Origin of the sequence: Thauera sp. SWB20 (assembly GCF_000831325.1) — a bacterium.
Lineage (GTDB): Bacteria > Pseudomonadota > Gammaproteobacteria > Burkholderiales > Rhodocyclaceae > Thauera > Thauera aminoaromatica.
Genome location: NZ_JTDM01000012.1, coordinates 55,796 through 244,192, shown reverse-complemented (window position 1 = coordinate 244,192; position 188,397 = coordinate 55,796). Strand labels below are relative to the sequence as shown.

The window sequence follows — 188,397 nt, the reverse complement described above, 5'->3', positions numbered from 1 at the left end:
GGATTCGCGTCGACGCAGCTTTGCCGGTGCAATCGCGACTTGCGTCGCTCCCACTGGAAAGCTGCGCGGTGTGCGAGCCGACGATGACGCATTGACGCGGCAAGGCCGAGGGCAGCCCGGAGCGCAGCGAAGGGCCGCGAGTGCAGGCGGCCCTCCGCCCGCTTCCCGCGACCGTATCGAAGCCGCGCCCCTCGTCCGCCGGATGGGGTACGCTTCACGCCATCCGCCGACCTTCCCGCACCTCGATGACGCCTCCCCGCACGATCACCGTCGCCTTCACCGGCGCCTCCGGCCTGCCCTACGGCGTGCGCCTGGTCGAATGCCTGCTGCAGGCGGGCTGCCGGGTGTGGTTGCTGTACTCGCAGGTCGCGCAGATCGTCGCCCGCCAGGAGATGGACTGGAACCTGCCCGCGCGCCAGGCCGAAGTCGAGGCCGAGCTTTCCGCGCGCTTCGCCGCCGCGCCCGGGCAGTTGCGCGTGTTCGGCCGCGAGGAGTGGTTCGCCCCGCCGGCCTCCGGCTCCAACCCGCCCGACGCCATGGTCGTGTGCCCATGCACCGTCGCCACCCTCGCCTCGATCGCCGGCGGGCTCAGCCAGAACCTCATCGAACGCGCCGTCGACGTCGTCATCAAGGAAGGCCGCAAGCTCGTGCTCGTGCCACGCGAGACCCCGTACTCGGCGATCCATCTCGAGAACATGCTCAAGCTCGCCCGCCTCGGCGTGTGCATCCTGCCGCCCAACCCCGGCTTCTATCACCATCCGCAGACCGTGCAGGACCTGGTCGACTTCGTCGTCGCCCGCATCCTCGACCAGCTCGGCGTGCCGCACAGCCTGATGGCGCGCTGGGGCGAGGATCGCGAGCAGGCCGGCTGAAGCCTGCCGGCACCGCTGCCCCCTGCGCACCGGAGCGTCCCATGACCCCGCCGCCCGACACCCTCCCGCTGTTTCCGCTCAAGACCGTGCTCTTTCCCGGCGGCGTACTGCCGCTGCGCGTGTTCGAGCCGCGCTACATGGACATGGTCACGCGCTGCATGCGCGAGGGCGGCTCCTTCGGCGTCTGCCTGATCGCGGCCGGCGACGAGGTCGGCGAAGCCGCCGTGCCGCACCCGGTGGGCACCGAGGCGCTGATCGAGCGCTGGGACATGGAGCAGCCCGGCGTGCTCGAGTTGCTGGTGCGCGGTGGACGGCGCTTCCGCATCGTCGACCACGAGCTCGAGCGCGACGGCCTCCTGGTGGGCAGCGTGCGCTGGCTGGAGGAGCCGCCCGCGGAGCCGGTGCCCGCCGCGCAGGCCGAGCTTCTGCCGCTGCTGCGCTCGATCGTCGAGGAGCTCGGCGACCGCCTGCCGCCGCCGCACGACTTCGACGACGCTGCCTGGGTGGGCGCGCGCTACATCGAGCTGCTGCCCATTCCGCTGCTCGCCAAGCAGAAACTGCTCGAGCTCGACGATATCGTCAGCCGGCTGGAGATCCTCCAGCAGTTCCTGCGCGAGCACGGCCTGATGCCGAAGAAGGCCTGAGCGCGCACGACTTGCCACGGCGCGCCGGTGCGTTCCCCGCAGGCTCAGGCGCCGCGCGCGGGCGCGCCCTCGTCGAAGAGGCCCGGTGCCGCGAGGCCGTCGAGGATGCGCCGCACCGGCGCGGGCAGGGCGGCCTCGGCGTGGGCGCCCAGCGGCAGCCAGCACAGCGCGCCGTCGTCGGCCAAGCCTTGGATGGCACTGGCGTGCAGCAGCAGCGGCTGCAGCTCGAGCACGAAGTGGGTGAAGGCGTGGGTGAGTGGTGCGAGCGGCCGGGGCGCGGCGGTGGCCAGGCCGAAACGCTGGGCGCTCCAGGCCTGGGCGTCGTCCACCTCGGCGGGCAATTCCGGCAGCGCCAGCAGGCCGCCCCAGATCCCCGCCGGCGGGCGACGCTCCAGCAGCACCGCGCCCTGGTGCAGGATCACCGCACAGCGCGCACCACGCCGCGGCACCACCTTCTTCGGGCGCGCGGTCGGCAACGCGGCCACGCGCCCGTCGCGACGGGCGACGCAGTCGTCGTGGAAGGGGCAGCGCGCGCAGGCGGGGCGGGCGCGGGTGCACAGCGTGGCGCCGAGATCCATCTGCGCCTGGATGTAGCGGCCGATCCCGCGCTCCGGCAGCAGCGACTCGGCGAGCGCCCACAGCCGCGTCTCCACCGCCTTGTCGCCGGGAAAGCCCTCGATGCCGAAGACGCGGCACAGCACGCGCTTGACGTTGCCGTCGAGGATCGCCGCACGCTCGCCCCAGGCGAAGGCGGCGATCGCCGCCGCGGTGGAGCGACCGATGCCGGGCAGCCCGGCGATCGCCGCGGCGCTGCGCGGAAAGGCGCCGCCGTGCGCGTCCATGACCACCCGCGCCGCGCGGTGCAGGTTGCGCGCGCGGGCGTAGTAGCCCAGGCCGCTCCACAACGCCATGACGTCCTCGACCGGCGCCGCGGCGAGCGCGGCGACGTCGGGGAAGCGCGCGAGGAAGCGCTCGTAGTAGGGGATCACGGTCTCGACCCGGGTCTGCTGCAGCATGATCTCCGACAGCCAGATGCGGTAGGGGTCGTGGCCGCCCTGCCAGGGCAGGTCGTGGCGGCCGTGCTTGCGCTGCCATTCGATCAGGCGGATGGAAAAATCGCTCATGTCCCCTTTTGTTCCTTGCGTTGCCTGCGCGCTCGACGCTGCCCGCGCGCGCGGCGATAATCCCGGCTTTACTCCCACCCGAGCAGCGCGGCCCACCGCGCCCGTCCGTCCATGACCCAACAGCAAGCTTCCGGCGAGGACTTCCAGCGCCACTTCCGCAACGCGCTCGGCATGTTCGCCACCGGCATCACCGTGGTGACCACGCGCACGCCCGCCGGCGAGCCAATCGGCCTTACGGTCAACTCCTTCAACTCGGTGTCGCTCGACCCGCCGCTGATCGTGTGGAGCCTGGCCAACGAGCTGCCCAGCCGCACGCTCTTCGAGGGCTGCGAATACTACGCGATCAATGTGCTCGCCGAGGACCAGGCCGATCTGTCGCAGCGCTTCGCGAGCCGGCTCGGCGAAAAGTTCGCCGGGCTGGAGTTCGACTCGGGGGTCGGCGGCGTGCCGCTGCTCGCGGGCTGCTGCGCGCGCTTCCAGTGCCGCAACACGGTGCGCCACGCGGGCGGCGACCACGTGGTCTTCATCAGCGAGGTGGTCGATTTCGACCGCGCCGAAGAGCGCGCGCCGCTGCTGTACTTCGGCGGCGCCTACCGCCAGCTGCGTGCCTGAAGGCCGCGCCGCGGGCGCGGCGGCGGTCCGGGCTCAGGCGGATGCCGGCGCCACGCCCGCGCCTTCCCCTGCGGCGACCAGCTCGACCACGAAAGGCAGCGAGGGGTCGATCGCGAGCATCAGCCACTCCAGCCGTTTCTTCAACGCCTCGGGGTCGCCGTCCGTGACCTGCAGGCACATCGCCTCGCGGCAATAGACGCCGTCGGGCTCGAGGTTCCACGCACCCGCCGGCACGATCGCGCAGTCGGCGATGCGACCCTCGGCGAGGCGGACCCAGCATAACAGCACGCCGCGCGCGCTGATCACGCGCGCCAGACCGACATCCGGGGCGACGCGGCAGGCGTCGATCAGCGGCGCCACCTCTGCGCTGCCCGGATGGCGCATCGTGCTCGCGCAGTCGGCCACGTCGATCGCCTTGGCGAACAGGCGCGCCGAGATGCGGTTGCCGCGCTCGAGCAGGATGCGCACCAGCGGCGAGGCGGCGTGGCGCGCGAGCGGTCCAGTCTCGGCAGGCTCACTGGCGTAGCGCGGGTGACGGATGAATTGCGCGCTCGGCCAGGTGCCCACCTCGGCGGCCCAGGCGTCGGCGCTGAGCGTGCCGAGCAGCGCGGTGCGTTTTTCCGGCAGCACGGTGGACGGGCCGTGGGCGATCAGCTCGCCCAGGATCGAGCTCAGGCTGCCGCCGCCCGCGAGGCGGTCGAGGAACTCGCCGATTCCGTGCGGCATGCGGATCTGGTTGAAGAAGCCGGCGAGCAGCTCGCGCGCGACCAGGTCGAGCACCTCGCCGCCGAGCACGAAGTCGTTGTCGTGCTCCCCGGCATGCAGCAGGCGGCGGTGGAATTCGGCATAGCGGTTGATGCGTGGCTCGAAGCCGAGCGAGGGCGGCCAGTCGAGGAGGAGGCGGCGCAGATGCATGTCGATCATTTCGGCGGCCAGCCGGCGCTCGGTACGCAGCTGCTCTGCGCGCTCCGGCGGCGGCTCGCCCGCGGCCGCCGCGCAGGCGTGCGCGAGGGCGTGAGCGTGGGCCTGCGGGCTGTGGCTGGCGTGGCGGCGCAGATGCTCCACGCCCTCCGCGGGCGCCATGCCGATCACCGCGCCGCCCATCCAGGCGCGGTCGGGGATGTGCAGCGACACCGCAAGGACCTGACCCGCGGCATGGGTGGCGAGAACCCGGATCGGATCCTCGCCGGTGCTGTCCTGTGTGCTCATGTCGTCGCTCGTATGCATTCTTGAATCAGGCTGGAGAATACCCGCATCGGGGAAGTTTGTTGTTCGCGTGGACGGATGTGCATCGAGGCCGCCCGCCACGGGGAGGAAGAAGGGCGAGCGTGCAATGCTGCGCACGCCCCAGGATCCGCGACAGTGCTAGAATCCGCCGCGTAGACCGGACTTTCCGGAACTCCCACTCACACACCAATCGAGGAAAAGCATGAATAAAGGTGAATTCGTCGAAGCCCTGGCCGACCGTCTGGATGTGCACCGCGCCCAGGCCGACCGCGCGCTGTCCGCCGTGCTCGACATCATCGCCGAGCAGCTCGCCAAGGGCGAAAAGGTGGCCTTCACCGGTTTCGGCTCCTTCGAGGTTTCGCAGCGCGCCGCCCGCACCGGCCGCAACCCGCAGACCGGCGCCACCATCGAGATCGCCGCGTCGAGCGTGCCCAAGTTCACCGCCGGCGCCACGCTGAAGGCCTCGGTCAACAAGTAAGCGCACACCGACGGCGCCCTCGGCGCCGTGGCCTGCGGGCCCGTTCCGGCTGCTGCCGGAGCGGGCCCGCTTGCATTCCGGCGCCGTGTCCAAGGCGGGCCGTGCAAAATAAACCGCGACAGCCTGCCGTCCAACCGGTATACTGCCTGTCGTTGTGCAATGCAGCAACAGGGCCGAGAGCAATACCGACGCGTCGAGGGACGCGAGCCGGAGCGGCCCGAGGGACTGTAACCACAGCCCCATCGCCTCCGACCTCCCGTCGCCGACACTCCGTCGGGTTTTCCATTCGTTCTTCCGATCGTCTGGCATCGTGACAACCGGTTGGTGCCGATGCGCGGTCTTTCCAGGCGTCCATGCGCCACCGGATCGACCGGCCACGCCCATCGCGCGTCCCGTCGCCCTTGCGACGTCTCGTGCCGTTCCTGTCCGCAGGCACGGCACGGCGTGATGTCATTGCGGCCCGCCTGCGGCGGGTCCGGATCGCTCCGCCCGCCCATTCCCGCGCGGCGGGCAGCAAGACAGGAAGAAGCATGAACTTCGAAAACCTCGGCCTCGCCGAAGAACTCCTCAAGGCCGTCGCCAGCACCGGCTACACCACCCCGACCCCGGTGCAGCAGCGCGCCATCCCGGCGGCGATCGCCGGCCGCGACCTGCTCGTCTCCAGCCACACTGGCAGCGGCAAGACCGCCGCCTTCACCCTGCCCGCCCTGAACAGGATCATCGACCGCCGTCCGGCGCCCGGCAGCGGTCCGCGCGTGCTGGTGCTGACCCCCACCCGCGAGCTCGCCCAGCAGGTCGAGAAGGCGGTGCAGACCTACGGCAAGGCCCTGCGCTGGCTCAACACCGCCTGCCTGGTCGGTGGCGCGCCGATGTTCGCGCAGATCAAGCAGCTGCAGCGCCAGTGCGACGTCGTCGTCGCCACCCCGGGCCGCCTGCTCGACCACCTGACCCGCCGCAAGATCAAGCTGTCGGACGTCGAGGTGCTGATCCTCGACGAGGCCGACCGCATGCTCGACATGGGCTTCGCCGAGGACATCGACGCCATCGTCGCCGCCACCCCGGCCAAGCGCCAGACCCTGCTGTTCTCGGCCACGCTCGACGGCGTGGTGGGCAGCATGGCGACGCGCATGACGCGCGACGCCGAGCGCATCGAGATCGAGGTCGCCCAGGAAGACCGCGGCCAGATCGAGCAGCGCCTGATGTTCGCCGACGACCTCGGCCACAAGAGCCGCCTGCTCCACGCCCTGCTCGGCGAGGACGGGATGAACCAGGCGGTGGTGTTCACCGCCACCAAGCGCAGCGCCGACGAGCTCTCGCTCGCGCTGCAGGAAAAGGGCATCTCCGCCGCCGCGCTGCATGGCGACATGCACCAGACCCAGCGCAACCGCACCCTCGACCGCCTGCGCCAGGGCCGCATCGGCGTGCTGGTGGCGACCGACGTCGCCGCGCGTGGCATCGACGTCGCCGGCATCAGTCATGTGATCAACTTCGACCCGCCGCGCCAGGCCGAGGACTACGTGCACCGCATCGGCCGTACCGGCCGCGCCGGCCGCGACGGCATCGCGATCACGCTCTCCGGCCCGCGCGAGACCGGCCTCATCCGCGCGATCGAGCGCTTCACCGGCGACCGCCTCGCGGTGCACACCATCCCCGGCATGGAGCCCTCGCCGCGCAAGCCGGCCGGCCCGCGCCCGGGCGGCAACAGCGGTCGCCGCTTCGGCAGCGGCGCCAAGCCCTCTGGCAGCAGCTACGGCCGCCCCGGCGGCGACGCGCGCCGCAGCGGCGGCGGCTTCAGCCGCGACGGCCATCCTTCGCGCAGCGAGCGCAGCCACGACGACCGCCGCTCGCGCGGCTGACCCGGCGGGCCCGCCCAGGGCCCGAGCCTCGTGAAGATCCCGACGGGCGGCGTCAGCGCGGCGCGGCGAACACGGTGAGCACCCCGGTGTAGCCGTAGAGGCGGCTGTGGGCGATCTCGCCGCCGGCGAAGAAGCCCGCCAGCGCCACGTCGCCGAGCACGTCGCGGATCAGCTCGAGCTCGGCCGCCGGACGGCCGAAGTGCGGGCCACCGCGGCCCGAGCAGCTCACATACACCGCGCCGAGCGCGACACGGTCGCTGTCCACCAGCTCGTCGCGAATCTCGCGCGCCACGCGGCGCAGGTCGGCGAGCGCCGCCGCAGGGTCGCGCCGGCAGAAGATCAGCCAGGCGCCCTGCTCCACCTCGTCGCCGATCGCCACCACGCCGGCACGTGGATCGAGGCCGATGATGTTGCGCACCAGCATGTCGGCACCGAAGGCGGCGGGGGCGACGAGCTCCACGTCCGCCCCCGGATGCAGCCCGACCAGGGTGTTCGACAAGGCTTCGGCGACCGGCTCCAGCGCCATGTCGGGCGGCAGGCCGAGATCCTCCATCACGCAGTCGAGCGCACCGCGACCGTCCAGTGTGATGACGAAGTTGTCCCGCGCGCGGCTCACCAGCCGCCGCGGCCCGATCGGCTGGCAGCCCTGGGTGACGCGCGAGACGACGCCGACCTCGGCGGAGAAGGCCACCCCCGACAGGCCGCCGCCGTCGAACACACCGTCGGCGATCTGCACGCTGCGCCCACGCGAGGCGGTCAACCCGCCGAACAGGTAACCGCTCGCGGTGCGCTCGGCGAGTTCGGGCAGCAGCTCCTGCAGGTCCGGGGTGCGGCCGTCGGCGTGCACCAGCGCGGTGTGCGGGTGGAAGTCCTCGGCATCCGCACGCAGTGGCTGCACCCCCGAGAACACGCGGAAGGCGCGCCGCGGCAGGGGTGCGAGCATCAGCGCGAGCGCCGGCTCGTCGAAGTGCTCGGCACCGGTCGCGGCCACCCCGATGCCCACAGTGCCGACCCAATGCACGCCGGGCAGGCGGCGCTGCAACTCGGCGACGATCTCGTCGGCGTCGGCGGCGAAGCGGTCGCTCAGGTAGCAGAAGCCGAGGGTATATTCGGGCAGCCCGTCCCGCCCCGCATGGTCATGGCCTCCCGCGGCGCGCAGGTCGAGCAGCAGGGCGTCGAGCGCGCGTGCGAGCGCCACCCGCCAGTCGGCGTGGGCGGCATGTCCGGCAGCGAAGCGGGTCGGGTTCATGGGATCTCCCGGTCGAGGAACGCCTCCAGCTCGGCCGCCACCACCTCGGGCTGGTCGTGCTGCAGATTGTGGCCGCAATCGGCCACGGTGACGACGCGGGCATCGGCGAAGCAGTCGATGCGGCGCTGGAGTTCCTCCGGCTCGTCGCCGAAGCGGTCATGCACATAGCCCTCGGCGGAGACCAGCATCAGCACCGGGGCACGCACACGCCGCCAGCACGCCATCGCGTCCTCGATGCGGTAGACCGCGGGCGAGGGGATTTTGTGCCAGGGATCGCCGGCGATCTCGACCTGTCCGTCGGCACGCACGCGACCGAGGTGGCGGCAGAGGAACTCCGCACGCGCCGGGGTGAGGCGCGGATTGACCGCGCGCAGGCGTTCCGCGAGCGCGGCCCGGTCGGCGTAGATGCGGGCAGGCGGCGGTGCGAGCTGGGCGTCGAGCCAGCGCCCGAGCTGCTGCGGCGCATCGACGTCGGCCGGCGCCTTGAGCCCGATGAAGTCGAGCATCGCCAGCCGCGCCACGCGCTGCGGGCGCAGACCGGCGTAGATGCCGGCGATGTTGGCGCCCATGCTGTGGCCGACCAGGCGCACCGGGCCAGCGGGCGCGTAGTGGGCGAGCAGGGCCTCGAGGTCGGCGTAGTAGTCGGGAAACCAGTAGGGGCGGTGCAGCCAGGTGGTCTCGCCGTAGCCGCGCCAGTCGGGGGCGATCAGCTGCCAGTCGTGACGCAACGCATCGACGACGAACTGGAAGGTGGCGGACGTATCCATCCAGCCATGCAGCAGGAAGACCTTCGGCGCGTCGGCCGGGCCCCAGCGGCGCACGTTGTATTCGAGGCCGCGGATGGCGACGCGTTCGGTGGAGGAGGGCTCGAGGACGGTGTAGTGCATGCGGGCGGGCATCTTTTCCGGGACAATCACGCTTCCATTCTAGCCGTCGATTCCATCCCGCCACCGTCCGTCGGGCATCCCCCGCCCCGCCACCCCGCGCTCCCGCATGACCGATCCCGCCACGCTGCGCCGGCGCTTTCTCGCCGAGGCGCAGACCCTTCGCAACGAACGCCGCGACTTCCACGAGTGGCATCGCGGCCGGCCGCACTACCTGCTGTGGGCGATCGACGTCGACCTGCCGGCGGTGCGCGCGCGCGTGGTCGCCGCGCAGCGCGCGCTCGACGGGCTGCTGCTCGACGGCTACCGCCGCCAGCCGCACATCACCCTGGCCCTTTGCGGCTTTCCGGCACAGGGCGCGGAGCCGGCGGCGGACGAGTTCGACCACGCCTGGCTGCAGGCCCGCGTCGAGGCGCTGGCGGCGGCGCGGATCAAGCCCTTCACGCTCACCATCGGCGGCCTGGAGAGCTTCTCGTCGGCGCCCTTCCTGCATGTCGACGGCGCCCTCGGTGCGCTGGCCGCATTGCGCGCCTGCCTGCACACGGACACGCCGCACCCGCAGGGCGAGTACGTGCCGCACGTGACCGTCGGCCTGTACGCCGACACGCTGCCCACCGCCGCGGTCGCAGCGCGCTTCGACCGCTTCACGCCCGCCGCTCCGCTGCAATGCAGGATCGACCGCCTCAGCCTGATGGGCTACGTCGCCGCCGAGATTGGTGGCGCCTTGTTCACCGTGGCGGAGTGGGATCTCGCCACACGGCGCCTGCACTGGCGGGACGCCGTGCCCGCCGTCGCGCCGCTCTTCGCCCCCGGCGCACAGGATGACGGCGGCCGGGACGATGGCGCCCAGGTAGAGGCGAGCCATGACGCCGCGGACCAGGCCCCCACGCCGGCGGCGGGCCGCCATCCGGAGATTCCATGAGCACACCTTCCCCCGACGTCGCGCCGCCCCAGGCCGCAGGCAATCGTCCCGCCTCGCCCTTCGCGCTCTTCATCGCCTTCAGCGTGCTCGCGCTGCAAGGCTTCGGCGGCGTGCTCGCGGTCGCGCAGCGCGAGCTGGTCGACCGCCGCGGCTGGCTCGATCGCGCAGAGTTCGTCGAGCTGTATTCGATCGCGCAGATGCTGCCCGGGCCCAACGTGGTCAACCTGTCGCTGATGATCGGTGACCGCTACTTCGGCTGGCGTGGCGCGCTCGCGGCCATCACCGGCATGCTGCTCGCCCCCTTCCTGATCGTGATCGCGCTCGCCGCGAGCTACGAGCGCCTGGCGGAGTTCCCTGCGGTCGCCGGCGCGCTGCGCGGCATGGGCGCGGTGGCGGCGGGGCTGATCCTGGCGATGGCCTTCAAGATGCTCGGCACCTTGCGCGGCAACCTGCTCGGCCCCTGGCTTTGCGCGCTGCTCGGCCTCGCCAGCCTGGTGGCGATCGCGGTGTTCCGCCTGCCGCTGGCGTGGATCGTGATCGGCCTCGGCCTGCTCGCCTGGGGCCTGGCGCGCTGGCGGGTGGCGGTGCTGGACGCGCGCACCGCAAGCGGGGAGGACACGCGATGAACACGCTGCCGGCGGGCGAGCTGCTCGCCCTCTTCCTGCACTTCCTGACCCTGTCGCTGCTGTCGATCGGTGGCGCGATGTCGACCGCACCCGAGATGCAGCGCTACTTCGTCGTCGAGCGCGGCTGGATCGGCGAGGCCGACTTCACCACCGCGATCGCGCTCGCCCAGGCGGCGCCGGGGCCCAACGTGCTGTTCGTGCCGGTGCTCGGCTTCCAGGCCGCCGGCCTGGCCGGCGCGGCGGCGGCCCTGGTGGGGATCCTGCTGCCCTCGACGCTGCTCTCGCTCGGGGTCAGCCGCTGGGGCGCGAGCCGCCGCGACACGCCGCTGGTGCGCGCCTTCACCGCCGGGCTCGCGCCGGTCACCGTGGGCCTGGTGTTCGCCACCGGCTGGCTGCTCGCCCTGCCCTTCCTCGGCGACCCGACGCACCGCAACGGCGCGCTCGTGCTGATCGCGCTGACCGCACTGGTGACGCTGAAGACGAAACTGGCGCCGATCTGGATGATCGTGGTCGGCGCGGTGCTGGGGGCCGCGGGCATCGCCTGAGCAGCGCGGCACGAGCGGCTCAGGGCGCAGCCGAGCCGCCCGGACAGGCGCGCAGCTCGGTGACGTCGCCATCGGAGGCGATCAGCGCCGCCAAGGGCACACAGGGACCACCCTCCTCGCACCACTCGTAATCGGCGGTGTAGGGCGAGCGCGTAAGGCGCAGCACGGCGTGGCGGCTGCGCGGCTGCCAGACCCAGGCGCCGTCGCGCAGCACCGCGCCCTCCGCCGGCTCCATGCCTGCACCGTGGCCGCGCACGCGCACGCGCTCGAGCACCAGCCCCCCGTGTTCCACCCGCCACGCCTCCTCCCAGCGCACGCGCTCGATCGAGTGCGTCCACGCCAGGGTGAAGGCGTCTGCGGCGACCACCGCGGCAGCGACGCTGGTGGCGAGGCAGACCGCCATCAGACGGTGAGCGCCTGTGTGTCGCGCGAGCGCCAGATATGCCAGCCCAGCACCAGCGCAGCCAGGCCGAAGCCGAGCTCGTCGGTGATCGGCAGCGCAACCACCAGCATGGACGCGGCGACGAAGGCGAGCACGCGCTCGAGCGGGTTCATCGGCGAGCGGAAGTAGCCGACCACCGCCGTACCCCACAGCGTGACGGCGAGCAGGGCCTTGAAGACCACGTACAGCGTCGCCTCGAAGCCCTTGTCGCCCTGCAGCATGAGCTCGGGCGCATACACCGCCATGTAGGGCACGATGAAACCGGCGATGGCGATCTGCACCGCGCGCACGCCGATCTTCAGCCCGCTCTCCTTGGCGATCGGCGCCGCGGCGAAGGCGGCGAGCGCGACCGGCGGGGTGAGGTCGGCCATGATCCCGAAATAGAACACGAACATGTGCGAGACGATCAGCGGCACGCCGAGCTCGAGCAGCGCGGGCGCGGCGATCGAGCTGGTGATGATGTAGTTCGGGATGGTCGGGATGCCCATCCCGAGCACCAGGCAGGTGAGCATGGTGAGCAGCAGCGAGACGAACAGGCTGTCGTCGCCGATCTGGATGATGTAGCCGGCGAAGGCGGTGGCGCCGCCGGTCAGGGTCAGCGAGCCGATGATCACGCCCACCAGCGCGCAGGCCACGCCCACCGGCAGCGCGTGCAGCGCGCCGTCCACCAGCGCCCTCACCGCCAGGCGCAGGGTGTGGCGGCCATCGGCGCGCGGCGCGAGCAGCACCGCGAGCACCGCCACCACCGCGACCACCGAGATGATCCCGACCTTGGCGAAGGCCGAGCAGGCCAGGCCGAGCACGATCCAGAACAGCAGGCGCAGCGAGGTGCCGTTGAGATGGCGCGCCAGGCTGCTGCCGAACAGCAGCACCACGGTCAGCGCCAGGCCCACCATGCCGGCGAACATCGGCGTGAAGCCGGCGAAGAGCAGGTAGACCAGGCCGACGAGCGGCAGCAGCAGGTACCAGCGCGCGCGGATCGCCACCCACGGGTCGGGGCACTCCTCCTTCGGCAGCCCCTTCAGCCCGGCGCGGCCGGCCTCGAGGTGGACCATCCAGAACACGGTGAAGAAGTACAGCATGGCGGGGATCGCCGCCGCCTTGGCGATCTCGACGTAGGGCACGTTGATCGTCTCGGCCATGATGAAGGCCACCGCACCCATCACCGGCGGCATGATCTGCCCGCCCATCGAGCTGGTGGCCTCGACCGCGCCGGCGAAGGCCGGCGTGTAGCCGAACTTCTTCATCAGCGGGATGGTGAACTGGCCGGTGGTGACCACATTGGCCACCCCCGAGCCGTTGATCGTGCCCATCAGGCCGGACGACACCACTGCGACCTTGGCCGGGCCGCCCTTGGTGTGGCCTACGGTGCCGAGGGCGAAGTTGGTGAACAGGTCGATCATGCCCGCCTGCTCGAGGAAGGCGCCGAACAGGATGAACAGGAAGATGTAGGACGAGGACACGTAGGTCGGCGTGCCGTAGATCCCCTCGGTGCCGAAGGCGAGCTGGCCCACCACCTGGTCCAGCCCATAGCCGCGGTGGGCGAGCTCGCCCGGGAGGTACTCGCCGAACAGGGCGTAGGCGAGGAAGCCGAGACAGATCAGCGGCAGCGCCAGCCCCATGATGCGGCGCGCAGCCTCGAACACCAGCACCAGCGTGACGACGCCCACCACCATGTCGGCCTGGGTGAGCTCACCGGCACGCTGCACGAGGTCGGCCTCGTAGATCCAGTGATAGCCCGACAGCAGCAGCGCGCCGAAGCCGATGACCTTGGTCGCCAGGCTGGTGCGCCCCTGCCCGCCCTGCACAGGATGGAGCAGGAAGGTCAGCAGCAGCAGGAAACCGACGTGCAGCGCGCGCACGACGGTGCTCGACAGCGGGCTGAAGGCCGAGGTGACGAGCTGGAAGACCGAGAACAGGCTCGCGCTGTAGAAGACGACGCGCAGCATGCCCTTGCCGGCGACGGCGACAGGCGAATCGACGGAGGAGCTCATGGCAGTTCCGGAGAGGGAAGCGGGGCACGGCCCGCCCAGGCGCGGCGATGCGCACCCGGGCGGCGGGCGAGAGGGCTTACTGGATCAGGCCCTTCTCGCGATAGAACTTCTCCGCACCCGGATGGAGCGGGATCGGCAGGCCTTCGACCGCCTTCTCGAGCTTGATCTGGCGGCCGGCGGAGTGCGAGTTGCCCAGCCGCTCGAGGTTGTCGAAGAGGCCCTTGGTCATCTGGTAGGCGACCTCGTTCGAGACCTTGTCGTTGGTCACGAGCAGGTTGTTGATCGCCACCGTCGGCACCTCGGCGGCCTGGCCCTCGTAGGTGTTGGCCGGGACCGCGGCCGCACGGTAGGCGGGGTCGCCCACCTTGGCCACCACCTCGGCCGGCACCGGCACGAAGTTGACCTTCACCGCCGCCGACAGGTCGCGCAGCGCCGCCACGCCGAGGCCGGCCGACTGCAGGGTGACGTCGATCTGACGGTTCTTCATCAGCTCGACCGATTCGCCGAAGGGCAGGTATTCGACCTTGGCGAAGTCCGCGTAGGAGAGGCCCGCGGCCTTCAGGATGGCACGCGCGTTGATCTCCGTTCCCGAGCGCGGCGCGCCGACCGAGATGCGCTTGCCCTTGAGGTCGGCGAGCGTCTTCACGTCGGCGTCGGCCAGTGCGACGATCTGGATGTAGTTGGGGTAGACCGAGGCGATCGCGCGCAGCTTTTCGAGCGGCTTGGTGAAGCCCGCGTCGGCGTTGCCCTTCCAGGCGTCGGACACCGAGTCGGCGAGCGAGAAGCCGATCTCGCCGCGGCCGGCCTGCAGCAGGTTGAGGTTCTCCGCGGAGGCCTTGGTGGCCTGCACCTGGACCTTGCTGTCGGGGATGATCTCGCCGTAGATCTGCGACAGGGTGACGCCGAGCGGGTAGTACACCCCGCTGGTGCCGCCGGTCAGCACGTTCACGAAGGTGGCGGCCGTGGCCGCGGTGGTCATGGCGACGAACACGGTGCCGAGGGCACACTTGCGGATCAGGGACTTCATCGATGACTCCTCCTTGGAATAAATATCGATTATCTGCCCATCGATGGACAGCCACACTTTAACAACACCCCCACCCCCAGCGCACCACCATGGTGCTCGGCGTTTTCCCTGATAGGCGAACCTCGCCGGCTGCCGCTTGCGCTCGTCGAATCCCCTGCAATTGCGGCCCCTCAGGGCCTCCCCCTCTTCCGCGCGACGCCGGCGATCTGCTACAACAGCCGCTCCGCAACCCTTCCGGCCAGCGCGCGCACACGCGTCCAGCCATCCCAGCCCCATGGAAACCGTCGATACCGTCGTGATCGGCGCCGGCGTGGTCGGCCTCGCCTGCGCATACAGCCTCGCCCGCGACGGACGCGAGGTGGTGGTGATCGAGCGCGAGACCGCCTTCGGCACCGGCATCAGCGCCCGCAACAGCGAGGTGATCCACGCCGGGCTGTACTACCCGCCCGGCTCGCTCAAGGCCCGCCTGTGCGTGGAGGGCCGCCACCGCCTTTACGCCTGGTGCGCGCAGCACGGCGTCAGCCACGCCCGCTGCGGCAAGCTGGTGGTCGCCAGCGCCGCGGCGCAGGCGCCGGCCCTGCAGGCGATCGCCGAGCGCGCGCGCGCCAACGGCGTGGACGACCTGCGCCGGATCGACGCCGCCGAGCTCACCGCGCTCGAGCCTGCGCTCGCCGGCCTCGGCGCGCTGCTGTCGCCCTCGACCGGCATCGTCGACAGCCACGGCCTGATGCGGTCGCTGCTCGGCGAGGCCGAGCGCCATGGCGCGATGCTGGCGCTCGGCAGCCCGGTGCTGGAGGGCCGCGCGGAGGCCGACGGCATCGTGCTGCGCATCGGAGGCGAGGCCGCCACCGCGCTGAAGGCAAAGCGGGTGGTGAACGCCGCGGGGCTGGATGCGCCGGCGCTCGGGCGCGCGATCCTGGCTCCGGCCTCTGCGCAGGCGCCTCAGGCGCATTACGCGCGCGGGGTGTATTTCAGCTACGCGGGCAAGGCGCCGTTCTCGCGCCTGATCTACCCGATCCCGGAGCCGGGCGGGCTGGGCGTGCACCTGACCCTGGATCTGGGCGGACAGGCGAAGTTCGGTCCCGACGTGGAGTGGATCGCCGCGCCGGACTACACCGTGGATCCAACGCGCGTGGAGCGTTTCGCCGGCGCGATCCGGCGCTGGTGGCCGGACCTGGACGCGCAGCGGCTGCAGCCGGGCTATGCCGGCGTGCGCCCGAAGATCGTCGGCCCCGGCGAGCCCGACGCCGACTTCCGCATCGACGGCCCGTCGGCGCATGGCACGCCGGGGCTGGTGCATCTCTACGGCATCGAATCGCCCGGCCTCACCGCGGCGCTCGCGATCGGCGAGCACGTCGCGGCGCTGCTCGCGGCCGAGGGGCGCTGACTCCGCAGCGCTCCCCGGCGCACAGGTCCGACCCCGATCAGGCCGCGGCGTCCATCGCCGCGGCGAGGAGGTCGAGGCCTTCGTCGAGCACCGCCTGCTCGATGGTGAGCGGCACCATCAGGCGCAGCACGTTGCCGTAGCTGCCGCAGGACAGCAGCAACAGGCCGCGCTGCAGCGCCGCGGCGATCACCGCCTTGGCGATCTCCGGCGCCGGACGCGCATGGTCGCCATCGTGGAAGAACTCCACCGCCACCATCGCGCCCAGGCCGCGCACGTCGCCGATGCACTTGTGGCGCGCCGCCATGTCGCGCAGGCGGCGCTGCATGTGCTCGCCGATCGCGAGCGCGCGCTCGCACAGCTTCTCCTCTTCCATCACGTCGAGCACGGCGAGCGCGGCGGCGCAGGCCATCGGCGCGCCGGCATAGGTGCTGCCGAGGCCGCCCGGGGCGAGCGCGTCCATGACCTCGGCACGGCCCACCACCGCCGCGACCGGGAAGCCGCCGCCGAGGCCCTTGGCCAGGGTGATGATGTCGGGCACCACGCCGCTGTGTTCGACCGCGAACATCTTGCCGCAGCGGCCGATGCCGGACTGGATCTCGTCGGCGATCAGCAGAATGCCGTGCTTGTCGGCGAGCGCGCGCAGGCGCTGCAGGAACTCGGCGGGCGCGGGGTAGTAGCCACCCTCGCCCTGCACCGGCTCGACGATGAAGGCGGCGACGCGACGCGCCTCGATGTCGTTCTTGAACAGCAGCTCGATGCCGTGGATGGCGTCCTCCACGCTGATGCCGTGCAACGCGCAGGGATAGGGGGCATGGTAGATCTCGCCAGGGAAGGGGCCGACGCCGAGCTTGTAGGGGTCGACCTTGCCGGTGAGGCCGAGCGCGAGCAGCGTGCGGCCGTGGAACGCGCCGTTGAAGGCGATCACGCCCGGGCGGCCGGTGAAGGCGCGCGCGATCTTGACCGCGTTCTCGACCGCCTCGGCGCCGGTGCTCACCAGCATGGTCTTCTTCGCCGCATCGCCCGGGGCGAGCGCGTTGAGGCGCTCGGCCAGGCGCAGGTAGCCGTCGTAGGCCACGACCTGGAAGCAGGTGTGGCTGAAGTGGGTGAGCTGCGCCTGCGCCGCGGCGACCACGCGCGGGTGGCAGTGACCGGTGTTGACCACGGCGATGCCGGCGACGAAATCGATGAAGCGGCGGCCTTCGACGTCCCACACCTCGGCATTGAGGGCCTTGGTGGCGAACAGCGGGTGGGCCTGGCCCACGCCGCGCGGCAGCGCGGCGGCGCGACGGGCCATGAAGTCGGCGTTGTGCAGGCCGGGGGGGATGGTGTTGGCGTTCATGGGTGTCTCCTGTCGATTCGCTTGGGGGGGACGGCGGCTCACTGCACGCCGCCCATGCACAGATACTTGACCTCGAGGTAGTCCTCGATGCCGTACTTGGAACCTTCGCGGCCGAGGCCGGAGGACTTCATGCCGCCGAAGGGCGCGACCTCGGTCGAGATGATTCCGGTGTTGATGCCGACGATGCCGTACTCGAGCGCCTCGGCGACGCGCCACACGCGGTTCATCGAGTTGGCGAAGAAATAGGCGGCGAGGCCGAACTCGGTGTCGTTGGCCATGCGGATCGCCTCGGCCTCGTCCTTGAAGCGGAACAGCGGCGCCACCGGGCCGAAGGTCTCCTCGCGCGCCACCTTCATCGCCGGGGTCACGTCGGCCAGGATGGTGGGCTCGAAGAAGCTGCCGCCGAGCGCGTGGCGCTTGCCGCCGGCGAGCACGCGCGCGCCCTTCTCCACCGCGTCGGCGATGTGCTCCTCGACCTTGGCCACCGCGTTCATGTCGATCAGCGGGCCCTGGGTGCTGCCCTCGGCGAGGCCGTTGCCCACCTTCAGGCGCGCCACCGCGGCGGCGAGCCTGGCGGCGAAGGCGTCGTACACACCGTCCTGCACCAGCAGGCGGTTGGCGCACACGCAGGTCTGGCCGGTGTTGCGGTATTTGGAAGCGATCGCGCCCTCGACCGCGGCGTCGAGGTCGGCATCGTCGAAGACGATGAAGGGCGCATTGCCGCCGAGCTCGAGCGAGAGCTTCTTGACGCTCGGCGCGCACTGCGACATCAGCTTGACGCCGATCTCGGTGGAGCCGGTGAAGGTGAGCTTGCGCACGATCGGGTTGGCGGTGAGCTCGCCGCCGATCTCGGCCGCGCCGCCGGTGAGCACGCTGAACACGCCCTTGGGAATCCCCGCGCGCTCGGCGAGCACCGCCAGCGCGAGCGCCGAGTACGGCGTCTGCGTGGCGGGCTTGAGCACCATCGTGCATCCGGCCGCGAGCGCCGGGCCGGCCTTGCGCGTGATCATCGCCGCGGGGAAGTTCCACGGCGTGATCGCCGCGCACACCCCGATCGGCTCCTTGGTGACGACGATGCGCTTGTCGGGCTGGTGGCCGGGGATCACGTCGCCGTAGATGCGCTTGCCTTCCTCGGCGAACCACTCGATGAAGGAGGCGGCGTAGAGCACCTCGCCGCGCGCCTCGGCGAGCGGCTTGCCCTGCTCGCTGGTCATCAGCACGGCGAGGTCTTCCTGGTTGGCGAGGATGAGCTCGAACCAGCGCCGCAGGATCTTCGCGCGCGCGCCGGCGGTCAGCGCACGCCACGCCGGCCATGCGGCGTTGGCGGCCGCGATGGCGCGCCGGGTCTCGGCCGCGCCCATGCGCGGGATGGTGCCGAGCACCTCGCCCGTGGCCGGGTTGCGGATGCTCGTGGTGGCGCCGTCGTCGGCGTCGATCCACTGCCCATCGACATGGCAGCGGGTGCGGAAGAGGTCGGGATCTTTCAGGTTCAGGCTCATGGTCGGGGTCCGTCGGGTGGTCGGGGGAAAGCTTGGGTTCTTGGAGTCGGTGCCGGGGGTGGCGCGAGCGCGGCGCTCAGCGGCGCGCGCCACGCATGCGCTCGGCGCGCCGGCGCAACCATTCGAGCGTCATCAGCATCAGCGTCGACAGCACGATCAGGATGGTCGCGACTGCCGCGATGGTCGGGCTGATGTTCTCGCGGATGCCGGCGAACATCTGCCGCGGCAGCGTCGCCTGCTCGGGGCTGGCGAGGAAGAGCGTGACCACGACCTCGTCGAAGGAGGTGGCGAAGGCGAACAGGCCGCCCGAGATGATCCCGGGCGCGACCATCGGCAGGGTGACGCGGAAGAAGGTGGTGAGCGGGTTGGCGCCAAGGCTGGAGGCCGCGCGCACCAGGTTGAAGTCGAAGCCCTGCAGCGTCGCGGTCACCGTGGTGACGACGAAGGGCACGCCGAGGATGGCATGCGCCAGCACCAGGCCGGTGTAGCTGCCGGTGAGGCCGAGCGGGGCGAAGAAGATGTACATCGCCACGCCGATCACCACCACCGGCACCACCATCGGCGAGATCAGCACCGCGGTGAGCAGCGCCTTGCCGGGAAAATCGGCGCGCACCAGGCCGATCGAGGCCAGCGTGCCGAGCACCATCGCCAGCAGGGTGGCGAGCGGCGACACGATCAGGCTGTTCATCAGCGCCTGGCGCCAGGCCGGCGAGGTGGCGAACTCCTCGTACCAGCGCAGCGAGAAGCCCGACATCGGGTACATCAGGAAGCTGTCGGCGTTGAAGGACAGCGGCACGATGACCAGGATGGGCAGGAACAGGAAGGCCAGGATCAGCCCGACCAGCCCGCGCATGCCGTAATACCATGCCCGTTCCACGGGCGAAGCGTAGGGTTGCAGCATCGTCGTCGTCCTCAGCGCGCCTTCATGTACTTGACCCGGGTCGGCCCGAGATAGCGGGCATAGACCATGTACAGCAGCAGGGTCGCCGCCAGCAGCACCGCGGAAAGCGCGGCGGCCATGCCCCAGTTGATCGTCTGGTTGGTGTAGAAGGCGATGAAGTAGCTCAGCATCTGCTCCTTCGGACCGCCGAGCAGCGCGGGCGTGATGTAGTAGCCCATGCACATGATGAACACGAGCAGGCCGCCGGCGCCGATGCCGGGCAGGGTCTGCGGGAAGTAGATCTTCCAGAAGCTGCGGAAGGGCGGGCAGCCGAGCGAGAGCGCGGCGCGCACATACACCGGCGAGATGCCCTTCATCACCGAGTACAGCGGCAGCACCATGAAGGGCAGCAGGATGTGGACCATCGCCACATACACGCCGAAGCGGTTGAAGAGGAGCTGGAGCGGGCTGTCGGTGAGGCCGAGCCACATCAGCAGGCGGTTCACCAGGCCCTCGTTCTGCAGCAGCACGATCCACGCCGCCACCCGCACCAGCACCGAGGTCCAGAACGGCAGCAGCACGAAGACCATCAGCATGTTGCTGTGGCGGGTGGACAGATTCGCCATCAGGTAGGCCACCGGGAAGCCGAGCACCAGGCAGCACACGGTCACGACCAGGCTCATCCAGAAGGTGCGCAGCAGCACGTCCACATAGATGCGCTCGTCCGCGGGGGCGGCGACGATGTTGCCGTCGGCGTCGATCGTGCGGTCGATCGCGGCGAGCAGGTAGAACGGCGTCAGCGCGCCGCCGGCGCGGTGGATCGCCTGCCAGGTGGCGAGCTCGCCCCACTGCGCGTCGATCGCCAGCAGCGCCTCGCGCGCCGGCACGGCAGGATCGAGCGGCAGCTTGCGCGCGGTCTTCATGACCAGGCTGCGGTAGCCGGCGTCCTCGCGGTTCAGGCGCTTGGCGATCGCGGCGATCGCCGGCGAGCCCTTGGCCGCGGCGAGCTCGTCGGCGAGCGCGCGGAAGGCGGCCTCGGCCGGTGGCGCGCGACCGTCCCAGTCCTCGAGCGCGGCCAGCGTGCGCGGCAGGTTGTCGTGGATCTCGGGGTTATCGACACCGATCGTCAGCAGCGAGCCGATCGGCCAGATGAAGGCCACCAGCACCACCAGCGCGAGCGGCAGGATCAGGGCGCCGAAGAGCAGGTTGCGGCGGCGCTCGGCGCGGCGCAGGCGCTTCTTCAGCGGCGTGCCATTGCCCTCGGCGGGCAAGGGAACGGCAGCGGAGGTGTCGACGGCAGTGCTCATGGACGAGTCCGTTCGGGCAGATGGAGACGGTGGCCGCGCGTTGCGGCCGCCAGCGCGGGCCGGACGCCCGCGGCGGCACGGGCATGCCCGCGCACGGGCATGCGACGAAGGCAGCGCTCAGCGCGCGGCCCAGGCGTTGAAGCGCTGCTCGAGGTTCTCGCCGTGCTCGACCCAGAACTCGGTATCGGTCGCCATCGCGCCCTTCATGTTCGCGGGCGCAGTCGGCAGGCCCGCGGCGACCTTGGCGTCGATCGCCGGCACCGCCTTCAGGTTGACCGGGCCGTAGGCGATCTCGCCCGAGAACACCGCCTGGTTCTCCGGCTGGCTGGCGAAGCGGATGAACTTGAGCGCCTCCGCCTTGTTCGGCGAGCCCTTGGGGATGGTCCACGAATCGACGTCGTAGATGCTGCCGTTCCACACCACCTTCAGGTTCTTGCCTTCGACCTGCGCGGCGGAGATGCGGCCGTTGTAGGCGGCGCTCATGACCAGGTCGCCCGAGGCGAGCAGCTGCGGCGGCTGCGCGCCGGCCTCCCACCACTGGATGTTGGCCTTGAGCTTGTCGAGCTTGGCGAAGGCGCGGTCGACACCGGCCGGGGTGGCGAGCACCTTGTAGACCTCGCTCGTCGGCACGCCATCGGCGAGCAGGGCGAACTCGAGGGTGTACTTCGCGCCCTTGCGCAGCCCGCGCTTGCCGGGGAATTTGTCTACGTTCCAGAAGTCCGCCCAGGACGTCGGCGCCTCCTTGAGGCGGTCGGCGTTGTAGGCGAGCGCGGTCGACCACACGAAGATGCCGACACCGCATTCGCTCACGGCGGCAGGGACGAAATCGGCCTTGTCGCCCACCTGCGCGAAGTCGATCTTCTCGAACAGGCCTTCCTCGCAGCCGCGCACCAGCTCGGGCGACTCGACCTCGAGCACGTCCCAGGTCACGTTGCCGGCCTCGACCATGGCCTTCACCTTGGCCTGCTCGCCGTTGTACTCGCCGGCGACGACCTTGACCCCGGTGGCCTTGGTGAAGGGCGCGTAGTAGGCCTTGTCCTGCGCCTTCTGCGAGGCGCCGCCGAAGGAGATGACGGTGATGTCGGCCGATGCGGTGCCGACGGCGCCCCCGAGGGCGACGAGGACGGCGGCGCGAAGGAAGGATGCGGCGTGCTTCATGATGTGTCTCCGGTTCTGGTTATGTGGGTGCTGCGGGTGAAGACCGGCGGCCGGCCGGGACTGCGGATGCGGCGGTGGGCGGATGCCTCAGTGCGCCGCGGGCACGTCGAGCGCCCGCGTGTGCGCCGGATCGAGCCCGACGCGGATCGCGTCGCCGGGGCGCAGCGAGCGGTCGAGCTGCGAGACCGGCGCCTTGATGGTGAATTCGTGCTTGCCGGCGAGTTCGATGCGCAGGCGGATCTGGTCGCCGAGATAGATCAGCTCGCGCACGGTGGCGTCGAGCCGGTTGGTGCCGCCCTCCTCCCCGGCGAGCCGCACGCGCTCCGGGCGCACCGCGATGCGGGTGCGGCCGCCGGCGCCGACGTTGCCGGTGCGCGCGCGCAGCAGCGTGCCGCAGTCCAGGCGCACGTCGCACTCCTCGCCCGCCACCGCGACCACGGTGCCGTCGAGCGCGTTGTTCTCGCCGATGAAGTCGGCGACGAAGGAGTTCGCGGGGTATTCGTACAGGGTCTCGGGGGCGTCGATCTGCTGGATGACCCCCTGGTTGAACACCGCGATGCGGTCCGACATGGTCAGCGCCTCGCTCTGGTCGTGGGTGACGAACACCACCGTGATGCCGAGGTTCTGCTGGATGTGCTTGATCTCGAGCTGCATGCGCTCGCGCAGGTTCTTGTCGAGCGCGCCGAGCGGCTCGTCCATCAGCACCAGCTGGGGATCGAACACGAGCGCGCGGGCGAGCGCGATGCGCTGCTGCTGGCCGCCGGAGAGCTGCTGCGGGTAGCGGTTGCCGAAGGCCTCGAGCTGCACCATGCCGAGCGCGCGCTTCACCCGCGCCTCGACCTCGTTCGCCGCCAGCTTGCGCACGCGCAGCGGGAAGCGCAGGTTGTCGGCCACCGTCATGTGCGGAAACAGCGCATAGTTCTGGAACACCATGCCGATGTTGCGGCGGTAGGGCGGCACCCGGTTGATGACCTCGCCGTCGAGGCGGATCTCGCCGCCGGTGGGCGTCTCGAAGCCGGCGAGCATCATCAGGCAGGTGGTCTTGCCCGAACCGGACGGCCCGAGCAGGGTGAGGAACTCGCCGCGGCGAATGTCGAGATTCAGGTCCCGCACGATGAGGGTTTCGCCGTCGTAGGTCTTCTGGACGTTGCGAAAGCTGACGTGGGCTGCCTGGCTGTTGTGGACCGCTTCCATCTGTCTCCGTCTCCTGCAAGGGGCGCTGTGCGCTCTGGCGATCGAATCCTAGGCCACGAATTGGCCCAGGCTTGATCCAATTACTTATAATTTAATAGAACCAATTTTTGCTGCACTGCAATGGATTGCCGACTCAGCTGCGAGCTCATCGCCCACGCTTATGCGGAACAGGCGCCCTCGTCCAGCGCCCGCGCGCGCCTCTACCTCGCCATCCGCGAGGCCATCATCGCGCGCCGCCTCGCCCCCGGCACCGCGCTGCCGCCCACCCGCACCCTGGCGGCGGATCTGGCCTTGGGGCGCAACACCGTGGTGCGGGTGTACGACCAGCTCATCGTCGAGGGCTACCTGGACAGCCGGGTGGGCTCGGGCACCTTCGTCTCCGACGCCGTGGCCGCTACCGCGCCGCAGCAAAAACCGCGGCGGATGGTCGGCGCGCGCAGCGAGGGATTGTCGAAAAGGGGGTGCCGGATCGCCGCCGATGCGCTGTCGAGCCGCGTGCAGGCGGGCGCATTCATGCCCGGCTTCCCGGACGTCACCCATTTTCCCTTCGCCACCTGGCGCAAGCTGGTCGCCAAGCAGATGCGGCTCGAGCAGCGCCACCTCGCACAGTACGGCTACGGCGGCTACGGGCCGCTGAAGCTGGTGCTCGCCGAATACCTGCGCGTGACCCGCATGATGTCGTGCAGCCCGCAGCAGATCCTGATCCTGAACGGCTCGCACCAGGCGCTCGACCTGTGCGCGCGCATGCTCGCCGACGTCGGCGACGTGGCGTGGATGGAGGATCCGGGCTACTGGGGGGCACGCAACGTGCTGTCCGCCTGCGATCTCGCCATCCACCCGGTGCCGGTGGACGCGCAGGGCATCCATCCGCAGGCCGAGGACTGGGACCATCCGCCGCGCCTGATCTTCGTGTCGCCCTCGAGCCAGTACCCGACCGGGGCGGTGATGTCGCTCGAACGCCGGCTCCGCCTGCTCGAATACGCCGAGAAGAACCGCATCTGGATCATCGAGGACGACTACGACAACGAGATCCGCTACCACGACCACCCGGTGGCCTCGCTGTTCGGCCTGTCGGCGGCGCAACGGGTGATCTACGTCGGCACCTTCAGCAAGGTGATGTATCCCGGCCTGCGCCTGGCCTACCTGGTGGTGCCGGAGGATCTCGTCGAGGCCTTCACCACCGGCAACGCCGAGCTCTACCGCGAGGGCCGCATGCTCGAGCAGGCGGCGCTGGCCGAGTTCATCGACGGCGGCCATTTCACCACCCATATCCGCCGCATGCGCGGCATCTACGAGGAGCGCCGCGACCGCCTCATCGAGGTGCTGCGGCGCCACCTCGCCGGCATCGCCACGCCGGCCGGCGGCCTCGCCGGCCTGCACATCCCGGTCCACTTCGAGCGCCCGCTCGACGACGTGCTGCTCTCATCGCAGGCGCTGCGCGAGGGCGTGGTGATGCGGCCGCTGTCGCTCTACGCGATCGACGCCGCCAACCGGCGCCCCGGCATGAACCTCGGCTTCGCGGCGGTCCCGGTGGAGCAGATCGAGGCCCCGGCACTCAAGCTGGTGCGGCTGATCCACGGTCTCCTGCCGACAGGAAGCCGCTGAACGCGGACGAAAAAAATGCGGCCGCCGGTCGAAACGGACCGGACGAGCCGCAGAGGGGGAGAGGCGGGTAGGACTCAGGCCGCCGCAACGAGCGCGGGGACTGCGTCGAAAAGGTCGGCCACGAGGCCGTAGTCGGCGACCTGGAAGATCGGCGCTTCGGGATCCTTGTTGATCGCCACGATCACCTTGGAGTCCTTCATGCCGGCCAGGTGCTGGATCGCGCCCGAGATGCCGACCGCGATGTAGAGCTGCGGCGCGACGATCTTGCCGGTCTGGCCGACCTGGTAGTCGTTGGGCACGTAGCCCGCGTCCACCGCCGCGCGCGAGGCGCCGAGCGCGGCGCCGAGCTTGTCGGCGAGCGGCTCGAGCAGCTTGTGGTAGTTGTCGCCGCTGCCCAGGCCGCGACCGCCGGAGACGATGACCTTGGCCGCGCCCAGTTCGGGGCGCGCGCTCTTGACGATCTCGCGACCGACCAGCGCGGTCACGCCCAGGTCGGCCGCCGCCGCGACCGCCTCCACCGGCGCGGCGTTGCCGCCGGCTTCGGCCGCGTCGAACGCGGTGGTGCGCACGGTGATCAGCTTGATCGCGTCGGCGCTCTTGACGGTGGCGAGCGCGTTGCCGGCGTAGATCGGGCGCACGAAGGTGTCGGCGGACTCGACCGCGACGATGTCGCTGATCTGCGCCACATCCAGCAGCGCGGCCACGCGCGGCAGCATGTTCTTGCCCGCCGGCGTCGCCGGCGCGAGCACGTGGCTGTAGCCGCCCGCCAGACCCTTGACCAGCTCGGCGACGTTCTCCGCGGTCTGCGCCTCGTACTGCGGCGCGTCGCACACCCGCACCTTGGCGACGCCGGCGACCTTCGCCGCCGCATCGGCCGCGGCTGCGCAACCGGCGCCGGCCACCAGCACATGGACGTCGCCGCCCAGCTTCGCGGCCGCGCTCACGGTGTTGAGCGTGGCCGCCTTGATCGATTGATTGTCGTGTTCGGCAATGACGAGAATGGCCATGTTCAGATCACCTTCGCAACGTTCTTGAGTTTGTCGATCAGCTGGGCCACGTCGGCCACGCGCTCGCCGGCGCTGCGCTTGGGCGGCTCGGCGACCTTGAGCGTGGCCAGACGCGGCGCGACATCCACGCCCAGGTCGGCCGGCTTCACGGTGTCGAGCGGCTTCTTCTTGGCCTTCATGATGTTGGGCAGCGTCGCGTAGCGCGGCTCGTTCAGGCGCAGGTCGGTGGTCACCACCGCCGGCAGCTTCACCGACAGGGTCTCGAGGCCGCCGTCGATCTCGCGCGTCACCGCGGCTTTCCCGTCGGCCAGCGTCACCTTGGACGCGAAGGTCGCCTGCGGCCAGCCCGCCAGCGCCGCCAGCATCTGGCCGGTCTGGTTGGCGTCGTCGTCGATCGCCTGCTTGCCGCAGATCACCAGCTGCGGCTGCTCCTTGTCGCACACCGCCTTCAGGAGCTTGGCCACCGCCAGCGGCTGCAGCTCGACGTCGGTCTCGACCAGGATGCCGCGGTCGGCACCGATCGCCATCGCCGCGCGCAGGGTCTCCTGGCAGGCGCCCACGCCGCACGACACCGCCACCACCTCGGTGGCCACGCCCGCTTCCTTCAGGCGCACCGCCTCCTCGACGGAGATCTCGTCGAAGGGGTTCATGCTCATCTTGACGTTGGCCAGGTCCACGCCGCTGCCGTCGGCCTTGACGCGAACCTTGACGTTGTAATCCACCACGCGCTTTACGGGTACGAGGATCTTCATGCTGTTCCCTTGTGTTCGTCTTCTGTGTTCTTGTTCCGGCTCAGACCACGCCGTCCGCACGCAGGCGGGCGATCGCCCCGGCATCGAGACCGAGCGTTGCGGCGAGGATCTCGTCGGTGTGCTCGCCGAGCATCGGCGGCGGCAGGCGGTAGTCCACCGGCGTGGCCGAGAGCTTCATCGGGCTGGCGACGAGCGGCAACTGGCCGGCGACCGGATGCGGCATCGTCACCTTCATCTCGCGCGCCTGCACCTGCGGGTCGGCGAAGACGTCGGCCAGGGTGTTGATCGGACCGCAGGGCACGGCGAGCGCCTCGAGCTTCGTGATCCACTCCGCGGTGCCGCGCTCGACGGTGAGCTTCTTCAGCAGCGGGATCAGCGTGGCGCGATTGACCACGCGCGCGCGGTTGGTGGCGAAGCGTTCGTCGGTCGCGAGCTGCGGCGCACCGGCGGCCGCGCAGAAGCGCGCGAACTGCCCGTCGTTGCCGATGGCGAGGATCATGTAGCCGTCGGCGGTCGGAAAATCCTGGTAGGGCACGATGTTGGGGTGCGCATTGCCCAGCCGCTTCGGGCTCTGCCCGGTGGCGAGGTAGTTGCCCGCCTGGTTGGCGAGGCAGGCCACCTGCACGTCGAGCAGTGCCATGTCGATGTACTGGCCTTCGCCGCTGCGCTCGCGCCAGGCCAGCGCGGCGAGCACGGCGTTGGTGGCGTACAGGCCGGTGAGGATGTCGGTGAGCGCCACGCCCACCTTCATCGGGCCACCGCCCTCCTCGCCGTCGGGCCGGCCGGTGATGCTCATCAGCCCGCCCAGGCCCTGGATCAGGAAGTCGTAGCCGGCGCGCGGCGCATACGGCCCGTCCTGGCCGAAGCCGGTGATCGAACAGTACACCAGGCGCGGATTGACCGCCTTCAGGCTGTCATAGTCGAGGCCGTACTGCGCCAGGCCGCCGACCTTGAAGTTCTCCAGCACCACGTCGGACTCGGCGGCGAGCCGGCGCACCAGCGCCTGGCCCTCGGCCTGGGTGATGTCGATGGTGATCGAGCGCTTGTTGCGGTTGGCGCACAGGTAATACGCCGCCACGTCGGTGTCGGCGCCCTGCTCGTCCTTGAGCCAGGGCGGCCCCCAGCCGCGGGTGTCGTCGCCGGCACCCGGACGCTCGACCTTGATCACGTCCGCGCCGAGATCGGCGAGCATCTGCCCGGCCCAGGGGCCGGCCAGAATGCGAGACAGGTCGAGGACGCGGATGTGCGACAGGGCGCCGGGCATCGGGGGTCTCCGGGGACTCAGTTGCTGAACGCGGCGAGGCCGGTGATGGCGCGGCCGAGGATCAGCGCATGCACGTCGTGGGTGCCCTCGTAGGTGTTGACCACCTCGAGGTTCACCAGGTGGCGGGCCACCGGGTACTCGTCCGAGATGCCGTTGCCGCCGAGCATGTCGCGCGCCATGCGGGCGATGTCGAGCGCCTTGCCGCAGGAGTTGCGCTTGATGATCGAGGTGATCTCGACCGGGGCGATGCCCTCGTCCTTCATGCGGCCCACGCGCAGCACCGCCTGCAGGCCGAGGGTGATCTCGGTCAGCATGTCGGCGAGCTTCTTCTGGATGAGCTGGTTGGCGGCGAGCGGACGGCCGAACTGGTTACGGTCCATCGTGTACTGGCGGGCGGTCTCGTAGCAGGCCTCGGCGGCGCCGAGCGCACCCCAGGCGATGCCGAAGCGCGCCGAGTTGAGGCAGGTGAAGGGGCCCTTGAGCCCGCGCACGGTCGGGAAGGCGTTCTCTTCCGGCACGAAGACCTCGTCCATGACGATCTCGCCGGTGATCGAGGCACGCAGGCCGACCTTGCCGTGGATGGCGGGCGCGGAGAGGCCCTTCCAGCCCTTCTCGAGGATGAAGCCGCGGATCTGGCCTTCGTCGTCCTTGGCCCACACCACGAACACGTCGGCGATCGGGCTGTTGGTGATCCACATCTTGCTGCCGGAGAGGCTGAAGCCGCCATCGACCTTGCGCGCACGGGTGATCATGGAGCCCGGGTCGGAGCCGTGGTTCGGCTCGGTGAGGCCGAAGCAGCCGATCCATTCGCCGGTGGCGAGCTTGGGCAGGTACTTCTGCTTCTGCGCCTCGGTACCGAATTCGTTGATCGGCACCATCACCAGCGAGCTCTGCACGCTCATCATCGAACGGTAGCCGGAGTCGACACGCTCGACCTCGCGGGCGATCAGGCCGTAGCACACGTAGTTGAGGCCGGAGCCGCCGTACTGCTCGGGGATGGTGGCGCCGAGCAGACCGAGTTCGCCCATCTCGCGGAAGATCGCGGCATCGGTCTTCTCGTGGCGGAAGGCCTCCTGCACGCGCGGCAGCAGCTTGTCCTGGCTGTAGGCGCGCGCCGTGTCGCGCACCATGCGCTCAGTCTCGGTCAGCTGCAGGTCGAGCAGCAGCGGGTCTTCCCAGTTGAAGCTAGCCTTGTTCGAAGCCATGTCGTGTCTCCTCGTGCGATCGGTCGTGCAGGCGGCTGCCTGTGTGTGATTCGCATCCTATGAACTCCGGAAGCGCAGCTCAAGCGATATTTCTGCAGTAATCTGTGCCTTTCCGGAACTCCGAAAGAAAATCTCGACCGCCATGCGCAAGAAGATCCCCAGCACCGCCGCGCTGCTCGCCTTCGAGGCCGCCGCGCGCCACGAGAGCTTCACCCGCGCCGCCGAGGAGCTCGCGCTCACGCAGAGCGCGATCTGCCGGCAGATCGGCGCGCTCGAGGACTTCCTCGGCGTGCCGCTGTTCCGCCGCACCCGGCGCGGCGTGCAGCTCACCGAGGCAGGACTGAGCTACAGCCGCCAGATCGCCCCGCGGCTGGATGCGATCGAGCACGACACGCTCGCGGTCATGGCACACCACGGCGCCGGCAGCGTGCTCGAACTTGCGGTGGTGCCGACCTTCGCCACGCGCTGGCTGCTGCCCCGCCTGGCCGGCTTCCAGGCGCGGAACCCGGACGTGGTGGTGAACATGCACACCCAGACGCGGCCGTTCCTCTTCGACCAGACCGAGTTCGACGCCGCGATCTACTTCGGCGACACCGGCTGGCCGGGCACCGAGGCGCACTTCCTGATGCGGGAATATCCGGTGCCGGTATGCAGCCCGGCCCTGCCCGGCGTGCGCGAGCAGATGAGCCCGGACGAGGTCGCCGAGCTGCCGCTGCTGCAGCAGACCACCCGCCCCTATGCCTGGCGGCAGTGGTTCGCCTCGGCCGGCGTGCGCCCCGCGAACGACATGGGCGGCATGCGCCTGGAGCTGTTCTCGATGCTCGCGCAGGCGGCGATCGAGCGCATGGGCGTGGCGCTGATCCCGCCCTTCCTGATCCAGCAGGAGCTCGCCGCCGGCAGCCTGATCAGCCCCTGCCTGCGCAGCTTCCCGAGCACGCGGGCGTACTACCTGATCGTGCCCGAGGGCAAGGCGGAACGGCCGGCGCTGACGAACTTCCGCGAATGGCTGGTCGAGGAAGCGCGCGCCACGCCGCTGTAGGGGCGCCCTCAGGCGTTCACATAGGCACGGATGCCCGCTGCGATGAACTCCACCGCGAGCGCCGCCAGCACCAGGCCCATCAGCCGGGTCATGATGTTGAGTCCGGTGCGCCCGGCCAGGCGGCTGATCGGACCGGCCAGGTTGAAGGCGAACCACACCACGACGCCCATCACGAGGCCGGCGCCGAGCAGCATCAGCACCGTTCGCGTACCCTGGTCGGCGTAGATGATCACCGTGCTGACCGTGCCCGGCCCGGTCAGCAGCGGGATCGTCAGCGGCACCACGGCGATGTTGGCGCGCTCGGCGGCCTCGTCGGTTTCCTCGGGGGTGGTGCGGCTCGGCGCGGGCTGGGCGTTGAACATCGAGATCGCGACGATGAACAGCAGCACGCCGCCACCGACCTGCAGCGAGGGCACGGTGATGCCGAAACCCGCCAGGATGTACTGGCCGGCGAGCGCGGTCACGGTGATGACGAGGACGGTCGCCAGTGCGGCGGTACGCGCGGTGCGGCGGCGTTCGAGGGACGATTGCCCCTGGGTCAGGCCGATGAAGGCCGGGATGGCGCCGAAGGGGTTGATCAGGGCCGCCAGCGTGATGAAGATCTTCGCGAATTCCATTCGATTTGCTCCTGCGGGCGGGCGGGCATCCCCGCCGTCGTCCCGCGACGCGCAGACTACGATGCCGGCCGGACCCACCGCAAATCGACGTGGGCGCGGACGCAATGCGCGGCTTGACCGGCCAAAAGATTCATTTGATACTCCACTTTAAATATCCTACCAGAGCCCCCGATGTTCTTCTCCGGACCGAGAGACAGGCTGCGCGCCAGCGAAGCCGAGAACCTGCTGCTCGAGCAGGCCAACGCCGCCCTGCAGGAACGTATCCGCGACCTCGAGGCGGAGCAGTCCGAGCTGCGCGCGCAGACCGACGCCTTGCGCCGCGAGCGCACCGTGCTGGGCGGCGTGTTCGCCAGCCTGGGCAGCTTTGGCGACTCGCTCGGCGGCGTGCGCGAATCCTTCCTGGGCCTCGCCGGCACCCTCAACCAGGAAAAGGCATCGGCGCTCGAAGCGGCGGCGCAGTCCGACACCAGCCGCGCCGCGTTCGAGCGGATCGCCGGCAATCTCCACGCCACCTTCGAGCGCATGGGCGAGGCGTCGGGGAACGTCGGCATCCTGAGCCGTCGGGCCGAGGAGATCGGCGGCATCGTCCGCCTGATCAAGGAGATCGCCGACCAGACCAACCTGCTCGCCCTCAACGCGGCGATCGAGGCTGCGCGCGCCGGCGACGCGGGACGGGGTTTCGCGGTGGTGGCGGACGAGGTGCGCAAGCTTGCCGAGCGCACCGCGAAGGCCACCACCGAGATCGCCACCCTGGTCGAGAACATCCAGGACGAGACGCGCGCCGCGCGGGAGGTCATGGAGTTCGGCGCCGCCGACGCCGGACGCCACGCCGCGGACAGCACGCAGGCCGTCTCCAGCATGAAGCACCTGCTCGAGCTGTCGCGCCGCATGGAACGGGCGGTGACCTCTTCCGCCCTGCTCGCCAACGTCGAGCTCGCCAACATCGACGAACTCGCGCTCAAGCTCGAGGTGTACAAGGTCTTCCTCGGCGTATCGACGCTGCGCCCCGCAGACCTGCCCGACGAGCGGCACTGCCGCCTCGGCCAGTGGTACTACGACGGCGAGGGACGCGAGCACTTCGCCGGGCTGCCGGGCTACGGGGAACTCGAAGACCCGCATCGCGCGGTGCACGTGCATGCGCGGCGCGCCGTGGAACTGCACGCACAGGGCCGACTGGAGGAGGCGCTCGCCGAACTGCAGGCGATGGAGCGGGCAAACCTGACGGTGATGCGCGGCCTCGGCAGGATGCTGGACAAGGCCGTCGGTCGCTGAGTACGCGCCGCGCCGGCATCCGGCGTGCGCGACGGGCGCCGCTCAGACGCCGGGCGCAGCGGCGACCGGATCCGCGCAGTGCGGGCAAGAGCGGCCGGTCGCCCTCGCAGGCAGGCCGTGCGCAGCACATGTTGGCCGAGCGGAACGATCAGGCCGGTCTCCTCCGCGATCGGGATGAACTCGTCGGGCCCGATCGTCCCCTCGCGCGGATGGCGCCAGCGCACCAGCGCCTCCACCCCGCACAGGCGTCCGTCCCCGGGCGACGCCTGGGACTGGCAATGCACCTCCAGCCGCCCCTCGGCGAGGGCGCGACGCAGGCCGTTCTCGAGGTCGAGGCGCCGATGCGCCTGCGCGTTCATCTCCCCGGCGTAGAAGCAGAACCCGCCCCGGCCCGACTCCTTGGCACGGTACAGCGCCGTGTCGGCATTCTCGAGCAGGGTCTGCGGGTCGCGGCCGTCGCGCGGATGGAGGGCGATGCCCACGCTGGCGGACACCGGACGCGTGCGCACGCCGATGAGCACCGGCTCGGCCAGGCGGGCGGCGATCTTGCCGGCGATCTTCGCCGCGAACGCCGTCCCGGGCAGGTCCTCGATGAGGACGACGAGCTCGTCTCCACCGAGGCGGGCCACGGTGTCCTCGGCCCGCAGGCAGGACGACAGGCGTGCCGCGACTTCGCGCAGCAAGGCGTCGCCGACGTCGAGGCCGTAGCCGTCGTTGACCTGCTTGAAGCGGTCGAGGTCGAGGAGGAGCACCGCCAGCGCACCGTGGTTGCGGCGGGCGATCGCATGGCGGAGACGGTCATGGAACAGCATCCAGTTGGGCAGCCCGGTCAGCGGATCGTGGCTGGCGAGGTGGTTGAGGCGCTCCTCGGCGTCCTTGCGCCGGGTGACGTCGTTGAGGCCCCCCACGTAATGCGTGACGGCGTCGGCCTCGTTGCGCACCGGCGCGAGGAAGAGCTCCACCCAGCGCCGCTCGCCGTCCTCGCGGCGCAGGTCGAGGACGGTCGTGCCCTCGCTGCCGCTCGCGATCGCGTGCCGTATCTCGGCATAGCCATCGTCCACATGATTGCGGCGGATGCACGATCTCCTCCGCATCGATGCGCATCTCGCGTGCGCTGTCCTCGCCTTCTCGCTGTATCCGCTGCCACCCTCTTCCCGGTTCATGAGGATTGCGTGCAGGCGCCCGCCCGGGCGCCGTTTCATGCCTTCGCGTCGGGGTCGCCCGCCCGCGCCGTGTCGAGCCACGCGCGCTTGTCGGCCACCTTCACCCATGCATCGGCATCGGGCAGCGGCGCATGCGCCTCGACGATACGCGGCCAGTCCTTCGCCAGCGCCGCGTTGAGGGCGAGGTATTCGCGCTGCTCGTCGCTCAACTCATCTTCCGGCACGATCGCATCGACCGGACACTCGGCGACGCACAGGGTGCAGTCGATGCACTCCTCGGGGTCGATCACGAGGAAGTTCGGCCCCTCGCGAAAGGCGTCGACCGGGCACATGCTCACGCAATCCGTGTATTTGCAGCGGATGCAGGCTTCGGTGACGACATGGGTCATGGCAGCACTTCCTCGAACAGGGTTTCGATCGCCGGAAACAGTTCGCGCTCCTCGAAGCGCACATGGTCGATCAGCGCCTGCCCGGCCGCGGCCTCGCGCACGCCGTCCGCTGCGGTGGCGAACAGGGACCTCAGGTGGGCATGCTCGGCGCGCAGGCGCGCGGCGAGTGCGCCGTGACCGCCCGTTTCGAGCAAGGGGGCCAGCTCGCGCTCTTCCTCGGCAAAGTGGGTGACGAGCGCGACGTGTTCCGCGCGCAGCTCGGCCGCCGCGCCGCCGGCGAGCAGATGCCTGCCGAGCCGCAGCGCGGCATGGTGTTCGCGCGACAGCCGGACGAGATGGGGGTGGCGTTTCATGGCAGCTCCTTCGGTCGAGGCCTTTAAGATACATATTAAATGCATCTTTAAAAGAGTCAACAGAAATGAATCTATTGCTGCTACCATGCAGCCCGCCATACGCCCGGCGCACCTTCGCGATGAACATCACCCAGCACACCGATTACGCGCTTCGCCTGCTCATGTACCTCGGCACCTGCACCGAGCGACGCGTGACCATCAAGGAAGTGGCGGAACGCTTCGACATCTCGCGCAGCCACCTGATGAAGGTGGTCACCGGGCTGGTGGCGAAGGGTTTTGTCGACGGCGCGCGCGGCAAGGGCGGCGGACTCCGGCTGGCGCGTGCGGCGACGCAGATCGGTCTCGGCGACGTGGTCCGCGGGATGGAGCCCAGCTTCGAGCTGGTCGAGTGCTTCGGATCGGGATCGCACTGCCTGCTGGATCCGGCCTGCCGGCTCAAGGGCGCACTGGCCGGCGCCCTGCAGGCCTTCTTTGCCGCCCTCGACCGCCTCACGCTCGCCGACCTGATCGGCGACGACGGGCAGCTGCACGCCGTGCTCGGCATCCCGCAAGCGGACGCGCAAGCCCCCCGGCCGACGATCGAGATCAGGCCGGGCACCCGGGCAGACTGAGGCGAGTCGGCACGGGTACCGCCACCCGGGGCGCTCAGGTTTCCGCGTAGCGCACGCGCAGCTCGCGCTTGAGCAGCTTGCCGGAGGCGTTGCGCGGCATGTCCTCTACGAAGAACACCCGCTTGGGCACCTTGAAGGCCGCCAGCCGGGCATGCACGTGGGCGATCAGCTCTGCGGCCGTGGCCTGCGCGCCCTGCTTGAGCGCCACCACCGCCGTCACCGCCTCGATCCAGCGCTCGTCGGGCAGGCCGATCACCGCGACCTCGGCCACCGCGGGGTGGGTGTACAGGCACTCCTCCACCTCGCGGCTCGCCACCACCACGCCGCCGGTCTTGATGATGTCCTTGATGCGGTCGGTGATGTAGAGGTAGCCGGCCTCGTCGAGGTAGCCGACGTCCCCCGAACGGAACCAGCCGTCGCGGAAGCTGGCCACGGTGTCCTCCGGCTTGTCCCAGTAGCCGCTCATGAGCTGCGGCGAGCGGTGCACGATCTCGCCCATCTCGCCCGCAGGCACGTCGTTGAGGTCGCTGTCGACGATGCGGGTTTCGACGTTGAAGATCGGCCGCCCTGCGGACGCGGGGCGCTCGGCGTGTTCCTCCGGACGCAGCACGGTGGCGAGCGGGGCGATCTCGCTCTGGCCATAGCAGTTGTAGAGCTGCAGCGCCGGCAGGCGTGCGGCCAGCTCCTGCACCACCGGCACCGGCATGATCGAGGCGCCGTAGTAGCCCTTCTGCAGCGAGGCCAGCCGCGCCGGCACGAAGGCCGGATGACGCAGGAAGGCGATCCACACCGTGGGCGGGGCGAAGAAGGACGTCACGCGCTCGCGCTCGATCAGCTCGAAGCAGCGCTCGGGCTGCGGCGCCTGGATCAGCAGGGTGGTCGCGCCCACCAGCAGCTGCGGCATCAGGAAGACGTGCATCTGCGCCGAGTGGTACAGCGGCAGCGCGGCGAGCGCGCAGTCCTCGGCGCGGATGTCGGTGGCGAGCAGCGTGCTGGTGTATTCGGCGAGCAGCGCACGATGGCTCATCATCGCGCCCTTGGGCGCGGCGGTGGTGCCCGAGGTGTACAGCAGCTGCGCGATGGCCTCCTCGTCGAGCGCGATCGCCGGGGCCGTGTCCGTGCCGCCGGCCTGCGCCCACTCGAGGACGTCGCGCTCGTGTCCGCCGTGCAGCGTGCCGCGCCATTCGCAGGGCAGGTCGCTGCCGAGGGCCTCGACGTGGGTCGCCATGTCGGCGTCGCAGAACAACGCACGCGCGCCCGACTGCTCGACGATGTAGCGCAGCTCGGCGTCGAGCAGCGCGTAGTTGATCGGGACGTGGATCAGCCCCGCCTTCACGCAGCCCAGCCACAGCAGCACGTAGGCGTCGGAATTGCGCCCATAGGCGGCGACGCGATCGCCGACCGCCAGGCCGAGGCCGAGCAGGCGGTTGGCGACGCGGTTGGCGGCACGGTCGAGCTGGGCGTAGCGCCAGCTGCGCCCCTCGAAGCGCAGCGCCTCGCGCTCGGGGTTGCGGCGCACCGAGCGCGCGAAGGCGTCGCCGATCAGGTTGCGCCCGGCACGACGGACGTCGGCGGGAATCATGGTCGTGTGTACGGGGTTCATGCCGGGCTCCTCACTTGGCTGCCATGCGGATCGCGCCATCGAGACGGATGACCTCGCCGTTCAACATCGGGTTCTCGCAGATCGAGCGCACCAGCTGCGCATATTCGCTGGAGCGGCCGAGGCGCGAGGGGAAAGGCACCATCTCGCCGAGCGAATCCTGCACCGCCTGCGGCAGCCCGCGCAGCATCGGGGTCTCGAAGATGCCGGGGGCGATGCTCATCACGCGGATGCCGTAGCGTGCCAGCTCGCGCGCGATCGGCAGCGTCATGCCGACCACGCCGGCCTTGGACGCCGCATACGTCGCCTGGCCGATCTGGCCGTCGAAGGCGGCGACCGAGGCGGTGGTGACGATCACGCCACGCTCGCCCTCCTCGTTGGGCGCGGCCTTGCTCATCGCGGCGGCGGCGAGGCGGATCGGGTTGAAGGTGCCGACAAGGTTGATCATCACGCCGCGAACGAAGCGGTCGAGACCATGCGGGCCGTCCTTGCCCACCACCTTCTCGCCCGGCGCCACGCCCGCGCAGCACACCAGGCCGTGCAGGCCCCCGCAGCCCTGCACCGCGGCCTCGACCGCCGCCTGCGTCGAGGCCTCGTCGGTGACGTCGGTGCGCACGAAACGGGCCGCCGCGCCGAGTTCGGCCGCCAACGCCTTGCCGGCCTCTTCGTTGAGGTCGGCGAGCACCACCCTGCCGCCGCCTTCGACCACCATGCGCGCGGTGGCCGCGCCCAGCCCGGAGGCGCCGCCGGTCACCAGGAATACCGAGTTTGCGATCTTCATTGCGTGTGCTCCTTGTGTCTCAGAGTCGTTCGATGACGGTGGCGGTGGCCATGCCGTGGCCGATGCACATGACCTGCAGGCCGAAGCGGCCGTCGCGGCATTCGAGGCCGGCGAGCATCTTGGCCAGCAGGCCGGCGCCGCTGCCGCCCAGCGGGTGGCCGTGGGCGATCGCCCCACCCCAGGGGTTGAGGCGATCCAGGTCGGGCGCGAACTCGCGCACGAAGCACAGCGCCACGCTGGCGAAGGCCTCGTTGACCTCGATCCAGTCCATGTCGCGGATCGACAGCCCGGCCATCTCGAGCGCGCGCCGCGCCGCCGGGATCACCCCGGTGAGCTGCAGCACCGGGTCGGAGCCGACCGCGACGCGGGCGCGGAAGCGGGCGCGCGGCCGGATGCCGAGCGCCTCGGCGGCGGCGCGGCGGCCCACCAGCACCGCAGCGGCGCCGTCCGACATCTGGCTGGCGTTGGCCGCGGTCACGCCGCCCTCGCCGGGCTGGCGGAACACCGGCTGCATGGCGCGCATGCGCTCGACGTCGATGACCGCGCGGATGCCCTCGTCGTGCGCGAGCGTGATCGCCCCGCCCTCCTTGTCCACCCCCGCCACCGGCAGGATCTCGCTGTGCACGCCGGCCGCACGCGCGGCCTCGGCGCGGCGGTGGCTCTCGATCGCGTAGTCGTCCATTTCGGTGCGCGAGATCTTCCACTGCCCGGCGATGCGCTCGGCGCTCTCGACCTGGTGCGGGATGGCGAAGCGTTCGAGGATCTTCGGGTGCAAGTTGTCGAAGCCGCGGAAGTCGCCCCGGCCCAGGGTCAGGTCGAGGAACATCGGCACCCGGCTCATGCTCTCGACGCCGCAGCCGATGGCGAAGTCGAGGTCGCCCGCGGCCACCGCCTGCGCCGCGGCGTGGGTGGCGTACTGGCTGGAGCCGCACATGCGGTTCATCGACACGCCCGGCACCTCGGCGGGCAGGCCGGCGATCAGCAGCGCCTGGCGGGCGATGTTGGCGCCCTGCTCTCCGGCTTGGCTGACGCAGCCGGCGAGCACGTCGCCGACCTTGTCGCCAGGCAGGCCGGTGCGCGCCAGCACGCCGCCGATGACGGTGGCGAGGAGCTCGTCCGGGCGGGTCTCGCGCAGGGCGCCGCCGCGGCGGCCGAAGGGGGTGCGCACGGCGCCCAGGATCAGCGCCTCGTTCGGGTTCGATGGATTGCTTGGGTTCATTTCCGGGTCCTCGGGTTCAGGCCCGCTGCAGTTCGCGGGCGATGATGTTGCGCTGGATCTCGCTGGTGCCTTCGTAGATCTGCAGCACCTTGGCGTCGCGGAAGAGCTTCTCCACCGGGTACTCGGTCGAGTAGCCCATGCCGCCGAAGATCTGCACCGCCTCGGTCGCCGCCCACATCGCCGCGTCCGCGGCAAAGGCCTTGGCGATCGAGGCTTCGATGGTGTTCGGCCAGCCCTGGTCGAGCAGCCAGGCCGACTGGTAGGTGAGCAGGCGCGCGGCTTCGAGCTTCATGCGCATCTCGGCGAGCTTGTGGGCCACGGCCTGGTGGTCGATCAGGCGCTTGCCCATGCTGCTGCGCTGGGTGGCGTAGGCGAGCGACTCGTCGAGGCAGCGCTCGATGAGACCGACGCCGAAGGCGGCCACCATCGGGCGCGAGTGGTCGAACACCGCCATCGCCAGCGCGAAGCCGCCGCCCTCCTCGCCGAGGCGGTGGTCCTCGGGCACGAAGACCTGGTCGAGGAAGACCTCGCAGGTGGGCGAACAGCGCTGGCCGAGCTTGCCCAAGGGCTCGCCCACCGTCAGGCCGGCGCTGGCGCGCGGCACGATGAAGGCGCTCATGCCGCGGTGGCCGCCGTCCGGCGCGGTCTTGGCGAAGACGACGAAGAACTCGGCGAGGTTGGCGTTGGAGATCCAGATCTTGCTGCCGGTGAGGCGATAGCCGCCCTCGACGCGCTCGGCGCGGGTGCGGATGCCGGCCACGTCGGAGCCGGCGCCGGGCTCGGTCATCGCGAAGCTGGCGAGCGCACCGCGGGCCGCGGCGCCGAGGTAGCGGCTGCGCTGCGCATCGGTTCCGGCGATGACGATCGGCTCGGTGGCGAGCGCGTTCACGCACAGCGCGGTGCCGATGCCCAGGCAGCCGCGGCAGAAAGCCTCGGTGACCAGCACCAGCTCCAGGCAGCCGAGGCCGCCGCCGCCGACCGTCTCGGGCAGGTTGATGCCGAGCAGGCCGAGCTCCTGCGCGCGCTGGTGCACCTCGGTCGGGAAAGCCTTGTCGAGATCGGCCTGCGCGGCGCGGGGGGCGATCTCGCGCTCGGCGAAGCGGCGCGCCAGGTCGCGGATCTCGCGCTGCTCCGGGTTCAACTGGAAGTCCATGGTGTCTCCATGCGAAGCCGCCGTGCGCAGACGACGGGCAATAAAGGGGCGGGCATGCCTGGGCACGCCGACGGGGATTGCGGGTGGAAGGCGCTCGGGCAGCGCGTCGCGGGCGAGCCTAGCCGGAGGGTCGCGCGAAGCGCGCCGGCCGCCGCTCGCAGAAGGCGCGCACGCCCTCGGCGAAGTCCGGCGTCGCGGAGAGGGCGAGGAAGCTCGCCTTCTCGGCGTCGAGCGCCGTCGCCAGGTCGGTGTCGAGGCCCGCGCGCAGCAGGCGCTTGATGCCGGCCTGGGCGGCGGCCGGTCCCGCGGCCAGGCGTCGGGCCAGCGCCAGCCCGGCCTCGGCCAGCTGCGCTGCCGGCACCACCTCGGCCACCAGGCCGATCTCCCTCGCCTGCGCCGCATCGAGCTGCGGGTCGAGCAGCGCGATCGCGAGCGCCCGCTGCAGGCCGACGCGGCGCGGCAGCTGCCAGCTCGCGCCGCCGTCGGGCGTGGCGCCGATGGCACCGTAGGCGAGCACGAGGCGCGCGTCGTCGGCCGCGACCAGGAGGTCGCAAGCCATGGCCAGCGCCAGGCCGAAGCCCGCCACCGAGCCGCCCGCCAGACCCAGCACCGGGCAAGGCAGCCGGGTGAGGCCGGTGACGGCCTCGTGCACCGCATCGATGAGGCGGCCGATCTCGTCGGTACAGGCGGCCTGCGACTCGCCGAGCAGGGCGTCGAAGCGGCGCACGTCGCCGCCGACCATGAAGTGCGCGCCGCTGCTGCGCAGCACGAGCACGCGCGGCGGCGCGGCGGCAAGTTCGCGCACGGCGTCGCGCAGCCCCAGCCCCATCGCCAGGTCGAGGGCGTTGCGCGCCTGCGGGCGGTCGAGGGTGATGAAGGCGAGCCCGCCTTCACGCTCGAGTCGCACGCAGTCGCCGTGGATCGGGTCAGGCATGGGCGGCCCCTCCCCGGTACATGGCTTCGATCACGTCGGCGTAGGTCTTGTAGACGCTCGCGCGACGCACCTTCATGGTCGCCGTGACCTCGCCGTCGTCGTGGTCGAGCTCCTTGTTCAGCAGGTGGAAGCGGCGGATGTGCGAGACCTGGGCGAGCTGGGCGTTGCCGCGCGCGATCTCGGCCTCGATCAGCGCGCGCACCTCGGGGTGCTCGACCAGCGAGCGGAAGTGGGTGAAGGGGATCTGGCGGCCCTCGGCCCATCTCGACACCGTCTCGTAGTCGATCTGGATCAGCGCCGAGACGAACTTGCGCCCGTCGGCGACGACGATGCACTCCTTGATGTAGGGGCTGGACTTCATCGTCTTCTCGATCTCGGACGGCGTCAGGTTCTTGCCGCCAGCGGTGATCATGATGTCCTTGAGGCGATCGACGATGTAGAGCTGGCCGTCGCGCTCCTCGACCACGTCGCCGGTGTGCAGCCAGCCGTCGCGGATGGCGTCGGCGGTCGCCTCCGGGTTCTTGTAGTAGCCGGCGAAGACCATCTCGCCGTGGACCAGCAGCTCGCCACGCGCGCCGATGCGGTGCTCGACGCCGAGGATGGGCGTGCCGACCGAACCGAAGGCCACCGCGTCGAGCGGCTGGCCGGTGATCATGCCGGTCGATTCGGTGAGGCCGTAGACCTCGACCAGCGGCACCCCGAGGGTACGGAAGAAGTGCACCACCGCGGGCGGGATCGGCGCCGCGCCGGTCAGCGCCACGCGCGCCTTGCGCAGGCCGATGAAGTTCTGCAGCGCGCGCAGGATGAGGCCGTAGCAGATGGCGTGGGTCAGGCGCTCGCCCGCCGTGCGCTGCGCCGCCGACTTGTGGGCGAAGGGCGCGCAGGCCGCCAGCGCGCGTGCGAACAGCCAGCGCTGCACGGGCCCGCTCTCCTGCATCCGGATCGTGATCGCCGAGTGCAGCTTCTCCCAGATGCGCGGCACGCCGAGGAACATCGTGGGCGCGATCTCGCGCAGATCCTCCTGCACGGTGCGGATCGACTCGCCGAAGGCGACGGTGGAGCCGAGGTAGATCGGGCAGAAGGTGGTCAGCATCTGCTCGGCGACGTGGCAAAGGGGCAGGTAGGACAGGTGCACGGTGTCGGCCGCGAGCCCGAGGCGGTCGATGATGCCGGGTGCGACGCCGCGGATGTTGGCGTAGCGGATCATCGCGCCCTTGGGCTTGCCGGTGGAGCCCGAGGTGTAGATCATCAGCGCGAGGTCGTCGAGCCGCTGCGCGGCCAGGGTCTCCTCGACCAGGTGGCGGTGGGTGGCCTCGTATTCGACGCCGAGCCGCTCCAGGTCGGCGAAGGACAGGATGCGATCGCGCACGCGCTCGTCGGCGTTGCGCAGGCCCTTGGTCTCCATCACCACGATGGCGCGCAGGTGCGGCAGCTGGTCGAGCGCCTCGATCACCTTGTCGGTCTGCTCCTGGTCCTCGCACACCACGACCTCGACGTCGGCGTGATTGAGCACGTAGGCCACCTCGGGTGCCGGGCTGGTCGGATAGACGCCGACCGCGATGGCGCCGACGAGGCCGCAGCCCATCTGCGCCAGCACCCATTCGATGCGGTTCTCGGCGAGCACGCCGACATGGCCGCCGGCGGGCAGGCCGAGCGCGCGCAGGCCGAGGCCGACATGGCTCGCGCGGCGGTAATAGTCGTCCCAGCCGATGGCCTGCCAGATGCCGAAGTCCTTCTGGCGGATGGCGGGCCGCCCGGGTTGCAGCCTCGCCTGCTCGCGCAGCATCTGCGGCAGGGTCAGCGTGGGTAGGTTGTTGCTCATGGCCACCCTCTCGATCACGACAGCCAGCGCTTGCGGCGCTTGTAGTGCTTGATGTCGCGGAAGCTCTTCATCTCGCCGTGCCCACCCATGCCGAGGTAGAACTCGCGCACGTCCTGGTCGCCGGCGAGACGCTCGGCGGGGCCGTCGGTGACGACCTTGCCGTTCTCCATGATGTAGCCGTAGTGCGCCACCGCCAGCGCCACCGAGGCGTTCTGCTCCACCAGCAGCATCGACACCTTCTGCTCGGCGTTGATGCGGGCGATGATGCGGAAGATGTTCTCCACCAGCAGCGGCGCGAGGCCCAGCGAGGGCTCGTCGAGCAGGATCAGCCTGGGGCGGGCGATCAGCGCGCGGCCGATCGCCAGCATCTGCTGCTCGCCGCCCGACAGATAGCCGGCGAGGCCGTTGCGGCGCTCGTACAGGCGCGGGAAGTATTCATAGACGAGCTCCTTGTCGGCCTTCTCGCCCTTGCGCCCGGTGAGTGCGTAGGTGGCGGCGACGAGGTTCTCCTCGACGCTGAGGTCCTCGAACACGCGGCGCCCCTCCATCACGTGGAAGAGCCCCGCGCGCACCAGCTCGTGCGGCTTGGAATCCGCCAGCGGCCTGCCCTCGAAGCGGATCTCGCCGCGCGTCAGCTCGCCGTTCTCCAGCCCGAGGAGGCCGGAGACGGTCTTGAGCGTGGTGCTCTTGCCGGCGCCGTTGGAGCCGAGCAGGGCGACGATCTGCCCGCGCGGCACCGCCAGCGAGAGGCCGCGCAGCACCTGCACCGCCTTGTTGTAGATCACCTCGATGTTGTTCACCTCGAGGACGGATTCGGCCGCACTCATCGCTTACTCCAGCACGATCCAGTCGGAGGCCGGCACCATGCGCCTGGCCTTGGTGTCGGCGCGGTAGATGCGGCCGACCGGGATGGTGTTGCCGCGGAGGGTGACGGGCACGCCGATCAGGCCGCCGGTGTCGAAATTCTCGATCGAGTTGAGCGCCGCCTTGAGGTTGGCCGCGCTCATCTCCTTGCCTGCGACCAGCGTGCGGCGGGCCGACTCGGCGTACAGCATGGCCGACAGGAAGCCCTGGATGTAGGGCACGTTCTGGTACTCGGGACGCATCGCGCGGATCTTGTCGAGCATCGGCGCCGGTGCGCTCTGGTCGTAGTAGTAGTTGTAGGGCATCACGCCCATGAAGCCTTCGGCGAGCTCGCCCATCTGCATCACGGTCGAGTTGTCCATGGTCCAGAAGGTGCCCATGAACTGGGTGTCCAGGCCCATCTGGCGCGCCTGGCCGATGAATTCGGGGATGGGGCCGAGGATGTAGCCGTGGAAGATGGTGAAGTCGGGCCGCGCGCGGCGCAGCTTGGCGATCTCGGTGGACACATCGACCGCGCCCGGCGGGGTCATGATCTCGATGGCGACGTCGAGCCCGAGTGCCTTGGCCACGCCGCGGCTGGTCTCGATCGGGTCGCGGCCGAACTCGGTGTCGGAATGGACGAAGGCCACCTTGGCGCCGGGCTTCTGCTGGGCGATGTAGCGCAGCAGGATGCCGAACTGCTGGGTGTAGTCCGGGCCGGCGACGAACTGGTAAGGGTACTTCTTCGGGTCGTTGAGCTCGGTGGCGAAGGAGGCGCCCGACATGATCATCGAGCCGGCGCGGTCGAGCTCGGGGTTGATGGTCTTGCTGAAGGCGGTGGAGTCGCCGTAGTAGAAGTTCACCTTGTTCTGGCTGGTGATCTTCTTGAACGCCGCCACCGACTGGTCGACCTTGTAGGCGCTGTCCTCGGGCACGTAGCGCAGCGTGTGGCCTGCGATGCCGCCAGCGGCGTTGACCATCTTCACGTAATCCTGGATGCCGGCGTGGATGCCGATGCCGGCGAAGGCGAACACGCCGCTCATCGGGATGGAGCCGCCGATGACGATCTCCTTGTCGGCCGCCCGGGCTACGGGCAGGCCGGCGGTGGCGGAGAGGATCGCGGTGGCCAGCAGGCTCTTGAGTACGGTTCTTCTCATGCTTGTCTCCTTCTCTTGATATGGGGTGAAGCGGTGCGGCGAGGAAAGCTCAGGCGCGGAACGGCCAGAGGTGGAAGAAGCGGCGGATGCGGCGCCAGATCTCCTGCAGGCCGAGCGGCTCGAACACCAGGAAGCCGACGATCAGCACGCCGAACACGATGGTGCGCACCGGCGACAGGATCAGCGTGGCGTCGGCCGACAGCGGCAGCCAGCCGACGACGAGCTTCAGCGCCTCGGGCACCATGGTCATGAAGACCGCGCCGAGGATGGCGCCGAGGATGGTGCCCATGCCGCCGACGATGACCGCGGCGAGGAAGAAGATCGACAGGATCAGCGGGAAGCTCTCCGGCGTGACCACGCGGAAGAAGTAGGCCCACATCCCGCCCGCCACCCCGGCGTAGAAGGACGACAGGCCGAAGGACAGCAGCTTGTAGCGCAGCAGCGGAATGCCCAGCACCTCGGCGGAGATGTCGCGGTCGCGGATGGCGATGAAGGCGCGGCCGATGCGGGTGCGGAAGAGGTTGGCCGCGCCGGCCACCATCAGGATGGTGATCGGCACGAACAGCCAGTACAGGCGGAAGGAGGTGTCGAAGCTGAGGCCGAGGATCTCCGCCGGCACCAGGGTGATGCCCGCATGGCCGCCGGTGACCGCATGCCAGTTGGCGAACACGAAGTGCAGCACCACCGAGGCGGCGATGGTCGCGATCGCCAGGTACAGGCCCTTGACCCGCAGCGAGGGCAGGCCCACCACCAGCCCGCCGAGCATGGCGACGAAGCCGCCGGCGAGCAGGTTGAGGAGCACCGGCGCGCCCAGCTTCTGCTCCAGCGCGGCGACGGTGTAGGCGCCGATGCCCATGAAGGCGGCCTGGCCCAGGCTCACCAGCCCGGTGTAGCCGGTGAGGATGTTGAGCCCGGTGGTGCTGGCGATGTTGATCGCCACCAGGCAGGCGAGGTAGAGCCAGTACTCGTCGGCGAGGAAGGGGAAGCCGATCAGCGCGACGGCGAGGATCGCCAGCCAGGCGTGCTGGGTGCGGCTGTCGAACAGCGCCTCGTCGTGGCGGTAGCTGGAGCGTGCGGTTCCGATGCGCATTACAGCCTCTCGATTTCGTGGGTGCCGAACAGTCCGTAGGGACGGACCAGCAGCACGACGATCAGGATCAGGAAGGTGGCCAGCAGCTTGTATTCACCGCCGAGGAAGCCGCCCGCGAGCGACTCGACGACACCGATGAGGAGGCCGGCGACCAGCGCGCCGAGCACGCTGTCGAGGCCGCCGACGATCACCACCACCAGCACCGACAGGCCGAACACCCCCATCGTCGAGGAGATGCCGCCCACCGCGCCGACGATGACGCCGGCGATCGCCGCGATCATCGCCGCCACCGTCCAGGACAGCGAGAACACCTTGGGCACGTCGATGCCCATCGAGTAGGCCGCCTGCTGGTCCGAGGCCGTCGCCCGCAGCGCCACGCCGCCGCGCCAGAAGCGGAACACCGCCAGCGCCACGCCGATCAGCACGGCCGCGACGAGGAAGCCGTAGAACACCTTGGGCGGCACGAAGGCCTCGCCGATCATCACCGGCGTCGCGGGCATGAACTCCGGCAGGCGGCGCGGCTCCGAGGTCCAGATCAGCTCGACGACGCCGACCAGGATGGAGGCCAGTCCCACGGTGACCATGAAGACCGCGATCGGCGACTCGCCCAGCATGGGGCGGATCGCCACGCGCTCGAGCAGTGCGCCGGCCCCGCCGCTGCCGATCACTGCGACCAGGATCGCCAGCCACATCGGCAGGTTCATGGCGGTGGCCAGGCCGAAGCACAGGTAGGCGCCGATCATCAGCATCTCGCCGATGGCCAGGTTCACCACCCGCGTGGCCTTGTAGATCATCACGAAGGCGAGGCCGGTCAGCGCGTACAGGCCGCCGGCACCGAGGCCGGCGAGCACGATCTCGGCGAGGAACAGCCAGTCGAATTCCAGGCTCATCTCAGGCCTCCACGGCAAGCGCTTGGTGGAGGCGCTGACGCAGCTCGGAGACCTCGCCCGAGCCCAGGTAGGCCTTGATCACCTCGGGGTCGGCCTGCACCTCGGCCGGCGTGCCGTCGGCGATGACCTGGCCGAAGTTGAGCACCACGACGTGGTCGGAGAGGTCCATGACCATGCCCATGTCGTGCTCGACCATCAGTACCGTCACGCCCCACTCCTCGCGCACGTCGAGGATGAAGCGCGCCATGTCCTCGGTCTCCTCGCGGTTCATGCCCGCCACGGGCTCGTCGAGCATCAGCACCTTGGGTCGCATCGCCAGCGCGCGCGCCATCTCCACCCGCTTCTGCAGCCCGTAGGAGAGGACCGACACCGGCATGTGGCGGATGTGGTCGATCTCGAGGAAGTCGATGATGCGTTCCTCGATCTCCTCGCGCAGCTTCATCTCTTCGTGCCGGGCGTGGCCGAAATAGACCAGCGCATCGAAGACGTTGGTGCGCAAGTGGGCGTGACGACCGAGCTTGATGTTGTCGAGCACGGTCATGCCGCGGAACAGCGCGATGTTCTGGAAGCTGCGCGCCAGGCCCAGCCGGGCGCGCTCGGGCGGGCGGGTGGCGGTGATGTCCGCGCCCTGGAAGCGGATGCGCCCCACCGAGGGCTTGTAGAAACCGGAGATCGTGTTGAACAGCGAGGTCTTACCCGCGCCGTTCGGACCGATGACGGTGGTGATGGACCCCGGAGCGACTTCGAAGCCCACGTCGGTCAGCGCCTTGATGCCGCCAAACGACAATGTGAGCCCCTCGACCTCGAGGATCGGACTGGCCTTGCCTGGATGCACCTTGTCTCCTCCTGCCGGCCACCTCTTTGCGGGTGACCTGTGCGTGCTGTGCTTTAATTGCCAGCGAGCGCGACCACACGAGAGGCCTCGAACCGCCGACGCAGACATAAAACTTTTCGCTGCAGCTATTTGCACGCCATACTAGGCAGTATGGCCGACCTTGTGGATGACAGAACCGGCCGATCGATTGACATTTTCTGCCACCAATCTCTTGCACATGAACGAGCGTCAGCACGCACCGGCGGTCACCGTCTCCATCCGCATGGTCTGCCAGATCCTGGATCGGCTGGGTGAGCACAGGCCGCTGGCCCTGGAATGCGTCGAGCGCGCCGGGATCGCTTCCGCGCTGCTGGAACACGAATCGGCCCGTGTGACGGTCGAGCAGTTCGCGCTCTTCTACCGCACCCTCGCGGTCGAACTCGACGACGAGACGCCAGGGCTGTTCTCACGCCCGCTGCGCCCTGGCACGCTGAAGTTCCTGTGCCTTGGAATGCTCGACGCCGCCAACCTGCGCGTCGCGCTGCACCGCTTCTGCTGGTTTTTCCGCCTGGTGCTGGACGATCTGCACTTCGAGCTGGGTGAGGACGAGGGCCTGAGCCGCATCGCGCTCGTCGAGCGCGTTGCGCTCCAACCCCACCGCCCCCTGATCCTCGAATTGATGCTGATGCTGGTGCAGGGCATCGCTTCGTGGATGATCGAGCGCAAGCTCCTGTTCGCGCGCGTGGATCTCGCCTATCCGGCGCCGCCGCATGCGGGTGAGTACATCAACATGTTCGCCGGCCCGGCCTGCTTCGATCGCCCGCTCACCGCGCTCTACATCGAGCCGGCCTTCATGGACGCCCCGATCCGCCAGGACAAGGCCGCGCTGTCGGCCTTCCTGCGCAAGGCGCCGATGGACTGGATCCACGTCTCCGTGAGCGAGCGGCTGTTCACGCACCGCGTGCGCGATCTGCTCGAAGCCGGGCTGGGAAGCCCGCAGTCCGTGGAAGACGTTGCCCGTATGCTGCACATCTCGGCGCGCACGCTCGCCCGCCGGCTCGATGCGGAAGGAACGCACTTCCAGGCGGTCAAGGACGCGCTGCGCCGCGACGTCGCCATCGCGCGGATCTCGCGCACCGACGAGCCGATCGGCAGCATCGGCGCCGATCTCGGCTTCGACGATCCCGCGGCTTTCAATCGCGCCTTCAAGCAATGGACGGGATCCCCGCCAGGCAGCTACCGCAGGGCGGGGGCGGGCCGCTGAGCCTGTGACGTGGTCGCCGAACGTAAGCGCTCCACGAACCCCATCCTTCCGGGGCTCGCTACGCTGTGATCAACTGCTCAGCCTTGAGATTCCAGGGCAGGAGGGCCTCGACGTGTTCGACGGTGGTGGCGGTGGGCAAGGCGCGCAGCACGTGGCGCAGCCACAGGTACGGCTCGACGTTGTTGGCTTTGGCGGTCTCGATCAGCGAGTAGATGAGTGCGCTGGCACGCGCACCGGCCTGGGTGTCCGAGAAGAGCCATGCCTTCCTCCCAACGACGAAGGGGCGGATGGCGTTTTCGGCGGGGTTGTTGTCGATCGGCAGGTCGCCGCGCTCGAGGTAGCGCGTCAGTCGCGGCCACTGCCGATGCAGGTAGCCCAGGGCACCGCCGAGTATCGAGGTGGGCGGCACGGTGGGGAGCACCTGGTCGAGCCAAGCGCGAAGCTCACCGATGACGGCACGGCTTCGGCTCTGGCGTAGCGCCAGACGCTCGACGTCGCTCAGTTCGCGCGCCTCCTTCTCGATGGCGTAGAGCTTGCCGATCAGGGCCAGCGCCTCGTGGGCGCGACCACGCTTGCCTTCGGGCAGCACCTTGCCGGCATCGACGAAACGACGGCGTGCATGGACCCAGCAACCGAGCCGGGTCACCCCTTCGGTGAAGGCAATTGCGCCGTAGCTCTCGAGCCCGTCGGCGATCAGATACCCCTTCCAGCCTTCGAGCAGGCGCAAGGGCACCGCCTGCGCGCGGCTCGGATCGTACTCGAAGAGGATCACCGGCCTACCCGGCGGGCCACCGCGTTGCACCCACATCTGGCTCTTGCTGGTTGCCGCCCGACCGGGTTCCTTGAGCACCTGGACCGGGGTTTCGTCCATGTGGATGACGTCATGCCCGAGCAGCACGTCGCGCATCAGGTTGGCGATCGGCTGCAGCGCCTGCGCGGTGCCGATCACCCAGCGCGCCAGGGTCTGGCGCGGCACGAGCACGCCCGCACGGGCGAGCACGTACTCGAAACGCGCGAGCGGCAGCCCATCGACGTACTTGGTGACGAGCAGCATCGCCAGCAGGTCGTTGCTCGCGTTGCTCTTGGGTAGCACCTGCGCCGGAGCGCGGGCACTGACCGGCGCCTGATCGCCCTTGGGGCAGCCGTAGCGCTTCTTGATGTGGCGCAGCACGCGCACCTGCATCGGCACGATATCGAGCTGTTCGCTGACGTCCTGGCCGATCTCGACCATGGGGGTGCCGCAGGCGCAGGTACGCTCGGCCTCGGGGACGTCGTGGACGACGTCGATGCGCGGCAGCTCGATCGGCAAGGGCTTGCGCTTGCCGCGCGCCTTCTTCTTGCCGGCGTCGACGGGCGTCTGGCCAGACGGTTCAGTGGCCGAGAGCGGCAGGGTCGCGGTATCGCCCGCCTCGGATGCGGATGCGGCCAGCGCTTCGGCCTCGTCGAAGAGCCAGCCCTGGCCCGCGTGCGATTCGCTGCTGGGCCCGAACATGCGCCGACGCGCCAGGCGCAGCTGCTCGTAGAGCTCGAGGATGCGTGCCTCGAAGCCTTTTTGCAGTTCGGCCTCGCGGGCATCGAACGCTTTCTGAAGCTCGAGCTCACGCGCATCGAACGCTTTCTGGAGTTCGACTTCGCGGGTATGGACGACTTTCTGGAGGTCGGCCTCGTACGCCTTGAGGGTGGCTTCCTGCGCGCGTCGAAGCGTCTCGAACTGGACTGTAAGTTGGGTATTGAGTTGCGTCTCGAAGGCACGCTGCTGGGCCAGCAGCAAGGCTTTGAGCACCGCCGGATCGTCGGGCAACTGCGCGGGGAGGACGGACGCGCACACGCCGACATTGGCATTCGAACGAGGGGCGGCGGTACGCTGTGGCATGCCGGAATTATACCCGATCACGCTACGTAACTGATTGGTAATGCAGCGTTTTATGAGGCTTTGCCGCCCACAGGTCGAAGCCTTCGAGCAGCCACTCGAGCTCCTTCATCGTCAGCGTGCAGGTGGGCTGGCTCGCCTCGGCCGCCGGCCAGGCGAAGCGCTCGGCTTCGAGCCGCTTGTACCAGAGGCAGAAGCCGTTGCGGTGCCAGTACAGCGCCTTGAGCTTGTCGCGGCGGCGGTTGATGAACAGGTACAGCGCGTCGCCGAACGGGTTCAATCCCAGTTCCTGCTCGACCAGCGCCGACAGCCCGCCGATGGATTTGCGAAAGTCGATCGCCGACCGGTACAGATACACCGCGCCGATGGTGTGCCCCGGATGCATCAGCGCCCCCGCTCCGAGAGCGCCGCCGACAGCGCGGCCAGCCAGTCGACGCCGGGCAGCGTCGCGCACTCGAGCCGCAGCTGTGCGCCGATCATTACCGTGCAGCCCGTGCGGGCCGTCATCGAAGGCTCGATCTGGATCGGAACGAATCCGCCAAGCTTGGCGCGGCTGCGGCGACCGCCGGCCACCAGGCGCTTACGCCATTGGTAAAGCGCTTGCGGCGACAGGCCCTCGCGCTCGGCGTAGGCCTTCGTGGTGATGCCTTCGGCCTCGATCGCCGAAAGGTGCGACAACCAGAACGTGCTGCGCTCCGACATGCTCGTGCTCCCAGAGAAACGGAAGCCCAAGCATGCGGACTCACCCGGGGCTACGTAAGGATGGGGTTCGTGGAGCGCTTACCGCCGAACGGACGGCGGCCGCGTTCGCGCCTTGCGGCGCGCGTACCCGGGGACGGATCCGCGGGGGCTCAACCCCTGCGTTCTGCGTAGACGGCACGACGCCCCAGGCACGGATGTGTGCGTGGGGCGTTGTGTTGGTGTGGTTAGTCTGACGATGACCTACTTTCACGAGGGCGGACCTCACTATCATCGGCGCATGTGCGTTTCACGGTCCTGTTCGGGAAGGGAAGGGGTGGTTCCACACAGCTATGGTCGTCAGACTTTGACTTGTTGCCTGCGTGGTTTGCAGGCCAAAGTTAGGAAGAAGTGTTGTGTGATTGTCTGGTTGCGTTGTTTTGGCAACCAGGGGGTTGAGTTCGTTTTGTTTTGAAGGTTATAGGATCAAGCCACACGGGCAATTAGTACCGGTTAGCTGAACGTGTTGCCACGCTTACACACCCGGCCTATCAACGTTGTGGTCTTCAACGACCCTTCAGGGGGCTCGAGGCCCCGGGGAAGTCTCATCTTGAGGCGAGTTTCCCGCTTAGATGCTTTCAGCGGTTATCTCTTCCGCACATAGCTACCCGGCGATGCGACTGGCGTCACAACCGGTACACCAGGGGTGCGTCCACTCCGGTCCTCTCGTACTAGGAGCAGGCCCTCTCAAACTTCCAGCGCCCACGGCAGATAGGGACCAAACTGTCTCACGACGTTTTAAACCCAGCTCACGTACCACTTTAAATGGCGAACAGCCATACCCTTGGGACCGGCTACAGCCCCAGGATGTGATGAGCCGACATCGAGGTGCCAAACTCCGCCGTCGATGTGAACTCTTGGGCGGAATCAGCCTGTTATCCCCAGAGTACCTTTTATCCGTTGAGCGATGGCCCTTCCATACAGAACCACCGGATCACTATGACCTGCTTTCGCACCTGCTCGACTTGTGGGTCTCGCAGTCAAGCCACCTTTTGCCATTGCACTATCAGTACGATGTCCGACCGTACCTAGGTGACCTTCGTACTCCTCCGTTACCTTTTGGGAGGAGACCGCCCCAGTCAAACTGCCCACCATGCACGGTCCCCGACCTGGATTCACAGGCCTGGGTTAGAACCTCGACGACACCAGGGTGGTATTTCAAGGTTGGCTCCACCGGAACTGGCGTCCCGGTTTCAAAGCCTCCCACCTATCCTACACAAGTCCCGTCAAAGTCCAATGCAAAGCTACAGTAAAGGTTCATGGGGTCTTTCCGTCTAGCCGCGGGGAGATTGCATCTTCACAAACATTTCAACTTCGCTGAGTCTCAGGAGGAGACAGTGTGGCCATCGTTACGCCATTCGTGCAGGTCGGAACTTACCCGACAAGGAATTTCGCTACCTTAGGACCGTTATAGTTACGGCCGCCGTTTACCGGGGCTTCGATCAAGAGCTTGCACCCCATCACTTAACCTTCCGGCACCGGGCAGGCGTCACACCCTATACGTCCACTTTCGTGTTTGCAGAGTGCTGTGTTTTTAATAAACAGTCGCAGCCACCGATTCTCTGCGACCCCGTTCCGCTCCGGCCGCGAGGGCCTTCACGTACCAGGGGCATACCTTCTCCCGAAGTTACGGTATCAATTTGCCGAGTTCCTTCTCCTGAGTTCTCTCAAGCGCCTTGGTATTCTCTACCAGCCCACCTGTGTCGGTTTGCGGTACGGTCACTCTTAGACTGAAGCTTAGAGGCTTTTCCTGGAAGCTGGGTATCACTCGCTTCGGATCCGAGGATCCTCGTCATCACGCCTCATCTAAGCCACGCGGATTTGCCTACGCGGCACGACTACACGCTTAAACCACCTATTCCAACAGATGGCCGAGCTAACCTTCTCCGTCCCCCATCGCATCTAAGAGCGGTACAGGAATATTGACCTGTTTCCCATCGACTACGCATTTCTGCCTCGCCTTAGGGGCCGACTCACCCTGCGCCGATGAACGTTGCGCAGGAAACCTTGGGCTTACGGCGAGGGTGCTTTTCACACCCTTTATCGCTACTCATGTCAGCATTCGCACTTCCGATACCTCCAGCATCCCTTACGAGACACCTTCGCAGGCTTACGGAACGCTCCCCTACCACGTGTCAAAGACACATCCGCAGCTTCGGTTCATGGCTTGAGCCCCGTTACATCTTCCGCGCAGGACGACTCGACTAGTGAGCTATTACGCTTTCTTTAAAGGATGGCTGCTTCTAAGCCAACCTCCTAGCTGTCTATGCCTTCCCACCTCGTTTGCCACTTAGCCATGCATTTGGGACCTTAGCTGGCGGTCTGGGTTGTTTCCCTCTTGACACCGGACGTTAGCACCCGATGTCTGTCTGCCGTATATCACTTTGCGGTATTCGGAGTTTGCTATCGCGGGGTAGATCGCAATGACCCCCCCAACGATTACAGTGCTCTACCCCCGCAAGTGTCCGTACGACGCACTACCTAAATAGTTTTCGGGGAGAACCAGCTATTTCCGGATTTGTTTAGCCTTTCACCCCTATCCACAGCTCATCCCCTAACTTTTCAACGTTAGTGGGTTCGGACCTCCAGTACCTGTTACGGCACCTTCATCCTGGCCATGGATAGATCATCCGGTTTCGGGTCTACGCCCAGCTACTCTGACGCCCTTATCAGACTCGCTTTCGCTACGCCTCCCCTATTCGGTTAAGCTCGCAACTGAACGTAAGTCGCTGACCCATTATACAAAAGGTACGCAGTCACCCCTTTCGAGGCTCCCACTGTTTGTATGCATGCGGTTTCAGGATCTATTTCACTCCCCTCCCGGGGTTCTTTTCGCCTTTCCCTCACGGTACTGGTTCACTATCGGTCGATCACGAGTATTTAGCCTTGGAGGATGGTCCCCCCATCTTCAGACAGGATTTCTCGTGTCCCGCCCTACTTGTCGCACGCTCAGACCCGCCACCGGCTTTTCGCATACGGGACTATCACCCTGTATCGTCGGACTTTCCAGACCGTTTTGCTAAGCTGATGGTTTAGTCGTGCAGGCTCTTCCGTGTTCGCTCGCCACTACTTACGGAATCTCGGTTGATTTCTTTTCCTCGAGCTACTTAGATGTTTCAGTTCGCTCGGTTCGCCTCTACACACCTATGTATTCAGTGTGAGATGACCCTTGCGGGCCGGGTTTCCCCATTCGGACATCGTGGGATCAATGCTCTATTGCCAGCTCCCCCACGCTTTTCGCAGGCTTACACGTCCTTCATCGCCTGTGATCGCCAAGGCATCCACCACATGCACTTAGTCGCTTGATCCTATAACCTTGGACCCTCTTCGATGTTGCCATCCCGAAGGCCCGCGTACAGGAACGAACTCGTTTGTGCGATCCAGCCTGCGCTGACAAGCTCAGCCTGGATCGATGCAATCACACAACTTGCAGTACGCACCGGCTCGGTACGTACTACACTTCTTCCACTTTGTTAAAGAGCAAACCTCTACGCGCGACAGCCGAAGCTGCCGACCAAGAAGTAAGAGATGACGACGCCACGATCTTCGAGCGCCATCGACATCTCTTACTTCTCGAACCTGTTGCTTGGACAGTCCTGGCGGAGCTGGTCGGGATCGAACCGACGACCTACGGCTTGCAAAGCCGCCGCTCTCCCAGCTGAGCTACAGCCCCCCTGTCTCGAGCAACCCTTGATTGGTGGGTCTGGTTGGGTTCGAACCAACGACCCCCGCCTTATCAAGACGGTGCTCTAACCAGCTGAGCTACAGACCCTCATCCGAGGCTCTTCTCGCCTGAACAACCGATAAGTTGTGGATACTTGGCCATCATGGCCTGATCTCTTGAAAGGAGGTGATCCAGCCGCACCTTCCGATACGGCTACCTTGTTACGACTTCACCCCAGTCATGAATCTCACCGTGGTAAGCGCCCTCCCGAAGGTTAAGCTACCTACTTCTGGTGAAACCCACTCCCATGGTGTGACGGGCGGTGTGTACAAGACCCGGGAACGTATTCACCGCAGCATGCTGATCTGCGATTACTAGCGATTCCGACTTCACGTAGTCGAGTTGCAGACTACGATCCGGACTACGATCGGCTTTAAGGGATTGGCTCCACCTCGCGGCTTGGCAACCCTCTGTACCGACCATTGTATGACGTGTGAAGCCCTACCCATAAGGGCCATGAGGACTTGACGTCATCCCCACCTTCCTCCGGTTTGTCACCGGCAGTCTCACTAGAGTGCCCAACCAAATGATGGCAACTAGTGACAAGGGTTGCGCTCGTTGCGGGACTTAACCCAACATCTCACGACACGAGCTGACGACAGCCATGCAGCACCTGTGTTCTGGCTCCCGAAGGCACCCTCGCCTCTCAGCAAGGTTCCAGACATGTCAAGGGTAGGTAAGGTTTTTCGCGTTGCATCGAATTAATCCACATCATCCACCGCTTGTGCGGGTCCCCGTCAATTCCTTTGAGTTTTAACCTTGCGGCCGTACTCCCCAGGCGGTCGACTTCACGCGTTAGCTGCGTCACTCAGTGCATTGCTGCTCCGAACGACTAGTCGACATCGTTTAGGGCGTGGACTACCAGGGTATCTAATCCTGTTTGCTCCCCACGCTTTCGTGCATGAGCGTCAGTACAGGCCCAGGGGGCTGCCTTCGCCATCGGTGTTCCTCCTGATCTCTACGCATTTCACTGCTACACCAGGAATTCCACCCCCCTCTGCCGTACTCTAGCCTTGCAGTCACAAACGCAGTTCCCAGGTTAAGCCCGGGGATTTCACATCTGTCTTACAAAACCGCCTGCGCACGCTTTACGCCCAGTAATTCCGATTAACGCTCGCACCCTACGTATTACCGCGGCTGCTGGCACGTAGTTAGCCGGTGCTTCTTAGTCCGGTACCGTCATCCATGGCCTATGTTAGAGACCACGATTTCTTCCCGGCCGAAAGAGCTTTACAACCCGAAGGCCTTCTTCACTCACGCGGCATGGCTGGATCAGGCTTGCGCCCATTGTCCAAAATTCCCCACTGCTGCCTCCCGTAGGAGTCTGGGCCGTGTCTCAGTCCCAGTGTGGCGGATCATCCTCTCAGACCCGCTACGGATCGTCGCCTAGGTGAGCCTTTACCTCACCTACTAGCTAATCCGACATCGGCCGCTCCAATCGCGCGAGGTTCCGAAGAATCCCCCGCTTTCCCCCTCAGGGCGTATGCGGTATTAGCGTAGCTTTCGCTACGTTATCCCCCACGACATGGGCACGTTCCGATGCATTACTCACCCGTTCGCCACTCGCCGGCAGGCCGAAGCCCCCGCTGCCGTTCGACTTGCATGTGTAAAGCATGCCGCCAGCGTTCAATCTGAGCCAGGATCAAACTCTTAAGTTCAATCCAGCAAAGTACTCAAAATACTGACTTACATCAGCATGAGCACCAATCATTGTGATACCTATGCGACCAAAGTCGCCGACCACAACAACCAAGCACCCACACTTATCGGTTGTCCAAGTTTTTAAAGATCTGCCGTCTTGCAGCAAGGAAAGAATTCAGCTGCTTTCCTGTTTCGCCGATTCGCTGTTGCGTTCGGGAAGCCGCGCATTATAGAGACCCGAGAAAATCCGTCAACACAAAATGAATCGAAGATTCTTATGAGTCGATTCCGGCGCCCGGACCGTGGATCTGCGCGCCCGCGCTCGGGCCGGTGGCGGGCGGCCGGGTGTCGAGGTACAGGGCCTCGACCTGTGCGCGCGCCCACGGCGTGCGGTGCAGGAACTCGGGCCGGAGGCGATGCCGGGTTCGTGATCGAAGCCGCGGATGCTCACCCGCCGCCGAGCGTCGGCAAGCCGAGCCGGTCTGCGCGTCGGAAGAGGACCTCCTCCAGCGTGAGACCGTGGAAGGAGTTGTCGGGCCGTCGGCGGGTCATGGCGTGGTCGCTCAGCCTCCCAGCGCGGCGACGTCCCGGGGCACGACGCCCAGGTCCCGCCAGCTGTCCGGGTGGCAACTGAACAGCAGGATCTGATGCCGGTCGGCAGCATCGAACAGCACCCGCTTCATGTTGCCGAGGCGCTCGACGTCGCTGTGCACCAGCGCATCGTCCAGGATCACGAGCGTCGGCCGGCCGGCCTCGCGCAACAGGTCGGCGTAGGCGAGGCGACTGATCAGGCCCATCTGCTCGCGCGCGCCGAAGCTCAGCTCGGCGAATCGGCCACGCTCTTCCCCGCCGTGGCCCTGGCGCACCAGGATCTCCGGCACGAGCGCCTCGTCCACGCTCAGGCTGGCCTCCGGAAACAGCAGTTGCAGATAGCGGTTCAGGTGGCGCTGCAAGGGCGCCTGCAGCTGACGGGTGAGCTGCAGGCGGTGATCCGTCAGACGGACGAGCAGGAGGTCCAGCGCGCGGGCACGCCGCGTGAGCTCGTCGCTACGGCGCGCAGCACGCGCCAGCTCGACGTCCAGTTCCGCGCTGCGCTCCTCCAGGCCCTCCGCCCCGAGCGCCTCCAGGCTGGCCCGGAGGCGCTCGAGTTCGAGGCGGCGCTGCTCGGCGGCCTTCTCCGCCGCATCCGCACTGCGCGTGAAGCGTTCGACGTCCTGGCGCAGGACGCCGGGATTGGCCTGATCGATCTGCTTCTGCCGTTCTCGCAGGGCCTGGTCGAGCCGGTTCTCGCCGGCACGCAGCTCCAGCAGCTGGTCCTCGGCCTGCTTTTCGCGCGCCTTGCGATCCGCGCCCTGCAGCTCGCCGTCGAGCCGGCTCCACTCGGCCCGGGCACTCTCCAGCGCCTGCGTGGCGAGCAGGAGCGCACTGCGGAAGCCCGCCTCGTCGGCCTCGGCCGCCTTGAGGGACACCTCGGCAGCGTCGAGCTGCGCCTCGGCCCTGGACACCGAGAGGCTGTCTTCCTGCGGTTCGGGAAGGGCCCCGATCCGTTTGCCGAGATCCTCCCGGCGCGCCTGCGTGAGCTGCTTTCGACCCGCCAGCGCCTCGAGGCCCTCGGGCGCCAGCGACTCGAGCACCGATGCGTCGCGCTTGATGGACTCGTCGAGCTCGCGGCATTGCTCGTGGCGGGCATCCGCCGCGGCCAGCGAGTCCGCGCCGAGCGCGGACAGGAGGCTCGCCCTCTCGTCCGCCAGCCCCTGGCGCGTGCGCACCAGATCGGCGATGTCGTCGCCGCCGGGCAGGATGCGCAGGCTTCCCAGCTGCGCGACGAGGATCTCGGTCGGCTCCAGCAGGAGGCGCTCCCCCCGCCCGCTCAAGGGCTCGCCGCCCAAGGTGAGCGCGCCCGCCTCGCGCAGGTCGAATTGCAGTCGGGTGGCGACCGCCTCCTGGCGGATGGCAAGCCGGGCGAGCTCCTCCTCCACCTTGCGCAGGCGCTTGAGCGCCTTGGCGTCGACCTGCAGGGACTGGCGCAACGCGCGCTGCCGCAGCCACCGCTCGTGCAGCTCGCGGGCGCGCGCCAGCGCCTGATCCAGGCCGGCGAGCTCGCCATCGACCTGCGCCAGCTCCCGTACCAGGTCCTTGCGTTGCTGATGCTCGCGAGCCAGCCTGACCGTCGCCCGGGCCGCTTCGAAGGCCTTGCGGGCATCGCCGAGCACACGCTCCACGGCCGGCCTGCGCGCATCCTGCGCGGCGAGCGCCTGTTCGGCCGCCTGGCGGTCGGCGGCGCGCCTGTGCAGGTCCTTGCGCTGCGCCTCGAAGCGGCCGAGCAGATCGAGGCTCGTGCGCATGCCGGCTTGGCAGGCCTGCAGCGCCTGCTGGTCGCGCTCCTGCTCGCGCTGCCAGGAGACGACCTCGGCCAGCCGGAGGTCAGCCGCCCTGGCCTGCTGCCGGTAGACCTCCCAGATGCGCTCGGACTCGTCGCGGGCCTGCTCCTCGCGCAGCTGCCCGAGCCGATCCACCTGCTGGCGATACTGCCGGATCCGCCCCTGCAGATCGGCGTGCTCGCGCGCGAGCCGCTCGTGCGCCTCGAGCGCCGCAGCGAAGTCGCCGGTGGGCCGGCCGGTGGCGGTCAGCAGGCGCGCGCGCTCCCGGGTGATCCGGGCGATCAGCTCGTCCCCCGCGGTGCTGGTCACCTCGCCGAGGCTGGCGCCCAGGACGGACTTCAGGTGGCTGCCCGCATGCTCGACCGGCTTGTGGATCTCCTGCCCGGCGCCCTGCTCGATCCACAGCAGGCCGGGGATGCCCCAGTGCTCCGGTCGGCTGGCCCCGCGCCCGGGGAACTCGAAGCCGAGCAGGTCCGCGAGCTTGTCCTCCGCCTCCTCGCCGCTGAACCCCACGCCGTCTACGCTGACATCGCAGCGCTTGCGCTTCAGGAAGCTCTTGACCAGCTTCCAGCGCTTGCCCTGCGACTCGAACTCCAGCTCGACCGTGGGCGCGGCGGCCGAATCGCCCCAGGGCTGCAGATCCTCCACGCTGGAGGACTTGTAGCGCTCGAAGAATGCGGCGCGGATCGCGCGCACCAGGGTGCTCTTGCCGGACTCGTTCGGTCCGGTGAAGAGGTTGATGCCGGGATCGAGATCGCGGATCTCTACGGGCTGCCGGAAGCGGCGCAGCTGTTCGACCTTCAGGCGCAGCAGCCTCATGCCGCAGCTCCCTGGGCCTGCGCCTCGAGCAGCAGCGCGGCGAGGATCGCCAGCGCCTCGCTCGCGACCTCCGCGTTCTCGCCATCCTGCTCCTCGTGCAGCTCGGCGATCACCCGGCCCACGTAGCCGTCTGCGTGCAGGGCGGCGAGATCATCCTCGGTGGGCTGCAGCCGCAGCCCGGAGAGGTCGGCGCGCAGGCTGCGGAACCTCGCCTCCGCCACCGAGAGCGCGGCTTCGAGCCGCTGCCTGCCGAGCAGGTGGATCTCGCCGGACAGGCTCAGGTCGACCACGGCAAGCTCGGGCAAGGCCTCCAGGCGGGCGATCGTGCCCTCGAGATCCGAGGCCACCGCCAGCTTTTCCTCGAGCGCGATCCAGGGGTGCCGGCCCACCGCCCGGACCTCCACTTCCGGCTCGGCCCCGACCGCGGGGATGTCCACGAGCAGCACATTGCCCGGATCGTTGGCCTTGAATCGGTCCTGCTCGGGCGTGCCGCTATACCAGGTGCGCGCATCGATCCGCCGTGTGCCGTGCCAGTCGCCGAGCGCGAGGTAATCCAGCGCGGCGCGGGTGGCGCGGTCGGCGGCGATCGGGTTGGGCGAGTCGATGTCCTCGGCGAGCACGCCCTGGACGCTGCCATGGGCGAGGCCGACGCGGACCAAGCCGGGCGCCGTCTCCGCGTGATCGAACCACGCGGTCTCGTCGGCCGGGGTCTGGCGCTGGGTGAGCGGCGCCGGCAGCACGACGAAACCGCGCTCGGGGAACGCCATCACCTGCGCGCCCAGCGCCAGATGCACATTGGGCGCCACGGCCCCGAGGCGGCGGGCGCGCGACCACACGCTCTCGGCCAGCGCCGCGTCGTGGTTGCCGGGGATCAGCACCCACGGGCCTGCATACGCCCCCATGGCGTTGAACAGCCGGCGGATCGTGCGATCGGACACCGTCTGCGCATCGAAGACATCCCCGGCCACCAGCACCGCATCCACCGCCTCCTGCCGCGCGATGCCCGCCAGGCGCTCCACCGCAGAGAAGCGCGCCTCGGCCAGCGCGAGCGCGTCCTCGGGCGCGAAGCGCGCGTACTGGCGGCCGATCTGCCAATCGGCGGTATGAAGAAAGCGCGGCATCGGTCCGTCCCCTGATCCAGCGGAAAGTCGTGCATGCACGGCCGCCGTCCCGGGGCTCCGATCACCGGACCCGGGCGCATGACCGATGCACATCCCTGTTTGTCACCGGCCGGCATGTTACACGCCGCCCGGCCCTGCGGCAGCCTGCCTCCGCGCCCTGCGCAGCGGCTCGAGCAGCCCGGCCAGATCGTTGTGGTCGAGCTCGTGCATCAGCGCGAGCAACTGGCCCAGCTGCCCTGGCGGGAAACCCTTGCGGGCGAACCACGCGAGGTAGTATCCCGGCAGATCCGCGATCACCCGCCCCTTGTACTTGCCGAAGGGCATCTCGCGCTCGAGCAGCAGCACCAGTTGCTCAGGATTCATCCGTTCGATCCGTTTTTCCGTGCCCATCCGCATTTCCGTGCCCAATTGCGAGCGCGGCCGCGCGCGCCGACGCTCCACTCTCCCACAAGGTGACCCGCTTGAGCCTCCATTCCTCCCCAGGCCTCGTCTTCGACACCCCGCCCATCGAGCTCGAGACCGGACCCGATCCCCGCTACAGCGTCATCTGGATGCACGGCCTGGGCGCGGACGGCAGCGATTTCGAGCCGGTCGTCCCGGCGCTGGCCCTGCCCCGCAGCCCCGCCGTGCGCTTCCTCTTTCCGCACGCCCCCTATCGTGCGGTCACCTGCAACGCCGGCTACGTCATGCGCGCCTGGTACGACATCGTCTCGCTCGCCCCGCACAGCCGCCAGATCGACGAGGCCGGACTGCTCGAATCGCGCACCCTCGTCCGCCAACTGATCCAGCGCGAGGCCGACCGCGGCGTGCCCGGCGAGCGCGTCATCCTCGCCGGTTTCTCGCAGGGGGGCGCCGTGGCCTATCTGACCGGGCTCACCCACCCCACCCCGCTGGCCGGCATCATCGCGCTGTCGACCTACATCCCGAGCCCCGGGCTGCTGGTCGATGGGTTCGTGGAAGCGAATCGACAGGTTCCGGTCTTCGCCGCGCACGGCACCCACGACGATGTCGTCTCTCCCGCACTCGGAGAGCACGCGGTCGAGGTCCTCCGGCAGCTGGGCATCGAGCCGGAATGGCACCGCTACCCCTTGCCGCACTCGGTGAGCCTCGAGGAGATCGCCGACATCGGTCGGTGGCTGCGCACCCTCGTGCATTGACCGGAAGACCCGGCGAGACCCGCCGGCACGACGGCGCCAATGTCCACACCCATACGGCGGGCAATCGAGGCGCGCACCGCTTGTGCGTCGAGGACTTCGCCCTCGATCGCGCCGCAGCCACTTGCAGCCACCCATCTGCTCGGCAGGCTCGCCTGCGGGGAAGCCACGCTCGACGAGTGGCTCAGGCAACGCGCGCTGGCAAATCAGCCGAGTGGCCCCCGTCCCCCTTTCGTGCTTGCGGATCGGATCGGCCGTGTCCTTGGCTACTCCGTGATGGCGGCCGGCGCCGTCCCGCACCAGGATGCCACCAACAAGGTGCGCCGCAACATGCCGGACCCTGTGCCTGAAATGGTGCTGGCGCGGCACGCTGTTCCTGGAAGAGATCGGCGACATGCCGCTGTCGGTGCAGGCCAAGCTGCTGCGCGCCCTGCAGGAACATCGGCTGCGACGGCTTGGCGGCGAGACGACGATTGCGGTGGACTTCCGCCTCGTCTGCGCCACCCACTGCAACCTCAGGGCGATGGTCGAGGACGGCCGCTTCCGCGAAGATCTCCACTACCGCATCAACGTCATCCACCTGCGCATTCCGCCGCTGCGCGAGCGCAAGGAAGCCAGCGCCTGGTTCATGCAGCAGTTCGTCGAGGCCTTCAACCGCGCCCACCCGGAGAAAGCCCGCCGCATCGATCCGCGCACGCAGGAAGCGCTCGCGCGCTATCGCGGGCACATGACCCACAGCGCCGAGGCACTCGGCATCACCCGCAAGACCCTGTGGGAAAAGATGCGACGCCTCGGGCTGCAGGCGCGCGACGACGCCTGAAGATGGAATCCCGAGGATCTCAGCCGCCGCACCTGGCCGAAACTTCGCTCAGCCGAAACGCCCGGTGATGTAATCCTCGGTTTCCTTCTTGACCGGCTTGGTGAAGATGTCGCCCGTCACGCCGTATTCGACCAATTCCCCAACGTACATGTAAGCCGTGAAATCCGAAATCCGGGCGGCCTGCTGCATGTTGTGGGTCACGATCAGAATGGTGACCTTTTCGCGCAACTCGGTGATCAGTTCCTCGATGTTCGCGGTCGCGATCGGATCGAGCGCGGAGGTGGGCTCGTCGAACAGCAGCAGCTCCGGATCGGTGGCCAGGCAGCGCGCAATGCAGAGCCGCTGTTGCTGGCCGCCCGACAGCGCGGTGGCGGGCTGTTGGAGGCGATCCTTGACCTCATTCCACAGGGAGGCGCCACGCAGTGCGCTTTCCACACGCCCTTCGATCACGCTGCGACTGCGCTCCCCCCGTACCTTGAGGCCATAGGCCACGTTCTCGAAGATCGACTTGGGAAACGGGTTCGGCTTCTGGAACACCATGCCGATGCGCATGCGAACCTCGATCGGGTCCACCTTGGGATCGACGATATTGGTGTTGTCCGGATGGAAAACGATGGCGCCCTCGTAGCGGTTCCCGGGGTACAGATCGTGCATGCGGTTGAACGAGCGCAGCAGGGTCGACTTGCCGCAACCCGAGGGGCCGATGAGCGCGGTCACGCGCTTGTCCAGCACCGGAAGGTTAACCTTCTTGAGAGCGTGAAAGTCACCGTAATAGAAGTTGAAATCGCGGGTTTCCGCCTTCAGTTCGGTTTTCAGTTCAGTTTTGGCCATGAGGGCGTCTCTGGATCAGTTTTCGGAGTCGGGCAGCGTCGCTTACCAAGCGATGCTCTTGCGCAGGCGATAGCGGAGCCAGATCGCAAGTGCATTCATCAGCAGGGTCATCAGCACCAGGATCAGACCTGCCGCGGCCGCGTTCTGCTGGAATGCCTCTTCGGGGCGCGAGGTCCAGTTGAACATCTGGATCGGCATCACGGTGAAGCCCGACCACAGCCAGTCGAAGTTGATGAACGGCGCCGTGGAGGAGATCGGCGACGCGGGCAGGAAGGCGATGAAGGTCAGGGCACCGATCGTGATGATCGGCGCGGTTTCGCCAATCGCTCGCGACAGGCCGATGATCACGCCGGTCATGATGCCGGGAGTCGCGTAAGGCACCAGATGGTCGCTGACCACCTGCCACTGGGTCGCGCCGCAGCCATACGCACCTTCGCGCACATGAACCGGAATCGCGCGCAGCGCCTCGCGCGTGGCGACGATGATCACGGGCAGGATCAGCAGGCCGAGCGTCAAACCCGCCGTCAGCACGCTCTGGCCAAAGCCGAACATGTAGACGAACACGCCCAGGGCGAGCAGGCCATAGACGATGGACGGCACGCCGGCGAGGTTGGTCACGTTGATCTCGATGATGTCGGTGACCAGATTCTTCGGGGCGTACTCCTCGAGATAGACGCCTGCCGCCACGCCGAGGGGAACGGCCGACAAGGCGGTCACGAGCATGACCAGCAGCGAGCCGACCCACGCCGACAAGATGCCCGCATTTGCCGCCCGACGCGACGGAAAGCTGGTGAAGAAGTCCGGGTTCAGGCGCTCCCATCCGTTGATCACCATCTGGCCGAACAAGGTCACGAAGGCCAGCACCCCGACCGTCAACGCCAGGAAGCCGGCAACTGCGAAGATCAGGTCCCAGCGGCGGTTGCCTCGGATGATGCCGCGGATCGAAGCGATGTCTTGATTGTTCATTCTCAGGAATCCGGTATCAGTAGGCTTCGCGATAACGACGGCGAATCAGGTGCCCCATGATGTTGAAGAACAGGGTCAGCAGCATCAGGCTCAGACCAGCAGCGAAAATCGACTGATATCCGATCGAACCATGCGGCAGGTCGCCCATTGCGACTTGCACGATGTAGGCCGAAATCGTCTGCGCCGGCTGCGTCGGATCCATGGTGAAGTTCGGCTGCATGCCTGCAGCAACCGCCACGATCATGGTCTCGCCGACTGCACGCGAAATCCCGAGGATGTAAGCCGAAAGCACGCCGGAAATCGCGGCCGGCAGGACCACCCTCACGGCAGTCTGGAAGCGCGTGCTGCCCATCGCGTATGCACCCTCGCGCAGGCTCATCGGCACCGCCCGCATCGCATCCTCGGAGAGCGAACTGATGTACGGAACGATCGCGATGCCCATCACGAGACCCGCTGCGAGCATCGAGAAGCCGGGCAGGGACGGAAAGAAGTATTGCAGAACGGGCGAAACGACCGTCAGCGCAAAATAGCCATAAACGATGGTCGGGACACCACCGAGCAACTCGAGAAACGGTTTGACGATCTCACGCACACGAGGTGAGGCAAACTCGGAAATGTAGATGGCGATCACCGTGCCTAGCGGCACCGCGACCGCAAGCGCGACCAGGGACGTGGTTACGGTGCCGAGCAGCAAGGGCAGGATGCCGTAGCGCGGCGTCGAGAACAGCGGCGTCCACATCGTGTCGGTGAGGAAATCCCACACCGGGACGTGTTCGAAAAAGTGATACGACTCGAAGATCAGGATCCAGATGATCCCGATGGTCGTCAGGACTGAAACCGAGGCGGCAAGAAAGAGTACGAGTTCGATGGCACGCTCGCGCACATTGCGCGAAAGCTTTCTCGACAGGCGCTCGCTGACCGTAGTGGTGTGCATGGACGACATGTCCATCCTCATGACTCGGGATCCAGGCACGGCTCCCTCCAAGGGTGAAAAACTGCCTGGACGGGACAACCCCCATCCAGGCAGTTCGGAGAATCAAGGATCAGAGCTTGGCTTCGCGCGAGATCAGCTCTTCGATCGTCACGCCCACGTCGGCATGGCCACCGAACACCGTGCCGAGCTTCTTGCTCTTCATGTGCTCCATGTTGGCCTCATAGGCCTTGGCCGGCAGCGGCACGTACTTGACTTCCGAAGTGAGCGCCGGGGCGTTCTTCATGTAGAAATCGACGAACTGGCGCACTTCCGCGCGCTCGAGCGCCTTCGCCGAGACGTAGATGAAGATCGGACGGGCCAGCGGGTTGTACGAACCATCGATCACGGTCTTCTCGGACGGCAGCACGGCCTCGCCCTTGGAATTGACGATCGCCACGGCCTTCAGCTTGCCCTGGTTCTCGGCGTAGTAGGCGTAGCCGAAGTAGCCGATCGCGTTGACATCACGCGACACGCCCTGGACGAGAACGTTGTCGTCCTCGGAGGCGGTGTAGTCGCCCCGGGAAGCCTTGGACTTGCCGTTGATGGCCTCGGTGAAGTAGTCGAACGTACCGGAGTCGGAACCCGCCCCGAAGAGGTTGAGCGGCGCATCCGGGAAGGACGGGTCGACCTGGTTCCAGTTCGAGACCTTGCCCTGGGCATCCGGCTCCCACATCTTCTTGAGCTGCGCGACGCTGAGCTGGGTGATCTTGCTGTTCGGATTGACGACGACGGTCAGCGCATCGAAGGCCACCGGCAGTTCGTAGTAGGTGATCCCTTCCTTGGCGCAGTCTTCCATTTCCTTCTTCAGGATCGGGCGCGATGCGTTGGCGACGTCGATCTCACCGCGGCAGAACTTCTTGAAACCGCCACCGGTCCCGGAAATGCCCACGGTGACCTTGATCTCGCCCTTGACCGACTTCTGAAAATCTTCTGCGACAGCCTCGGTGACCGGGTACACGGTGCTGGAGCCGTCAACCTTGACCAACGATTCGGCTTGGACCGACGACGCGGCGAGCGCCAGGAATGCAGAAGCAAGAACGGTTCGTTTCATCGATTTCTCCGAAAGTTATGCACGAGGCCAGGCGCAAGAAACGGCACCTGTAGCACCACGCCGAATGCTAGCGGCGCAATGTTTCAGAAAAATGAATCGTCACAAACACTGCAATCATGGGCGTCGCGGGAGAGGCTCGATCGAGCACGAGGATGACTCGGCGAGCCGATTCGGGCGCGTGCCCGGGCGGCTTCGAAGCGCACACTGAGCGCAACGCGGTCGGAGAAGCAGCCATGCGCCGCGGGCATTCACGGCAGTTGGAAACTGGAACCTGGCCACCCCGGGGACTGCAGATCGAACTGAAGCTGGCACAGGACGCACGAGCCCCGACAGCTCGGTCACGGAAGGCAACGCTCGAACGGGAGCGAGGACGGGCTGAGCTCACACCGGCCTGGTCACAGCGTGGTCACGGTTCAGCCACAGGATGGGCACAAAACAAAACGGGCCAGGCCCGCGAAGACCTGACCCATTGAATTGTTTGGCGCGCCCGAGACGATTCGAACGTCCGACCCCTGCCTTCGGAGGACTTGCCACGTAGGCGTGGCAATGCTCCGCTAGACGGCTCTATCCGACAAATCTCTCGGAAATCAGGCCATTAGCACAGTATTTCGCTCAACTCAGAGCAAACACAATACCTTGTTTTATAACACTTAACACCGTTGCACGGGTCTACCTAGCCACATGCTCAGGTCTCCTGCAATGACCCTTTCCCGCCGTTTGTCTCAACGATACAGCATCTTTGCTCCGCGTACCCGAGGTATAGTTCTCTATGTTCCATAATGGAACGTGACGGAGCTCGAAAGCCAAGGATCAGGCAGTCCTTCGATCAATTCATCAAAGCAAAGACACGCCCATCTGACAAACGTCGGCCACGCACGACCCCCCCCTCTGACCATCGCAGCACTGCTCTCTTGAACAGCGACATTTAGCGCGACACAATAATGTCGCTCCTTGTCGCGCTTTGTCGCTCTTGTGGTCATTACAGATCCGAACGCATGATGGAGAACGGACCGATGTCGCGGATTGCCCCTACAGAAGAGCTCAAGCTCATCGAGTCCATCGTCGCGGATCACCCGAAGGGGTTGGGCATATCCGCCATTGAGGCCGAGATCGAGCGTCGTCAGGGCATGAGGCCCAACCGTCGGACGCTGCAGCGTCGCCTGCAAAAGCTCATCGACGCGCGGCGACTGACGAAGGAAGGCGAGAGCATCGCGCTCGTCTACAAATCGACAGCAGATGCCGAGCCTCGAACCGACGAAGTGAAGGCACCCGAGACGGACTTGTACGTGCCAGTCTCTCCCGAGGGGGCCGCAATCCGGGATCGGATGAGATTGCCGCTAATGCACCGCCGACCAGTAGGTTATCGGCGAGACTTCCTCGAAGCCTATCAGCCGGGCGCGACGTTCTATCTGCCCGAGTCGCTGCGAAGTCAGCTTCACGAAATGGGGCGCACCCCGGTCGGCGAGCGCCCTGCGGGCACCTACGCTCGCGAAATCCTTGGCCGCTTGCTGGTGGATCTGTCCTGGGCCTCATCCAGACTGGAAGGCAACACATATACCCGCCTGGATACTCAGAACCTGATCGAATACGGTCAGGTCGCTCAAGGCAAGGATGCCATTGAGACGCAAATGATCCTCAACCACAAGGCGGCCATCGAGATGCTGATCGAGAACGCCGACGAGATAGGCTTCGATCCCTTCACGTTCAAGAACCTCCACTCCGTGCTCTCTCAGGATCTGATGCGCAACCCGAACGCCTGCGGCAGGCTGCGACGACGGCCCGTTGATATTTCCGGCACCGTATTTCATCCCCTGGCCATGCCGCAGGTAGTCGAAGACTGCTTTGCCCTCCTGCTGGGCAAGACCGCTGCGATCCCGGACCCCTTCGAGCAGGCGTTCTTCGTCATGGTGCAGCTACCCTACCTGCAGCCATTCGAAGATGTGAACAAACGGGTGTCGCGAATCGGCGCAAACATCTCGCTGATCAAGCACAACCTGTGTCCACTGTCGTTCATCGACGTCCCCGAACGCGCCTACGTCGAAGGAACGCTGGGCGTCTACGAACTCAACCAGATCGAGCTTCTGCGGGACGTGTTCGTCTGGGCCTATGAGCGCTCGTGCCAGCGCTACCTGGCCATCAGCCAGACCATGGTCGAACCCGATCCGCTGAAGATCAAGTATCGCGAGGTCTTGATCCAAGCGGTACAAGCCGTCGTCAAAGGCCTGCAGCCGCCCAATCAAGCGGTGATTGCCCGACTGGCCGCAGAAAACGCACCAGAATCCGACCGAGCGGCCTTCGCAGAACTGCTCACTGCGGCCCTCATGCAGTTACATGAAGGCAGCGTCGCCCGCTATCGCCTGCGCCGTTCGGAATACCTCGCTTGGCAACGTCTTCGTGGAGACGCTTGACGGGCGGCTCAATGGCACGGCCAAGGTACAGTTGCCGCACACCTTTCGCTGTCGCGCGAAGCCCTAGACCATCCGGATGCCTACACCATGGATATTCCTCGGACCGTCAGGTTGCGCCTGAATCAGATCGATCTCCCACCGCCCGCTCGACCGTGGTGCGTCGGTTTGCGGCACCTGCCTCAGAGCATCCCGACCGTGCGGGAGGAGGCCTTATCCCTCCTGCCGCTGCTTCAACCCCTAGTCGTCCGCGAGGAACCCGGTGGTGCGACCTCAAACGCACGCCGCTACACATTGCTGGCCGGCCGACGAACCTTGCAACTCCTCCTGGAAAGATACTCCCGTGACCACCGCACGTGGGCGCTCTGCGTTGCCAACGATGCACCTTTGCCCAACAAAGATGAACTGGAGTTGCTGGACACACTGCTGATCAAGCTGATCTGCAGACCTGATCCCGACGATCTCGCGCTCATCGCCACGGCGCTGAAGAGCGATCAGGTCTTGCGCTCCGAGGCTGGCCGCTATGTGGATGTCACGAGTGATGCTGCGATTGGCCGGCTTGTCGGAATGTCGCGCACCGCGATGCACCGACACACCACGCGAAACCGCTCAAAAATTGATGAGACGGACAAGGCGGCAAAAAGCGTCACGCTTGATCTTCTTCAGGAAGCAGAGCCGCCACCAGTCGAACAGGGCACCAGCGATTGAGGCAACGTTCCATGAATAGCCGCGAGGAGATCCTCCACCTGCTCGCTCCGCTCACGAGCATCCTAAGGATGCCGGACGACCTGATCGGAATTCTGGCTGTAGCCAGGAGACTCGTTCCAGTCTTGCGGTCCCTCGTTCGCGTTACTGACGAAAAGCAACAACCGCTCATCAGTGCGTGCCTGGCGGGACTGGAGCAGGTCATTGACGGTGCTTCCTGCGTTGCTCAGTTTTTCCCGGAAGCCTTAGGAGGCGGTCGAAGAATCCTGAAGGGGTACTACGCCTCACATCCCCATTACTGCGTTTTCTGGCACGTTTGTGCAGACCCTGAGCTTGAGCAACAGTACGGTACGCTGCTGGTATCAATGTTCCCCGTCCAGATGAGGCTGGAGCGGGACCGCACACTCATCAACACCGTGGCCGATCCCGCGTACATGGTCGGCCTCAGTCTTCGTCAGCTCACTGATCGACCAGACGAATCGTTGCGGCCATTTCTGCTCGAACTCCCCCTCGAACCGATGCATCCGCAAGCGCTCCTCGAGCACTTCGAGAACCACATGTCACGACTGGGTCTTAGACCCTTGGTGACCGGCACACTCAGGAATCTTGGATACCTGCATCGGGCATTGCAGTGGTTCGAGACCGGCGTTTGGGAGGTCCAGCATCACCTGCAGACCGGCAGGGCGGATACGCACAAAGCGGGGCGGCACGGCGCCATTGACGGGACTCAGCCCTCTCGTTCTATTTCCCGAACGCTCGAAGGGGATGATGGTTTGCCTGACATTGGTGTGACCCAGTTCGTTGAGGATGACGGCTCGACCCATCGGCACGACCGGGATCTGGACTTTTCGCCTCCAGGCGACGGGCCCAAACGCGGAACGTTGATCGCCGTTGCGCCACGGTCCGCATCTGCGGCCAACAGAGGCGATCGTCGAGCTTTGGCACGCAATGTTGCACGATACACGGCTCAGGCGATCACGCTGGCTAACCAGCAGCTCCCCGTTACGCACGCCACCCTGTCAGGGTACGAAATGGAACTGCTAGTGGACCTGATCGATAACCTGACCACTGACGACTGGGGAGAAATCTCCGCGTCCGACAGGCCACTCGTAGCCGCTTGGGCGGCATGCCGGCTGTTCCTGTCAAGAGCGCCGGAAGCGATCAAAACGCTGCAAATCAGGAAAGTACGCACGGCGCCCCATAACCGCGCCCGCGTTCCGCCAACCATCTTGTGGACACCCACAACAGGGCGCATCTGGCTCCCTGTCGCATCCCCAAAGCATGTCACGCCACGCATTGAGGGCGAGCCGGCAATTCGCACCCTCGCCGCAGCCAAAGGGTTCGAGCTGGAGGTGCCGCCCGCGCTCACCACTGCACTGAGTCGCGTTGAGCACGCTCAGGAACCACTATTTCAACGCTCCTACGAACCTGAATTCGCGCAGCTACTCGCAGCCCTCAACCAAACCCGCGGCACGGCACTACACCCGGACCGCGTCGGGCGCCTGCTCGCCAAATTCATGGCGCAGCTTGGCGGGAACGACCGCGTGTACGAATTCTACTTCAGAGGCATACCCCCAAATCAGCACAACCCTTGTGTGTACTCGGCCGTCCCAGTGAGCCGTCTGCAGACGCTCTATGCCGGCGCTTGTGCGCGCCTATACCAGCTAGCCGGGCTGCCTTATCCTGCCGCAACCGCAACAGCACCAACAAGTGCTCCCGAATATGGCGCAACACACGTTGGCTCGCTACACGTGCCAACGCGGGCGAGCGTACGGACTACAGTCCTCACCGTCCTCAACGCAGTAGCAAAGCTAGCATCAGAAGCCGGTGTGAAATATGTCGAAAGGCACAACGCATATACGGCCTACGTCGCGTTTTTCCTGCTCGCGACAACCGGACTGCGTGGCGTATCGAGTCTGCTACCCGCGCACTTTGACATCGACCGTGCGACGGGCCTCTGCTTCGTGAGCGACAAGGATAACGAGAGCTACGAACAGTCACGAATCGTATGGCTCCATCCGATGCTCCTCGATCAGCTGAGGGCATACAGCCAGCACGTGACGCGCCTGCGACAGTATCTGGCCCTTGCCAATCCGGAAGGCATCGATCACCTCGACGCCCGCGATCGCCTGGTCTCCCTTTCCTCGCACACGGCACCGAACCGTAACCGGGATCTCGAACTCTTGCGTGCCGCCACCCCTTCCCTGTTCCTCCTGACTAAGCATGGTAGCCAGCTAACGCCGACCTTTCCGCTGGAGCTTCAACATCTGCTCGGCAGCACATGGCAACTGCGCATCGGAGCACTGCGTCATTTTTTTCGGACAGAACTGCTGCACCTTGGTGTTCCGGGGCCGGTAATCAACGCTACGCTAGGCCATGGCGAGCGCGGCGAGGGACCTTGGGACCGATTCAGTTCGCTCCCTCCCCTGCAGTGGCAACGTCTGGCCGCCACGGCAATCACCAAGATCTGTGACGCCTCAGGCTTTCAGGTCCTTCAAAGTCCACTTCTGAGAAGTCTCAGCACTTCATGACTCAATGGGTCGAAGCACCGAGCACGGGATGGCCCGATTGGGCAGTTGCCTCCACACCGAGGGACTTGAAGAAACGCAAATCCCAATTTGGTCATTTTGCCAGCTGGATGGCCAGGAATGTACCGCACCTTTGGAGCGGGCAACCGGATCCCGGTTATACCCCGGAATTTCTTGAGACCCAGCTATCCAACCTTCTCGCCACCGAATCCGAGCTGGCAGCCCACCGGATTCTTGCGAACTGGTGGGACATGCTGCTTGGAGAAGGCCACCGTCTGAAACGCTGGAATGTTCGTCCGGGGTCGCAAAGAGTCAAGCTGCCCCCAGAGCGACCGAGCTTCGTCCGGCGGGACTTTCAGCTCCTCACGCGGCTTCGCCCGATCGAAGCGGCATTTCTCGACCGGCTCGGCAGCTCTCTTGATTCAAGACAACGCTACCACGCGTTCATGCTTTCGGCCGTACTGAACGGTGGGATTCTCTCCACCGAGCGACTGAGCGCACTTCTTGGCCTAAGCGCCGATGCGGTGCAAATGATCGACGGTGTCCTGTGGGCAACGCTCAACCTACCGGTTTCCGGATCACCGAACGGCCGGCCGCTTAGGTGGTATCCCGACGCGCTCACAGCGACTTTGCTGACCAAGGTTCTTGAGAACGGGCCGCTGCTGCATCCGGAGGGCAATGTCCGCGCGGGTCGCGCAGTACTTTGGTCCCGTCTCGAGGCGACTCTCAATACACTCGAGCTCCCGCCATGGCGAGGGGAACTCAACGAGCTGTTGCGCGCAGTACGCGTCTCCACCGCCCTTTCGGCCCCCGGCTTCGTTGCGGCCTATCTTGCGGAAGACCTAGAAAGTCACTCCTTGCCTGATCCCGTCTTTCAGCGAGTATTGGGCGCAAGGCTTCCAGCCGCTGATAGTCCTTCGGCTGAGCCGAAACACGCGCCCCCTCTTGCGCCAGCCGCCATAGAACTGGATGTCGATTTCGATCCCGACTTGCCACGTAACAGCCAGATGAGTATCACCCGGCAAGTGTGCAAGACCTTGGACAACAAGCGCGGGGCAATCGATCGTCTGAAGAAGATCCTTGAGGAGCACCACGGCAGGTTGTGGCCGATTACCCACGCGCTGATCGGCTGGACGATGTGGCGATTGGACCCTGGATGTCCGTTGGGAAAGATCAAGGCATCCAGCGCGCAGACTTACTTCAGAACCTTGGCGGTACATTTGATCTACGAAGCGGAGGATCTCGACCTTCTTGATCTGGATGTCGATGACTTCGAGACCTTGTACGAGCTCGCCGCCAGACGGGTCGGCACCGAGTCCCGTCGCGCGTACTTCTGGGGTCGGTTGCGCGACTTCCACGATTACCTGTTTCTGGGAGGTGCGCCCGATATTGATCTGCGCGAGCTCGACGGGTGGGTCGCCAAGGGGAGCGTCAGGGTATCAGCGAATCTCGTCACGGAAAGGGAGTTCCAGCGCTTCAAAAAGGCCCTGGAGATGAACCGGAATCATCCTGCCGCAGAAATGGTCTTTCTTGCCGGAATGCTGGGTTACCGCGCCGGTTTGCGACGGCGTGAAGCCCAGATGCTCAGGATCCACGACGTCCATCCGGGGCCTGACCCCTTTCTACTGATTCGCCCATCGAAGCTTGCATCTCTCAAGTCGAATGCAGCCAAGCGCCGGATTCCCCTTCGCGCGCTGCTGCCGGTTGATGAGCTTACGATCTTGATGGATTTCCACGAACGAAGGAAGGCCCAGGCCGACGGCAAGGATGGCTTGCTGTTCGCGAGCCCCGACGCCCCCTGGACACCGACACCGTATTCAACGCTGATTGATCCGATAACGGCGCTCTTCGCCGCGATCACCGGGCAGGTTGGGGTGCCCTTTCGTTTCCATCATCTGCGACATTCATTTGCCAACTGGGTCCTGGTCGCAATGCTCGCTGCGGACGAACCGGAACTGCTGACACGAAAACTACCGCTTCTTGACGCGCACCTGCTCAGTAACGCAAGTCAGGTGCTGTTGCGCACGCGTTTTTATCCGACGCTTGAAGGCAGCGAGCACTATCCAGAACGTCGCCATCTCTATCAAGTCGCCGCGCTGATGGGGCACTTGAGTCCGAGCACAACATGTCAAAGCTACCTTCATCTCCTCGATTGGCTCAGTGGCAGGTATCTCGACCTTGCACTGGATCATCGCTTGCGCCACCTGGGTGGACCGGACCTTGGGCGCATCTGTGGGTTATCCAGTTCAATGCCCTACAAGCGGGAGTATCGTGATTTCGCCCATAGCGCGGTTGCCTTTCTGCGTCACCATGTGGCGATGCGTGCCAAAGCTCAGGCATCAATCATTGAGCATGCACCCGCAGCACGAACACTTCCCACTCTCAGTGATCTGATCAAGCCGACCCTGCCAACACCATCCTTACTGATAACGCTGCTTCGAAGACACTTCTCGGGCACATCGATCCAGAAGCTGGAGAGCATTTTCGCGATTCCAGCCAGTGCAATCACTGCTGCTACCGAAGCATACCTTCGCATGTATGCCAAGCAATCAGTGCAGCACCCAAAGGGAACCATCCCCGTGCCGCGTCCACCTCGCTCCATGGAACAACAGTGCGAGTATTTCAGAATTGTCGAGCGGGCATACGCCTCAGCCCGCAATGCGGAGAATCGTCTTGCCATGAGTGCACTTGCAGAAGCCTTGATTCAGCGTACGGGTCCCAAGACGGGGAAGATTTACTTCGGGACGGAGGGTCGCGACTTCAAGATGATCCTCAAAGGTCTTATCCTCCTGGGAGTCGACGCGGCCGAAATGACGCTTATCGTACGCCGCCCGGCAGCCATCAGAGAGGACCCTGATTTCGTCACCAATGCCGTCGATCACGCAAAGAGCGAGGGTATTGCAATCGAAGGGCAACCACTCGAATGGGAGAAGCGAGAGGTGAAAGGGGTTCTCTTACGGTTGGATGTGCGAGCCACCCAGCCCGTTGTTGCTCTAAAGGGGCAGCACTTGGAAGGGCGTATTCGAGGGCTGAATCATGCCGCAGCGTGGATACGCTTTATTGATCATTTGCCCTCTGTCCGTACGATTTGCGGGTAGTCTGGATGACTGCCGCCGTCCAATAGGCCCACAGGCCGCCGTCCGTTACAACAAGGATGCACCTCGTCTCCATCACCCCCTCTGAGTTCCGTTCGAGACCCATGCGCGCTCGGGCGAGAGCGGCGTATCGGCCGCTCTCAGACGCATGCGCATCACCCGTTGCAGGATCAACGCCTTTCGGAATCAAATCCAGCGCAAAGGACAACGCAACAAGCCGCTGTCCGAATGCCAGCAGCGGCGGAACACGCGCATCGCGCGGACGCGAGCGCGGGTGGAACACCCGTTGGCGGCCATCACGCAAATGGGCGGCAAGTTGATCCGAACCATCGGCCAGGCGCGGGCGAGCTTTGCGATGACGATGATGGCGGCCTGCTACGACCTGGAGCGGCTGACGTATTTCCAGAAGGCCGGAATCGTGGCCTTCTGACGCCCGAAATGGGCCGAATCGCCGCTGCCCGAGGCGATTCGGAGCAAAAACGGGGCAGCGCCGCCGGGTGAGGCAGCGTGGTGCCGAGGAAGTCGAGCGGAATTCCGTCGTGATCATCGTTGCACGGTAAGCGGTAACCGAGCGGCGTTCTTGCCTACTTCGAGCGCGGGTGGAGATCGGATCGAAGCGGATTGGCCGCGAAGTGTTGCTTCCACAGCCTTGGGGTGAGTTGCGCGACATCGGCGGCAGGGTGCTGGCCGACGCGCTGGAGCACATCGACCAGATAGGCATAGGGGTCGATGTCGTGCAGGCGACAGGTGGCGATCAGGCTCTGCGCGATCCCCACGTATTTCGCGCCGACCTCGGTCCAGCAGAAGAGCCAGTTGCGGCGGCCCATCGGCACTACGCGTAGCGCCCGCTCGAGGTGGTTGGTGTCGATCGGCACCTCGGGGTCGGCGAGGTAGACCTCGAGGGCGGCCCGGCGCTCACGCACGTAGGCCAGGGCAGTGGTCAGCGGTGAGCTCGGCAGTAGCCCCTGGGATTCGAATTGGGCGCCGACCCAGTCGAAGAACCGGTCGACCATCGGCTTGGCCTGGGCGAGCCGGTATGCGCGGCGTGCCTCGCCGATGAGTTGTGCCTCACGGATGTGCTGCTCTACCGCGTAGAGCTGGCCGATCATCTCCAATGCCTGCGTCGCCCGTTCGGGCTCGATCGACTGGGCCTCGAAGAATTTTCTTCTCGAGTGCGCCCAGCATTGCGCGCGCGTGAGCCCGCATTTTTGTGCGTAACGTTCGTAGGCCGCGTAGCCGTCGGTGAGCAGCACCGCCCCCTCGGGCGGTGGGTCGGTCCCCAGGGTCTGCGCAATGTGTTTGCCACTACGCCCCTCGTGATAGGCGAAGCAGATTTCGTCGCGCTCGCCATACACCGGCCAGAAGTAGCCGCCCTTCATCTTCCCCGGGCCGGCGCGCCCGGCCTTGATCGGGGTCTCGTCCATCGCCTTGATGCGACTTGCGCGGATCGAGTCGAACTGGGCCGTAAAGACCGGCTCGAGCAGCGCGAGCGCCGCGTGGGTGAGCTGCGTGAGCCACGGGCGCGAGACCCGGATGCCGTTGTCCCCGAGCCGCTGATGCTGGCGGTACAGCGGCTGGTGGTAGCAGAACTTGTCGGTGATGAGCCCGGCGATGAAGCTCACGTCGGCGCGGCTACCGTCGATCACCCCGGCGGGGGCCGCCGGGCAGTGGATCGTCTGCGTGTCGCGGCGCTTGATGACCGGGCGCACGTACTTGAGGATCACGTAGCTGCCCGGGCGCTGCGCCAGGCGGTGGCTGACCTTCTCGCCGATCACCTCGAACTGCTCGGCGGTGAGGCCCTCGATCTCGGGGTTGGCGAGCGTGATGGTCTCGACCGGGACGCGCGTCTCGTCGAAGAACAGCGCCGATTCGTCCTTGCTCTGGGCGAAGTCGGTGTGCGAGGCACGACGGGTGTGTCCGGCTACGCTCTTGCCTGGGGAGACGGGCTGCGTGTCGGGGATCGGCAACTCACCCAGATGCATCTGCGTCGGGTCGGGTGAAACCACGCGCTTCTCGCTCTTCTGGCCGAAGAGCTGGCGGCGGAACCACTCGAGCTGATGCTTGAGCGCCGCAAACTCGAGGCGCATCGCATCCATGTCGCGCTGCAAGGCGACGTTCGCCTGCGCCAGTCCGACGATCTGCTCGGGCGCCCACTGGGCGGCCTCGGCAAGGGTCGGAACGGGGGTGCAGTGCGGTGCGGACATGGCACAGATTTTACCGCAGAGCCCAGCATTCATGCGGGCTGCACGGCGTTTGTAGGTAATCTGAAACGGCGCTTGTAGCGGACCGGCTCGATGCCTTCGAGCAAGAGCTTGAGCCCGGTCCAGTCCATCTGACGCGTGCTGACGTGCGCCCAGTTCGACACGAAACGACCCTGCTCGAGGCGCTTGGCCCACACGCAGAATCCGGTGCGGTCCCAGTACAGCACCTTCATCTGCGTGCCGCGCCGGTTGATGAACACGAACAGCTCGCCCGACAGCGGATCGCAGCCGAGCGCCTGGCGTGTGAGCGCGTACAGGCCGTCGAAGGATTTGCGCATGTCGACCGGGCGGCCATAGACATGGACCCGGACTGCGCCTTCGGGGAAGAACATCAGCCGCGCGACAGGTGAAGGATCACGCCGTCGCCCAGATCGAGCCGCAGTTCGAGGCGACCGGTGCCTCCGAGTTTGAGCGTGCCGGCGTCGACGAAGCCGGTGGGCTCCATCACCGGCGCGGCGGGCTGCGTACTCGGTTCGCCCAGCAGGCGACGCCAGCGCCGGAAAGTCGACTCGCTGAGTCCCTCACGGGCGCAGAACGGCTCGATCCCCAGGCCGCTCGCGGCAAACCGCGCAAAGACGGTTTCCCACTCCTGGCGGCTACGCCGCCGCCACTTGTTGTTGGTCGCTGTCGCCCTGGTCACTGCCGGCTCCTCCCTGATGAATGTGGGAGGGATTGTTCCGCGTGGGCGCGGGCGGGCAAAGAACGCCGCTCAGTGACCGGTTACGTTGCACGGCAGGATTTACTGAAAACCTCGGGTTATTCGAGGTGCCCCTATGTCATAAGCTGCGCTACCGCCATGAAGCAAAAGACCGTCGCCTCGCTGGCTTTCGAACGGAAGAAGAAACACACAGACCGTCCGCCAGTCCGCCGAGAACGACCACAGTTCGTCGCGTTCCGCACGGCCATCGACGAATGCCCGCCAGGCCGTGTGCGGGTGGCCGAAGGGCCGGTTCGGCGCCGCGCCGATGGGGTCGAAGACCGTCTCGCGTACCTCGACCTCCTCCACGGCCAGCCGCTCCAGATCCGCTTCTTGACCTTCCAGTAGGCGAACCAGAGCCAGCAGCTCACGCCCCACCCGAACCCGAGCACCGGCACCACGATTTCATCGAGGGCCCGATCCCAAAGGTTCGTGTGAACGACACGGATCCCGTCGATCGGGCCCGCCTGTGTGCGCTCCCCTCGCCTCGCCTTCCACAAGAGCCCAAGATAGATCTAGGCGAACAGCGCCACGCCCACGCCGAGGTAGCCATACAGGTAGATCACGGCGCGCCTCCATCCTTCGCGCGCTCCGGTGAACACACGGTCATCCCGCCAACCCCATACCTCTCGCCGCCGCCCGCGGATCCCGCCGTCCCGTTCTGCCGCACGCGGCTCGCCACCACGACCCCGCGCTCGATCTCGAGCAGCAAGTCCCGCTCGAAGGTGCTGCCGTAGCCCATGTACACGTACTTCAACAGCCTACCCTGCGGAATGCGCAAGGTACCGGAGTACCAGTGCGCGAAGACCTACTCCGGAAAGTCAGGAAAGACGGTGGCCAACGAAGCCGCGCTCCCGTCCTCCAAGGTGGCGTTCAACTCCAGCAGGTAGAGGCGATCGTTCTGGATCTCCCACAGACCGACGTAGCCCCGCCACAGCGCCGTGCAGTCCCATCGAAATCCCGGACTCACGCCGCCAAACGCGAAGTAGTCGTCGAGCGGGTTGGCGCACATCGACCAGGTTTGGCCCTAGTACAGCAAGCGCTCGGCGATCTGGGCCGTCATCGTTCCCTTCCCGGCCGGTGTCGGCACGTGGCGCAGCACGTGCACTCGTTCGCCCGCGCCAGCCTCATCGATTCGCGCCCGCCAGCTGCGCCTCGGGCAGCCCTTCCAGCGCGACCCCGCGCTCGCAGGCCAGGTCGAGGAGCCCGACCCGGTGCCAGATGCCGTGGCGCTGCAGGTAGCGCTCGTCGGGCGCCGTGCCGAACCGCGCCTCATAGCGTTCGCGCGCCGCAGCGAGCGCACCGAGCGAAACCATCGGCGTCAGGCAGCGCATGCGCTGCGGCCGCTCACCGGGCGGCAGGCGCAGGAATGCGGGGATGTCCGGGTCCGAGTCGTGGGTGGTCATGATTTCCTCACTCAGCGCACGATCGCCTGGATCCGGTGGAGCGCGGTCGTCTTGATGCGGTCACCCTCACCGAACAGGATGTGGGCGTATCGGTCGGCGTTGGTTTTCTGAACGTGATCGACCCACCCGGTGAGCGTGTTGAGTGCGCCCCACCAGGTCTTGCCCTCGGGGGGGACGCACTGGGCGGGAATGCCCTCGCGGCGCACGCCCATCACCTGGGCGCGGGTCGCCCGCACGTTGGCCAGCCGGGTCTCCCAGGCACGCTGCACCTGCAGGTTCTGGCCGGCCGTGACAGGGCGCTTGGGGTCCGGCAGCAATTGTGCCAGGAAGTCCTCGAACGCCTTGTCATCACACTCAGCATTCGCGAGGCGGCCAAAGAGCGCCTGCGCTTCCTCGCTTCGCTTCACGCTGAACTCGAAGAACGCGCGCGCCTCCTCCTTCAGCACCCCGTAGCGCCCATCGTGCGCGCGCCGAAAGACTTTGCCGACGGAGGCGTTGTCCAACGCCAGCGACAAGGTGTTCTGGCACACCACGCGCACCGTGGTGAGCCGGATATCGATGGCGCTCGAACCGTCATGGCTGTTGCTGAAGAGCAGATAGGTCTCGACGACATCATCACCGCGCACCTGAATGTCACCGGGAAGCCTGGCCAGCAGCCAGACCACCTCTCCGTTCTTCAGGTAACCGCCCGTGTGGTAGATGGACTGCCCTTGACCGAGGAGAGCGTCGAACATTTCCGCGCCCGCCCGGTTCTGGAGTGGGCCGAAGCCCGGATGCACTACGCCGATCACCCGGCCGGCCTGACCCGGCTTGCGATCCTTGCGCACGACCGCGCAGCGCTGCGGCGCTTTCGATTCAGGCTCGTCGGCGACCGCCAGCGGCAGTAGCTCGACTTCCCAGTCGAGCCCGCCGTGCTTCAGCGCCTCCTCCAGCGTTGCAGGCTGCTCGAGCCGCTCGCCGAGCCGATGCCACGGCCGCTCGCCGTAGTAGAACATCTCGCCAATGTTGTGGGCCATGTTCGCGCTCCCTGTTCTGTTCGTTCGATTCCGACGATACCCTCGTCGTCGATCCGGTCCGAAAATTCCCCTACTTTCTGCCCTGCGCACTTCGTGACGCATCGACGGGCAGCGAGAAGGCCCATCAAAACCGGAACCTTTGTTGCAGCGTTTCCACCGAGTTGCAGTCCAGGCGGACACGCACGGCCAAGGCCCACACCATCTCGTCGACGTCCTCGTTGTCCTGACCTCGGATGTCATCGATGATCCAGACGCGGTCATCGTTGATCATCCCGATGGTGGCCACCCGCTCCCCGGTAGGAATGACCTGGACCGAGAACACCCGATAGTCTCCGCACTCGCAATCGGGGATAAACATGTCGACGCAGTGGCGCATGCAGCGCGCTTCGTCTTCGACGGCCGCCGGGGACAACAACTCGATGATGCGCAGCGACCCAGCAGACACCGGGGTCGGCAAAATCGGCTTCCAAACGTCGAACGAGAAGTGCTGCTCGCAGCGAAGCGACCAGTTCTCCGCTTGTGCGTGGAACCATCGCCACGGATTTTTCAGCTGTTGTCCCGAGAGCGGCGGCTCCTGACTGAAGAACCACCGCACGACCGCGGGCAATTCCTCGGCCAAGAGAAGATGGAACGCGTACCCCTCGTACTGGCGGCGCACAGCCTCAAGCCATGAGGCACGAAACAGCCCGACCGGTACATCGCCCAGATCCTGCTTCGCGCTCGGGAACCGCATTCGCATCCACGCCCGGGTCAGCTCGGGTGGGGGCAGCACGTCCATCTCACATTGCTGGATCAAGCACAGCAGCGCACAAATCGTCCGGAAGGACGGCATCGACGGAGATACCGATCCATGAGCACGCGGCATGAGGGGGGCGAGGAGCGCATCCCCGAAGCTGAGCAGAAGACGCCAGCCGCGTTGGTTGATGCCCACAGAAGCGAGCACCGCCTTGATCTCGTCGAGCGCCGGTGCGGCCTCGACGACACCCGCTTGGTGGGCGATGCGAGACAGCAACGGGAAAGGTGAAACCTTGGTCATCACAGTGCTCCTTCCAGACGCTGCGGATCAAACGCCGGGCCCGTCGGTACAAACCGAGCGTCAGCCCTCATCGTTGGCCGAGCCATCGTAGTGCACCACCCCTGTCCAACGCCCGACCAGCACAAAGCGACTGCTGCGCAACGTCAGCACACCCTGACCGGCGGCATGCGGGGCGACGATCCACCAGCACGGCTCGGTTGGCGCGTTGTAAATCTTGAACGGCGCAGCTTCATCGTCCTGGCAAATTGCAGATTCCATTCTTCATGATCAAGCAGTCCAACGACATGATCTCGCTGATTGATGGTCATGATCAGCGGCTTTGAGGGGTGCGCTTGGGTTCGCTGAGTTCTTGGCAAAATAGTCTGATCCCTGATGTGCGATGTGGTAACGCTGCGAAGGGCGTAGCCCGAAGCAGCGTTACCACATCGCACCCCCCTTGATGGGGTCGCCTCTCAAGAAACAAAACTAGCCGGGGCGGTTTTCATGCGGCTGCCCCGATGGGGTTGATCTGGAACCCGAGCGCGGTGGCTCGGCGTTTGAGTGCAGCGATGCTGCGCTCGCGTTGCAGTTCTTCGTATCGCTGCTGCCCCTGGTCGACGAAGGCCTCGCCGCGGGTGAGCATGAAATACACCATGCGCGCGAGCTTATGCGCCGTTGCGGTGTTCGCCTTGGGTTTGTCCATCCGGCTGCAAAGGCGCCGATAGAACGCTCCGAGGGCGGAGTTGCTGTGCGATAGCGTCATCGCGGCCATCTTCAGGGCCTGGCGCACGCGGTTGGCCGAACGCTTGGTACCGGCCGAGAGCACCTTGCCACCGCTGACCTTGGTCCCTGGGCACAGCCCCAGCCACGAGCAGAAGTGCTTCACGTTGGCAAAGCGGGAGAGGTCGGGTCCGATCTCGGTCAGGATCTTCATCACCGAGCTCACCTCGAGCCCGTTGATCCGCGTCAGATCGACCCCTGCCCAATTGGCGAGCATCTGCCGGACATCGAAGGCAGCGCGCGCCTTGCTGCCGGCTCGAGGCACCGCGCCAACGTTGATCGCGCACTGCGCCCGCTGCCCGAGCAGCACCTGCATCTGGGCGTCGCATTCGCGCAGGTGACGGGCGATGTCGTCGTACATCGACAGTGCCTGACCCAGCACGAACAGATGCTCCTGGCGCCAGTTCCCGGTCAGCGCACGGATGACCTCCTCGGTGCTGGCCTTGACCCGCCGGTGACGGTGACGCGCCAGCACTTCAGGGTTGCGCTCGCCGGCGACGATGTCACGGATGATCGCCTGACCGCTCATCCCCATCACGTCGGTGAGCACCTCGGTGAGTTGAATGTTCATCTGCACCAAGGCTTTTTGCATGCGCTGCACCCAACTGGCCTGCTCGGCGAGCAAGGTCTCGCGCAGCCGGGCAATCGCCCGTAGCTCACAGACCTCTCCGGCAGGTCGCCATGCTGCGCGCAGCAGCCCGTAGCTCATCAAACGCTGCAGCCACTGACAATCCTGCACATCACTCTTGCGGCCGGGCACGTACTTCATCTGTCGCGCATCGACCAGCCAGACCTGCAGTCCGCGCTGCTCCAGGATCTCGAACAGCGGGATCCAGTACACGCCGGTCGACTCCAAGGCGACGATCTCCACCTTGCACGCCAGCAACCCGTCGGCCAAGGCGCGCAGATCGTCCGTCATGACGCCGAACTCGCGCACCGACTCCTCTGCCGCGTCGGGCGGCACCGCCACCCAGTGGCTCGAAGCACCCACATCGATCCCCGCCGCGTTCGGGAACACCGTGTCTGTCCGCTTGCGCATCGCCATCATCTGCTCCATCCTCGTCCAAGAACGGCAGCGCCAAGGGAAGCGTCGATTTCGACTCGATCTCTCAAACGGGATGCACATCGCTGTGCTCACCACTGTCGCCGACGATTCCCGGACCATGCTCAGAGTCGGGCTCGCTCCACAGCGTCCTCTAACGCCGCGAGCTCGCACCAATGACGTGTCGGTCATCGCGGCGCTGCCGTTCTCCTTGTAAGCCATAGTCGTTTCTTCCGGAACGCCGGGCGTGCGGGACGCGCGGATGGGATGCTCAGAAAACGGAAAATAAAGCACGCTAAGCCCTTACTTACCCAGATGTTTGACTGTTCGTGGCACTTTCACCATGGCAATTGCAATTGCCCAACCCTTGCAAAATGCCGCACGCCTCTACAGATCGAGAGCCAGAACACTTCTCGCGCAAATCAACCAAGTGCCGTTTTAACTGCAACAGCGCGGACACACGCATTTCCACCTGTTGAATATGGGCCTCCAGCAGCGTGTTGACCTCCCCACAGTCCTGCATCGGGTTGTCTCGCAGACCCAGCAATGCGCGAATCTCGCTCAACGTCATGTCGAGCGAACGGCAATGACGGATGAATTGCAAGCGCTCAATGTGCGCCTCACCGTACAGCCGGAAGTTGCCACCGCTTCGCGCTGGCTTCGGCAGTAGCCCTTCCTTCTCGTAGTAGCGGATGGTCACGACCTCGCACCCAGAGCGCTTGGCGAGGTCGCCAATTCTGATTTCCATGCATCAATCTCCAATTATCACTTGACTCTATAGTGACTATAGAGATTTTAATGGAGGCTGAATAGAAGATTTTCAGGAGTTACTCATGAGCGAATGCGCTTCAAAGGGGTGTGGCTGCACGACTGAGCCGATCATCCAACCCACGGCACCGGCCCCGCTGGCAACCGGATCGGCTCAAGCGGTGTACCGCATCGAGAACATGGATTGCCCGACCGAAGAGGCGCTGATCCGAAGCAAACTGGCCGGTCTGGCGGGGGTGGCGGGTCTTGAATTCAACCTGATGCAACGTACCTTGGCCGTGCGACACGAATTGCCTTCGTTGTCTCCCGTCGAGCAGGCGCTGAAGGCCATCGGCATGCAAGCTGTGCGCATGGATCAGGCGTCGGCCGAGCAGACGACCAAGCTGTCCATTGCCAAGATGGATTGCCCGACCGAAGAGACGTTGATCCGCAACAAGCTCGGCACCGTGGCCGGTGTTGCTGATCTCGATTTCAACCTGATGCAGCGCACGCTGTCGGTACGCCATGCGAACCAGGTTCTGCCAGACGTGCTCGTGGCACTGCAAGCGCTTGGATTCGAGGCGCAGGTCGTGGACACGGCAGAGGTCGCATCTCCATCCGCCGCCCCTGTGACCACGCCGACCAACTGGTGGCCGCTGGGCATCTCCTTGGTCACTGCATCGGCGGCCGAGGCGGTCTACTGGCTCCACAACGGCAATCACTGGTCGGTTGTCGTTCTGGCGCTTGTCGCGGTCTTCACGGGTGGCCTCTCCACCTACAAGAAGGGGTGGATTGCGCTCAAGAACCGTAATCTCAACATGAACGCCCTCATGTCGATTGCGGTCACGGGTGCCATGTTGATCGGCCACTGGCCCGAAGCGGCAATGGTGATGGTACTGTTCGCGCTGGCCGAGGTAATCGAAGCCAAATCGCTGGATCGCGCTCGTAACGCTATCCGTGGCCTGCTCGACCTGACCCCGGAACAGGCCACGGTACAGCAGGCTGACGGCACATGGCGCGAGGTGGGCGCCAAGCAAATCACCATCGGCGCCCGCGTCCGGGTCAAACCAGGTGAGCGCATCGCCCTTGATGGTGAGGTGCTGGAAGGCCGCTCTGCCGTCAACCAAGCCCCGATCACGGGTGAAAGCCTCCCGGTCGAAAAATCCCCCGGTGATTCGGTGTTCGCTGGCACGATCAACGAATCCGGCTCGTTCGAGTACCGCGTCACCGCCTTGGCCAACAACTCCACTTTGGCCCGGATCATTCACGCGGTAGAGGCTGCGCAAGGTAGTCGTGCGCCGACTCAGCGTTTTGTCGATCAGTTCGCCCGCTGGTACACCCCCGTTGTATTCGGCGTTGCCATCGCCGTCGCGTTGTTGCCGCCGCTGTTCATGGGTGCGGCATGGCTCGACTGGATCTACCGTGCATTGGTTCTGCTGGTGGTCGCCTGCCCGTGCGCACTGGTGATCTCTACACCGGTCAGCATCGTCAGCGGCCTGGCCGCCGCCGCCCGCCACGGCATTCTCATCAAAGGTGGCGTCTATCTGGAAGAAGGCCGCAAGCTGCGCTGGCTGGCTCTGGACAAGACCGGCACGATCACGCACGGCAAGCCCGCACAGACCGACTTTGTCACATGGGGCAATGCACTCGCCTCGGACAGCCGCAGCATCGCTGCCAGTCTGGCGGCCCGCTCGGACCATCCTGTATCCAAGGCGGTGGCACAGGCCGCGCAGACGGACGGGGTTGCCTTGCTCGACGTGGCCGAATTCAACGCGCTGCCCGGTCGGGGTGTGCAAGGCCAAATCAACGGTGCGACCTACCATCTGGGCAACCACCGGATGCTCGAAGAGCTGGGGCAGTGCACACCAGAGCTGGAGCAGCGCATCGCTGCGCTGGAAACCGCTGGCAAGACCGTCGTGATGTTGGTAGGCGCAAAGGCGGTACATGCCTTATTCGCCGTAGCGGACACCATCAAGGACAGCAGCAGGACCGCCATCGCCGAGCTGCACGCACTGGGCATCAACACCATGATGCTGACCGGCGACAACCCCCATACGGCACAGGCCATTGCCGCACAAGCCGGAATCGACCGTGCGCAAGGCAACCTACTCCCAGATGACAAATTGCGCGAAGTGGAGCAACTGGCCCGAAGCGGCAAGGTTGGCATGGTCGGTGATGGCATCAACGATGCCCCGGCCTTGGCGCGTGCGGACATCGGCTTTGCAATGGGAGCGGCTGGCACAGATACCGCAATCGAGACCGCCGACGTGGCCCTGATGGACGACAACCTGCGCAAGATTCCGACCTTCGTGCGCCTGTCGCGTGCGACGGCGCAGGTGCTGATGCAAAACATTGTGCTGGCCCTTGGCATCAAGGCAGTATTTCTGGTGCTGACCTTCACGGGTCAAGCGACCATGTGGATGGCGGTGTTTGCTGATATGGGGGCCAGCTTGCTCGTCGTTGGCAATGGCTTGAGGCTGTTGCGCAAATGAGCTGGAAATTCTTTCTCTACGACTGGGGTGGTCTGAACATCGCGTTGTTCCAAGCCATCAACATGAGCACACCTGCAGCGCTGGAACCGCTGGCATCGTTCTTCAACCTTGTGATAGGCAACTACTGGACTGCACCACTGATGCTCTTGGCGATGTGGGGATGGTCAAAGTCGGCACCTGACCCAACGCGGGCCGATGCCATCCGGTACAGACTCAGAGTCTTTAGCGTGGCCTTTGCGTTGGCATTTCTCGTCGCCACCATCTTGAAGCTATGGATCGACTTTCCACGCCCGCCTGCCGTTTTTGGCGACATGGTGCGCGTTATCGGGGGCATCGAACGACACTACAGCCTGCCCAGCGGGCATGCCACCTATGCCGCGCTGGTGGTCGGCGCGCTCTGGCCTTTGATAGGCCGTCGTGGCCGCATCGGCTTGGTGTTGTACGCCGCATTGGTCGGTTGGTCACGCATCGCAGCCGGAATGCACTTTCCTGCCGATGTGCTGGCGGGGTGGGTACTTGGATTGAGTTGCACGGCGCTCGCCGGGTGGCTGATGCCGCTGGCCGTCCCTGTGTGGCAATCGGCTCGCCGCACATCGACTTGGGTCTGGTTCGCAGTGGCCGCCAGTGCTGTCATGACCGATCAGCTCGCAAAGTTCGCCATCACCCGCACGTTTGCCTACGGTGAACAGGTCGAAGTCACGCCCTTCTTCAACTTCGTCCATGTCCTGAATCCCGGCGCGGCATTCAGCTTTCTGGCGAACGCTGGCGGCTGGCAACGTTACTTTTTCGTAAGCGCTCCACGAACCCCATCCTTACGTAGCCCCGGGTGAGTCCGCATGCTTGGGCTTCCGTTTCTCTGGGAGCACGAGCATGTCGGAGCGCAGCACGTTCTGGTTGTCGCACCTTTCGGCGATCGAGGCCGAAGGCATCACCACGAAGGCCTACGCCGAGCGCGAGGGCCTGTCGCCGCAAGCGCTTTACCAATGGCGTAAGCGCCTGGTGGCCGGCGGTCGCCGCAGCCGCGCCAAGCTTGGCGGATTCGTTCCGATCCAGATCGAGCCTTCGATGACGGCCCGCACGGGCTGCACGGTAATGATCGGCGCACAGCTGCGGCTCGAGTGCGCGACGCTGCCCGGCGTCGACTGGCTGGCCGCGCTGTCGGCGGCGCTCTCGGAGCGGGGGCGCTGATGCATCCGGGGCACACCATCGGCGCGGTGTATCTGTACCGGTCGGCGATCGACTTTCGCAAATCCATCGGCGGGCTGTCGGCGCTGGTCGAGCAGGAACTGGGATTGAACCCGTTCGGCGACGCGCTGTACCTGTTCATCAACCGCCGCCGCGACAAGCTCAAGGCGCTGTACTGGCACCGCAACGGCTTCTGCCTCTGGTACAAGCGGCTCGAAGCCGAGCGCTTCGCCTGGCCGGCGGCCGAGGCGAGCCAGCCCACCTGCACGCTGACGATGAAGGAGCTCGAGTGGCTGCTCGAAGGCTTCGACCTGTGGGCGGCAAAGCCTCATAAAACGCTGCATTACCAATCAGTTACGTAGCGTGATCGGGTATAATTCCGGCATGCCACAGCGTACCGCCGCCCCTCGTTCGAATGCCAATGTCGGCGTGTGCGCGTCCGTCCTCCCCGCGCAGTTGCCCGACGATCCGGCGGTGCTCAAAGCCTTGCTGCTGGCCCAGCAGCGTGCCTTCGAGACGCAACTCAATACCCAACTTACAGTCCAGTTCGAGACGCTTCGACGCGCGCAGGAAGCCACCCTCAAGGCGTACGAGGCCGACCTCCAGAAAGTCGTCCATACCCGCGAAGTCGAACTCCAGAAAGCGTTCGATGCGCGTGAGCTCGAGCTTCAGAAAGCGTTCGATGCCCGCGAGGCCGAACTGCAAAAAGGCTTCGAGGCACGCATCCTCGAGCTCTACGAGCAGCTGCGCCTGGCGCGTCGGCGCATGTTCGGGCCCAGCAGCGAATCGCACGCGGGCCAGGGCTGGCTCTTCGACGAGGCCGAAGCGCTGGCCGCATCCGCATCCGAGGCGGGCGATACCGCGACCCTGCCGCTCTCGGCCACTGAACCGTCTGGCCAGACGCCCGTCGACGCCGGCAAGAAGAAGGCGCGCGGCAAGCGCAAGCCCTTGCCGATCGAGCTGCCGCGCATCGACGTCGTCCACGACGTCCCCGAGGCCGAGCGTACCTGCGCCTGCGGCACCCCCATGGTCGAGATCGGCCAGGACGTCAGCGAACAGCTCGATATCGTGCCGATGCAGGTGCGCGTGCTGCGCCACATCAAGAAGCGCTACGGCTGCCCCAAGGGCGATCAGGCGCCGGTCAGTGCCCGCGCTCCGGCGCAGGTGCTACCCAAGAGCAACGCGAGCAACGACCTGCTGGCGATGCTGCTCGTCACCAAGTACGTCGATGGGCTGCCGCTCGCGCGTTTCGAGTACGTGCTCGCCCGTGCGGGCGTGCTCGTGCCGCGCCAGACCCTGGCGCGCTGGGTGATCGGCACCGCGCAGGCGCTGCAGCCGATCGCCAACCTGATGCGCGACGTGCTGCTCGGGCATGACGTCATCCACATGGACGAAACCCCGGTCCAGGTGCTCAAGGAACCCGGTCGGGCGGCAACCAGCAAGAGCCAGATGTGGGTGCAACGCGGTGGCCCGCCGGGTAGGCCGGTGATCCTCTTCGAGTACGATCCGAGCCGCGCGCAGGCGGTGCCCTTGCGCCTGCTCGAAGGCTGGAAGGGGTATCTGATCGCCGACGGGCTCGAGAGCTACGGCGCAATTGCCTTCACCGAAGGGGTGACCCGGCTCGGTTGCTGGGTCCATGCACGCCGTCGTTTCGTCGATGCCGGCAAGGTGCTGCCCGAAGGCAAGCGTGGTCGCGCCCACGAGGCGCTGGCCCTGATCGGCAAGCTCTACGCCATCGAGAAGGAGGCGCGCGAACTGAGCGACGTCGAGCGTCTGGCGCTACGCCAGAGCCGAAGCCGTGCCGTCATCGGTGAGCTTCGCGCTTGGCTCGACCAGGTGCTCCCCACCGTGCCGCCCACCTCGATACTCGGCGGTGCCCTGGGCTACCTGCATCGGCAGTGGCCGCGACTGACGCGCTACCTCGAGCGCGGCGACCTGCCGATCGACAACAACCCCGCCGAAAACGCCATCCGCCCCTTCGTCGTTGGGAGGAAGGCATGGCTCTTCTCGGACACCCAGGCCGGTGCGCGTGCCAGCGCACTCATCTACTCGCTGATCGAGACCGCCAAAGCCAACAACGTCGAGCCGTACCTGTGGCTGCGCCACGTGCTGCGCGCCTTGCCCACCGCCACCACCGTCGAACACGTCGAGGCCCTCCTGCCCTGGAATCTCAAGGCTGAGCAGTTGATCACAGCGTAGCGAGCCCCGGAAGGATGGGGTTCGTGGAGCGCTTACGATGCAACGACGCTATGCCACTCTGGTTTCGCTGGCCATTGAAGGTATGGCCACCGTCACCGACGAAATCATCGACCTGCACGACCGCATCATTGGCAAACTATTCAACGCCGCCAAGAACAAGCATCAGCAGCAGTTTCAGGCTTCCGGCAAGGCGATCAATGACAAGGTGCGGATGTATGGCCGCATCGGCCAAGCCTTGCTGGAAGCCAAACAGAGCGGCGGCGATCCGTTCGCCGCCATCGAGGCCGTAATGCCGTGGGATACCTTCGCCGCCAGCGTCACGGAGGCGCAAAAGCTCGCGCAGCCGGAGAGCTTCGACTTTCTGCATCGCATCGGTGAAAGCTACGCCACGTTGCGCCGCTACGCGCCGCAGTTCCTGGACGTACTTAAGTTACGGGCGGCACCAGCCGCCAAGGGCGTACTCGATGCCATCGAGGTGCTTCGCGGCATGAACAGCGACAACGCCCGCAAGGTGCCCGCCGACGCGCCGACCGCATTCATCAAGCCACGCTGGGCGAAACTGGTGCTCACGGACGATGGCATTGACCGGCGCTACTACGAGCTGTGCGCCCTGTCAGAGCTAAAGAACGCGCTGCGATCAGGCGATGTCTGGGTGCAGGGTTCGCGCCAGTTCAAGGACTTTGATGAGTACCTGGTGCCGGCCGAGAAGTTCGCTACTCTGAAGCTGGCCAACGAATTGTCGCTGGCAGTGGCCACCGATTGCGATCAGTATTTGCACGACCGACTGGCATTGCTGGAACAGCAGCTTGCCACCGTCAACCGCATGGCGGCGGCCAATGATCTGCCGGATGCCATCATTACCGAGTCCGGCCTGAAGATCACGCCGCTGGACGCGGCGGTGCCGGAGACCGCACAAGCCCTAATCGACCAGTCGGCGATGCTGCTGCCACACGTCAAGATTACCGAACTGCTGATGGAAGTTGATGAGTGGACAGGCTTCACCCGGCATTTCACGCATCTGAAGACCGGCGACACGGCCAAGGACAAAACCTTGCTGCTGACGACGATCCTGGCTGATGGCATCAATCTCGGGCTAACCAAGATGGCCGAGTCCTGCCCAGGCACGACTTACGCCAAGCTGTCGTGGCTGCAAGCCTGGCACATCCGGGATGAAACGTACTCAACGGCGCTGGCCGAACTGGTCAACGCGCAGTTCCGGCAATCCTTTGCCGGAAACTGGGGCGATGGCACCACGTCATCGTCGGATGGCCAAAATTTCAGAACCGGCAGCAAAGCGGAGAGCACCGGGCATATCAACCCGAAGTATGGAAGCAGTCCAGGCCGGACGTTTTATACCCATATCTCCGACCAGTACGCGCCCTTCAGCACCAAGGTAGTCAACGTCGGCGTGCGTGATTCAACCTATGTGCTCGATGGCCTGCTGTACCACGAGTCGGACTTGCGGATCGAGGAGCACTACACCGACACAGCGGGCTTTACCGATCATGTCTTCGGCCTGATGCACCTACTGGGCTTCCGATTCGCGCCACGTATCCGAGACCTGGGCGACACCAAGCTATTCATCCCAAAGGGCGATGCCGCCTATGACGCGCTCAAGCCGATGATTAGCAGCGACCGGCTGAACATCAAGCAGATACGCGCCCATTGGGATGAAATCTTGCGGTTCGCCACTTCGATCAAGCAGGGTACGGTGACGGCCTCGCTGATGTTGCGCAAGCTCGGCAGCTATCCGCGTCAGAACGGACTGGCCGTTGCACTGCGCGAGCTGGGGCGCATTGAGCGCACGCTGTTCATACTGGATTGGCTGCAAAGCGTGGAGCTGCGCCGCCGCGTGCAGGCCGGACTCAACAAAGGCGAGGCGCGCAACGCGCTGGCCAGGGCGGTGTTCTTCAACCGACTGGGCGAAATCCGCGACCGCAGTTTTGAGCAACAACGCTACCGGGCCAGCGGCCTCAATCTGGTAACGGCGGCCATCGTGCTTTGGAACACGGCCTATCTGGAACGGGCAACCAATGCTTTGAACGGGCACGGCAAACCGGTAGACGAGACGCTGTTTCAATACCTGTCACCGCTGGGGTGGGAACACATCAATCTGACCGGCGATTACCTCTGGCGCAGCAGCACCAAGGTCGGCGCAGGCAAGTTCAGACCGTTGCGACCACTGCCACCGGCTTAACGTGCTTTATTTTCCGTTTTCTGAGACGATCCCTTGATGTGACTTGCTCGGCGACTGCTCCGGGGAATCGTGGGAACTCTTCTCGGGCATAGGCTGGAATCGACAGTCCGGTACCTCGGTATCGAGGTCGACGATGCCTTGGAGATCTCTGAGCAGATCGAAATCTGATCGTGTCCCGGCGGCTGCCCGAAGAAAGCCTTCGACGCGACGGGCGGCTGCTTTCCGGCGGGATGCTGGAAGGGTCGTATCGGCCATTTGCTGCCACACATGGTAGTAGCAGAGTCGTCATTCGAGCGACCGGTGAGATCCGAAACCAGCCCTAGAGCGAGCTGAGGCCAGCGTGGTTCGTAAGTCGGCCGGCACTGCGCTCATAAAGTCGATACTCACCAGCTCTGCCGTCAGTGTCGGGCAAAAACCCTCGCGCTTCCGTCAAGCCCGACCAGAAGCGTCTCATAGGGTTGCGGGGTCGAGGTCTCCATGCCGGGCGACCCCTGCGGCATGCCTGGCGTAGCCAGTCCGATGGCCTTTGGGGACTCGGCGAGAAGCCGTCGGATGTCGTCCGCAGGGACGTGCCCCTCGACGGAATAGGAACCTACCTTGGCCGTGTGACACGAGCCGTATTGGTCCGGCATGCCCAGTGCCTTGCGGGCTGCGGGGACATCATCGACGTCTTTCGTCACGACATCGAAGCCGTTCTTTCTCAGGTGCTCGACCCATTTCCCGCAGCACCCGCAGTAAGCGCTCTTGTAGACCTCAACGCGTACGGGCCCCTGCGCAAACGCTGCGCCGCTCACGATCATCAGGCTTGCCACGAGCCCGCCGAGCAAAGTTTTCGTCTTCATGTTCGTCTTCCGGTTGATGGCGTCGAGGCATAGTTTGGCACTTTGAGCCCAACGGGAAGCTGACCTCAAAATTACATTTCCGTCAGACAGCCGGGACCCCGGTCGACTTTGCAGGATCAGGAAGGTGATGAGGCTTCATTGCGAGGCAAGGTGATCGTGAAGCAGGTGACACCTTCAGCGGAGCGCGCAGTGATGTGACCCCCGTGGGCCTGGACGATGGAACGCGTGATCGCAAGTCCGAGCCCTGCGCCTTCACCGCGAGATTCGCGCTGGGCGCTACCGCGATGGAAGCGTTCGAAGATCCGCTCGATCTGATCGGCGGGGATGGGGTCGCCGACATTGCACACGGCGAGACCTACGCCGGCTGCGTCCGCGTCGATCCTGATCGTGATCTGTCCCTCTTTCGGTGTGTGACGAAGCGCATTCGAAATCAGGTTCGACAAGGCGCGCCGCAGCATCAGGCGATCACCCTGAACGCTCGCCTGGCCTTGGCGCACGATGCGGACTTGGCCCTCTTCGGCCAAGGCTTCGTAGAAATCGATCAGCGCATCCGCCTCGAGGGCAAGGTCGACAGGTTCGCCGGCATGCGCGAGGGTGTTCTCCTCGGCCTTGGCGAGAAACAACATGTCGCTGACCATGCGTGCGATGCGCTCGTATTCCTCGAGGTTCGACGCCAGGATGTCCTGATATTCGTCATTCGTGCGTGGCCGCGACAGCGCCACCTGGGTCTGCGTCATCAGGTTCGAGATCGGCGTACGCAGTTCGTGGGCAATGTCCGCCGAATAGTCACCGAGGCGCTGGAAAGCAGCCTCGAGCCGGGCGAGCATGCCATTGAAGGCTTCGATGTGGTCGCGTACCTCCAGCGGTGCATCATCGATGGCGAGACGCTCGGCCAGTTGCCGTGCAGACAGCTTGCGGGCGGTTTCGGTGACCTGGCGCAGCGGGGCGAGGCCACGGTGCGCAGCAAACCAGCCGAAGAGCGCCGCCGCCAATGCTGCGACGACGACGCCCGCCCACGTCGCATTTCGCACCGACGCGAGGAAATGGACGTGATGCGACAGATCGAGTGCGACCAGCGCCTCGATCGACTGGTCCCTCGATTCGAGGGGCGGTAGCGTGATGCTGACCTCAACCCCTCGATGTGGATGCCCGTCGACCGTCCAGTCAGTCAGCCCGCCCGAAAGTCGTTCTCCAGCCCGCTGGGCAGCGGTGAAGTGCTCGGGGTGGATAACGTGGATGACGCGTCCCTCGACGTCGCGAAGCAGGACACCCACACTCTCGTGTCCAACGAAAGAGCGAGCGAGTGCCTGGATGCGTTCCGATCGCCCCCCAGTCGCAGTGTCATCCTGCAGCGCGTTGCGTATGAGTGCGGCCTTGCCCTGCAATTCGTGCAGGTCTAGCTCCTGGAAATGCGCGTCCAGCATGCGGCCAAACAGTACCGCTACCAGCACCAGCAGGCTTGCGGTGAGGGCCGCAAAGAGCGTTGCCAATCGCGCCGTCAGCGAGTGAATACGGATCATCGTTAGCTCGGCTCCATCGCTTCGAGCACGTAGCCCATGCCGCGCACGGTGCGGATCAGCTTGGGCTCGAAGGGGTCGTCGACTTTCACCCGTAGCCTGCGCACTGCGACCTCGATCACGTTGGTGTCACTGTCGAAGTTCATATCCCACACCTGCGAAGCGATCAGGGAGCGCGGCAACACTTCACCTTTGCGGCGCAGCAGCAGTTCCAGCAGGGCAAACTCCTTGGCGGTCAGATCGATACGCTGCCCGCATCGGTTCACCCGGCGGCGAAGCAAATCGAGCTCCAGGTTCGCTGAGCGCAGGGTCTCCGGTTCGTGGTTTCTTCCCCTGCGCAGCAGCGTGCGAACGCGCGCGAGAAACTCGGAAAACGCGAAGGGCTTGACCAGGTAATCGTCGGCGCCGAGCTCAAGACCACGGACCCGATCCTCAACTTGGTCACGGGCAGTCAGGAACAACACGGGGGTCTCACGACTGCTGCGACGCAGTGTTTGCAGGATGCCCCAGCCGTCCAGCCTTGGCAGCATCACGTCCAGCACGACGAGGTCGTAGTCGCCGTTGAGCGCGAGGTGAAGCCCATCGAGGCCGTCCCGCGCCAGGTCGACGACAAAGCCAGCCTCCATCAGCCCCTGGCGCAGGTAATCGCCGGTCTTGATCTCGTCTTCAACGATCAGAATTTTCATGGATGTACTCCTACACGTTTCGTGCTGCGTGTGCCAATTCTGCCCCTTGGGTCCGGACAGCACGCGGGATTACAGAAATGTAATTTCCAGGTCAGGCCGACGACAGGCAGACGAGCGCAAGATGGCTTGCGTGGCACGACATTCCGTATCGCAACGGATTCACACCGCAACCACTGGGAGATCGATCATGAAACACTGGCTGTATCGTTTCGGCCGGCTCTTGCCGGTCGTCACACTGGTCGGGGCCATGTATGGCAGTCCGGTCGTCGCACAATCGACGGATCAGGCGCAGGCGTGGCCGCCGGCATCGAGCGTCCCCGCACTTCAGGCGCGGATGAAGTCGATCCGTGAAGCGACCGACCCGGAACACCGCATGGCCATGATGGAAGAGCAGATCAAGGCCTTGGAGGCTGCATCGCAGGGCGCGCTGTCTGGATGCCCGATGATGGATGGGCAGATGATGAAGGGACGCGGGCCGGGTGCTGGTCCCGCACCGGGCACGGGACCGATGGGCGGCATGATGATGGATCCCAAGCTCATGCAGGAGCATATGAAGATGATGCAACAGCACATGAGCATGATGAAAAACATGATGAAGATGCACCCGGCTGCTACACCGGCTGCGCCCAACTGAGCGCCCAGGTACGGGGCGGCCTGTTCGTCCGCGTCTTCACAAGACCAATAGAGAGACAATCCCCATGCAGAGACGAATCTTTCACTTTGGAGGAGGGTTGGTCGTCGCCTGCGCGCTCGCGTCGGGCGCGCAGGCCGAGACCTCCACGCCACTGAGTCCCGCCGGCAATGAGCCTGCCGAGACCCGGCCCGCGGCAGCGGGCGCACAGACCGAGGCACACGCCCTACCAGTCTACCGCTCGAGCCTGAGCGAATATCGCCCCTATCGTGTCGATGAGCCCCTGCGCCCGTGGAAGGAAGCCAACGACGAAGTAGAGCGCCTGGGCGGCCAGGCGGGGCATCTCAAGCGTCCTTCGCAAGGAGGCGAGCGATGAAAGCAAGTCTCCCTGTATCGATGTTTGCAGCCACCCTGCTCACGGGGTGTGCCAGCGTCGCGATCGATCAGAACTTCGCCGAGGTTGAGCGTTTTGCTCGCGAGCAGACGGGTAGCGAAGTGCGCTGGCTGCGCTCCGACTCCGCGCGTGAAGCGATGCGCGGCGAGGTCGATCGCCTGCTCACACAGCCGTTGGCGATCGATGACGCGGTGCGCATCGCACTTGGCTACAGCCCAGCTTTCCAGACCCTGCTGGCGGAGGCCGCCGTAGCCTCGGCCGATGCGACCGGCTCGGCCCGGATCGCCAATCCGGTGTTCACGTTCGAGCGTCTGGTCCGCTCTGGCGCAGAGGGGAGGGAACTCGACATTGGTCGGTCACTCGGCATTTCGTTGTTCGATCTAATTTTCCTTCCCGCGCGCCTCGAACTGGCGGAGTTCCGTCAGCAGCAGAGTCGGTTGCAGTCCTCCATTGCTCTGTTGAACACCGTCACCGAAGTACGCCAGGCCTGGGTCGACGCGGTCGCCGCCAACCAGATCGCCCGCTACCGATCGGACGTCGCAAATGCTGCCGGTACGGCCGCCGAGCTTGCGCGCCGGATGCAGTCAACGGGCAACTTCAGTCGACTGCAACGCGCACGCGAACAGGCGCTGGCCGCCGAGGAAACCGCCAACCTGATCCGTGCCCGCCAGAACGCCACGTCCGCACGCGAGGCCCTGATCCAGCGTCTGGGCCTGACCCCCAGCCAGGCGCAAGCCCTGCGCTTGCCGGACCCGTTGCCGACCTTGCCCGAGACGCCGATGGACGAGACAACCGCGGGTGCCGCGCTGCTCGATAACCGGCTCGATGTACGCATCGCACGCACCGACCTTGATCGCACGGCGAAGAGCCTGGGCCTCACGCGCGTGACCAGCGTGGTCAACGGCCTGCATGTCGCAGGCGTGCGCAACAGCGAGACGGGCGAGTCGACGCAACGCGGCTTCGAGATCGAGTTGCCGCTGCCTCTGTTCGACTTTGGCGATGCCGCGCGCGCCGGCAGCGAGGCCCGCTATCTCTCGGCCTTCAACCGTACGCTCGAGGTCGCCCGCAATGCGAGCTCTCAGGTCCGGGTGGCCTACGATGGCTATCGCAGCGCCTACGACCTCGCTCGCCATTACCGCAACGAGGTCGTGCCGCTACATCAGAACATCACCGAAGAATCGGTGCTCCAGTACAACGGGATGCTGATCGGGGTGTTCGAACTCCTTGTCGCCGCACGTTCGCAATCGGCCAGTGTGGTCCGGGCAATTGAGGCCGAGCGCGATTTCTGGCGCGCCGATGCCGCACTCAAGGCTAGTCTGCTTGGCCAGCCAATCGCACCGCTCACCCTTCAATCGGGCATATCACCGGCTGAAGCCGGCGGCCACTGATCTTTCCGGAGACGCTCATGACCTCCCGACGCCGATTCCTCGCTGGGGCGGGCCTGCTGGCCGCTGCCGGAACTGTAAACCGGGCCGCGCTCGCGGCACTGCCCGAACCCGTGATTCAAACCAGTGCGGCCACCGCTGCCCCGCTGAGTCCGCCCAATGGTCGCCCGTACGACCCGATTGTCACGCTCAACGGCTGGACCGCCCCTTGGCGCATGCGCAACGGGGTGAAGGAGTTCCATCTGGTCGCCGAGCCGGTCGAGCGTGAGATCGCCCCCGGCATGGTCGCGCGGCTGTGGGGCTACAACGGCCAGTCGCCCGGGCCGACGATCGAGGTCGTCGAGGGCGACCGCGTGCGCATCTTCGTCACCAACCGCCTGCCCGAGCACACCACCATCCACTGGCACGGCCAGCGCCTGCCCAACGGCATGGACGGGGTCGGCGGCCTCAACCAGCCGCAGATCCCGCCGGGCAAGACCTTCGTCTATGAGTTCGTCGCCCGCCGCCCCGGCACCTTCATGTACCACCCGCACGCCGACGAGATGGTGCAGATGGCGATGGGCATGATGGGCATGTGGGTCACGCATCCGCGCGCGCCGCACCCGCACATCGCGGGCGTGGACCGCGACTTCTGCTTCCTGCTCAACGCCTACGACATCGAGCCCGGCAGCTACGTGCCCAAGATCAACACGATGCTCGACTTCAACCTGTGGACCTGGAACAGCCGCGCCTTTCCGGGCATCGACTCGCTCAATGTCAGGAAGGGCGACCGGGTGCGGGTGCGCATCGGCAACCTGACCATGACCAACCACCCGATCCACATCCACGGCCACGAGTTCGAGGTTACCGGCACCGACGGCGGGCCGACGCGGCCGGAGTCGCGCTGGCCCGAGGTCACCACCGACGTCGCCGTCGGCCAGATGCGCCAGATCGAGTTCATCGCCGACGAGGAGGGCGATTGGGCGATGCACTGCCACAAGTCGCACCACACCATGAACGCGATGGGGCACGACGTGCCGACCATGATCGGCGTCGACCATCGCGGCCTGGTCGAGGGCATCCAGAAGCTGGTGCCCGATTACATGCTGATGGGCGAGCGCGGCATGGCCGACATGGGCGAGATGGAGATGCCCCTGCCCGACAACACCCTGCCGATGATGACCGGGCAGGGGCCGTTCGGCGCCGTCGAGATGGGCGGCATGTTCACCGTGCTCAAGGTGCGCCGCGAGCAGCAGCGGGGCGACTACCGCGACCCTGGCTGGTTCCAGCATCCGAAGGGGACGGTGGCCTACGAGTGGACGGGCGCGGGCCTACCGGAGCCCGCGCGCAGAGACGAGGCCGGACGGTCGAGCATGCCGCGCACCGGACCCGAACAATCGATCGAAATGACGGTCCGCAAACCCACCGGCCATCAGGGCCACTGAGGCCAATCGTCCTGGTTCGAGCGAACCCGGACACCAACGAGATTCAACCAACAGAGATGGAGACAGCCATGAAAAATCGTCGTCGTTTTCTCGCCACTGGTCTTGCGGCCGGTGTGCTCGCCTTGCACCGCACAGCGTTCGCCCATGGCGGTGCCGAACACGCGCCCAAGCGTGCCGCCGAGGTACCCAAGGAGCAGCAGGCCTGGGGGATTGCGGGGGATGAGAAGGCAGTCTCGCGAACGATCCCGGTCGTGATGACCGATGAAATGCGCTTCGTGCCCGACCGGATCGAGGCGCGGCTCGGCGAGACGATCCGCTTCACCCACGAAAACCGGGGCGCCGTAATGCATGAGATGGTGATCGGCACGCCCAAGACACTGGCCGAGCATGCGGAGATGATGCAGCGCTTTCCCGAAATGGAACATGACGAGCCGTGGATGACGCACGTTGCCCCCGGTGGGAGTGGGGAAATGATCTGGACCTTCAACCGCGCCGGCGAGTTCCAGTTCGCGTGCCTGATTCCTGGCCATTTTGAGGCGGGAATGGTAGGTACGATCAAGGTCGTTGGCTGACAAAAATGTAATCCGTGCGTCAGCGTCCTGTCGGTGACGGCTTCGCATAATGATCCCGACTTTCGACATCTGCCTAGAGCCCAAAACACTGGAGAATCGCATCATGAAGAAGACCCTTGTTACCACCGCACTCCTGGCCATGCTCGGCAGTGCTGCGCCGGTGGCCTTTGCGCAGGCCGACCACGCGGCACATCACGATGGTGCGAGCGCGCCGGCCGAGGCCGAGACCAAACTGGCCGAGGGCACGGTCAAGAAGATCGACAAGTCGGCCGGCAAGCTCACCATTGCGCACGGCCCCCTGGAGTCGCTCGGCATGCCCGCGATGACCATGGTTTTCCGGGCGGCGGAGCCGGGCATGCTCGATCAAGTTAAGGCCGGCGACAAGATCCGCTTCGCGGTGGAGAAAGTTGGTGGTGCGCTGACAGTCACCGCCATCGAACCCGCTCAGTGACGCGTCTCCCATAGGCGCATCGTGTTCCAGTGTGGACATTCGCCCGGAGGTAGCCCTCCTGGGCGGGTGACCGGAACACGTGCGCCGAGTCGCCTGCCCATGATACCGACCGCAAGCCGGAACCCGTTCTCCATGAAATCCCCATTCGCAGTCGCAGCACGCCGTGTGCCACAACCTGCAGCGCTTGCGTTGATGCTCGCACTTATACTGGGAAGTGGTGGCGCCTACAGCCAACGCTCGCCCGACACTCCAACGCTCGGCTCGAGCCCCCAGGCGCTGATTGAATATGCGCGCCACAGCAACCCCGGCTTTGCCGCTGCCCGCGCGGAAGCGTCCGCAGCGCAGGAGCGCGTGACGCCCGCCGGTGCGCTGCCCGACCCGACGTTCGAGGTCGAGCTGATGGACGCCACCAACACCATGAGCGGGCGCTCGGCGTCGTTGCTGCCCGGCCAGGTGGGCGAGACCCGCTACCGCATCACCCAGCCGCTACCCGGGTGGGGCAAGCGCGAGCTGGCGGTGAAGGCCGCCGAAGCCCAGGCGACCCAGGCTGATGCGATGCGCGATACCTCCTGGGCTGAGCTCGCGGCAAAGATCGAGACGCTGTGGTTGCGCTACTACGCCGCCGACCGCGAACTCGTCCTCAACCGCGAGGGCTTGACCTTGCTGAAAAGCCTGGAGGAACTCAGCCTGGCCCGTTACGAGTTGGGTCTGCTGCCGCAGCAGGCGGTGCTGCGCATGCAGCGCGAAATCACTGCCCAGCGCCTCGCGCTCGTGGAGGTCGAACAGCGGCGCAAGGGGCTGGCAGCGGGGCTCAACGGCCTGCTCGGCCGGGCGCATGATGCGCCGCTCGCCACACCCGCAGATCCAGCCCCCTTGCCCGAGCAGCTGGAGGCGGGCGCCCTTTTTGAGTCGGCGGCGAGCGCTAATCCGGAAGTGAATGCCGCGACCTACGGCATCGATGTGGCGCGTGCCGAGCGCGAACGAACGTATCAGGAACGCTTGCCGGACTTCGCTGTTGGCGTGCGCAACAACCGTCCTGATGAAGGTAAGTCGTCCTGGGACGTGATGTTCGAGGTGATGATCCCGCTGCAGCAGTCCAGCCGTCGCGCCAAGGAGCGCGAAGCCGAATACATGCTGATGGCGGCCGAGGCGCGGCGGGAGGATGCCAAGGCGCGCGCATCCGGCGAACTGGGTATCGCCTGGTCGATGTACGCGCAGGGCCGCGAGACCTTGCGCCTGCTCGAACATACGCTGCTGCCGCAGGCCCAGGCCACCCGGGATGCAAGTCAGGCCGCGCTCAGCAGCGGCAAGGTCGACTTCGACAGCGTGATCGAAGCCGAGCGCCAGCTCATCGACATCCGGACTCAACGCTTGAAGACCGAGCTCGACACGCGCCTGGCGCTGACAGAAATCAAGAAACTGACAGGGGATCTGAAGTGAGCTCAGCCATTCGAATGACGGCGATCGCTGCGGGCGTGGCGATTGCCATAGGTGCGGGGTACTGGATTGCGCACCTGCAAAATGCTGGAAATCCAGTTCCGCTGATCACCGAAAGCCAGGCGCAAAGCGATAGCGCAGCCCCGGCCGACGGCGAACGCAAGATCCTCTACTACCGCAACCCGATGGGCCTGCCCGACACCTCGCCCGTGCCGAAGAAGGATTCGATGGGCATGGACTACATCCCCGTCTATGCCGACGACCAGCCGGACGACAGTGGCGCAGTGGTGGTCAGCCCCGCGCGCATCCAGACCCTGGGGGTGAAGACTGCCGAGGTTGAACTGCGCGCCGTGGATTCGGCGGTGCGCGCGAGCGGCCGGATTGAGCTCGACGAGCGCAGGCAGGTGGTGGTGGCACCGCGCTTCGAGGGCTGGATCGAGCGCCTGCATGTGAATGCGGTCGGCGACCCGGTGAAGAAGGGCCAGCCACTGTTCACCGCCTACAGCCCGGAACTGCAATCCACCGGCGAGGAACTGCGCATTGCCGAGCGCCTGGCCAGCCAGAACGCGGCCCATGATCCGCTGGCGAGCGAATCCGCCCGTCGGCTGGCCGAGGCGACCCGTGCGCGCCTGCGCAACCTGCAGGTGGCCGGCCAGGCCGGCGCGCGCCAGGTGTTCCACGCCCCGGCGAGCGGCGTGGTGCTGGAGAAGGAGGCCATCGAAGGCGGACGCTTCATGCCGGGCGAGGCACTGTTCCGCATCGCAGACCTGTCGAAGGTGTGGATCATCGCCGACGTCTTCGAGCAGGATCTCGCCCGCGTGCAGGTCGGCCAGAGCGCGCAGGTGACGCTCGAGGCCTATCCCGGTCGCGGCTTCGCGGCGCGGGTCGATTACCTCTATCCAACCCTCGACGCCGCCACGCGCAGCACCCGCGTGCGTCTGGAACTGGACAATCCGGAGGGCCTGTTGCGCCCAGGCATGTTCGCCCAGATCGCGCTGGCGGCAGGTGATGCCACCCCGAGGGTCGCCGTGCCGAGCTCGGCGATCATCGACGATGGCGAACGGCGGGTCGTGCTGATTGCGCTCGGCGAAGGCCGCTTCAAGCCGCAGCCAGTGAAGCTCGGCCAGCGCGGCCGGGATGTGGTCGAGGTGCTCGACGGCGTGGCGGCGGGTGATCGCGTGGTGGTTTCGGCCAACTTCCTGATCGACTCGGAGAGCCAGCTCAAGGCGGCACTCTCCAACCTGGTTGAGCCCGATGCCCGCGATCAGGCTCAAGCGAGCCCGACCCGTTACGAAGCGCAAGGGACGTTCGATGCGCTCGACGCCGAAGGCGGCAGCGTGACGATGACTCATGGCGAGATCCCGGCCCTCCAGTGGCCGGCGATGACCATGGACTTCAAGATTGCCGATCCGGCGCTGGTGAAGAGCATCGCCCCAGGCTCGCCGGTGCGGTTCGTCTTCGAGGCGGGTGAGCCAGGCGAGTACATCATCACAGGCATCGAGCCGGTTGCAGGCACTGCGCCTGCACCGAGCGCCGGCGGTCACGGGGGGCACTGAGATGCATGCCCCTGTGACAGACTCTTCGAACGTCGTGCCAACCGACGCGGCAGCCAGACCGGCAGCACCCGGCCTGCTCGACCGCGTCATCGACTGGTCGGCACGCAACGTCTTCCTCGTCCTGCTGGCCACGCTGTTCCTGATTGGCGGTGGCCTCTACGCGGTCAAGCACACGCCGCTCGACGCGCTGCCTGACCTGTCCGACGTGCAGGTGATCGTCTACACCGATTACCCCGGCCAGGCGCCGCAGGTAGTCGAGGATCAGGTCACCTATCCGCTCACCACCTCCATGCTGGCGGTGCCGCGCGCGAAGGTGGTGCGCGGCTTCTCGATGTTCGGCGCGTCCTACGTGTATGTGATCTTCGAGGACGGCACCGACATCTACTGGGCGCGCTCGCGCGTGCTCGAGTACCTGAGTTCGGCCGCCGGCCGCCTGCCGCAGGGCGTGGCGCCGCAGATCGGGCCGGACGCGACCGGCGTGGGCTGGGTCTACCAATATGCCGTGCTCGGCAAGGACATGAGCCTGGCCGACACGCGCAGCCTGCAGGACTGGTACGTGCGCTACCAGCTCACCAAGGCGCAGGGCGTGTCGGAAGTCGCCAGCATCGGTGGCTTCGTGCGCGAGTACCAGGTCACCGTCGATCCGCTGCGCCTCGCGGGCTACGGCATCACGCTCGACCAGGTCACGCAAGCCATCCGCGCCTCCAACCGCGACGTCGGCGGCCGCGTGCTGGAACTCGCCGAGAAGGAGTACATGGTGCGCGGGCGCGGCTACCTGCGCAGCGTGGATGACATCTCCGACATCGTGTTGAAGGCCGAGCGCGGCACGCCGGTGCGGGTGGGCGACGTCGCCCGCGTCGAACTGGTGCCGGCCGAGCGGCGCGGCATCACCGAGTTGAACGGCGAGGGCGAGGTCGCCTCCGGCATCGTGATGGCGCGCTTCGGCCAGAACGCGCTCGACGTGATCGCCAACGTCAAGGCCAAGATCGCCGAGATCACGCCCGGGCTGCCTGCGGGCGCCGAGATCGTGCCGGTCTATGACCGCTCCGAGCTCATCGAGCGCGCGATCGGCAACCTCAAGTGGACGCTGCTCGAGGAGAGCCTGATCGTCGCCGCCGTGTGCATCGTCTTCCTGCTCCATGTGCGCAGCGCGCTGGTGGCGATCATCACGCTGCCGCTCGGCATCCTGTTCGCCTTCATCGCCATGCGCTCGCTCGGCCTGGGCTCCAACATCATGAGTCTGGGCGGCATCGCAATCGCGATCGGGGCGATGGTCGATGCGGCGATCGTGATGATCGAGAACGCGCACAAGCACATCGAGCGCCTGCCCGCAGGGGCGGACCAGAAGGCGCGCGGCGCCGCGATCGTGCTGGCCTGCAAGGAGGTCGGGCCGGCGCTGTTCTTCTCGCTGCTGATCATCACCGTGTCCTTCCTGCCGGTGTTCGCGCTCGAGGGGCAGGAGGGCCGGCTGTTCTCGCCGCTCGCCTTCACCAAGACCTTCGCCATGGCCGGCGCCGCGCTGCTGTCGGTGACCCTGGTGCCGGTGCTGATGCTGTTCTTCGTGCGCGGGCGAATCCTGCCCGAGGCGAAGAACCCGGTGAACCGGCTGCTGATCTGGCTGTACCGGCCGATCATCCAGGGCGTGCTGCGCTTCAAGCTGGTGACGCTGCTGCTCGCGGTGCTGGCGATGGCCGCCACCATCGTGCCCGCGCGCCAGATCGGCTCGGAGTTCATGCCGACGCTCAACGAAGGCACGCTGTTCTACATGCCGGCGGCGCTGCCGGGCATGTCGGTGACCGAGGCCGGGCGCCTGCTTGCGACGACGAACCGCATCATCAAGACCTTCCCCGAGGTCGAGTCGGTCTATGGCAAGGCTGGCCGCGCCAACACCGCGACCGACCCGGCACCGCTCGAGATGTTTGAGACGGTCATCAACCTCAAGCCGCAGGACCAGTGGCGCCCCGGCATGACCACCGACAAGCTGATCGCCGAGATGGACGCCGCGCTCAAGTTCCCCGGCCTGGCCAACTCGTGGACCATGCCGATCAAGGCGCGCATCGACATGTTGAGCACCGGCATTCGCACCCCGGTGGGGGTGAAGGTCTTCGGCAAGGACCTGGAGACGCTGGAGAAGGTGGCGCAGGCGGTGGAAGGGGCGGTGCGCAAGGTGCCGGGTGCGAGCAGCGCCTACGCCGAGCGCGTGGCCGGCGGCTACTACGTGGACATCGTGCCGCGCCGCGACCAGCTCGCGCGCTACGGGCTCACCATCGACATGGTGCAGGACGTGATCGCCACCGCACTCGGCGGCGAGATGGTGACGACCACGGTCGAGGGCCTGGAGCGCTACGGCGTGTCGGTGCGCTATGCGCGCGGCCTGCGCGACGACCCGGCGCGGCTTGCCTCGGACGTCTATGTTCCCACCATGAACGGGCCGATCCCACTTGGCCAGCTCGCCGAGGTGAAGCTGACGCGCGGCGCCCCGGGCATCCGCACCGAGAACGCGCTGCTGGCGGCCTACGTGTATGTCGATACCCGCGAGGCCGACCTCGGCGCCTTCGTCAAGCGCGCGCAGCAGGCGGTGGCCGAGGAAGTCGCATTCCCGCAGGGCTACTACGCCACCTGGAGCGGCCAGTTCGAGAACATGGAGCGCGCCAAGGAGAAGATGAAGATCGTGGTGCCGGTGACGCTGGCACTCATTTTCGTACTGCTGTACCTCAACTTCCGGCGGCTGACCGAGACGCTGATCGTGATGCTGTCGGTGCCTTTCGCGCTGGTGGGCGGGGTGTGGCTGATGTGGTGGCTGGGCTACCAGATGAGCGTGGCGGTGGCGGTGGGCTTCATCGCCCTCGCCGGGGTGGCGGCGGAGACGGGCGTGATCATGCTGATCTACCTCGACCATGCGTGGAAGGCCGTTTGCGAGCGCAGGCAGGCCGAAGGCCGCGAGGCGGGTGTCGCCGATCTCTACGAGGCGATCATGGAAGGCGCGGTGGAGCGCGTGCGGCCGAAGATGATGACCGTGGTCGCGATCATGGCCGGCCTGTTGCCGATCATGTGGAGCACCGGTACCGGCGCCGAGGTCATGAGCCGCATTGCCGCGCCGATGGTGGGCGGCATGGTGTCCTCGACGGTACTAACGCTGGCGGTGATTCCGGCGCTGTATGCGCTGGTCAAGCAGTGGGAGTTGCGCCGCAGCGCCAAGACAGCACCCGCGCAGGCGCTGGTCACGGTGTCGAATTTGTAATGCACCGGTCAGCGGCGCGACAGCATCGGGGGCGTAGCCTGTTTCCAAGGCCCCGTTCCCGAGGCCGCCGCTGAACGTGACGAGGAGCATTGCGATGCTTGCCTGGCTGAAATCCCTCTGGCAATCCTTCAGGAATTGGTGTCGCGAGAACGAGCGAGCCCACCGGGATGCCCCGCTCTCGCCGTGCTGCTCGAAGCCGCCCGCAGCCGTTCGCCATTCGCCGACCCGCAAGGTATGAAGCCATGAACACAAAGCCTGCTCATGATCCTGGACTCCCTCGATCTGTCGCCTGGTATCGCTCCCCCGGCGTCATCGCCGGCCTGATGCTGGCGGCGATCGCACTGTTCTTCCTGTTGCGCGAACACTGGGCGCATGTGTCGGGCAACTGGGTGTATCTGATCCTGTTGCTGTGTCCCCTGATGCACCTGTTTGGCCATGGAGGACATCACGGCGGGCACCGCAGCAACGACACCGATTCGGAGAAGCGCTGAGATGTCGATGACAGGGGCGTGCCTTGGCCGTGGCGTCGTCATCGCGGCGCTTTCGGGCGTCTTGATTTCGAGCGCAGCGGCGCAAGGCTGGAAGATCCCGCAGCCCTCTCCGGGGCTGATGCCCAATCCGGCGCAAGGAAAGGGACTCTACGCACAGCACTGTGCCGCTTGCCATGGGACCGACCTCAAGGGCTCGGACAAGGGGCCGCCCATGCTCCATAAGGTCTACGAACCCAGTCATCACGCCGATATCGCCTTTCAGTTGGCGGTAGCGAACGGTGTGCGCGCCCACCACTGGCAGTTCGGCGACATGGCACCTGTTCCCGGCCTGACGTCGGACGAGGTCGCTCATGTCACGGCATTCATCCGTGGTGAACAGCGCAAGGTCGGCATTCGATAACAACAAACGCCGGGGAGAAGCATCATGACCCACGAACATTCGCAGGGTGGCCATTCCGGCCACACTCATCGCCACGATCATGCATCGACAGGCAATGACACCGATCCGGTCTGCGGCATGACGGTAAAGCCCGACTCTCCGTATCGGGTCATTCACGCCGGACACGAATACCGGTTCTGCAGTGCGAAGTGCCAAGGCAAGTTCGAGACTGATCCGGCGCGGTATCTGGCACCGGAGACAAGTCAGCCGTCAACGGAACCCGCACCGGTGCCCGGCACGGAGTACACCTGCCCGATGCATCCGGAGATCCGCCAGATTGGACCGGGCACCTGCCCGAAATGCGGTATGACACTCGAGCCGGTGATGCCGGGTCTTGAGGATGAGGACAATCCCGAGCTCGTCGATTTCCGCCGCCGCTTCTGGTGGACGCTGCCGCTGACGGTGATCGTCACCGCGATCGCCATGTCCGGTGGCGTCTTCGATCCGATGCTGGGTGCGGCGCGCCCCTGGGTCGAGCTGGCCCTGGCGACACCGGTCGTGCTCTGGTCCGGTTGGCCGTTCTTCGTGCGCTGCGCGCAGTCGATCGGCAACCGCAGCCCGAACATGTGGACGCTGATTGGACTGGGAGTTGGGGCGGCCTATGTATATAGCGTCGTCGCTACGGTTGCGCCCGAAGTGTTTCCGGCCTCTTTCCGCATGGGCGAACACGTGGCGGTGTATTTCGAGGCAGCAGCGGTGATCATCTCGCTGACGCTGCTCGGCCAGGTGCTGGAGCTGAAGGCGCGCTCGGAGACCGGCGCCGCGATCAAGGCGCTGCTCGGCCTCGCGCCCAAGACCGCGCGGCGCATTCGCGCGGATGGCACCGAAGAGGATATCCCGCTGACCCACGTCCATCCTGGCGACCGGTTGCGCATTCGTCCGGGCGAAAAGGTGCCCGTCGATGGTTCCGTTGACGAAGGCGAAAGCGCGGTCGATGAATCGATGCTGACCGGCGAGCCGATCCCGGTGACCAAGCGCCCCGGGGACAAGGTGATCGGCGCCACGCTCAACACCAGTGGAGCGCTGGTCATGGTCGCCGAGAAGATCGGCGCACAGACCATGCTGTCGCAGATCGTGCAGATGGTCGCGCAGGCTCAGCGTTCGCGCGCGCCGATGCAACGCCTGGCGGATGTCGTCGCGGGCTGGTTCGTCATCGTCGTCGTGCTCATCGCCCTCACCACGTTCGTGGTGTGGGGACTCTTCGGACCCCAGCCGAGCTGGGCCTACGGCCTCATCAACGCGGTGGCGGTGCTGATCATCGCCTGCCCCTGCGCATTGGGCCTGGCCACGCCGATGTCGGTGATGGTCGCGACCGGCAAGGCAGCCACCCAGGGCGTGCTGTTTCGCGATGCGGCGGCGATCGAGTCGCTGCGCAAGGTCGACACCCTGATCGTGGACAAGACCGGCACCCTGACCGAAGGACGCCCCGCCTTCCATAGTGTGGTGGCGGCGCCGGGCGGGACGGAGGCCGACGTGCTTCGCATCGCAGCCAGCCTCGATCAGGGCAGCGAGCACCCACTCGCCCAGGCCATCGTGACCGAGGCCCGCGCGCGCGGTCTGGCGCTCAGCACACCGGACACCTTCGAATCCTCTTCCGGCATCGGCGTGCGCGGTACAGTCGATGGCCAACGTGTGGTTCTGGGGAACACCGCCCTGATGGACGATGAGCGCATCGATTGGCGCGGGCTCGCGGAACGCGCCGAGGCTCTGCGCCTTGAGGGCGCAAGCGTGATGTACCTCGCCGCAGAGGGCGTGCTCGTCGGCCTCATCGCCGTTGCCGACCCGATCAAGGCTTCGACCCCGGAAGCGCTCGATGCGCTGCGGGCGAGCGGGCTCAGGATCATCATGGCCACGGGCGACGGTCTCACCACGGCGCGCGCGGTCGGTGCACGCCTGGGCATCGACGAGGTCTATGGCGAAGTGAAGCCCGCCGACAAGAATGAGCTCGTCGGCAAACTGCAGGCCGAGGGGCACATCGTCGCCATGGCCGGCGACGGCATCAATGACGCGCCGGCGCTCGCGCGCGCGAATGTGGGTATCGCGATGGGCACGGGGACCGATGTCGCGATGAACAGTGCCCATCTGACCCTTGTCAAGGGTGATCTCCGGGGCATCGCCACCGCACGCAGCATCTCCGTCGCCACCGTGCGCAACATGCACCAGAACCTCGTGTTCGCCTTCCTGTACAACGCAGCGGGTGTGCCGATCGCGGCTGGGGTGCTCTATCCAGCGTTCGGACTGCTTCTTTCACCCCTGATTGCCGCCCTGGCGATGAGCTTCAGTTCGGCGTCCGTGGTCGGCAACGCGTTGCGCCTCGGACGGAAAAGGATCTGATCGACCTCAATCCGCCCGCACGGAAAGCTGGGCAGACGAACTGCGTGACGGGTACTTCGTTCGTTGGGAGGCATGCCGGCGTCAGCGTGTCGATGTTTGCGCACAAGGAGCTGTCTCATGAAAGCCGAGACGGAAGCCGAGCCCCGTCCATCCGGTCGGGCTGAATCGAACTTAAGGGTTCGCCGCGTATTTCCGGTCTTCGTCGTACTGGCGGCCGTTCTCCTTATCGCCGAGCACCGGCTCCATGTGCTCGGCTACCTACCGTGGCTCATCTTGCTTGCGTGCCCCCTGATGCACGTCTTCATGCATCGCGGTCACGGCCACAAGAGAAAACGAACGCCGGCTGAAGACCAAGGTAACCATGATGCGTGATGCCACGGGAGATCGAGATGAGTGAGACGTCGAGTTACGGCTTGTGGTCACTGGTTATCATCAACTCGCTGTTCTTCATCGCCTTCGCATTCAGCTTCACGCGTCCCCGCACAAGCCAGGACTGGCGATCCTTGGGCGCTTACTCGGCCTTCATCCTCGCGCTCTTCACCGAGATGTACGGCTTTCCGTTGACGATCTACCTGCTCTCGGGGTGGCTGTCTTCGAAATTTCCGGGAATCGATTTTTTTGCCCACGACTCGGGGCACCTCTTGGAGGTGATGTTCGGATGGAGCAGTAACCCGCACTTCGGCCCGTTTCACCTCTTGAGCACGGTGTTCATCGTCGGTGGCTTCTGGCTCTTGGCAAAGGCCTGGCCCGTACTCCTCGAGGCTCAGCGCACCCGCCGCGTCGCCGACAGTGGCCCGTACGCACGCATTCGACACCCGCAATACGTCGCTTTCGTTCTGGTCATGTTCGGCTTTTTGCTGCAATGGCCGACCTTGATCACGCTGATCATGTTCCCGGTTCTGTTGATCGTGTACGCCAGGCTCGCCCGCCGGGAAGAACTCGATGCGATCGAGGCATTCGGTGATGCCTATCGCTCATACCGCGACCGCACGCCGGCGTTCATTCCTCGCCTGCGGTAGTTCGACGGATCGTTTGGTCCAGAGCGCCGCTTGCGAAGTAGAGGGAGATGCCGACGCGCAGATTCCTCATTGCCTGCAAGCAAGGCGCCTTTGAGTTTGGGGCACCATGCATGCGCGCGGGGCAGAGTGAGTTTGATCAATCAAACCCGCCGATCCTGAAAAAGGTCGACAGAAAAGCCCCCGGGATCGACACCGGGGGCAAGTTCATCCTGAAACGTGCGAATCAGTTACGGGTGTCGTGGCGAAGGATGCTGTCGAGACGCATGACCTCGTCGCCGTGCATCATGATCTTCTGTCCATCCTTGGTCTCCATCACTTCGCCGTGTTTCATCCTCACCGCACGGCCCATCTTGTCCTCCATGCCCATTTTCCCATCCTTGAAGATGTAGACCGTCGAGCCATCCTTCATGGGGATGGACTTTTCGACCCGCTCGACATCGACCGCGAAGGCCGATGTGGTGGCAATCCCAAGTGCCGCGACCATCAGTGCTTTCTTCAACATGCTCGTCTCCTTGAATCAACTACAAATAATTGCTGAACATTGCATCAGGCCTCTTCCATGGAAGTTTGCCCGATGCCTTACCCGCCTTGGTTCCTGGGGAAGCTTGGTGCTATCAGGAGCCGCTGCGGTAAAGGGGGCTTTCTTCGAGATAGACAGTCACCTTGTCGCCCCCTTGGACCACCTTCGAAAGCGGAAAGCTGTTTGTGCCGAGGGTGTCGAAGGTCCAGTTGATCGTCTTGTCACCGACCTTCAGGGCAACCGTCTCGAGCCGCGTGACGTTGATGTAGCGCGTGTCCGCATTGACGATCACGGTGCGGGAGGGCGTGGCGTTGCTCGCGTAGCCATATGTGGCCAGCTCTCGCTCAGTCGGGCTCGAAGCGCGTGCCTGGACATGCTCGAGCCAGTGCAGCGCACCGCCCTCGGAATAGTCCTCGTGTGCGAACGCAGCGGAAGATCCAAGGGTGCTGATGGCCGAGACGGCGAGAACGGCGATGATCGACTTTTTCATGATGGCTCCTTGTCCGGTTGTCCAGATTGGCTGCTCGTGCTTGAGTAACCATGGACCCCATCATAGGAGCCGACTACTGACAGGTCGGTGACCCGGCAATTACAGTTCGGTCATGATGATGTAATCCGATTATCAGGGTTGGATGAGTCGGAATATCAACCCTCGACGGCGCCTCCTTCCGACCGGCCGACTTCAGTCGGCGGGCCACTGAGCGACCAGCATTCGCCCTTGAGCACCTTCACGACCCCATGCACGACCCGGCCGAGGATGCGCCCACGGCGGCTGCGTGGAGCTGCCGTGGGGCTGAACGATGCAGTCGCTGCGACGACCGCATCGTTCAGGCGAGGGAACTCAGAACATGTGGCTCACACCAAACTCGACGGTGGACACCGACTTACCGGCGGTGATGGCCAGATTCTCGCGGAAGTTGAACCGCGTCGTCGTATGTAAGCGGTAACCGAGCGGCGTTCTTGCCTACTTCGAGCGCGGGTGGAGATCGGATCGAAGCGGATTGGCCGCGAAGTGTTGCTTCCACAGCCTTGGGGTGAGTTGCGCGACATCGGCGGCAGGGTGCTGGCCGACGCGCTGGAGCACATCGACCAGATAGGCATAGGGGTCGATGTCGTGCAGGCGACAGGTGGCGATCAGGCTCTGCGCGATCCCCACGTATTTCGCGCCGACCTCGGTCCAGCAGAAGAGCCAGTTGCGGCGGCCCATCGGCACTACGCGTAGCGCCCGCTCGAGGTGGTTGGTGTCGATCGGCACCTCGGGGTCGGCGAGGTAGACCTCGAGGGCGGCCCGGCGCTCACGCACGTAGGCCAGGGCAGTGGTCAGCGGTGAGCTCGGCAGTAGCCCCTGGGATTCGAATTGGGCGCCGACCCAGTCGAAGAACCGGTCGACCATCGGCTTGGCCTGGGCGAGCCGGTATGCGCGGCGTGCCTCGCCGATGAGTTGTGCCTCACGGATGTGCTGCTCTACCGCGTAGAGCTGGCCGATCATCTCCAATGCCTGCGTCGCCCGTTCGGGCTCGATCGACTGGGCCTCGAAGAATTTTCTTCTCGAGTGCGCCCAGCATTGCGCGCGCGTGAGCCCGCATTTTTGTGCGTAACGTTCGTAGGCCGCGTAGCCGTCGGTGAGCAGCACCGCCCCCTCGGGCGGTGGGTCGGTCCCCAGGGTCTGCGCAATGTGTTTGCCACTACGCCCCTCGTGATAGGCGAAGCAGATTTCGTCGCGCTCGCCATACACCGGCCAGAAGTAGCCGCCCTTCATCTTCCCCGGGCCGGCGCGCCCGGCCTTGATCGGGGTCTCGTCCATCGCCTTGATGCGACTTGCGCGGATCGAGTCGAACTGGGCCGTAAAGACCGGCTCGAGCAGCGCGAGCGCCGCGTGGGTGAGCTGCGTGAGCCACGGGCGCGAGACCCGGATGCCGTTGTCCCCGAGCCGCTGATGCTGGCGGTACAGCGGCTGGTGGTAGCAGAACTTGTCGGTGATGAGCCCGGCGATGAAGCTCACGTCGGCGCGGCTACCGTCGATCACCCCGGCGGGGGCCGCCGGGCAGTGGATCGTCTGCGTGTCGCGGCGCTTGATGACCGGGCGCACGTACTTGAGGATCACGTAGCTGCCCGGGCGCTGCGCCAGGCGGTGGCTGACCTTCTCGCCGATCACCTCGAACTGCTCGGCGGTGAGGCCCTCGATCTCGGGGTTGGCGAGCGTGATGGTCTCGACCGGGACGCGCGTCTCGTCGAAGAACAGCGCCGATTCGTCCTTGCTCTGGGCGAAGTCGGTGTGCGAGGCACGACGGGTGTGTCCGGCTACGCTCTTGCCTGGGGAGACGGGCTGCGTGTCGGGGATCGGCAACTCACCCAGATGCATCTGCGTCGGGTCGGGTGAAACCACGCGCTTCTCGCTCTTCTGGCCGAAGAGCTGGCGGCGGAACCACTCGAGCTGATGCTTGAGCGCCGCAAACTCGAGGCGCATCGCATCCATGTCGCGCTGCAAGGCGACGTTCGCCTGCGCCAGTCCGACGATCTGCTCGGGCGCCCACTGGGCGGCCTCGGCAAGGGTCGGAACGGGGGTGCAGTGCGGTGCGGACATGGCACAGATTTTACCGCAGAGCCCAGCATTCATGCGGGCTGCACGGCGTTTGTAGGTAATCTGAAACGGCGCTTGTAGCGGACCGGCTCGATGCCTTCGAGCAAGAGCTTGAGCCCGGTCCAGTCCATCTGACGCGTGCTGACGTGCGCCCAGTTCGACACGAAACGACCCTGCTCGAGGCGCTTGGCCCACACGCAGAATCCGGTGCGGTCCCAGTACAGCACCTTCATCTGCGTGCCGCGCCGGTTGATGAACACGAACAGCTCGCCCGACAGCGGATCGCAGCCGAGCGCCTGGCGTGTGAGCGCGTACAGGCCGTCGAAGGATTTGCGCATGTCGACCGGGCGGCCATAGACATGGACCCGGACTGCGCCTTCGGGGAAGAACATCAGCCGCGCGACAGGTGAAGGATCACGCCGTCGCCCAGATCGAGCCGCAGTTCGAGGCGACCGGTGCCTCCGAGTTTGAGCGTGCCGGCGTCGACGAAGCCGGTGGGCTCCATCACCGGCGCGGCGGGCTGCGTACTCGGTTCGCCCAGCAGGCGACGCCAGCGCCGGAAAGTCGACTCGCTGAGTCCCTCACGGGCGCAGAACGGCTCGATCCCCAGGCCGCTCGCGGCAAACCGCGCAAAGACGGTTTCCCACTCCTGGCGGCTACGCCGCCGCCACTTGTTGTTGGTCGCTGTCGCCCTGGTCACTGCCGGCTCCTCCCTGATGAATGTGGGAGGGATTGTTCCGCGTGGGCGCGGGCGGGCAAAGAACGCCGCTCAGTGACCGGTTACGTCGTATCACCGTTGAAGACGTGGACGTACCCCGCGTAGAGGTGGGTGCGCTTCGACAGGGAGTGCTCATAGGCGATGATATAGCCCTTGCCGTCGCCGCCCGACGTCCGCCTTCGCATATCCGATCGAGCTGTGGCTCGAGGGGCCAACGTCGATCTGGGCGCCGATGCTCCACAGCTTGTTGGTCTGGGCACTGCCGACGACCGGATCGACCTTTGCGTTCTGCCACGAGCCAAGAACCTTGATTATGCCGAAGCTGTAGCTTGCACCGACGAAATGTTCCTGCTGGTCGATGCAACACTCGTCAGGACAAGGCGGCCGAGTGCGGACCTCCATACCCCTCGCTCCGGCTCGGCAGGCCGAGCAACGGGATGGCGATGAATCCGCGGGCAGGCATGATCGACCTGTTAGCGTTTGCCGATGGACGCATCTGCTTGCACGACTTCAGCTGATTGGTTAGCTCGACTGATCTGCCCCGTTCAAACTGATAGCTTTCGTGACTCGTAGATTACGTCAATGTAATCGCACGGATATGCTCGCGTCAGCGTGACAATACTATACTTTTCCCATCGTAGCGTTCTGAAACTAGCTGAAGGACGCGGGCGACGCGAAAGAGGGAGAGGAAGATGCTCACAGCAGACCAAATGATAATCACTGGCCAACAGCAGTTTGACGCGATCATGCAACACTCCAATCTTGTCTTGGGGTGCTGTGAGCGGCTCACCGAAGAGAGCATGCGTTCTGCCCGTGCGCTTCTCGCGCAGGTCGAGTCCGACTTTGACGCCCTCCTGCGTGGCGAAACCATTGGATTCATCAACGCAGCTGGCCGAATCGGTCTGGACAGTTGGGCGTCGATGACTGCGTGCGTCATCGGATTCCAGCGTGAGGCGGTAAGAAAATCCTTCACCTTCAAGTAGCGTGCCCGGCCTACCGATCCCGGCCCGACGGTATCTGACAGATACGAAAGACCATGGTCGTGGTCTCGTTAAGACGGACATTCATCGAGAGAATTCTGTACGAATCCCCTCGCAACGTTCCTGCCGTCACTCTTTGCGGCTCATTGGAGAAATGCCATGAAATCGAAATCCCTTCTTGCGGTCCTGGCGGCGTTTGCCATGCTCTCGTTCAATTCCATCGCGGCGACTGCGGAGGAAGAGTCCCAAGCCAAATCCGAACAAGTCGAAAAGGCTGACTCGACGGACGCCAAGCGGCATTCCCACGTAAAGGAGAAAGTCGGCGTGCGGCCGAAAGCTGCGGAGGCCAAGGGCGATGACGGCATGGCCGCGAAAGCCAAGCCCAAGCACTACCACCCGCGGGACGGGAAATGACCCCGTGCAAAGTGGCGTGGCACATTCGGGGGGGCGTTTGTTGCTGTGACTCCACGCATTTCTGATGTACACGGTGATCGTTGCACTTGCCGTCTGCTTGCTGCGGCGGTTGGATGCGACATCAAGACGATACCGTTCAGCTATTGCCGGTCTGTATTGATGAAGCGATGGGCCATGACATGCAACCACGGTTGCCGCGGTGGCTCGGTGGAGGCCCGCGCGGGCCGGCATATGGCGGGAGGTGGACCTATCGACACCGTCAAGGCGATTCTGATCAAGAATGAGTAGCCATTTTTCGCGCATGTAACGGTGTTGTGGTTCCACGGTTCTGCCGAAATTTCATCTAACCCTCCACAAAGGCGCCCTTGAAGTGCGCGTGACGGACCCGCTACCCAATTCCGCACAACAGATGCGTTGGCTCCTCGCCCGCCGGCTCGGCGCAGCAGTGCTCGTCATCTGCTTGCTGGCGGGGGCTGCTGCCTTCATGTTCGAGGCACGCCGTGCGGAACAGGCGGCGCTGGAGACGGCTGAGGCGGCGGCCGCTCATTTTGTGTCACCGGCAATGCAGGCAATGTCGCCCGGAGAGTCCGGGCACAAGCACTTGCGGGACCTCCTCGACGGCAGTCACTTCATCGGCATTCGCGTGTTCGACCAAAGCGGAAATTGGGCTTACGAGGTCTGGGACGAGTCTTCGAACCGCATCGCGACGACGACCTTACCTTCCCGACCCACATGGCCGCCGATGGGGGAAAGTCGTCGCACCTGGATAAGCGTAGCGCAGGACGGCCTGATTCAGGTGGTTCTGCCACTGGCAGGCGGCGACGGCCGATTGGTCGGCTACATTGAGGGTTTCTATCGTCTCGCCCCGGAAGTCCTGTTGCATCAGCGGGAACAGATCCGCAATGGGGTCTTGATGGCAGCGGTATCGGCGCTTGCGACCGGGGTCGCCTTGTACCCACTTTTACTCTCAATGTTCGGGCATGCGACGGCCTTGTCCGACCGTCTCATGAATGCAAACTTCTCCCTCGTACATGCGTTGGGAAAGTCAATCGCCAAGCGCGACATCGACACGGACGCCCACAATTATCGGGTCACGCTCTACGCAGCGGCGCTTGCGGAGGAGATGGGGGTATCCCCGAACGAGATCCCGCATCTCGTCATCGGTGCCTTCTTGCACGACGTTGGAAAGATTGGCATTCCGGATCATATTCTCCAGAAGCCGGGGCGGCTTTCCGCTGAGGAGTTCGAAGTGATGAAGACCCATACCTTGATGGGTCTCGAGATCATTGCCGGGATTCATTGGCTTGAGGGCGCAGCGGAGGTCATTCGTCATCATCACGAGCGGATTGACGGGAAGGGGTATCCCGACCGCCTTGCTGGCGAGGAAATATCGCTCCATGCACGCATATTCGCGGTTGTGGACGTGTTTGACGCCCTGGTCTCGGCTCGGCCCTACAAGGCGGCGATTTCGCCCTCGGAGGCACTCGCAATTCTTGAGCGAGAGGCCATGCAGCATTTTGATGCGGATGTGGTCAACGCCTTCAATCGGATTGCTCTCTCATTGCATGGCGAGGTAGCCCGGGCAACCGAGGCCGACCTGCACCGCGCAATCCGCCCCTTGTGGCTTCGCTGCTTCAAAAAAGAAACGGCTCCGCAGGAGCCGTTTCGGAAATCGATCACCCGGTAGCTTTAGTTACGGTGATCCTTGTGGAGAACGCTGTCGAGGCGCATGACCTCGTCGCCGTGCATCATGATCTTCTGACCATCCTTGGTCTCCATGACCTCGCCTTGCTTCATCCTCACCGCACGTCCCAGCTTGTCCTCCATCCCCATTTTCCCGTCCTTGAATATGTAGACAGTCGAACCATCTTTCAGGGGAATGGACTTCTCGACCGTCCCGGCATCAACTGCGAAGGCCGACGTGGTGGCAGCAACAAGTGCTGCGATCATCAATGCTTTCTTCAACATGCTCCTCTCCTTGAATGAACTGCTGGAAATACCAACTAAGAATCGCATCGGTCGCCTCCATTTGAAGATTGCCCGATGCCTTACCTGCCTCGGTCCCTATGGGACGTTGGCGCTATCAGGAACCGCTGTACAGAGGGCTTTCTTCGAGATAAACCGTCACCTGATCCGCCCCCGGGACGATCTTCGAAAGCGGAAAGCTGTTCTTTCCCAAGGTGTCGAAGGTCCATGTGACCGTCTTGTTGTCACCGACCTTCAGTGCAACGGTCTCCAGGCGAGTCACGTTGATATGGCGAGTGCTCGCATTGACGGTAATGGTGCGTGAGGGGGTGGCGTTGCTGGTGTAGCCATACGCGGCCATCTCACGTTCGGTCTGTGCGAAAGCGGCCGAAGATCCAAGGGTGCTGATCGCCGAGACGGCGAGAACGGCGATGATCGACCTTTTCATGATTGGCTCCTTGTTCAGTTGTCCAGATTGGCTGCTCTTGTTTGAGTAACCATGGACCCCATCATAGGAGCCGACTACTGACAGGTCGGTGACCCGGCAATTACGTTTAAGTCATGAGAATGAAAGGATACGGTCAGGGTTGGCGAGCCGGGTTTCGTCAGCCCAAGGCCTTGACCGAACGGCAGACGCGCATGCAGCCGGTTGATGACTTGGGCAGGCTCACGAAACGTGCGAGATAGCTCAAAACCAACCTTCCCAAGCTGATGAGTGTTGTTTGATGTTTGAACGACAACGTTCTGTTCTAGCTATTAGAAAGCTCTGCGGCGACCTCGCAAACCGCATCAGCATCGGGATAACGGCCATCCGAGCCACACTCCCGCCTGCTGCTCTCCTTGCCTCGCCCCCAACCTTGGTGCGGCAACGGAGTTGCGTCCACGCGTGGGAGGGGCAATTCTCGCCACGGCCCTGACGTATCCAATCGTTGGGAATTTCCCGCAACAAGCCGGACTCCTGTATAAAACGGCCGACGGATCGCCGAAGGCGCCCAGCCCTCGCGAAACCGACCCGACATGACCGTGTTTGCCTCCTCGTCCGTCTTCTCGCGAAAGATCGCCCGCATGCTGGTGAGGGGGGTGATCGGGCTGCTGATGCTGTCGCATGCGCTGTTCGCGTTCTCGAGCGCGATCTCGCTGTCTCACGACCCCTTGCGTGCAAGCACGCACGCGCAGGCGTTTGCCGATGCAGACACAGGTCAGGACGATCATGGACATCGCCATGATGACTTCGAGGACGAGGGCGGCCCCCACCAACACGGGCACAACCCGGCCGATCACAGTCACGACAAGCCGAATGTGCCGCCCACGCACGCGATGGGTATCCCACCGTTGTCCGATCAGTGGCTCGCCGACGAGCGTCGACCCGCCTATCCCGCGCCCTGCGCCCTGCTCGAGCGCCCGCCAAAACGTCTCCTGATCGTTTGACCTGTCGAGTTCCGCGCGCGTGAAGCGCCGGACTCACCCAGCAAACTTCATCGGAAGACTCTCATGACGCATTCCTTCCCCAGCCGGGGGCGGGCAGCCGTGCTGCCACGCTCCGGGCCGCTGCTGCATGCTTTCACAGGCGTACTGCTCTACCTGCTCCTGACCGCTTTCGCGCACGCTCATGGCGTGGCCGAGGGCGACAAGGGCTACATCCAGGAGATCTCGGGCACGCACCTGCTGCCCTTCACCTACCTTGGCGCCAAGCACATGGTCACCGGTTACGACCATCTGCTGTTCCTCGCCGGGGTGATCTTCTTCCTCTACAAGCTCAAGGACATCGCGCTCTACGTCAGCCTGTTCGCGATCGGGCACTCGGTCACCATGCTGTACGGCGTCTACGCCGGGGTGAACGTCAATGCCTACCTGATCGACGCGATCATCGGCCTGTCGGTCGTCTACAAGGCGCTCGACAACCTCGGCGCCTTCCAGCGCTGGTTCGGCGTGCAGCCGAACACCAAAGTGGCGACCCTGGTCTTCGGCCTGTTCCACGGCTTCGGCCTGGCGGCCAAGATCCAGGAGTTCGAGATCGCCCGCGATGGCCTATTGCCCAACCTGCTGGCGTTCAACGTCGGGGTGGAGATCGGCCAGTTGCTCGCGCTCGGCGCAATCCTGATCGCGATGGGCTTCTGGCGTCGTACCGCCGGCTTCTTCCAGCACGCCTATACCGCCAACGTCGCCATGATGTGCGCCGGGTTCATGCTGATCGGCTATCAGCTCACCGGCCTGTTCGTATCCTGAGATTCCTGGAGTCATCCACCATGTACAACACCGACCTTCCCAAACGCGCCGACCTGCCGACCACCGGCAAGCTGCTGCGCTCGACCGCCCTCGCTGCCCTGATCGCCGGCGGACTGCTCGTCACCACCGTGCTGCCCGCCGAGTACGGCATCGACCCCACGGGCATCGGCCGCGCACTCGGTCTGACACCGATGGGCGAAATCAAGATGTCGCTGGCGGCTGAGGCCCGCGCAGAAGAGCGCGTTGCTACGGAAACGGCGCCCGCACAGCCCGTAGCCGTCGCCCCTACGGTTCGTGCCGAAGCGGCGCCTGTCCCGGCACCGGCGCCCGTCGCGGTCGCCGCACTGCCGCCCGCAGCGGTCGCGCCCGAGCCTGTCGCCGGACGACAAGACACGGTGACCGTGACGCTCAAACCCGGTCAGGGCGCCGAGGTCAAACTGACGATGAACAAGGACAGCCGTGTCCGCTATGAGTGGGCGAGCGCCGGTGGCCCGGTGAACTTCGACACCCATGGCGACCCCTATGACGCGCCGAAAAACTTCTATCACGGCTACGGCAAGGGGCGTAACGAGCTCGGCAACCAGGGCGACCTGGTTGCCGCGTTCGATGGCAAGCACGGCTGGTTCTGGCGGAACCGCTCCGGCTTCGACGTCACGGTCACGCTCAAGACCCAAGGCGATTACACCAAAATCGAGCGCGTGCTGTAAGCGCAGCGCCCCCATCCCGCCGGGGTGGGGGCGCTTCCGATCATTCTGGCCACACCGGTCTGGCAAGGGCAATGAACAACATCTACGTGATCCATGCGTTGCTCGCGGCGGCCTTGTTCGGCGCGAGCACCCCGTTCGCCAAGCTGCTGGTCGGCGAGATGTCGCCGTGGTTGCTGGCCGGCTTGCTCTACCTTGGCAGCGGGCTCGGGCTGGCTGCGTCGCGTCTGATCCGCGATCGCAGCTGGACGCCCTCCGGCCTGGCCGAGGGGGAATGGCGGTGGCTGCTGGGGGCGATCTTCTTCGGCGGCGTGCTCGGCCCCCTCGCGCTGATGTTCGGTCTCACGCGCACAAGTGCCGCGACCGCGTCGCTGCTGCTCAACCTTGAAGCGGTACTGACCGCCGCAATTGCGTGGGTCGTGTTCAGGGAGAACACCGACCGCCGCATCGTGCTCGGCATGCTCGCGATCGTGGCCGGAGGTGTCGTGCTGTCCTGGTCGGGTGGTGAAGAGGGCGCGAACGATTGGATCGGTCCGCTAGCCATCGCCGCTGGCTGTCTGTGCTGGGCAATCGACAACAACCTGACGCGGCGCGTGTCGGCATCGGATGCGCTCTTCATCGCGGCCACGAAGGGTGCAGTGGCGGGCACGGTCAACGTCGGGCTGGCGTTTGCGCTCGGCGCGAGCCTGCCGGACGGCGCGGTCCTGCTCGGCACCATGGTCGTCGGGTTGTTCGGCTATGGCATCAGCCTGGTGCTCTTTGTGCTTGCGCTGCGCGGACTGGGCACGGCGCGTACCGGCGCCTACTTCTCGACCGCGCCCTTCATCGGTGCGGCCGTGTCGCTGGTCCTGCTCGGCGAGTCGACCTCGAGCGCATTCTGGATTGCGGCAGCCCTGATGGGCTGGGGGGTGTGGCTACACCTCACCGAGCACCACGAGCACGAGCACACGCATGAGCCGATGGAGCATGGCCATCGGCACACCCATGACGAACACCACCAGCACGAACACGACTTCGCCTGGAACAGTGACGAGCCACATGAGCATTGGCACCGCCACGAGGGGCTGGTCCACAAGCACCCGCACTTTCCAGACATCCACCATCGGCACTCACATTGATTAAACGAAGCACCAATTTCACGTCGCCCAACATGTCATGCGAGGTGACGGCTTCACTCGGTTACTTGCCGTTCGCACCACAAAGTGCCCGACGGCTGGTTTGGGTCGGTAGTTCCAGTTGGCAGAATGGAGAAGCCGCCGTTCACCGTCGCCTGACGCTCGAACGGCAGGTGACCAGCACATTGCTGCCTGACTGCGCCATCAAGCCACCGGCAGCTGAGGCCGAGTCGCTTCCGTACGCAGTCCGGCAGCTTCCGGAGTGGAGAATCCGCTCCAGTGACAGGTCTTGCCGATTACTGAGCGGCAGGTGATGTTCAGCTTTGTTCGACGCCTGCCCCTTCCCCGTGCCGATGAAGGTTCGACCCGTGCCTGTGGGCAGGCGTTGGACAAAGCCCGGGGGAGGAAACCGCGAAACGAGGCGAGGCTGTTCAGTCGGGGCTCGGCGTTATGGGCATTTGAGCGCCGCCCAATCGCGCAGGTACGCGATGTGCGTGGTGCTGCGCCAGGGTAACCGGTCACTGAGCGGCGTTCTTTGCCCGCCCGCGCCCACGCGGAACAATCCCTCCCACATTCATCAGGGAGGAGCCGGCAGTGACCAGGGCGACAGCGACCAACAACAAGTGGCGGCGGCGTAGCCGCCAGGAGTGGGAAACCGTCTTTGCGCGGTTTGCCGCGAGCGGCCTGGGGATCGAGCCGTTCTGCGCCCGTGAGGGACTCAGCGAGTCGACTTTCCGGCGCTGGCGTCGCCTGCTGGGCGAACCGAGTACGCAGCCCGCCGCGCCGGTGATGGAGCCCACCGGCTTCGTCGACGCCGGCACGCTCAAACTCGGAGGCACCGGTCGCCTCGAACTGCGGCTCGATCTGGGCGACGGCGTGATCCTTCACCTGTCGCGCGGCTGATGTTCTTCCCCGAAGGCGCAGTCCGGGTCCATGTCTATGGCCGCCCGGTCGACATGCGCAAATCCTTCGACGGCCTGTACGCGCTCACACGCCAGGCGCTCGGCTGCGATCCGCTGTCGGGCGAGCTGTTCGTGTTCATCAACCGGCGCGGCACGCAGATGAAGGTGCTGTACTGGGACCGCACCGGATTCTGCGTGTGGGCCAAGCGCCTCGAGCAGGGTCGTTTCGTGTCGAACTGGGCGCACGTCAGCACGCGTCAGATGGACTGGACCGGGCTCAAGCTCTTGCTCGAAGGCATCGAGCCGGTCCGCTACAAGCGCCGTTTCAGATTACCTACAAACGCCGTGCAGCCCGCATGAATGCTGGGCTCTGCGGTAAAATCTGTGCCATGTCCGCACCGCACTGCACCCCCGTTCCGACCCTTGCCGAGGCCGCCCAGTGGGCGCCCGAGCAGATCGTCGGACTGGCGCAGGCGAACGTCGCCTTGCAGCGCGACATGGATGCGATGCGCCTCGAGTTTGCGGCGCTCAAGCATCAGCTCGAGTGGTTCCGCCGCCAGCTCTTCGGCCAGAAGAGCGAGAAGCGCGTGGTTTCACCCGACCCGACGCAGATGCATCTGGGTGAGTTGCCGATCCCCGACACGCAGCCCGTCTCCCCAGGCAAGAGCGTAGCCGGACACACCCGTCGTGCCTCGCACACCGACTTCGCCCAGAGCAAGGACGAATCGGCGCTGTTCTTCGACGAGACGCGCGTCCCGGTCGAGACCATCACGCTCGCCAACCCCGAGATCGAGGGCCTCACCGCCGAGCAGTTCGAGGTGATCGGCGAGAAGGTCAGCCACCGCCTGGCGCAGCGCCCGGGCAGCTACGTGATCCTCAAGTACGTGCGCCCGGTCATCAAGCGCCGCGACACGCAGACGATCCACTGCCCGGCGGCCCCCGCCGGGGTGATCGACGGTAGCCGCGCCGACGTGAGCTTCATCGCCGGGCTCATCACCGACAAGTTCTGCTACCACCAGCCGCTGTACCGCCAGCATCAGCGGCTCGGGGACAACGGCATCCGGGTCTCGCGCCCGTGGCTCACGCAGCTCACCCACGCGGCGCTCGCGCTGCTCGAGCCGGTCTTTACGGCCCAGTTCGACTCGATCCGCGCAAGTCGCATCAAGGCGATGGACGAGACCCCGATCAAGGCCGGGCGCGCCGGCCCGGGGAAGATGAAGGGCGGCTACTTCTGGCCGGTGTATGGCGAGCGCGACGAAATCTGCTTCGCCTATCACGAGGGGCGTAGTGGCAAACACATTGCGCAGACCCTGGGGACCGACCCACCGCCCGAGGGGGCGGTGCTGCTCACCGACGGCTACGCGGCCTACGAACGTTACGCACAAAAATGCGGGCTCACGCGCGCGCAATGCTGGGCGCACTCGAGAAGAAAATTCTTCGAGGCCCAGTCGATCGAGCCCGAACGGGCGACGCAGGCATTGGAGATGATCGGCCAGCTCTACGCGGTAGAGCAGCACATCCGTGAGGCACAACTCATCGGCGAGGCACGCCGCGCATACCGGCTCGCCCAGGCCAAGCCGATGGTCGACCGGTTCTTCGACTGGGTCGGCGCCCAATTCGAATCCCAGGGGCTACTGCCGAGCTCACCGCTGACCACTGCCCTGGCCTACGTGCGTGAGCGCCGGGCCGCCCTCGAGGTCTACCTCGCCGACCCCGAGGTGCCGATCGACACCAACCACCTCGAGCGGGCGCTACGCGTAGTGCCGATGGGCCGCCGCAACTGGCTCTTCTGCTGGACCGAGGTCGGCGCGAAATACGTGGGGATCGCGCAGAGCCTGATCGCCACCTGTCGCCTGCACGACATCGACCCCTATGCCTATCTGGTCGATGTGCTCCAGCGCGTCGGCCAGCACCCTGCCGCCGATGTCGCGCAACTCACCCCAAGGCTGTGGAAGCAACACTTCGCGGCCAATCCGCTTCGATCCGATCTCCACCCGCGCTCGAAGTAGGCAAGAACGCCGCTCGGTTACCGCTTACGCGCCAGGCGCCGCGTGTTGCGTGAAGGCGTTGCCCGCCCTCGGTTGCGCGGGCGAGGTCCGCGCGGCGCGGCTTGTGATGTGAATGCCAGTGGCGGGCGCAGCGGGTCTTGACCAGGCCCGTCCGAACGGGTGCTGGCGGAAGGCTGCGGGCGCGGAAGCGATGCCCGGTCATGAGGTCACCCCACGGAGTGGTGGCGCGCGGATCGTCGCACCCCGAGCAAAGGTTTCGATCACGCGCATCACCGATCCACAGCAGCGACACACGAAGCCGGTGGTGGGCGTGGTCGACAGCGCGGTGGCTTCCGGCGCCGAGGCGATGGTGCATGGCTCGTCTGGAGGCGTTGCGCCAAGCAGTTCCCGCGCACGTGCCAGGTGCTGCCGCCGTCCCGCGTTGGCGAGCAGTCCGTAGTGCCGGATGCGGTGGAAGCCGCACGGCAGCACGTGCAGCAGGAAACGGCGCATGAACTCCCCGGCGGTGAGCGTCATCGTCTTGTGGCGGGTGCGCCCCTCGGCGCGATAGTCCTTCCAGCGGAAGGAGACGCTGCCCCCGTCGAGGGAGACCAGGCGACGGTTCGAGATCGCCACCCGATGGGTGTAGCGCGACAGGTAGGCGAGCACCGCCTCGGGGCCGGCGAAGGGCCGCTTGGCATAGACGACCCATTCGCTCGTGCGCAGCGGCGCGAGCCAGCGCAGGAACGCGGCCATTTGTGCCAGCGGGGCGAACTCGCCGAAGAAGCGCATCACGCCGGCCTGATGCGCCTTCGCCAGCTCTTCCAGGAAACGCCGCCGGAACAGCCGCGAGAGCACACGGACCGGCAAGAAGAAGCCACGCCGGCAGGCGATCCAGCGCTGGCCGTCGGCCGACAGGCCGCCCCCGGGGACGATGCCGTGTACGTGCGGGTGGTGCGTCATCGCCGAGCCCCACGTGTGCAGCACGAGCGTGGCGCCGATCGTCGCGCCGAGGTGCTTCGGATCGGCGGCGATGGTGAGCAGCGTCTCGGCGGCGACCTCGAACAGCAGCCGATAGACCAACGCTTTGTTGGTGTAGGCCAGTGCGCTGATCGGCGCCGGCAGCGTGAAGACCACGTGGTAATACTCAACCGGCAGCAGGTCCGCCTGCCGGGCCTCGAGCCAACGCTGGGCAGCCCGCGCCTGACACTTCGGGCAGTGCCGGTTGCGGCACGAGTTGTAGCTGATGTCGATCTGCTCGCAGGCCTCACAGCGCAGCACATGCCCGCCCAGCGCCGCAGTGCGGCACTGTTCGATGGCCGACATGACCTTCAACTGCCCGAGGCTCAGGTGACCGTGCTGGGCGAGACGCCACGCCGGCCCGAAGGCGCGGAAGATGTCCGCGACCTCCAGTGCGGAGCGGACCACGATGCGCCTACGCCGGCTGCAGCATCTCCAGCGGACTGACGACCTCGCGCAGCAGGTCGGTGGCGACCTGCGTGTAGATCACCGTGGTGTCGAGTTTCTTGTGGCCGAGCAGCGCCTGGATGATGCGGATGTCGACCTTCTGCTCGAGCAGGTGGGTCGCGAAGCAGTGGCGAAGCGTGTGCATCGACACCCGCTTGTCGATGCCGGCCGCCAGGGCGGCGGCCTGAACAGCGCGATTGAGTTGGCGCGGGCTCAGCGACTCGATCGGGTTGAGGCCCGGGAACAACCAGCCGCCATCGAGCATTTTGCCCTGCGCCCGGGCGACCCGCCACCACACGCGCAACCGCTCCAGCAGCAGGGGCGAGAGCATCGCGTAGCGATCCTTGCGGCCTTTGCCTTGCTCGACCCGCAGGGTCATGCGCCCGCTGTCGACGTCGCTGACCTTGAGCGAGACCACTTCGCTCGCTCGCAGTCCGGTCGCGTAGGCGAGCGACAGCGCCGTCTGGTGCTTGAGATTGTTGCAGGCGGCGATCAGGCGCGCGACCTCCTCGCGGCTGAGCACCACCGGCAAGCGCTGCGGCAGCCGGACCGGCTGCATTCGTGCCATCAACTCGCCGCGTTGAAGCGTGATATCGAAGAAGAACTTCAGCCCGCTGATGGCGGCGTTGAGCGACATCGGCGAGGTGCCGGTATCGACCAGGTGCAACTGGTAGTTGCGCAGGTCCTCCACCGTGGCGGTATCGGGCGCGCGCCCCAGATAGCGCGTGAACCGGCACACCGCGCGGATGTACGCACTCTGCGTCTTGGGGGTGAGCTTGCGCATCCGCATGTCGTCGAGCATGCGCTGGCGCAAGGGGCTGACGGGACGAGTTGGGGTATCCATGGCTTGCTCCTGTCGAAGACGAGGCCGATTGCCTCATCTCCCAACATGGCAAGCCTGCTGCCGATGGAAACCACGAACTTCGATGCTCGTCACGAGCGGTTCAGCACACCCCTACCGCGCGAGCGGTTTAGTCCACTGGCCGTTATGGATAGCTGATCATAACGGCCATCAGCTGCCCGTCCTCCTCTCCACAATCCTGCCATCCTGATGGCCGCTGGGCCTCGAAACCTGTCATTGCCTCAAGCACGTCGCTCCGCTGTTCTCATCCCTTCTGATGTACTTGTCGTGCGTCGCCGATGTCGCGCCGAGCGTGAGCGACGATGACAAGCCCCGACCACAGCGCGAGCCCGGACATCACCAGTGCAACGACAAGGTCCGGCAATGCGCTTCCGGTACCGAAGACGCCTGCTGCCGCCAGAATCACCGCGAGATTGCCGATCGCATCGTTGCGGCTGCACAGCCACACCGAACGCATGTTCGCGTCGCCCGAGCGAAAGCGATACAACAGCATCGCCACCCCTGCGTTGGCGAGCAGTGCGAGCATGCCGACCACGCCCATCGTGATCGGCTCAGGCGTCACGCCGTGCTGGAAGGCCCACAGGGCGCGTGCCATTACAACGGCGCCGAAAAGCACCATCGCCACGCCCTTGAGCAAGGCCGCGCGTGCCCGCCATATCAATCCCCACGACAGCACCGTCAGCGACAGCGCATAGTTGGCGGCATCTCCTGCGAAATCGAGGGCGTCGGCCCACAGGGCGACCGAACCGACTGCAAGGCCGGCGACGAATTCGACCAGGAACATCGCCGCATTCACGATCAATGCAATCCACAGTGCCAGGCGGAAGCGCGGGCTCGCTGCGCTGGCATCGCAGGTGGAGTGGGAACAACAGCCGGCCATGGTTTTCTCCTTAACGTGGGCGAGGGGTGCATCACACACCCTGTAGCCACTACAGGGTCAAGCGGTTAAGCTGTTGGGCGGCCGCAATGAGGAGATGCAGGCGATGAAGATCGGTGAATTGGCCAAGGCCGCGCACGTCGAGGTCGAAACCATCCGCTACTACGAACGGATCGGTCTGCTCCCGGCGCCTTCCCGCAGCCCCAATGGATATCGGGCCTACGCGGGTGGGCACCTTGAGCGCCTCGCGTTCATCCGCCACTGCCGGGCACTGGACATTGCCTTGGTCGACGTCGCGCAACTGCTGCGCTTCGTGGACGACCCCACAACCGACTGTGCTGAGGTCGACGCGTTGATCGACTCCCAACTCACCCGTGTCCGCGCGCGTCTCGACACCCTGCAAATGCTCGAGCGCCAACTCGTCGCCCTGCGCAGCCAGTGCGGTGCCCCCGATCGTGCGGCGCAATGCGGCATCCTGCATGAGCTCGAGGCGCCGACGCGGGGGGATGTCTGTGTGTGCCACGATGAGCATGCGCAATGATCTGCGGTTCGGTGGCGGAGTGACCACAATGTGGGGTGCCAGCGCGCCGGTACGTTCATGGTCGCGATATGCGCCGTCAGCCAACGGGCTGGGGTTAAAATCGTCGCCCATGCACCGTTGGCTTGCCATTTTCTTCCTGCTGCTCGTTCCGCTTCAGTTCGCGTCGGCGGGCCTGGAGGCGTACTGCTTGGAATCGGCCGGTTTCGCGACCAGCCACGGCGACCACCATCCACATACCTGTCAGGTGGATGAAGGCGATGAAGGGATGAAAGGGCAGCTTCACGCCGACTGCGGTTTCTGCCAGATCCTTGCGAGCGCTGCACTGCTCGATGCGGGTCGTCTGCCATTGACAGGACTGGGCCATGTCCTCGTCGACGCCGGGCGGGACTTCAACGCGTCTGCGCTGGTCACCGAGCCTGAACGCCCCAAGTGGCGCCTCGCTGCCTGAGCGGCAGCCCACCCCTGTCTTCCCCTCTTCTTCGAGTGCGCGCCGCACGGTAGCGGCGGTGTGCTCCATTGCGGACGTCCGGGCACTGCCTGTGGCGTCCGCCCCTCCCGAAGCCTGGGAACCAACCCTCGAGATCGACTCGATGCACGACAAACGAACCCAATGGTGGTGGCTGATGGCCGCCTGGGCCGTGGCTCTGGTATCCACGCTGGGCGCGCTCTTCATCGGTGAAGTGATGGGCATGACGCCCTGCGTGCTGTGCTGGTACCAGCGGATCGCCATGTTCCCGCTCGCCCTCATTCTGGGCATGGCCGTGTTCGCCGAGGACCGGCGCGGTGCGGTGTATGCGCTGCCATTCGCGCTCGCTGGTCTCGCGCTGGCCGCCTATCACAGCGCGCTGATCGCCGGCTGGGTGCCACAGTGGTGGGTGCCGTGCGGCACCGGCCCCTCGTGCAGCCAGCAGGCCCTGGTCATCCTTGGCGACACCCAGATTCCCTGGCTATCGCTGGCGGCCTTCCTCGCCATCGCCGCCGCCCTGACGATTTATCTGATAAGGACCCGTAAATGAACACACGAAAACTGCTCGCTCTCGCCGTGTTGCTGATCCTCGGCGTGGCGTTCTACTTCGGCATGGATGCCTACCGTGATCGCACGCAGGCCGAGCAGGACACGCGCGTCGCGGTGGAAAGAGGCCGCCTCGTGCGGATGCATACCCCGATCATCGGGCCGCAGAACGCGCCGGTCACCATCGTCGAGTTCTTCGACCCCGCCTGCGAGACCTGCCGCGCCTTCTATCCGATCGTCAAGCAGATCATGGCCCAGCATCCGGACAAGGTCCGGCTTGCGCTGCGCTATGCACCCTTCCATCACGGCTCGGACCAGGTGGTGAAACTGATCGAGGCTGCGCGCAAGCAGGGACTCTATACCCCGGTGCTCGAGGCGCTGCTGGCCGCACAGCCCGAGTGGGCCGACCACGCGGCGCCCAACATCGGCATCGCCTTCGAAGCAGCTGCCCGCGCCGGCCTGGACATGGGCCGCGCCCGGCAGGACATGGAAACACCCGAGATCCAGGCCGTGCTCGCGCAGGACATCGAGGATCTGACCGCGTTGCAGGTCAGCAAGACGCCAACCTTCTTCGTCAACGGACGCAGCCTGCCCAGCTTCGGTCCCGAGCAGTTGGCACGCCTGGTAGCGGAGGAAGTGGGGAAAGTGCAGCCGTGATCGGTTTGTTCAAGCTCGCCGGCCTGTTCGCCTTGACGGCCGTGGCCGAGATCGTCGGCTGCTATCTGCCCTGGCTCGTGTTGAAGCAGGGCCGGAGTGCATGGTTGCTCGTGCCCGCAGCGCTGTCGCTCGCCGCCTTCGCCTGGCTGCTGACACTGCATCCGACTGCAGCCGGGCGAACCTATGCCGCTTACGGCGGCATGTACATCGCGGTCGCGTTGGTGTGGCTTCGCGTCGTGGATGGCGTTGCGCTGACCCGCTGGGATGTCGCGGGCGCCGGCGTCGCGCTGGTCGGCATGGCCATCATTGCGCTGCAACCGGCCGCCTCTCCCTGAAAGTATCATTGTTGCTTCTCGGGGCGCTCTGGCGACCGCAAACACCGCTCACCTCATCCACATGTACTGCTGGTGTCGCATCATGTGGTCCATCATCATCTGCTGCATCGGCATGTATTGATCCATCATGTACTGGCGCTGCCTTTGTTGCTCGGGCGTAAGCTTCGAGTAGTAGCCGCCCATATGGCCCCATCCCATCATTGGGCCCATCGTCATTCCGGGTCCCATCCCCGGGCCGCCCATGCAGCAGCCCATGCCGCCGCCCGGCCCCCACATGCCGTGCATCAGCTGCATGTTGTTCTGCATCGTGGTCCAGTGCTCCTGGAGTAGTTTTTGCCGCGCCTGGGGATCCTGAGTCTGGTTGATCTTGTCCATCTGCTCTTGCATCTTTTTCATGTTCTCCTGCACCTGCGCCATCCGCTTGTCGAACTCCTGCACGTTGGGCGGCTCGAGGTTCGCTTGGGCACCAGGCGCCGGCTGGGCGAGGGCGGGCATGGACGAAAGTACAACGGCGGACAACGCGGCTGCCAAGATCGTGTTCTTCATCTCGATTCTCCTACGTCACAAGTGGAGGCCATGACCGTCTTGTTGCGACGGACCGATGACCACTGGGGATTGCGCCCGGGGACGGGCAGCGGGGGGAAACGGCGCGCATCGGCGATTGATGTTCAGCTGGCCCCCGTCGCTAAGTCAGAAGTCTGGATGCCCACCCGGCAACGGCCGTCTTCGCGCAAGCAGATGCGCGCGCGGAATCGTGCAAGATCACCCGAGAAGACATCATCTTCATCGGGTACCGAGCGAATCAGATCGGACAGGGGCCCCATCGTCGGCGAGCCGGTTACCAGCCGATGGTAGAGCCAGCGGCCATCCTTGATGGTGGTCAGAAGGCCAGCCTGACGCAGCGTTTTCAGGTGGCGAGAGAGCTTGTATTGCAGCTCTTGGAGGCTGTCCACGAATTCGCACAGACAGATCTCTTCGCCAGTGTCTACGAGCAGACGCATGATGCGAATGCGGGTGCGGTCGGCCAAGGCCTGGAAGACTTGTTCGGGTTTGACGGTGATGAGATGCATAGTTGCATCATAGTGCAAGCGTGCAGAACCGCTGAGCCTTCTGCGCCGCGAACAACATCTGCGGGGCAGGCCGCTGGTTAGCTCACAACAGTGCTTTCATCTTGCTACCGACGAGCGCCTGAGGTGACCGCCTGCGCGCAGTTGCCGCAGGCGGTCGGGCGGAGTCACTTCAGTGTGAAGCGTGCCGTGGTGGAAGGCTTGCCCGGAAGGGTGACAACCGCGACCAGCTTGGTGCCGGCGCCGACCTTGAAGCTACCCTTGGCTTCGAGTCGATCACCTGCAGGCTTGAGTTCGACATCTTGCTTGTTTGCGCCAGACAGCAGCGTGAGCTTGGCACTGCCGTTTGCCACATCAACAGGCTTGCCGTGATCGCGAAGGTGCAACTGGATCACCTCGGACTTGGCAACGAGTTCGAGATCGAGATCCTTGACCTCGACCACCACACCTCCATGCATGGATTCATGCTCGTGAGCATGGTCATGCTCGTCGGCTGCAAAGGTGGGGCCCACAGACACGAGAGCAGCGAGGGCGACGACTTTTGAGAACTTCATGGTTTTTCCTTTCTGGTTTGCATGAGGCGGGTTAAGCAGCGTCAGAATGCTTCGGCGTTTCGATCGTCGAGCAGACTCTCTGCATCGCGGCGGCCGAAGAGCCAGAACATTGCAGGGGTAAGGAAGGTATCCAGCAGGGTCGAACTGATGAGGCCCGAGAAGATCACCACGGCCACCGGATGCAGAATCTCGGTACCCGGGCGCTCGGCCTCGAACAGCAGCGGTGCAAGCGCAAACGCGGTTACCAGTGCGGTCATCAGCACCGGCGACAGGCGCTCGATCGAGCCCCGCAGGATCATCGTGTGGTCGAAGCTCTCGCCCTCGATACGCATCAGGTTGAGGTAATGACTCACCTTGAGGATGCCGTTTCGCACCGAAATACCTGCAAGCGTGATGAAGCCGACGAGTGCCGCCACCGACAACGGTTGACCGGAGATCCACAGTCCAATCACCGCCCCGACCAGTGCGAGCGGAATGTTCGCCATGATGAGCGCCGAGAGTCGAACCGACTTGTAGCGGCTGTAGAGCACGACGAACATCAGCACGAGTGAGACGATCGAAAGCAACCCGACCAAACGGGATGCCTCTTCCTGAGCTTGGAACTGCCCGCCGAGGGTGATGAAGTAGCCCTCGGGCAACTTAAGGTCGGCCACGACGGCGCGGATGTCCTCGACGACCTCCGATAGCGGACGCTGCTGCGCATTGGCCGAGAGCACGATGCGGCGCTTACCGTCGTCCCGGCTCACTTGGTTCGGACCGTCACCATCCTCGATCGACGCCAGCTTCGACAAGGGCACATGTCCGGTCGGCGTTTCGATCAGGATCTGAGCCAGCCCGTCGACCGAGCGCGCCGTTTCCGGTAGGCGAACGACCAATGCGAACCGTCGACCACCCTCGACGATCTGGGTGACCTTCTCGCCCTCGACGAGGTTTTGCAGCGCGGCCAGAATCTGCGGTGCCGGCACCCCGTAACGGGCAGCGGCCGCATAGTCGATCCGCACCTTGATCTGCGGCGCGAGCACTTGCTTCTCGATCTCCAGGTCGGCGAGCCCCGGAATGGCGGCAAGCCGCGTTCGCAATACGTCAGCCTGACCGCGCAGGGTGTCGAGATCCTCGCCGAAGATCTTGATCGCAATCTGCGAGCGCACGCCCGACAGCATGTGGTCGATGCGATGTGAGATCGGTTGCCCGATCGCGATCGCAGCTGGCAGATTGACCAGTCGCGACCGGATGTCTGCGGTGATCTCACCCATTGAGCGGCTCAGCTCACCGGCGGGTTTCAGCCCCACATCGAGCTCGCTGACGTGGACACCTTCCGCATGCTCATCAAGCTCGGCCCGCCCGCTTCGGCGCCCGACGTGCGTCACTTCGGGAACCTGTTTCACGAGCACTTCCGCTTGCTGCGCGAGCACGGTCGACTCCGCCAGGGTAACGCCCGGGTTGAGCCGCATGCCGATCAGCAAGGTGCCTTCGTTGAACGGCGGCAGAAAGGTCGTGGGGAAGAACGGTACCGCAGCGGCAGCAATTGCCACCGCAACCGCACCCGCTGTGACGGCCGCCCTGGGGTGCTCGAGCACCCCCTGCAACGCCCCGCGATAACGTGCCTTGAGCCAGGCGAGCAAGCGCGTGTCACCGTGATCGAGGGACTTCATCCGGGGAAGCAGGTAAAAGGACAGCACCGGCGTCACGGTCACCGAGACGACCAACGAGGCGAGCGTGGAGACGATGAACGCCACGCCGAGCGGCACGAACAGCCGCCCCTCCATGCCAGGCAGCGCGAACAGCGGCAAGAACACCAGCACGATGATGATCGTCGCGTAAAGGATGGCCGAGCGCACTTCCATCGTTGCGCGCGCCACGAGTTCGATCGGGTGAAGCCGATGGTCGTGATGCTTTGCGCGGTCCTCCTTCAATCGGCGCAGCACGTTCTCTACGCCCACAACCGCATCGTCGACCAAGCCGCCAATCGCAATCGCGAGACCACCAAGGGTCATCGTGTTGATCGACTGCCCGAAATACTTGAAGACCAACGCCGTCATGAAGATGGACACCGGAATCGCGGTGAGCGCGATGATCGTCGGGCGCAGGGTGCCGAGAAAAAAGAAGAGGATTGCCGCAACGAACACCGATGCACCAATCAGCTTACCCTTGAGCGTGCTGATCGATGCCTCGATGAAAGTCGCCTGCCGGAAGGTCACCTCCGGCGCATCCATCCCGGCCGGGAGCGATATCTTCATCTCTTCGAGCGCGGTTTCGATCGAGCGAGTCAGGTGAATGGTGTCCGCCGTAGGCTGCTTCTGAATGCCGAGGATGACGGCCGGCTTGCCCTCGAAGCCCGCATCCCCCCGTTTGGGCGCCGCTGCGAAGGTCACGGATGCGATCTGACGCAGCAGGATCGGCTGGCCATCACGCGCAGTGATCGCGAGGTTCTTCAGATCCTCCAGGCTCGAGGTCCGACCGAGATGGCGGATGAGATATTCGCGCCCGTTCAGTTCGAGAAAGCCCCCCGAGGTGTTCGACGAGAAGCCTCGAATCGCCCCTTCCAACTGCTCCAACGAAACACCGAGCTCAGCCATACGGCGGGTGTCGGGCTGAACCTGGAACTGCCGCACCTCCCCGCCAATCGGGATGACTTGCGCGATGCCGGGGATCGCCATCAGGCGCGGACGAAGAACCCAGTCCGCATACTCTCGGACCTGCATCGGCGAGATCTTCGCCGTGTCGATCGGGATCGCGATCTGCATGATCTCGCCCATGACCGAGCTGATCGGCCCCATGCGCGGAATCACGTCTTCAGGCAACCCTTCCTCCATGGCTGAGAGGCGTTCCGACACCATCTGCCGGGCGCGGAAAATCTCGGTACTCCAGTCGAAGGTCACGTAGATGAAGGACAGCCCCGAGCTCGAGGTAGAGCGCACTGACTCCACGCCGGGCAAACCATTCATGGTGGTCTCGAGCGGAAAGGTGATGAGTTGCTCGACCTCCTCCGCCGCCATGCCACCGGCTTCGGTCATGATCGTGACCGTCGGCTTGTTGAGATCCGGAAATACGTCCACGGGTGTTCGCGAAAGCGTGAACGCCCCATAGGCCATCAGTACCAGGCTGGCGATAATCACCAGCAGCCGGTTACCAAGGCTGTTGTCGAGTAGCCACTTGAACATCGGATAGACTCCCCGTCAGCGGATCTGGTTGATCAGCGTGGCGGCACGGGAGGCGACCCGCTCGCCGGCTTCGAGGCCGGACGTCACCGCAATATTCACACCGTCCAGCGGCGCGATCGTGACGGTCCGGGACTCGAAACGTTCGGGCGCCGTCTTTACCCAGACGATGGTTTGGTTTGCCGAATTCTTCAGCACCGATGCTGCGGGAACGCTTACACCCTGCTGCGTGCTGCGCGACTGGACGAAGACCTCGACCGGCTGCCCCACGGCAAGAAAGGCCAGCGCTTCACCTTCGGCTGCAAAGGTGAGCGGCAAGGCCTGCTCGCGCAGGCTGCGGGCGGCGCCGATGAAGGTGAGCGGGATCCGCTGGTCGCCGACCGCAAGACTTGCAGAGGCGACATCCGCCGCTATTTCTGGATCATAGGAGAGCGCCTCGACACGCAGCCGCTTCGGGTCGACGATCTCGAACACGAGCTCGCGCGCATCGACCACTTGGCCTGACACGGCGTTAGTCGATGCGATCACACCGCTGACAGGTGCGGTCAGGACATCACGGGCATTGAGGCCACCACCGATCGCTTTCGATCTAGCCCTCAGGCTGGCAAGCTCGCTTTCGGCCGCCTCGATCTCCTTGCGCGGTACCGTGTCGGCGAGTTCCTTCAGACGCGCAAGGCGCTTTTCCACAAGGGCCCTGGCCGCGTGCAGCTCGGCCAATTGCGCCATCTGGTTAGACCGCTCGATCTGGTCCGTCGAAGGACTGACGTAAGCCAGCACGTCCCCCTTCTTCACGGCCTGACCGACGCTTGGCAACCCCTGCGGGCCCGCCTCCAGGCGCCCAGCCACCATGGCCTGCACCTTTCCGCCGGCATTCGGGTCCATGACCACCTTGCCGGCCAGCGCGGTGGTACGCGGCAATTCGCCGGCTTCCGTAACCAACGTGCGAACACCGATCTGGCGTTGTGCCGGCTTGGGCAGAAAGACACTGCCATCGGCTTGCCGTTGTGGCCCATTGCCTCCTGCCACAACCGGACCTTCATCGCCATGATCATGGCCTTCGCCAGCAAAGGCATTCCACGAGGCACTGGCCGATACCAGCGCCAGCGCAGCAAACAGTACGCTCAGCTTCATGCGGCACCTCCAGTCGAGCGATTACGCGAATTCCCCTTGCGAAGCACAACCCAGCCGATGAGGCCTAGCACAAGCCCCCCCGCGCCTGCCCCAATTGCGTAGGGTTTCATGTCCAATTCGGCAACCTCTTCGTGCGCCTCGGCGGCGGTCTCATGCAAGTCGAGCTCACCAGCGAGCAAATCGGCGTCCTGACCGGCAATCACCGTTGCCGTGACAGAGACGACACCCGGCTTGAGCGTCTCCTCGAGCGTGGCCTCGAACTCACCGTCGGCATGGGGCGAGAGCGCAACGGCCTTCCCATCGAGTTCCAGATCGACCTTTGCGTCCTTGACCGGACTGTTGTCAGCGAAGTGGTCAAGATAGACGGTGACGTTCTTGCCATTCACTACGCCGACCAGCTCGAAGAGTTCCGAGACGGCGGTAAATCGCGGCAATGCCGGGCCCGCTGTGGTCGCGGGCGCTTCTCCATGGTCGTGTCCGTCACCGGCCAGCGTTTGCGGGGCAAGCCCGGCAAGCACGGCAGCGAGGCTCCATGCCGCGAGGGTATGAGTGGATTTCATTTTGGGGATCCTGTTATTCATTCGGGAAGCAGGCCCAACGCTTGGCGCTGGGCCGAGATGGCGGCTGCCAGATCAATACGCGCGCGCGCGCGCTCGCGTTCGGCCTCGGCCGCCTCGAATTCGATGCGCAGACGGGTCGGCAGATCGGCCTCACCGAGGCGGAACGCCTTCTCGAAGAAGCCGCGTGACGCCTGTGCGAGGTCGGAGCGCCGTTCAGCAGCGGCGACCTGCTGCCGTCTCAATTCGACGCGCTGGTGCGCCATCTCTGTTTCGGCCAGCAGACGTTCGAGTTCGATCTGGAGTTGCGCCTCGGCCTCGATGGCCTCTGCATTGGCGCTTGCAACGCGGGACCGGCTGCGCGAACCGGAACCAAGCGGAATGCGCAAGCCCAGCGTGACTGTCTGTTCCCAGGATTCACCCGATGCGCCGCGTTCGCGGGTGGTCGTGACACTCAACTCCGGATTCGCGCGGCCCTGAACGCTGGCAAGGGTCATCGTGCGCCGCGCAACGTCGACCCGATCACGCAGCTCGGCCACTGCAGGGTGCGCCGTCTCAAGAATCTGTGTCGGTGTCGCAGCGGACGGGACGGGCTCCGGCGCAGACACCCCGCCGGATGAGCGTTCTGGCCCGATTCCAGTGAGCGTGCGCAACTGCTGTGCAGCATCTGCAAGGGCGCTTTCTGCCTCGGCGACGGCGGCTTCAGCTGTAGCTTGCACACCGTCGGCCTGATGCTGATCTGCGCGCGCCAGATCACCCGCCTTGATGCGCTTGGCCACGTCGGCGGCCAGTTCGCGGGCGTTCTCGAGACCCGCCCTCGCCAGCGTCACATCTACGCGCGCGCGTTGCCAATCCCAATATGCTGTGCGTACCGCTGCAGCGGTACGCAACTGCGCGCCGCGAGCCCGGCTCGCCGTGGCAGCTATTTCGGCAGTGGCGAGGGCTGCAGTGCTCGAACGTTCGCCCGACAGCCAGATCGGAACCGCGATGCCGACCTCGTACTCACGGCTCCCGCGATTGCTGTCCAACTGATCGGTTTTTCCGGCTACCTCTAGGGCGGGCGGTTCGACAAACCAACTGTCGGCACTGTCGCGGCGCGCTTGCGCCGCTTCCTGTTGAGTCGTGAGCGACAGCGCTTCAGGCTGGCGTGCCCATGCTGCCTCGAAAGCGTGCTTGAGGGATAGGGCGGTACTTGGAGCCGGGGGGGCGGGCTGCTGCGCCCAGGCACCATTGACGGCAAGGCCGAGCATTAGCCCAGGCAGCCATTTGAGACGAAGTTGCTGAAACATCCAATTCTCCGTTGATGTAAAGACACGGGGAATCGGCAGAGGGCGATCGGACCGATCGCAATGGACGCGTGACGCTACCGCTCAAAGCGGTAGGAACATCAAGAGGGAATGAAGGCGACCGCCCTGCCGATCAGGCTGGGCGGGCCCATTTAGGGCGTTCGGGCTCTGCGGGATGCTCCGCAAGTGAGCACCCAGGTGTGACGCCGATGGGGAGGGATGCCTGATGCTGTGTGAATAGCGCGCTGGACTCACTCGTTACTGCTGAAGAGCCCACCACCTGGCACGATGCGCAGTCTGTGTGTGCGCCCTTCGTCAAGCCCCCTTTTTCCTTGCCTTTTGCATCTTCGGTGTGACGATGCGCGTGATGACCAAAATGATTGGCTGCGGCACCGGATTCGTGCGCGCAGTAATCGCCCACCGCCGCCCAACTCAGTTGGGCAGGCAGCAGGATCAAGAGGAAAATCGCAAGCCAACGACGCATGGCGCGGATTCTATCAATAAGGATTTGCTATCGTCGACAGCGACGGTACCAATGGGCAGACCAAACGGCGCTTTACGAGAACCTGCTGGGCGAAACGCCTGGACGGCCCGACGTCTCGCGCCGATAGGTGGCTTCAGGAGCCACTGTACAGTTCATTCATGTACGCGCGCTCTGTCGGGGTCATGTCGACCAGCTCCTTGAGGACTTCTGCACGGGTCTTGCCGGGTCCGGAAGCACGCGAGGGCACCGCGAGGCCACGCTGCAGGTAGAAATAGCTGCCATCGGCCTTTGCCTGTTCGAGCTCGCGCAACACCTCGGCGCGGGTTTTCGTGCTCGTGGAGTGATCCGGATGGAACGTGAACCCCTGCTCGCCGGGAGCGGGATGCCACAGCGAGCTGGCTTGCGCAGCCGCAGGAACGACAAGGACGGCAGCAAGAAGCGAAAAAAGGGCAGTGGTGCGGGTTTTCGACATGACGAGACTCCTTCGTTCAACGTGAGAGGTGGCGTTCGGCATAAGCCGCTTGGCATCGCCTTGCACCGAACACGTCGCGGACTTTAAGGGTCCATCCTCGTCGAATCGCGAACTGCCAGATTACGATTTCGTAATGTGATGGTTTCGGCATCTCCGCGATAATCGCTGCATGAAGATTCTGGTTGTGGAAGACGAACCCAAGCTCGCCGAATACCTACGCAGGGCGCTCACCGAAAGCAATTACATCGTGGATGTCGCGCACAGCGGCACGGATGGCCGCTATCTCGCGACCGAAGGGCATTACGACCTCGTCCTCCTCGACGTCATGCTTCCGGGGCTGGATGGCTATGCCGTCTTGCAAGAACTGCGTCGGGGCAAACACGTACCCGTCCTGATGCTGACCGCGCGGGACGAGGTCGAGGATCGGGTCAGAGGCCTGCAGGCGGGTGCCGACGATTACCTGGTGAAGCCGTTTGCTCTGTCCGAGTTGCTCGCTCGCGTGCAGGCCTTGTTGCGGCGCGGTGCCTTGCGCTCGGATAGCCAGGATTCAACGGTGCTCCGTTTGGCGGACCTCGAACTCGACCTGGTTCGGCGCAAGGCGACACGATCCGGGCAGCGCCTCGACCTGACCGCCAAGGAGTTCACGTTGCTGACGTTGCTGCTGCGCCGGCAAGGGCAGGTCCTTTCCCGTACCGCGCTTGCAGCGCAGGTGTGGGACATGAATTTCGACAGCAATACGAACGTGGTCGAAGTTGCGGTGCGCCGGTTGCGCGGCAAGATCGACGACGCTTTCGAGAAGAAGTTGTTGCATACCGTGCGCGGCATGGGATACGTCCTTGAGGACCGGAAGCCCTGAGAATGCGCAATCCGCGTTCGCTTAGCCGCTGGTTATCGTGGTGGCTCGCCGTGCTGGCCTCGCTGGGGCTCGGCTTGGTCTGCTCGATCGTTTACGTGGGCGCGAGTCTAAATCTCTCCAACAAGCAGACGGACGAACTGCGGCACAAGCGGGACATAGTGCGCCATCTCGTCGGCGAGATTGCAACGCGGGACGCGTTGCCGAGCCTGCGTCACAAGCTCGACGACTTCTTTGTGGGCCATGCCAACCTCGAGTTACGGCTGATCCAGGGATCTGACGCTCTTCTGTACGCAACTCCGGCGCGTTCAAGCCCCGGCGCAATCCTGCGGCGGGATGAGTTCGAAATCTCCGTGCCATGGTCGCCCACAACCATGCTGCGCGCCGAATTGATGCTCGACAGCAGCGCCGACGCGCTGCTTTTGGAGCAGTTGGCCTGGACGCTACTCGCGAGCGCCCTTGGTGGAGCGGCGGCCATCTCAGTGGGCGGCGCATGGCTCGTTCGTAGAGCGCTCTTGCCTGTTCGCGACCTGGCTCGACAAGCAGCGGCCCTAAGCCCGGAAAGCGTTGGACAGCCGCTTGACGGCTCCGCCCAGGCACAGGAGCTTCAGCCGTTGGTCACACAATTCAACGCGCTCCTGGTTCGATTGAACCGCGCATATCAACAACTGGAAGGGTTCAACGCCGATGTCGCTCACGAGCTGCGCACACCGCTGGCGACCTTGATTGGTGAGACCGAGCTAGCTCTGAGTCGTCAGCGCGATGTCGCCGAACTGCGCGATGTGCTCGGATCGAACCTCGAGGATCTTCAACTTTTAGCGGGGCTGGTCAATGACATGTTGTTCTTGTCCCGGGCCGATCGCGGGGAGCGCGCCCGTCGCCACCGTGTGGATAGCCTGGCCGAACTGGTGTCCGAGGTCATCGAATTCCACGAAGCGTCAATGCAGGAGGCCGGCGTGACTGCGCGCTTACGCGGTGACGGCATGGGCACAGTCGATGCTGGGTTGGTTAGGCGTGCGCTCTCGAACCTGCTCGCCAATGCGACCCGTTTTGCAGAGCGCGGATCGGTGATCGAGGTCGATATCAAGCAGGACGCAGATGGCCGCATTTGCCTGTCTGTCAGCAACACGGGCCCTGTCATCCCCCCGGAGCATTTGCCTCGTCTATTCGACCGCTTTTATCGGGTTGATGGGGCCCGCGAACATCGCGACCATAACCACGGGCTCGGCTTGGCGATCGTAGCTGCGATCGCGCGAATGCATGGCGGCGCCACCTTTGTGCGGTCAGCTGCCGGAACGACGAGCGTTGGCCTTACCATGACCGTTATGGATAGCTGTTCATAACGGCCAGAGGACTAAACCGCTCGCGCGGTAGGGGTGTGCTGAACCGCTCGTGACGAGCATCGAAGTTCGTGGTTTCCATCGGCAGCAGGCTTGCCATGTTGGGAGATGAGGCAATCGGCCTCGTCTTCGACAGGAGCAAGCCATGGATACCCCAACTCGTCCCGTCAGCCCCTTGCGCCAGCGCATGCTCGACGACATGCGGATGCGCAAGCTCACCCCCAAGACGCAGAGTGCGTACATCCGCGCGGTGTGCCGGTTCACGCACTATCTGGGGCGCGCGCCCGATACCGCCACGGTGGAGGACCTGCGCAACTACCAGTTGCACCTGGTCGATACCGGCACCTCGCCGATGTCGCTCAACGCCGCGATCAGCGGGCTGAAGTTCTTCTTCGACATCACGCTCCAGCGCGGCGAATTGATGGCACGAATGCAGCCGGTCCGGCTGCCGCAGCGCCTGCCGGTGGTGCTCAGCCGCGAGGAGGTCGCGCGACTGATTGCCGCCTGCAACAATCTCAAGCACCAGACGGCGCTCTCGCTCGCCTACGCGACCGGACTGCGAGCGAGCGAAGTGGTCTCGCTCAAGGTCAGCGACGTCGACAGCGGGCGCATGACCCTGCGGGTCGAGCAAGGCAAAGGCCGCAAGGATCGCTACGCGATGCTCTCGCCCTTGCTGCTGGAGCGGTTGCGTGTGTGGTGGCGGGTCGCTCGGGCGCAGGGCAAGATGCTCGACGGCGGCTGGCTGTTCCCGGGCCTCAACCCAATCGAGTCGCTGAGCCCGCGCCAACTCAATCGCGCTGTTCAGGCCGCCGCCCTGGCGGCCGGCATCGACAAGCGGGTGTCGATGCACACGCTTCGCCACTATTCCGTGTGCCGGACTACGCCGCGCCGAATCAACCGCGCGCATCGGACTGGCCGAGGCGCGTCGGCAAACTCGGCATAGTCCTGTGCTTCAAGTCTCAGAGTTCTGTGAGGAAGGCGAGCAGTTGGTCATCCGGTCGAAATCTCCCAGGGGTGCTGTCGGGTGGTGTAGTCCGGGCCAAGGCTTGCTCCTTGATGGCGAGGTTCGCGTCCAGATAGATCTGCGTCGTCTCCACGGACTCGTGGCCCAGCCACAGCGCGATTACCGCACGATCGACACCCGCCTGAAGCAACTCCATCGCGGTGGTGTGGCGAAGCACGTGCGGTGTGACCCGCTTTTGGGCCAGGGACGGGCAGCTCCGGGCCGCCACCGCGACGTGTTTGGCGAGCAGATACTGCACGCCATCCGCGCTCAGGCGAGTGCCACGGGCACTCGGAAATATTGTCGCGTCGGGGTTGGCGGGAATCTCCTTCAACCAGGCATTGAGGACGGCAGCGGTCTGTCGGGTCAGCGGTGTGGCGCGTTCCTTGCGGCCCTTCCCCATGACCAGGACGTGGGCACCGGATCCCAGGATCACCGTATCTCGCCGCATCGCGGTCAGCTCGGACAGGCGTAGTCCGGCTTGAACTGCGAGCAGGAGCAGCGCGTGGTCCCGGCGTCCGGACCACGTCTGCCGATCGGGCGCGGCCAGCAGCGCGTCGACTTCCGGTCGGGTCAGGAACCCGACCTGGGTACGCGTGAAACGCTGGCTGGGAATCGCGAGCACCCGCTGAATCTGCTCCGCATGGGTCGGCGCCTCGAAAGCGGCATAGCGGAAGAACGAGCGAATCGCGGTGAGGCGTAGGTTGCGGCTGCGGGCCGTGATCCCGCGTTTGTCCTGGAGCTCGTCGAGGAAAGCGGCGATCAGTGGCGCATCGATCTGCTCGAACGCCAACTGCGAGGGCTGCCTGCCGAGTCGCATCTGGGCAAAGCGCAGCAGCAGACGAAAGGTATCCCGATAGGAGCCGATCGTATGCGGGCTTGCCCGACGCTGCTGCATCAGCCGGTCGGTAAAGAAGCGCTGCAACAACGCAGGGAAACTGGGCGTCGCACTCATGGCAGTTCTCCCCAGCGTCGTTCAAGACGCCCGACCGCCAGTCCCATCAGCTCCGGACAGGCGCTCAGATACCAGTAGGTGTCGGCGACATGGGCATGGCCCAAATAGGTCGACAGCACCGGCAACCGTCGCTCGACATCCTCGCCCGAGCGGTACCAGCGCAACAGCGTCTGGACCGCGAAGCGGTGCCGAAAGTCGTGCAGGCGCGGACCGTGGCTGGCGGTCGCGCCGCGCAGTCCGACTTGGCGCGACAGGCGATAGAACGTTCGATGCACATCACCGATGTCGAGATGATGACCGCGACCGGTGATGAAGAATGCCGAGGCTGCATGGCCTGCGAGAAAGGGTTCGCGGTGGGCGCGGTACTGTTGCAGGACCTCCAGCGTTGACGAATGGATCGGGACGAGGCGCGACTTGCCGAACTTGGTGCCGCGAATCGTCAGCAGCCCTTCCTGCAGATCGACGTCCGCGTCCATGAGGCGGATCGCCTCGCCAACTCGCAGGCCGGCGACGCTGAGCAAGCCGAGCAGTGTGTGATACGTCCACGGGCGCAAGCCGCCGGCAGGCGGTAGATCGAGCGCGCTGCGAAGCAGTTGTGCGATGTCCTCATCGGAGTAGAGGTAGGGTCGCGCCCTGCGTGGGCGAAACGGCAGCAGACCCGCCGGGGGCACCTCAGTCTGCAGGTCACTCGCCGCATGATGGCGGGCGAAGCCACGGACGTAGCCCAGCCGCTGCGCCCAGGTCGCAGGCGTCACCGATGGACTTTGGCGAATCCACTCCAGTGCCAGCGCGGTCGTGATGTGTGGGGCGTCGCGGGCTTCCATGAATGCCGCGAACTTCACTAGGCAAAGCCCGGCATCCCGGAGTTTGAACCCCAGCCTGCGGCGCAAGGCGAGATAGTCTTGAATCGCTTGTCCGAGCGGGGTCATGACACACCCCCTGGCCACGGCAAGGCCAACGGGCGCAACAGGTCCAGGTCGACCTTCGCGTAGATCATCGTCGTCTGCGGGCTGCGATGACGCAACAACTCACCGATCTCAGCCAACGAGGCGCCCTGGCGCAACATCTGGGTGGCTACCGTGTGCCGCAACAGGTGGGCCCCATGGTGGGCAGGATCCAGTCCGGCGCGCGCGAGCGCACGCCGCACGACGGTGGAAACGGCCGATGAACTCTTGAAGCCACGAGTGGGCGCGCGCATGCGAACAAACACCCGGCGCGAGGTGCAGGCGGGACGCCCGTCACGCAGATAGTCGGCCAGCGCCGCACCGACCTCGTGGGGAAGCGGCAGACGGTTTGCAGATACGCCTGCGCCTTGAATGCAGAGTTCGGCCGCCGCCCAATCGATATCGTCGAGCGTCAGCGCAGTGACTTCACCGGCACGCAGTCCCAAGCGGGCGAGTAACAACAGGATCGCCCAGTTGCGGCGGCCGACTGCGGTCCCCCGCTCGCAACTGGCGAGAAGTCGTTGGAGCTCGACCGCTGACAGGGCGCGTGGCAGCGAGGCCATCGACCAATTCGCCACCGCCGGCACGCTGGGTTTCAAGTCGGCCTCGATAAGCCCCCGGTAACGCGCGTACTGCAGGAACGACCGGACCGCCGTGGTCATCAGCTTGGCCCGCTTGGCATGATGAAGCCGGGCGGCTTCCCGCTGGACAAAGTCCACCACGTCCGCTGCCTGCACGTGCGCGAGCGACGCTTCACCTTTCGGGACCATCTGGGCCAGAAAGCGCCGCGCGAACTCCAGATAGTGGAATACCGTCGCCGGGGCCAGTCGGCGTTCCCGCTCCAGGTAATACCGGAATTCCGTCTCCAGTTGCTCGACCGCCGTCGGCGCGATCGGCGGGTCCTCCACCACGATCCCTTGTTCGGCGAGCAGATTCCGCAAACGCCGCAGAATCGATGCATCTCCCGGTCTGAAGTGCCCACGTCGGGTTCGATCGCGCAGGTAGCCGCTCAGGCTCTCTGGCGTGACACGTGATACCAGGATCCTGCGCTGCATCAGCCATCGACCGAAATCGGCGACCAGTTGCAGCGAGTATCGGATCGAGGGCCTCGCGTACCCCTGGTCGATCAATTGCCGGGCAAAGGCATCAACATATGCACCCAACAAACCTGCCCGCATGCGCTCGAGCGTGCGCGCATCCTTGTATAGCGTAAGCGTCCGACGATCGGCGTCTTGCAAGTGATTCAGCGGTTTGGGTTGATCTCATCGGTGAACTCGCCCTCATCCCATGCACGGGCGATGGCGGCATCGAGGCGAGTCAGCAGCTGGTAGAGGGACTCGCCATCGCGGCGCTGTAGCATCGCCAGGCAGTCACTCTCGTCACTCGCGACGGCGGCACACTCCACCGGCCCGACGGCGCCGAGCGAGATCTCGCCACCATTCGAGATCAGCCAATCCACGTTCTTGAGCGCTGCTAGCGGGTCGGTGTTGGGATGTTTCATCAAGCGGCCTTCTGTTCTGGAGCCAGCACCTTCAGTTCGACCTTCCACGGCAACAGCTCATCGACACGATTGACCGGATGCTCGGCGATGCGGCCGATCACATGTCGCAGGTAAGCCTCGGGGTCGAGGCCGTTGAGCTTAGCCGTGCCGATCAGGCTGTAGATTGCCGCTGCGCGCTCGCCCCCGGCGTCGGAGCCCGCGAAGAGGTAATTCTTCCTCCCCAGGGCGACCGTACGCAGCGCCCGTTCGGCGGCGTTGTTGTCGATCTCGATGCGCCCGTTGGTGCTGTAGCGCACGAGCGCGTCCCAGCGGGCGAGCGCATAGCGTATCGCCTCGGCCAGGGCCGATTTCTGCGAGAGTTGCTTGAGGGTGACGTCGAGCCAGGCGCGCAACGCAACCAAGACGGGGCCGGCGCGCGCTTGCCGCTCGGCCCGGCGCAGCTCGGGCGGTTTGCCGCGAACAGACTCTTCCACCGCGTACAGCATGCCGATCTGCTTGAGCGCCTCGGCCGCCAGGGGCGAGGCCTGCGCCTTGTGCAGGTCGTAGAACTTGCGCCGCACATGCGCCCAGCAGGCAGCTTCCTGGATGGTGCCGCCCAGATAGAGCGGTGCGAATCCGGCAAAGGCGTCGGCCTGCAGCACGCCCTTGAAGTGCGCGAGGTGGCGTTGCGGGTGCTCGCCCCGGCGATTGGGCGAGTAGGCGAACCACACGGCCGGGGGCGTCTCGTCGCCTGCAGGGCCGTCGTCACGCACGTAGGTCCACAGCCGACCGGTCCGGGTCTGGCCTTCGCCCGGCGAGAGTACCGGCACCGGTGTGTCATCGGCGTGCAGCTTGGTGGCCGAGAGCACATGCTTGCGCAGCGCCTCGACCAGCGGACGCAGCAGCGCATTGCATTGCCCCACCCAGTCGGCCAGCGTGGAGCGCTCGAGTTCGACACCCTCCCGAGCGTAGATGGTGCTCTGGCGGTACAGCGGCAGGTGATCGCAATACTTGGCGACTAGCACATGGGCCAGCAGCCCGGCGCCGGCCAGCCCCCGGGCGATCGGTCGCGCGGGCGCGTTCGCCTGCACGATCGTGTCGCAGCGGCTGCAGGCGAACTTCGGGCGCACATGACGGATCACGCGGAAGCTCGCCGGCACGTACTCGAGCATCTCGCTGACGGTCTCGCCCAGCTTCTTGAGCGAGGCGCCACAGGCTGGGCAGTCGCACGCCGAAGGCAGGTGCTCCTTGATGTCGCGGGGCAGATGATCGGGGAGCGGTTTGCGGGGCGGGGGCGCCTCGCGCGTATCGGCTGGCGTCGTCGGATCGGCCGGGGTCTCGGCACGCAGGGTCTCGAGCTCCTCGAGCGAGAGCTCCAACTGGCCGAGCATCTCGTTCATCTGCTCCGAGCTGCGGCCGAACTGCATGCGGCGCAGCTTGGCGATCACCAGCTTCAGATGCTCGATCTCGGCCGCCTGTTCGCTCACCTTCGCCCGTAGGGCGATGACTTCGTCAGGAGAGGAAACAGGGGTGTTCGACATGGCGACATGATACCGGAGCATGCCGCCAAACGCCGCCAAATGACGCTAAAAAGGTCCTATAAGCCGCTATGCAGCGCGATTCGGCGCCGTTCTGGCCGGACGCCGCCAGTCGATGCCCTCGAGCAGCATCGACAGCTGGGCCGGCGTCAGCGCCACGGTCCCATGAGTCACCTGCGGCCAGACGAATTTACCGTGCTCGAGCCGCTTGGCGAACAGGCACAGCCCGTCGCCGTCCCACCACAGCACCTTGATCCGGTCTCCACGCCGGCCCCGGAACACGAAGAGCTGTCCGCTGAAGGGATCGGCTTGGAGTTGGGTCTGAACGAGCGCGGCCAGGCCGTCGAAGCCGCGTCGCATGTCGGTGATGCCGGCTGCGATCCAGATCCGCGTGCCCGCAGGCGGGACGATCATCGCAACAGCACCGCAAGAACCTGCGCAAGCATCTGGGCGTCGGGACGTCCTTCGACGGTCAGCCGTGCGCCCTTGCGCTCGATCGTCAGCCGACCGAATGCGGCCGCTGGGGTATCGAGCATCTCGGGCGCGTCCTCATCGTCGGTGTCGGCGAGGATGATCGGCACGAACGCAGCTCCCCCCAGGCGACCTTCCTGGTAGGCCTTGCGCCACGCGAAGATCTGGTTGGCGTTGACGTCGTGCTGGCGCGCGAGACGCGACACGGAGGCGCCCGGTTGCAGCGACTGTTCGACGACGGTGCGCTTGAACTCGATCGAGTGGCGGCGGTACGGCCCGCGCGGGCCGCGATGGCGGCGGTGATCCAAATTTGTGTCCATGAATGCAATCGTGGGCACAAATTTGGGTGCCCCCTCCCGAGGGGCAATCGTCAGCGACCGCTACGCGGAAGGGAAGACGGCGGTGGGCGGACGCTTACTGTATAGCTGTTCCATTGCGATCTCCTTCCTCCGGGGCGATATGCCCCTGAAAGAAGATCAAACTATGCCGAGCCATCGAGAATCCTCTGCTGCCGAAACCCTCACGGCTGCCTGCTTTCCAGGCCCCAGCTGACTCGGCGCGGCGTAGTCCGGCACACGGAATAGTGGCGAAGCGTGTGCATCGACACCCGCTTGTCGATGCCGGCCGCCAGGGCGGCGGCCTGAACAGCGCGATTGAGCTGACGCGGGCTAAGTGACTCGATCGGGTTGAGGCCCGGGAACAACCAGCCGCCATCGAGCATCTTGCCCTGCGCCCGGGCGACCCGCCACCACACGCGCAACCGCTCCAGCAGCAGGGGTGAGAGCATCGCGTAGCGATCCTTGCGGCCTTTGCCTTGCTCGACCCGCAGGGTCATGCGCCCGCTGTCGACGTCGCTGACCTTGAGCGAGACCACTTCGCTCGCTCGCAGTCCGGTCGCGTAGGCGAGCGAGAGCGCCGTCTGGTGCTTGAGATTGTTGCAGGCGGCGATCAGGCGCGCGACCTCCTCGCGGCTGAGCACCACCGGCAGGCGCTGCGGCAGCCGGACCGGCTGCATTCGTGCCATCAACTCGCCGCGTTGAAGCGTGATATCGAAGAAGAACTTCAGCCCGCTGATCGCGGCGTTGAGCGACATCGACGAGGTCCCGCTATCGACCAAGTGCAACTGGTAGTTGCGCAGGTCCTCCACCGTGGCGGTATCGGGCGCGCGCCCCAGATAGCGCGTGAACCGGCACACCGCGCGGATGTACGCACTCTGCGTCTTGGGGGTGAGCTTGCGCATCCGCATGTCGTCGAGCATGCGCTGGCGCAAGGGGCTGACGGGACGAGTCGGGGTATCCATGGCTTGCTCCTGTCGAAAATGAGGCCGATTGCCTCATCTCCCAACATGGCAAGCCTGCTGCCGATGGAAACCACGAACTTCGATGCTCGTCACGAGCGGTTCAGCACACCCCTACCGCGCGAGCGGTTTAGTCCATAGGCTGGTTGCGGTCATCAGTTCCTGCCCACTCACTGATTGACGGCGCCCCTAAGTGCGCGATCAGGTGGCGAGGCTGAGTCGAATAGCTTCAAGCCGGTATCTGCGCCACAGAAAGGCCTCGACAAGGACTGAATTACCCCGGGATTCGACCAGACCTCCGGCAGGCTTGTGGGCGACAGGGACCACGCATGCACTGCTGCCGCCTGCGCAAACGTGCCGAGTAAAGCAGTCTGCATCGGAGGGCGACCGATGTGTGGTCAAACGCGCGACGACGCGCGTTTCTGAGATTGATTTGGCGCCGGCGCTTCCTACCTAAACCACTCAATCAAGCCATTCTTCACCCAGAAGTGACAGGTGCATGCCCGATGCTGGTGGATGGAGGGCGACACGGTGGGCCGGCCCCAGAAGTCTGTTTCGACAGACCAACGGGGCCGTCGATCGGAGTTAAGTGAAAGCGAGATCTGCACTCCGCAACCTCCAGGGCAGCTCATGCACGCCCACTTCTTGACGCCGCAGTCAATGACCAGCCACAACTCGCCAGGCGGCACCGGACTCTTGCCTGGATGTTGAGGGATCCGGGAAACGAGTAGATCGTAGCGCAGCCATCCGAACCGACGCAGCACTCGCGCCATTAGTCGTTTCATGGTCAGCCGATCACGCCGAGAAAAGGATTGACATCGCCGCGCCCCCAACTCGCCTGGCTGGCACATACCGGGCAAGAAGAGATCGGCCGGCAGGTCATGGCCCGATCCTCCACCCGGTCGAAGCGGCGAATCCTGTTGTGCGTCATGCCCTGGCGGCCGCGGAAACTGGTCAGCCCCTGAATCAGTTCATCGACGGCCGCGCAGGCAATGGCCGTGGTGAACGTGACCACGGCGGGTGCAGGGTCGCCGCCGCCGTCCACATAGGCTTCTGCCTTGCGCCGCTGGAACTCGGCCGGGTCACTGCGCCGAAGCCCTTCGGCCGCAGCGCGGCGCGGATCGACCACCTCCAGACACATGAGGCATGGATTGCCGGGGCGAATCGTCGATACACGCCCCGTCATATCGTAGTCCGCGCCGCTGCGTGCCGCGCGCATGCGCAGACCAACATCGATCAAGGGAATGCCGTAGTAGTGCGCCAGCCGATTCAGCGTCAGGCGTCCCTGATGGTCATCGGTACAACCGAACACCACATCGCAGGAGCGTAGCAAGTCGCGTAGATCAGGATGGCCGACCCACTGCTTCTTGGTGACCACTTGGGTGCCAAGGCCCGCCGCGCGAATCTCGCGCGCAAGGATGTCTACCTTGGCGAGGCCAGCGGCCACGTCTGCAGCGCGCGAGCCATGCACACGGTTGAGGTTGGTCACATCGATGATGTCGTTGTCCACCAGCCCGAGAAAACCAACGCCCAACCGCGCCAGAAGCATCGCTACAGCACTTCCCGTACCGCCGCAGCCCACGACACCGATCCGCAGCCCTCGGACGATTGGATTGAACCCCCTGCCGAACAGTACAGCCTGCCGCGTCAGGAATTGATCTTCGTCAGCCGCGTCATCTGCGCGAGCGACCTTGATCTGGCCGCCTACTAGCGAGATCGATGACGCCATGACCGTCTCGCCGGGTGCAATCCAGAGCCTGCCCGCAATAGCGCCCTCGTGGCCGAGCACGATGCTGGCCAAGCCGGAAACGCCCTTGATGAACGTTGTTCGCGCAAGCTCCGCCTCGTTTCGATCATCCTGGTCGGAGAAGAACGCTGCCGCGTTCGGATGCGTGTGCACCAAGCCCGCGACCAGACTACGCTCCTTCGCGCCGCCGAGAACATGCATGAAGCCCCGGGTGGACCACGTGACGTGGACCGGGGAGGCCGAAACCATCTCATCGGCCGCGACGGGGACGACCTCGTGCGAGATCAGCCTGGTGCGGGGCAGACCGGACCACGGGTCTGAGGGGATATCTGCCCTGCCGAACAGCACATAGGCGGACGCCTCAGACCCGTCGTCCCTTCTCAGAAGCGAGCGCAAGGCCGCCTCGTGCGGCTCCAGCAGGACAATGTCCAGAGCAGCCGGCGACATCACTTCGCCTCCGCCAGGGCGTGCTCGATCCGCTTGAGTATGGTGTGCAGGCCGTCGATGCCGGGCCGCCAGGCCGTGTTGTGGCGCGACCAGCGCTGCCAGTTGCGGCCTTGGAACGCGTGGGGCTGGTCGGCGCAGGTCGGATAGCGCCCCACGCTTTGCAACGTCAGCCAGGGGTCGCAATAGAACATGTCGGGCGCGACATCGGGATAACCAGACGGCAGGAGGACGAGTACGTCGGCTGCGCCGTGGTTGAACTTTCCGGCGGGTAGCGGCAGCTGCTTGAAGACGACACCCGTGTGCGTACCGTCGCTCACCATCTCGAAGACTACCCCGTGGCTGCTCAGATAGCGCTGGTCCGCTTCGGGCAGGGCAAGGAGCCCTTCCGTGGTGTCGCGGATCAGCGTGATGAAGCGCTCGATGCCCGGCTTGCTCAGGTCGATCAGGTCGCCGTCGCGGATCAGGATGTCCTGGCCCCCGCCGCGCACTTCGAGATAGACGTCGTAGGTCTCCGGCGGGACGCCGGCGAGCGCCTTGAGCACGCGGCCGCTGATGCTGGGCTTGCCCCACTCCAGGTGCCGGTCGTCGATCGTGAACTTGAACGCGCGGTCGGTCTGAAAGATGACGAAGCGCTCCGCGCCGCGGCCGCGCAGATCGTAGGTTTCGTCAAGACGCACGTCCTCGAACTCGCCGGAGGTCAGGATCGCATAGACGCTGTAGCCATCGCCCGGGCGGAAGCCGACGGCCTGGAGGATCTGGCGCGCGGTCGGCACCGGATCGGTGAGATCGACGTGGCGCTCGCTGAGTTGGTCGTCCAGGACGACAATCCGGTAGAACGCCGCCGGGCGCAGGCTGCGACCTTCGCGGATTGCGGCCGCGACATCCTCGACATCAGAGCAGTCATCGCCGCCGTGGGTTTGGGTTTGCATATTGATCACCTTTCTGGGGGAGCCATCGCCTGCGGGATTGCAGGTTTTCTGTTGCCCCTTACTCAGTCAATCGCAAGACAAACCCAGACCGGAAAGGCTGGTCAAAGTTTTTCTTGCTCCCACGCCCCTCCCGGCAAATCGCCGCAAAGGAAGAAGCTCGGACAGCGCGGACAGCTGCGCGCCTCGGGCTTCGCAGGGAACTGTCCGGCCCGCATCGCTTGAAGGAAGGACTGCAGCTTCTCGCGCCTGGACTCCAGCTTACGCGACGAGATTTTCATCGGCTGGATGGTTTCGCTGGTCAGGTAGGTCACCTCGACTTGCGCATGCGGGCCGTAGGCTTGAACGGCAGCAAGATGAAGCACCGTGTACTCGATGTCATCGAAGGCGTTCGAGCGCTGCTTGCCCGTCTTGACGCGTCGCACCGTGACCGATCCACCGTCAACGTGAGCAACGCCATCGGGGCTGACCAGTATCTCGCCCTCCGCCCAACGCAACGAAATCGGAGGCGCCGGCGCGGATACGCCTCGGCTGCGGCTCTCGATGAGAAACTCGACGAGCCGCTTGCCGATGCGCCGGTAGTCTTCCGCGTATCCATGCTCCGTCACCCCCCTGGAGCGCCAAGCTTCTTCGAAGCGCGCCGCCAGCTCGTCGATCGTGGGACTCGTCGTCTCGTGCTCGCGCTTCAGCCACTCGAACACCTCGCTCACGACGTTGTGCATCTTCATGAACGCCGTTTCGGTTCGCCGACCACCGAGCTTCAGCACGTGCGTGTACAGAAAGCGGCGCGGGCAACGCTCGAAGAGGTTGACCTGGATGTCAGTCCATTGAGGGCGCCCTTGCCACGTGATGGACAGGGGCACGCCCGTCAAGGTCGGACCGGCCCGCAACGGCACGTGAGCAGGATGGGCAAGGAGTCGCTCGATCGGGGCTACGAACCTGGAAGGGCTGCGCGCACGCCCATCAGCCTGTCTCGCGTAGGCATACAACTGAAGCCTGTTGCGCGCCCGCGAGAGCGCCACGAAAAACAAGCACTCTTCTTCCTCATCGTGGCCGGCCTTCACGGCCTCAATGCCGGTAAGCCCCTCCGAACCATGGATCAGACCATCTGGTGGAGGACACCGTGGCGGCACATTGTTGCGAGGCAAGCCGGAAGTCACCATGCCAGGCAAGTGAACGACCTCGAACTCCAGCCCCTTGCTCCCATGGATGGTCATCAGGCGCACTGCGTCAATGTTCTCGGCGCTCCGGGGCAGCTGGCTCAATCCACGATCCTCTGAGAGCAGCGCCAAGCGCCGGATGCGATCAAGCAGCCGAAGCACTGGTATCCCCTGCCCTCTTGGCTGCCGGCGGCAGAAGTTCAGGAACTGCCAGATCGCCAGACCCTTCATGCGACTCTGCGCATCACCAGTCCGATAAAGCGTCTTAGCGATTTCTAGACCATCGATCGTCCATCCAGCAAGCAACGTCCATGGGTTCGTTGACGCGTTCACGCCCGCAAAAAGTGGGGACAGGCGAGCAAGCGCCTCTCGACTGCCATCTGCCAGGCCGTCCACCTCCGCATGTATTGCCGACCATGCCAGGGAAGCTGGATTCGCCGCTCGCAGGTGCTCGATGACTCGCATGACATCCTGCAGCGGCATTTGGTGGCGAGCCATGGTTGCCACCCGCACCATCGCGGCCGCCCGCGGGTCGGTTGCGAGCGACAGCAAGGCCAAGAGATCCTTGATTTCCGGCCTCTCGAAGAGGCTGCCTAGGTGCAGCGCGGGAATGCCCCTGGCCTCGAGCCCTACGGCAATGGCGTTCAGGCGCGCGTTGGAAGCGCAAAGCACCGCCTGGCCACCGTAGGCGATGCCTTGCTCGTGCAGAGCTGTGATCGACGCTGCGAGTGCGGAGATTTCGTCGTCAGGCGACTCCGCAACGCGAAGCTCCACCTGCTCGCCCCTGGTGCCACGGTCGGCCTTCAGGGTCAGCGGCAAAGTACTGGTGGATGCCTGCATCCCGCGCGCAAACTCGGTGAAAACATCAACGATGCGCTCGTCGGAGCGGTAGTTGATGCCCAGCTGGGCGGTCTGCGCGCCGGGAAAGTCGACCGCAAAGCGCGCGATGTTCGTCGCGGATGCGCCGCGGAAGCGGTAGATGGACTGGCGCGCATCACCGACGACCCACAGGTTGCGGCCGTCACCGACGATAGCTTTCAGAAGCCGGACCGAGGCGCGGTTGACGTCTTGGTATTCATCCACGAGCACATGCTCGTGACGAGCGCGCAAGGCGTCCCTCACCTCGGCGCTACCCTCCACAAGGCGGACCGGCAGCGCAACCAGATCGCCGAAATCCAACAGTTGGTGAGTAGTCAGCAGACGTTCGTACGCCTCGAAGAGCATGGCGACCTCCAGGCACTTCTGGGCGCGGACCCTCGCATCCTGGTCCGTGCCCGCCCGGGCGGCCATGGACTGGGCGAGCACGCGATAACCTGCAGCATCGATGACCTCATCCTTGGCACGTGAGATCGAGCTCAGCATGTCGCTCAGATCAAGGGCTGGGTCCCACAGGTTACGATAGTGCTTCAAGTCGAGCCGCGGGAACTCTTCTTCCAGCAACTCAATAGCCTCGGTCCGGTCGATCAGGCGTGGGGCCGCCGGCAGAGCCAGTTGGTCGTGGAAGCGGTGAACGATGTCCAAGCCGAACGCATGGAATGTTCCGATCCACATCGCTGCCGCCGCGAGAGGATTACTCGCAGCAATCCTCTCGCTCAGTTCATTGGCCGCCTTGTTGGAGAAGGTGAGCACCAGGATGGTGGCAGGGTCGACGCCGTCCGCAAGCAATCCTTCGATGCGGCGAACGAGCGTTCGTGTCTTGCCGGTACCCGGCCCTGCCTGCAACTGGAACGCCAGGCCACGATGCGCCGCCGCCTCCATCTGAGTCGGGTCCGGCGTGAGCGCCGCCGCAACCCCGCCGGAACCAACGGGATGCTGCTCATCGGCCGGTAGCAGCAGCGCATCCAGCAGTTGTTGCTGCACGACGGCAAGCGGCGCACCAAAGCGCGTCGCGATCATCGCGGAGGTTAGCCCCTCGTTGACATGGAACTCGCGCAGTACAGGACGCGGAAGCAGGTACTCTCGCGCGAAGAGGTCCATCTTGACTTCACGCCGCTCTCGCGCCCCGTAGTCAAGTACGCGATCAACACCGACCGGCGCATCCTCCATCGAGCGATCGGGCTCGACTTCAAACGTCACCACATCGAGCGTGCTACCTTCCAGCACGACATGGCCGAGCTCGTGTGCGATGAGAAAGGCGCGTTCGAACTCCGATCCGCGGTCCTCATAGAGGATGCTTCCCGCTTGGCTATCAAAAGTGGCTCGGCCTCCTTTGAGCTGCGAATCCCCCTCTTGCAGCGCGTACACGTCCAAACCGCGACTCGTCACTTCCCGAAGCACAAACTCCAGGGGTCGAGTCGGATCGCCACCCGCCGCGACGTTCGCCCGGTGCATGCGTTCTGCTTCCCGGCGCGTGGCCTCGGTGGCGTCCATCGCTTAGTCCGACAACGCCTTCAGCGTCGCCTGCTGTTCGGGCGTGAGCTGTGAAGTCGCGACGGCCTGATCGAAAGTGAGCTGTTCTCCCACGCTGGGCTTCATGCTGGATCGAAAGGCATGTCCGGAGACCATGCCCGGTGGGCCCTGCAGATACGCGCCCACAGCTTGCGCCGTGGAGCCTAACTCCGAAGCAAGCTTCTCGACGAATCGGGCGGGAATGGTGGTGGCGCTGATGGCTCGATCGCGCACGCGCATCAGAAAGAGATTGCTGACATCCAAGCTGCGTGCGAGCGATTTGAAGCTGCTCGTATTAAGCTTGGCGAACGGGTTCGCGACCTCCGCGTCGGGCTGCTGGACAGCCCGCTCGAACCGCTGCCAGGCTTTGTCCACCGCACTGTCCGACACCACGGTCGCGGGAGCATCGTCCGCCGGCGGCTCATGAAGAAGATCGATCGAACAGTCGATCAGCGCAGTCGCATGCTGCGGGTACTCCCTGATGTAGCGTTCAAGCGTTTCTCGTCCATGGCGGGGCTCCATGGAGAACGCCATCAGTACGGATTCCTCGTCCGCGGCGAACGGCTTTGACGTGCTCATACATACTCCTGCAGAGCAGACCTGAGGGTCTTGTATGCACGGTCGCGACGATTGCGCACGGTTCTCTCATCGCACTTGAGCATCTTGGCGATAGTCATGATATTCGGGTCCTTCGAGTCGATCTGGAAGCCTTGCCGTAACAAGCCCACGACCCGTCTCTGATCGTGTGGTAATGCATCAATCGCAGCGTCCAACTCGAACCGGAAAGCCGGGTCGTCAATTTCTTGGGGATCCCCTCCAAGGAAGTCAGCCGCTGCTGCTTCGACCTCCGGAGAAATGTCCGGACCTTCATCTCCATCCGTGGACAGCGGCTCGGTGAGTACCGAAACGGGACCGATCTGCCTCAGCACGGTCTTGCGGAACCGGGCGAACGCGAGGTCGAACCGCACTTCAAAGAAATCCAGCATGGCGAAGCGGCCGTTGCAGTCCTTGGCGATTCGCTCGGCGAATCGGCCCATGATCTCTTCTCGGATATCTTGCGCCCCGGCCATGCGAGAGTCCGAGATCGTCGCAAACAGGGACTGCCCGACGCGCTTCATGAGCAGTCCGAAGATCTGCTTGAACTCGTCCTGCGCTCCCGCAGCTTGGGCGCGACGCAGGAAATATGTCAGCGCTTCCGACGGCACATAGCCGCAGCTCTTCCTCGACGCGATGGCGAAGGCCTGCAGGCGTGCCGCGGCATCGACCGATTCCAGCCTTGCCAGGCAGACCTCGATCTCCGGCGGCCGAGTGAACGGCAACCCGTTTTTGTCTTTGCTCTTCAACGGTTCCGGCATCGATCTCCTCCTTGCCCGTCAGTCCGCGATGTCCTGCTTCTTCGTCCCGCCCGCCGTCACCGGATGCGGATCGGCAAAGTCACCTGCGGCTGGATCGGCACCAGCGTCTTGGCATAGGTGCGCAGGATGTCGTTGTAGAGATCGGCGTGCTTCGGCGCTTCGACCGAGAGGATCAGCGCGTAGCGGATCTTCTCAGGGCCGGTGGCCCGGCCGCCGCCGTCGCGGGCGTTGTAGTGGATGTCGAATACCGGATTCTTGAGGCTGGAGCCGCGGAAAGTCTTGGCCCCGTGCAGCACGGTCTCCCACTTGCCCTGATCCGAGCGGCGTTCCTGCTCTGTGGCAAACTTCTTCAAGTCGAAGAAGCCCTTCGTGTCCGCGTTGCTTTTGCCATCCTTGATCTTTTCGTCGTTGGGCCGGAAGACGACTTCAAGCCCAGCCTTGGTGTAGGCCGCGGCATCCTGCGGATCGGTAGGCGACGCATAGCAGAACGTGGCCTTCAGGCGGACATTGCCCGTCAAGCCTTCCTTGGGCAGCGGCAGGCTGGCGCGCAGATATTTGCTGGGCTTGAGCTCCCCTTGGTAGACCACCCGGGCCACGCCATCCGGGCACGTGATGATGTCGAGCGTGTCCTCGGGAATCTTGCCCCAGCCCACTTCGATCGGGTCATGCTCACCGGGATCGGCCGCATGGACCAGCAGGGCCTTGATGGCGAGAGGCGTCAGGTTGACGCCTAGGATCGCCCGGATACCGACCGCGCTGCGCAGCAAGTATGGCGCCGCGAAACTGGTGCCGAGTTGTGGTGTCAGCACCGGTTTCGCGCTCGGAGCCAGGACGTGGAAGTACTTGGATGCCGGGTTGCCGCCGAAGGCCATCAGATCCGGCTTGACGACGCCGGGGCTGCGACCCGGCCCGATCGCGCTGTAGGGCGCGCGAGCCCAGTCCGCGCCGGTGTCATCGGCCGCGCCGACTGCGAGCGCATTCACGCAGTCCGACGGGACCTGCACCCGGTTGTAGCCGAGTTCGCGGTCGCGTTCTCCGTTGTTGCCCACGGCCACAGTCATGAGCGTGTCACCATCGCTGAGCAACTCGTCGATGACGGACGTCCAAGCGTGGACCTCCCGATCCTCCACTTCAAGGTCCGGTCCCAGGCTCAGGTTGATGAACTCGTAGGAACGCGACAGCAAAACCTGTTCGATGAGACCGAGCGTGCGATACAACTCCAGCGGGTCTTCGCCACCTGATTCGTGGTCGAGCACACGCAAATGGTCCACCGGGGCGAAAGGCCTGCCGGCCGTTCCGTTGGGCTGGATTGGGCCGAACAGTACGGCCGATGTTACGCCCAGGCCGTGCTCCGGGCCGTGTGGGTCATCGCCGGCGTCTTCGTCGAGCTTGCGGTACGAGCGCAGCCAAGGACCGATGGGGTGGTGGTTGGGCAGGCCACCGTCCAGGATGGCGACGCGAGGCTCGGACGACAGAGCCTGCTCAGTCGGGAGGCTGCAGCCCACCGACGGTCCACCGCTGCGCTGTAGCGGGCGGATGCCGCGCAGCTTGGGCACCGGCCGGATTATCCGGACGAAGGCGAAGCTGGCCAGTCTCTCGACATCGCGCGGCTTGCCCTCGACAGGCACGAACCACAGGTTGCCTGCAACGAAATCGACTTCACTGTGGACCTTCACGCCCTCCCGCTGGGCGAACTTCACGAAAGCCTTCTGGATCAGGCCAGGATCTTCGCCGGGCAACAGATGCAGACCTACCTCGAAGAAGCGATCCTTCGAGCCACCCAGACTCACGATGCGCTCCGCCGGCGCGAAGGCGGCAAACTGTTCGATGTGGGCCAGATCGTCGCCCTCGTCGGACTGCGCGTCAATAGTTGACGTCCACTGTGAGAGGTTGCGGAAAGCCTGGCGCTTGCCGGCGACGAACAATTCGGTCGTCGTGGTCTCCTGCGGCTGTCCCTTACGAGTCCAGGCCTGGGGCTTGACCTTGACGGTGCGGCTGCCAATGGACTCCAGCCCCGTGCTGCGCAACAAGCCGGTCGGGAAGTAGGAGCGAGCGATGAAGCTGGGATTCATCATCAACCGTGCAACCGCGAAATCGCCTGGGCAAGCGTCGGCCGGCAGTGCGTCCAGCGCCTGGGCAGCACTGCGGAATTGGGGATCCAACCGTTCCCGCGCCTGCGCGAAGGTGTAGACCTCGGCCTTGCCGGGCATGCGTTTCGGGCCGACGATGTCGTGGGTCAGCAACTCGCCACGACCGATCAGGAAATTGGTTTGGCTCATGTGTCAGCCTTTCTCCGGAGCGCGGTCTTTCGTTCCGCAGGCGTATCGTTGGTGTACTTGCGGATCGTGTCCCGGCTCACGCCCGTGATGTCGGAGACGGCGTGCTGGGAGAGGCGGGTCTGCTTGGTCAGCATCACCGCTAGGTCGATGCGGCCCTGCCTGTCGAGAGCCAAAGCGCGAGCCTTCATGAAGTCCTCGACCAGATCGGCGTCGGTCGTCGTGCCCAGGGCCACGGCACGCCGGAAACGTTGGACGTCGCGCTCGATATCGCTAAACGAATGTCCGGCGAAGGCGAATGCCAGGATGTCGATCCAACGGGCAAAGAGTGCGTAGTCCTGCCCCAGGAAGCGCTTGATGGCCTCCTTGATGGCTTGCTCATCGGGCGTCTTGAACTGGACCTCCAAGTCGAAGCGGCGCCACAGTGCCGGATCGATCAGTTCCGGGTGGTTGGTGGCGGCCAGCAGCACGCTGCTGGCGGGCCATTCGTCGACCTCCTGCAGGATCACCGTGACAAGGCGCTTGAGTTCACCCACGTCGGTGTCGTCGCTGCGCCGCTTGGCAATGGCGTCGATCTCGTCCAGCAGCAGCACGCAAGGCTCGCGCTTGGCGAAGTCAATGGCTGCCCGCAGGTTGGCGCCACTCTTCCCCAGCAGGCTGCTCATCACGGCGGTCAGATCGAGCACGTACAGCGGCACCTTCAACTGCGCGGCCAGCCAGCGGGCCGTGAGCGTCTTGCCGACCCCTGGCGGCCCGACAAAGATGGCCGAGCGGGTAGGCGTCAGCCCCATGGCCAGCAGTCGGGCGCTCTGCCGGCGCTCCGCGATGAGTTGCGCCAAAACCTCCTCGACGTCACCGGACAGCAGCGGCGCCCCCTTCGTCGGCTCGTTCTTGAACTCCTTCAGGAGCGAGAGGCGGGACTCGTCGTCGACCGGCATGGCTTGGGCCGCTGCGCGGGGGGGCGGTAGTTTGCGCATGGGAGAGACGCTGCGCGCCGGCTTCGACCTCAAGTACAGATCAAGCTGCTCGGCCAGATCGGGCGCCGTGCCACGGTATTTGCGGACTAGTCGGGCTGCGAACAGGCGCACATCTTCCGTCTGCTCGGCCAGAGCCAGGCGAACCACTTGGGCTAAATCTGATTGCTCTTCCTTCATTTCGTCCAAAATTTCAATAAGTCTTTGATTTATCTATAAAAATAACGAAAATATATCGGACTAATGGAATTATCGCACAGATCAAAAGGATGCTGGGGAGTGAAATGGACGTCGGAGGACTGTGGCACCTTGGCCGTCACCCGGCTGGGCCGGACTGCGCTGTACGTGCGGAGCACGTCGCGATGCCGTGGACATTGAAGATGCTGCGTTGGCAGTATCACTGCTATCTCATGCGGCAGTGCCTTTGGCACCAGTCGCCTAAGGCGCGAATGCGTCGACATCTGGATGACTGCTGTGACGCCGTGCCCGCGCGGTCACGGCGCAGTTACGACCGACCGCAATCGCTGCGTAGCTGACCTTGGCTTTGAAATTCTGACCGGCAGCAGAGGGTCGGTAGGGTGAGTTGGCGATTTCGGCAACCGGTCATTCTTCTCGCATACAGCCGAGCGGAATCGAGCGACACCAATGGCCGACAACCCGATCTTCGCCGCGTCCCCACATCGCGGAAAGGCCCCTCTGACTTGCCTGCTTCATGTAGGTCCGCGCAGCGGAGTCCTTCCCGGACTCCCCCTTCAGAAAGCCGCCCCAACCACGTAGGGGCGCCCGCGCAGATGCGGATGAAACCGCCCGAACCCGGCCTCCGCCGGCGAGTGCCGCGCCATCAACTCGATCTGCCCCGAGAGCCGGTCCGCCGCAGAGAGCAGGACCGCGTCGAGCGTGCAGGGCTCGCGCAGACCGAGCCAATCCGGCGCCCCACGGGCGCTCGTCAGCGCGTGGATCAGGCCGAGGTAGTGGGACTCGGGGAGAGCGATGCGCGCGTGGGCGATGGCGGCGGCGATCCACTCGATGATGGTGTTGCGATGGCCGACGAGCTTGCCGCGGGTCGTCAGCTCGAGACCGCTGTAGCCGAGACGGTACTCGTCCGCCTTGCCCGCGTCGTGCAGCAGGGCGGCCATCAGGAGCACCTCGGGGCAGGCGAGGGGCTGGCCCTGGGCCATCCTGAGCGCCTGCTCGGCAACCTCCAGGGTATGCCACAGATTGCCGTGCACGCAGCTGTGATGGCCCTTCAAGGAGCTGGCGCCCACCAGGTAGCGATGCAGCCGTCGGCTGTCCCAGAAAATGGCGTTGAACAGGTGCTGGAAGTGCACCGGCAGGCGCTGCCACAGCGCGCTGGCACGACGGACGAGCGTGCGCTCTTTCACCCAGACCGTCGGGATCGTCTGGAAGAGATCGAGGCTGGCCTCGGGGCGCCCGAGCACGACCAGGCGGCTGATGCGCACCGCACCGCCGAGGCTCACAGGCCGACCGAGCCAGCGAATCGACACCAGGCAACCCGCACCCAGCCGGACATCGACCTTGCGCGAGGGCCACTCGACCATCAGGCTGGCCCGCTCATGAAACAGCCCAGCGCGGTTCAGGACGCAATGGTTATCCAGTGGCAGGCGGCTGATCGACTGCACGCGAAACACGGGCGGGAGCTTGGCCACTACGTTGTCCGGGGCGGCCGTGGGGATGGGCAGGCGGTATTCACTCATGGTCTCCTCCTTGAGCGGCGTTCTCTGCCAGCAGCTCGGCCTCCTGCTCCGCCTCCTCCGCAGGGGCGGTCTTCACCGGCAGGAGCTGGGTGCCCAGGGTCTGCGTGATGAGGCGCTCGAAGGCCGAGCCATCCCGCCGCGTGAGGTTGGGCACGTAGCGCGAATACACCCGGAACAGCATCTCGGTGGTGGTGTGCCCGAGCTGACGGGCGATCCACTCGGGCGCCTCGCCGCTGGCGAGCCACAGCGTGGCGGCGGTGTGGCGGCACTGATACGGCCGGCGCTGCTTGAGGTTGAGGTGCCGCAGCAGCGGGTACCACACCCGGTTGGTGACGTTCTTGTGGTCCAGCGGCGTCCCCAGCCGATTGCAGAACACGAACTTGCCGAGCTTGCCGGTGGCCTTGAACTGCGCCTGCAGCGCATCGAAGACGAGCTGACTCATCTGGATGTCGCGCTGGCTGCCGTCCGTCTTGGTGTATTCCTCTTCACCGCCGACGATGGTCTCGCGAACCAGGATGAGGCGGTTGTCGAAGTCGACGTACTTCCACTGCAGTCCGTCGACCTCGCCGGTGCGCAGGCCGGTGAAGAAGCGCACGGTGAAGTAGTTCCTGAAGTCGGGCCGCACGGTGTCGAGGATCTGCTTGACCTCGGCGAGGGTGAAGGGATCGACGTCGGTGCGCTTCGTCTTGAGCTGTTTCACGCTGTCGAAGGGCGTGCGAAAATCAAACCGGTCGGCCGCTTCATTGAGGACTTGCCTGAGCGGGTTCAGCATCTTGTTGATCCTTGCCGCAGACAGTTTGGTTTGCTTGCCTTTCGCGGTCGCTTTCCCGAGCTCGGCGCGATAGGCAAGGACGTCCGCCTTGGAGATCTGGCCGACCTCCTTCTCCCCGAACCTCGGGATGAGGGCGCGATCGAGGGTCGCGCGCAGCGTGGTCTTGTACGAACGCCGCCACTCCACCTCTTTCTCGCCGTACCAGGTCTCTGCGAAGTCCTTGAAGAGCGGAGTGCTCGCGACGCTGGCTGCCGCCGACGGCAACGCAACCGCAGCAGCGCTGACCGGCCCGACCATCCCCCCAGGGGCTGGATCGAACTTCGCGGCGTTCTTGCTGCCTGGGAAGAAGCGGCGGTAGTCGAAGGTGCCGGCGGCGATGTCGGCCTCGATGCGGTCAAGCACCTTCTGCAAGCGCTTGCGGTTGGCTGCGGTGTCGCCGAGCGCGGTCTGTTCGCGGTAACGCTTGTCCTGGTACCGGAAGTCGATGAAGAGCATTCCGTTATCCTTTCTGGCACGGATGCTAGCCATGGCAGACGCCTCCGTTGGCCATTGGGATCGCAAACGACTGCTCGGAGGTGCAGCCCATGTCGCGCTCGATGTGCTCCCAGATGTAGAGGATCTTTCGTCCGCCAAAGGGGCGGATGTAGTGCGTTCCCTCCAACAGGACGCTGTCTTTAAGGCGCTCGCGAATCGTACGCGGGTCGTATTTGATCCTTCCGGCCAGTTCGTCGGTGGTCAGGTAAGTCAGTGACATGGCTTTCTCCACTCGTTAGAATCATGCAGAACGACAGAAAGTCTTCGAGAAGATCTTTTTGCCACCCTGAATGACATTCTAAGACGCAAAACGCCCTTGTCAAGGCTTTTTTGTCATTCTGAACGACATTTAGTCCTAGGGGACGACAATGGTGCGCTGCCACCTCTCACGCCTGATGGGCGAGCACAAACTGAAGATCGCCGATGTAGCCCGTGAAACGGGCTTGCACCGTAACACAATCACCCTGCTCTACAACGAGACGGCAAATCGGGTTGATCTCGAAACCATTGATCGCTTGTGTGCATTGTTCGAATGCACGGTTGGCGAGTTGTTCGAGTACATCCCCGACGCAACGAACACCGCGTGAGGCACGGCGGGCAAAGGTCGAAGTGGTGACTTAGTACGTCTTGTGCCAAAAACGTCGGGCACGACGCGGGCACAAAATGGGCACAGGGTGGGCACAAAGAACAATGGGCTAGGTCCGCGAAGACCTAACCCATTGAAAAATATGGCGCGCCCGAGACGATTCGAACGTCCGACCCCTGCCTTCGGAGGGCAGTACTCTATCCAGCTGAGCTACGGGCGCGTGGTGTCCGGACGAAGCGCCCGGACAAGGCGCGGAAGCATAGCCCGCTTCGGCGGCAAAGTCCATGGCGCGCTGCCACAATGGTTTTTAGCCCGCTATAATCCCCGCTTTAGACCCTGTCTTGCGCCACCGTCCGAGGATCAAAGCATGTCGAACCCACGCCCCCTGCGGCCCGCCCGCCTCGCAATGCCCGTCGCCCTGGTCGCAGCCGCGCTGCTGGCCGGCTGTGGCGACTCGGGCAAGGTCGATGAAGAACTCCGCGCCACGCTGATCCAGCCGGTCGCCCGTGTCGAGATCCAGGCCGTGACCATCACGCCGGGAACCCGCACCGGCGAGCAGATCTACAAGTCGATCTGCGCCGCCTGCCACGACGCCGGCGCGGTGGGTGCGCCGAAGACCGGCGACGCCGCGGCCTGGGGACCCCGCCTGGCGCTCGGCCACGACGGCCTGACCGCCTCGGCGATCGCCGGCAAGAACGCCATGCCCCCGCGCGGTGGCGGCAGCGACCTCACCGACACCGAGGTGAAACGCGCCGTGGCCTACCTCGCGAACCTCGCCGGCGCCGGCTATACCGAGCCGCCGGTCGAGAAGTAATCCGCGGGCTGCGTCGCAGCCGTCGGCCAGGTCAGGAAAGGCAGCCTCCGCGGCTGCCTTTTTTGCGCCTGGGGCCCCGGCCTGCAGCAGACCCCTATCGCGCCCTTTCCTGTCGGGGCCCCACAAGCGAGCGGCCGCTCAAGCCTTGTCGCGGTTCTCGAACATCGCCATCAGGTTCGCCAGCCGCGCCTTGCCTTCTTCCTTCGTCACCGGCTGTGCGGTCTTGCGGTCGTTCATCTTGATGTCGCCGCCCATCTCGGCGATGAAGCGGCTCGGCTCGCAGGTGCGGAACTCCTTGCCCGACTTGCGCCGCTCGCACCAGGTCAGGTTGAGGCTGCGTTGCGCGCGGGTGATGCCGACGTACATCAGGCGGCGCTCTTCCTCGACCTTGTCCTCGTCGATGCTGCTCTGGTGCGGCAGCAGGCCCTCCTCGACGCCGACCAGGAACACATGCGGAAACTCCAGGCCCTTGGATGCGTGCAGGGTGGCCATCTGCACGCCGTCGAAGTCGGGGTCTTCCTTGTCGAGCATGGACATCAGCGCGATGGTCTGGGTGAGCTCGAGCAGGTTCTTGCCGTCCTCCTCGCCCTTGCGGCCAAGCCAGCCGACGAAATCGCGCACGTTGCTCCACTTCGACTCGGCCTCGCGCGTGTCGCAGTGCTCGAACAGCCAGGCCTCGTAGCGGATCGCGCCGAGCAGGTCTTCCAGCAGCTGCGCGGCGGGCTCGCGCGGGGCGCGGTACTGCAGACGGTTGATGTAGGCGGCGAACTCCTGCACGCCCTGCAGCTGCTTGGCGTTGAGGTGCTGGGTGAGGCCTTCCTCGAACACCGCGGTGAACAGGCTGGTGTGGCGATGCCCGGCGTAGGCGCCGAGCGCCTCGATGGTGGCGGCGCCGATGCCGCGGCGCGGCGTGGTGATGGCGCGGATGAAGGCGAGGTCGTCGTCCTCGTTGACCAGCAGGCGCAGCCAGGCGATGAGGTCGCGGATCTCGGCCTTGTCGAAGAAGCTCTGCCCGCCCGACATCACGTAGGGGATGCGGTGGTTGCGCAGCTGCTGCTCGATGAGGCGGGCCTGGTGGTTGCCGCGGTAGAGGATGGCGTAGTCCTTGAAGCGGGTGCGGTGCTCGAACTTGTGCGCGGTGATCTTGGTCGCCACCCACTCGGCCTCGTGCTCGGCGTCGCGGCAGTTGGTGACGACGATCTGCTCGCCCTGGCCGTGCTCGGACCACAGGCGCTTGTCGAAGAGCTTCGCGTTGTTGGCGATGACGGTGTTGGCGGCTTCGAGGATGCGGCGTGAGGAGCGGTAGTTCTGCTCGAGCTTGATCACCTTCAGCTTGGGGTAGTCCTGCTGCAGCAGCTTCAGGTTCTCGACGTCGGCGCCGCGCCAGGCGTAGATCGCCTGGTCGTCGTCGCCCACCGCGGTGAAGGCGCCGCGCACGCCCGACAGCAGCTTGAGCAGCCGGTACTGGGCGCGGTTGGTGTCCTGGTACTCGTCCACCAGCAGGTAGCGCAGCTTGTTCTGCCAGCGCTCGCGCACCTCGGGGTGCTCGTCGAACAGGCGCACCGGCAGCGAGATGAGGTCGTCGAAATCCACTGCCTGGTAGGCGCGCAGGGTGCGCTCGTATTCCTTGTAGAGCCTGGCGGCGACCGAGGCGATCTCGTTGTCGGCGAGCTGCGCGGCCTCCTCGGGCGTGATCATCGCGTTCTTCCACGACGAGATCTGCCACTGCATCTGCTTGGCGATGCCCTTGTCGCTGTCGCCGGCGACGTCCGAGACGATCTGCACGGTGTCGGAGGCGTCGAGGATGGAGAACTGCGGCTTCAGCCCGCAGTGCTTGGCCTCCTGGCGGATGATGCGCACGCCGAGCGCGTGGAAGGTGCACACGGTGAGCCCGCCCGGCACGCGCCCGCCCATGATGTGGGCGACGCGCTCCTGCATCTCCTTGGCGGCCTTGTTGGTGAAGGTGATCGCGGCGATGTTGGCCGCGCCGATGCCGCACTCGTTGATCAGGTGCGCGATCTTGTGCGTGATCACCCGCGTCTTGCCGCTGCCGGCGCCGGCCAGCACCAGGCAGGGGCCGTCGAGATAGCGGATCGCTTCGCGCTGGGGCGCGTTGAGGAGGGCGGACATCGTGAGCTGGATCGCAGAAAAGCAAAGCCGCCCGGCCGGGCGGCGTGGGGATCGATTCTAGCCGATCGGGCGTGCGGCCCGGCGAGTGCCGGCCGGACGGCGCCGGATGCGCGGCCACCGGGCGCTCGCCCAAGGTCGCCTGCGCCCGCCTGGCGAGGCGCTCACAGGTTTTCCTTGCGCCGCAGCACCAGCGGACGCCCATCGTGGGACTTCTTCACCAGCCAGGTGGCGAGTGCCGAGTCCATGTAGTCGGCGTGGCCGGGGAACCAGTCCATCAGCGCCTGCGCGAGCTCGCGCGCGATCTCCACCTCGCCCTTGGCGACGAGCTCCTGCACCTCGCGCACCGACGCCATCACCTTGGCGTGCTCGTCGATGTGGCAGTCGCCACCGGTGGGGAAATCGGCCGCGGAGAGCCAGGCGTCCTCCTGCGCGAAGTGCGCCTCGGCGTGGCGGGCGAAGGCCTCGAGCGCGGCGGGGATCTCCGCGTCGCTCGCGCGCAGCAGCGCATCCACACAGTCCACGAACTCGCGATGGGTGTCGTCGATCGTGCGATGCCCGAGCAGGAATCGGTCACTCCAGGTAAACACGGGGGGGCTGGTCATTGCGGTCTTGCCTCGGATCGAATGTCGGAAAACGGGTGCAGGGACGCCGGTCGCGCGTCCCCGATGCTTGAAGTCTAGCAAGACGGGCACCTTTGCAGGCAGCGCCTGTCCGACCGGTCGAAGGTGACAAGCCCCGGGCGCTCGCTCAAAATCGCCCGTAAAGCGCCTGCCGCCGCGCAGTTCAACCGTTCCGGACCCCGCCATGAAGCTCAAGATCGCCGCCGCCGTCGCGGTCCTCGTCCTCGCAGTCGCCGGCTTCTTCGTGTTCACCCAGAAGCCCGCCGCCCCCGACGTGGCCTTCTCCACGCTGCAGGGGCAGAGCTTCCGCACTGCCGACCTGCGCGGCAAGGTAGTGCTGGTGAACTTCTGGGCCACGACCTGCACCACCTGCATCAAGGAGATGCCGGCGCTGAAGGCGACGCAGGAGAAGTTCGAGGCGCGCGGCTACCGCACCGTGGCGGTGGCGATGGACTACGACCCGCCCGCCCAGGTCGCCGCCTTCGTCGAGCGCAGCGCCCTGCCCTTCACCTTCGTGCTCGACCGCGACGGCAGCATCGCGCGTGGCTTCGAGGGCGTGCGCCTGACCCCGACCAGCTACGTCCTCGACAAGCACGGCAGGATCGTGCAGAAGATCCTCGGCGAACCCGACTTCGACAAGCTGCACGGCCTGCTCGAACAGCTTCTCGCCGAACCCGCCTGACCGGGAAGCCCACGCACCCCATGCCCACGATCCGCGCCACACTGCACGCCACCCTCGCGGCCAGCCTGCTGCTCGCCCTGCTCCCGCCCGCCCACGCCCAGCGCGCCGGCAACATCGGCGGCTGCGACATCCGCCGCGGCACGCTGTGCACCAACCTCAACCTCAACGGGGCAAACCTCGAAGGGGTGAATCTGGCCAACTCGCAGTTCACCCGCTCGGATCTGTCCGGCGCCAACCTGCGCGGCGCCACCTTGAACGAAGCCAACTTCTCCCAGGCCGAGATGGCAGGCGCGACGCTGGACAAGGCCTCGATGCTGCGCGCCAACCTGCGTGGCGCACGCCTGACCGGCGCCAGCTTCAAGGAAGCCGACCTGCGCAACGCCATCCTGCAGAACGCCGACCTGCACGACGCCGATCTCACCGCCGCCCAGCTCGGCGGCGCCGACCTGACCAACGCCCGCGCCGAGCGCAGCCGCTTCGATGGCGCCGAGCTCACCCGCAGCAACCTGCGCGCCGCCAAGCTCGCGGGCGCGTCCTTTGTCGGCGCCAACCTGCAGGGGGCGAACTTCACCCGCGCCCAGCTCAGCAACGCGGACCTCACCGGTGCGAACCTGGATCAGGCGGTCTTCCTCAACGCGCAGACGGACGGGTGCAAGGGCTGTCCGTAGGCGGGGTTCTCGCAGGTCGGGACGGATCGACGCGGGAATCCACGGCGACGGCGGCGCCGGGAACGCGCGCGGCCGTCGTCCGCAGGCAGCGATCGCGACTTGCGTCGCTCCTACGGCGCGGCTTCGGAAGCGTGATGACTTCTGATCGGCGAGGTTTTTCGGCGCCCTGATGCGCGCAGGCGCGAGGCCTTGGGGCCGGGGTGGCGCTCGCCAACTTCAGGAGCGCCGAGGCGGAGGGCGTCGCGGGGGAAACAAGGCGACGCATGTCCGAGGCGCGCAGCGACGAGTTTGCGTCGCCGCCCCCGCGGCGTCCGCCGCCGAGGGCAGCCCCGAGCGAAGCGAGGGGCCGCGAGTGCAGGCGGCGAGCGCCACCCCGGCCCCAAGGCCGGACCGGAGCCGCGAAAGCCCCGGCGCAGCGAGCCCCGGGGCGGAGCGAAGCCGCGACGCCCCGAGCCAGCGAAAACCCCGGGGCCACGCCACCCGCGGGGGTTGGCGCCCCGGTCCGACCTGCGTCAGCGCGAAGCCGTCGCCCGGCCAGCCGCGGGAGTCTTCTCAGACCACCCCGGCCCCGTGCGCCTGCTGGTCGGCCCAGTAGCTCGAGCGCACCATCGGGCCGCAGGCGGCGTTCTTGAAGCCCATCTTCAGCGCCTCGGTCTCGAACATCTTGAAGGTGTCGGGATGCACGTAGCGCAGCACCGGCAGGTGGCCGCCTGAGGGCTGCAGGTACTGGCCGATGGTGAGCATCTCGACGTCGTGCGCGCGCAGGTCGCGCATGACCTCGAGGATCTCCTCGTCGGTCTCGCCCAGGCCCACCATCAGGCCGGACTTGGTCGCCACGTCCGGATGGCGGGCCTTGAACTGCTTGAGCAGCTCGAGCGAATACGCATAGTCCGAACCCGGGCGGGCCTGCTTGTACAGGCGCGGCACGGTCTCGAGGTTGTGGTTCATGACGTCGGGCGGGGCGGCGTCGAAGATGTCGAGCGCGATCTCCATGCGGCCGCGGAAGTCCGGCACCAGCACCTCGATGCGGGTACTCGGCGAGGCGGCGCGGGTCTCGCGGATGCAGTCGACGAAGTGCTGGGCGCCGCCGTCACGCAGGTCGTCGCGGTCCACCGACGTGATCACCACGTAGTTCAGCCGCATCGCGGCGATGGTCTTGGCGAGATCCCTCGGCTCGTCGGGGTTGAGCGGCTCGGGACGGCCGTGGCCGACGTCGCAGAACGGGCAGCGCCGGGTGCAGATGTCGCCCATGATCATGAAGGTGGCCGTGCCCTTGCCGAAGCATTCGTGGATGTTCGGGCAGGAGGCTTCCTCGCACACGGTGTGCAGCTTGTGGTCGCGCAGCGTGGCCTTGATCTCGTTGAAGCGCTCGGCTTCCATGCCGGCGCCGAGCTTGATGCGGATCCACTCGGGCTTCTTGAGGCGTTCGGCAGGGACGATCTTGATCGGGATGCGGGCGGTCTTGTCGGCGCCGCGCTGCTTGCGCGCAGGGGTTTCCATGGTCGCTGTTCTCTGTGGGTTTCCGGGTGGGAAGGGCTGATCTCGGACGGATCCGTCGGCGCGATTATGGCCCGGCGCGCGCCGCTGCGGCGCCGGGGGCTGCCGGATCCGCATTATCGGTTTCCCCAATGTCCGACGATGGGGGCGGCAGCAGGCGCTGCAGGTGGCCGAGCAGCACTTCGCCGACCGCGTCCACGCCGGCGTCGACACCGAAGTCCTTCATGCGGATCGTCTTCAGACCCTCGTAGCCGCAGGGGTTGATCCAGCCGAAGGGCGCGAGGTCGGCATCCACGTTGATCGCCAGTCCGTGGTAGCTGCAGCCGCTGCGCACGCGCAGACCGAGCGCGGCGATCTTGTCGCCGGCGACGTAGACGCCCGGCGCGCCGTCCTTGCGCTCGGCCTCGATACCGTAATCCGCCAGGGTGTCGATGATCGCCTGCTCCATCAGATGCACCAGCTCGCGCACCTTGAGCCTGCGCCGCGGCAGGTCCAGCAGCAGGTAAGCCACGAGCTGGCCGGGGCCGTGGTAAGTGATCTGGCCGCCGCGGTCGATGCGCACCAGCGGGATGTTGGCCGGGTTCTGCAGCAGGTGCTCGGGCTTGCCGGCCTGGCCGAGGGTGTACACCGGCGGGTGCTGCAGCAGCCAGAGCTCGTCGGGCGTGTCGGCGCCGCGCGCGGCGGTGAACACACGCATGGCCTCGAGCGCCGGCGCGTACTCCACCAGGCCGAGGCGCTTGACGATCACAGCACCACCTTGACCATCGGGTGGGCAGTCAGCTCGCGATACATGGCATCGACCTGCACCTGCGACAGCGCACGGAAGGTGCAGGTCACCGCGAGGTAATTGCCCTTGCTCGACGGCCGCATCTCGGCGCCGGCGGGCTCGAAGTCGGGCGCGTGGCGCAGCACCACGTCGATCACCGCCTGGGCGAAGCCGTCCACCCGCGCGCCCATCACCTTGATGGGAAAGTCGCAGGGATATTCGATCAGGCTCTGGCGCGTCTGCGCGTCCTGCTGGTCAGCCATGGCGGATCACCGTATTCGTGGATTCGCGGTCCGGAGCGCGCATCACAAGCTCTTGAAGAACATCACGATCGCATCCCACAGGCGGCCGAAGAAGCCCGCCACCTCGACGTCCTGCAGCGCCACCACCGGGTACTGGCCGAGCGGCTTGCCGTCGACCGCGACCGTCAGGGTGCCGACCTCCTGGCCGCGCTGCAGCGGCGCCACCAGGGGCTGGCGGCTCTCCAGGCTGACCTGGATCTTGTTTGCCGCCTCCTTGGGCACGGTGAGCGCGAAGTCCTTCGTGAACCCGACCGGCAGCTCGTTGAGCTTGCCCTTCCAGACACGGAACTTCGACAGCGCCTCGTCGGCGGAGTAGAGCTTGACCGTCTCGTAGAACTGGTAGCCGAAGTTGAGCAGCTTGAGCGACTCCTGCGCGCGCACGGAGTCCGAGGCCGCACCCAGCACCACCGAGACCAGGCGGCGCTCGCCGCGACGGGCGGTGGACACGAGGCAGTAGCCGGCGCTGCTGGTGTGGCCGGTCTTCATGCCGTCGACGGAGGGGTCCATGTACAGCAGGCGGTTGCGGTTGGGCTGCTTGATGCCGTTGTAGGTGAATTCCTTGAGCGAATACAGGCCGTAGTACTCGGGGAAGTCGCGGACGATCGCGCTCGCCAGCACGGCGAGGTCGCGCGCGCTGGTGTACAGCTGCGGATCGGGCAGGCCGGTGGAATTGGTGAAGTGGGTGTTGGTCATGCCCAGGCGCTGCGCCTCGCGGTTCATCAGCGCGGCGAAGGCTTCCTCGCTGCCGGCGATGGTCTCGGCGAGCGCCACGCAGGCGTCGTTGCCCGACTGCACGATCACGCCGCGGATGAGCTCATCCACACTGACCGGCTTGTTGGGCTCGATGAACATGCGCGAGCCTTCCATGCGCCAGGCCTTGGTGGAGACCGGCACCACCTGGTCGGGCTTGAGCGAGCCTTCCTTGAGCTTGGAGAAGGTGATGTAGGCCGTCATCAGCTTGGTCAGCGAGGCCGGCTCGATGCGGGCGTCGGCGTCCTTCTCGGCGAGCGTCTGCCCGGTGGCATGGTCGACCAGCGCCCAGGCCTTGGCGGCCAGCGCGGGGGGCGGCACCGTCTGCGCGAGCGCGGACAGCGAGAACAGCGAGACGAGTACGGCAATGAGGAAACGCATCGGGAAAACCTGGAGAAGCGGGAATGGGAACGGCGGATTATAGGCGCCGCGCATGGACGGGCAAAAAATGGAAAGCCTTTGTTGCAACCCGGGCGCGGTGCGCGACGGTCAGCGCACCACCACGAAGGGCTTGAGCTTGAGCACGTTGCCCATGCGCTCGGCCGCATCGCGCGCCGCCTCGACCGTGTCGTAGGGACCGGCGTGGAGGCGGAAACGTTCGCCATCGGCGAACAATTCGAAACGCTCGGCCAGATCCGAGGCCTGGCTGCGCACCGTGTCGCGGAAGCCTTCGGCGTTGGCGAACGAGGAGAAGGCGCCGAGCTGCAGGAAGATGCCCGCGCTCGCCGACGCGACCGGCGGCGCGAAGCCGCCCGCGGCACCGCAGACGGGGCCTTCCTCGCACTCGGGCGGGGCGAGGGCGATCGCGCTGCCGGCTGCCCGCGCGGGGCTCGCGACCGGCGCGGGCAGCGGAGCCTGCGCCACCGGCAAGGGGGCGAGTGCCTTCATCCCGGTCGCCGGCCCCGACCCCGGCATGAGGCCCTCGTTGGCGCGCGCCGGCAGCGGCGGCACCGGGCGCGCCATGGCGACGAGCGGCGCCTCGCCGGGCAGGATCTGCTCGACCTCGACCTCGGCGCTGCCGCCGTTGACATAGCCCAGCTTGTGCGCCGCGGCATAGGACAGGTCGATCACCCGGCCGCGCAGGAAGGGGCCGCGATCGTTCACCCGCACCACCACCGAACGGCCGTTGGCGAGGTTGGTCACGCGCGCGTAGCTCGGGATCGGCAGGGTCGGATGCGCGGCCGTCATCGCGTACATGTCGTAGGGTTCGCCACTCGAGGTCGGGTTGCCGTGGAAGCGGCGGCCGTACCAGCTGCCGTGGCCGCGCTGGCGGAAGGGGCGCAGCTCGGTGGCGGGCACGAAGCTCTGCCCCATGACGTGGTAGGGGCGGTTGGCGAAGCGATGCAGGGGCTCGTCGCGCGGCTCCGCGTCGGGGATCGCGTCGAGGTTGTCGGGGATGTCGTCGCCCGGGCCGTCGTCCTTGTAGTAGCCGCCACCGCGCACCGGGCTGCGTCCGGGTTTTCCAGCCTGCGCCGGCACCTCGGCGACCGGTCCTTCGCGCTTGGGCGCGGAGCCGCAGGCCGAGAGCAGCGCCACGATGCAGGCGAGGCCCGCCGCCACCAGGGCACGCGGCGCCCGCGCTGCCTGCGGGCGGGCTGCGAAGGCTGCGGGAAGCACGGGAGGAACTGGCGTCATGGTCGGTCGGGGTTCTCTCAGGTCTTTTCCGCGAAGCGGCTGCGCTGGATGCTCATGAGGATGCCGATCCCCAGACAGAGCGTGACGAGCGCGGTTCCGCCATAGCTGATGAAAGGCAGCGGCACCCCCACCACCGGCAGGATGCCGCTCACCATGCCCATGTTCACGAAGGCATAGGTGAAGAAGATCATCGTGATCGCCCCGCCGAGCAGGCGCGAAGCGTGGGTGGGCGCATTCGCGGCGATGTGGAAGCCGCGCAGCAGCAGCAGCACGTAGATGACCAGCAGCAGCACGGCGCCGACGAGGCCGAACTCCTCGGCGAGCACGGCGAAGATGAAGTCGGTGTGGCGCTCGGGCAGGAAGGCGAGATGAGTCTGGGTGCCGTCCATCCAGCCCTTCCCGGTGAGCCCGCCGGAGCCGATCGCGATCGTGGACTGGATGATGTGGAAGCCTCGTCCGAGCGGATCGCGCGTGGGGTCGAGCAGGGTGCACACGCGCTGCTTCTGGTATTCGCGCAGCACCTGCCAGTCCACATCGGGCTGACACAGGGTGTCGCCGAAGGCGACGATCGAGCCCAGCCCGATCACGCCCGCGACCACGATCGGGATCAGCAGCTTCCACGACAGCCCGGCGAAGTAGATCACGTAGATGCCGGATGCGGCCACAAGCAGGCTGGTGCCGAGGTCGGGCTGGATCAGGATCAGCCCCACCGGCACGAGCAGAAGCACGCCGGCGAGGATGAAGTCGACGAGGCGGGTCTGGCCCTCGCGCATCTGGAAGAACCAGGCCAGCATCAGCGGCATCGCGATCTTCATCAATTCCGAGGGCTGGATGCGCGCCACGCCGAGATCGAGCCAGCGCTGCGCACCCTTGGAGATCTCTCCGAACAGCTCCACCGCCAGCAGCAGCACCACGCCGAGCAGGTAGAGCGGTACCGCCATCGACAGCAGGCGCTGCGGCTTGAGCCAGGCCAGCAGCCACATGCCGGCGAGCGCGATGCCGATATGGGTGATCTGCGAATCCAGGCGCTCCGGCGAGGCGCTCTGCATCAGCACGTGGGCGTAGCCGAGCAGGACGGCGAGCAGCAGCAGCAGCAGGGGGTCGAGCGGGCGCAGGAAGCCGAGGACGAGCGCGAGCGGGTTGAAGCGGTTGTCGTTCATCGTGTGCTCCTCGCCACGCCGGGCTGCGGCGCGGGCACCGCCGCGGGCTGCGGCACCGGGCGCGGCTGCGGGGGCGCGGTCGGCTCCTCCGCCGGCGTCGCGGACTCCACCGCCGGCGTCGCCGGCGACGCCTCGCCGCCGCCCTCCGCGCCCTCCTCGCTCTCGGCGCCCTCCTCGTCCTCGGCGGCCGGCGCGCCGGCACGCTGGTCGAGCAGGTAGTAGTCGATCACCTGGCGCGCGATCGGCGCCGCCGACTGGGCGCCGAAGCCGCCGTTCTCGACCAGCACCGCGAGCGCGATCTTCGGATTCTCGGCCGGGGCGTAAGCGACGAACCAGGAGTGGTCGCGCAGGCGCTCGCGCACGCGGCCCTCGACGTAGCGCTGGCCGCGCAGCGAGAACACCTGGGCGGTGCCGGTCTTGCCGCCGACCGTGTAAGGCGCCCCCTTGAACGCGCGCTTGCCGGTGCCCGTGCGGTTGACGTCGACCATCGCGTCGAGCACCGCCCTCAGGTGCGCATCCCGCAGCGGAATCTGGCGCAGGGGCTCCGGTTCGACCGCACGCCGCTCGCCGGTGCGCGAATCGACCACGTACTTGACCACATGCGGGCGGTACAGACGGCCCCGGCTGACCAGCGCGGCGAGCGCGTTGGCGAGTTGCAGCGGCGTGTAGGCGTTGTAGCCCTGGCCGATGCCCACCGAGATCGTCTCGCCGCCGAACCAGCGCTGCTGCTCGGCCTTCTTGAAGCGCTTGCGCTTCCACTCCGGCGAGGGCAGCACGCCGGTGGCCTCCCCGGGCAGGTCGATGCCGGTGCGCTCGCCGAAGCCGAAGGGGGCCATGAAGCCGGCGATGCCCTCGATGCCGAGGTCGTTGGCGAGCTGGTAGTAATAGGTGTTGCACGACACCACGATCGACTTGTGCAGGTCCACCATGCCGTGGCCGCCGATCTTGTCGTCCATGAAACGGTGGCCGCCGGAGTTGAAGTAGCCGACGTCGTGGATCGCCTGCCGCGCGGTGCGCTTGCCGGTCTCGAGGCCGGCGAGCGCCATGAAGGGTTTGAAGGTGGAGCCGGGCGGATAGGTGGAATAGATCGCGCGGTGCAGCATCGGGTGGTCGGGCGAATCGTTGAGCGCCTTCCAGTCCTGGGTCGAGATGCCGTCGACGAAGAGGTTGGGGTCGTAGGTCGGCATCGACGCCAGCGCGAGCACGCCGCCGGTCGAGGGCTCGATCGCCACCAGGGCGCCGCGGCGATCACCGAAGGCCTTCTCGGCCACCTTCTGCAGTTCGATGTCGAGGGTCAGCTCGAGATCGTTGCCCGACGTCGCCGGAGTGTGCGACAGCGCGCGCACCGCGCGCCCGCCGGCGTTGACCTCGACCTGCTCGAAGCCGGTGGTGCCGTGCAACTCGTGCTCGTAGGACTGCTCCAGGCCGGCCTTGCCCATGTGCTGGCTGCCGCGGTAGTTGGCCGCGTTGCCGGCCTCCTCGATGCGCTCGACGTCGCGCTCGGTGATGCGGCCGATGTAGCCGATCACATGCGATGCGGTAGTTCCCTGCGGGTAGTCGCGCAGCAGGCGGGCCTTCACGTCGACGCCGGGCAGGCGGTAGCGCTGCGAGACCACGCGTGCGACCTCCTCGTCGGTGAGCCGGCTGCGCAGCGGCACGCTCTCGAAGTTGCGGCTCTCCTCGTAGAGCTTGCGGAAACGGCGGCGGTCGCGTCCGTCGATCGGCAGCAGGCTGGCGAGCTCGTCGAGCGTGGCGTCGAGGTCGCGCACCTGCGAGGGGGTGATCTCGAGCGTGTAGGTGGCGTAGTTGCGCGCCAGCACCACGCCCTTGCGATCGACGATGGTGCCGCGGTGCGGCACCACCGGCAGCAACGCGATGCGGTTGTCCTCGGCGCGGGTGAGGAAGTAGTCGTGGCGCTTGACCTGCAGGTGGTGGAAGCGCGCCGCGAGCAGACCGAAACAGACGAGCACGAACACCGCCGCCACCACGACGCGAAGCCGGAAGCGGGCCAGTTCGACCGCGGGCGCACGAAACTCGGTCATCGCCCGCCCGCCTCAGATCGGGCGATTGTCATCGCGCTCGTCCGGCTGGTACTGCGGCAGCAGCAGCAGGAAGGACAGCGGCGTCCACAGCAGCGCGCTGCCGAAGCTCGACAGGAAATACGCCCACCCGGGGAACTCCGCCCCCGCCACCAGGCGCACCAGCGCCATGATCGCCTGCGCCAGCAGCAGCAGGGGCAACACGTGCAGCGCCTGCTGCCAGGCGGGGAACCACAGCACGCGGCGGGCGAGCGCGTTGGCCAGATAAGCCAGCACGACATAGGCGAGCGCGTGCTGCCCCATCGCCGCGCCGAGGCCGACGTCCATCAGCAGGCCGAAGGCGAAACCCGCGCCCATGCCGATCGCGAGCGGCTCGCGCACGCACCAGAAGGCCAACGCCAGCGCTACCCAGTCGGGCAGGCCGGGCGTGCGTCCGGTGGGGATGTACTCCAGGCCGAGCGCGACGAACAGGCTCAGGTAGACGAACCACAGCTTGACCGGCTGCAGGATGCGGCTGGAACGGTTGGTGGGGTGCATGGTTCAGCGCCCTCCCGCGGGTTCGGGCGGCGGTGGAGGCGGCGGATACGCGGCGCGCCCGATCACCAGCACCTGCACGCTGCGCTCGATCGCCGCCAGCGGCTCGCATTCGATGCGCGCGAAGGCGTCCTGGTCGCGATCGACCCGGGTCACCGTCGCCACCGGCAGGCCGGGCACGAAGATGCCGTCGAGGCCCGAGGTGACGAGGCGGTCGCCGGGCTGGATATCGACCTCGGCGAGTACGTGGCGCATCTCCAGCATGCCGCGGCCGACGCCGTAGAGCACGCCGCGCACGCCGTTGCGCACCACGCTGACCGGAATCGACTGGTTGCGGTCGGTGAGCAGGGTGACTTCGGACTGGACCGGATGGACGCGGGTGACCTGGCCGATCACGCCGTTGGCGTCGAGCACCGCGAGACCGGCCTCGACACCCTGCTGGGTGCCGCGGTCGAGGATCACCTTGCGCGCGAAGGGGTCGGGCGCGTTGTAGAGGATGTCGGCGGCGATGCTCTTCGTCTGCACGCGCTGCGACATCTGCAGCAGCTCGCGCAGATGCAGGTTCTCCTGCTCGAGCTGCTCGAAGCGCAGCAGGCGTTCGCCGGCGCCGAGCTGGTGGCGGCGCAACTCTGCGTTCTCGAGCTGCACATCGACCAGGGTGCCGAAATAGCGCGAGGCGTTGCGCACCACGTCGGCCGGCGTCGACGCCGCCATCTGCAGCGGGTAGGTGACCACGGACAGCGCGTTGCGCAGCACCTCGAGATAGCGGAAGCGCAGGTCGGCCACGAGCAGCACGAGGCACAGCGCGACGAACACGAACAGGCGCGCCAAGGGTGCCGGGCCGCGCCGGAAGATGGGAGGGGGCTGATGGCCGACGAGAGACATCCGCTACGAACCAGGGCCGTCGGGTGGAGAGGAGAAACGCGCCCCGGCGCGCGCACCGGGGCCGGAGAGCGTCACTCGGACGTGAAGATGGAGGCGAGCTTGTCCATCTTGTCGAGCGCCATGCCGCAGCCGCGCGCGACGCAGGTCAGCGGTTCCTCGGCCACGACCACCGGCAGGCCGGTCTCTTCCATCAGCAGGCGGTCGAGATCGCGCACCAGGGCGCCACCGCCGGTGAGCATCATGCCGCGCTCGGCGATGTCGGCGCCGAGCTCGGGCGGCGTCTGCTCGAGGCCGATCTTGACCGCGGAGACGATCTGGTTGAGCGGCTCGGTGAGCGCCTCGAGGATCTCGTTGGACGAGATCGTGAAGCTGCGCGGGATGCCCTCGGCCAGGTTGCGGCCCTTGACCTCCATTTCGCGCACCTCGGAACCGGGGAAGGCGGAACCGATCTGCTTCTTGATCTTCTCGGCGGTGGTTTCGCCGATCAGCATGCCGTAGTTGCGGCGGATGTAATTGACGATGGACTCGTCGAACTTGTCGCCGCCGACACGGATGCTGCCGGAGTACACGATGCCGCCGAGCGAGATGACACCGACTTCGGTGGTGCCGCCGCCGATGTCGACCACCATCGAGCCGGTCGCGTCCGACACCGGCAGGCCGGCGCCGATCGCCGCGGCCATGGGTTCTTCGATGAGGAAGACCTGCGAGGCGCCGGCCGCCAGGGCCGCATCGCGGATCGCGCGGCGCTCGACCTGGGTCGAGCCGCAAGGCACGCAGATGATGATGCGCGGGGACGGCGAAAGCAGGCGGGAGTCGTGCACCTTCTTGATGAACTGCTTGATCATCTGTTCGGTAACGACGAAGTCGGCGATCACGCCGTCCTTCATCGGCCGGATGGCGGTGATGTTGCCCGGCGTCTTGCCGAGCATCTGCTTGGCCTGGTGGCCGACCGCCTGGATGGAGCGCTTGGCGTTGGGCCCCCCCTCGGTACGGATCGCCACCACCGAGGGTTCGTCCAGCACGATGCCCTTGCCGCGCACGTAGATCAGGGTATTGGCCGTGCCGAGGTCGATCGCGAGATCGTTGGAGAAATAGGAGCGCAGGAAACCGAACATGAAGCCTTCCGAAACCGGTGGAGTGGTCGAGCCGCGCGCAGTCGGCGCCCTGGGCGCGCTGCAACACGAAAACCCCGCCCGCTACCGCGAAGCGGTGTAGCCCCGGGCGGGGCAAAGACGATTATGATAACCTACAAACCTTTGTGGATTCAGCAGGTTTTGTTACGCCATGTCGCTCTCCAATGACCAGGTCGGGCACATCGCCCGCCTCGCGCGCATCGCGCTTTCCGACACGGAACTCGAAGCCACGCGCGCCAAGCTCGACGGAATCTTCGGCCTCATCGAGCAGATGCAGGCGGTCGACACCACCGGCGTGGAGCCGATGAGCCACCCGCAGGAGTTTCCCACCCGCCTGCGTCCCGACGTCGTCACCGAGACCGACCGCCGCGACGCCTTCCAGAAGGTCGCGCCGCAAACCGAGGCCGGCCTCTACCTGGTGCCGAAAGTCATCGAATGATCCGCTCCGCGGCCACCGTTCCCGTCGCTGCGCCCGCGCCCGTCCGCCCGGAGCGCGCCGCTGCGCCAACCTGCCCGACCGTAAAATGATCAACGCTTCCCTCCCGGAACTGCGCCGCGCGCTCGACGCCCGGCAGATCTCCGCCGTCGAACTCGCGGGCCTGTTCCTCGACCGCATCGACGCGCTCAACCCCGCGCTCAACGCCTTCATCACCGTCGACCGCGAGGGCGCGCTCGCCGCCGCGCGCGCTGCCGACGCGCGCATCGCTGCCGGCAGCGCCGGGCCGCTCACCGGCATCCCGCTCGCGCACAAGGACGTGTTCTGCACCGAGGGCGTGCTCACCACCTGCGGCTCGAAGATGCTGGCCAACTTCGTCAGCCCCTACGACGCCCACGTGGTGAGCCTGCTCGAGGCCGCCGGCGCGGTAAGCCTGGGCAAGGCCAACATGGACGAGTTCGCCATGGGCTCGTCGAACGAGAGCTCGTACTTCGGCGCGGTGAAGAACCCGTGGAACCTCGGGCGCATCCCCGGCGGCTCGTCCGGCGGCTCGGCCGCCGCAGTGGCGGCGCGCCTGGCGCCGATCGCCACCGGCACCGACACCGGCGGCTCGGTGCGCCAGCCCGCAGCCTACTGCGGCATCACCGGCATCAAGCCCACCTACGGCCTGGTGAGCCGCTACGGCATGATCGCCTACGCCTCCTCGCTCGACCAGGGCGGCGCCTTCGGCGCCAGCGCCGAGGACTGCGCGCTGCTGCTCGGGGCGATGACCGGCTTCGACGCGCGCGACTCCACCAGCCTGGAGCGCCCGACCGAGGACTACGCCGCCGCGCTCGCCGGCCCCGCTTGCGCCCGCCCGCTCGAAGGCCTGCGCATCGGCCTGCCGCGCGAGTTCTTCGCCGAGGGCATGTCCGACGACGTGCGCGCCGCGGTCGAGGCGGCGGTCGAGCAGTACCGCGTGCTCGGCGCCACCACGGTCGAGGTCTCGCTGCCCAACGCGAAGCTGGCGATCCCGGCCTACTACGTGATCGCGCCGGCGGAATGCTCGAGCAACCTCAGTCGCTTCGATGGCGTGCGCTACGGTCACCGCGCCGCCGACTACGGCGACCTCGCCGACATGTACGCGAAGAGCCGCGCCGAGGGCTTCGGCGCCGAAGTCAAGCGCCGCATGCTGGTCGGCACCTACGTGCTCTCGCACGGCTACTACGATGCCTACTACCTGCAGGCGCAGCGCCTGCGCCGCCTGATCGCGCAGGACTTCCAGGCCGCGCTGCAACACTGCGACCTGATCGCCGGACCGACCACGCCGACCACGGCCTGGACGCTCGGCGAGAAGGCCGACGACCCGGTGCAGATGTACCTGTCCGACATCTACACCATCGCGGTGAACCTCGCCGGCCTGCCCGGACTGTCGCACCCGGTGGGCTTCGGCGCCGACGGCCTGCCGGTGGGCCTGCAGCTGATCGGCGATTATTTCGCCGAATCCCGCCTGCTGCACGCCGCACACCGCTTCCAGCACGCCACCGACTGGCACGCGCGCCGGCCGGCGTGCGCCGCGTGAGTTCCACGCAGTGAGCGCCCTGTCCCGCCCGACGCTGCGCCCGCTCCACGGCCGCCTCGCCGCACTGGCGGCGGCGGTGCTGCTGTCGGCCTGCGCGTTGCCGGTGCTGCCGCCTTCCGACGCGCCGATCAGCGACGAGGTGCTGGCCAGCCCGAGCTCGGCCGGCAAGCACCTGCGCCCGATGCCGTGGCGGCCGCTCGACGTGCGCGCCGACTGCCGCTTCCGCGACGAGGCCGGCTACACCACGCGCATCACGCTCGACATCGCGCAGTCCAAGGTCAACGCCTTCAACGCCGACGTCGACATCCCGCGCCGCGGCAGTTGCAGCTTCCACGGCCCATTCACGCAGACGCGCGAGAAGCCGAGCGTGCAGCTGCGCGCGCCCGACGGCTGCACGGTGGACATCTTCGAGCAGGGCAAGGCCGTCACCGTCGGCTTCGCCAACTGCGCCAGCCGCTGCACCCGCGGCGCCTCCGATTACCTGTGGCCGATCCTCGTCGATCGGACCAACGGCCAGTGCCACTGACCCCGGTGGCCGGCTGCACGCAACACGAGAACACACCATGAGCCGATCCGATTGGGAAGTCGTCATCGGGCTGGAAGTCCACGCCCAGCTCAACACCGCCAGCAAGATCTTTTCCGGCGCCAGCACCGCCTTCGGCGCCGAGCCCAACCGCCAGGCGAGCGCGGTGGACATCGCCCTACCCGGCGTGCTGCCGGTGCTCAACCGCGGCGCGGTCGAGCGCGCGATCCGCTTCGGGCTGGCGATCGGCGCCCACGTGGCGGAAAAGAGCGTGTTCGCGCGCAAGAACTACTTCTACCCCGACCTCCCCAAGGGCTACCAGATCAGCCAGATGGACCTGCCGGTGGTAGTCGGCGGCACGATCACCATCCGCGTCGGCGAGGGCGAGTCGGCGTATGAGAAGACCGTGCGCCTGACCCGCGCCCACCTCGAGGAAGACGCGGGCAAGAGCCTGCACGAGGACTTCCATGGCATGACCGGCATCGACCTCAACCGCGCCGGCACGCCGCTGCTCGAGATCGTCTCCGAGCCCGACATGCGCTCGTCCGCCGAGGCCGTGGCCTATGCGCGCGCGCTGCACGCGCTGGTGCGCTGGATCGACATCTGCGACGGCAACATGCAGGAAGGCTCGTTCCGCTGCGACGCCAACGTCTCGGTGCGCAGGAAGGGCGCGACCGAGTTCGGCACCCGGCGCGAGATCAAGAACCTCAACTCCTTCCGCTTCCTGCAGCAGGCGATCGACTACGAGGTGCAGTGGCAGATCGACACCCTCGAGGACGGCGGCCGCATCGAGCAGGCCACCGTGCTGTTCGACCCCGACACGGGCGAGACGCGCATGATGCGCAGCAAGGAAGACGCCCACGACTACCGCTACTTCCCCGACCCCGATCTGCTGCCGCTGATGATTTCGCCCGAATGGAAGGCGCGCGTGCAGGCGGAGATGCCCGAGCTGCCCGGGGCGATGAAGGCGCGCTTCATGGACGACTGGGGGCTGTCGGCCTACGACGCGACCACGCTCACCGCCTCCAAGGAAGTCGCCGACTTCTACCAGGCCACGGTGTCGGCGGCCGGGGCCGCGCTCGCCAAGCCTTGCGCCAACTGGGTCATGGGCGAACTCGCCGCCCGCCTCAACAAGGCCGAGCTCGACGTCGCCGCCTCGCCGGTGTCGCCGGCGCAGCTCGCCGGCCTGGTGGCGCGCATCGCCGACAACACCATCTCCAACGCCATCGCCAGGAAGGTGTTCGAGGCGCTGTGGAACGGCGAGGGTGCGACGGCGGACGAAGTCATCGACAAGCAAGGCCTCAGGCAGGTGACGGACACCGGCGCGATCGAGGCCATGATCGACGAGGTGCTGGCGGCCAACCAGAAATCGGTGGAGGAATTCCGCGCCGGCAAGGAGAAGGCCTTCAACGCCCTGGTCGGCCAGGTCATGAAGGCGAGCAAGGGCAAGGCCGGCCCTGCCCAGGTCAACGCGCTGCTGAGGAAGAAGCTCGGCGCCTGAGCGGGGAAGCGGCCGCGAACGGAGGGTTTCACGATGTGTCAGTTGCTGGGCATGAACTGCAACGTGCCGACCGACATCTGTTTCTCGTTCGCGGGCTTCCGCGCGCGCGGCGGGCTCACCGACCACCACCGCGACGGCTGGGGGATCGCCTTCTTCGAGGGCCGCGGCGTGCGCGTCTTCCTCGACCCGGCGCCGAGCGCGCATTCGCCGGTGGCGGAGCTGGTGAATCGCTACCCGATCCGCTCGCTCAACGTCATCGCCCACATCCGCAAGGCCACCCAGGGCGAGATCCGGCTCGAGAACACCCACCCCTTCCAGCGCGAGCTGTGGGGACGCTACTGGATCTTCGCCCACAACGGCAACCTGAAGGACTTCGCGCCGCCGCTCTCGGGGCGCTTTCTGCCGGTCGGCAGCACCGACTCGGAGCTCGCCTTCTGCCACATCCTCGACACGCTGGCCGCGCGCTTTCCCGCGGGCAAGCCTGCGCCCGCGGAACTGCACGCGGCGCTGCGCGAGCTCGCGCGCGAGATCGGCAGCCGCGGCGAGTTCAACTTCCTGCTCTCGGACGGCGACTGGCTGTTCGCGCACTGCTCGTCGCGCTTGTGCTACATCGTCCGGCGCGCGCCCTTCGCCGAGGCCCACCTGGCCGACGAGGACCTCACGGTGGATTTCCGCCGCCTCACCGGTCCGCAGGACCGCGTCGCGGTGATCGCCACCACGCCGCTCACCGATAACGAGCACTGGACGCAAATCGCGCCGGGCAACCTGGTCGCCTTCCGCGACGGCGACACGATCGCGCTCGGGGAAACCGCCACCGTGGCGCAGGATTACCCGCGCCGGGGCATCGACAAGGCTCCGAGTGCGTAACAGTTCCTCGCCCGCCCGCAGCGTCGGGCCTAGATTGAAAATCCGTCGAACCCTCCGCAGCCGACCGAGAAACCCTCATGGATTGCCCCCTGTGCGCCCTGCCGTCCGAACTCGTCCTCTGGGAAGACGAGCGCTGCCGCGTCATCCGCGTCGATGACGCCGCCCACCCGGGCTTCTGCCGGGTGGTGTGGGGCGAGCACGTCGGCGAGATGACCGACCTCTCGCCGGCCGATCGCCGTCATCTTCTGGATGTGGTGATGGCCACCGAGGCGGCGCTGCGCAATCTGCTCGACCCGGACAAGATCAACCTGGCCAGCTTCGGCAACATGGTGCCGCACCTGCACTGGCACGTGATCCCGCGCTACCGCGACGACCGCCACTTCCCCGAGTCGGTGTGGGGCGCACCGCAGCGCGACGGCGTGATCCACCCCGCCGCCGACGCGGTCGCCCTCGCACGCGCGATCGACGGCGCGCTGCACCCGAGCGGACCGGACTGAGGACGCGCGAAGCCATGGACTACAGCCAGCCCGCGGTCTGCCTCGCCCTGCTGCAGAAGCTGCACCCGACCGATTTCCGCGCCACGCATGCCAGCCTGGGTCGCATCGTCAACGGCCTGCTGGAGGCCTCCCCGGCGCCCAACCAGCACCTCGAGGTGCTGGAGGCCGCGCGCGAGACGCTCGCCTTCGTGCAGGGCGAGATGGCGCACGCTTATGCGATCCACCCGCAACCTCCGGCGCGCAACCAGGAGGGCGGCGCGCTCGAGCGCGTGGTCTCGCTGTGGAAGGCGGTGGCGCGCTCCTACGCACGCATCGCCGACGCCGACGCGCGCGAAGGCACGCTCGAGGACCAGCGTGCGCTGCTCGCCCAGCGCCGGGTGTTCTACGAGGGCCTCGTGCTGGTCGAGTATTACCGCGCCCACCTCGAGTTGCCGCAAGGGTTGTGGCGGGCGGTGCATGTCGCCTACAACGATGCCGTGCGCAACGGACTCGCACAGGTACGCGTGACCGACCCGCTCAACGAGGTCTGGCGTGCACAGAGTGCCCAGGAAGCCTACGTCGCCACCCTGCTCGCCGAGCTCGCCAACCCCTATGGCCGCGGCGAGCGCGAACTGAACTGGGTCGTGCGCTGGGCGCAGCGCTTTGCGCCCTATTGCACGCTCGACACCGGCATCGAGGGACACAAGCCCAGCACCTACGGCATCGACACCGACGGCGACAGCGGCCTGCGCCCCCTTGGGCTGCTCGCGCGCACGCCTACCGTGCTGCGCTTCGACGGCAGCGGGCTCGCCACCCAGATCCAGGCCGTCCTCGCGCAGTTCAAGCGTGGTGTCACGCCCGCCTCGCTCGGGCTCGGCAACGACTGCTCGGCCAGTTCCAGCGCGCGCCTGCTGCTGTCGCTCTACCGCCCGTGGGGACTGGCGGCTTCCGGGCGGCGCTTCCCGCGCCGGCAGAAAGCCGGAGCGATCGACTTCACCGGCGACTGGCTCGCGATCGGCTACGCGATCAAGGGCGAGCTCTTCCAGCAACCCGTCGGCGAGCAACGGGCGCGCGCCTTCCGCGACGACATCTCCCTGCTCACCTTCGGCGAGCGCGTGGCCACGGTCGATGGCAGCACCTCGGAGAGCCGGCGACGCGAGGCGCAGGCCGCGGACCTGGGCATGGAGTGCGAGCGCTGGGAACTGATGGACCAGTCGGTGGGCGGCTTCCGCCTGCGCCGCAGCGGCAACGGGGCGCGCCTGGACCACCACCAGCTCGTCGGCATCCGCCCGCCCGACGCCGATCAGCTGCTGATCGCCGATCTGAGCTGGCTGATGTACCGCACCGACGGCACGCTGGAAGTCGGCGTCAACGTGCTGCCCGGCGTACCGCGGGTGGTCGGGGTGCGGCGCACGGCTGCACGCACGGGAGCGCGCGAACCCTTCCACCAGGCCTTCGTGCTGCCGCCCTCGCCCGCGCTCAAGACCGCAGGCGCGCTCGTGCTGCCGCCCGCCTGGTTCAAGAAGGACCGCATCGTCGAGGTACGGGACGGCGAGGAGCGTCAGCAGGTGCGCCTGCTCAAGGTGCTGATGCGTGGCGCGAACTTCGACCAGTGCAGCTTCGTGCCGGTCGAGCAGGAAGTCAGGCCGGCCTGACCCGTGCCGGCGTGAAGCGCAGCGTGAAGCGGCTGCCCCGCCCCGGTTCGCTCTCGATGGCGAGTTCGCCCTGGTGGCGCGTGGTGACGTGCTTGACGATCGCCAGCCCCAGCCCTGTGCCCCCGGTCTCGCGCGACCGCCCGCGATCCACCCGGTAAAAGCGTTCGGTCAGGCGCGGGATGTGCGCCGAGTCGATGCCGATGCCGTCGTCCGCGACCCAGAATTCGCCACCACCCGCACCGCTGCGCCAGCCGATCTCGATGTGGCCGCCGGCCGGCGTGTAGCGCACCGCGTTGCTGGCCAGGTTGGAGAAGGCGCTGCGCAATTCCTTGTGGCTGCCGAGGAGTTCGCCGCCACCCTCGAGCACCAGGCGCACCTCGTGACGGCCCGCGGAGAGCAGTTCGCAATCGCGCACGACGTCGCGCACCAGCGCCTGGGCATCCACCTGCTCTTCCGCCGGCGCGGGCGCCCCGGTCTCGAGCGCCGACAAGGTCAGCAACTCCTCGATCAGGCGCTGCATGCGCGAGGACTGTTCGCTGGCGAGGCTCAGGTACTGCAGCACCTCGTCGCGCCCGAAGTCGTCGAGGCCGTCGATCAGGGTCTCGAGGAAGCCGCAGACCACGGTCAGCGGGGTCCGCAGCTCGTGCGACACGTTGGAGACGAAGTCGCGCCGCATGGTCTCCAGGCGCTCGAGCTGGGAGACGTCGCGCGACAGCACCATGCGCCGGTTGCCAGCGAAGCCGATGACCTGCACCTGCAGGCTGCGCTCGCGCCGGCGCAGCGAGCGCATCACCAGCGGTTCGGCATACTCGCGCCCGGCAAGGTAGCGGACGAACTCGGGCTGGCGCACCAGGCCGGGCAAGGCCATGCGCAGGTCCTTGCGGCGGTCGAGGTCGAAGTGCTGCTCGGCCATCGGATTCATCCACTCGATGGTGTCGTCCTCGGCGAGGTAGATCACGCCGTCGGGCATGGCCAGCGCGGCTTGCTGGAAGCGGCCGAGTTCGGCCGAGAGGCGCTCCTTGACCTCGCACTCGCTCTGCATGCGGTCGCCGATCTCGGCGAAGATCCGCCCCCACAGGCCCTCGACCTGCGGCACCGGGGTGCCCACCGGCTGGCGCGCCCAGATGACGAGCTGGCGCAGGTTGTGCACCAGCATGATCGTCCAGCCGACCAGCCCGACCACCAGCAGGGCGAGTGCGGCATCGCTGCCGCGGTAGGCGGCGGCCAGGGCCGCCAGGACCATCAGCGTCCCCAGCGGCAGGACGATGACGAGGGCGACGTAGCTGAGCGGGCGGCGGATCACTGGGAGCGGATCACGGGACGGATCGGGGGTGCGCTCAGGAGGCGGCCGCGGCTTGCGCGGTGTGCACCGAAAAACGATAGCCGCTGCCGCGCACGGTCTGGATCAGCGCGTCGTGCGCGCTGGGTTCGAGCGCGCAGCGCAGGCGGCGGATGTGCACATCCACCGTGCGCTCCTCGACGAAGACATGGTCTCCCCACACCTGGTCGAGCAGCTGCGCACGCGAATGCACGCGCTCGGGATGGGTCATGAGGAAATGCAGCAGGCGGAACTCGGTCGGTCCGAGCGCGAGCGCGGTCTCGCCCGCGCTGACACGGTGGGTGGCGGGGTCCAGGCGCAGGCCGCCGAGCTCGACCACGTCCTCGGTGGTCTGCGGCGCACGCCGGCGCAGCACCGCCTTGATGCGCGCGACCAGCTCGCGCGGGCTGAAGGGCTTGGTGACGTAGTCGTCGGCACCGACCTCGAGCGCGGTGACCTTGTCCTGCTCCTCGCCGCGCGCGGTCAGCATGATGATCGGGATGTCGCGGGTGCGCTCGTCGGCACGCAGCCGGCGGGCGAATTCGACGCCCGAGGCGCCGGGCAGCATCCAGTCCAGCAGCACCAGATCGGGCAGCGCCTCGCGCACGATGCGTTGCGCGCTCTCGGCGTCGTTGGCGCGCACCACGTGGTGGCCGGCGCGGGCGAGGTTGGCCGCGATCAGCTCCTGGATCGCCGGCTCGTCTTCCACGAGCAATATGTTCG

Annotated in this window: 173 protein-coding genes, 3 tRNA genes, 3 rRNA genes and 6 pseudogenes (1 of these 185 running past the window's edge); 71 read left to right on the top strand and 114 right to left on the bottom strand. The window is 66.0% G+C overall.

The window, feature by feature from the left end:
* Positions 1-245: 245 nt before the first annotated feature.
* Both PO78_RS03925 and PO78_RS03920 read left to right on the top strand, forming a co-directional pair.
* Positions 246-872: a flavin prenyltransferase UbiX gene (locus PO78_RS03925; protein WP_043742131.1), complete on the top strand. Its 627-nt coding sequence runs from the start codon at positions 246-248 to the stop codon at positions 870-872.
* Between the two features lie 41 nt (positions 873-913).
* Complete coding sequence (locus tag PO78_RS03920; protein ID WP_004323953.1) at positions 914-1,516, top strand: LON peptidase substrate-binding domain-containing protein; 603 nt, start codon at positions 914-916, stop codon at positions 1,514-1,516.
* A 44-nt stretch (positions 1,517-1,560) separates the two neighbouring features.
* Here the strand turns inward: PO78_RS03920 and mutY are convergent, their stop codons facing one another.
* A complete protein-coding gene (mutY, locus tag PO78_RS03915; RefSeq protein ID WP_004323951.1) occupies positions 1,561-2,640 on the bottom strand; it encodes an A/G-specific adenine glycosylase in 1,080 nt (359 codons plus the stop codon).
* Positions 2,641-2,751: 111 nt separating this feature from the next.
* Between mutY and PO78_RS03910 the strand changes: the two genes are divergently transcribed.
* On the top strand, positions 2,752-3,252 hold the full coding sequence (locus PO78_RS03910) for a flavin reductase family protein (protein WP_043742128.1): 501 nt from the start codon (positions 2,752-2,754) through the stop codon (positions 3,250-3,252).
* Between the two features lie 33 nt (positions 3,253-3,285).
* Here PO78_RS03910 and PO78_RS03905 read toward each other — a convergent pair whose 3' ends face one another.
* Complete coding sequence (locus PO78_RS03905; protein WP_043742127.1) at positions 3,286-4,461, bottom strand: hypothetical protein; 1,176 nt, start codon at positions 4,459-4,461, stop codon at positions 3,286-3,288.
* Between the two features lie 217 nt (positions 4,462-4,678).
* On the opposite strand from PO78_RS03905, the pseudogene PO78_RS03900 reads away from it, so the two are divergent.
* Positions 4,679-4,957, top strand: a pseudogene (locus tag PO78_RS03900) (HU family DNA-binding protein); the annotation flags it as partial.
* A 530-nt stretch (positions 4,958-5,487) separates the two neighbouring features.
* The gene (locus PO78_RS03895) at positions 5,488-6,813 is read left to right on the top strand and encodes a DEAD/DEAH box helicase (protein ID WP_012584448.1); all 1,326 of its coding nucleotides are present in this window, start codon (positions 5,488-5,490) and stop codon (positions 6,811-6,813) included.
* A 52-nt stretch (positions 6,814-6,865) separates the two neighbouring features.
* Here the strand turns inward: PO78_RS03895 and PO78_RS03890 are convergent, their stop codons facing one another.
* Complete coding sequence (locus PO78_RS03890) at positions 6,866-8,062, bottom strand: FIST signal transduction protein (RefSeq protein WP_043742125.1); 1,197 nt, start codon at positions 8,060-8,062, stop codon at positions 6,866-6,868.
* Entirely contained in the window at positions 8,059-8,961 is a 903-nt protein-coding gene (locus tag PO78_RS03885; RefSeq protein WP_012584447.1) for an alpha/beta fold hydrolase, read from the bottom strand. The genes PO78_RS03890 and PO78_RS03885 overlap by 4 nt, the downstream gene beginning before the upstream one ends.
* Positions 8,962-9,055: 94 nt before the next feature.
* Between PO78_RS03885 and PO78_RS03880 the strand changes: the two genes are divergently transcribed.
* The 3 genes from PO78_RS03880 to PO78_RS03870 are packed head-to-tail and all read left to right on the top strand — an operon-like array spanning position 9,056 to position 11,039.
* On the top strand, positions 9,056-9,868 hold the full coding sequence (locus tag PO78_RS03880) for a 2'-5' RNA ligase family protein (protein ID WP_043742118.1): 813 nt from the start codon (positions 9,056-9,058) through the stop codon (positions 9,866-9,868).
* Positions 9,865-10,494: a chromate transporter gene (locus PO78_RS03875; protein WP_043742116.1), complete on the top strand. Its 630-nt coding sequence runs from the start codon at positions 9,865-9,867 to the stop codon at positions 10,492-10,494. Before PO78_RS03880 ends, PO78_RS03875 begins: the two co-directional genes overlap by 4 nt.
* Positions 10,491-11,039 (top strand): chromate transporter, encoded by a 549-nt coding sequence (locus PO78_RS03870; protein ID WP_043742113.1) that lies wholly within the window; start codon positions 10,491-10,493, stop codon positions 11,037-11,039. The genes PO78_RS03875 and PO78_RS03870 overlap by 4 nt, the downstream gene beginning before the upstream one ends.
* 19 nt (positions 11,040-11,058) lie before the next feature.
* On the opposite strand, the gene PO78_RS03865 is transcribed toward PO78_RS03870, so the two are convergent.
* The 3 genes from PO78_RS03865 to PO78_RS03855 form a co-directional block, all read right to left on the bottom strand.
* Positions 11,059-11,442, bottom strand: a complete 384-nt coding sequence (locus PO78_RS03865; protein ID WP_043742110.1) for a DUF1850 domain-containing protein — start codon at positions 11,440-11,442, stop codon at positions 11,059-11,061.
* Complete coding sequence (locus tag PO78_RS03860; RefSeq protein ID WP_043742108.1) at positions 11,442-13,475, bottom strand: TRAP transporter permease; 2,034 nt, start codon at positions 13,473-13,475, stop codon at positions 11,442-11,444. The genes PO78_RS03865 and PO78_RS03860 overlap by 1 nt, the downstream gene beginning before the upstream one ends.
* Before the next feature lie 76 nt (positions 13,476-13,551).
* The gene (locus PO78_RS03855) at positions 13,552-14,502 is read right to left on the bottom strand and encodes a TAXI family TRAP transporter solute-binding subunit (RefSeq protein WP_052484353.1); all 951 of its coding nucleotides are present in this window, start codon (positions 14,500-14,502) and stop codon (positions 13,552-13,554) included.
* 274 nt (positions 14,503-14,776) lie between these two features.
* Here PO78_RS03855 and PO78_RS03850 point away from each other — a divergent pair, with 274 nt between their 5' ends.
* Entirely contained in the window at positions 14,777-15,889 is a 1,113-nt protein-coding gene (locus PO78_RS03850) for an NAD(P)/FAD-dependent oxidoreductase (protein WP_043742105.1), read from the top strand.
* A gap of 37 nt (positions 15,890-15,926) precedes the next feature.
* On the opposite strand, the gene gabT is transcribed toward PO78_RS03850, so the two are convergent.
* From gabT to PO78_RS03820, 6 genes are all read right to left on the bottom strand, one after another.
* Entirely contained in the window at positions 15,927-17,228 is a 1,302-nt protein-coding gene (gene gabT / locus PO78_RS03845; RefSeq protein ID WP_043742103.1) for a 4-aminobutyrate--2-oxoglutarate transaminase, read from the bottom strand.
* A gap of 38 nt (positions 17,229-17,266) precedes the next feature.
* On the bottom strand, positions 17,267-18,727 hold the full coding sequence (gabD, locus tag PO78_RS03840; protein ID WP_043742100.1) for an NADP-dependent succinate-semialdehyde dehydrogenase: 1,461 nt from the start codon (positions 18,725-18,727) through the stop codon (positions 17,267-17,269).
* 76 nt (positions 18,728-18,803) lie between these two features.
* Positions 18,804-19,628: an ABC transporter permease gene (locus tag PO78_RS03835; protein WP_004314498.1), complete on the bottom strand. Its 825-nt coding sequence runs from the start codon at positions 19,626-19,628 to the stop codon at positions 18,804-18,806.
* Positions 19,629-19,639: 11 nt separating this feature from the next.
* Positions 19,640-20,914: an ABC transporter permease gene (locus tag PO78_RS03830; protein WP_012584440.1), complete on the bottom strand. Its 1,275-nt coding sequence runs from the start codon at positions 20,912-20,914 to the stop codon at positions 19,640-19,642.
* 117 nt (positions 20,915-21,031) lie between these two features.
* The gene (locus tag PO78_RS03825) at positions 21,032-22,072 is read right to left on the bottom strand and encodes an ABC transporter substrate-binding protein (protein ID WP_043742098.1); all 1,041 of its coding nucleotides are present in this window, start codon (positions 22,070-22,072) and stop codon (positions 21,032-21,034) included.
* Between the two features lie 87 nt (positions 22,073-22,159).
* Positions 22,160-23,266, bottom strand: a complete 1,107-nt coding sequence (locus PO78_RS03820; RefSeq protein WP_043742097.1) for an ABC transporter ATP-binding protein — start codon at positions 23,264-23,266, stop codon at positions 22,160-22,162.
* 120 nt (positions 23,267-23,386) lie between these two features.
* Between PO78_RS03820 and pdxR the strand changes: the two genes are divergently transcribed.
* Positions 23,387-24,871, top strand: coding sequence for a MocR-like pyridoxine biosynthesis transcription factor PdxR (gene pdxR, locus PO78_RS03815; RefSeq protein WP_004308175.1), 1,485 nt, complete (start codon positions 23,387-23,389; stop codon positions 24,869-24,871).
* A 74-nt stretch (positions 24,872-24,945) separates the two neighbouring features.
* Here pdxR and PO78_RS03810 read toward each other — a convergent pair whose 3' ends face one another.
* From PO78_RS03810 to PO78_RS03795, 4 genes are read right to left on the bottom strand one after another with little or no spacing between them, the layout of a single operon-like run.
* Positions 24,946-25,878, bottom strand: a complete 933-nt coding sequence (locus PO78_RS03810) for an electron transfer flavoprotein subunit alpha/FixB family protein (protein ID WP_043742094.1) — start codon at positions 25,876-25,878, stop codon at positions 24,946-24,948.
* Positions 25,879-25,880: 2 nt separating this feature from the next.
* Complete coding sequence (locus PO78_RS03805) at positions 25,881-26,630, bottom strand: electron transfer flavoprotein subunit beta/FixA family protein (RefSeq protein ID WP_012584435.1); 750 nt, start codon at positions 26,628-26,630, stop codon at positions 25,881-25,883.
* A 40-nt stretch (positions 26,631-26,670) separates the two neighbouring features.
* Complete coding sequence (locus PO78_RS03800) at positions 26,671-27,894, bottom strand: CaiB/BaiF CoA transferase family protein (protein ID WP_043742092.1); 1,224 nt, start codon at positions 27,892-27,894, stop codon at positions 26,671-26,673.
* A 17-nt stretch (positions 27,895-27,911) separates the two neighbouring features.
* On the bottom strand, positions 27,912-29,099 hold the full coding sequence (locus PO78_RS03795) for an acyl-CoA dehydrogenase (protein ID WP_004321123.1): 1,188 nt from the start codon (positions 29,097-29,099) through the stop codon (positions 27,912-27,914).
* Positions 29,100-29,241: 142 nt separating this feature from the next.
* On the opposite strand from PO78_RS03795, the gene PO78_RS03790 reads away from it, so the two are divergent.
* The gene (locus PO78_RS03790; RefSeq protein ID WP_004321119.1) at positions 29,242-30,138 is read left to right on the top strand and encodes a LysR family transcriptional regulator; all 897 of its coding nucleotides are present in this window, start codon (positions 29,242-29,244) and stop codon (positions 30,136-30,138) included.
* 8 nt (positions 30,139-30,146) lie between these two features.
* Here PO78_RS03790 and PO78_RS03785 read toward each other — a convergent pair whose 3' ends face one another.
* Positions 30,147-30,755 (bottom strand): MarC family protein, encoded by a 609-nt coding sequence (locus tag PO78_RS03785; RefSeq protein ID WP_004321114.1) that lies wholly within the window; start codon positions 30,753-30,755, stop codon positions 30,147-30,149.
* Positions 30,756-30,926: 171 nt separating this feature from the next.
* Between PO78_RS03785 and PO78_RS03780 the strand changes: the two genes are divergently transcribed.
* Positions 30,927-32,027 (top strand): methyl-accepting chemotaxis protein, encoded by a 1,101-nt coding sequence (locus PO78_RS03780; protein WP_004321113.1) that lies wholly within the window; start codon positions 30,927-30,929, stop codon positions 32,025-32,027.
* Positions 32,028-32,146: 119 nt separating this feature from the next.
* Here PO78_RS03780 and PO78_RS22140 read toward each other — a convergent pair.
* From PO78_RS22140 to PO78_RS03770, 3 genes and pseudogenes are all read right to left on the bottom strand, one after another.
* A pseudogene (locus PO78_RS22140) lies at positions 32,147-33,121 on the bottom strand (putative bifunctional diguanylate cyclase/phosphodiesterase); the annotation flags it as partial.
* A 104-nt stretch (positions 33,122-33,225) separates the two neighbouring features.
* Positions 33,226-33,579 carry a ferredoxin FdxA gene (fdxA, locus tag PO78_RS03775; RefSeq protein ID WP_004321111.1) on the bottom strand — a complete coding sequence of 118 codons (354 nt, stop codon included), beginning with the start codon at positions 33,577-33,579 and terminating at the stop codon, positions 33,226-33,228.
* Entirely contained in the window at positions 33,576-33,932 is a 357-nt protein-coding gene (locus PO78_RS03770) for a hemerythrin domain-containing protein (RefSeq protein WP_004321110.1), read from the bottom strand. Before PO78_RS03770 ends, fdxA begins: the two co-directional genes overlap by 4 nt.
* 119 nt (positions 33,933-34,051) lie before the next feature.
* Between PO78_RS03770 and PO78_RS03765 the strand changes: the two genes are divergently transcribed.
* On the top strand, positions 34,052-34,543 hold the full coding sequence (locus tag PO78_RS03765; protein ID WP_004321108.1) for an RrF2 family transcriptional regulator: 492 nt from the start codon (positions 34,052-34,054) through the stop codon (positions 34,541-34,543).
* A 34-nt stretch (positions 34,544-34,577) separates the two neighbouring features.
* Here PO78_RS03765 and PO78_RS03760 read toward each other — a convergent pair whose 3' ends face one another.
* The 11 genes from PO78_RS03760 to PO78_RS03710 form a co-directional block, all read right to left on the bottom strand.
* On the bottom strand, positions 34,578-36,146 hold the full coding sequence (locus PO78_RS03760) for an acyl-CoA synthetase (protein ID WP_043742090.1): 1,569 nt from the start codon (positions 36,144-36,146) through the stop codon (positions 34,578-34,580).
* A 10-nt stretch (positions 36,147-36,156) separates the two neighbouring features.
* Entirely contained in the window at positions 36,157-36,924 is a 768-nt protein-coding gene (locus PO78_RS03755; protein ID WP_004321104.1) for an SDR family NAD(P)-dependent oxidoreductase, read from the bottom strand.
* A gap of 19 nt (positions 36,925-36,943) precedes the next feature.
* Positions 36,944-38,143 carry a thiolase family protein gene (locus PO78_RS03750; protein ID WP_043742086.1) on the bottom strand — a complete coding sequence of 400 codons (1,200 nt, stop codon included), beginning with the start codon at positions 38,141-38,143 and terminating at the stop codon, positions 36,944-36,946.
* Between the two features lie 16 nt (positions 38,144-38,159).
* Positions 38,160-39,296 (bottom strand): acyl-CoA dehydrogenase family protein, encoded by a 1,137-nt coding sequence (locus tag PO78_RS03745; protein ID WP_043742085.1) that lies wholly within the window; start codon positions 39,294-39,296, stop codon positions 38,160-38,162.
* Between the two features lie 118 nt (positions 39,297-39,414).
* Positions 39,415-40,230: an enoyl-CoA hydratase/isomerase family protein gene (locus tag PO78_RS03740; RefSeq protein WP_043742082.1), complete on the bottom strand. Its 816-nt coding sequence runs from the start codon at positions 40,228-40,230 to the stop codon at positions 39,415-39,417.
* Positions 40,223-42,052 carry an AMP-dependent synthetase/ligase gene (locus PO78_RS03735; RefSeq protein WP_043742081.1) on the bottom strand — a complete coding sequence of 610 codons (1,830 nt, stop codon included), beginning with the start codon at positions 42,050-42,052 and terminating at the stop codon, positions 40,223-40,225. The genes PO78_RS03740 and PO78_RS03735 overlap by 8 nt, the downstream gene beginning before the upstream one ends.
* A 14-nt stretch (positions 42,053-42,066) precedes the next feature.
* Positions 42,067-42,879, bottom strand: coding sequence for an ABC transporter ATP-binding protein (locus PO78_RS03730; protein WP_004323273.1), 813 nt, complete (start codon positions 42,877-42,879; stop codon positions 42,067-42,069).
* A 3-nt stretch (positions 42,880-42,882) separates the two neighbouring features.
* Positions 42,883-44,052, bottom strand: coding sequence for an ABC transporter substrate-binding protein (locus tag PO78_RS03725; protein ID WP_043742080.1), 1,170 nt, complete (start codon positions 44,050-44,052; stop codon positions 42,883-42,885).
* Between the two features lie 49 nt (positions 44,053-44,101).
* Positions 44,102-45,142, bottom strand: coding sequence for a branched-chain amino acid ABC transporter permease (locus PO78_RS03720; RefSeq protein ID WP_004323276.1), 1,041 nt, complete (start codon positions 45,140-45,142; stop codon positions 44,102-44,104).
* A complete protein-coding gene (locus PO78_RS03715) occupies positions 45,142-46,032 on the bottom strand; it encodes a branched-chain amino acid ABC transporter permease (RefSeq protein ID WP_043742079.1) in 891 nt (296 codons plus the stop codon). The genes PO78_RS03720 and PO78_RS03715 overlap by 1 nt, the downstream gene beginning before the upstream one ends.
* A 1-nt stretch (position 46,033) precedes the next feature.
* Positions 46,034-46,867 carry an ABC transporter ATP-binding protein gene (locus PO78_RS03710; protein WP_043742078.1) on the bottom strand — a complete coding sequence of 278 codons (834 nt, stop codon included), beginning with the start codon at positions 46,865-46,867 and terminating at the stop codon, positions 46,034-46,036.
* Positions 46,868-47,084: 217 nt separating this feature from the next.
* Between PO78_RS03710 and PO78_RS03705 the strand changes: the two genes are divergently transcribed.
* The gene (locus PO78_RS03705; protein WP_004323280.1) at positions 47,085-48,110 is read left to right on the top strand and encodes an AraC family transcriptional regulator; all 1,026 of its coding nucleotides are present in this window, start codon (positions 47,085-47,087) and stop codon (positions 48,108-48,110) included.
* A 58-nt stretch (positions 48,111-48,168) separates the two neighbouring features.
* On the opposite strand, the gene tnpC (PO78_RS03700) is transcribed toward PO78_RS03705, so the two are convergent.
* From tnpC (PO78_RS03700) to PO78_RS03650, 11 genes are all read right to left on the bottom strand, one after another.
* Positions 48,169-49,983 carry an IS66 family transposase gene (gene tnpC / locus PO78_RS03700; RefSeq protein WP_043741453.1) on the bottom strand — a complete coding sequence of 605 codons (1,815 nt, stop codon included), beginning with the start codon at positions 49,981-49,983 and terminating at the stop codon, positions 48,169-48,171.
* 22 nt (positions 49,984-50,005) lie between these two features.
* Positions 50,006-50,365 carry an IS66 family insertion sequence element accessory protein TnpB gene (gene tnpB, locus PO78_RS03695; RefSeq protein ID WP_043741456.1) on the bottom strand — a complete coding sequence of 120 codons (360 nt, stop codon included), beginning with the start codon at positions 50,363-50,365 and terminating at the stop codon, positions 50,006-50,008.
* Complete coding sequence (gene tnpA / locus PO78_RS03690) at positions 50,365-50,682, bottom strand: IS66 family insertion sequence element accessory protein TnpA (RefSeq protein WP_043741458.1); 318 nt, start codon at positions 50,680-50,682, stop codon at positions 50,365-50,367. The genes tnpB (PO78_RS03695) and tnpA (PO78_RS03690) overlap by 1 nt, the downstream gene beginning before the upstream one ends.
* Positions 50,683-50,909: 227 nt before the next feature.
* A 5S ribosomal RNA gene (gene rrf / locus PO78_RS03685) occupies positions 50,910-51,023 on the bottom strand.
* 117 nt (positions 51,024-51,140) lie between these two features.
* Positions 51,141-54,026, bottom strand: a 23S ribosomal RNA gene (locus tag PO78_RS03680).
* 289 nt (positions 54,027-54,315) lie between these two features.
* A tRNA-Ala gene (locus tag PO78_RS03675) sits at positions 54,316-54,391 on the bottom strand.
* A 22-nt stretch (positions 54,392-54,413) separates the two neighbouring features.
* Positions 54,414-54,490: transfer RNA gene (locus PO78_RS03670), tRNA-Ile, on the bottom strand.
* Positions 54,491-54,561: 71 nt separating this feature from the next.
* A 16S ribosomal RNA gene (locus PO78_RS03665) occupies positions 54,562-56,100 on the bottom strand.
* Together the 16S, 23S and 5S rRNA genes with 2 tRNA genes alongside form the textbook arrangement of a ribosomal RNA operon.
* A 546-nt stretch (positions 56,101-56,646) precedes the next feature.
* Complete coding sequence (locus tag PO78_RS03660) at positions 56,647-59,283, bottom strand: AAA family ATPase (protein WP_043742077.1); 2,637 nt, start codon at positions 59,281-59,283, stop codon at positions 56,647-56,649.
* Complete coding sequence (locus tag PO78_RS03655; RefSeq protein ID WP_043742076.1) at positions 59,280-60,404, bottom strand: metallophosphoesterase family protein; 1,125 nt, start codon at positions 60,402-60,404, stop codon at positions 59,280-59,282. The genes PO78_RS03660 and PO78_RS03655 overlap by 4 nt, the downstream gene beginning before the upstream one ends.
* 117 nt (positions 60,405-60,521) lie before the next feature.
* Complete coding sequence (locus PO78_RS03650) at positions 60,522-60,767, bottom strand: DUF3820 family protein (RefSeq protein ID WP_043742169.1); 246 nt, start codon at positions 60,765-60,767, stop codon at positions 60,522-60,524.
* Between the two features lie 98 nt (positions 60,768-60,865).
* On the opposite strand from PO78_RS03650, the gene PO78_RS03645 reads away from it, so the two are divergent.
* Both PO78_RS03645 and PO78_RS23500 read left to right on the top strand, forming a co-directional pair.
* The gene (locus tag PO78_RS03645; protein ID WP_043742075.1) at positions 60,866-61,561 is read left to right on the top strand and encodes an alpha/beta hydrolase; all 696 of its coding nucleotides are present in this window, start codon (positions 60,866-60,868) and stop codon (positions 61,559-61,561) included.
* Positions 61,562-61,922: 361 nt separating this feature from the next.
* Positions 61,923-62,378: pseudogene (locus tag PO78_RS23500) on the top strand (sigma 54-interacting transcriptional regulator); the annotation flags it as partial.
* Between the two features lie 48 nt (positions 62,379-62,426).
* Here the strand turns inward: PO78_RS23500 and pstB are convergent.
* From pstB to PO78_RS03620, 4 genes are all read right to left on the bottom strand, one after another.
* Complete coding sequence (gene pstB / locus PO78_RS03635; RefSeq protein WP_012584421.1) at positions 62,427-63,209, bottom strand: phosphate ABC transporter ATP-binding protein PstB; 783 nt, start codon at positions 63,207-63,209, stop codon at positions 62,427-62,429.
* A 42-nt stretch (positions 63,210-63,251) separates the two neighbouring features.
* The gene (pstA, locus tag PO78_RS03630) at positions 63,252-64,175 is read right to left on the bottom strand and encodes a phosphate ABC transporter permease PstA (protein WP_004307148.1); all 924 of its coding nucleotides are present in this window, start codon (positions 64,173-64,175) and stop codon (positions 63,252-63,254) included.
* A 16-nt stretch (positions 64,176-64,191) separates the two neighbouring features.
* The gene (pstC, locus tag PO78_RS03625) at positions 64,192-65,109 is read right to left on the bottom strand and encodes a phosphate ABC transporter permease subunit PstC (RefSeq protein WP_231570606.1); all 918 of its coding nucleotides are present in this window, start codon (positions 65,107-65,109) and stop codon (positions 64,192-64,194) included.
* 109 nt (positions 65,110-65,218) lie between these two features.
* Positions 65,219-66,199, bottom strand: a complete 981-nt coding sequence (locus PO78_RS03620) for a PstS family phosphate ABC transporter substrate-binding protein (protein WP_043742070.1) — start codon at positions 66,197-66,199, stop codon at positions 65,219-65,221.
* A 995-nt stretch (positions 66,200-67,194) separates the two neighbouring features.
* Between PO78_RS03620 and PO78_RS03615 the strand changes: the two genes are divergently transcribed.
* The 5 genes and pseudogenes from PO78_RS03615 to PO78_RS22135 form a co-directional block, all read left to right on the top strand.
* On the top strand, positions 67,195-68,607 hold the full coding sequence (locus PO78_RS03615) for a Fic family protein (RefSeq protein ID WP_231570605.1): 1,413 nt from the start codon (positions 67,195-67,197) through the stop codon (positions 68,605-68,607).
* A gap of 87 nt (positions 68,608-68,694) precedes the next feature.
* A complete protein-coding gene (locus PO78_RS22740) occupies positions 68,695-69,312 on the top strand; it encodes a hypothetical protein (RefSeq protein WP_156147763.1) in 618 nt (205 codons plus the stop codon).
* An 11-nt stretch (positions 69,313-69,323) separates the two neighbouring features.
* Entirely contained in the window at positions 69,324-71,840 is a 2,517-nt protein-coding gene (locus tag PO78_RS22735) for a site-specific integrase (RefSeq protein ID WP_156147762.1), read from the top strand.
* Positions 71,841-71,905: 65 nt separating this feature from the next.
* Positions 71,906-74,935, top strand: a complete 3,030-nt coding sequence (locus tag PO78_RS03595) for a hypothetical protein (RefSeq protein WP_156147761.1) — start codon at positions 71,906-71,908, stop codon at positions 74,933-74,935.
* A gap of 163 nt (positions 74,936-75,098) precedes the next feature.
* Positions 75,099-75,362 (top strand): annotated as a pseudogene (locus PO78_RS22135) (transposase); the annotation flags it as partial.
* A 154-nt stretch (positions 75,363-75,516) separates the two neighbouring features.
* Here PO78_RS22135 and tnpC (PO78_RS03590) read toward each other — a convergent pair.
* From tnpC (PO78_RS03590) to tnpA (PO78_RS03580), 3 genes are read right to left on the bottom strand one after another with little or no spacing between them, the layout of a single operon-like run.
* The gene (gene tnpC, locus PO78_RS03590; RefSeq protein ID WP_043742004.1) at positions 75,517-77,136 is read right to left on the bottom strand and encodes an IS66 family transposase; all 1,620 of its coding nucleotides are present in this window, start codon (positions 77,134-77,136) and stop codon (positions 75,517-75,519) included.
* 29 nt (positions 77,137-77,165) lie between these two features.
* The gene (tnpB, locus tag PO78_RS03585; RefSeq protein WP_043742005.1) at positions 77,166-77,525 is read right to left on the bottom strand and encodes an IS66 family insertion sequence element accessory protein TnpB; all 360 of its coding nucleotides are present in this window, start codon (positions 77,523-77,525) and stop codon (positions 77,166-77,168) included.
* Positions 77,525-77,833, bottom strand: coding sequence for an IS66 family insertion sequence element accessory protein TnpA (tnpA, locus tag PO78_RS03580; RefSeq protein WP_043742008.1), 309 nt, complete (start codon positions 77,831-77,833; stop codon positions 77,525-77,527). The genes tnpB (PO78_RS03585) and tnpA (PO78_RS03580) overlap by 1 nt, the downstream gene beginning before the upstream one ends.
* A gap of 156 nt (positions 77,834-77,989) precedes the next feature.
* Between tnpA (PO78_RS03580) and PO78_RS22730 the strand changes: the two genes are divergently transcribed.
* Positions 77,990-78,238, top strand: coding sequence for a hypothetical protein (locus tag PO78_RS22730; RefSeq protein ID WP_156147760.1), 249 nt, complete (start codon positions 77,990-77,992; stop codon positions 78,236-78,238).
* Between the two features lie 214 nt (positions 78,239-78,452).
* Here the strand turns inward: PO78_RS22730 and PO78_RS23120 are convergent, their stop codons facing one another.
* The 8 genes from PO78_RS23120 to cadR (PO78_RS03550) all read right to left on the bottom strand — a co-directional run bounded on the left by PO78_RS23120 (position 78,453) and on the right by cadR (PO78_RS03550) (position 83,897).
* Positions 78,453-78,647 carry a hypothetical protein gene (locus tag PO78_RS23120; protein WP_197068722.1) on the bottom strand — a complete coding sequence of 65 codons (195 nt, stop codon included), beginning with the start codon at positions 78,645-78,647 and terminating at the stop codon, positions 78,453-78,455.
* A 51-nt stretch (positions 78,648-78,698) separates the two neighbouring features.
* Positions 78,699-78,902 (bottom strand): hypothetical protein, encoded by a 204-nt coding sequence (locus PO78_RS23115; RefSeq protein WP_052484351.1) that lies wholly within the window; start codon positions 78,900-78,902, stop codon positions 78,699-78,701.
* 115 nt (positions 78,903-79,017) lie between these two features.
* The gene (locus tag PO78_RS03570) at positions 79,018-79,296 is read right to left on the bottom strand and encodes a hypothetical protein (RefSeq protein WP_043742061.1); all 279 of its coding nucleotides are present in this window, start codon (positions 79,294-79,296) and stop codon (positions 79,018-79,020) included.
* Between the two features lie 11 nt (positions 79,297-79,307).
* A complete protein-coding gene (locus PO78_RS21830) occupies positions 79,308-80,312 on the bottom strand; it encodes a DUF932 domain-containing protein (RefSeq protein ID WP_052484350.1) in 1,005 nt (334 codons plus the stop codon).
* 124 nt (positions 80,313-80,436) lie between these two features.
* Positions 80,437-81,348, bottom strand: a complete 912-nt coding sequence (locus tag PO78_RS23110; protein ID WP_012584366.1) for a hypothetical protein — start codon at positions 81,346-81,348, stop codon at positions 80,437-80,439.
* Positions 81,349-81,408: 60 nt separating this feature from the next.
* On the bottom strand, positions 81,409-81,606 hold the full coding sequence (locus PO78_RS22725; protein ID WP_156147759.1) for a hypothetical protein: 198 nt from the start codon (positions 81,604-81,606) through the stop codon (positions 81,409-81,411).
* Positions 81,607-81,829: 223 nt separating this feature from the next.
* Complete coding sequence (locus tag PO78_RS03555) at positions 81,830-83,152, bottom strand: IS110 family transposase (RefSeq protein WP_043742163.1); 1,323 nt, start codon at positions 83,150-83,152, stop codon at positions 81,830-81,832.
* A 304-nt stretch (positions 83,153-83,456) separates the two neighbouring features.
* Positions 83,457-83,897 (bottom strand): Cd(II)/Pb(II)-responsive transcriptional regulator, encoded by a 441-nt coding sequence (gene cadR / locus PO78_RS03550; protein ID WP_003804130.1) that lies wholly within the window; start codon positions 83,895-83,897, stop codon positions 83,457-83,459.
* Positions 83,898-83,982: 85 nt separating this feature from the next.
* Here cadR (PO78_RS03550) and PO78_RS03545 point away from each other — a divergent pair, with 85 nt between their 5' ends.
* From PO78_RS03545 to PO78_RS03520, 6 genes and pseudogenes are all read left to right on the top strand, one after another.
* Positions 83,983-86,388, top strand: a complete 2,406-nt coding sequence (locus PO78_RS03545; RefSeq protein WP_034375348.1) for a heavy metal translocating P-type ATPase — start codon at positions 83,983-83,985, stop codon at positions 86,386-86,388.
* Positions 86,385-87,218 (top strand): phosphatase PAP2 family protein, encoded by an 834-nt coding sequence (locus PO78_RS03540; RefSeq protein ID WP_231570604.1) that lies wholly within the window; start codon positions 86,385-86,387, stop codon positions 87,216-87,218. The genes PO78_RS03545 and PO78_RS03540 overlap by 4 nt, the downstream gene beginning before the upstream one ends.
* 40 nt (positions 87,219-87,258) lie before the next feature.
* Entirely contained in the window at positions 87,259-87,576 is a 318-nt protein-coding gene (gene tnpA, locus PO78_RS03535; RefSeq protein WP_043741458.1) for an IS66 family insertion sequence element accessory protein TnpA, read from the top strand.
* Positions 87,576-87,935: an IS66 family insertion sequence element accessory protein TnpB gene (gene tnpB / locus PO78_RS03530; RefSeq protein ID WP_043741456.1), complete on the top strand. Its 360-nt coding sequence runs from the start codon at positions 87,576-87,578 to the stop codon at positions 87,933-87,935. Before tnpA (PO78_RS03535) ends, tnpB (PO78_RS03530) begins: the two co-directional genes overlap by 1 nt.
* A 22-nt stretch (positions 87,936-87,957) precedes the next feature.
* Positions 87,958-89,772, top strand: coding sequence for an IS66 family transposase (gene tnpC, locus PO78_RS03525; protein WP_043741453.1), 1,815 nt, complete (start codon positions 87,958-87,960; stop codon positions 89,770-89,772).
* A 40-nt stretch (positions 89,773-89,812) separates the two neighbouring features.
* Positions 89,813-91,969: pseudogene (locus tag PO78_RS03520) on the top strand (Tn3 family transposase); the annotation flags it as partial.
* A 398-nt stretch (positions 91,970-92,367) separates the two neighbouring features.
* Here PO78_RS03520 and PO78_RS03515 read toward each other — a convergent pair.
* The 3 genes from PO78_RS03515 to PO78_RS03505 all read right to left on the bottom strand — a co-directional run bounded on the left by PO78_RS03515 (position 92,368) and on the right by PO78_RS03505 (position 95,014).
* The gene (locus PO78_RS03515) at positions 92,368-92,811 is read right to left on the bottom strand and encodes a DUF411 domain-containing protein (RefSeq protein WP_002943438.1); all 444 of its coding nucleotides are present in this window, start codon (positions 92,809-92,811) and stop codon (positions 92,368-92,370) included.
* A gap of 116 nt (positions 92,812-92,927) precedes the next feature.
* On the bottom strand, positions 92,928-94,331 hold the full coding sequence (locus PO78_RS03510; protein ID WP_043742053.1) for a heavy metal sensor histidine kinase: 1,404 nt from the start codon (positions 94,329-94,331) through the stop codon (positions 92,928-92,930).
* A gap of 2 nt (positions 94,332-94,333) precedes the next feature.
* Positions 94,334-95,014: a heavy metal response regulator transcription factor gene (locus tag PO78_RS03505; RefSeq protein WP_043742050.1), complete on the bottom strand. Its 681-nt coding sequence runs from the start codon at positions 95,012-95,014 to the stop codon at positions 94,334-94,336.
* 187 nt (positions 95,015-95,201) lie between these two features.
* On the opposite strand from PO78_RS03505, the gene PO78_RS03500 reads away from it, so the two are divergent.
* The 14 genes from PO78_RS03500 (at position 95,202) to PO78_RS03445 (ending at position 110,388) form a co-directional block, all read left to right on the top strand.
* Positions 95,202-95,648 (top strand): hypothetical protein, encoded by a 447-nt coding sequence (locus PO78_RS03500; RefSeq protein WP_043742048.1) that lies wholly within the window; start codon positions 95,202-95,204, stop codon positions 95,646-95,648.
* Between the two features lie 64 nt (positions 95,649-95,712).
* Positions 95,713-96,021 carry a hydrolase gene (locus tag PO78_RS22125; RefSeq protein ID WP_082047686.1) on the top strand — a complete coding sequence of 103 codons (309 nt, stop codon included), beginning with the start codon at positions 95,713-95,715 and terminating at the stop codon, positions 96,019-96,021.
* Positions 96,018-97,427, top strand: a complete 1,410-nt coding sequence (locus PO78_RS03495; RefSeq protein WP_043742046.1) for a TolC family protein — start codon at positions 96,018-96,020, stop codon at positions 97,425-97,427. Before PO78_RS22125 ends, PO78_RS03495 begins: the two co-directional genes overlap by 4 nt.
* Before the next feature lie 17 nt (positions 97,428-97,444).
* Positions 97,445-98,848: a multicopper oxidase family protein gene (locus PO78_RS03490; protein WP_043742044.1), complete on the top strand. Its 1,404-nt coding sequence runs from the start codon at positions 97,445-97,447 to the stop codon at positions 98,846-98,848.
* Positions 98,849-98,916: 68 nt separating this feature from the next.
* Positions 98,917-99,420, top strand: a complete 504-nt coding sequence (locus PO78_RS03485; RefSeq protein WP_043742040.1) for a cupredoxin domain-containing protein — start codon at positions 98,917-98,919, stop codon at positions 99,418-99,420.
* 103 nt (positions 99,421-99,523) lie between these two features.
* Positions 99,524-99,871, top strand: a complete 348-nt coding sequence (locus PO78_RS03480; protein WP_043742037.1) for a copper-binding protein — start codon at positions 99,524-99,526, stop codon at positions 99,869-99,871.
* Between the two features lie 192 nt (positions 99,872-100,063).
* On the top strand, positions 100,064-101,311 hold the full coding sequence (locus tag PO78_RS03475) for a TolC family protein (protein WP_082047685.1): 1,248 nt from the start codon (positions 100,064-100,066) through the stop codon (positions 101,309-101,311).
* Between the two features lie 14 nt (positions 101,312-101,325).
* Positions 101,326-102,864, top strand: coding sequence for an efflux RND transporter periplasmic adaptor subunit (locus tag PO78_RS03470; RefSeq protein ID WP_043742032.1), 1,539 nt, complete (start codon positions 101,326-101,328; stop codon positions 102,862-102,864).
* Between the two features lies 1 nt (position 102,865).
* Positions 102,866-106,105, top strand: a complete 3,240-nt coding sequence (locus PO78_RS03465; RefSeq protein WP_269429716.1) for an efflux RND transporter permease subunit — start codon at positions 102,866-102,868, stop codon at positions 106,103-106,105.
* Between the two features lie 242 nt (positions 106,106-106,347).
* Positions 106,348-106,596: a DUF2933 domain-containing protein gene (locus PO78_RS22120; protein WP_012586265.1), complete on the top strand. Its 249-nt coding sequence runs from the start codon at positions 106,348-106,350 to the stop codon at positions 106,594-106,596.
* A 1-nt stretch (position 106,597) separates the two neighbouring features.
* Positions 106,598-106,996 (top strand): c-type cytochrome, encoded by a 399-nt coding sequence (locus PO78_RS03460; RefSeq protein ID WP_004265696.1) that lies wholly within the window; start codon positions 106,598-106,600, stop codon positions 106,994-106,996.
* Positions 106,997-107,020: 24 nt separating this feature from the next.
* Positions 107,021-109,369, top strand: a complete 2,349-nt coding sequence (locus PO78_RS03455; RefSeq protein WP_043742027.1) for a heavy metal translocating P-type ATPase — start codon at positions 107,021-107,023, stop codon at positions 109,367-109,369.
* Between the two features lie 117 nt (positions 109,370-109,486).
* Positions 109,487-109,741 carry a DUF2933 domain-containing protein gene (locus PO78_RS03450; protein WP_004265702.1) on the top strand — a complete coding sequence of 85 codons (255 nt, stop codon included), beginning with the start codon at positions 109,487-109,489 and terminating at the stop codon, positions 109,739-109,741.
* Between the two features lie 17 nt (positions 109,742-109,758).
* Positions 109,759-110,388: a methyltransferase family protein gene (locus tag PO78_RS03445; RefSeq protein WP_012586262.1), complete on the top strand. Its 630-nt coding sequence runs from the start codon at positions 109,759-109,761 to the stop codon at positions 110,386-110,388.
* A 223-nt stretch (positions 110,389-110,611) separates the two neighbouring features.
* On the opposite strand, the gene copK (PO78_RS03440) is transcribed toward PO78_RS03445, so the two are convergent.
* The 6 genes from copK (PO78_RS03440) to PO78_RS22115 form a co-directional block, all read right to left on the bottom strand.
* Entirely contained in the window at positions 110,612-110,890 is a 279-nt protein-coding gene (copK, locus tag PO78_RS03440) for a periplasmic Cu(I)/Cu(II)-binding protein CopK (RefSeq protein WP_004265708.1), read from the bottom strand.
* Positions 110,891-111,002: 112 nt separating this feature from the next.
* Positions 111,003-111,398: a CzcE family metal-binding protein gene (locus PO78_RS03435; protein ID WP_043742024.1), complete on the bottom strand. Its 396-nt coding sequence runs from the start codon at positions 111,396-111,398 to the stop codon at positions 111,003-111,005.
* 474 nt (positions 111,399-111,872) lie between these two features.
* The gene (tnpC, locus tag PO78_RS03430) at positions 111,873-113,492 is read right to left on the bottom strand and encodes an IS66 family transposase (protein WP_043742004.1); all 1,620 of its coding nucleotides are present in this window, start codon (positions 113,490-113,492) and stop codon (positions 111,873-111,875) included.
* 29 nt (positions 113,493-113,521) lie between these two features.
* Positions 113,522-113,881, bottom strand: coding sequence for an IS66 family insertion sequence element accessory protein TnpB (tnpB, locus tag PO78_RS03425; RefSeq protein WP_043742005.1), 360 nt, complete (start codon positions 113,879-113,881; stop codon positions 113,522-113,524).
* The gene (gene tnpA, locus PO78_RS03420) at positions 113,881-114,189 is read right to left on the bottom strand and encodes an IS66 family insertion sequence element accessory protein TnpA (RefSeq protein WP_043742008.1); all 309 of its coding nucleotides are present in this window, start codon (positions 114,187-114,189) and stop codon (positions 113,881-113,883) included. The genes tnpB (PO78_RS03425) and tnpA (PO78_RS03420) overlap by 1 nt, the downstream gene beginning before the upstream one ends.
* Positions 114,190-114,339: 150 nt before the next feature.
* Entirely contained in the window at positions 114,340-114,609 is a 270-nt protein-coding gene (locus PO78_RS22115; RefSeq protein ID WP_082047684.1) for a hypothetical protein, read from the bottom strand.
* 290 nt (positions 114,610-114,899) lie between these two features.
* Between PO78_RS22115 and PO78_RS03415 the strand changes: the two genes are divergently transcribed.
* The 3 genes from PO78_RS03415 to PO78_RS03405 all read left to right on the top strand — a co-directional run bounded on the left by PO78_RS03415 (position 114,900) and on the right by PO78_RS03405 (position 117,288).
* Positions 114,900-115,190, top strand: a complete 291-nt coding sequence (locus tag PO78_RS03415; RefSeq protein WP_043742022.1) for a hypothetical protein — start codon at positions 114,900-114,902, stop codon at positions 115,188-115,190.
* 156 nt (positions 115,191-115,346) lie between these two features.
* Complete coding sequence (locus tag PO78_RS03410) at positions 115,347-115,601, top strand: hypothetical protein (protein WP_043742020.1); 255 nt, start codon at positions 115,347-115,349, stop codon at positions 115,599-115,601.
* A 409-nt stretch (positions 115,602-116,010) separates the two neighbouring features.
* Positions 116,011-117,288: an HD-GYP domain-containing protein gene (locus tag PO78_RS03405; protein ID WP_052484348.1), complete on the top strand. Its 1,278-nt coding sequence runs from the start codon at positions 116,011-116,013 to the stop codon at positions 117,286-117,288.
* A 2-nt stretch (positions 117,289-117,290) separates the two neighbouring features.
* Here PO78_RS03405 and copK (PO78_RS03400) read toward each other — a convergent pair whose 3' ends face one another.
* Both copK (PO78_RS03400) and PO78_RS03395 read right to left on the bottom strand, forming a co-directional pair.
* Positions 117,291-117,569 carry a periplasmic Cu(I)/Cu(II)-binding protein CopK gene (gene copK / locus PO78_RS03400; RefSeq protein WP_043742157.1) on the bottom strand — a complete coding sequence of 93 codons (279 nt, stop codon included), beginning with the start codon at positions 117,567-117,569 and terminating at the stop codon, positions 117,291-117,293.
* A gap of 115 nt (positions 117,570-117,684) precedes the next feature.
* On the bottom strand, positions 117,685-118,014 hold the full coding sequence (locus PO78_RS03395; protein WP_043742016.1) for a CzcE family metal-binding protein: 330 nt from the start codon (positions 118,012-118,014) through the stop codon (positions 117,685-117,687).
* 569 nt (positions 118,015-118,583) lie between these two features.
* Between PO78_RS03395 and PO78_RS03390 the strand changes: the two genes are divergently transcribed.
* From PO78_RS03390 to tnpC (PO78_RS03360), 7 genes are all read left to right on the top strand, one after another.
* On the top strand, positions 118,584-118,994 hold the full coding sequence (locus tag PO78_RS03390; RefSeq protein WP_043742015.1) for a hypothetical protein: 411 nt from the start codon (positions 118,584-118,586) through the stop codon (positions 118,992-118,994).
* A 63-nt stretch (positions 118,995-119,057) separates the two neighbouring features.
* Entirely contained in the window at positions 119,058-119,792 is a 735-nt protein-coding gene (locus tag PO78_RS03385) for a HupE/UreJ family protein (RefSeq protein WP_043742014.1), read from the top strand.
* Positions 119,793-119,812: 20 nt separating this feature from the next.
* Entirely contained in the window at positions 119,813-120,499 is a 687-nt protein-coding gene (locus tag PO78_RS03380) for a hypothetical protein (protein WP_043742012.1), read from the top strand.
* A 71-nt stretch (positions 120,500-120,570) separates the two neighbouring features.
* Positions 120,571-121,614 (top strand): DMT family transporter, encoded by a 1,044-nt coding sequence (locus PO78_RS03375; RefSeq protein ID WP_043742009.1) that lies wholly within the window; start codon positions 120,571-120,573, stop codon positions 121,612-121,614.
* Positions 121,615-122,205: 591 nt separating this feature from the next.
* Positions 122,206-122,514: an IS66 family insertion sequence element accessory protein TnpA gene (gene tnpA / locus PO78_RS03370; RefSeq protein ID WP_043742008.1), complete on the top strand. Its 309-nt coding sequence runs from the start codon at positions 122,206-122,208 to the stop codon at positions 122,512-122,514.
* Positions 122,514-122,873, top strand: a complete 360-nt coding sequence (tnpB, locus tag PO78_RS03365) for an IS66 family insertion sequence element accessory protein TnpB (RefSeq protein ID WP_043742005.1) — start codon at positions 122,514-122,516, stop codon at positions 122,871-122,873. The genes tnpA (PO78_RS03370) and tnpB (PO78_RS03365) overlap by 1 nt, the downstream gene beginning before the upstream one ends.
* A gap of 29 nt (positions 122,874-122,902) precedes the next feature.
* Positions 122,903-124,522: an IS66 family transposase gene (gene tnpC, locus PO78_RS03360; protein ID WP_043742004.1), complete on the top strand. Its 1,620-nt coding sequence runs from the start codon at positions 122,903-122,905 to the stop codon at positions 124,520-124,522.
* Positions 124,523-124,720: 198 nt separating this feature from the next.
* On the opposite strand, the gene PO78_RS03355 is transcribed toward tnpC (PO78_RS03360), so the two are convergent.
* The 3 genes from PO78_RS03355 to PO78_RS03345 all read right to left on the bottom strand — a co-directional run bounded on the left by PO78_RS03355 (position 124,721) and on the right by PO78_RS03345 (position 127,710).
* A complete protein-coding gene (locus tag PO78_RS03355) occupies positions 124,721-125,929 on the bottom strand; it encodes an IS91 family transposase (protein ID WP_043742003.1) in 1,209 nt (402 codons plus the stop codon).
* Between the two features lie 7 nt (positions 125,930-125,936).
* Positions 125,937-126,812, bottom strand: a complete 876-nt coding sequence (locus PO78_RS03350) for a tyrosine-type recombinase/integrase (protein WP_043742001.1) — start codon at positions 126,810-126,812, stop codon at positions 125,937-125,939.
* 262 nt (positions 126,813-127,074) lie between these two features.
* On the bottom strand, positions 127,075-127,710 hold the full coding sequence (locus PO78_RS03345) for a cation transporter (RefSeq protein WP_021249909.1): 636 nt from the start codon (positions 127,708-127,710) through the stop codon (positions 127,075-127,077).
* Positions 127,711-127,813: 103 nt separating this feature from the next.
* Here PO78_RS03345 and cadR (PO78_RS03340) point away from each other — a divergent pair, with 103 nt between their 5' ends.
* The 5 genes from cadR (PO78_RS03340) to PO78_RS03320 all read left to right on the top strand — a co-directional run bounded on the left by cadR (PO78_RS03340) (position 127,814) and on the right by PO78_RS03320 (position 130,252).
* Positions 127,814-128,248: a Cd(II)/Pb(II)-responsive transcriptional regulator gene (gene cadR, locus PO78_RS03340; RefSeq protein ID WP_002924844.1), complete on the top strand. Its 435-nt coding sequence runs from the start codon at positions 127,814-127,816 to the stop codon at positions 128,246-128,248.
* Positions 128,238-128,696 carry a hypothetical protein gene (locus PO78_RS03335; RefSeq protein WP_231570603.1) on the top strand — a complete coding sequence of 153 codons (459 nt, stop codon included), beginning with the start codon at positions 128,238-128,240 and terminating at the stop codon, positions 128,694-128,696. The genes cadR (PO78_RS03340) and PO78_RS03335 overlap by 11 nt, the downstream gene beginning before the upstream one ends.
* A gap of 142 nt (positions 128,697-128,838) precedes the next feature.
* The gene (locus PO78_RS03330) at positions 128,839-129,264 is read left to right on the top strand and encodes a disulfide bond formation protein B (RefSeq protein ID WP_174377416.1); all 426 of its coding nucleotides are present in this window, start codon (positions 128,839-128,841) and stop codon (positions 129,262-129,264) included.
* Positions 129,261-129,917, top strand: coding sequence for a DsbA family protein (locus PO78_RS03325; RefSeq protein WP_043741999.1), 657 nt, complete (start codon positions 129,261-129,263; stop codon positions 129,915-129,917). Before PO78_RS03330 ends, PO78_RS03325 begins: the two co-directional genes overlap by 4 nt.
* The gene (locus tag PO78_RS03320; protein WP_197068721.1) at positions 129,914-130,252 is read left to right on the top strand and encodes a YnfA family protein; all 339 of its coding nucleotides are present in this window, start codon (positions 129,914-129,916) and stop codon (positions 130,250-130,252) included. Before PO78_RS03325 ends, PO78_RS03320 begins: the two co-directional genes overlap by 4 nt.
* Positions 130,253-130,300: 48 nt before the next feature.
* Here PO78_RS03320 and PO78_RS03315 read toward each other — a convergent pair whose 3' ends face one another.
* The 8 genes from PO78_RS03315 to PO78_RS03280 all read right to left on the bottom strand — a co-directional run bounded on the left by PO78_RS03315 (position 130,301) and on the right by PO78_RS03280 (position 138,961).
* Positions 130,301-130,798: a hypothetical protein gene (locus PO78_RS03315; RefSeq protein WP_043741996.1), complete on the bottom strand. Its 498-nt coding sequence runs from the start codon at positions 130,796-130,798 to the stop codon at positions 130,301-130,303.
* A 122-nt stretch (positions 130,799-130,920) separates the two neighbouring features.
* A complete protein-coding gene (locus tag PO78_RS03310) occupies positions 130,921-131,322 on the bottom strand; it encodes an ArsR/SmtB family transcription factor (RefSeq protein ID WP_043741992.1) in 402 nt (133 codons plus the stop codon).
* A gap of 164 nt (positions 131,323-131,486) precedes the next feature.
* Positions 131,487-131,873 carry a hypothetical protein gene (locus tag PO78_RS03305; protein WP_043741990.1) on the bottom strand — a complete coding sequence of 129 codons (387 nt, stop codon included), beginning with the start codon at positions 131,871-131,873 and terminating at the stop codon, positions 131,487-131,489.
* A gap of 41 nt (positions 131,874-131,914) precedes the next feature.
* The gene (locus PO78_RS03300) at positions 131,915-135,034 is read right to left on the bottom strand and encodes an efflux RND transporter permease subunit (RefSeq protein WP_021249915.1); all 3,120 of its coding nucleotides are present in this window, start codon (positions 135,032-135,034) and stop codon (positions 131,915-131,917) included.
* Positions 135,035-135,049: 15 nt separating this feature from the next.
* Positions 135,050-136,162: an efflux RND transporter periplasmic adaptor subunit gene (locus tag PO78_RS03295; RefSeq protein WP_002924861.1), complete on the bottom strand. Its 1,113-nt coding sequence runs from the start codon at positions 136,160-136,162 to the stop codon at positions 135,050-135,052.
* Entirely contained in the window at positions 136,159-136,722 is a 564-nt protein-coding gene (locus PO78_RS03290; RefSeq protein WP_004299261.1) for a hypothetical protein, read from the bottom strand. The genes PO78_RS03295 and PO78_RS03290 overlap by 4 nt, the downstream gene beginning before the upstream one ends.
* Before the next feature lie 17 nt (positions 136,723-136,739).
* Positions 136,740-138,008, bottom strand: a complete 1,269-nt coding sequence (locus PO78_RS03285) for a TolC family protein (RefSeq protein WP_039921668.1) — start codon at positions 138,006-138,008, stop codon at positions 136,740-136,742.
* A 614-nt stretch (positions 138,009-138,622) separates the two neighbouring features.
* Positions 138,623-138,961, bottom strand: coding sequence for a DUF4148 domain-containing protein (locus PO78_RS03280; RefSeq protein WP_004248732.1), 339 nt, complete (start codon positions 138,959-138,961; stop codon positions 138,623-138,625).
* 169 nt (positions 138,962-139,130) lie between these two features.
* Between PO78_RS03280 and PO78_RS03275 the strand changes: the two genes are divergently transcribed.
* From PO78_RS03275 to PO78_RS03265, 3 genes are all read left to right on the top strand, one after another.
* Positions 139,131-139,817: a heavy metal response regulator transcription factor gene (locus PO78_RS03275; protein ID WP_004367300.1), complete on the top strand. Its 687-nt coding sequence runs from the start codon at positions 139,131-139,133 to the stop codon at positions 139,815-139,817.
* A 2-nt stretch (positions 139,818-139,819) separates the two neighbouring features.
* Positions 139,820-141,157: a heavy metal sensor histidine kinase gene (locus PO78_RS03270; protein ID WP_004299256.1), complete on the top strand. Its 1,338-nt coding sequence runs from the start codon at positions 139,820-139,822 to the stop codon at positions 141,155-141,157.
* A 184-nt stretch (positions 141,158-141,341) separates the two neighbouring features.
* Positions 141,342-142,097, top strand: coding sequence for a tyrosine-type recombinase/integrase (locus PO78_RS03265; protein WP_231570602.1), 756 nt, complete (start codon positions 141,342-141,344; stop codon positions 142,095-142,097).
* A gap of 16 nt (positions 142,098-142,113) precedes the next feature.
* Here the strand turns inward: PO78_RS03265 and PO78_RS03260 are convergent, their stop codons facing one another.
* The 19 genes and pseudogenes from PO78_RS03260 to PO78_RS03175 all read right to left on the bottom strand — a co-directional run bounded on the left by PO78_RS03260 (position 142,114) and on the right by PO78_RS03175 (position 163,356).
* Positions 142,114-143,112: a site-specific integrase gene (locus PO78_RS03260; protein ID WP_012584413.1), complete on the bottom strand. Its 999-nt coding sequence runs from the start codon at positions 143,110-143,112 to the stop codon at positions 142,114-142,116.
* On the bottom strand, positions 143,109-144,041 hold the full coding sequence (locus PO78_RS03255; RefSeq protein WP_043741986.1) for a tyrosine-type recombinase/integrase: 933 nt from the start codon (positions 144,039-144,041) through the stop codon (positions 143,109-143,111). The genes PO78_RS03260 and PO78_RS03255 overlap by 4 nt, the downstream gene beginning before the upstream one ends.
* Positions 144,038-145,294, bottom strand: a complete 1,257-nt coding sequence (locus PO78_RS03250; protein WP_231570601.1) for a site-specific integrase — start codon at positions 145,292-145,294, stop codon at positions 144,038-144,040. Before PO78_RS03250 ends, PO78_RS03255 begins: the two co-directional genes overlap by 4 nt.
* Positions 145,295-145,299: 5 nt before the next feature.
* Positions 145,300-145,557 (bottom strand): hypothetical protein, encoded by a 258-nt coding sequence (locus PO78_RS03245; RefSeq protein ID WP_043741982.1) that lies wholly within the window; start codon positions 145,555-145,557, stop codon positions 145,300-145,302.
* Entirely contained in the window at positions 145,557-147,077 is a 1,521-nt protein-coding gene (gene tnpC, locus PO78_RS03240) for an IS66 family transposase (RefSeq protein WP_043742151.1), read from the bottom strand. Before tnpC (PO78_RS03240) ends, PO78_RS03245 begins: the two co-directional genes overlap by 1 nt.
* Before the next feature lie 66 nt (positions 147,078-147,143).
* Entirely contained in the window at positions 147,144-147,488 is a 345-nt protein-coding gene (gene tnpB / locus PO78_RS03235) for an IS66 family insertion sequence element accessory protein TnpB (protein WP_043741980.1), read from the bottom strand.
* A pseudogene (locus tag PO78_RS03230) lies at positions 147,485-147,772 on the bottom strand (transposase); the annotation flags it as partial. The gene tnpB (PO78_RS03235) and the pseudogene PO78_RS03230, both read right to left, overlap by 4 nt.
* A 293-nt stretch (positions 147,773-148,065) precedes the next feature.
* Positions 148,066-148,803 carry a tyrosine-type recombinase/integrase gene (locus PO78_RS03225; RefSeq protein WP_231570600.1) on the bottom strand — a complete coding sequence of 246 codons (738 nt, stop codon included), beginning with the start codon at positions 148,801-148,803 and terminating at the stop codon, positions 148,066-148,068.
* 488 nt (positions 148,804-149,291) lie between these two features.
* Positions 149,292-149,474, bottom strand: a complete 183-nt coding sequence (locus PO78_RS23610) for a DUF6527 family protein (protein WP_435751676.1) — start codon at positions 149,472-149,474, stop codon at positions 149,292-149,294.
* Between the two features lie 155 nt (positions 149,475-149,629).
* The gene (locus PO78_RS03220; protein WP_043741977.1) at positions 149,630-151,036 is read right to left on the bottom strand and encodes a ThiF family adenylyltransferase; all 1,407 of its coding nucleotides are present in this window, start codon (positions 151,034-151,036) and stop codon (positions 149,630-149,632) included.
* Positions 151,036-151,965 (bottom strand): multiubiquitin domain-containing protein, encoded by a 930-nt coding sequence (locus PO78_RS03215; RefSeq protein WP_043741975.1) that lies wholly within the window; start codon positions 151,963-151,965, stop codon positions 151,036-151,038. The genes PO78_RS03220 and PO78_RS03215 overlap by 1 nt, the downstream gene beginning before the upstream one ends.
* Positions 151,966-152,066: 101 nt before the next feature.
* Positions 152,067-155,492 carry a UvrD-helicase domain-containing protein gene (locus PO78_RS03210; protein ID WP_043741973.1) on the bottom strand — a complete coding sequence of 1,142 codons (3,426 nt, stop codon included), beginning with the start codon at positions 155,490-155,492 and terminating at the stop codon, positions 152,067-152,069.
* Between the two features lie 3 nt (positions 155,493-155,495).
* Positions 155,496-156,089 carry a hypothetical protein gene (locus PO78_RS03205; protein WP_043741971.1) on the bottom strand — a complete coding sequence of 198 codons (594 nt, stop codon included), beginning with the start codon at positions 156,087-156,089 and terminating at the stop codon, positions 155,496-155,498.
* Positions 156,086-156,865 carry an RNA polymerase sigma factor gene (locus tag PO78_RS03200; RefSeq protein ID WP_043741970.1) on the bottom strand — a complete coding sequence of 260 codons (780 nt, stop codon included), beginning with the start codon at positions 156,863-156,865 and terminating at the stop codon, positions 156,086-156,088. Before PO78_RS03200 ends, PO78_RS03205 begins: the two co-directional genes overlap by 4 nt.
* A gap of 56 nt (positions 156,866-156,921) precedes the next feature.
* Entirely contained in the window at positions 156,922-159,144 is a 2,223-nt protein-coding gene (locus tag PO78_RS03195) for a S8 family peptidase (RefSeq protein WP_043741968.1), read from the bottom strand.
* The gene (locus tag PO78_RS03190) at positions 159,141-160,295 is read right to left on the bottom strand and encodes an AAA family ATPase (RefSeq protein WP_082047680.1); all 1,155 of its coding nucleotides are present in this window, start codon (positions 160,293-160,295) and stop codon (positions 159,141-159,143) included. Before PO78_RS03190 ends, PO78_RS03195 begins: the two co-directional genes overlap by 4 nt.
* 572 nt (positions 160,296-160,867) lie before the next feature.
* Positions 160,868-161,830, bottom strand: a complete 963-nt coding sequence (locus PO78_RS03185) for an HD domain-containing protein (protein ID WP_043741966.1) — start codon at positions 161,828-161,830, stop codon at positions 160,868-160,870.
* Positions 161,823-163,097 (bottom strand): Arm DNA-binding domain-containing protein, encoded by a 1,275-nt coding sequence (locus PO78_RS03180; protein ID WP_004357361.1) that lies wholly within the window; start codon positions 163,095-163,097, stop codon positions 161,823-161,825. Before PO78_RS03180 ends, PO78_RS03185 begins: the two co-directional genes overlap by 8 nt.
* A 25-nt stretch (positions 163,098-163,122) precedes the next feature.
* Entirely contained in the window at positions 163,123-163,356 is a 234-nt protein-coding gene (locus tag PO78_RS03175) for a hypothetical protein (protein ID WP_004357363.1), read from the bottom strand.
* A gap of 148 nt (positions 163,357-163,504) precedes the next feature.
* On the opposite strand from PO78_RS03175, the gene PO78_RS03170 reads away from it, so the two are divergent.
* The gene (locus PO78_RS03170) at positions 163,505-163,723 is read left to right on the top strand and encodes a helix-turn-helix domain-containing protein (RefSeq protein ID WP_004357365.1); all 219 of its coding nucleotides are present in this window, start codon (positions 163,505-163,507) and stop codon (positions 163,721-163,723) included.
* Positions 163,724-163,865: 142 nt separating this feature from the next.
* Here PO78_RS03170 and PO78_RS03165 read toward each other — a convergent pair.
* Positions 163,866-163,942 (bottom strand) — tRNA-Arg (locus PO78_RS03165).
* Between the two features lie 147 nt (positions 163,943-164,089).
* Here PO78_RS03165 and PO78_RS03160 point away from each other — a divergent pair.
* The gene (locus PO78_RS03160) at positions 164,090-164,536 is read left to right on the top strand and encodes a c-type cytochrome (RefSeq protein WP_004303635.1); all 447 of its coding nucleotides are present in this window, start codon (positions 164,090-164,092) and stop codon (positions 164,534-164,536) included.
* A 138-nt stretch (positions 164,537-164,674) separates the two neighbouring features.
* Here the strand turns inward: PO78_RS03160 and PO78_RS03155 are convergent, their stop codons facing one another.
* Positions 164,675-166,666: a UvrD-helicase domain-containing protein gene (locus PO78_RS03155; protein ID WP_043741961.1), complete on the bottom strand. Its 1,992-nt coding sequence runs from the start codon at positions 166,664-166,666 to the stop codon at positions 164,675-164,677.
* Positions 166,667-166,827: 161 nt separating this feature from the next.
* Positions 166,828-167,268, bottom strand: coding sequence for a bacteriohemerythrin (locus tag PO78_RS03150; RefSeq protein WP_043741958.1), 441 nt, complete (start codon positions 167,266-167,268; stop codon positions 166,828-166,830).
* A 202-nt stretch (positions 167,269-167,470) separates the two neighbouring features.
* Between PO78_RS03150 and PO78_RS03145 the strand changes: the two genes are divergently transcribed.
* Together PO78_RS03145 and PO78_RS03140 are read left to right on the top strand one after the other, a co-directional pair.
* Positions 167,471-167,968 carry a TlpA family protein disulfide reductase gene (locus PO78_RS03145; protein ID WP_043741957.1) on the top strand — a complete coding sequence of 166 codons (498 nt, stop codon included), beginning with the start codon at positions 167,471-167,473 and terminating at the stop codon, positions 167,966-167,968.
* A gap of 20 nt (positions 167,969-167,988) precedes the next feature.
* A complete protein-coding gene (locus PO78_RS03140) occupies positions 167,989-168,636 on the top strand; it encodes a pentapeptide repeat-containing protein (RefSeq protein WP_043741955.1) in 648 nt (215 codons plus the stop codon).
* A gap of 552 nt (positions 168,637-169,188) precedes the next feature.
* Here PO78_RS03140 and lipA read toward each other — a convergent pair.
* The 10 genes from lipA to PO78_RS03090 form a co-directional block, all read right to left on the bottom strand.
* Entirely contained in the window at positions 169,189-170,136 is a 948-nt protein-coding gene (gene lipA / locus PO78_RS03135; protein WP_043741953.1) for a lipoyl synthase, read from the bottom strand.
* 64 nt (positions 170,137-170,200) lie between these two features.
* On the bottom strand, positions 170,201-170,881 hold the full coding sequence (gene lipB / locus PO78_RS03130) for a lipoyl(octanoyl) transferase LipB (protein WP_004322949.1): 681 nt from the start codon (positions 170,879-170,881) through the stop codon (positions 170,201-170,203).
* Positions 170,878-171,162: a YbeD family protein gene (locus PO78_RS03125; RefSeq protein WP_004322951.1), complete on the bottom strand. Its 285-nt coding sequence runs from the start codon at positions 171,160-171,162 to the stop codon at positions 170,878-170,880. The genes lipB and PO78_RS03125 overlap by 4 nt, the downstream gene beginning before the upstream one ends.
* Before the next feature lie 42 nt (positions 171,163-171,204).
* A complete protein-coding gene (locus PO78_RS03120) occupies positions 171,205-172,332 on the bottom strand; it encodes a D-alanyl-D-alanine carboxypeptidase family protein (protein WP_004322953.1) in 1,128 nt (375 codons plus the stop codon).
* Between the two features lie 108 nt (positions 172,333-172,440).
* Positions 172,441-173,586, bottom strand: coding sequence for a septal ring lytic transglycosylase RlpA family protein (locus PO78_RS03115; protein WP_043741951.1), 1,146 nt, complete (start codon positions 173,584-173,586; stop codon positions 172,441-172,443).
* Positions 173,587-173,603: 17 nt separating this feature from the next.
* On the bottom strand, positions 173,604-174,746 hold the full coding sequence (rodA, locus tag PO78_RS03110; RefSeq protein ID WP_004328740.1) for a rod shape-determining protein RodA: 1,143 nt from the start codon (positions 174,744-174,746) through the stop codon (positions 173,604-173,606).
* Positions 174,743-176,788, bottom strand: coding sequence for a penicillin-binding protein 2 (gene mrdA / locus PO78_RS03105; protein WP_012584309.1), 2,046 nt, complete (start codon positions 176,786-176,788; stop codon positions 174,743-174,745). Before mrdA ends, rodA begins: the two co-directional genes overlap by 4 nt.
* 12 nt (positions 176,789-176,800) lie before the next feature.
* Entirely contained in the window at positions 176,801-177,322 is a 522-nt protein-coding gene (gene mreD, locus PO78_RS03100) for a rod shape-determining protein MreD (RefSeq protein ID WP_004301680.1), read from the bottom strand.
* Positions 177,323-177,325: 3 nt separating this feature from the next.
* Complete coding sequence (gene mreC, locus PO78_RS03095; RefSeq protein WP_012584308.1) at positions 177,326-178,204, bottom strand: rod shape-determining protein MreC; 879 nt, start codon at positions 178,202-178,204, stop codon at positions 177,326-177,328.
* Positions 178,205-178,275: 71 nt separating this feature from the next.
* Positions 178,276-179,319 (bottom strand): rod shape-determining protein, encoded by a 1,044-nt coding sequence (locus PO78_RS03090; protein ID WP_004301678.1) that lies wholly within the window; start codon positions 179,317-179,319, stop codon positions 178,276-178,278.
* A 169-nt stretch (positions 179,320-179,488) separates the two neighbouring features.
* Between PO78_RS03090 and gatC the strand changes: the two genes are divergently transcribed.
* From gatC to PO78_RS03055, 7 genes are all read left to right on the top strand, one after another.
* Positions 179,489-179,776, top strand: a complete 288-nt coding sequence (gene gatC / locus PO78_RS03085; protein WP_004301676.1) for an Asp-tRNA(Asn)/Glu-tRNA(Gln) amidotransferase subunit GatC — start codon at positions 179,489-179,491, stop codon at positions 179,774-179,776.
* Positions 179,777-179,861: 85 nt separating this feature from the next.
* A complete protein-coding gene (gene gatA, locus PO78_RS03080) occupies positions 179,862-181,334 on the top strand; it encodes an Asp-tRNA(Asn)/Glu-tRNA(Gln) amidotransferase subunit GatA (RefSeq protein ID WP_043741948.1) in 1,473 nt (490 codons plus the stop codon).
* Between the two features lie 10 nt (positions 181,335-181,344).
* A complete protein-coding gene (locus tag PO78_RS03075) occupies positions 181,345-181,860 on the top strand; it encodes a hypothetical protein (protein ID WP_004301672.1) in 516 nt (171 codons plus the stop codon).
* A gap of 37 nt (positions 181,861-181,897) precedes the next feature.
* Positions 181,898-183,358 (top strand): Asp-tRNA(Asn)/Glu-tRNA(Gln) amidotransferase subunit GatB, encoded by a 1,461-nt coding sequence (gatB, locus tag PO78_RS03070; RefSeq protein ID WP_043741947.1) that lies wholly within the window; start codon positions 181,898-181,900, stop codon positions 183,356-183,358.
* Between the two features lie 33 nt (positions 183,359-183,391).
* Entirely contained in the window at positions 183,392-184,225 is an 834-nt protein-coding gene (locus tag PO78_RS03065) for a class II glutamine amidotransferase (RefSeq protein ID WP_004301668.1), read from the top strand.
* 77 nt (positions 184,226-184,302) lie between these two features.
* Complete coding sequence (locus PO78_RS03060; RefSeq protein ID WP_004301666.1) at positions 184,303-184,722, top strand: HIT family protein; 420 nt, start codon at positions 184,303-184,305, stop codon at positions 184,720-184,722.
* Between the two features lie 14 nt (positions 184,723-184,736).
* Complete coding sequence (locus PO78_RS03055; protein ID WP_004301661.1) at positions 184,737-186,356, top strand: hypothetical protein; 1,620 nt, start codon at positions 184,737-184,739, stop codon at positions 186,354-186,356.
* Here the strand turns inward: PO78_RS03055 and phoR are convergent.
* Together phoR and phoB are read right to left on the bottom strand one after the other, a co-directional pair.
* On the bottom strand, positions 186,343-187,659 hold the full coding sequence (phoR, locus tag PO78_RS03050; RefSeq protein WP_004301655.1) for a phosphate regulon sensor histidine kinase PhoR: 1,317 nt from the start codon (positions 187,657-187,659) through the stop codon (positions 186,343-186,345). The two genes, PO78_RS03055 and phoR, sit on opposite strands and share 14 nt — an antisense overlap.
* A gap of 34 nt (positions 187,660-187,693) precedes the next feature.
* On the bottom strand, positions 187,694-188,397 hold the 3' portion of the coding sequence (gene phoB, locus PO78_RS03045; protein ID WP_004301653.1) for a phosphate regulon transcriptional regulator PhoB. 7 nt of this gene lie beyond the right edge of the window; only the last 704 of its 711 coding nucleotides appear in the window; its start codon lies off the right edge, out of view — the gene reads right to left on this strand; the stop codon is at positions 187,694-187,696.

Excerpts from the sequence above, each read along its gene's own strand:
- PO78_RS03445 (WP_012586262.1), top strand. The coding sequence starts at position 109,759 with ATGAGTGAGACGTCGAGTTACGGCTTGTGGTCACTGGTTATCATCAAC.
- PO78_RS03170 (WP_004357365.1), top strand. The coding sequence starts at position 163,505 with ATGGTGCGCTGCCACCTCTCACGCCTGATGGGCGAGCACAAACTGAAG.
- PO78_RS03830 (WP_012584440.1), bottom strand. The coding sequence starts at position 20,914 with ATGAGCACTGCCGTCGACACCTCCGCTGCCGTTCCCTTGCCCGCCGAG.
- PO78_RS03850 (WP_043742105.1), top strand. The coding sequence starts at position 14,777 with ATGGAAACCGTCGATACCGTCGTGATCGGCGCCGGCGTGGTCGGCCTC.
- PO78_RS03215 (WP_043741975.1), bottom strand. The coding sequence starts at position 151,965 with ATGCAAACCCAAACCCACGGCGGCGATGACTGCTCTGATGTCGAGGAT.
- copK (WP_043742157.1), bottom strand. The coding sequence starts at position 117,569 with ATGTTGAAGAAAGCATTGATGATCGCAGCACTTGTTGCTGCCACCACG.
- PO78_RS03880 (WP_043742118.1), top strand. The coding sequence starts at position 9,056 with ATGACCGATCCCGCCACGCTGCGCCGGCGCTTTCTCGCCGAGGCGCAG.
- gatC (WP_004301676.1), top strand. The coding sequence starts at position 179,489 with ATGTCGCTCTCCAATGACCAGGTCGGGCACATCGCCCGCCTCGCGCGC.
- PO78_RS03810 (WP_043742094.1), bottom strand. The coding sequence starts at position 25,878 with ATGGCCATTCTCGTCATTGCCGAACACGACAATCAATCGATCAAGGCG.
- PO78_RS03415 (WP_043742022.1), top strand. The coding sequence starts at position 114,900 with ATGCTCACAGCAGACCAAATGATAATCACTGGCCAACAGCAGTTTGAC.
- tnpB (WP_043741980.1), bottom strand. The coding sequence starts at position 147,488 with ATGATCGTCCCGCCTGCGGGCACGCGGATCTGGATCGCAGCCGGCATC.
- PO78_RS03185 (WP_043741966.1), bottom strand. The coding sequence starts at position 161,830 with ATGAGTGAATACCGCCTGCCCATCCCCACGGCCGCCCCGGACAACGTA.
- PO78_RS03295 (WP_002924861.1), bottom strand. The coding sequence starts at position 136,162 with ATGAAGCTGAGCGTACTGTTTGCTGCGCTGGCGCTGGTATCGGCCAGT.
- cadR (WP_003804130.1), bottom strand. The coding sequence starts at position 83,897 with ATGGAAATCAGAATTGGCGACCTCGCCAAGCGCTCTGGGTGCGAGGTC.
- PO78_RS22730 (WP_156147760.1), top strand. The coding sequence starts at position 77,990 with ATGAAGCAAAAGACCGTCGCCTCGCTGGCTTTCGAACGGAAGAAGAAA.
- PO78_RS03395 (WP_043742016.1), bottom strand. The coding sequence starts at position 118,014 with ATGAAAAGGTCGATCATCGCCGTTCTCGCCGTCTCGGCGATCAGCACC.
- PO78_RS03785 (WP_004321114.1), bottom strand. The coding sequence starts at position 30,755 with ATGGAATTCGCGAAGATCTTCATCACGCTGGCGGCCCTGATCAACCCC.
- PO78_RS03650 (WP_043742169.1), bottom strand. The coding sequence starts at position 60,767 with ATGAATCCTGAGCAACTGGTGCTGCTGCTCGAGCGCGAGATGCCCTTC.
- PO78_RS03245 (WP_043741982.1), bottom strand. The coding sequence starts at position 145,557 with ATGAAACATCCCAACACCGACCCGCTAGCAGCGCTCAAGAACGTGGAT.
- tnpC (WP_043742004.1), bottom strand. The coding sequence starts at position 77,136 with ATGTCCGCACCGCACTGCACCCCCGTTCCGACCCTTGCCGAGGCCGCC.
- tnpA (WP_043741458.1), top strand. The coding sequence starts at position 87,259 with ATGTCGGAGCGCAGCACGTTCTGGTTGTCGCACCTTTCGGCGATCGAG.
- PO78_RS03350 (WP_043742001.1), bottom strand. The coding sequence starts at position 126,812 with ATGGATACCCCAACTCGTCCCGTCAGCCCCTTGCGCCAGCGCATGCTC.
- PO78_RS03870 (WP_043742113.1), top strand. The coding sequence starts at position 10,491 with ATGAACACGCTGCCGGCGGGCGAGCTGCTCGCCCTCTTCCTGCACTTC.
- PO78_RS03275 (WP_004367300.1), top strand. The coding sequence starts at position 139,131 with ATGAAGATTCTGGTTGTGGAAGACGAACCCAAGCTCGCCGAATACCTA.
- PO78_RS03475 (WP_082047685.1), top strand. The coding sequence starts at position 100,064 with ATGCTCGCACTTATACTGGGAAGTGGTGGCGCCTACAGCCAACGCTCG.
- PO78_RS03220 (WP_043741977.1), bottom strand. The coding sequence starts at position 151,036 with ATGTCGCCGGCTGCTCTGGACATTGTCCTGCTGGAGCCGCACGAGGCG.
- PO78_RS03195 (WP_043741968.1), bottom strand. The coding sequence starts at position 159,144 with ATGAGCCAAACCAATTTCCTGATCGGTCGTGGCGAGTTGCTGACCCAC.
- PO78_RS03790 (WP_004321119.1), top strand. The coding sequence starts at position 29,242 with ATGCGCAAGAAGATCCCCAGCACCGCCGCGCTGCTCGCCTTCGAGGCC.
- PO78_RS03175 (WP_004357363.1), bottom strand. The coding sequence starts at position 163,356 with ATGTCACTGACTTACCTGACCACCGACGAACTGGCCGGAAGGATCAAA.
- PO78_RS03925 (WP_043742131.1), top strand. The coding sequence starts at position 246 with ATGACGCCTCCCCGCACGATCACCGTCGCCTTCACCGGCGCCTCCGGC.
- PO78_RS03740 (WP_043742082.1), bottom strand. The coding sequence starts at position 40,230 with ATGCCTGACCCGATCCACGGCGACTGCGTGCGACTCGAGCGTGAAGGC.
- PO78_RS22740 (WP_156147763.1), top strand. The coding sequence starts at position 68,695 with ATGGATATTCCTCGGACCGTCAGGTTGCGCCTGAATCAGATCGATCTC.
- pstC (WP_231570606.1), bottom strand. The coding sequence starts at position 65,109 with ATGCACACCACTACGGTCAGCGAGCGCCTGTCGAGAAAGCTTTCGCGC.
- lipA (WP_043741953.1), bottom strand. The coding sequence starts at position 170,136 with ATGGAAACCCCTGCGCGCAAGCAGCGCGGCGCCGACAAGACCGCCCGC.
- tnpB (WP_043741456.1), top strand. The coding sequence starts at position 87,576 with ATGCATCCGGGGCACACCATCGGCGCGGTGTATCTGTACCGGTCGGCG.
- PO78_RS03865 (WP_043742110.1), bottom strand. The coding sequence starts at position 11,442 with ATGGCGGTCTGCCTCGCCACCAGCGTCGCTGCCGCGGTGGTCGCCGCA.
- PO78_RS03435 (WP_043742024.1), bottom strand. The coding sequence starts at position 111,398 with ATGAAAAAGTCGATCATCGCCGTTCTCGCCGTCTCGGCCATCAGCACC.
- PO78_RS03280 (WP_004248732.1), bottom strand. The coding sequence starts at position 138,961 with ATGTCGAAAACCCGCACCACTGCCCTTTTTTCGCTTCTTGCTGCCGTC.
- PO78_RS03160 (WP_004303635.1), top strand. The coding sequence starts at position 164,090 with ATGTCGAACCCACGCCCCCTGCGGCCCGCCCGCCTCGCAATGCCCGTC.
- PO78_RS03490 (WP_043742044.1), top strand. The coding sequence starts at position 97,445 with ATGACCTCCCGACGCCGATTCCTCGCTGGGGCGGGCCTGCTGGCCGCT.
- PO78_RS03720 (WP_004323276.1), bottom strand. The coding sequence starts at position 45,142 with ATGCGCATCGGAACCGCACGCTCCAGCTACCGCCACGACGAGGCGCTG.
- PO78_RS03540 (WP_231570604.1), top strand. The coding sequence starts at position 86,385 with ATGAGCTGGAAATTCTTTCTCTACGACTGGGGTGGTCTGAACATCGCG.
- PO78_RS03750 (WP_043742086.1), bottom strand. The coding sequence starts at position 38,143 with ATGAACCCAAGCAATCCATCGAACCCGAACGAGGCGCTGATCCTGGGC.
- PO78_RS23115 (WP_052484351.1), bottom strand. The coding sequence starts at position 78,902 with ATGTGCGCCAACCCGCTCGACGACTACTTCGCGTTTGGCGGCGTGAGT.
- PO78_RS03555 (WP_043742163.1), bottom strand. The coding sequence starts at position 83,152 with ATGGCGATGCGCAAGCGGACAGACACGGTGTTCCCGAACGCGGCGGGG.
- PO78_RS03620 (WP_043742070.1), bottom strand. The coding sequence starts at position 66,199 with ATGAAACGAACCGTTCTTGCTTCTGCATTCCTGGCGCTCGCCGCGTCG.
- PO78_RS22725 (WP_156147759.1), bottom strand. The coding sequence starts at position 81,606 with ATGGAATCTGCAATTTGCCAGGACGATGAAGCTGCGCCGTTCAAGATT.
- PO78_RS03515 (WP_002943438.1), bottom strand. The coding sequence starts at position 92,811 with ATGAAGACGAAAACTTTGCTCGGCGGGCTCGTGGCAAGCCTGATGATC.
- gatB (WP_043741947.1), top strand. The coding sequence starts at position 181,898 with ATGAGCCGATCCGATTGGGAAGTCGTCATCGGGCTGGAAGTCCACGCC.
- PO78_RS23110 (WP_012584366.1), bottom strand. The coding sequence starts at position 81,348 with ATGACCAAGGTTTCACCTTTCCCGTTGCTGTCTCGCATCGCCCACCAA.
- PO78_RS03310 (WP_043741992.1), bottom strand. The coding sequence starts at position 131,322 with ATGCATCTCATCACCGTCAAACCCGAACAAGTCTTCCAGGCCTTGGCC.
- PO78_RS03835 (WP_004314498.1), bottom strand. The coding sequence starts at position 19,628 with ATGCTGCAACCCTACGCTTCGCCCGTGGAACGGGCATGGTATTACGGC.
- rodA (WP_004328740.1), bottom strand. The coding sequence starts at position 174,746 with ATGAACGACAACCGCTTCAACCCGCTCGCGCTCGTCCTCGGCTTCCTG.
- PO78_RS03225 (WP_231570600.1), bottom strand. The coding sequence starts at position 148,803 with ATGCTCGACGACATGCGGATGCGCAAGCTCACCCCCAAGACGCAGAGT.
- PO78_RS03210 (WP_043741973.1), bottom strand. The coding sequence starts at position 155,492 with ATGGACGCCACCGAGGCCACGCGCCGGGAAGCAGAACGCATGCACCGG.
- pdxR (WP_004308175.1), top strand. The coding sequence starts at position 23,387 with ATGGATTGCCGACTCAGCTGCGAGCTCATCGCCCACGCTTATGCGGAA.
- tnpB (WP_043742005.1), bottom strand. The coding sequence starts at position 113,881 with ATGTTCTTCCCCGAAGGCGCAGTCCGGGTCCATGTCTATGGCCGCCCG.
- PO78_RS03265 (WP_231570602.1), top strand. The coding sequence starts at position 141,342 with ATGCTCGACGACATGCGGATGCGCAAGCTCACCCCCAAGACGCAGAGT.
- PO78_RS22115 (WP_082047684.1), bottom strand. The coding sequence starts at position 114,609 with ATGGAGGTCCGCACTCGGCCGCCTTGTCCTGACGAGTGTTGCATCGAC.
- PO78_RS03510 (WP_043742053.1), bottom strand. The coding sequence starts at position 94,331 with ATGATCCGTATTCACTCGCTGACGGCGCGATTGGCAACGCTCTTTGCG.
- tnpC (WP_043741453.1), bottom strand. The coding sequence starts at position 49,983 with ATGCCACAGCGTACCGCCGCCCCTCGTTCGAATGCCAATGTCGGCGTG.
- PO78_RS03500 (WP_043742048.1), top strand. The coding sequence starts at position 95,202 with ATGAAACACTGGCTGTATCGTTTCGGCCGGCTCTTGCCGGTCGTCACA.
- PO78_RS03780 (WP_004321113.1), top strand. The coding sequence starts at position 30,927 with ATGTTCTTCTCCGGACCGAGAGACAGGCTGCGCGCCAGCGAAGCCGAG.
- tnpA (WP_043741458.1), bottom strand. The coding sequence starts at position 50,682 with ATGTCGGAGCGCAGCACGTTCTGGTTGTCGCACCTTTCGGCGATCGAG.
- PO78_RS22120 (WP_012586265.1), top strand. The coding sequence starts at position 106,348 with ATGAACACAAAGCCTGCTCATGATCCTGGACTCCCTCGATCTGTCGCC.
- PO78_RS03765 (WP_004321108.1), top strand. The coding sequence starts at position 34,052 with ATGAACATCACCCAGCACACCGATTACGCGCTTCGCCTGCTCATGTAC.
- PO78_RS03060 (WP_004301666.1), top strand. The coding sequence starts at position 184,303 with ATGGATTGCCCCCTGTGCGCCCTGCCGTCCGAACTCGTCCTCTGGGAA.
- PO78_RS03660 (WP_043742077.1), bottom strand. The coding sequence starts at position 59,283 with ATGAGGCTGCTGCGCCTGAAGGTCGAACAGCTGCGCCGCTTCCGGCAG.
- PO78_RS03460 (WP_004265696.1), top strand. The coding sequence starts at position 106,598 with ATGTCGATGACAGGGGCGTGCCTTGGCCGTGGCGTCGTCATCGCGGCG.
- tnpC (WP_043742004.1), bottom strand. The coding sequence starts at position 113,492 with ATGTCCGCACCGCACTGCACCCCCGTTCCGACCCTTGCCGAGGCCGCC.
- PO78_RS03255 (WP_043741986.1), bottom strand. The coding sequence starts at position 144,041 with ATGACCCCGCTCGGACAAGCGATTCAAGACTATCTCGCCTTGCGCCGC.
- PO78_RS03615 (WP_231570605.1), top strand. The coding sequence starts at position 67,195 with ATGATGGAGAACGGACCGATGTCGCGGATTGCCCCTACAGAAGAGCTC.
- pstA (WP_004307148.1), bottom strand. The coding sequence starts at position 64,175 with ATGAACAATCAAGACATCGCTTCGATCCGCGGCATCATCCGAGGCAAC.
- PO78_RS03125 (WP_004322951.1), bottom strand. The coding sequence starts at position 171,162 with ATGGCTGACCAGCAGGACGCGCAGACGCGCCAGAGCCTGATCGAATAT.
- PO78_RS03205 (WP_043741971.1), bottom strand. The coding sequence starts at position 156,089 with ATGAGCACGTCAAAGCCGTTCGCCGCGGACGAGGAATCCGTACTGATG.
- PO78_RS03380 (WP_043742012.1), top strand. The coding sequence starts at position 119,813 with ATGTACAACACCGACCTTCCCAAACGCGCCGACCTGCCGACCACCGGC.
- PO78_RS03090 (WP_004301678.1), bottom strand. The coding sequence starts at position 179,319 with ATGTTCGGTTTCCTGCGCTCCTATTTCTCCAACGATCTCGCGATCGAC.
- PO78_RS03855 (WP_052484353.1), bottom strand. The coding sequence starts at position 14,502 with ATGAAGTCCCTGATCCGCAAGTGTGCCCTCGGCACCGTGTTCGTCGCC.
- PO78_RS03825 (WP_043742098.1), bottom strand. The coding sequence starts at position 22,072 with ATGAAGCACGCCGCATCCTTCCTTCGCGCCGCCGTCCTCGTCGCCCTC.
- PO78_RS03455 (WP_043742027.1), top strand. The coding sequence starts at position 107,021 with ATGACCCACGAACATTCGCAGGGTGGCCATTCCGGCCACACTCATCGC.
- PO78_RS03895 (WP_012584448.1), top strand. The coding sequence starts at position 5,488 with ATGAACTTCGAAAACCTCGGCCTCGCCGAAGAACTCCTCAAGGCCGTC.
- PO78_RS03470 (WP_043742032.1), top strand. The coding sequence starts at position 101,326 with ATGACGGCGATCGCTGCGGGCGTGGCGATTGCCATAGGTGCGGGGTAC.
- PO78_RS03055 (WP_004301661.1), top strand. The coding sequence starts at position 184,737 with ATGGACTACAGCCAGCCCGCGGTCTGCCTCGCCCTGCTGCAGAAGCTG.
- PO78_RS03315 (WP_043741996.1), bottom strand. The coding sequence starts at position 130,798 with ATGAAGAACACGATCTTGGCAGCCGCGTTGTCCGCCGTTGTACTTTCG.
- PO78_RS03910 (WP_043742128.1), top strand. The coding sequence starts at position 2,752 with ATGACCCAACAGCAAGCTTCCGGCGAGGACTTCCAGCGCCACTTCCGC.
- PO78_RS03480 (WP_043742037.1), top strand. The coding sequence starts at position 99,524 with ATGAAGAAGACCCTTGTTACCACCGCACTCCTGGCCATGCTCGGCAGT.
- PO78_RS03345 (WP_021249909.1), bottom strand. The coding sequence starts at position 127,710 with ATGGCCGGCTGTTGTTCCCACTCCACCTGCGATGCCAGCGCAGCGAGC.
- PO78_RS03715 (WP_043742079.1), bottom strand. The coding sequence starts at position 46,032 with ATGAGCCTGGAATTCGACTGGCTGTTCCTCGCCGAGATCGTGCTCGCC.
- tnpB (WP_043742005.1), bottom strand. The coding sequence starts at position 77,525 with ATGTTCTTCCCCGAAGGCGCAGTCCGGGTCCATGTCTATGGCCGCCCG.
- PO78_RS03180 (WP_004357361.1), bottom strand. The coding sequence starts at position 163,097 with ATGCTCTTCATCGACTTCCGGTACCAGGACAAGCGTTACCGCGAACAG.
- PO78_RS03890 (WP_043742125.1), bottom strand. The coding sequence starts at position 8,062 with ATGAACCCGACCCGCTTCGCTGCCGGACATGCCGCCCACGCCGACTGG.
- PO78_RS03860 (WP_043742108.1), bottom strand. The coding sequence starts at position 13,475 with ATGAGCTCCTCCGTCGATTCGCCTGTCGCCGTCGCCGGCAAGGGCATG.
- PO78_RS03485 (WP_043742040.1), top strand. The coding sequence starts at position 98,917 with ATGAAAAATCGTCGTCGTTTTCTCGCCACTGGTCTTGCGGCCGGTGTG.
- copK (WP_004265708.1), bottom strand. The coding sequence starts at position 110,890 with ATGTTGAAGAAAGCACTGATGGTCGCGGCACTTGGGATTGCCACCACA.
- PO78_RS03390 (WP_043742015.1), top strand. The coding sequence starts at position 118,584 with ATGACCGTGTTTGCCTCCTCGTCCGTCTTCTCGCGAAAGATCGCCCGC.
- PO78_RS03325 (WP_043741999.1), top strand. The coding sequence starts at position 129,261 with ATGAACACACGAAAACTGCTCGCTCTCGCCGTGTTGCTGATCCTCGGC.
- PO78_RS21830 (WP_052484350.1), bottom strand. The coding sequence starts at position 80,312 with ATGGCCCACAACATTGGCGAGATGTTCTACTACGGCGAGCGGCCGTGG.
- PO78_RS03335 (WP_231570603.1), top strand. The coding sequence starts at position 128,238 with ATGCGCAATGATCTGCGGTTCGGTGGCGGAGTGACCACAATGTGGGGT.
- PO78_RS03745 (WP_043742085.1), bottom strand. The coding sequence starts at position 39,296 with ATGGACTTCCAGTTGAACCCGGAGCAGCGCGAGATCCGCGACCTGGCG.
- PO78_RS03155 (WP_043741961.1), bottom strand. The coding sequence starts at position 166,666 with ATGTCCGCCCTCCTCAACGCGCCCCAGCGCGAAGCGATCCGCTATCTC.
- mutY (WP_004323951.1), bottom strand. The coding sequence starts at position 2,640 with ATGAGCGATTTTTCCATCCGCCTGATCGAATGGCAGCGCAAGCACGGC.
- PO78_RS03285 (WP_039921668.1), bottom strand. The coding sequence starts at position 138,008 with ATGTTTCAGCAACTTCGTCTCAAATGGCTGCCTGGGCTAATGCTCGGC.
- pstB (WP_012584421.1), bottom strand. The coding sequence starts at position 63,209 with ATGGCCAAAACTGAACTGAAAACCGAACTGAAGGCGGAAACCCGCGAT.
- PO78_RS03805 (WP_012584435.1), bottom strand. The coding sequence starts at position 26,630 with ATGAAGATCCTCGTACCCGTAAAGCGCGTGGTGGATTACAACGTCAAG.
- mrdA (WP_012584309.1), bottom strand. The coding sequence starts at position 176,788 with ATGACCGAGTTTCGTGCGCCCGCGGTCGAACTGGCCCGCTTCCGGCTT.
- PO78_RS03730 (WP_004323273.1), bottom strand. The coding sequence starts at position 42,879 with ATGAGTGCGGCCGAATCCGTCCTCGAGGTGAACAACATCGAGGTGATC.
- PO78_RS03385 (WP_043742014.1), top strand. The coding sequence starts at position 119,058 with ATGACGCATTCCTTCCCCAGCCGGGGGCGGGCAGCCGTGCTGCCACGC.
- PO78_RS22735 (WP_156147762.1), top strand. The coding sequence starts at position 69,324 with ATGAATAGCCGCGAGGAGATCCTCCACCTGCTCGCTCCGCTCACGAGC.
- PO78_RS03410 (WP_043742020.1), top strand. The coding sequence starts at position 115,347 with ATGAAATCGAAATCCCTTCTTGCGGTCCTGGCGGCGTTTGCCATGCTC.
- tnpC (WP_043742151.1), bottom strand. The coding sequence starts at position 147,077 with ATGTCGAACACCCCTGTTTCCTCTCCTGACGAAGTCATCGCCCTACGG.
- cadR (WP_002924844.1), top strand. The coding sequence starts at position 127,814 with ATGAAGATCGGTGAATTGGCCAAGGCCGCGCACGTCGAGGTCGAAACC.
- fdxA (WP_004321111.1), bottom strand. The coding sequence starts at position 33,579 with ATGACCCATGTCGTCACCGAAGCCTGCATCCGCTGCAAATACACGGAT.
- PO78_RS03140 (WP_043741955.1), top strand. The coding sequence starts at position 167,989 with ATGCCCACGATCCGCGCCACACTGCACGCCACCCTCGCGGCCAGCCTG.
- PO78_RS03300 (WP_021249915.1), bottom strand. The coding sequence starts at position 135,034 with ATGTTCAAGTGGCTACTCGACAACAGCCTTGGTAACCGGCTGCTGGTG.
- PO78_RS03290 (WP_004299261.1), bottom strand. The coding sequence starts at position 136,722 with ATGAAATCCACTCATACCCTCGCGGCATGGAGCCTCGCTGCCGTGCTT.
- tnpB (WP_043742005.1), top strand. The coding sequence starts at position 122,514 with ATGTTCTTCCCCGAAGGCGCAGTCCGGGTCCATGTCTATGGCCGCCCG.
- PO78_RS03885 (WP_012584447.1), bottom strand. The coding sequence starts at position 8,961 with ATGCCCGCCCGCATGCACTACACCGTCCTCGAGCCCTCCTCCACCGAA.
- PO78_RS03920 (WP_004323953.1), top strand. The coding sequence starts at position 914 with ATGACCCCGCCGCCCGACACCCTCCCGCTGTTTCCGCTCAAGACCGTG.
- PO78_RS03115 (WP_043741951.1), bottom strand. The coding sequence starts at position 173,586 with ATGACGCCAGTTCCTCCCGTGCTTCCCGCAGCCTTCGCAGCCCGCCCG.
- mreC (WP_012584308.1), bottom strand. The coding sequence starts at position 178,204 with ATGTCTCTCGTCGGCCATCAGCCCCCTCCCATCTTCCGGCGCGGCCCG.
- PO78_RS03190 (WP_082047680.1), bottom strand. The coding sequence starts at position 160,295 with ATGAAGGAAGAGCAATCAGATTTAGCCCAAGTGGTTCGCCTGGCTCTG.
- PO78_RS03905 (WP_043742127.1), bottom strand. The coding sequence starts at position 4,461 with ATGAGCACACAGGACAGCACCGGCGAGGATCCGATCCGGGTTCTCGCC.
- PO78_RS03375 (WP_043742009.1), top strand. The coding sequence starts at position 120,571 with ATGAACAACATCTACGTGATCCATGCGTTGCTCGCGGCGGCCTTGTTC.
- PO78_RS03795 (WP_004321123.1), bottom strand. The coding sequence starts at position 29,099 with ATGGCTTCGAACAAGGCTAGCTTCAACTGGGAAGACCCGCTGCTGCTC.
- PO78_RS03065 (WP_004301668.1), top strand. The coding sequence starts at position 183,392 with ATGTGTCAGTTGCTGGGCATGAACTGCAACGTGCCGACCGACATCTGT.
- PO78_RS03800 (WP_043742092.1), bottom strand. The coding sequence starts at position 27,894 with ATGCCCGGCGCCCTGTCGCACATCCGCGTCCTCGACCTGTCTCGCATT.
- PO78_RS03570 (WP_043742061.1), bottom strand. The coding sequence starts at position 79,296 with ATGACCACCCACGACTCGGACCCGGACATCCCCGCATTCCTGCGCCTG.
- PO78_RS03755 (WP_004321104.1), bottom strand. The coding sequence starts at position 36,924 with ATGAAGATCGCAAACTCGGTATTCCTGGTGACCGGCGGCGCCTCCGGG.
- PO78_RS03735 (WP_043742081.1), bottom strand. The coding sequence starts at position 42,052 with ATGAGCAACAACCTACCCACGCTGACCCTGCCGCAGATGCTGCGCGAG.
- PO78_RS23610 (WP_435751676.1), bottom strand. The coding sequence starts at position 149,474 with ATGAGCTGCCCTGGAGGTTGCGGAGTGCAGATCTCGCTTTCACTTAAC.
- PO78_RS03505 (WP_043742050.1), bottom strand. The coding sequence starts at position 95,014 with ATGAAAATTCTGATCGTTGAAGACGAGATCAAGACCGGCGATTACCTG.
- PO78_RS03260 (WP_012584413.1), bottom strand. The coding sequence starts at position 143,112 with ATGAGTGCGACGCCCAGTTTCCCTGCGTTGTTGCAGCGCTTCTTTACC.
- PO78_RS03200 (WP_043741970.1), bottom strand. The coding sequence starts at position 156,865 with ATGCCGGAACCGTTGAAGAGCAAAGACAAAAACGGGTTGCCGTTCACT.
- PO78_RS03270 (WP_004299256.1), top strand. The coding sequence starts at position 139,820 with ATGCGCAATCCGCGTTCGCTTAGCCGCTGGTTATCGTGGTGGCTCGCC.
- PO78_RS03145 (WP_043741957.1), top strand. The coding sequence starts at position 167,471 with ATGAAGCTCAAGATCGCCGCCGCCGTCGCGGTCCTCGTCCTCGCAGTC.
- PO78_RS22125 (WP_082047686.1), top strand. The coding sequence starts at position 95,713 with ATGCAGAGACGAATCTTTCACTTTGGAGGAGGGTTGGTCGTCGCCTGC.
- PO78_RS03450 (WP_004265702.1), top strand. The coding sequence starts at position 109,487 with ATGAAAGCCGAGACGGAAGCCGAGCCCCGTCCATCCGGTCGGGCTGAA.
- PO78_RS03760 (WP_043742090.1), bottom strand. The coding sequence starts at position 36,146 with ATGAACCCCGTACACACGACCATGATTCCCGCCGACGTCCGTCGTGCC.
- PO78_RS03405 (WP_052484348.1), top strand. The coding sequence starts at position 116,011 with ATGCGTTGGCTCCTCGCCCGCCGGCTCGGCGCAGCAGTGCTCGTCATC.
- PO78_RS03770 (WP_004321110.1), bottom strand. The coding sequence starts at position 33,932 with ATGAAACGCCACCCCCATCTCGTCCGGCTGTCGCGCGAACACCATGCC.
- PO78_RS03725 (WP_043742080.1), bottom strand. The coding sequence starts at position 44,052 with ATGAGAAGAACCGTACTCAAGAGCCTGCTGGCCACCGCGATCCTCTCC.
- PO78_RS03120 (WP_004322953.1), bottom strand. The coding sequence starts at position 172,332 with ATGCGTTTCCTCATTGCCGTACTCGTCTCGCTGTTCTCGCTGTCCGCG.
- PO78_RS03655 (WP_043742076.1), bottom strand. The coding sequence starts at position 60,404 with ATGCCGCGCTTTCTTCATACCGCCGATTGGCAGATCGGCCGCCAGTAC.
- PO78_RS03545 (WP_034375348.1), top strand. The coding sequence starts at position 83,983 with ATGAGCGAATGCGCTTCAAAGGGGTGTGGCTGCACGACTGAGCCGATC.
- PO78_RS03705 (WP_004323280.1), top strand. The coding sequence starts at position 47,085 with ATGAACGAGCGTCAGCACGCACCGGCGGTCACCGTCTCCATCCGCATG.
- PO78_RS03150 (WP_043741958.1), bottom strand. The coding sequence starts at position 167,268 with ATGACCAGCCCCCCCGTGTTTACCTGGAGTGACCGATTCCTGCTCGGG.
- mreD (WP_004301680.1), bottom strand. The coding sequence starts at position 177,322 with ATGCACCCCACCAACCGTTCCAGCCGCATCCTGCAGCCGGTCAAGCTG.
- PO78_RS03330 (WP_174377416.1), top strand. The coding sequence starts at position 128,839 with ATGCACGACAAACGAACCCAATGGTGGTGGCTGATGGCCGCCTGGGCC.
- gatA (WP_043741948.1), top strand. The coding sequence starts at position 179,862 with ATGATCAACGCTTCCCTCCCGGAACTGCGCCGCGCGCTCGACGCCCGG.
- gabD (WP_043742100.1), bottom strand. The coding sequence starts at position 18,727 with ATGAGCCTGAACCTGAAAGATCCCGACCTCTTCCGCACCCGCTGCCAT.
- gabT (WP_043742103.1), bottom strand. The coding sequence starts at position 17,228 with ATGAACGCCAACACCATCCCCCCCGGCCTGCACAACGCCGACTTCATG.
- tnpC (WP_043742004.1), top strand. The coding sequence starts at position 122,903 with ATGTCCGCACCGCACTGCACCCCCGTTCCGACCCTTGCCGAGGCCGCC.
- PO78_RS03305 (WP_043741990.1), bottom strand. The coding sequence starts at position 131,873 with ATGAAGTTCTCAAAAGTCGTCGCCCTCGCTGCTCTCGTGTCTGTGGGC.
- PO78_RS03495 (WP_043742046.1), top strand. The coding sequence starts at position 96,018 with ATGAAAGCAAGTCTCCCTGTATCGATGTTTGCAGCCACCCTGCTCACG.
- tnpC (WP_043741453.1), top strand. The coding sequence starts at position 87,958 with ATGCCACAGCGTACCGCCGCCCCTCGTTCGAATGCCAATGTCGGCGTG.
- PO78_RS03820 (WP_043742097.1), bottom strand. The coding sequence starts at position 23,266 with ATGGAAGCGGTCCACAACAGCCAGGCAGCCCACGTCAGCTTTCGCAAC.
- tnpB (WP_043741456.1), bottom strand. The coding sequence starts at position 50,365 with ATGCATCCGGGGCACACCATCGGCGCGGTGTATCTGTACCGGTCGGCG.
- PO78_RS03875 (WP_043742116.1), top strand. The coding sequence starts at position 9,865 with ATGAGCACACCTTCCCCCGACGTCGCGCCGCCCCAGGCCGCAGGCAAT.
- PO78_RS03465 (WP_269429716.1), top strand. The coding sequence starts at position 102,866 with ATGCATGCCCCTGTGACAGACTCTTCGAACGTCGTGCCAACCGACGCG.